Origin of the sequence: Sphingobacterium sp. UBA7249 (genome assembly GCF_002472835.1) — a bacterium.
Classification (GTDB): domain Bacteria; phylum Bacteroidota; class Bacteroidia; order Sphingobacteriales; family Sphingobacteriaceae; genus Sphingobacterium; species Sphingobacterium prati.
This window is the reverse complement of the sequence record NZ_DKST01000030.1, coordinates 230,686-456,490: the sequence shown is the minus strand read 5'-3', so window position 1 is coordinate 456,490 and position 225,805 is coordinate 230,686. Positions and strand designations below refer to the sequence as shown.

The window sequence follows — 225,805 nt, the reverse complement described above, 5'->3', positions numbered from 1 at the left end:
TTTCTCAGTAAAAATAAAAGCCACATCTCTCGACATGGCCTTAATAAACATATGATTCACTAGTGATCTGACGTTATACTGATCTTGGCAGATCACTAGTTATTAAATACTACTTATACGAATTGATTGATTTGGATACTTTCCAGTCATTTCCCACACGTTCCAAGGTAACCAGATCAGTCTTGGTGAAGTTTTCAAATTTCAACGTCACTTTAGCGACCATATAGTCTGCCGATTCTTCGATGATATCTGTGTTTACTGTACAGTTCAGCTTTTCTCCTTTTTGCTTTTTCAGAGATTTAACCACTTCGCTGCGGCTATTAGACTGTGCATTGGAAGCTTGGATCTTTTGGCTAAAATCTTCTGCGAACAACTGCTCAACCCCTGCTAATTCGCCCGCCGTTGTTACCGCAACATAGTGCTCTAAGGCGAAATCTGCTGTGGAAAGGTTAATGTTTGCTTTTGTTGCTTTTGCTCCAGGTCCTTCAGCTGCCATAGCAAAAGTGGATACTGCGATTAAGGCTGCTGCTGCGAATGTTTTTACTAGCGTTTTCATAATGTCTTTATTTTTATTGTGTTAGTTTTCTGTTCTTATTTGTTGACTCAAAACTACGACACAATACGCCCCTGACCTATGGGCTTTAGACCAACGGACAGGAAAACTCGGTGAATGGTGGGATTAAGAAGGTAATATATCTATAAATTTTCCAATTTCTAACAGATTAATTTTGAAATCAGCGTTAAAACTAATATATTAGTTATAAAACTAAAAAACTAGTTATGAAGATATTTTTTTCGCTATTCTTTGTTATAATCAGCGGCGTGGTCTCAGGGCAAATCACTATACATAAATTATTTGAGCTCAATGACCAACTTATTAAAAAGCATCCGGAAAACTACCAGATAGCCATTCAAGAATTCAACAAGCTAACAATGAATAGCATGGATGCTAGAACGAAATCCCTTTTTTATCAACTCCAATCTACTTATCATTCTTTTATTGGCAACTATGATAGCTCAAGGTTTTATTGGGATCAGCAATATGTTCACGCGCTTAAAAACGATGAAATAAAATATGACAGTACATTTTATAAACAGCATAACTTTGTCGATGCCAAAAAATTCATCCTGAAAAGAGCCAAAAATGAAAAAGTAGTAATGATCAATGAAGCGCATAACTTTCCCTATCACCGCGCATTTGTATCCCAATTATTAAATGGTTTTCGTAAATTAGGTTTTAAATATTTAGCTATTGAAGACCTTGCTGATCAAAACATTAACACAAACCGAATCGTCACGGATACAACAGGCTATTATAGCCACGAACCCCTTTTCGCAGAAATGATCAGGGAAGCATTGCGACAGAATTTTGTATTGATAAAATATGACGCCAACAATACAAATAATAATCGCATGCGCGACTCATTACAAGCAGCCAACCTAGCTAAATTGCTCGAAACTGACCCTCATGCGAAACTACTTGTCTATGCGGGATATGACCATGTCTATGAAAATACACGAACTAGCTGGAAAAAAATGGCTCAATTCTTTAAAGAAATGACCAATATTGACCCCTTAACAATATCACAAACTCGACATATTGAACGATATTATACCGAATTTGAAACGGACGAATTCCTGACGGTAAACAAGTTTGTTTCGTTTAGCACACCTGTCGTCGCTTTAAAAGGCCATACAGCCTGGCATGATGACTTTGTGGATATTTCACTTTTTTATCCCCGTTACCTAATTCCCAACAGTCGCCCTGAGTACTTATTAAATAATAACCTTACAAAGGCTGTGCAGCTAAATACGCACGGGCAAAAAGGGCTTTTTGTTCAAGCTTATTATGCAGACGAAAAACAAGGACATCGAATTCCAGCAGACCAGCTTTTCATCAAAACCGCAAAGGAATTTCTATATTTAAGGCCGGGCAACTATATTCTTGAATTTAAAAATACAAATGATCAGATTGTAAATACAAAAAGAGTAAGTGTTCGTAAATAACAATCAAAAAGCCAGATCTCACGACCTGGCCTTAAATAAACATATGATTCACTAGTGGTCTGCCTCCGAATACTATGGCAGACCACTGGCTGTTGGTATTTATTTATACGAATTGATCGATTTAGACACTTTCCAATCATTACCCACACGCTCCAAGGTAACGAGATCAGTCTTCGTGAAGTTTTCAAATTTCAAAGTCACTTTAGCTACCATATAGTCAGCTGATTCTTCTATAATATCTGTGCTTACTGTACAGTTCAGCTTTTCGCCTTTTTGTTTTTTCAAAGATTTAACTACTTGGCTACGGCTGTGATTTTGTACATTGGATGATTGGATCTTTTGGCTGAAATCTTCAGCGAATAATTGCTCTACGCCTGCCGACTCTCCTTCAGTAGTGACTGCAACGTAGTGCTCAAGGGCAAAGTCTGCTGTGGAAAGGTTAACGTTTGCTTTTGCTGCTTTTGAACCTGGTCCTTCAGCGGCAATAGCGAAAGTAGATACTGCGATTAAGGCTGCTGCTGCGAATGTTTTTACTAATGTTTTCATAATGTCTTTATTTTATTGTGTTAGTTTTTTTGTTCTTATTTGTTGATTCAAAACTACAACACAATACGCCCCCAGCCTATGGGCTTTAGACCAATGATCAGGAAAACTCGGTGAATGGGGTGAATGGGGAGGTGAAAGAATGCAATTATATTTTAAGAAGCTTTGGGAAAAGTTTTCTCAATTTCAACTGGAAGTTTGGTTTATTTCTAATTATCATAATTTGTGTGCCAAGATTTATTTTGGCACTTCAAGCGAACCAAAATACAGATTATCAATTTATTGTAGCCATAATATTTTTGTCATTTATCATGCCCTTTATATTTCTAAGTTGGGCGGGATTGAAAACCATCAGTTTGTCAGGAAACCTCCAATCATTCCGTTCCTATCGTATGGAATTGATTTCATTTGCATGTTTACTTTTCACTAAGATCAGCCTGTTGTGTACATTATAAAAATAGTAGCCAATATTAAAAATGATACCACGACCGGGACTACTGTAGACCTGCTTCTATATTTAAGATCTTTCGGAAACATAAGCCCGCGAATAAGAGATAAGCCGACTACTCCAATACCTGAAAGAAACAGCCTGATATAAAAACTACTATCAGTGATGTCCATATAGTTTCCACCTATATAATCGATAATATAAATCTGTAACAGAGTGTAGCCTATTGCAAATAACAAAGAGACAACAGCCCCCTTGATATCTTTTATTCTTAGGAAATTTAAAGCTTGGAGCACAGCGCCGAAAATAACTCCAAAAAACAGGCAAAAAAATAATATCGCGCTATTTTTATATAGTTTGATAGCATCTTCATCAGTTGTAGCTCCCTCATCCCAAGAATTCTCCTCCGCAAACTCTGCTTCTCGCTTCTTATTAATCAGCGCTTCGATCTGCTCTGATTCAGCGGGAGCAAAATCTCGCCCCCTATCTTTAAGAATCTCATAAGCATATTGAACAGCATCCGCTACTGACCTACTATCTGGTTTTATATACTTTTCGAGTTCGTTGTCTGAAAGCTTTTTGATCACACTTCTATTTACCATAATTTTCCAGTACTTAAATTAGTTACCCTTGTTATAACGATATTTACAATGACTATTAATGATCGTCTCATTGCTCACCGGAAAATATGCAGATCGACGGCAAATTTACCTTCAAAGCAGGACATGCCGAAAGTAGTACCAAAAGTTTTTGATGATATAAGTCCTTGTCCATTTAATAAGCCAATTCAAGTTATCAAAAATAATTTACTCCAATAAAACTATTTCAAATTGACTATTGTTCTTACTATATAAAACGGCTATTAGTTACCTTTCTAGAGAAAGGATCAACATAAAAATTGGCGTAGTGCAGTGAAAATCCAATTGTCTTTAAAAACATTGGATGACGAAACAAAAAAGAGGAAACGATAAGAAACATAAAAATTACTGTACAGATAAACGCTAAGAGAAAGGGTCTGATGAGAATCAGGCCCTTTTGACGTAAAAAAGCCACATCTCTCGATGTGGCTTTACAACATTTATATATTTATTTGAGATGGCTCTTATTTATATGAGTTGATTGATTTAGACACTTTCCAGTCATTGCCCTCGCGCGCTAAGGTAACCACATCTGTCTTGGTGAAGTTCTCAAATTTTAGAGTCACCTTAGCTACCATGTAGTCTGCTGATTCTTCTATGATGTCTGTGCTTACTGTACAGTTCAACTTCTCACCTTTTTGTTTTTTCAAGGATTTGATGACTTCTTCACGGCTATGGTTTTGTGCATTGAAAGCTTGGATCTTTTGGTTGAAATCTTCGGCGAATAACTGCTCTACTCCCGCCGATTCGCCCTCAGTAGTGACCGCTACATAATGGTCCAGTGCGAAATCTGCTGTAGTAAGGTTTACGCTTGCTTTTGCTGCTTTTGATCCTGGTCCGTTAGCGGCCATAGTGAATGTTGATACTGCGATTAATGCTGCTGCTGCGAATGTTTTTACTAATGAGTTCATAATGTCTTTATTTTATTGTGTTAGTTCTGTTGTTCTTATTTGTTGACTCAAAACTACGACACAATAGATCCTTAGCCTACGAGCTTTAGATCAACGGACAGGAAAACTCGGTGAATGGGGTGAATGGGGAGGTGAATTTATAGCACGCATCTGACACAGGATGGCTGTTAAAGTTTACAGTATAGCTACATTCAAAAATAAATGACTAATTTTAATTGCCGGGAAAGACTTCCTATATGTAGGCAGTCGATTACCGCTCTTTAACTGTATTATACCTACAATTCTTTTATGGAAGATCTAACGGCAATTGATGCACCTCAATCACATCCAAGAAATGCTTTTAAAGCAGGTTTATTTTCTTTATTTTTTCCTGGCCTAGGGCAGGTCTATAATGGACAGATAAAGAAAGGTATTCTTTATTTCGCCCTAAGTTATATAATCCCTGTAATTTTTGCTCTCACCCGCTGGACAACCTCCTTTGCCGGAATGGGTATTTTTATGACAATCTGTATATCATTCCTCTTATTTACAGTAATGGATGCTATACTGAATGCAAAAAGACAAAAACTTTATATCCTCAAACCTTACAACAAATGGTATTATTATGCATTGATCGCCAGCCTCAGCTTTACAATGACATTTGTGTTTGACAAGAAAAAAATGATAGGTATACAATCTTATATTGCTCAAACCACAGCGAATAACCCAACGATTCTCGAAGGCGACTGGATTATAATAGATACAAAAGCCTACGAAAAAAACACACCTAAAATTGGAGATCTGGTTACCTTTACTAAGGATGATGGTCAACAATTTATGTATCGTATAGTTGGTCTCCCCAAAGACACAATCATGCTTAAAAACAATATTGTCTCGATAAATCACAAGTTAAGTAAATCCAAATTTATTGCGGACAGAAATTTAGAAGGTATAAACTTCGCTGAATTTGAAGAGACATTTCCAAATGGACACAGTCATCATATCTATAAAAGTAAGGAAGAGTTTGGCGATGGCATGATGAATATGAATGATTTCGTTGTTCCAGCAGACAGCATTTTTGTCTTAGGAGACAGCAGGGATAATGCACTTGACAGCAGATATATAGGTTGCATCGCTAAGAATCAAATTACTGGAAAAATTAAATATAGCTATTGGGGTAAGACTGGATTCAAAAGAATGAACATAAAATTCTGATTAGAAATAATGCTACAGATAAATGTTTAGAAAAGCCTCGATAAAACATGAGACCCTCTTGACGTAAAAAAGCCACATCTCACGACATGGCTTCTAAATTAAACATATGATTCACTAGTGGTTTGCCCCTTTTGGACTGCAAACCGCTAGTGATAGGGTGCTATTTATACGAATTGACTGAACTAGATACTTTCCAGCTATCCCCCTCACGTACCAAAGTCACCAGATCAGTCTTGGTAAAATCTTCAAATTTCAATGTCACCTTAGCAACCATATAGTCAGCTGACTCTTCGATAATGTCGGTAGTTACTGTACAGTTGAGCTTTTCGCCTTTTTGTTTTTTCAAAGATTTAACGACCGCGCTGCGATTATAAGATTGTGCATTTGTAGCTTGGATCTTTTGATTGAAATCGGTAGCAAATATCTGCTCTATCCCTGCTGACTCTCCTTCTGTGGTTACCGCAACATAATGGTCTAAAGCGAAATCTGCTGTAGAAAGGTTAACGTTTTCTTTTTCAGTTTTTGATACTGTTTTTTCAGCCGCCATAGCAAATGTTGATACTGCGATTAAGGCTGCTGCTGTGAATGTTTTTACTAGTGTTTTCATAATGTCTTTTTTTATAGTGTTAGTTATATTGTTCTTATTTGTTGATTCAAAACTACAACACAATACGCCCCTAGCCTATGGGCTTTAGACCAACGGAGAAGAAAACTCGGTGAATGGCGGGAATGGGGAGGTGAAAAGAGAAAGATTTTTTACTATCTTAAAGCAACCGATTAAAAAGACATCTTTTATGCAATCTTATTTAAGAAGCTCTTGGAAAAGTATTCTCAATTTCAACTGGAACACACATTGCTCACTTTGGATTAGTATACTGGCTCGACGGTTGGCATTTTCTTTTCATACCAACACTTATCTGGTGTTTGTCAATGTATTTTGCAAGCAGATTGTTTTACTTCTTCAAGGTGAAAACAGAGGCTATTTGGGGCGCTATAATTTGTCATGCAGCTTTTAATTTGAGTATGATTTATTGTATATTTTATCAGTTATAATATAAAAGCTACATCCCTCGAAACGGCTACGACACATGTATTTATTTGATAACGAATAAAATATGATGAACTAATTGATTTTGAGCTATCGGGGAATAATGGGATAATTTCTAGATCATTCAACAATTTAGAAAATTCATAAATTATGTAACTTTATAACTTAAATAACTATAAGAATGGAACTTAGGCATGAATTGGCAAGGAGGTTCAAAGAAGTGATCTTGAATGGAACTTTTATTGCAAACACCAATTATAGGGATCAACTGGAAGGACTTGACTGGAAAACGGCGACGAAACAGTTTGACAATCTAAATTCAATTGCCATTCTCGCCCAACACATTCATTACTACATAAAAGGAGTTAAAGATGCTTTTAGAGAGGGAACTCTGACTATAAGGGACAAATATAGCTTTGATTTTCCCGCTATAAATTCAAGTGATGAATGGGAAGTTTTTTTAACTAATTTTTGGAAAGATGCCATAGAATTTGCTCAGATGCTTGAACAAATGCCAGAAGAAAAACTACAAGAAATTTTTATAGATGAGAAATATGGTACTTATCTGCTAAATATAGAGTCGATGATTGAACACTGCTATTATCACCTAGGGCAGATAGTGCTCCTGAAAAAGTATTTTGTTGTAAATGCCTAATTGAGGACATTACTTATCACATTTATGCAATTACAAAACCATTATCTTCCTTTAATATGGCTCTTAAAAGCGCCTATCAAAACCTTCAGTACTTAGCTTTATTTCTACCTTGACCTGTTCACAACAACCGTTTTTATTTTCTTTACATCGCCATCAATTGCTCAAGAAAACTCGTTAGTACATGGTGTATATATCGGTGCATAACGGGCCAGGATAGGAATATAAAAATTATTGTACAAACAAAGAATCAGGCCCTTTTTGACGTAAAAAGCCACGTCTCTCGACGTGACTCTATAAATAGATGATGTACTAGTAGCTTGTCTTTTACCTGTCTGAAAGACCACTTTTGTTAAATACTATTTATATATGGTAATACAAATTAGAAAAGTTATTAATACCAACCTTCGCTACAACACTCATATACAGTATATTAAAAAAAATAAAACTATTTTACGTACAAAAATTTGCATGAAATTTGAATTTTATTTCATACATTTGAATCATGTATAAGCTGGATAATTTAAGGAAATCAATACGAAAAGGGCTGGTATATCGTAGAGAGGATTTAGCAAAATCGTCAAAATCGATAGATCGTGATTTAGCGAACTTAGTACGAGAAGGTAGTCTTAAAAAATTAGCTCAAGGCTTATACTATGCACCTAAAAAAACAGCTTTCGGAGATTCTGCACCTGAGGAGAAAGATGTAATAAAAAAATATTTAAAAGGTGATGATTTTTTGATAACATCACCCAATTATTACAATTCATTGGGATTGGGAACAACGCAGCTGTATAATAGCAAAAAGGTGTACAATCATAAAAAACATGAAGATGTCAAACTTGGCAATAAGGTTTATCAATTTAGGCGTAAGTCTAAATTTCCGAAGCAACTGTCATCCGAATACTTAGTTATCGATTTATTAAATAATATAAAAAGCCTGGAAGAAGATGAGCAAACTTTAGTAGATAATCTAAAGTCAAAGGTACCGCACTTTAACAAAGAGCTTCTTAAAAAAAATGCTGATAAATATGGTTCTATAAAAGCTAAAAAAATAATAAATAAATTAGAATAGAACAATGTATCTACATCAGCACAAGAGCTTCAAAGACTTACTCCTTGCGGAATCTGAAGAACGGGCGATTGATCCCATATTGATCGAAAAAGATTATTGGATTATGCATTGCCTTTACGGACTTCAAAAATTAGGCTTTCGGTTTGAGTTAAAAGGTGGCACGTCCCTATCAAAAGCATATAAAATAATTGATAGATTTTCAGAGGATATTGACATCCACATCCACCCCGGCGCAACATTGGGGATAAATGAAAATCCTAAAAATACCAATGCAAACAATGTTGCCAAAAGACTAGCTTTCTATGACATGCTAGCAGATGAAATCAAAATAGAGCGGATTGAAGTAGTTGAAAGAGATACTTTCTTTGACGATACCGATTATTATCGGAGTGGAGGAATAAGATTAATTTACAATTCTTTTTTTAACGCATTGCCAGGATTAAAAGAAGGAATTTTATTAGAAGTAGGATTCGATAACGTAACTCCAAACAATCCTATGGATATTTCGTCATGGGCGTTTGACAAAGCGTTACAAGCATCAACTAGTTTAACAGATAACAGAGCGCTGCAAATTCCATGTTATGATATGCGCTATACCTTTGTAGAAAAATTGCAAACGATAGCAACCAAATTTAGAAATATGCAAAGTTCGGGAAATAGTCAAGCCAACTTTATGCGTCAATATTATGACATATACCAACTCCTCAATCAACAAGAAGTAAAGGAATTCATTGGAACTCCTGAGTATTTAAACCATAAAGAGCGTAGATTCCCTAACGCAGACTTCGAAATCCCTATTTCACAAAATCAAGCTTTTTTACTAGAAGACGACAAGTTAAAACAACAACTTAATCAATCGTATATTAAAAGCAAAGCACTATACTATAATGGGCAGATTGATCTACAATCCATACTTGATCTATTGAAAATACACCTTAAAAATTTATAATATTTCAAATCAACCAGTGATATCCGCTTAATCCACAAATTCAATCCTTGTCTTTTTTAGAAAGGAATTCTGAACCAGTCTGATCGTATCAAAAACCGCCCAACCTGACTTCTTAAAATTAAAAAAAAACACATCTTCCGACATGGATTCTAAATTAACATATGATTCACTAGTTGCCAGCTTTTGGTATGACCGAACTGACCACTAGTTATTGGATACTATTATACAAATTGATTGATGTGGGCACTTTCCATTCATTACGTACATGCAACAAAGTCACCAGATTAGTCTTGGTAATTTTTCAAATTTCAACGTTATTAAAACAGGGCGAGAAAGCATCTTATTCCATGCGGGTTATTTAGATCTAATAAGCGTTATATCATCTATATGACAATAAGCATTCGCCTTCCCATTTGCAATGAAACCTATTTCAATGTGCCCATCTTTTATGAATATATTATCTAGGGTAATATTACTCCAATTCCGATCCGCTTTGCTCAGTTTTTGTTTATACGTTTTACCATTACTTAAGGCATACATATAGATATCCTCAAATCCGCTGCTGCGTTTAAATTTTGCAGATAAAGTATATTTCCCATCCGCTAGTTCCACATGCTGGCTAGAATGAATAATCTGTGAAACCTTACGTTTAAAATCTATTTTATCATTAATCTGCAAACTCTTTTCTCCAATTACCTGCTTTCTATCCTCGACAGTATTGAAATAATTAAGCACAGGAGATAAAGAATCACTGACAGAGAGTATATTTCCCTTAATGATAGTGGTTTGCCATCCTAATAACTGTTCCTGAACGGGCTTTACTGGACTTGGTATATGTCTTCTATCGGCCTCGAAACTCCCGTTTTTAACATAATTATTGTCACTGTTCACCAGCCATTCTCCTGTTGTTGGATGAAGACTCCATGAACTTAAGGAATTAAAAATAGGCTTTGGGCCATCAAAGGAAAGGGGACACCACTGGTTATATCCTAGACCATTGCCCGCAAAATTAGCCCATCGGTCTCCACAATAGATAACTGTCTGCTTTTTAGTTCCTTTTAGCGTTACAAAAAATCCTGTTTGCGTGACATGGGCATAATCTGCCTCTGAGCCTTCCATGATCAGCATTTCATTGGTTGGCGTATATGGGCCGTAAATATGATCTGAAACTAAGTAATAAGCAAAAGAGGAGTCCCAGCCATATAAGTTGGAGGCAAATAAATAGTATTTTCCATTATGTTTGAACATACAGTTACCCTCTCGTCCCTCACCTTTAAATACCATATTACAATCCAATAGTCCTACCTTACCGTCCTTTACACCAATTTGTGAAATGTAAATCTTGTTTCGTCCTCTTCCATAGGAATACACCAGGTAAGACTTTCCGGTATCCTCGTCGGTGAAAACCGTTTGATCTCCGGTGTTGCTTGTGCCTATCATACCAGTCATATTGATGCGCTGGTGCCATTTAAATGGTCCATTGGGACGCTCTGATAAGGTAACTAATAATTGATCATTATGTTGGATGAGTAGCGCATACTTGTCTATTTCCTTGATATATGCGACACCTAAACGTCCTGCCCAGCGCGTCTGGATAGAATTTTTATTGAGTTCATCAAGAGTCAGTACATCTCCATGAGAGGTCCAGTTTACGAGATCCCTAGACACATAACAAGTGACAGAAACAAAATTGTCACGTTCAGGAGTAACGCTAGGATCATTTCGGTATTTTTCAGATTCTTGATATTTTGCTCCATACCAAAAATATTTAGTCTGCCCATCTTCAGGGTCTTTGAAAGAAAAAATACCTCCTCCCTGGCTATATAAAGGACCTCCGTCTTGGGTGTCCCAAAAAATATCATTTTTAATCTTCAAAAACCCATTTGCAGGAACTGACTGACCTTGCAACTGCAAAAATAAAAGGCAAAGGATAAAAGAAAATAATATGTGTTTAAATAAGGTGATCATAGTTTTGGTCCATTGGAAAGATCCAAGATAAAGCAATAATTCCTAAAAGCCATCATGCCCCGACCTGTACTTCCCTAAAGGCATATTTTTTTTGCATTTAAAACTTGGAGTAAGTAAAAATGTTATTATTAAAAATTTAAAAAATCACTTCAATAAAACTATTTTAAATCGACAGCTGTTCTTACTATACAAAACGGCTACAAGCTGCCTTTCAAAGGAAAGGTTTAACATAAAAATTGGCGTCGTACAGTGAAAATCCAATTGTCTTTAAAAACATTGGATGACGAAACAAAAAAGAGGAAACGATAAGAAACATAAAAATTACTGTACAATAAAACGCTAAGAGAAAGGGTCTGATTAACATCAGGCCCTTTTGACGTAAAAACAGCCACCAAATAACTACTGGCAGCTGTTTTTGATTGCCATTTGGTACTTTTTTATTGTACTTGTACTTTCAATAATTTTAGCCATCCGCCGCTGGTAATATCACCATTTACGGCAAGCCGTATTCCCGGCTGATTTTCATTTGTCGTATCTACAATGGCGACGGCCCAGGTGTAATTGCCGGCAGGTGCATCCACATTCACCTTTAACTCATACGATGTTGAAGAACTCTTTATCCAGGTTGAAGGTTCCCCTTTATCATCAATAAAAACTTTTTTTACATTATTTTCTTCATCCAGAAGTGCAAAAGCTACTTTATACTTATAGTTCCATTGAGGAATATTATTCGGAAAATAACCCCACCCCATATTCCGCCAACGATGGTTAATTGTTGTTTCAGTACCAGCGTTCACTTTCTCCGGTAAATAAACCCGATCCGGATATAAACGATAACCACCTTCAGAAATAAAACGCTGACATAGTGTAAAGGACTTGGTAAACCAGCTTTCAATTTCTCCAATCCGGAAATCCATCATGTTTACGCCTGCTTCCAAGGAGCTGTCAAACTCACCCTGCCGAACGTCCTCGGGATGGTCTTGTCGGTATTTACCACTTGGATCTGTCCAGTAACGATGTGTGCCCGTAGTAATCCAGCCGCCTTCCATAATAATCGGACGTTTAAAATTCCAGGCCTTCGCAAAATTCTTCTCCCAACTTTGATAATAATCGGTCATCCCAAAAGCATCCTGACGCAGGCTGTATCCTTTATTAATCATCTTATTCAACAACTTTTCAGAATTAGGATTGGGAGCTCCATTGCCAGCAGGATCCCCAACTACGCGATGATAATTGATCAACAATGGCACTTTAGTGAAATTTTTCGCATAAACATCCGAAATCCAATCAACGACTTCTTCTTTGATGACCTCAATATTTTGACCGGAGGGATTATTCGGATCTTCATAAATGACACTGTGTCCCTCACCCCACAACCCGAGCCCGTAGGCATCTACAAAGGAGCTTTTGTTTAAATCGTTAAAATCTTTTGCGAGTTCTTCGATCAGCTTGCTATAATATTTTCGAAAAATAGGGTCCTGTAGCACCGGTGTTTTTCTGTCCGGAAAAGATGCATTGGCGACATAATACTTGGCTCCTGCATCGAACACAAATTGCGGCGTATTCGCCCCCTGGTCTCGACCGTCGACGACGATACGAAAGGCGATTGGCAGTCCTTTATCTTGTGCCCCTTTGATCATTTTATAGATTGCTGTGCTGGGATCTCTCCAGGCATACACGCCATCGGCAGGATTAAAGGTTCGCCAGCTGGTACGGATATAACAGGCTGATGCATAGTCAATCGCTTTGACGGTTTTACCTAAGTCAGGTACATAGAATTGGGTATCCCAATAAGAGGGATTGCCCGAAGCTGAAGCGTACATGACCCAGCCGTTTAAAGGGTTACGAAACATGGAACTCCGGTTGTAACTGGGTTTTACCAAGGTACCTGACATAGCACTTTCACTATCAGCGCCATCTTTCTTACATGAAACTGCTAGAAAGCAAAGCATAACAGCAAATGCTCTGAGGCAGGCTTTTTTATAATTTATATTTTTCACTTTCAAAAATGTTAACGTTAATTTATGCGTTTATATACGATTGCTTACCGTTTTAACGCCAGAATTGTCATGTTTCTTAGATCAAAAATCAGCACATTGGTGGTGGCCGGAACGGTGAAATAAGAATTGCGATTTGCACTCGTGGTACCGCCCCCCAATTCAGTGGCCTTTCCCAAGGTGAGTGTCAGGGTCTGGGCCACACCGCTAGATGTGAGCGGAGCACTAAATGCGTAAGCCAGATTTTTGTTATTACTGTTATCCCCAGTCACGATAAACTTTGTTGTTCCCACTTTACCGCCAGTGTAGACCAAAACTTGTGGATCTGCTAAACTCACCGTACAGTCCATTTTAACCGGAGTTCCCCAGCCATTAATGCTTCCGTGCATCCATAAATCCGTCACAGTGGTCGTATAAGGTTGGTCCCCTGTCCAGGTCACGGTCTTTGCTGCTAGCGCTTTAGCCGGTGAATAGATTGTTGCTGTGGCTTTCTGCATGTTGACCACGACGCGGTATTCTCCAGCAGTTTCTATTTTCCAGGAGAACGCACGTTCTCTCATCTTAATACCGACAGCATTACCGTCGTTTAATGCTGTGCTTCCATCGGCAGTAACCACATAATTGGTCTCACCGTTGAATTCGACCGGAATTTCGAGTTCGCCTGGCTGTAAATTCAATACATAGGCATATTGATCCAGATTTTCCAATGTTTTTGGCAGCTCCACCTTGCTCGCTCCCACCGCACTTCCGCTCAAAAACACTTTATCGGCATCAAAAACAACTGTCTTAATTGGGTTTACTGTAATTCTTACGGTCCGTACTTCGGGTGCCTCAAAAGTAGCGCCACCCTCCCATTGGGCAACCACCCTAAACTCCAGCGTGAAGCTCTTATTTGCCGGTATCCCCCATTTTTCGTTTGCCCAATTTTGCAATTGTTCGGAAGTAAAGCTTCTGCCAAATACATTATCATCTTCATAATTGAATATGGCTGTACCGGTGCCAAAATTGTTCCCAACCACATCTAACATGGTACTGTAGCTCACCAAATGATCATCTGACTGTGCCCTGGCAGGCTTCCAGTTAAATGTGACAATATCTTTTGTCATATTGACCTCGTCCAGCGTAATGTTTTCGGATGAAGGCTGAAGTTCCAACGTCTCATTGACTTTGGGTATATCCTGTATTTCCTGTTTGCACGATAACTGGCACTGTACCATGCATAAGAAAAATAAAGCTTTGTATAAATAATTGATTATTTTCATTGGTTTATATTTTTACTAACATTTGGATAGTATCACGCGCTTGACTGGCGCAGCTGCTGTTTTGTCATCAGATGGGGAAGCTACCGAAATTCGAACGCTATTCGTACAGCTTCCCGTTACCATTAATTATAACCTGGATTCTGAGGGAATGGAGCCCCTGTATTTGCATCCCTGATCACCTGTGGAATAGGCCACAAGATGTTATTATCTGTGATCTTATCCTTAATGGCGTTATTGTACTTTTTAACACGCTCCACCAATTTGTTGGTACGTACCAAAGTAAACCTTCTGCTTTCTTCCCCGACTAATTCGCGGATACGCTCATCGAGCAGAAAATCCATATTCATCTGTGCGCCCGTAACTTCGGATGCTCCGGCTCTTTTCCGCACCTCATTTATGGCTTGCGCGGCTTTATCAGGCATATTTTGCCCCAAATAGGCTTCGGCTAACAACAGATAGGTCTCGGCCAGACGGAATTTCATGCGGTCTTTATAACTGCCGGTGAGGCTTAAATTTTCAGTACGTCCGTAAAAGAATTTTGTAATCGCCGGAAATAAACTTTTTGTTGTAAACCAGGTCTGTTCGGTGATATTGGCTTTTTTCCCATACAGCGAGCTCTCATTGGCATTGTTGTAATACCAGTTGCGTTTGATATTGTAGCCTGAATTACGCATATCATTCGCTTCAAAAACACCGGCGACATTGCCTGTAGCATTAGTCCCTGTAGTGCCTACCCACCATTTCATAGGCACTAATTGTGCGATACCGCGACCACCCAGGGTGTCAGCCAAAACAAATCCCGTAATCGTGGAGTAATTGGGTATCCAAGCCCTACGGGTCCAGTCATCCGAATTGGTACCACCACCGATCGTGTTAAACTGGAATTGCAATACCCAGATACTTTCTTTATTGCCACTTTTTCTGTTTTGATTATTTTCCAGAAACAAATCGCTGAATACATCGCCTGGCTTGTTGCCGTTGGCTCCGTATCTGGTCTTCATCAGGTTGTAATAACCACTATTGATAACAGCCAGTGCTGCCTTTTCTGCTTCAGCAGGATTGCCCTGTAGCAAATAAATTTCGCTCAACAAATGGCTTGCGGCCCATTTGGTCAGCTTCCCTTCTTTCACCGCATCCGGATTTGTTGGCAGATTATCAACAGCGAACTTTAGATCCTCTACCATATGTCCGATGACTTCGGCTTTTGGGGTGCGCGTAAAATTAAGCTGAAAGTCATACAGAATGGTTTCGACATAAGGTACGTCTCCATAGAGATAAACCAAGGTACGGTAGGCATAAGCCCTAAAAAAACGGGCCTCCGCCTGAAAACGTGCTTTATCCGTCGGTGTATCCCAGTTGGTGTTTTTTTCGGAATAAACTAACATGAGGTTTGCCGATGAAATTAAATTATAAGCCCAATTCCAGTAAGTACCCACAAATCTTTCGGATGAGGTAAGTGTAAGGTTAGCAAAAGCCATCAAAGAACCATCACTATTAATGGCATCGGCGATATCTGTAGCCACCTGTAAGGCTTCGTATGGACAGGCACCATTGTGGATAAAGGCGCCACCCTCGCCATAAGTATTATATTCGGAACGGGTGAGTGTATATAAACCCGCGCTGCCCACCTCGAAACCATAGGTGCTGGTATAGGTATTGGACGGTGCCAGTTCAGTTTTCAGCTCTTCCTCCAGAAACTTCTTACAGCCACCCAGGGAGAACAATACGATAAGTGCCAAATTTGATGTGATAATATTTTTTATTTTCATGTCCTAGTCGATTAGAAATTTACATTTAAGCCAAACATATAAGAACGTGCGGTCGGATAAGAGGCCATCCAAGTGTTATCATAATTTAATACCTCTCTTATATTAGAAATTGTATTCAGATTGTTCACGCTGACATTCAAGTCAATACCGCTTACGCCTACTTTCTTAGCAATGTTTTGCGGTAATTTATAACCGAAGGTTATGTTTTTTACCTGCGCGTAACTCACTTTTTTATAATAGCCATGTCCCAATGGATTGAGATAGCCGGGGGAAACAATCGTGGCATCGGGATTTTCGGGGGTCCAATAATTGGCACCATGTACATAATTTGTAATACCGAACGTCCAAGCTCCCAGATTAGCCATGTGATCATCACGCCATACGCCAAAAACACCTGTAACCAAGGCCGATGCATAGAAGTTTTTGTACGAAAATCTGTTGGCCAACGAAGCGGTATAACGTGGGTTCTTAGACCCTATAACCATTCGATCGCTGGTCTCTATCTTGCCGTTACCATCGCGATCGTATAGTTTGGCTGCTCCAGGCGCTGCCCCATCAACCGTAATGGTTTCACCATTCTGCCATACACCGATCATTTTATAATCGTAGAATACTCTCAATGGCTGACCAATAAACCAGTTATTGGCAATATCATCAATACCATCCCCTCTTAACTCAACAATTTTGTCTCTGTTCAAGGAAAACACAGCCGTCGTATTCCACTGGAAATTTTCCCCTTTAACATTCGCTGAGTTTAAAGTGACCTCAATACCTTTATTTTGGGTCGCACCAATATTGTCCCAAATTCGGTTATACCCGTTCATGATTGGTACGGTACGGGTCATGAGCAAATCTCTTGTTTTGGAAAGATAGGCATCGACGGTACCGCTCAACCTGTTTTTAAACAATTGAAAATCTAGACCAAGGTTGGTTGAATAGGTCGTTTCCCATTTCAAATTAGGGTTACCCACGCCATCTCCGGCCAAATAGGCTGTCGTAACGGCTGTTCCATCGTCTCCCCAAATGTATTTTACATTTGAATAAAGCCGATCTAATGTGCGGTATGGTGTAATCGCCTGGTTACCGTTGGCCCCATAAGAAAGACGTATTTTCAACATGTCTAACCATTCCACCTTACCTTTTAGGAAGTTTTCCTCACCGATCTGCCATGCCGCCGCAGCAACAGGAAAGAATGCGTATTTATTGTTGATCCCAAATACCGAAGCTCCATCCGTACGCCCGGTTAAGGTCAATAGATACTTGCCTTTATAAGCATAATTTATCCTGCCCATATAGGACAGCATGGCGGATTCCGATAAGGAAGCGCTGTTGGAAACAAGACGGCTGGCCGAACCGATCATAAAGTATTCGGTATCATCGGTGACAAAACCGGCTCCGCTCTGGGCTGTTGACCAACTTTTCGTTTTTTGCATACTGAACAAACCGGTCACGTCCAAACGGTGATCGCCTATCTGGCGTTCGTATTTGAGCAAATTCTCCCAGGTATAATCATTATAATTAGAGTTGTTGATGGATGCACTACCGCCGGCCTGCGTACCTTGGTCCCTGCCCTCAAAGGTGTTGCGCCCGTAATAGGTACCTGTAAACCCATTCCGATAATTATAACCAAAATTTGACCGTAAGGAGAGACCTTCTACGGGCAACAAAATATTGGCATATCCCGAAAGGAAGAAGTTGTTGTTATACCGATCTTGTATCGCATTGACGTTGCGCATGGGGTTTACAATCAACGAGTATTCCATGGGTTCGGGCACATAATTACCAGACTCGTCTTGATAGCTACCATAGGGACTTTGCTTAATGGCATGTTCCAAATTGGGCGTAATGCCGCCGTCGCTTTTCCGGGTATATTGCAGGCCTACACCGGTTGTAAGCCATTTATTAAAAGTCTGATCGACATTTGTGGTTATATTTAAACGTGACAACTTGGAATTGTACACGACACCTTCCTGATCTAAGGCTGCAAGGGCCGCCATGTACTTCGTATTTTCGGTACCTCCGGAAATGCTCAGCTGATGATCCATGGTCAAGGCTTTTCTGAAAACGTAATCCTGCCAGTTGTTGGTAGTGCCTTTCGCATAATTGCCGCGCTCCGTTACACTAATAATATCGCCTGCAATAGGATCCAACAAAGCGCCGGTGTATCCTTGCTTAATGCGTGCAATATCTTGTTGAAAGCGGATGTATTCATTTGGCCCCATGACATTGATGCGTTGCATAGGCTCGGCCATACCGATCACCCCTTTGTAGTTTACCTGAGCTCGGCCTAGGGCGCCTCTTTTGGTTTGTATCAGAATGACACCATTAGCTGCTCGTGAACCGTAAATAGCGGCCGCGGAAGCATCTTTTAAGATAGAAAGGTTCTCCACGTTGTTGGGATCTATATCAGCCAACGAACCGCTATACGGAATGCCATCCAAGATAATCAGTGGACTATTATTTGCCGAGATAGAATTTTCACCGCGTATCAGCAAAGTTTGCGATGCTCCCGGTGCAGCCTCTCCAGTAGTAATGGAGAAACCGGCCACTTGCCCCACCAAACGATCCATCAGGTTGGAGGTAGATACCATGCTTAGCTGCTCTTTTCCCACTACAGCCAAACCACCTGTTAAATCCTTTTTCTTGGCGGTACCGTAACCTACGACCACAACCTGATCCAGGACATTATTTCCGGACATCTTCACATTGATGACTCCAGATGGATTGACCTTTATTTCTTGGCTATTGAAACCGGTATAGGTAAATAGTAGCGTAGCGGTGGATGCCGCCCGGATGGTATAATGACCATTTGCATCTGTTTGTACGCCGTTTTTCGCACCTTTAATCATGACGGAAACACCCTTAAGTCCTTCTCCTGCATCATTGGTTACCAGACCTTTGACTTGCATTTGATCTGTTGCTTGCGAATAAGCGTAATTGGACGCCACCGACAATAGGGTGGCACTCATTACCCAGCTCCTGAGCCAGATATGTATCTTTTGTATCATTGATTTATATTGGTTAGTTTAAAATTTATTTGCGTTCTTTACGCTCCCTTTCTCGTAAAGAATATGAGTTTGAAATAGGTCTGCTTCAATAGGCTTGGATTTTTAATTTAACTTCTTGTGATAAATAACATCTCATTACTGCAAATGCATGGGCAATACTGATCGCAAAACTTCGTTTTCGGACTTATTGACGAAGCATAAAATTCTGTTGCGCCTTGCTCATGTTTTTTGTAAAGTTGGGGTTACCCTTCGTGAGCTTAATCACGTGGTCAGGAGGAATTTTCATACACATATTTTGCTTTTTTAAAATTGGTTAAGACAAAACTATCATCATAACCAATTCATAGGGTTCGTTTTTGTACGAAAATGGTTTGATTTTGTACAAAAGGCAAAAACAGGTGTTTTTCGCGCTATAATAGGGATATAGAGCGATTTATAATTAATTCTTTATACGCATTACATGATCAAGGACAACTGTTTCACTTTGTTGTACATCGATCGCTTCATCCTTGCCTTGGTAAATAATATCCCTGAAGCTAGCTTGCGGGATACCTTTGGCTTTTATGGGCTGATGGCTGACTAGATTTCGTACGAATAGGCCTTTCACGCGTTCGGCATACTCGACAACCAAACCTTGTTTCGCTAAAGGACTGATGACCATATTCTCAATAAAAACATTGCTTATCCGAAGGTTACCCACTGGCATGATCCGTATGGATCGGTGTGAGATGGAATAGAAGTCCTGCCAGTTCTGGAGATAAATAGTTGAAATATTGTCTATCTCGCCCCTATAGATCGAACCACTGACCACATTTACATTTTCTTCTCCTGCTCCGACTCCCGTATCTGTCAACCCTATATTAATAAAGTCGTCGCCACTTTTACCTTTGCAATTTGCAATAAGAATATTTTTACAGCCAAAACGTACGCCCATGCCGTCCTGGTTTAAGATCTGTTTGTCCACTCCATCAACAGTGACGGCCTGCCTCACGTTAAAGGTCATATCACTCACCTTACCATTTGTACAGCGTTCCAGTACCAAACCATGACCATGATAATCTTTTAGCGTAATACCGCTAACTTCAAATACATCAGTGTAAGCCAATATAATGGCATGATTTCGCCATCCGCCTTTTTGGTTCACTCCCGGTTTGCCGGCATCGGTACCGTAGGATTGTCCAAATCCGTTAGGGTTTAGGGACAAAGTTTTATTGTGGTCACCTGTAGCCCTGGGGTGATCAGCTCCCTCTAAAAGGACATTGCCTTTGCCAATAATCCGGATATTCTTTAAGGGTACGATGTCTTTGATGGTCAATCCGGAATTTGCCGAACGGATAAAATTATCCCGGCATTTATCCGATAGCTTAATGGTACAGTTGTTCAATTCGAGTTCAAAATCACTGGGAAGCAAAATGGCCTCATCAATGAGCCAGACACTTTTTTTCGCTACCGCATCATATTTAGGGATCACTACTTTTCCAGTCGTATTTTTTGCTTCCTTTATGGCTTTTTGTATCCGCTCTGATTGGGAACCAGTTTTGTATTTATTGGGGCTGATAAAAGTCTCTTCTACCTTTTGGCTGACGGCCGCTGCTAGATAAAATACATTACACAAGCAAATAAAATAGGTGAGCAGAAGCTTTTTTTTAAAAATTGTCATTTTCATTATCATTAGGATTTCAAAAATATAGAATTGCCTTTCTCCCAGCTGAAAGGGTTATCGGTCAAAATTGGCTGTTCTTTTTATTTCTTTCCACTGGAAACCTTTTTCTTAAACTCGGAAGGGCTCAGTTCAAATTGCTTTTTGAAACAGACGCTAAAGTATTTGGCATTGTTAAACCCGGTCTGGTAAGCAACCTCTGCTACGGTCAAATCCGATTTCTCCAACAGGTAAGCACTTCTTTTCAGGCGCATGTTCAAAATAAATTCTTTGATCGACATCCCAACAATATCATGTATTTTTTGATAGAGAATGGTTCTGCCCACGTTCATATCAGCCACAAAATCCTCTACAGAATAACTGGCATTGTCAATGTTTTCTTCAATGACCTGAATGGCCTTAATCAGTAGTTCCTCGTCCATGGAGGTGACGGTAACATTGGAGGGATCCACCTGAATATGTTTGCTGTATTTTTCTTTTAGTTCCTGCTGATTTCTTAAAATGGTTTCAATTTGTTGCAACAGATAGTCGACATGAAAGGGTTTATCAATAAACACATTGGCCCCATATTCCAATGCTTTTATCTTATTCTGATTGTCATCTCCGGTACCCGAAATCATGATAATAGGAATATGGCTCGTCTTAAAATTTTGTCTAAGGCTACGGCAGACTTCCAAACCACTGCGATTGGGCATGATCAAATCGGTAATAATGAGTTGCGGATAAATTTTTTCGGCTTTAGTTAAGCCTTCTTCTCCGTCACTTGCCGTATATACATTATATTTTTCGGCCAGGCGCTGCTCCAGATAGACCCGAAGCTGTTGATCATCTTCAATGAGCAGGATATTATCTGTTTTTTTGATAGGGATAGATCCGCTTTCAGGCATTACTGTATCCTGCGTGATAATCTCGTCGATTTCAGAAACAGTATAATCATACACGTTAGACTGCATATCGCCTGAACCGGCCTGTTTTCTTAAAGGTAAGGAAATGGTAAATGAAATTTTATCGGTCTTATTGACCATCCATATTTTGCCCTCAAGCACATCTACCAGTTCTTTTACAATGGCAAGCCCTAGTCCTGAACTTTCTTCAAAAGTTGGCCTATGCGACGACAGCCGGTTGAAAGAGGTATACAACGTTGCAATCTGTTCTTCGGAAAAACAATCGCCGGTATTTAAAACTTCGATGGAGATATATTCTGTCCCCTCTGGGTTTAGCACCGAAAACCGTTCTTTTTCTTCTGCTGTAGCAGGATAGATACGTACGCCCACATACCCATTGTCAGGTGTATACTTTAGAGCATTGGAGAAAAGATTAGTCAATATTTTCTCGATAATATCATAATCAAAGGCAACATATAAACTGTCCTTATGCGCCGAAATATTGGTTTCAACGCCTTTTTTGTTGGCATAGAGTTCAAATAGGCCAAATATATCCTTTACAAAGTTGATAAAATCGCCATTTTGCGGATTGAGTGTAATTTTTTGGCTTTCGATTTCGCGAAAACGTAGTAATTGGCTGATCATACGCTGTATTCTGGAGACATTCCGCTCTATTAAATCCATGTAAACCAAAGCAGTATCATTGGCCACAATCGTTTCCTTGAGTTGTTTAAGTGGTTGTAAAACCAGCGTTAGCGGTGTTTTTAAGTCATGCGAGATATTGGTAAAAAAGTCTGTACGCGCCTGACTAAGCTCTTGCATATTCTGTTCTTTTAAACGCTCAAGTGCCAAACGCTCCTTAAACACTCTTTTATTGCTGTAATACCGCATAATAAAAAAGAGCAGGGCAAAAACAAGTGCCGCATAGAAACAATAGGCCCACCAGGACAAGAAAAATGGCGGATCAATGTGGATGTACAATCGCGATATTTGATCGCCCCACTGCCCATCATTGTTGGAAGCCTTGATTTCGAAGGTATAATCTCCGCCCGGGAGATTGAGAAACTGTACAGATTTCTGACCTGCATGACTAATTTGCCATTCTTCGCCTAGTCCCAACATCCGGTACGCAAACTGATTCTTATCCGCTGAAAGATAGCTATTTGCCGAAAACTTGATTTCGACATTAGACTGGTTACTGGAGAGCCTTATCTGATCTTCTTTTTGATTGGAAAGGCTACTGATATCTTTGGCTAAAATTGACGAGCCTTCATTTGGTTTCACTAATTTGTTGTTGACCAAAAATCCTGTAAAAAACACTTTTGGCTTTTGCATATTTTTATTGAGGTATGCGGGGTCGAACAGCAAAAATCCATTGGTGCCACCAAACAGCATTTCACCCCTGGATGTCTTGTAAGCGGCATGAATGTAAAACGAACCAATCTTATTTTCCTGGTAGAACCTGGCTTTCTCAAATTTTTTGGATTTCCGATCGAAACAATAAAGACCATCACTGGTACTTAACCAGACATTTTTCGTGGCGTTATCTTCTAATAGGCCAAATACCATTTTCGCCGGAAATCCGCTACTTGCACTATAATTGATGTATGTTCCATCTTTTTTGAGCACATTTACACCTTTGCCCAATGTTCCCAACCAGACTTCGCCATTCGAGGTGAGTGTATAACTGCACAGGTAATTTGCAAAATAGGAGGCATCTTTGACCAAGTAATGCTTCAACACCTTTAAGGTATGGGCATCTACAACAAAAAAACCTTGATGGCTAATTAAACAGAGCTGATTTTGGTTATTCACATATAATGCTTCGACTTCCAGATTCAATTTTCCCCCAGTAGCGTCGATGACGCTCACCATTTCTACCGGCCCCAGTGGCTTCTTGCGATATAAAAATGATTTATCGGGATCTGTCATCCACCAGGTACCTTCCTTGTCGTTTACAAAATCATAAACCGTGAGCGGCTGCCTGCTTTCCGGAGAGCGAAAATTGAAACTGTTGAAATGGTGATTGACCACATCATAACGGCCAATACCACCATTGTAGGCCGAAATCAATAGGCTTTTGCTCATGCCATCAAACTTCAGGCGTTTAATCATATTAGGGCTTGAAGAACTGCCCTGCGATTGCTCAGGGCGACTAAACTGATCTTTTTCTCTATTCCAATAATTGAGACTCCCCCCCTCGGTGCCGATCCATATATTTCCCAGATGGTCCTCCTGAAAACTGCTGACGATAGGATGGTTTAGACCTCCGGGACTGGGTTTAAAGTAGCGTACCCTGGAGTCGTAAAGCGAACAATAGGCGATTTTACCACCGTAGGTACCTATCCAGGCCCCCTGGTCCGGATCCGCATAGATTGTCCATATCGAGTTATTAGGCAATGAATAAGCATCGTTGAGATTCATCTGCAAGGCGCTGCTGCTCCCATTGGCGGGATCATAAAGAAATAATCCGGCTTGCGTAGCCACCCAGATCACCCCAGTGTGGTCCACATACAATTTTTTGGTTAAAACAGATGGGTTCCCTCCCATGCTTACGGGAATTTTCTGTTTTAAGGTGCCTGTCAAATCTGTTACATGGATCCCGTCCCGCTGTGTCAAAAAGTAATAGGAGCCACGATATGCAACCGCGTCATTCACCTGATTGGTTGTACTGCCAAAATCCGCAAACCGGACCAGGCTTTTTTTAGTCATTTCTACTTTGTACATGAGCGCGCCTTGCGTTAAAAACACATGGTCGCTGGTACTCAATATATTTTGGAAAGACTTGTCTTTGGGCAATAAAAAGCTTTCGGTTTTTTCATCTTGTGGATGATAACGAAGTACACTATTGTCTGAAAGCATGTAAAGCTGGCCATCACTATGTACACATAATGATCGGATTTTTCCCGGAACGACGACTATGAAAGAAAATCGCTCGTAATCAAATTTTAATAAGCCGTGGCCCGAAGCTAAAAATAGATTTCCTTTTTTATCCCGGATTAACGAACCGTATCCCCATTTCTGTTTCGGTTTGATCGCAGAAACGATATCGTTTAACTGATAAAAGCTATTGCCATCGTACATGAATAGCGCATCGGGACCGGTGTACCAGATACGCCCTAAGCTGTCTTTTGCGATGCTTTGTATACCGCCGTAATACGAAGTTTCGGGCATCAGGTGAAATCTGTACCTCGAGAGATCAATACCGAGAACAGATTGTCCAAAAAAAACAATGAAACATATGACCAGACTGTATTTATTCATTTACCAATCCTACTAAAGCTGTTTAAGTTCAATCAAAAATTTTTACACTTACTAGGTTACTGTCAAAATGCCGAGCTGTATTTTATTAAGACAAGCATTTCTTTAAGCTACGATTCTCTTTTAATTATCCAAAGGGCTGTGTCAAAATTTCGACATACGTTCCTTTTTACTCTTTTTCAGATACATCCTAAAACCGTAACTCCTATTTACTTAAAAATAGGAGTTGGAGACAAACTTATTTTCTTTTGTTTATTGTTTTTGAGTTCAAAGATCACAAGTTCATTTTTGCCGGTCACTAGATTTTCAGATGGGATTAATATTGATTGTTGCTTCTCTTCTTCCCAGTAAGACCCCAAATACCGTTGATTTAACCATACCTCTCCCATTCCCCATCCGGTCATATTAAGATACATATTTTGAGGATGATTGAAATCGAATTGACCTTGATAGAAACCGGGTGTATCAGTGCCTGGGTTTTGTTCAAACACCAAATCCTTTATTGGGTAATTGCGTACATTTAGGGGAACCATTTTCCAGTTTTGGATGTTGTTTCCATCTAAGGTAACGTTGCCAAACAGCCCTTTTGAATTATCCGTAATTTCTGGTCCATAGGTGATCCGGCCGATGTTCTCTACATAAAATTGGAGTGTGTGATTGCCCGGATCTACTTGGATGATCAACGTTTTATCCTGATCTGTCAGGGTACCCTGTAACTTGCCGTCCACATAGACCACGGCATAATCCCGTACGTTTTCCAATTCCAGCTCTTTACTTTCGGTATCTATATTTATCTCGGTCTGATAAAGCACATAGCCAAATTCGATGTTCAAATCGTTCATGGGCAATGCATCTTCGGCTTCCACCGCCTCGTTATAAACTTGGGATACAGGAGCTTTTCGCTCAAATATAATTTCCTGTGCCATTAGGGTCTGGCCTAAAAGAAACGTCATCATCGGAAATACAACTGTTCTTAACATCGTTTAAACCTTCCTTATTTCGTTAAAAATGATTGAATAAAAGTTTCGTCCAAGGGTACCTGCGGCGAAAATTTATCGCTATTCACATATTTATCAATACTGTACAACAACTGCTGGGTGGCCGGACGCTTATCCATATCTGTTTTTGTATCCAATGCCAGCAACAGCAGTTTCCCGCCATTCACCTTTGCTTCGAAACCAATACCTAATTTTTGGTTGTTATCGTAGCTGTCGATGACCTGTATAAAGGGACGCAGTTTTTGTGGTGCATGTTGCATTTCGATTACTTTTGCATTGTTCAGGATATCCCACCATTGCCAATCGGTATGGGACGAAGTAAGGAAATCCTTAAACATGGCCTGTTCATGATGAACCAGGTTACCGATCGTCATCGGTGCCCAAGCAAACATAATGGGGTTCCAGAAATGATTATGAAACATTGATTTTCGACCTTTTACGCTGGCTGGCGATGGATAAAAAACAACTGTTTTGCCTTGAGCCAACTGTTTTTTTGCCGCATCATCGTAAATATCGGTGTATAATACTTTATCTGTAGACTGCATCAGATTTTGATGTTTTGGATATACCCAAATGTCCCAGCTGTTTTTAATCTTATCATTAACTGCAAGATGAACCGTAACCTTCTGGCTGCTGATGTTTTTTAGGGGAATCTCAAATTCACCCACTGGCGATACATGTTCGTTGGCAATGGTTTGCTTTTTCAGCGATCCTTTTTGCAATACTCTGCCCGCTGTATCGGTCAACCACCATTTAATTTTGGCATTTTCAAGGGCTGAATTGCTAAAGTTATAGACCTCGGCTTTTCCCTTAAATGTTTCGGTATTGAAATAACTACTTTTATCGTATCGCAATAGAGCGACTGTCGGCGCACAAAACTCCCTGAATTTTTCGGCGGTAACCAGCCCTTTAGAGTCCCAGAATGGGTCGAAGATTCCTACGGGAGCATACCCTTGTCCAGGAAAATCGTTCATTGACAAGAGCTGGAAGCCTGCCGATTTACCGGAGCGCAACAAGCCTTCGATCACGGCCTTGTACTCCAGTACGGTCAGTGCACCAGATGCCCGAAAGAAATCGTTCGCTTGATCCAGCATGCCATTTTTTTGCAGCAGATCTTTAAATACTTCAAAATTGCGCGCTTCAACGGGGCTGTTGGCATACTTCTTTATCTCATCAAAATTCGGATAGATACATCGTTGTCCCGATTCGTGCGAAATCACAGGAACATCTACATCAGATTCCATATTCTTATCCCAGTCGGTACCGGGTAGACCTTCGTAAACCTTTACAGGCCCCTTGTTGGTCTGCTGGGATACGTAATATTGATCCGATTTGACCCGTGTTCTAGCCGTAGAACCGCTATATAAATGTCGTGGATCAGCTTTTCTGCCTTCGGCGGTCAGTTCTTCGATAAAATCGAAGTTGCCGGTAATTTCATTGCCGTTACAGTACAAAATAAACGAAGGATGGTTGCCGTACTCTTTCAAAATAGCCTTAATTTCCCTACGGAAGAAGTTATATCTGGCTTCGTCAGGTTCCGCATCTTTGCCCCACATGGGCATCTCCACCTCAAAGTAAATTCCATGTTTATCTGCCATGCGAAAGGCCGCCGCAGGGGGACACCAGGAATGGAAACGTAAATGGTTCATTCCGTATTCCTTCATCAGCACCATAATCCGTTCCCAAGAGGCATCATCGAGCGGAGCATGTCCTGTTTTTGGAAACACTGCATTTTCTACGTTGCCTCGTAAATGAATAGGGCGATTATTGAGCAACACATGGTTTTTCCCTTGTTTCACTTCACGCATACCAAAGGTCGTCGATTTTTCATTTCGGTAGCTATTTTTGCCGTCGGAGGTATTCAACTGACAGCTGATCCGATAGAGATTGGGGTTAAACTCATCCCACAGTTTAATCTGTTTACCCAAGGGAATATTCGTCTCCACATACGTGATCGAATCGGTACTTACTAATGCGATTTCATTTTTAAGGCTGTAGTTTGTGCCAGCGATAGCAAAGGAAACCTTGCCCTTTACCTGTTTTTTAGTCACATTATTTACCCGTAATTTTACCTTTATGGAATGATCAGTTATGTTGGGATAAACTTGAAGGTCTTCCACATAAACCGGATCGATGGCCATTAATTTCATCTCTCCTAAGATACCGTTCCAATTAATTTGGGTAAATTCGGTATGTGCATGGTTCCACTTATGGGTATTATACTGAAACCTATTATCGATACAGACTGTAATTCGATGCGTTTTTCCGGCCTTTACAAATGCTGTAAGATCGTGGTTGTGGGGTACACTTACATAATCGATGCTGCTAACTTCTTTGGTATCCACATAAATTGAACTTAACCAGTGGGTGCGTTCAAAATATAGGAATATTTTTTTACCTTTCCAGTCGGCAGGGATTTCGATATCCCGTTGGTACCATGCCGGCCCCATGTATTCGTATTTTCGGGTCAGACGGTCAATGTATTTATACGGATTTTTATATCCTATCTGATAATCATCGGTAATGCCAGGAAGTTTGATCGTTTCTTGTAAAACGTGATTATAGCGCGGCGACAACGAGCCTCTACGGAAATCCATGACATCGGTCTGGAAACCCCAAGTACCCGATAAATCGATGACACCTTGCGCTTTTAACAGGGTTGCCTGCACGAAGAGCCCCAGTAAGCATAACATCTTAGCGTATTTGTATATACTTACCTTGTATTCGTCCATTTTGTGTTTCGCTTTTTTTTGTGCTTTCATTCTTTTAGTAAATATTTTTGTGCGCAACGATGAAAAAACTAGTGTTATTGTGATAATCTTCTTTAGGCCCTCTTTTGGAAGGGCAAGGATTGAGGTCTTATTTATTATCATAATATTCCTTCATTAAAAACCAAGCTTTTTTTCGGTAGCCTTGATCTGATACTAATCCTTTGCGGTTCCAGCCATCTTGGTTGATCGGATGAAAACGGAATGGCGAACGGAAATCAAAAAGTACCCAGGGCGAAGTTCCGCGCAGGTTTGGAATATGCTTAAACATTTCGAGGTTATTTTTATACAAGGTTGCTTGGTAATCTTCGCTCCATGAACTGACAACATCTGCATCGCCGGTCTTGCCGTACAACGCCTCTGCCCCAAATTCAGAAATAATTAACGGTTTTCCTCTTGCCACTTCCCATCTGGCTTTATCAGGGGTGATTGGCCAGGGATGGTACCAGCCCATATATTTGTTAACGGCTACTACATCCAATTCGTTAACAAAAGGATCGTCCATGACAAATACCTGTTTCTCTTTTTGAAAACGGACCAAATCAAAAGCGGCGGTAATCAGTCTGGTGGTATCGATACTTTTGCAGGTTGTTATCAAATGCCTGATAAAATTATTTCTAGGTTCGGACGGCTGGGTTTCGTTAGCTACCCCCCAAAAAGCGAGGGCACAGCGATTTTTGTCTCGAGAGATCATTTCGCGCATCATTTTGCCCGCTTTTTCTTTGGTCAATTCATTTTCAAAGTCGATCCCCTGCCATATGGGAATTTCTTCCCACAACAAAAAGCCCATTTTTTCGGCCGTCCGCACGATATATTCATTTTGCGGATAATGTGCCAATCGAATCATATTGCAACCTAAAGCTTTAGCTTCTGAAAGCAGCATTACTGCATCTGCCTGCGAAAAAGCACGGCCTTTGCGTTGCGGTATTTCCTCATGAAACGAAATGGACTTTAGAAAAATAGGCTGGCCGTTCAGAAATATATCTTCCCCCTTAACCCCAATATTGCGAAAGCCTATCTCCTCCTCGATCTGATCCTCTTGGCTTAAAATCTTTACCTTATACAGTTTTGGTGCAGCTGGCGACCAACGTATAATTTTCCTTGCTATAAATGATGTCTTTATTTCTCCCTGAGCATCTGTCCTGAGCGTTTGAGTAAGTTGCAATTCTGGTATTTCGATGGTGATGGAAGAATTGGCCAGCTTATCCGAAAGCTTTACATGAGCATTGATTTTATCGGCTTCGGTTTTGTCTAATTGAATAAAATAATCGTCAATAAAAACTTTTGGCGTGCTTACTAAAAAAACATCACGGGTAATGCCGCCATAGTTCCACCAGTCAAAGGCCATTGCCGGAATGGCATCTACCTGCCGGGTATTATTGACTTCGATTGCCAAAAAATTATCCTTTTCTTTAACCGCATCGGTTATTTCCACCTGAAAGGGCGTAAAACCGCCCTCATGCTGTGCTATTTCTTCTCCGTTGAGGTAAATACGGCAACGATAGCTTACAGCACCGAAATATAAGAACAATCTCCCATTGCTTTCTTTCACTGTGTCAAACTTTCGACCATACCAGATGGTACCTTCGTAGTATTTAAGTTCAGGCAGCTGACTGTTCCAATCCGAAGGCACATTCAGACGTAGACCGTTATCAAAGGAATATTCATAAAAATCGGTCTTGCTTTCCGGTTTTTTATTCAGGTAGATTTTATTTTTTCTGCCCTGGTCGTATAGGTCTACAATGGCGTCCCATTTTCCGTTTAATGATTGTACACGCCTGCCATACACATTAGTCATATTTTGCTGCGCGACAACCTTAACGGTGATCAGACTAAAAAACAGGGACAATATCAAATATAGATTGCTCAGCTTTATCATAATAGGTTTACTTCTTAATAAAATTGTAAATGCAAGTCGCACATTCACTAAATTTCCTCGTTTTCAAAATGGCACATAGACCGAATAGATTCATAGCGATTATTATTGCTGATGAGAAAGGGAAGCACAACAATTTGGTTTTTAAGTTAGCGCACTTGCAACGTTACCAGCTTTGTCCAACCATGAACCTGTGGAGCTTCATCAAGGGCTAGCTGAATTGCTGGTTTATTTTTCATTGCGGTATCAACAATAGCGACTGCCCAGCTGTAATTTCCAGCAGGTAAATCTATTTTTGCGTTAAATTGGTAATTTACGGCAGTACCTTTCAACCATGTAGACGGTTCGCTTTGCTGATCTACAAAAATCTTTTTCGCATTCCCTTTGGAATCCAACAGCGCAAAAGCTACCTTATACTTGTAGTTCCACTGTGGAATATTGTTAGGAAAATAGCCCCAGCCCCTATTTTGCCAATGATGGGAAATGAGCGCTACCGCACCGGATTTAATACGTTTAGGCAGCTTGATCTTTTGGGGATATAGCCGATATCCCCCTTCCGTATTAAACCGTTGAACGAGATCAAAGGACTTGAACCAGGATTCGGTTTCTCCTCCCGCCCTAAAATCCATCATGTTGACATGAGCTTCGGCCGAAGCGTCAAATTCTCCTTTTCGCACGTCCTCATCGTGCCCTTCTCTATATTTTCCACTTGGATCTTTCCAGTAACGATGCTTACCCGGAGCAATAATCCAACCGCCCTCCATAATGATAGGACGCTTGAAATTCCATTTCTTGGCAAAATCTTTTTCCCAATCCTGATAGTAGCCTGTCATACCAAAAGCATCCTGGCGTAGGCTATAACCTTTCTCAATCGCTTTGTCCAATAAACGATCACTATTTGGATTAACGGCTCCCCAACTTTCCGGATGACCGACCAAACGATGATAGTTGATAACCAAAGGCACCTTGGTAAAGGCTTGAGCATATAAATTGGTTACCCAATCCAACGTTTCTTCCTTTATTTTTTCGGTACTTTCGGGCGTTGCTATTGTTGGATCTTCATAAACTACAAAATGTGCTTCGCCCCATTTCCCCAAACCATAGGCATCAATAAAAGAAGTTTTATCAGGATCATTAAATTCTTGTGCTAGAGCTGTGATAAATTTGCTGTAATATTTTCTAAATACCGCATCCTGCGGATAGGGGGTCTGTCTATCAGGATACTTTTTATTTTCCAGATAATACTTGGCGCCAGCTTCAAACACAAATTTGGGTGTATTTTGACCTTGGTCACGACCGTCTACCACAATACGCAGCGCAATGGGCAACCCTCTTTTTTGCGCTCCTTTAATGAGGTTTCCTATTTTGGAGTTTGGGTCATCCCAGGCATAAATACCGTCGCTTGGGTTTAGCGAAGACCAGCTCGTACGCACATAACATGCCGAAGCATAATCGATGACCTTCACTTTTTTCCCCAATGCCGGCACAAAATATTCGATATCCCAATATGTATCGTCGGCATTACGGGGGGCATACATTACCCAGCCATTTAAAGGGTTGCGTAGGAACGAATGGTCGTCGTACTTGGGTTTTAAAATAATATAATCGCCATTGCTCAGGTCATTCTGACCGCTATCTTTTTGACTAAAGCCAAGCAACACAGAAGCGCATAATATGGCTAATAAAATAATTTTAGGTATTCTTTTCAATATCATCTGTCTATTTGTTATTCCATCTCTGAGAAGGTCGTTATCTCTACCGCTCTCTATTTATCGTATTTTAGAAATCCAATCACGAAGCTACCTCGCTCGTATATAGTATACGTTTAAGCCCGCTATTTTCTCATACATTAGCTGGTTATTTAGTGCCCGTATTATCAGCTTTCTTCTTCATGTTAATACGTTAACACTTTGTTTCAATCACTGTTAATTTATCTGGGCGGTAAACAAAAGTAGCTATCCTCCATTAGGCTAATGGTATTGATTTGTTCAGAAATGGTTCATTTTTGTACAAACAGGGGATTTTTGTGTGTTAAAAAGTCCAGACTAACTAAACTTTGGTTTCCCACAATCGGAATGGATCAACCAACAGCAGATTAATTACATCATCCAACATATTTCCACTTCTATTATATGAATGTGATGTCTCAAAGATTCTATTCGCTCATCTGTAACCAGGGCTCAATTCATTGGCTTAGCTTTTAAGAAATCTTCTTCTCTCCTAACAGTCATTTTTAGGTCAGAAGGCCGATGTTTGCCTATATATCGAAGGTCGGGACTAAATATAAAAAGCCACATCTTACGACGTGGCCTTAAAACATATGATTCATTAGTGGTTTGTCTTTTCATGACTGGCAAACCACCAGTGATAAGATACTATTTATACGAATTGATCGATGAACCCGGTCCTTCTGCTGCCTAGTGAAGGTTAATGCATTTTCTGGTAAACTGATAGGTATCGTCATAATCTAAATAAACAAACTGCAACATGCTGGCCTGATATAATGAATCTACTGTTTTGGGATCAGCTAAAGATTGCAACATAAAAGCAATTTCTTCATGTTTCATATGCCAGGGTAGGCTAATAATTCAAAAAGTTTTTCAGTGATTAATACATAGACTAACCATTAAGCTATGTGATACTTTTATAGAATTTGGTATCTTCAAAAAAATATAGACCAATAATATATTTTAGTTCTATGAGCGAAAATGCACTTACTGTTTGACAAGTACCTTAAAATCAATCCCTCCCGACAATGGAACGTATTCTATTAACATCAAGTTTTCCGCCATTTTTATAGTAAACGATCTTTCCATTTCGGTCTACCAACAGCACAGTTGGCACACTACTGATTCCCAGTGAGCTGCTCAATACCGCTCCCCTATCCAAACTATGTACCCAATCCATTTTATGCTGTTTTATACTATTGATATAACTTGCTGAATCACGATCTATAGAAATGCTAACTATTTTCAGTTTATCTGTTGAAAATTGATCTCTTAATGCTTTGATATCGGGAATTTGTTGGACACAAGGACCACACCAACTGGCCCAAAAATCAAGTAAGACAAAGCTTTCTTTTTGATTCTTATATAAGATGCTGTCCCTATGACTATCTTTAAAATAGACATTTGGCATGGTCATATTTTCTTTTAAAAGCACAGGAGATAAACGCTGCTTTAAATCTGACACGATCTGTTTCCCTTCGCCGCTCTGCCTAAATTTGTCAGGAAATGTACGCCCGTAATACGCTAATAGATGCGTATAATATTCAGGATCACGTTCTATAAAACTTGCAAGCCCAAGCACCTGATCTTTAAAATAATAAAAAGAGAAAAAGTCATCTGTGTTGCCGGATAGAAAATCCATTGATTTCGCATTTATAGCCTTTATCAGACTTGTGAGTTCGTATTTAACGGAGTCGTTTGTGCGTATTTCGTGGCCGTGCTTTTTAAAAAGGGTGTTCAGGTTGGATAGTTCTACCTCTTGATCCTTTCTCAGAGCCGCGTAAAATTTATTGGAAAAGGTATCAATCACAGTAACATTTACATTTTTATCTGAATAGACTGGCGCATTTGTTTTGTTAGCATCATAGAAAAGATTCAGAACGGCTACATTGCCTTCTATAAAATAATTTTCAAAATATTGGCGGTTATAAATGGTACGTACTCTAGGATAGGGTGTATTAATAGATCTATCAATAAGCAAGATAGAATCTCCCTGACCTGGTTTGAGTTCCTCCATTACAATACCATCATCAAATTGTACAATGAGCTTTTCATTATCAATTCCATGAAGATGGATTTTGATTTTGACCCGATTATGTCCTTGTGCAAAGCAGCAAAGGGTTGTTAGTATAGCCAAAATCATCAAGCATAAGCATTTATTGGTTAACATATAAAAATTGTTAAAAGTCAATATACATCTTTTAGCACCTCTGTCTTATAATAAAATTTTCAACTCATATAAGGCCATCTCCAATTTGCGGAACAGTGTTATCCAAGAAAAGAGCTCTCAACTGGGATTAATCAAGGCACTATTCGATCTGGATTGAATTAGTTTACAATTACAAACAATGCTAGTAAAAAAAGGCCGTAGTAGTAAAAAAATAACCATATTTAACAATTTGGCAATGGAATACATCCGAGATATATTATTTATAGGCACTGACGATCAGCAGTTGTGTATACTCCTAACTTATTAACCTACCCTCCAGAGATATTGGAATGATTAACACAAAGAGGCACTATGCTCCGATTTTTATCCAAAACACAAAGCCACATCTCACGAAGTGGCCTTAAATAAACATATGATTCATTAAAGGGTAGGTGAATTTATTGAGAAGAGACCGAAAGATCAAACAATAAAAAATAAAGATTGACGACTAATTATTGAAAGTATTCGATAACATGATAACTGCCATCTTGATATTTATCGAGTAATTCTTTTAAATAATATTTGTGTTGTACTCCGGTCAAGACTACTATTTTTTTTCCACTATATTTATTAGCGTGTTTGATGATATTAATAGCCATAGTATTATTTCTCAGGTCCCAAAAATTACACCAAAGCTGATAACCGTCTCGATAGGAAATTTTTTGACTATTGGGTTTCGTTATATATTTCTCCGCAAAAATCACTTCGGAATTAGCTATTTTTGGTATCTCATGATGCTGAAGAGTTTGTCTATATCTGTTCAAGGCTTCAAAAGCGATGGAATTCAATGTCTTTATATCTGTTTTTGAAAAGTCTAGTAATGCTTTGTTCGCTTCCTTATATTTCTCATAAATGGCTTTATTGGCAGCGCTTAACTTACCGACCTGATACAAGCTGTCGATAAGTTGTATTGTAAGGTGATCGGCCGGCACCATACCCCGATCTTTTCTATACTGATTTCTACCCTCAAATTCAAATGGTAAATTACGTGTTTTAGGATATTTTTCAAGATATCTTAATGTGGCAGTTTGCTCGTTGGAGGTTGGACGGATTTCCTTAGCGTAATCTTTAATCTGTTCGCTATCATTTTCTTGTAATAGTATGTCTGGCCTGATCTTATCTAGGATTTCAAACAGCATATCTGGATTCAATATGGCGGACGACTCGTGCACGGTGCCAATGATATAGAGTTGTGTCTTCGTCGAGGTTTGAGCTTTTGCCAGGTTTAACAATAAAACCGCCAAACTCGCAAAAAAGTATTTCATTATAAAATTGATATTTAGGTATTGTTAAAAGCGATACTACCAAATATAAGAAAATCAGTGTTTATGAGAAACTTTTTCTTCCTTTCAACTGATTGGGACTGATGCATTAAAAAGCATTTTCATAAAACTATTTCAGACTTGCCATTAAGAGAAAGGGTCTGATTAATATCAGTCCCTTTTGACGTAAAGAATACCCTTCTTCGATCTCGTTGTGCAAACTGATGTACTGCTGAAATTTCGACAAAATGTACTATTGTATAGCTGTTAAAATTTATCTAATTTTAATAGGACTATTTGATATTGACCTTAAATTATTCAATTCAAATTTTTAGCCGTAAAAAGGACTGAGCCAATAAATTGTTTAATCTTCGTTTACCGAAGCCATATTATTATCTATCAATCGAATGTATAAATCTGTTGGAACTACAAAATCGGGACAACTGCTGTTATCACTGTTTATTTTTTCCTGCTGCGCATTGTTGCTACACAGGGCCCAAGCCCAGGAAATAAAATACCCTAGTTTTCTATGGGAAATCAGCGGAAAGGGCTTGACCAAACCTTCTTATTTGCTCGGTTCAGTACACTTAAAGGACAGGCGTCTGATCAATAGCAATGATTCGATATTTATTGCTATAGCCAATACCGATGCCCTTGCATTGGAAATACACCCCGACACTCTTTATAAAGAGATATGGGAAATCCGATTTAACAAACAGCCCTCTTCCAAAAAGATAGCACTTACTGATGCACAAAAAAAGGAGTTTGAACATCGCTACAAAAAGGCGTATGGCGTAGTTCCCGATTCGCAGCAAATGAACTCGCCACATATTGTGAAATATTTCATGAATCCTAACCACGATAAACCGGACGATATTGCCGCTTTATTGGATGCTTATCTCTATGGTCTGGCCAAATCCCAAAGAAAGCATATTATTGGTCTGGAGCCAATGGAACATCAGCTGGAGACAACTGCGAATGAATTAGTCCAACTCAGGAGCAAAAAGGATAGCACCAATTACTATAAACATTTTGAGCAGCTGATGCAGCTCTACAGCGCAGGGAATCTAGATGGGGTATGGAAAATAATTTCACCCTATATTGATCGTGAGGAAATGCAAAGCAGGAATAACACGATGCTAAAAAACATCATTGCACAGTTTGATAAAGGTACTGTCTGTGCTGTTGTAGGAGCCTCACATCTGCCGGGTGATCTAGGGCTGATCCACCTGCTAATGAATAAAGGTTATAGACTCCGTCCCGTCAAAACAAAAAAAACAAACCTGGCCGCTAAATATAAAATCGATTACGGGACGATGGAATGGGGGCTCCACAAGGATTCAATCTATGGATATGCCGTGTCTCTGCCTAAAGGCTATGTACATAAGACAAGTACTATAGGCGGAACAAGCATGATGTACGGTGATCTGAGTACAGAAACAGAACTGGTAATATCTGCTACATTTATAGGTGAGCTTCATGGACTGACAACGAAAGATTTTTTTACCAAGGAATACGAAAGAAGATCCGCAAAAAGCAAACATCCTATTGTATCCCAACAATTCCTTGAAAAGGACGGTGCAAAGGGTATGCAAGTTGTTACTTCGCATAACAATATGCTGACTAAATGGGAATTCTGGTTAAAAAACAATACGCTGTATAGCTTATTAGCTTTTACCAGCAGTGGGCAGTTGGATGCATATCTATCAGACCACTTTTTCAATGGATTCGAAATTTCCAGTCTAAAAGAATCCGCCGGCCTGGCAGAATCTATTTATGACATCGGTGCTTTTGCGATCAAAATACCGCCTCCGGCTCAATATATCTACCAGACCCGCACAGAGCCGATCGGAGATAAAAAAGTCCAATATAGCATGTACAATTATTTTTCTATGGATAGAATTCGAAAGATAAATTATATGGTCGAGTACCACGACTATCCGATAGGCTATACCACGACAGACAGGGCCTTGGCGCTAAAAGCAATAAGTGGGATTCTCGCAAAAAATCCGGCACTCACCATCACATCTGTCGAACCCCGTGAAAAGGACAATGCGATCGGTACTGCAATAACGGCCCAGTTGGACAAATCTAACCTATTTGCAGAAATGTGGATCCGTGGAAACCGAATTTATCAGGTCATGCAGGAAAATTTTGATAAGAACAATAAGGAAATAGATAAAGCTTTTTTCAGTTCCTTCCGGATGATTCCTTTTAAAAATACAGATTGGAAAGATTTTACATTGAACAATATACAACTGAAACTCCCAGCATCTTCGCTGATAAAGATAAAAGATGTGAATACAACTGAGCAATTGGATAGCGAAGTTCATATCTACGCGGCAACGGATAGCAATTCGAGCACGGCTTTTCTTGTGGAAATAGCCAAATTGCCAAAATATTATCGGCTGCAAAAAAGCGACAGCCTATATTCAGAAATACAGATCAGCGCAAAAAAACAATCTGAAGAGTTGCTGCGTTATGACACGCTGTCATCCGACAATATAACTGCCGCCATCTATACAAGTAAGGATTCGTTAACGGCTAACTATCACAAAAACATTATCTGGATGAGAGGCAATATGTCCTATGGAATTGATGTGGTCGGTACGCAGGAAGCCGTTGAACAAATGAATATTGATAAGATCATAAAATCTGTCCGCTATATGGACAGCCAAGCAAATTTTGATGTATACGGTTCAAAAGCAGCAATGCTTTTTACAGATATTTATAGCCCAGATACCCTTGTCGCCCAGCAGGCAAGAAATATATTGGATGTCAATTACAGATTTGGCAAAGACGATCTGCCACTGATTTATAAAACATTGGTCAAAAAACAGCGCGATGACGATCAGAGCAACGGACTGCGGAGAAGCCTGATCTATAGTTTGGTAAAAAATCACGATGAACGCACTATACCTATTCTAAAAAATATACTCAAGGATCCTACAACAACAGACCTGCTCAAAATAGCAATCTTGCCGACGGTCTGGGAAATAGATTCGACGCAGCTCGACTGGTATCTCCAGACATTAAACCAGCATAGGCCCGACACTGATTACCAAACCTGGCGATTGCTGCAGCCCCTGAGGGAATCCCAAAACTATGCTGCCCTCAATTTAGAGAAAATCGTTCCGCTTTTTTCTGTCGCTAATTACCGGCCTACCTTATTAAATATCTGCTTGAAAATTGTCAAGGACAGCACGATGCAACATGCGAGAAAGGCGATTATGGCTTACCTGCCGGATATTATGCAATATTTAGCGTCTGATTTATCCCAGCTGGATTCGGAGCAAGAAACGGTAGGCAGCTTCAATGCTTATTCCATAGCCGATTATGTCAGATTACTCGCGTTATTTGAGCAAAAAGATCTACTTAGAAAATTTCAGAAACAGTTGCTCGTTGATAGGCCTACCGGATATCTTCGCGCGATAACAGTAGCTGACTTTTTAATGCTGGGCCTTCCGCTGGGTCAGGACTTAATCGACAGCACCTATGCCGATATTTCGCAACGGGCGGTATTAATGAACGCGCTGAAAGAGACAAATAGGGAAGGTCTGATACCTGCAAAATATAAGGAACAGACCGAAATCGGAAAAATCGTCGTAAGCGGGTATCTGGAATCCGAATGGGATATCTCGCCTCCACAAGTTGATTATCTGGGCCAGATGACAGAAAAAAACAAAGTATATTTGGTATATGCTTATAAAACCGAAGGCGATGAGCAGACTTATCTTTCAATTTTTGTACCCGATTCGAAAAATAGCGAATGGGCTTATAATTTTGAAAATTGCTATTCAAACCTAGAGCCTAGGACAGGTGACTGGAAAGAACAGGCGCTCAAACTAATCCGGGAAATGGATAATGGAGAATAAACCAATAACTGGCAAAAAATGAATAAAGCTGAAAATACAATTAGGCTATATAGCAACAAAAAGAAAACAGCATTACTTTTACTTGGATCACTATTGTTTGTTGGAGGCGGCATTTTCTTTGTGATGTATCCAGAAAGCTTTGGCAGAGCGCCTATAATGACGAGGCTGCTTGGCATAATATGTATATTTTTTTTTGGTCTGGCGGCAACCGTGTGCGTCCGGTATCTGCTTACAAATCGACTCCTGCTTGAAATTACAGATCTGGGCTTAAATATCGGCGATAAATACAAAACATTTATCGAATGGCAAGACATCACTGGATTTAAAGAAATTTTGATCTACTCAAATCCGATCATCGTTATATTAATAAAAAATAGTGATGCAGCAATAGGACGGGAATCCAATATGATTAAAAAGAAAATGATGCAGTTTAATATGAACTATGGCTCACCCTACAGCCTAAGCAACGGCAATATGGATATAAGCCATAGAGCCTTACTTAATCTTTTGAATGAAAATCTGATAAAATATACGAACAACAACACGGTCTCCTGATAATAATATTTAGTATCGATTTTAGGTTATCGTATTTTTTATAATACCGTTGATATTTGTTTGTTGGCTCAAAATTACAATACTATCAGCCCCTAACCTACGGACTTTACACTAACGGATTCGAAAACTCAGTGAGTGGTGGAATGGGAAAGTGGTAAATTGACTTAAATACCTTCCAGTTGCCATAGCGCATGAGCATATGGTGATTAAAGCTACTGCCGCGACTATTTTTACAGGTGTTTTCATAATGTCTTTATTTTATTGTATTAATAGTTTTTATTTTATCTGCTGTATGCCAAAGACTATACCGGTCGCCCCAATGAACTTATGCCTCCTAGACTCTATAATGAGCTTTTCTAAAATGGAAATGTGTGCATACGAACAGTTTTTAAACATACTGTTCGGATATGTACAATGCTTTAAGGATCTAACAAAAACTAAAAATCGAATAAGTCAGGGCGAATAATAGTTCAACCTTTGCGAATACCAAACGGCCAAAATCAATTCGTTTCCTTGTCCTACTTTTATTACCAGATAATTAAAACATGTCCCAAAAAGGCATGTATGGTTAAACAAAAAAATATAAAAAAATGAAAAAATTAGTAATGAGTCTGGTCGCAGTAGCTGCGTTATCAACTGCGGCATTTGCCGGAACAGGTGCAAAAGTTTCTAAAGAAAATGCAAATGTAAAAACAACCAATTACAAGCTAGCTAAAAACAACGCTAAGGTTAAAGTTACCGAAGCGTCAAAGGAAAGCAAAAGCATGTTGACAAAATGTGTTTATACCCTAAATGTTTACAATAGCAGCGGCCAAGTGATTGACACCTTCACTTCGCAAACTTACGTAGAAAATTCCTGTTCAGGATTCTTCGCCAACTGCAGAACGATTTATAGACATATGCTTGCAAGTGGCGAACTAGGGATATAGTCTGAGAACTATATTTCAATTGAATTACAAATGTAAAAATTTAAGCGGGGCTAAGGCCTCGCTTTCTCCAATCCAACGACCATGTACAAATATTCTTTATTCTTTGTATTCTTATTGGCCACAGCAGTTTCTTATGGCCAAAAACTAAAGGCAGTGTACGAATACCTGCCATCGCCCATGGCAACTTTTCGGGAAGAGGTTTATTTTCAGGACGGGGCAAAAACGTCCGTTCGCGATTCGCTACCACAGCCCAAGTCCAAGGCTACTAGCAATGGTGATGATGAGGAACTAAGCGGCAGTATGTCGGTCACCCTAGATATGGGCAAAATCTACCGAAACATTGTCATCCAAAAAAACAATGCGACGCAACTGCTCGAAACCCGCTCGCTAAAAGGGAGCAACTACCTCGTTAACGACGAGCTTCCGCCCTTAGCGTGGAACACCAACTTCACTGACGTAGATACCCTAGGCAAACATATATGCCACAAGGCCACCGCCACCTACCGTGGTACCACCTTAGTCGCCTACTATACGAACGATATTCCGGTACCTGCCGGGCCTTACAAATTTGGTGGCTTGCCCGGTCTTATCGTCATGCTATATAATGAAGGCGCCAACCCGCACTATTGGTTGCTTAAAGAAATTGACTACCCCTACACAGGCGATGTGCCCGTTAACGAAAAATACATAAATACCTTGCCCAAACTCAGCTTAGAGAGCTACATAAAAAAAGAAGATTTAGAAACCGAGGAGCGGATGCGCATGATGATGAGCAAAATGCCCTTGATGGAAGGCGTAACCGTAGAGCGCAAAAAAGTTCGTGGCAGTGTAGAACAAGTATATGAGTGGGAAAAAAATTAAGCATAGAATAGGATGGCTTGTTCTATGTCTATTGCCTATATTTGGGCAGGCACAGGTAGCTATACATGGTAAGGTCAGCGCCGAAGGTGAGCCTTTAGGCGGTGTACGTATTGATTTGCGCTTTGCCGCCGATTCCCGAATGCTGACCTACACCTTTAGTGATGGCCAGGGAAATTACCGTTTGCAAACCACACAAAGCGGAAAATTCATTTTGCAGTTTAAATCACTTGGCGCTGAACCGCTTAGCCTGACTATTGCTCCAGCACAAGCTGACACTCTTATTGACGTGCAAATGCGCCCCGGCGGTGTACAGCGCTTACAAGAAGTGATTGTACATGCCAAGCAACCCTACCGAAATGGCCGAGATACCATCGAACTGGCGGTGAACTCTTTTTTACAAGGCGATGAGCGCAATGTAGAAGACCTGCTACGCAAAATCCCCGGGATTAACGTAGGTACAGATGGCAGCATCAAGATTGGCAACAAAGAGGTGGAAAAGGTCATGGTCGAAGGTGACGACTTCTTTGAAAAGGGCTACCGCCTGCTCACACAAAATATGAGCGTGCAACCGCTGGAAAAAATTCAGGTACTGCAGCGCTATTCCAACAACAAACAATTAAAAGGCATCGAAAACTCGGACAAAGTAGCCCTTAACCTGCAACTGAAAGCCGATAGCAAAAATCAATGGCTCGGCTCGGTAGGGGTACAAGGCTCACCAATAGGCCCAAAATATTACCAGGCTAGCGCCAACCTCATGAATTTTGGCAAGCGCAACAAATATTACCTGCTGGCGAGCGCCAACAACAATGGTTACGACGCCGTAAGCAGCATCAACTACCTTATTCAATCCGGTTCGGCTAACGAACCCGGGCAGATTGGCATGGATATAAGCACGCCAACCTTGATCGATAATACACCCAATCTACCCAATTTCGATTATCGGCGCACGAATTTCAACAACGATAAGCTTATTTCATTAAATACGATTTTAAATCCTACATCTGCATTCAAAATCAAATGGATAGGCTTTGCCAACCCAACCAAAAAGTCTTTTTACCGCAATACGGTGCAGGAGTACAACCTGGAAGACATTCAGTTTACCATCACTGAAGACTATGCTTTTGCCCGCAAAATCGACAATTATTTCACCAAACTGGAACTGCAATACGAACCCAGCCCTCATACGACACTTAACTATACTGGCACACTGGGCTCTCTGAACAGCAATGAGCTGGGGACCCTGCTTTTTAATAACATCACCAGCTTAGAAACCACCAAAAACAAAGGCTATCTGACTAACCACAACCTAACGTACAGCTACAAGCTGTCGGAGCGGAAGGCACTGGTCAGCTCCATCCGCTTTATCAACCAGCAGTCGCCGGTTGATTATAGCATCAATCAATATTATTACCAAGACCTTTTCGGTCCCGACTCGGTAAGCGGAGTACAACAGCATATAGACAACAATCTGCGCTATCTGGGAGCTACCACGCATTATATAAGCCGGCAGCAAAACGGCAATTTTTTCGAGCTGGGATTGAGCTCAACCTATCAACAGCAAAAGCTCAACACGCAGTTGCGGCTACTCCCCGGCCCCGAAACGGAGCATAAAACAGTGGCGTACCCACCAGAATATGCAAATGAAATGACCCTCCGCTTGTTTCAGACTAATCTTATTTCTAAATACACGGTAAAACAACGCAACTGGGAAGTGACTCCTCGCCTGCAATTAAGTATGGTATATAGCAGGCTGATTAATTTTGAGGAACAAAAACGCAAAAACAATCTCCAACTCTCGCCCGGCCTATCAGCAAAATGGGCCATACACTACAAAGGACGGCTGGAAACTGATTTGTTTTTTCAACAACAGAATACTAAACTTACCGACCTAATACCCAACTATTACACCACCGGTGTACGCAATTTTATCAAAGGAATGGATAACATAGCTACTTTGAGCAGTTCGGGCGGAACACTTCTATACACCTACGGTAATATGAGCGACCGCTTTTTTGCCAACATACAAATCGGGCATCAGATCCTGTTTGATTATATTGGAACGGAAAACGACCTCCACCCCAATTTTAACCTCATGCAACAGCGCTTGCTCCAAGACAAAACCTTGTCCTATGCTAAGGCCGAGCTCAACTATTTTGTGAAATCCCTAAACGGAAATTTACGATTGGATGTGGGCTTCAACACGGTTGATTATGAAAACATGGTCGTCGGCTTGGGCCGCAGGCAAATCCGCACAAACAGATATGACTATGGGCTTTCGTTCAGAAGTTCGTGGAAATCCTACTTCAATATGTATACGGGGTATAGTCTACAGACCAACAGCTACCGCATGGAAGGTGAGACAAATACCTTGACAAATGGCCAAGCTTTTTTAAATCTCTTCTTGCGCTTTGGCGACAATCTGCAATTCAGCCTCAAGAACGAATCTTATCGCTTTGGAGCCATGCCTCAACAAAAAGCCCAAACGTATTATTTTTCGGATTTTTCAGTATTTTACGATCTCAAGAAATACAAAACACGGTTTGACATTACAGCCAAAAACATCTTCAACACCCGGTCTTTCAGAAATGCGCTGCTCACAGACATCTCGCGCTCTACCACCGAATACCGGCTACTGCCTCGGTACATAAGCGTTGGAATAGACTATAATTTTTAACTTTGAAAGGCAAACTTATAAAAAACCTAGGAAGTAACGATTTAGATAAAACAGGAAAACTTTGGGTAGTCACAAGAGAAGATAACGAATTAACAAATGAAACAATATTAATTTAAATAAAAACTTATGTATATTTGAGAAGAAATAGACATAAATTAACCATATGAAACTCGATTTGTTTAATCCATATAAATGCTTCATCTATCTCATCTTCATCTGCTTCGCGACTTCATTAAAAGCACAAGAAACCATTGTCACTTATATTAAAAAAAATGGGGGGTATACAGCACGCAAAGACTCGGCCGCTTACACCAGTATCATCCGATTGAAACCCAACGAAATGGGACTCTACGAACTAAACGATTATTATCTTAATGGCAACTTAAAACGTCATGGGTGGACTAAAATAGCTGATCCCCGAAAATTACACCTAGAGGGTATAGTGGAAACCTATTATGAAAATGGAAACCTCGCAACTTCGGCCGGATATAACGATAATAAATTGAGTGATACTCTCAAAAGATACCATAAAAATGGTCATTTAAAAGAAACCCGACTTTTCTTTAGATCTGAGAGAAGTCCGAACGAATTTCTTTTCGTGGACCGTAATAGCCGTCTAATCTATTATGCGGATTCTACAGGACGTATACAGATAAGTGACGGGAATGGCACATTTGAATTCAAAGATAAAGAGGGCAGCGAAAAGGGCCAATACATGAATGGAGTCCGTGAAGGACGTTGGGAAGGTACATTTCGTAGTAGCAAAAACAGGTTTGAGGAATGGTATGAAAATGGTGTCCTAAGTAAAGGAATTACCACAGACAGTGCAGGGAACTTACATCCCTATACACAACGCGAAGTCCAGCCGGAATATCCTGGCGGCATACAAAAACTGATGATGTTTGTAGCGCAGAATTATAAATATCCGAAGGAGGCTTTACAGGCGAGGGTATCGGGGCAGCTACTCATTGATTTTGTCATTGAAAAAACAGGGATACCAAATGAATTTGAGGTAATCAATGACCTAGGCTATGGTACAGCAGCTAATGGTATTGAAGTGCTTCAAAAAGCAAAAAAATGGACTCCGGGGTATCAGTTTGGCCTACCTGTACGTGTCAAGTATTCTCTTCCGATTCGATTACATACAACGCCCGCGCCAAAGGGCGCCAAATCACAATAGTCTAGACCGGATCTGCTTCAATACCGCCTGCATTTCTTTGTGACGCCCTTTATTGAGCTTGGATAAGGAAATCGCCTTCTCCTGCTCTGCTTCTGCCTGCGCGTAAAAACTCACCCGATACAACAGTAAAGCCAATGTATGATGGTATTGGGGAATATCGGGTTTCAGATCAATTGCTTTCGTTTGCCAACGGATAGCGTCAAATAAAGCATCAGGACTATTCCATGCGAAAGCCAAAATCTGTTGGGCTCCATAGTTCAGGTTACGGGCTTGGTCGCCCTGATAATATTGACGTCCTTTACCAATCCACTGTTTAAAGGCCGCATTTTGCGCACTGTCCAATAGTGGACCTTTTCGTGATAACTTTATTTGATGGTCTTGTACGAAGTCTATACGAGCTATGGAGTCAGGATCAATACGATAGAAACGATCATTATAAAAGCGGCGTGCCATCTGAATATAGGCGACTGTATCTTTCATAAGCCGTTTGTACTCCAAGGGATAGTAATCTTGTGAAGCGGCGCCACGTAAATAATTCGATGTCCAGGTCTGATAAGTAAAATAACCTATATGCTGGGCTAAAGAAAAATCTTTCTTATCGAGGGCTTCCCGAAATGTCCGCTGTATGATTCTATTGTTTATTTTTTTGCGTACGGGCAAAGGCAAACTGGAATACAAACTATCGACCATTTTACCATTGGTACGTGCCAAGAGATAGGTCTTACTGTTATATACTGGCCCGCAGCTTAACAGAAATGTAACAGTCTCAAAATTATTCAACTGTTCTATAGTCAACTGTGATAAGTAATCGTTCAATACCTGTTGATCTGTATATTGATCAAATGCCTGATACCGTTGAAGCATCTTTGTCAATATAGACTGTTGGCGCATCCCCTTGCGATATTGCGCGGTAAGCTTACCCAGTGTTTCACCCTTCGCAAGCGTAGCGACCGAATCAATGAGACGTTCCAACTCAATTGTGCCATCAACTGCTTTATCGTGGCGCAATAAAGGTATCCCATCTTTATCGGTAAAAAGATAAAATGGATCATTCATCTGAAATGTTTGAGCCAGTGGATGATTAAAATCATCACGATCGACTTGCACGATTCCCGAAACAAACTGCGTACTGAGGATGTCTTTTGCTTTCTTGGAAACAGTTCCTTTAAAAGGTACAAACTGTTCATCCCTTTGATGGACCACCAAGAACATCGGCTTCCTTTCTTGTACTGCACGCTCTAGCAAATGCAAATAATCATTTTTTTGCGGAAATGTAGCTTGCTGTGCTACAACAGGATAAATAAAAAAATATAAAAAGGCTAATACAGCAGATTTTAAATAGCACCGACTCATCATTCAAATAAAATTGATTATCAATAAGTATAATATAATAATAAAACGCTTTAATTTATGACTTTCTTGTTCACAGATGAACCCGAATAAAAATATAGTTTAAATGGGCAAAGAACAAATTGATATTTTCACCTATAAAACTAATAAATATGAATACATTTTTCAAAAAAAAATTAATTTCATTTACAATAAATTAATATTCATAATAAACCAATCATTCGGCAGCTGGTCATTGCATAAATGGATTAAAACATTTTAACATTGTTGATTATTGCTCACAAAATCTATAGGTCTTATGATCAGAAAGTCTTTTTAGATATAATCTCCTTTCGCCATAATAAGTATCAATCCTATCAATTACTGCAATGGGCGTGTCGATACTTAGCCTATTATACACCGTGTCATTTCGCACGAAATTGTAGGTACCGTTGAAAACAAGAATATCCTGTAAACCAACATGATCACCACAATTTTTCCAAATAGAATTTGTTAAACTCTTATTCTTGCAAGAACAAAAGAAGAAGCTTACGCTCAAAAAGAATAGAAGAAATTTTAGTTCCATCGGAAAATCACTTTCGGTAATATGCACTACAGCAATAACACACAATGTAAAATACATAATTTTTCTAAAACTATTTCAGATCGGTTATTGTTCTTATGATACAAAACGGGCAACAAGTTCCTTTCTAAAGAAAGAACCAACATAAAAATTGGCGTCGTACAGTGAAAATCCAATAGTATTCAAAACACATTGGATGACGAAACAAAAAAGAGGCCTTTCCAACAGTTTAGTAAAATGAGCCCAGGATAAATTCTGTTTACATAAAATTTAGCAAAGGATGCCTATTTAAGGGATTTCACATAGAATGGTATCTCAACATCTTCCTTCACCACTCTGCTTTCATTGAGAATATCCATAATGATCAGGCCTTGGTAATACGGTTCTACCGATCGTTCACCAAATGTTCTGTGTATACCAGTAATTTTTCCTCGGGTTTGAAAGCGTTTCCAGTTGTGATCAATATATCCATAGGATTCTGCTAGCATAAATGGTCCTTGATATTCCCAGTATTTTACACCGAGCTTTTCATTACTATCGTCAAATACCATTTCTTTATTTACGAGCTCTGAGATATCACTGTCAAGTCTCAAACTCATATACTGCCCAGCGTTGGAGTGAACATTGTATGCATACTGAATATACTGATTCGCCGTACCAAGGCCGCTAGTTGTCGTACCGGCAGAGGAATACATGGAGAAAAAGTTGAAAGAAGGGTTTTCGGTCATCACATCAAGGATCAATCCTTTACATGGGACATATTCAATGGCAGTTAGATCCACATTACCTGTCAATATTCGTTCGTCATCTTGTCCACTTCCTTTATAAACTTTGCCTTTAAAGGAAAATGATAAATGTCCGCCAGATTTGTCGTATTTAAAATCGGAGATTTGAAAAGATTTTTCAGCTTGAAGATGTGGCGCAAAATAGTGACCGTTATTCGAAGAATTCTGCTTAAAATACTGTGCCTTCGCCAATGCACCATTATGAAGCAAAGTGAGCTTTAGTTCGGAGTAATTTCCGTCAGATTCTTTAACACCTGTAATAAGATTGATATTACCACAATTGTCCATCGTATAATCATAACTCACCTTTCCCCTTACCGCATGGTTATTGTCCGAAAACAAAATGCTCATGCCAGAAACGGTGTCGTCTTCTTCTGATTTTTTGCAACCAACAACTGAAAGAAGGAAAAAAGATAGTAAAAAAAGTAACGGTCTATACATCATATAAGCTTAAATTTCATGAAAACAATCAAATATTTACAAAAACTATATTCGACATATAAAACTAATCAAATATTAACATAATTTCAAATAAACTTATTTTCACACATAATAAATTAACAAAATAAGTTTCGCCAGGAAAACCTATAAGGAATAAATCCCCATCATAGGGTCTCTTAACGATGAGATACGGTCAACGTCTTATCGGCCAATATGGCGACATTATTTCATAGGCATTATTATCCAAGACAAAAAAAGCGTAATATTAATATTTCAAAACAGATAAGTATGTAGAGAGCATCCTTCCTGGCTAACCAATCAAATTAATGAGTGGTCTGCCTGATTTATTCAACAACAAAAATTTCTTATAATAAAGTAGAGGATTCCGTCTTTAAGATATATGGAAGACTTACGAAATAATTGAATAATGAGTAAGCCATGTTCTAGAGGGGAAACAATGCTATTATTTTTTCATGCGCAAAAATTGGCCCTTTGTATCAAAATAGAGTTTATTGTCATTCGTTAACTCCAATTTATAGCCGCTATCGGACTTATCTACGCTCTCAACACCTATACCATTATATTTTTCTCTCAAATAAGATTGAATGGATAACGGAAAAAAACTGCTAGGTAGCGCAATACCATCTGGCGCCTGAACTTCAATCCAGTTACCTAACTTACCAAAATCGATCTCTGTATAATCAGCTAATATTACTTCGTGAAATGTCCCTATAACAGTGGGTGATTTCTTGGCCTTTACTTCAAGTATCTGTACATTCGGAAAATATTTCTTGATAAATACCAATGCACTGTCGGGTAAAGGAGCATTCTCAAAAATTTCAGATTTAACCTGGCTGTCTTTACCTGCACTATAATTTCTATCATTCTGAGCAGCATTGGAACATGAACAGAAAATTAAACAAGTCGGTAATACCAAAAGTAGTTTCCACATTCTAGTTTTTCGTTTATATAGTAACTTAAAAAAAGCTAAAAATGTTTTAAGCATCTTATCCTTTTTTAATATCATCTATCTGTTCATTCAATTATATTTGAGAATGTCTTTAGGTCTATTGAACACCACACAAAAATAGCCATAGAGGCTTTCGTTTATGGTATTGATTCGTTCAGAAATGGTTAGTTTTTGTATTGAATAAGAAATAAGACCATATAATTAATTCGTTTACAGATTGAAAGATGCGACTTTATTTATACAAAATAAACATCACATCTTTTGATCTGCTCGACAAATTTGTGTATGTGTTTGAAATGGCTATTATTAATAAGAATGGACTGATTCGGATACTTTCCAACTACCAGCCTCATAGGCTAAAGTAACAAGGTCTGTCATGCTGAAATGCTGAAATTTAAGTATAATTTTTGCGATCATATAATCTGTCGACTTTTCCACTATCTTCATAATCACCTTGCAGTTCAGAATTTCTCCCTTTTGTTTTTTCAAGGATTTAATCAGAGCCTTACGCTCATAAGTCTGTACATTGGAAGATTGGATCTTTTGAATGAAATTCTCCGCAAATAATTGTTCCACACTTGCTGATTCCCCCTTGGTAGTGACTGCAACATAATAATCGAGCGCAAGGTCCGCTGTAGATAGGTTTACCATTACGCTTTCCGATTTTGTCACTGGTCCCTCAGCTGCTATAGCGAAAGTCGATACTGCGGTTAAAGCTGCGAATGTGAATATTTTCATCAAAGTTTTCATAATCTTTTTACGTTATCTGTATTAGTTTTTGCTCCTTTTCCAATTGTCGCAAGGAAATTGAAATGTTGCATCATTTCCCTATAGATTCTGACTCAAAACTACAACACAATACGCCGCTGATCTACGGGCTTTAGACCAACGCAAAAGAAAATTCGGTGAATGAACGAAATGGAGAGGTGAAAACTCTGCGGCAGCGTAGATTTCTAATAGCCCTTTTTTAAGGAAACTTCATTGAGCAAAGGTTGCCCAGCAGCCATTCTTCTATAATTATCCACCACTTGCAAGACCGAAGAGCCAATGTTTGTCCTACTCGCAACATGAGGTGTTATAAAAATAGAGCTGCAATTCCAGAATAGATGCTCTGGGGGTAATGGTTCTTGATGAAACACATCGAGGTAAGCGTCGGTAATCTGTCCTTTGTCGATAGCTTCTATTAAATCGTCATCCACAAGATGGTCTCCCCTACCAACGTTAAGTAAAACCGTTCCCTTCGGACACAAAGAGAAAAACTCATGATTTAAAATTCCGCTGGTGGCATCAGTCAATGGCAAAACATTCACAACAAAATCCGTCTGCTCAACTGCTAAGCTAAGGCCCTCAATACCTGTAAAAGAAATGACTCCCTGTATATTTTTTGGTGAATTGGACCAACCATTAACCTGGAAGCCTAGCTCAACCAATCTTTCGGCGACATACCCTCCTATTTCACCTAGTCCTAAAACCGTTATACACGTTTGACCAATGGATTTATATACTAGGGGATGCCAATGTTTTTTTCTCTGTTCTCTAACATAAGCCGAAAAATTCTTCATCGAATGCATCACACAGGTCAAAACATGTTCAAACATATCGCTTTTTAGCATTGGATCTACAATCCTACAGGTATGAATATGTGATGGTATAGATTTCGGGAATAAATGATCTATTCCGGCTCCCCCAGATTGGATAACTTTTAAATTGGGAAAATGAGTATAATAACCCGCCTCAGGCTTCCAACAAAGAGCAAATTCGACCTCATCATAGTTTTGGATGTCCGGATAAATCTCAACCTTTGTTTCGGGTAAATGCTTATTGATTTCGAGCTTCCATTCATTGGCCCGACCGCTATTCAGTATCAATGCTATACTCATGTTTCTTTTGTTTATACGAAAATAACATTTATCTTAAACACAGCAATATGTTGTAGTAAACCACCTCGTAAAAATTACACGATGAAGGCTAATGAAATAAGTATCAACTTGGCTCAGGTCTTTTAAATCGTCCAAATGAATCGACCAGTTTTTATTAATCTGAATAGCCTTTCCAAAACCTATCTGCGCAAATACTCTCGCATATGAGGCATGGAGTAAAATAAAGAAATTACTCTATGGGTTTTATCACAAAAGAAAAGGAATAATCCTGATAGGGCAATGTATATTCAAAAAGTGGCCACGCTCCCCAGCTATTTATTCCGCCAACGCTCATTTGTCTGAGGTCTATGTTGAGCTGTGTTTGCTTCCTTTTGACCAGATCGGCCGCATGACGCTGTTGTCTTTTTGGGCCATCATCCAAATCGCTGTCAAAATAATGCAAAGCGCTAATACTAAAAGTCGAGTCTGCAGTAACAAGCAATCCACGACCTCGCTTATTCTTTATTTCCGCCCATCTGACATCGGTCTTGTTACCCGTCTCCTGTGGCATGACATATGGAAAATACTGTTGCTCTATTGTTTGATTATATACTCCTACATGTGACGAAAAATTTCTTCCAATTCAATCGCATCGGTAACCTGTTTCCAGGATTTTAGCTTTTCAGGTGTATTCGCACCAAAATCATTGTCATTCGGAGCCCGCCAAAAATTAGCCTTAAAAAAAGCCTGTTCATCGTTAAAATCCTGTCCCTTATAGTTATAATATGACAGCCATCTTGATTTAAGATCAAACTTGATCAGCAGCTGCTTTGCCTCAACAACAAGATTTCCATCTCTTCGCTCTGCTTTGATATTCCCTCCCGCTAAAATGGCCGTATTCGGTTTGAAAACTCCCCCTAAAGACAACTGCTCAGTCGCGACAATATGTCCTTTGGGAAGCAATGGTTCTGCTTCTTTCAATCGATACGTCAAATTTAGAAATTTCTCACCTTGAGCAGCTGTCTGATAAGGAATAGCTAACGAGGTGAACTGCTACGGAGAAAAGCTTCAGACTTCGATTTTTGATAAACGCGTACGTAATCTATTTCGTACTTTGCCGGAAGTAATTTGGTATCGATCGTGCCGCCGTTAATGCCACCCAGCGCCAAATTCAACAGCAGGTAATGTGGCTGTGTAAATGGATTGAAACCTGTACCATCACGATTGATCAATTGGTCCATTGTAACGCGTATCATCTCGATATCATCGACGTAAAGAGCAATTGCCTTTTCATCCCAGGCCATCCGCCAGATGTGGAATTGATCTGCCCAAGCTTTTCCGCCGAGGTCCTCGATGGCTCTTGTCTTGCTAAACCAATGGGCGTTCCAACGCTGGCCAGTTCCTACTGCGATATTGGCCAATATATTGCCGCGGTAATATTCCATAATATCTATTTCACCATTGGAAGGCCATTCTTTGCCGGTACCTAAAGTCCAGAAAGCAGGCCAAAGTCCTTCACCTACAGGGATACGTGCCCGAATCTCAAAAATACCATATTGCCACTTCTGTTTGCCTAAGGTATTTATCGACGCTGAAGTATACTTTATCTTTTTACGGGAACTAATCCAATCACTACTTGCCGGTTGAAAGCCAGGATGATCGCGTTCTTCTCTCTTTGCTTCAATAATTAATAGACCATTTCGACAAAATGCATTATCTTTTTGGTACCATTGTTCTTCACGGTTACGTTTGAAGCCTTCCTCATAGCTCCATTTATTTGTATCGAGAGAACCTTCATCATTGAATTCGTCGGACCAGACCAAACTATATTCAGATGGTATGGGTTGTTGACTATGGGCAACGAAATGATTTGTAAGCAAACTAAGGCAGACAAATAAAAGTTTTTTCATTATTAATTTAAGTTTCTTTAAGACTATAGCTCTTGATTATCGTAAACAAAAATATCCCCTTTTCGGTAATAATAGAGGGGGATATTGGGTCAAAAACGGGGATATATTCGTAATTATGTAATAATGAGATTACATAATTACGATTTCAGGTCAAATAACCAGTGACGCCACTTCCACTGACAAGTGACCATCCTCGATCTTGATAAATGACAAAATTTTCTGCAATATCGTTTTCCGAAGCCAATAGAAAATGTTCAGTTGATCATAAAATTTCACAACCATCAAAAGAGATGGGTGCGCATGCTTTTCCTGTGTTAGCTGAGATTTTAAAGTTACCTGCATCGTTGGTCTTACGTAACTCGACCAGCTTTTAACATTTGTCAATCGGCTACATGCAAGTAATAATCACAATCTATCGATTAATCTTCTTTTTTATAGATAAAACATCCTGCCTCAGAAGGATGGTCAAGAACCAGGCTTCGCATATCTTCCCGCCATATCAGCTGAACAATCATAAAATCACCAGCAGCAGAAACGGTAAAAAAAATGGCAAACAGGAGTATATGAATATTTCCACTGTACCATGCATACATAATAGGTATAATCCCTAGTATAATCGATGGCATCAATGCGCCTATGATATACTGTCGGACGCGAAGTGGCTCCTTGCAATGGCAATAAGGTGTCAACATTTTCATTAAAACACCGAATTTGATCGATCTGAACCCATTTTTGGTATAACATGACCAAGTTATACCATGAATTAATTCGTGCACCGCGACCCCAATAGCTATTACGAGCACACCTAACAAGGCAGAAGATAACGATGTTATTTCTAACATATTTTTAATAAAAACAAACGGTTCATCGGGTCCCCAAATTAGATAAAATGGGAAGGTATACAACAGTATAATTGGAACAAATAAGAGAAGGGCAAAGATATTTGCCTTATACAGATCTATAAACCGTTCTTCTTTAACATATCCGGAAGGTGATTCCATTTCCATCGGGTTCTTTGTTAGGATTTATAAATGATACTCCTTAAAAATAATATAATTATTAGTTCCTTACAAGGAACACGGAAAAGTGTGACGAACGTCGGACTTTTTGGACTATGAGAAGCCAATCTTATGATGTGGCCATCTCACTCTTGGGCTTGTAATATATTCAAAGAAAGAAATGAAAGGATCGTAAAAAGTATTTCATAAAAAACGGGTTGTCCAAAAAAAGATTGGGCAACCCGATATATTATTTTATATTCCAATATTATTTACGCTGACAATCGGCTGACCATGCCTTACCATCTTTGGTATAACCAATCGTTAATTTACCAGCATCAATTCGGATAAGTCCTGTCCCCGCCGAACCGATATTGATCAAGACATTATCTTTTTTCTCGAAATCAACTCCGTTAAGATTAGGGATACCATTTCCAAATGCGAAATTATAGGAGTTACCTACTTTGGTCACCGTAACTGTTCCCTCTGCAGCAGATACATCGTTATCATTGTCATTTAGATCATCAAAAGAGATAGTACCTTCGTATTTACCAATAAAAAGATCATTGTCCGAAGGATCGTCATCTTTACTACATGAAGTAAAGCCAATGAAAACTGTTAAGATAAGGAAACCTAGTCCTAATGTTTGAATTAATTTTTTCATACGTTGATGTGTTAATGTGTATATTCATTTTTTATAAACAATGAGTAAATTTCAAACATTATGCCATCAGACTGCAAGGATATCAACATAGGTATCAATAATCGGAGAAGAGGTATAAATACCCCACACGCGTATAAATACAGTTTACTTTTCACTAAGCAAGACTGTATTTAGCAATATTAGACTGATCACAAGGTTCAGGTCAACACCCCCAACATCGGCTTTGTTCTAATTCAATATCCACATTTGATTTAATAAAATGCGCTTTCCTAAAAAATCAATGGCAATGGTAATGAAATTGGCAATGAAATATGATGTCGTCGGAGTCAGATCAAAAAAACGCTGAACGCCAGCAGTTGGATGACGAAATGCTAACATTACAGGCTCACTCCCAACGTAAAGGCTACCCCTTTTGACTCCAGGTCTACATTACCATAACCAATCCCTGTCAATGGTAATTTAACAAAAGGTTTCACACCGACGTTGATTTTGTCATTGATTTTCTTTTCAATAGATATCGAAAAATCTGCAACGCCAAAAATATGCTGATTCTCACCATTGACTTCATAGACGGCACTTTTCTTATCTCCACCATAACTCCCTCCCCCTTCGTAATCAAACGTGTATTTTTCCTTCAGCATAAAATAACTCGAAAGTCCGGCACTGACATTAAATTTCACTTTTTTACTTTTCAGTACGGTATAACTTGCTGTTAGCGGCACATCAATAACGTCACAAACGGCACTTACACTGCTTGGTAATTGGGTCAGCTCTGGCGGGTTTGATGGCGTATAGAATTTATATGCGGACTTATAATTCTTCTTCGCATAGGTTGCTCCTACAGAAACACTCAGCCCTTTGGTCAAGGGGTAAGAATAGGCTAAACCGATATTTTCACTAAGGGAAGATTTACCTGCCCCCCTGACACTCGTTAAATCCGGACCTGCTAAAAAATTTATAGCCGAACGTTCTTTTTGCAATGGGGCTATTATTTCATCACCTTTTGATTGATAAATGGAGGCCAAACGATTAGCCGTCGCTTCGACGGGGTCGGCTTTAAAGCTGAAACTTGGCAATGTTTTTACATTATATTGCATTTTTGGAATTGAGAAAGCCGTATTCAAACTGGTTACTTGCCCCGGCGTATATTTCGCATCGCCAATATCTACGATTCGTATACTTTGCAATAACGCTGCTTCAATTGCAGTTTGTAACTTCAGCACTTTCTCTTGTTTCGGGTCATACAAAATCCGTGTTCCCTCCTGTTTTGGATCAACAATAGGATAGTCCAAAGGATCAGCAATTTCGTTTTCCGGAATTGCTTCTTTATGTGCTGAAACGGGCTCAGTTGTTCTTTCTGATGATTCGTTTATCAAGCGTAAATCACCATTCCAGGAGAAAAACACCGCGAAGACGGCCGCTATAGCAGCAGCTAATGCTGCTAATACGACAATCTTTTTCTTTTTCGACTGTCTCTCTTTATCTAGCCGGAATTCAATATCATGCCAATGTGATTCATCAAAGTCAAATTTCGCATCACTGAGACCGTCCCTAAAAATCTCATCAATCTTATTCTTATCCTTTTCCATCATGTTTTCTCCTCAGTTTTACCACATGCTGCACGTTGATTTTTCACCATTTCAGCCAATCGGCCGCGAGCCTTATGTAGATTGGATTTTGATGTCCCAATAGCAATACCCAACATGTCACTGATCTCCTCATGTCCATAACCATCTATGGCATAGAGGTTGAAAACCGTCCTATATGCTGGTGGAAGCTGATGCACCATTGCCAATAGATCTTCATAGTTTAATTTTTGGCTGATCGTATCATCATAAACGATTGTTTGCTCATACATCGCTACATCCACAAGTATGCCCTGTCTTATCTTTGCCCGATAAAAATCAATTGCTGTATTTGTCATGATCTTTTTGATCCACACAGAAAAAGGTTTTTGATAATCGTATTTACTTATATTTTTAAATACTTTAAAAAAACCTTCATTTAATATACCTATGGCGTCCTCCCTATTATTCGAATAACGTAGACATATCCCCAAGGCCATCGCATAATACAGGGTATAAAGATCTTTTTGGGCCCTACGGTCACCATCGATACATCCTTTAATAATATGGATAGATTTTTCGTCAACTTCAGGTATCGCCACTCGATATTGCTTCTTTCTTTTGATAAATATAGTATTAAGTCTAATACGAACGGATAATTCAAAAGGTTGCCTGCAAAAAATATTTTTTTTTCGCCTCATCTCAAGGCAACTTTTTACGCGCAGTGCTCGTAGTAACAAGACAACATTTTAAAACACACAATGATGAAATCAAACAAAAAACAGGTGGCAGCAGCCTTTATAGCCATGATCAGCTTATTTTCGGCATGCTCAAAAAACGATAGTGATGGCCCAGATGTTGAAAACAAAAACAAAGGCGTACAGATAACCGCTAACAGCCAATTCGGCAGTATCCTAACGGATGAAAACGGAAAAACACTTTATTTCTTTTCCAATGACACAAAAGGAAGTTCGACATGTAGCGGCAACTGTTTGGCAACTTGGCCCGTTTACTATAGCAGTGAAGCAAGTACGGACGTCAAAATCGATAAAAGCCTACTTGGTGAAATCATCCGTGAAGACGGTTCCAAACAGAGTACCTTCAAAGGCTGGCCCTTATATTACTATGCTGGCGACAGCCAATCTGGTCAGGCAAAAGGTGATGCCGTAAATAAAATCTGGTATGTCGCAAAACCCGATTATTTACTTATGGTTGCCAATGCGCAGCTCATCGGCCATGACGGTAAAAATTATTTAGGTGATTACACCGAAGGAACGGGAAAAACAATCTATCTGACTGACGACAAAGGAAGAACACTGTATGCTTTTAAACCGGACAAGTTCAATAAAAACAATTATACGGAGCCAGATTTCAGCAATGACGCCATCTGGCCAATCTATCAAAAAGAAACCGGTTCATTACCTTCTCTTGTGGGCTCTGCGGATATCGCTGTAATCTCCGTTTTTGGAAAGAAACAATTGACATACAAGGGCTGGCCGATATACTATTTCGGACAGGATCAGCAACGGGGAGATAATAAGGGAATCAGTTTTCCTCGTGTTGGTGTATGGCCTATCTTGAACGATAATACTGCAATCGCTCCAACAAATTAATCCAATCCTAATCAAATTAAACCTATGTTAAAAAAACAAGAAACAGCAAATACTGGTCGAGCGAGTCGTCCTTTCTTAGTGTTGTCAATGACGATAGCTGCCATTGTATTGACAGCCTGCACCAAAAAACAGGCCCAAGAACTCGGTCCTGATCCCGATGGTGGAGATGAGCCCGTAACGGTAACGAACGTCTCCTACAACAATTTTGCTAAAGCACTTTTGGAAGCTAAATGCAGTTCCTGTCATGCCCCGGGGCGCGGTGCCAGTGCAAAGTGGACATTTAGCGGATATTCATCTGTAAAAGACAATAGCGCAAAAATCAACAATGCAGTATTGGTTACCAAATCCATGCCGATAGGCGGCTCGCTGACAGCAAAAGAGATTGAATTGCTGGACGCTTGGATTAAACGAAATACACCTGAAAATTAATATTCTGAATATGAATAAGATCAGCATTTATAGCATACTCTTCCTTATGGTATTTGGGGGGATTGCGGCATTCGCACAAGAAACATCGTCCTTGGTTTCAAAAGAAACAAGTATCACTTTCTTTAGCAGTGCTCCTTTGGAAGACATCGAAGCAAAGAGCGCGCTAGCGGCATCTGCCATGAACATCAAAACCGGAGATATTATCTTTCGGGTAAAAAACACCTCGTTTCAATTCGATAAAAAACTTATGCAGGAGCATTTCAACGAAAATTACATGGAAAGTGATAAATATCCCTTGTCAGAATTTAAAGGAAAGATCGAAGGTGCCGAAAAATTAATCAAAGATGGCAATTATACCTTAAACGTGAAAGGAACATTACAAATTCATGGGGTGACTAAACCCTACACGGCTGCAGCGATATTCAATGTGAGGGCTGGGGTAATAAAAGCCACGGCAAGTTTTCCGGTCAGGCTCGCGGACCACAAAATCACCATCCCATCTATCGTTGGAAAAAAAATTGCTGAAGTAGTGAAAATCAAAGTTGAGGCGCTATACAAACAATAATAATACGAATTTGTTGCAAATGAGAAATATACTATTTATAATCCTGTGTTTTGCTTCGGCAACAACATTCGCCCAGGAAGACCTTGATAAATTAATACATATCGAGGATCCAAAAAACGAAAAAGTTACAGCAACCTTTAAATCGGGCAACCTAATCAATCTAAAAACAACCGAAACTATTCATCGCAATGAAATGGACTTTAGGGTAGACCACCGTTTTGGCGATATCGCTGGCAGTGCTGGTGGTGCCAAGAATTTCTTTGGGCTCGATAATTCGACTGACATTAGAATCGGTTTTGACTATGGCCTGCTCGATAATCTGAATATAGGGATCGCTCGGGCAAAAGGAGCAACGGAGGTCAGGCAGCTCTATGAAGGAAACCTGAAATACCGATTTCTCGAACAAACAGTTGACAACGGTGTACCTGTGTCCGTCGCATTTTTTGGAAGTACAACCGTTTCTGGAATGGAGGCTGCTGAGGATAAGCAGTCGGCGGCTAGCTTCACCCGTTTCAGTGACCGCCTCAGCTATGTAACACAGCTGATCATCGCACGAAAATTCAGTTCCAATTTGTCGCTAACAGTAGTTCCTTCTTATCTCCATCGGAATTATACTGCCTACAATGACCAAAATGATCTCTTTGCACTTGGGCTTGGTGGTCGGGCCAAAGTCAGTAATCGGATAGCAGTTGTCGCCGACTATATATTTCCTTTCCGGAAGTCATCAAATAAAAAATATCGCGAGGAAGTGACTGGTCAGCGCTATTATAATGCATTGGGTGTCGGTCTAGAAATGGACACCGGAGGACATATATTCCATCTCAATTTTACAAATGCTACTGCGATTCAAGAATCGCAATTTATCAGCGAAACAAATAGCGCTTGGGGTAAAGGCCAGTTTCGCTGGGGATTTAGCATTGCACGGCGTTTTAACTTTAACAAAAAATAAAACTCAAACAGAGCCCTTACAGTCGAAAGGCTCTGTTTGAATTTGACCTATTCAATGAGTATAACAGTGTTTTACCAATTTGTAAAGACACATGGTTCTATACCGACCATTACGCTTCCATACTGCCAAAAACTACTCTTTGTATAGCATTATTACTTTGCAGGCATTGCATAAAATACGTAATGCGTTTACCCTTATTTATTTGATCTACAAACTCACTATTTTCGTAATTTGCGTCTTATTTTTCGCTAGACTTTTGCTTGTAGCTTACCATATATTCTTTCGGTGTACAACCAATGATATGTTTAAAAATACGGTTGAAATTTGTAATGCTGTTAAACCCGCAATTGTACGCTATAAAGGATACGCTATCCAAATGATCCTTGTGCAGGCGACTACAAACCTCACTGATCCTAAGCTGATTGAGATAACCAACAAGGGTCAATCCGGAATGTTTTTTGAAATACCGGCAAAATGCCTGTGGCGAAAGGTTGGCTCGTTTAGCAATACTTTCCAGTGTAAGTTCTTCTTTAAAATGGCTATCGATATAGCGGCAGATCGATAAAATTCGGCTTTTATGAAATGAATGGGCTCTAAACTTCCCGTCTGTATCCGAACAAAGCGGTTCAGCATCTTTTGAAATAGCTGAAAGCGTCCTCAATAAATAAAAAAAATGCATCATCTTGTCTATTTGATCTGAATTTTTCAATTGAACAATTCGATCTGAAACACTTTCATTTTCACTGTTTGGAACCTTAAATCCGCGTGTGTTGTGATTTAAAAATTCTTTTAAAGAATCAAATTCCCCCAACATACATAGTTGCCGCAGCTTACCTAACGGATCAAAAAATATCGAAATTGAACAGGCTTCATTCTTTGAAAAATCGGTTGCCAATGATTTAAAGACATGTGCCTGATTGGCTGCAATAAAAAAGATATCACCTTGTTGAAAGGGATGAACCTCCCCCTCCACAATAAGCACCCCATCTCCTTTTACCACCCACATCAACTGCGCTTCCTGATGACGATGGAGATAGGGATAAAAAGATTCTAAGATGTCCTCCTGAACCCTTATGGTCTGCCCTTGACCAAAAGGTACTTTAAAATCCAAAGTATTCATAATTGTAAGTATTAGGTTACTTAACGTACTAGATGCACCATAAATATAACGACTATAACCTTACCCTTCACCATTAAGATCCATACATAATACAAATTATCAAAATTTAGATAGCATTGGATAATTTATTGTTACTAACTATATTTCAAACCTTTACAGATACTACCCATAAAGTGGAAAGAAAGAATTCTCACTTTTCGGACAGCATCTTTCTCTTACTGCGTGACACGTGTTACTGCGGGAAGCTTTATTTCAACTTCATAGGTACCTTCCATCAAAATCTGAAAGCCAAATACTGGATTTACATTGTGTGCTGGTAAACCATCTACTTGTACATATTTCATTGGAATGCGATAATAAATAAGAAAGCCCCAATCTGTCCCTCCCTTATCAAGGTAATTTGTTAAAGGAAAGGGTGCCACCTCAAAGTCACATATTAATGAATTGTCAGTAAACTGAACCGGATTAAACTTTACATGTGTCTCGAACATCGGGCGATCTCCCCTTTTTACAATCTCTCCATTTTTAGGGTTAAATGCTTTTCCATTTTTGTCTACGATTTTGAGGATGACACGTGCACCATCGTTTGAAATTTTTCTACATTCGATCTTAGGAGCTGTAATTCCGGTAAAAACCTCACCTGCCGTGGAGCCTGTAGCAGCTTGATAGGTCACCTTAAACATATCGTCAATACTTGGCTCCACGACCTCGATAGTAGCAAGCTTGGGAAACAACTTTTCACCTCTAGGATTTGTCATTTTTACATCGAAATTATAACGGCCTAACGGTAAATTAGCCGAAGTCCGATTGAAAACCAGCTGACCGCTTACCGTGTTGAACTCCATGGGTGTTTTCTTGACCGTTTCCCTTTTTTTGTTTAACAGCTCAATAGTCGTATCGGTCTCTGCATTGAAGACCATACCTGGCTTAAACGTCAAAAGGTCAAATTGTTTAAAAAACACTTCCGGCGCAGGCTCACCCGAAGATTCGTTGCGCAGATTTAATAATTCAAATTGATAAGGTGGCGTCGAACCGTCCGTATTGATCCTGTCAGACATGATCAATGACATGCCGCGTTTACAATAAATTGTATCGTCCTTGTAGCGGATGCCGTCACTTAAAAAACCATTATCGATCTTCTTACATGAAACGCTCAATCCGACGACAAAAATAAGGGTATAAAAAAAATTTAAATTCGCTTTCATAACTGTGTTATTGAGCCATTTTTCCGGCGTTAAAAAATAAACGATGTGAATTGCTGAGCACATGCAAAATGCCTGTCGTGCTGATGATTCCTGAGGTCTGGCAGTCATACGATTTATCAATTTCTTCCTTCGGAATGGTATTGTAATCCGGTTCCTCAGCGTCCAGCGTGCCGATGACCTTAGTATAATTTAGGTAGTCCACGTAATCTAAATAGTTGTTATAATCGCGCGTCCTGCGCAATTTAATATTGAACCTTACGTTAGGTATCGCTCCAAACTTGCTTACAAAATATTTGTTGTCTGGGGTTAAATTATCTCGGTTTATTTTTCCATCGAATAAATAGATCATCATGGAATCCCGGAGCTCTTTTACTGGAATATTGTTGATCCCAAACTTAATATTTTCATCACCTTCTTCTGCAATTTTTTCTTGCTTTTTTGCTGCTACATACTCCCTGACACCATAATCACTTGTCGCAAAAAACGTAACATCTGAATTAACGATATCTTTAATACCGGCGCGATCTATAATTTTGACCAATGAATCAAAGCTGCCATGATCCTTTAAAAAATCATAGGTTGTCTTGTTGACGTGGGCTTCGCTCTTACCGCCGTCAACCTTATAGTTATCTTTCTCGCATGCGAAAAGAAAAAATAATAGCAATGCGAACAATCCTGTTATCTTTTTCATAATTCTTTTTTGGGGTTATACCTTTCCTCTCCAAAAGGAGGTTTGAATCAGTTTATTATTATTCTTAAACAGAGCCGGGTTGATCGGCCAATAAAATCCTTCTTGCCGGAAACGTGATTCTGAAAGCCAGGGGACAAAATTGCTGTATTGTCGCGTGCGCAACAGATCATAAAAAATCTGTCCCTCAAGGTAAAGTTCTTTTCCGCGCTCTACGATATACTCATACATAACTTCTTCTTTTGTCGAAGAATCGTTCACAAATGAGGATTCGTCAGCGCCGTTACGTTCTCTAAAGTCATTGATAATATTGATTGCCGTCGATACCTGATTTTTGTATAGCGCAATCTCCGCCTTCAGTAAACGCATATCCGACAGTCTATATACAATCAGGTTGTTACTGACATAAGGATCAAGTTTCTGTGTTGCGTTACGGTAAAATACTTTTTGATATTTTACACAGGTCGGTTTGTCGCTATCCAAGTCAGTAAAATTCCGTCGGCACCGAATATCACTATCGTCAAATGAGCGGGATGGCATCGATTTCCATTCCCATTGGTTTAAAGATGCATTCCAATACCAGTCCCAAATCTCTTCAATCTTATAAAAATGGTTTGACAAATAATCTTGTGGGACATAGCATCTAGAATTGGTGCCTACGGTAGAAAGCTGGGCAGTGCGCAAAAACAAGTTGGCAATATGATGATTGGTGCCTTCCCGATTATTCTCGCTCATGCTGATCTCAAAAATTCCTTCGGACGACAACCCTTCGAAAGTTTTATAGTAATTGGCCGTATCAGTAAGGGAGTACATGCCACTGCTTATAATTTCATCGATCGCCTTGTCGGCCTTTTCAACAGCATCGGCGTCTGGCTGGTTGGAATTGACATCGCTCATGGTGGCTTTCCATAGATAAAAATGAGCTAGCAATGCATTGACCGCCCCTTTATTGGCCGTTACTTTGGCATTTCCGAGTGCTGAATACTGCCACGGCAGGAGATCTCGCGCTGCAATAGCGTCTTTTTCAATCTGCACCATCACGTCTTTCTTGGAACTTCGGGCTAATTCTGGCGCAGATATCGGATCCTCATACTCTTCGGTCACCAATGGTATGTCTCCCCATACACGCAACATCATAAAGTATGTAAATGCCCGTAAAAAGTAAGCTTCACCCAATATTTCATTCTTAAATTTCGTCGGACTTGTCACATCAGTCAATAGTTCATCTGACACTTTGGGAACGCGATTGATTATAATATTGCTCATGGTAACCGCCTTAAAGAAATTCGTCCAGTCCGCAAAATATTGAAGGTTGTACTGGAAGGTAAAATCACCATCTTGTATCCCCTCAAGGCCATCCCCAGAATATTGTATCGTAAAGTAATTCTTGGCAATAGCATCACCATACATAAAATAACGTGGGCTTGGATTCCAATTCCCTGAATTCATGACATTTCGGACCAATGCATAGTTTCCGGCCAGTGCACTCCTCAGATCACCTGCACTTTTCCAATAGGCTTCTGAAAAAGTTGAATTGATAGGCTCCTCGACCAAAAACTTTTTGCAGGATCCGAGGGAAAAAACGACAATCAGTAGAATCGCCAGTTTATAATTTAAAATAATTCTTTTCATCGTCTTAAAAAGTTAGTTCAAACCCTAAAGTGTATTTTCTTGGGATAGGATATCCACCGCCATTATATTCTCCGTAAGGGTTTACAGCCTCCGCATCCGGCAGTTTCTTGGATTTTTGCCATCGGGCAACATTGTCAATCGTCCCAAACAACCTAACCCTCGAAATATTCCACCGCTTGGTTATCCGGTCAGGGAGACTATAGGATAATATGAGATTTTTAAATCGCACATATGATCCGTTTTCCAGAAAGAAGGTCTGAGCCGATGTATAATAATAGCGATAGGTACCAATATCATACTTTGCATACTCGGCCTGGTCGCCAGGATTACGCCAAATATTAAGTTTGTCCAAATCCCGTATCGAATAATAAACAAAATTTGAGACCGCATCCCCCGAAGTGGAATTACTGAATTGATCTGCTTCAAACAGATTGAGTACATCCCGTCCAAAACCATAGGTAAAAAATAGGGTAACTGAAAAGTCTTTGTAGGTAAAAACGTTATTCCAACCACCAGTCCATTTGAAATTCGGATCTCCCAATACTCTTTTATCTGGGTTAAGACCACTATTGAATACATCAACAAAGTAATCTCCATCCACATCTTCAAAGTGAAAGTCCCCTGGGTTAAACACTCCATTTGAATTACGGTAACGTTCCCCAGTATATGGATTGACCGGGATGTCATTTAGCGTAGAGAATACGCCTAGTGTCCGGTATAGATAAAATGAATTTATTGGACTTCCCACTGAAAGAATATGGGATTTATCAAACCTGTCGCCATCCATTACCAGATCACGGCCACCATTAGGAAGATTCATAATCCGATTCTTGACATAAGAAAGGTTTAAGTTGGCACGCCATTTTAAGGCAGATGACCTCGATAGCACATCTGCCGACAGCTGAATATCCACGCCGCTATTGCGGATGCCGACCGAATTTGTTTTGGCATAATCATAACCGGAAGTAACAGGGAGCATTACGTCAAAGAGACCATCGTAATTTTCTTTGTTAAATACATCAATGTTAGCAGTAAATCGCCCTTTATACATTTCCAGATCGACGCCAAGATTCCATTGCCGGTTCCGCTCCCAGCTTAGATTCTTTTGTGCTACACCATTCGTAAAATTTGGTGTGATTGCAACCTGACCGTTATACGAACTTGCCCCAGAATTGCCTTGATATCCACCGTTATTGACATTGTATAAGTTATATTGTAGATAATTGCTGGTCGGCAAAGCTCCGGTAAGACCATAACTACCTCTGATCTTTAATAAGGTAAGATGTGGATTATTTTTTAGAAAATTTTCTTCGGTCAAAATCCAGCCTACCGATGCCGAAGGAAAATATCCCCATTTGTTATTTTCTCCAAATCGCGAGGAACCATCGGCACGTATTGCTCCAGAAAATAGATATTTACTGTCAAAATCATATGAAAACCGGCCGAGATAAGAAAGCTGTGACCATTTTTGAAGATCGGAATAGGCCCCAATATTGTTTTGTAAAAATCCGGTAACGACCTGGATTTGGTCGGAAACACCTTGACCACCCCAAGCTGATACAGATTGTATTTTATTTTTTTCCGCTTCTTGACCCATCAATAGATTCAAGGAATGCTTGCCCAGCTGTTTGTTGTAGGTTAGAAAATTTGAAATCCTAACTTGATTGCTCTCATACGAAAATGCTGAGGAATAGTTCCCTTCCCCACTCATTAATGCGGATGGCCTATTATACTGCCTATTGGCCATATCTTTTATATAGGCTGATTGCGAAGTAAAGGTCAGTCCTGGCGCAATATTGAAGATCAAATTGAGGTTGGCGTTCAGATTAGAAGATTCATTGTTGTCGAGATTGTCATCATAGGTGCCTAACATAAAATCTCTTTTTGCCTGAGAAAGACTGATCAATGATGTGGGCATGCTTCCGGCACTCAAAGCGATCGGACTAACATCGCTCCCCGTCCCACGCGCCCGTTTATTGTAAGAATAGGCTACGATTGGATTGATTGTCAATCGCTCATTGATCGCTTTACTTGTCAGATTAAGCCTACCGGTATAACGCTTGAAACCTGTTGCTTTTATGATGCCCTGTTCGTCGTAATAATTCCCACTGAAGCGGTAGGAACTAATGGAAGAACCTCCACTGACGGAAAGATCTGCACTATTGATCTTTCCTTTCTGGTAAAACATATCCTGCCAATCGGTATTTCCGTTAAAGGCTGGATTAAGCGAGTCGGTTAACAGTATAGGCAGATACCTGTAATCATTGTCTGAGAGCTGATTTTTTAAAATATTAAGTTTTTGCTGCCGTTCGGTCCTTCCCAAAGTAACTTCGCGCAATTCTGGCCGCTGCGTGAGGCCTGAATAGCCTGAAATCATAAAACGCGGATCTCCATTGCGTCCTTTCTTTGTGGTAATCATCACAACACCATTAGCAGCTCTTGAACCGTAGATAGCCGCTGCAGAAGCGTCGCGAAGAACATCAACGGATTCGATATCATTGGGATTTAGGCCAGCGAGATAATTGGTACCAGTCCCGGTATTGGGCGATACAAATTGCTCGGTAGGTTGGGGTACGCCATCAATGACATAAAGTGGATTACTGACGACCTTATAATAATCATCGCTGGAATAATTTAGGTTGACAGCGGAAGTACCCCTGACGGACAATGTCGGAGATGCCCCCGGGGCACCGGAAAAATTCTGCACGTTGACACCCGCGAGACGTCCCTGTAAAAGTATATCGAAACTTGCCGCAGGAAGATTTTCCAAATCTTTTCCAGAAATACTCGAAATGGCGGCAGTGGCTTTTTTTCGGGAGGTTGTCTGATAGCCGATCACCACGGCCTCGTCCAAACTACTTAACGTCTCAGGCATGGTGAAGGTCACGTTTCCGCTGCTGGGAATAACTTGGCGCGTACGTTCATAACCCACAGAATTTGCTTCCAGAATATCACCTGTTTTACCTGAAATCTTAAAATTTCCCTGTTCATCGGTTTGCGTACTTTTTGATGTACTTGTGTTTCTAACGGTTATCCCCGCTAATTGCTTGCCATTTAGATCACGTACGGTTCCCGTAATTTGTTGGCCGAGTGCAACTAGCGAAGTCAGAAACACAGATAAAAATAATACTATCTTTTTCATTTGTGCTTGATTAGGTACTTTGTTAGGTTAGCCCAAATTTAAGCCTCAGGAAAAGGTAATATTTACCTTATTATACCTGTTTATAGCACTTTTTTAGCAAGATGTAAAAAGATAGTTCATTGTTTGTCCTATCCTTTATGTCCTCGTTCCCTCTATTCGCCCAAAAGCTATTGCTGGGATGGACATATTGCCTACCTGCGTACATGGGCAACACAAAAGGATCGATAAGCAAAGTATTGGGAGGTGTAAGAAGAAATAAAAAACAGGTTAAATGGAAAGAGCCCGGTGCAATACCGAGCTCTTCTACAAAAAACTTAATTTTAGAATTGTCCAACTTTTTGGGGTCACTTCACCTTTGGACAGCCCATACTATTAATATAACGAATTGAAAAGGCTAATATCCCAGTTTTGCCAATCGCCCATACATCTCTACATAGGCACATTGGTCTAAAAGCCATTTTGATTTATTAGCCTTCTGCAATGTCCAGTCAACATCAAAAAGCCCATCCTGATCCCGCATCTGATGCCATGCGAAATCAAGATTTTTGGCAAAGACAGCTACATATTTTCGATTTCCGTCTTGCTCAAATAGGCTAATAAAGCCCCGCATCATTACCGCATGGAACCATAGATTACTGTTTTTTAAGACTGGAAAATCTTTGCCGTCTCTTATTTCAAAAAAATAGCCTAGACAGGCTTCAGCAAGCTGCTGTGCATCGTCTAGGTATTTCTTTTCTTTAGTCAACCGGTAAAGCAATGCAGCAGCCTGCAGCATCTGACCCGAATTATAAGAATATTTCGCCTTGTTAACCTTACCGTCAAGATGCATATTATCCCAATATAGCTTGTCTTCCGGATCTTGAAGCCCCGCTTTTGTCCATTCATATAAACGTCGACCTTCAAGTAGATAATCCTTTTGTTTGGTCGCTTCAAATAATTTTAAGGCAAACACTGCTGCCGGTGCATTCGAACAGGTGTTTTTAGATTCCTTTTTCTGCTCACACCAATAAATACCCCCTCCAAGTTTATTATCTTCTCCGCTCTTAACAAAGGTCCAAATCTCTTTTGCATGTTTGAGATAATCAGCCTTTTTGGTCTGTATATAACTATCTGTAAAATCAATACCCAGCCAGATGTTATCGTCATAAAAACGATCTGATGCTGGTGCTGAATTGATATAGGACGCATACCCAGCAGGTGTACGCTGTTCGTCTCTATATTCACGTAGTCCTACAAGCACCTTGTGGTCCAATATTTTCTGATAGGTTGCTTTATCCTTTGACAGTTCCATCAACGCATTTACTGCTGAGAAACTACCAGAAAAAGGCCAGAGATAAGCGTATTTTTTTTGCTGTTCAGCCTGTATAGTATTATTCAAATAGTCCGCCTTAAAATTTTCGTCAAAGGGATATTTCTCGGCCAGTAATTTATTTTTAGCGTTTCCATATTTGTCATAGATCACATCCAAAGTCTTCTGGGCATAATCAAAAAATTGACCGTTTTTAACCTGCGCCTGAGCTGTTAGACAGCATAAACCTGTCATGAGTGCTATCGTCGCTATCCTATTTATTTGTTTCATCAGCATCTATTATTCTAATATAGCCATCAGGACCTGACTGGTAACCTAATGGCTAGTATATAATCTATTATTTTACCTTCGTCTGATAACGTGCCAGACTCTCAAACAGCATTGCAGCGCTGGCATAGGCTGTAATTTCACTATTTCCGACCGGCGGCTGAGACCAGGAAGAGCCAAAGAATAAGGTCGGCAGGCTGGTCCCCTTGGTCCAGGCAATTTTGCCATTATTGACCAAAAACTTTTCAAATTTAGCACGGTAGTCAGCGTTAATCCCTTCGAGGTTTAGATAATCAACAAAATACCGGATAAATATGCCTTTGAACAACGCTCCATCACCATTACCCTCGTCGCGAAGGATATTATTTCCACCATCAATGCATCGGGTAATTGTATAATAACTTATTTTTTGCGCATCGACCAAATAAATCTGATCTTTGGTAATCTTAAAAAGTTCAACGGCGGTACCCAGAAAAGTTCCTTGATTATAAGTCAGTGTTGTCTGATTGACAGCGTCAGTCTCACCGTTGATATTATCATATACAGCACCTGAAGAGGGATTGTAAAGTGTTGCCTTCTGCCATTCATAGATCTTTTTGGCCCAAGTCAGATAGTTCTCATCTTTTGTTAGATTGTAAAGCCTAGCTGCAAGAATACTAGCTGGTCCATTTGAACAGGCATTTTTGCTATATAGCATATCCTTGCGCCAAGCTAGTCCCCCACCGGCAAATTGTTCATTCCAGCCCTTGATGATATCTTTCCACAAAAGCAATACCGCATCGAGATATTGCTGTTCTTTTGTAGCCTCGTAGAGCCGCAGCATAGTGAGGGCATTCCATTCCATGTCATCGTAGAATACATTGTAATAGGTGTTGCCATTTTTCACTTTAACACCCTCAAACCACTTACTGAAATAGGTACTATACTTTGCATCCTTTGTTCGTAAGTAGGCATCAATAACCACGTCCATCGCGTGTGCGTTGGGCCAGTATTGAAATCCGAGATCCGATTGATTGATGGCATTATTAAAATACCCAGCTTCATTCCAAAAACCGGTGATCATTTTACCGGATACCTGATCAGCAATTTCCGTCCAAGATTCCTGAATCGCATCGTCGTAGCGGTAAGTATCCTCAACTTTTGTACATCCAAACAGTAAAAACAGCATGGATGAAATCAACATAATTTTTTTCATCATTTCTCCAACTTTAATTTGGAACAACCGCATGTGTATAATCTTTGTCTCCCTGTAAAATCATCGAGATTTTTGTTGGATGTCCATCCACGGCATCTACAAATTTCCATTTGTCATCCCATTGCGAAAGATTCGGCAGGATGCGGACAAAGAAGTATGCCGGATCAGTACCATTAGGTGGCACATCAGTACCTTTTTGGGTGCCTAGCTGCACGGTCTCCGCTTTCCCGGCCTTGATGGTTTCCATCTGGAACTTATAGCGTTGGTCGCGGCCCCAGCTTTCCTGTTTAAAGTTGATGACACCTGTCGCCGACCAGATCCCCTTCCCTTGGTAAGGCAGATCGAGTACTACTGCTCCCGAAGGGGAGAAATAGACGCCCATGCTTTTGATCGCGGTATAGGTGATTGTCGCAACATTGAAATCAATTCTAATACGGTATACGGCTGTTTTGGTCACGGTGTTGCTTCCTGTTTCACTTTCCTTTAATTTTGTTTGATCTTCGGAATAGAATATACGTCCGTCCGCTGATCTGCGGTCCGTAAATGTATATTTTTTGCCTGCCTCCAATTTAGTAAAAATCTCATACTCACCGTTGCCAACAAGCTTAAACGGCAATGCTTGCGCAATGTCTGTACTATTTTCAGTTCCTTCGCCCGTGATAAACAATTCATCTGGAATATCTGCAAACCCTTCCAAGGATTTGATAGTCAATACTTTTTTTACTTTACTCAGTACCCGCCTCATCCCTCTAATGGAATATACAGACCAACTGACATCACCACTTGTGCCAGGTTCGATCCCCGCTCGTGCAGCTACCTGATTCAATATTTTGTGGCTGATGTTTGCTCCGTTTGAATTTCCGTTATTATCCGATGTAACGCTATAAAGGGGCTTGCTAAAATCGCCATCCACCTTATCAAAAACAACCTCATATTGAGCTGCCCCCCCATCAGCAACCAACGCGGACTCCCATTCAAAATACAGAGCAGCAGAACTGGAGCTCAATAATTTGACAGCTTTCCCATCCGCAGGCGCATATAAATTCTCCACAGCGGATACGTCTGCATCCGAATATTTCATATCGTCTTTTTTGCAGGAAGCAATCCCTCCAATCAATACGATCAATGTTATAATTTTAACATACCATTTCATGTCTTTATCATTAATTTAGTGATTCAAAACGTACCTTTTTTGTAGCGTTTATAACTATTTGTTTCAATTAAATTTTTAATTTGAATAGCCTTGGTTATTGGGCAGTAGATTTTTATTCAGATCAATCTGAGTCCTTGGCACTGACCATAAGTAATCCCGGCTCTCGTCAAATCGTCGAATATCCAATTTGATATAACTGTTGTTGCTGCCATATTTAGCTCCAAATACCTGGCCATCTAGGTAGGTTTTACCGGCTTTCCAGCGCACAATATCATAGTAACGTAAGCCTTCTAACGCAAGTTCGCTCCGCCGTTCATTTCGAACAATTGTTTTCAGATCACCGGATGTCGGAAAATCCAGCGCTTTTGCGGCTTCAAAACCAGCCCGTTTACGGATAGGTTTGATGGTAATATCCCATACCGCAGCATCAAGCTGACCCAGTGCCTCTTTGGCTTCGGCATACATCAGTAAGATATCTGCATATCTGAGCATAATAATATTCAGTCCCGCATCGTATTTTACGGTGGCTGTTACATCATAATATTTCTTGACATAATACCCTGTTGCTGATGCATTGGCACTTGCTCCCTGGTATTCATCAAGGCGCTCTTTGTCTGTTCCACCCGAACCAGGTTTGATAAAAATCTTACGCACAGTCCCGTCAAAGTCAGTCCATTGACCACCATGGAAAACGATCGTAGCTGCCATGCGTGGATCCCGGTTAACATAAGGATCATCACTGTTGTAATTAGGATCTGTAGCGATCGTATTGCCATCTAGGGTGATATAATTATCAACGAGGCTCTGCAAGGGTGCATAACCATTTAGACGCGCTTGTGCTGAGATTGGTGCAGCATCATAGAGTTTACTCCAGGTTTTCAATTGTGGAACATACGCATAGTCCAAAATGACTTCCGAATTGTACTCTTTAGCTGCTGTAAACAATTCGGGATAACTTTCGAACAGTGCATATGTACCAAATTCCGCTTGCTTCTTGATCAGATTTTCACAGTACTCGATGACTTTGTTCCAATTGCTCTCATAGAGATAAGCTCGTGCCTGAAAAGCTGAAGCCGCGCCTTTTGTAATCCGGCCTCTATCGTCGGCGGTCAAAGCATCTTTGCTTGGTAGATCTGCCATACAGGCATCCAATTCCTCATGGATAAATGCGATAACAGTCGCTTTCGCTGTCCTCGGCACGGTTTTAGACTCTTCTAGGGATATATCTTTTGTAAAGAATGGGATATCACCGTAGAAATTGACCAGTCTGAAGTAGAGGGAAGCGCGTATAAACCGTACCTCGGCAATCCTACGTTTTTTTAGTGCAGCATCCATTCCGGGTACGCGGTCTATATTTTCCAGATACACATGACAGGTTTTGATCCCCCCATAGAGATCGGACCATTCGGAAGCAAAACGTCCTAAGGTAGGGTCGGCAGTCCCATTACGGATGGCACGTTGATCTGTATTAGACCGGCCCTCAAAAATATTATCACTGAGCGCTTCATCATTCCACAACCGATCTGCTGAAAATAGCTGATTATAGGCCATATTGACCATTTTTTCCGCATTTTCAGGATAATTCCAAAAATTTTCATCGGTAAATCTATCCGTTGGCAGCGTATCCAATTTATTGCAGGAAGTTAAATGGACAACAGCCATTAAACTCAAGCCTCCTATAAGTAGTTTATATCGTTTCATCACATCAAAAATTAGAATTGAATATTTAGTCCGCCACCATAATATTTCAATGTTGGATAATTACGGGCACTATTGGCAGACCCACCCATGTTAGCGTCAAATTCGGAGGACTCAGGGTCTATCCATGAGTTTTTGCTTAAAGTCAGCAAGTTTTGGGCATTGACAAAAAAACGAACCCGCTGTAGCCCCAATTTAGCAACAACACCTTTTGGAAGACTGTATCCAATCTGTAAATTTTTCAGACGTGCATACTTCCCGTTGAAAAGATAGAGATCAGAATCTTTACTAAAATTGTTGGTCGATGCTGTAGATCCATTTGCCGTAAGTCGCGGCCATTGCCCATCAATATTTGTAGGCGTCCAATAATCAAGTTGATGCTGATAAATAGCGTACGAATAATTCTGGTGGAAGGGCTCAATCAGTTCACCGCGGATCATCATGTCCCGTTTACCTACCCCCTGCCAAAACATACTAAAGTCAAAATCCTTATAGCTTAGATTATAAGTCAGTCCGAATGTAAATCGAGGGAAGCCATTGCCTAGGACAAACCGGTCCCGCGCATCGATGATTCCATCGTTATTCCGATCGACATACTTGACATCCCCAGGACGTAAATCTGCCGCCGTGATGCCGCTTGGTAAGGCTGATGTCTCTATATCGGTGATATTCTGGAAGAGTCCTGCCATCTTGTAACCATAATAGGAGTTGTACGGTAAACCAACGCGTGTCAATTTCGTAATATTATCTACTGTTGAAATCCGATCATCTCCTGGCATCGCAATGATCTTATTGTGGCTATCGCCCATATTGGCATTGATTTGATGCTGAAATTCGCCTGTTTTAGCTTGATAAGTCAGATTGATCTCCCAACCTTCGTTGTTCATTTCACCTAAATTCTGGTTTTTTAATGAAGTTCCGAATGCGGAAGGGATCTGTGGTGACATCAGGATATCTACTGTTCGCTTTTTAAAATAGTCAAAACTTGCAGTCAGCTTATCGTGGAAAAAGGTTGCATCCAAACCGATATTGAAGTTATAGGTTTTCTCCCAACGTAAATCCAAGCTGGCATAATTAAATCCCGCTGCGGCTACAGGATTATTGTTAAATCCATAGCTGTTTGGATAAGACTCATACGTAAAGTAATAGGAATAATCATCTACAGCCTGATTTCCCAATACGCCATAGGTTGATCGAATCTTGAGGCTACCAACATGTTCCTTATACCAATCCATAAAGAGTTCATCCGACGCCCGCCATCCAAGTGATCCCGAGGGAAAAAAGCCCCAGCGATTTGCTTTTGAGAACTTGGAGGAACCATCGTAACGAAAGCTGAATTCGGCGAAATATTTACTTTCAAAATCATATCCAGCACGACCGAAAATCGAATTAATACTGTTTTGTAAAGTCCCATTCGGTGTGACTCGGGCGCTGACGGGATCGATAATCGTTCCAGTAGTCGGTGTGCCCAATACGGGATCAGTAAATTTCATTTTAAGTTCATTCTGTCTACGTGTATAGGACTCGTTCGATGCCCCGATCAAGCCTGAAACGTGATGGCTACCAAATGTCTTATCATAATCCAGCAGCAACTGGAAATTCAACAACGAGGCTTTTTCATTAAAATCCTCCGTATTGCGATCTGAATTGACATATACCTGGGGTTGTAACGCATCCGGACTGGAATATAAGGGCACTTGGATCCGCCGGATAAAGCGGTGATCAGCATAGATATCTGCTCCAAAAATACCGCGTAGTTTTAAACCGTCGAACAGTTTTGCCTCAAGATTCAGGTTGATATTAAAATAATCATTGTCATTTTTGACATAACCACCTTCATTCAGTTCCGCCAATGGATTTTGATCTGTCAGGGCGTTATTGACCAGGTATTTTCCATTGTCGGCCCGCATCCGATAGTAATAATACGAAGGCAGACGGGAGGCATTAATAATGGCACTTCCCGCCGTATTGCTCATATTGTTGTTGCGTGTGTAAGCTAAAATCGAGGTCAGTTTAAAACGTCCGATCTCGGTACTGAGGTTTGTCCGCAAATTATACCGTTTTATCCCGAAATCCTGTCCCACAAAATTGCTGGGTTGATTATAAAAACCGCCTGAAAATAAATAGGAGCTTTTATCACCACCACCGCTGACGCTGACATTATATTTCTGCTGAAACGAATTTTTCATGATCTCCGGTAAGTTCCATTGTTCGATATCCTGATGTGCATACAGGTCGGCAATTGCCGCGGGTGAAAACTGTGGATCCATCCCAGAGTTGGTAAGTGCAAGATTGCGCAAAGTCGCATTTTCATAACCAGCAACAGGAGAAAACAAGATCTTTGGTTGTTGCACTCCCCATTGGGTTCCAATAGCAACTGTAGGTTTCTGATTTTGGCGTCCTTTTTTTGTCGTTACAAGGATGACACCATTGGCCGAACGCGAACCATAAATAGCTGTGGATCCGGCGTCTTTGAGTACTGATACCGTCTCGATATCGTCTGGATTGATCTTGTTCAGGGTCCCACCCTCGGTAATGATTCCATCAATCACCACAAGAGGTGCATTGCTATTTACAGTGGAAATCCCCCGAATGTTGATGTTCATCGAATTATCATTGGGATCCATACTTTTCTGCTGAATGGTCAAACTTGGTGAAGCACCTTGAAGGGCCTGTGTCACATTGCCGACCGGTCGATCCTGGAAGGTTTTCGCGCCGATCTGGTCGACAGCACCGACAAGGCGCTGCCGTGTCGTCGTACCATATCCGATTACAATGACCTCTTCTAACTGGCTATTGCTATTTTTCATTACTACATGTAACTGCGCCAACTCTTCGGTACGCATAGAAGCCAGTTCCACGCTCTGCTGATCATAGCCCACGGAAGAAAAAACAAGTGTCGATCCTGGAGAAAGGTTACGGATTGTAAAACTTCCATCCGTAGCAGTAGAGGTCCCAGCAGATTCATTCCCTTTGACACGCACGGAAACGTTTGCAAGGGCTTCGCCTCGTTCATTGGTGACCCGCCCTTTGATCGTTTCCTGATTTGGTCTCACTACGGATGCCGCTGTTGACAGGATCGTCGTTGCTTGGGGCCGGTCACGGATGACGACCGTCTTATTGTCCAGATGATACGACAGCGGCTGATCTTGAAAGATCTGCGCCAGCACATCAGACAACATCCGGTCCTTCACTTTTATATTCACGGATTTAGCCGTTGACATTTGCCTTTCTGTGTAAAGAAAATTGTACCCGGTCTGTGACTTTAGATCCTTGAATATTTTTTTAAGGCTCATATTGGTGTATTCCAATGTTACCTTTTGTGCGAAGGTTGAAGCGCTAACCTGCATTAAAGTAACCAAGATAATTATGGTCGTCAATCGCATAATAAGCCATAGTTTACGGAATAGCAGATAAGCTATTTCCTTGTTTCTGATATAATTTTGATACATTTGCAAGGTTTGATTCGCAGTATATTCGAGTCGTCCAAAACAGAAACATACTGCAGATTGGATAGTTAAAAATTAATTGTCCCAAACAGCAACCGAGTCCTCCGGGATCTTGGTTGCTTTCTTTTCCACTGCGATTGCTATTCGATTTGTTTATACTTTTTCATCATATTTTTTTTAGGGTATGAGTTATAATTGAATATTTAGCGAACAATTATGGAAGGACATACAGGGTTTTACCTTCAATTCGAAAATGGACCGCCCCCGTTTTTTCCAGTAGATTTAAGACTTGCTTGACATCGTCAAAACGGGAAATTCCGCCACCGAACTTCTCTGTCGTTTTTTTGCCTTGATAGATGACATCGACTTTATACCAACGTGCTATCTTACGCATAACACTTTCAATATCATCATCGTCAAACATAAATTCATGATTAGTCCAGGCGACGATGGGTGCAGTATCCACTTGTTGCAATTTTAGCATCCCATTGGCTGTGAGGCTGGACTGTTGTCCCGGAAGCAATCGTAGTTTTTGATTATTAGGGGAAGAGACTTGGACACGGCCTTCCAACAAAGTGGTTCGCAGCTCTGGCTCATCAGCATAGCTATTGACATTAAAGTGGGTACCCAACACTTCGATCTTTTGCCCAGCACTCTGTACCACAAAGGGATGTTGAGGATCCTTTGCGACTTCAAAATAGGCCTCCCCTGTCAATTCCACTTCTCTATTTCCCTGAAGGGCAAAACGCATTGGATATTTAAGGGCTGAAGCAGCGTTGAGCCACACGTGCGTACCATCGGGTAGCTTAATGCGATAAGTTTCGCCTTGTGTTGTTGATAATGTATGATGGCCTGTATCATTACCAATATTTTTCCCAACCTCGTAGATTAGCTGTCCGTCATTACTTTTAGATATTTTGATACCCATTTCATTCAAAATCTGTCCATCTACAGTTTCCTGCAGATGAATCTGTTTACCATTGGCTAGTGTTAAAGTTGCAGATTGCTTTCCGGGCGATATGGGCTCTGGTGTAACTTGCTGGGATACCGTATTGCCGGCGCCATAAAAAATCCACCAACCGGCAAATAATACCCCAATGACCATTGCCGCAGCTGCACTGATACGTTTCCAGGACCACAACGATCGCATTTTCGGTTTATTTATCTGAAGATGTAATTGCTCCCATGTGTTATCCAATACTGTTAATAATTCAGGATCCCGAAGCAAGTCCTGATCGATAGGATCATCTAAAACTTCTTGTATCAGTTCATGTAGCAATACCGGATCTTCACCAGATTTTATATAAGATAGAAAAGCACGAGAATTTTCTTCACTGAGCTCTCCCCGTATATACCGTCTTAAAGTATATTGAAGTAATTTCTTTTCCACAATTGGTTATCTTCTTTTTAGCTAATACACTTCAAAAGCAAGGATCATCTGCTCTGAGGGTAATTTTATTTTACTTTTTTTCAGCCTTAAGAAAATAATTGCGATTACTATTGTTGGAGAAGTATAAAGGAGACTATTAATAGCGTTGACTTATTCACAACACTGTGTCTTTCTTTGATATACTTTGTAGCTTTTACAATATGGTCATTGATGGTGGAAGTGGATATCCTTAACAAGCTACTCACTTCTGCGTAGCTTTTGCCTTCGATTTTACAAAGTCTATAGATCAGTCTTCGTTGAGGTGGAAGCTGTTCAATCGTTTGGTACAGCCATTGTTCGTCTTGTTTTTCGTCTAATTGTTCTTCTACATGGGTATAGAGCTGCGTATTGTGGCGGCTAAGGTAGGCTTGAATCTGTTTCTCTAGGTTATTTTTACGGATAAAATTATATACTGTGTATTTGGCAATCTGAAACAAATAAGACCTAAAGGATTGTTCGACATCGATCAGCTCCCGTTTATCCCATACTTTGATAAATACTTCTTGCAAAAGCTCTGCTGCATCCTGTTCGGATTTGACCATTTTACAAATATTGAGGTAAATACGACCACTGTACAAACTGTAAATTTGTCGAAAAGCAGATTGGCAGCCCGAACGCAGGGCCGACAGAATCTCCTTCTCTTCCATATGATCATATCCCGGTTTATACATTGCCACTCAAGTGAAATATAAAAATAGATTCCCAAAACTTGGTCTTTCCCCATATCCTAATGGCAAAAAGCAGAAACTATCCCTTTTGTTGAAAAGTAAAAATGCTATAGCTTTATCGTATTTGGTTACCCTCTCTCTTATGTCGTATACAATACATTCTTATTAAAAACCAGGAAAGATTCATACTGGCATTTCAACAAATTGAGGCCCTAGCTCAGCTCAACTTTATTTATTATTGATACATCCATAGGATTGAATAAAACAAATATAAAAAAACTAAAACGGTTTTGCTGATTTCAGAAAAAATTATGGAATATTAAACTCAATTATCTAATTTTACTTATAAGGGGAACAAACAATCAAATAAAAGAAATTTGGTTACGATCAATTAATTCTTACTTTTCCTAACCAACGTATAAAAATTGAGATCTCACATGGAAACTTTAATCGCAACAGATCAATTAATATTGAAGCCTGTCGAACTGGCAGACTTGCAAGATATGTATGTTCTCCGAACCGATCCGCAGGTCGCTCAATACATAGAAAGAGATATCACTAAAAGTCTTGACGACATAAGATTGTTTATTGAGATGGTCAGAAAAAATAAATTCTATTTTACGATTAAAACAATAAATGGAAATGACTTTGTGGGAGCTATAACCTTATGGAATATTGACTGGAGTAAAAAATATGCTGAATTAGGTTACGAATTACTTCCGCAATTCCAAGGTAAAGGACTCATGAGCGAGGCTGTAAAGGCCATGCTAGATTATGCCTTTACTGAAGCAGGATTTGAATATATCGAAGCGTATACACATCAAGAAAATATTCCTTCCAAAAAACTTCTGGAGCGCCTCGGCTTTAAATTGGTCGAAAATAAAATTGACAAGGATAATTTAGATGTTGTCATTTACGGAATAAATAAAACCTGTTGATCCAATCTTAAACGGGACAAAATATTTCGAGAACAGGTAAGCAAAACATCCTAAATGAATATTACAAACATCATTTGATCCTTGTATTTCTCACATACGAGGAACTCTTATTTGTTTTGAAAGCACGGTTCGGTGGTGATGCAACTATTTCATTCCATCATGAAATAACTATCGCGTTCCCTTTTCTACTATTCTGCTTCAGAATAATCAAATAGGGTATTAGAAAAAATAAATCAAATGAAATTTTGCGTGGGAAAATTGATTGATCAAAATAGATCAGGCCAAAGATCATAAAAATACAAATCAGGATACCGATCACCGCATCAATATGAGCCAAAGTCTTTGCCCACTCCATACCCTTATAAAATCCCCAGGCAACTAAAAATTTAAAGGCATAAACAATAATCGTTACAACGCCTGTTATTGTAAGTAGAGATTTGCTTTCAAGACCATAAATACTGATTGTCGCTTTCACTCCAAATAGTTGACTTATTGCAATTATTAGGACTACTACGCCCGAAAGCATAAAATAATAAGAAAAAGCCCGAATAAAAAAAGGTAAACTCATCCAACTATCTGCAGGTTGGCCAGCAATTGTATTGAAAAAATTCTTCATTATAATTAGTTTTTGTCCAAAATAACATGCGATAAATAAAAGACTTTCGCTGATATATGATATAAATTTAAGTATAATATTATAAAATCCGGTAAATTATATTCGAAACATAAAATCCACTTAACACTCTGCATCAACACCTTATACCTTTACAACGAATATTTCTTCCTTAATGGCGATTAGATGAATATCTTCAATCGCTGCAATTACCAATGATCTATCAAATGTAAAAAACGAAGCTATAGAAACCGTAGAAGACGGAAATCATATTTGATCATTATCCATATAATTTTAGTAATTTAATAGGTAAAAGACAGAGCGGATGACAAAACAACAGATGAAATTTAGCTTTTTAATTGTGACCTTGTTGATTTATAGCTTTGGCTATGCACAGAAATCCGAAATTAATGCTTCAAAAAAAGTCAGAATCAGCAGTATTATCTCATTATTTAAACAAAAGAATATAGATGATATTTCGACGATTGTAAACTATCCTTTGAAACGGGAAAACCCCATTCCGGATATTAAAAACCCAAAAGAATTCAAACAACGGTTTCGTGAAGTCTTTGACCAGACGCTGGTAGATCTGATCGCACATTCGAAACCTGAACAATGGACAGAAGTTGGCTGGCGAGGAATTATGCTCGATAATGGCATAGTATGGATAGATAGCGACAACGGAAAGATCACCGCGATAAACTATCAGAGCACTGTTGAAAAAAAATTAAGACAAGCACTTATTCACCAACAAAAAGAACATGTACATAGTTCCCTAAAGCCATTCAAAAATCCTGTATACAGGCTAAAAACAGAAACATATCTCATCAGAATAGATGAACTAACTAATGGAAACTATAGATATGCTTCCTGGAAAATTGGCAAAAAAGAAAATGCTCCACCTGATCTCATCTTAAACACCGGTAAAGTGGACTTTGAAGGAAGCGGAGGCAATCATGTCATTACCTTTAAGAATGGTATTTATACCTACAAGATATATCGAAATATTATTGGAGAGAAAAATGCGCCGGACATTACCCTTATTGTTGAAAAAAATAACCGGAGAATTTTACGTCAGGATGGAACACTAATAGCGGACTAAAACATTCGACTACCATTACGAATGCAGAAACTATGGCAAAAGCTGCTGCGAAGAGTGTTATTACTAGTGTTTTCAAAATGTTTGTATTATGTCGTAGTAGTTTATCTATTCTTATTTGTTGATTCAAAACTACAGTACAATACCACTCTTGCCTATTACCTTTAAACTAGCATACAGGAGAACGCTGTGAATGACAGGATTGGAAGGTGAAAAAATATGCGACAAGCTAAACTTTTTGAAGCAATATTTCAAAAGCCGGTAGCTCTTATCGATCACCACTCGGATTCTATCTAAAAAAACGGATTTATCCTGGCCTTCGACCGACGCCTTGAATTTCCTAATTTACCGGCCGTAAAAGTAACATGGACCGACAAAATATAAATAAAGATTGATTATAATAAATGAACATAACAATTTCAAATACACGCAACATCAAAATTGATGATATTTTAAAATTATACCGGGCTAACGGATGGAGCGCCGCGAACAAACCAAGTGAATTGTATCAAGCACTGATGAATTCGCATACATTGATCTCCGCATGGAGAGAAGAGACATTGGTGGGTCTGGGAAATGCAATTTCAGATGGCCATCTTGTCGTTTATTACCCGCACCTATTAGTCCATCCCGATTATCAGGGCAAAGGAATAGGTCAGCTTATTCTTCAAAAAATGCAAGACATCTATGGTCATTTTCATATGCAAATGCTTACAGCGGACGGGAAAGCTGTAGATTTCTATAAAAGGAATGGTTTTGAAAGAGCCGGAAAAACTGTACCCATGTGGATCTACAAAGGCGACGAGCATTAACCAATAGAGGGCTATCTGATTAAATCATTGATTTCACGCTGAATATTGAGGCGGGCCTGTTTTTCATATTTTTCATAGAAAAGGTCCGTTTTAAATATTTTTTCCATCGCTAGGAAACTCCGCAAAACTTGCGTCCTTCCCGCGTCAAAATAAATAGAGTCACCATATTCTTTACGGATTCCAGTAGCATACCTCGCATAGGAAGCATTGTCTGCACCAAGTATCGACATATCGGCATCAATAAAATAATTTATAGTGGTGTCCCTATTTTCCACATGTGCCTTTGTTGCCAGGATCATCTCCACACAGTTGCCGATCAGGTGCGGTGGATAATTCAATCTACCTAAATGATCTACTGCTACCAATGCACTTTTTGCTTCATTTGTACCATCCATCATAAAATATACAATATCATGATAGATCATGGCCAAATAAACTGTAGGATAATCTGATAAATTATGTTTGCAAAAATCCAACTGCTGACTAAAGTGCTGAAGGTGTGCCAAGGTATGATAGCCCCTTCGTTGATCCGAATACGATGTTAAAATCTCACCCCAACATGCCTCCAGCAGTTCAATATCATCGGTATATGGCGTCAAGCACGAAAGATATCTCGCTTTCATTTTTAAGTCATCAACTATCATAGCTAAAGCTAACTATTTTCATTTGTATATTCTTTTCAAAAATTTATGTGGTTAACTTTAAATAGGAATTTAATTAGAATGTAAGATGAAATCTATTAAAATAACGCATACATTAGTGCTATGCTTCATCATGGCAATGCCCTTTTTTAGCAGGGCTCAACAATTAACTCAAATCTCCAAAGGCTATTGGGTAGCTTGTGGAGATGACAAGGTACTTATTATTAACCCTACAATTGGATCAGATAGCTCAGCTATAATCTGGAAATGGCAATTCAAAGAAAGTGCAGATCAGATACCGAAGGAATATAGCAATTATTTTAAATCTATAGATGAGTGCAAGCCGGTTTTCGCCAACAAAAAGATCCTGATTACTTCATCGACAGGTGCAACCTGCTTATTGAATATCGCCGATAAAAAAATCGAGTTCTTTGCCAAAACACCGATGGCTCACTCCGCAGACTTACTATCCGAAAAGCTGGTAGCTGTGGCAAACTCGACCCACCCAATGGGTAACTCCTTAGAACTTTACCACTTGGATTGGATGGAGAAACCGATCTATAAAGACACACTTTATTCCGGACATGGTGTCGTCTGGAACAACGAACTACAACAGTTATTTGTGCTGGGTTATGATGACCTACGAACATACCAATTAACTGATGATAAAAATAGCTTAACACTTGTTAAAACGATAAAAATTCCAGGACAGGGTGGCCATGATCTTTCTTTGGTAGACAACAACCGTTTACTCGTTTCTTTTGCAGATAATGTCGCTGTCTTTTCTATAAAAGATCAAAAATTTACCCCGTTCGCTCCATTAATGGGTGTACATCATATAAAATCTGTAAACTGGAATGCAAAAACAAATCGTGTGATATATACAAAAGCCGAAGATAGCTGGTGGACATTTAATATATATGCGACCAACCCAAATCAGACGCTACATATACCAACGTTGAAACTTTATAAAGTCCGCGTTTGTAATTAAGATGATCGTATTAATTATTGATCAATCGGTTTGCATTTAGGGAGCTGTGTAAGTAGGTTGATTTATAGGTTGAACCAATTCACTCGTTTCGTAGACATAAAAAAGCCACATCTCACGACGTGGCTACTAAACTAAACTTATAAACTTATGATTCACTAATAGTCAGGCTACGAGCTAAATGACTCACCACTAACTGTTGTTCTGATTTGTTGATTCAAAACTACAACACAATGGTACCCCGGCCTATTGGCTTTAGGCTAACGGGTATAAAAACTCGGTAAACAAAGGAAATATGGAGGTCAAATTCACCAAATTGGTCTTTATAATTATGTATCAAAAGCATACAGGATAGTGCATGACGCCTATATCAAATTTAATACTTATAATAGTAAATCATTCCGGATCTCCGGCTAACCATCAATCCTCAAATATGGAACCAATTATAAAACACCTGTTTCGGAAAATTGTGACACTTGGCATCCTATGCACACTGGCTTTCAACACCTTTGCCCAAAAATTAAGTGTAATCGACCTTAAAGTAGAACACCTTAAAAACCCTCTGGCAATCGAAACCGAAAACCCACGGTTTAGTTGGAAAATAACCTCCCCGATAAGGAATACACAACAATCATCATATGAAATCAGAGTTGGCCGTCATCAAGCAACCATGGATGCAGGCAAAGACTTGGTGTGGAAAGCGACAGTAATGGGCGATCAGTCTGTATTAATTAAATATGAGGGTGCTGCACTACAATCAAGAAAGAGATATTTTTGGCAAGTTAGGGTAAAAGACAATCATGGCAATACTTCTGCATGGTCTGAACCTGCGTTCTTTCAAATGGGCATTAGCCCTATGGCATGGACTGCAACATGGATCAAAGTGGCCGGAAAAGACACGTCGGCAAGAAGTCCTCTTTTCAGAAAGGAATTTGCCATCAATAAAAAACTTAAATCAGCAATGGTCTATGTCACCGCAAAAGGATTGTACGAAGCCCATATCAATGGCCAACGCATCAGTGATACCTATTTTGCTCCAGGATGGACCAGTTATAAGGATCATTTACAATATCAAGTATATGATGTAACTACAATATTAAGGAATGGTGCTAATGTCTTTGGGCTCACTGTTGCAAACGGTTGGTATAAAGGGCGGATTGGATTTGGAAATCAACATAATTTTTATGGCGATACGCGTGGGTTGCTCTTGCAGCTTATGATTGAATACACAGATGGAACAACCGAAACGATACAAACCGATGAAAGCTGGAAATATGCTTATGGACCGATTATGGCATCGGATATTTATGATGGCGAAATCTATGATGCTCGGATGGAAATAGATGGTTGGAATAATATTGGCTTTCAATTGGATAACAAATGGAGTAGCGTGGGCACAATGGAGAAAGGCCCAGAAAACCTTGTCGCAATGAGTGGTCCGCCTATTAAGAAACACGAACAGTTCAAAGCGCTTAAAGTTTTTAAAACACCTTCAGGTGAGACTGTTGTGGATTTCGGACAAAATCTGGTGGGATGGGTCATGCTCAAAGCCAAAGGTGCCGCCGGAACCAAGATCACACTGAGCCACGCTGAAGTACTTACAAAAGAAGGCAATTTTTATACCACCAACCTAAGATCTGCTAAGGCACAGGATATTTATATTTTAAAGGAAAATACCGAACAGGTCTTTGAACCTCATTTTACGTTTCAAGGTTTCAGGTACGTGAAGGTCGAAGGCTATCCAGAGGAATTAACAGCCGACAACCTTACTGCTGTCGCGCTGTATTCCGCGATGGAGAGCACAGGAAAATTCGCTACTTCCAATAGCCTGCTGAACCAGCTACAACATAATATACAATGGGGACAAAAAGGGAATTTTTTGGATGTACCAACGGATTGTCCACAACGCGACGAGCGTCTAGGTTGGACGGGGGATGCACAAGCTTTCGCCAATACAGCTGCTTACAATATGGATGTTGCAGGATTTTTTACCAAATGGCTCAAGGATGTAAAAGCTGACCAACTACCTAACGGTTCAATCCCACATGTAATCCCCAATGTACTAGGAGCAAACGATGGGGCATCAGCAGGTTGGGCAGATGTTGCTACCATTATTCCATGGGATATGTATGTCGCCTATGGCGACCGGCAGTTGTTGGAAACACAGTTTGAAAGTATGCGGAAATGGGTAGATTATATATCTTCCGTAGCCAAAAATAACCTTTGGAACTCAGGTTTCCATTTTGGTGACTGGTTATTCTACCGCCCCAATGATGACAATGACGGAAGGGCCGCAGTTACAGACAAATACTTGATTGCCCAGACTTTTTATGCGCATTCTACCCAATTATTGATCAATGCAGCTAATGTATTGGGCAAACAGCAAGATGTCGCTAAATATAAAGCACTGTTAGCCAATATTAAATCCGCTTTCGTAAAGGAATACATGACACCCACGGGGCGATTGGTTTCTGGAACACAAACGGCTTACGTTTTGGCGCTACAATTTGATATGTTGCCCGAAGAGCTTCGAGCAGCATCGGCAAATCGTCTCGTAGCGAATATTCGTGATTATGGCAATCACCTCACAACAGGATTTTTGGGCACTCCCTATCTATGCCATGTATTGACCAGATTTGGTCATAATGATGTGGCTTACGATCTCTTGATGCAGGAAAGCTATCCTTCATGGCTCTATCCTGTTAAAATGGGCGCAACAACAATATGGGAACGATGGGACGGGATTAAGCCGGATGGTTCTTTTCAAACACCGGATATGAACTCCTACAACCACTATGCGTACGGAGCAATTGGAGATTGGATGTACAGAACGATTGCGGGCATCAATTCGGTCGCCGAGGAACCTGGTTATAAATCCATTGTTATCGCCCCTAAACCAGGTGGAAAAATAACAAGCGCCTCCGCAGAATTAGAAACCCCGTATGGTCCAGTAAGATCAGCTTGGGCACTAGAAAATGGATTATTGAAACTTGAGGTTACTATACCTGTGAACACCAAGGCAAAAGTGATACTACCCGAAATGACAAGAGAAATCGGTTCGGGCACCTATCATTTTGAAAGTAAACTTTAATTGCTTAGGGTCTTGCATATAATAATCTCCAAAAATAACATGTAAATAAAAATTGGAATGCATCTCCGAGCGGCGTAGTATCGCTATAGTCTAAATAAGAGATCATATTTGGTGTTGGTTGATGACCAATGCTTCTAATGCATGTTAGCGAATCTTTCGAGCGAAAAAAGCTTAAAAATGGCTTCATCGATATAAAATGGGTTTTCAAATCGCAGCTTGCGTTCGTATCTTATGCTACTTTATAGTGGCGTCAGGTTGCGCATGTTATGTTTCGAAAGGTTTCATTTTGAATTAATACCTTTTTTATATAAATTTAATATCAATTTTGTTTCTTTAGACCAACAAAAACCTATGTACTAATGAATTTGAAGGGATTTCCACTTGAATTAGAGGAATTTGAACGATTTAAGATGGCTGATGGGAGAGTTTTTCGAAAAATATTTGATTGCTATAGACCTGGCTTGCAGGAAAAAGTATGTCGTTTGACCTCCTCCCCGACAGAAGCTGAAGAAATTGTGCAGGAAGTTTTTGTTCAGCTATTCCTCAAACGGAATGAAATTCCATCTGCCGAAGCAATATTTCCTTTTCTCTATGTTGTCGCCAAAAGATTGGCTATATCTAATTTTCGAAAAGAGGTCATCCGGAAACAATACAGAATGGATAACGGAAACATCCAAATGGACACAACATCCTGTGCGCATATACAATTAGAGCAAAAGGAGTGTGAACAGCTGCTCAAAAAAATTATTGATACGCTTCCCGCCCAACAGAAACGGATCTACCAAATGAATAAGTTTGAAGATAAGAGCTATCAGGAAATTGCGGAACATATTGGTATCTCCCGAAATACAGTCAGGAACCATCTAACCGCCGCCTGCAGTTTTGTCAAATTAAGACTTCAAAAAATCTTATTCACGCTAACCATTCTGCTATTGGTATGCTAACATACTGCATTCGCAGCTTTCCCCTATTTGCTACCATCTATTTCTATTTTTAAAAATTTTATTTATTCGACTAGTACATTTCGATGGCTGATGCGAATAGATATTAAAGCATGTAGAAATCCATCGATGTCAAAAATAGAAGCTTACAAAAGATTAATCCGTCAGTATTACGAAGAGAAACTCCAAGGGGAATCATTAGAACAGTTTATAAAATATATGGACGATGATGATTTTTTGGATGCTTGGGAACAAATAAAGCTTGAAGAAAAAACAGTAAATAAGGCTCTAGCTGGGACGAGCAACCAAAATATGTTTGAAAAAATCACAAATGATGAGCGTGTCAAACATCAATTGCTACTGCTGGATCCAGCAGAAAAATCGGCTAAGTTTCCTTTGCGAAGTATAGCTGCGGCGGCTCTTTTGTTATTCGTGGGGACCGGTTCACTTATTTATTTTATGGGAAGATCGAATGGGGCAATGGTCAATGAACAGCAACGCATTGCCAAGGAAATCGAATCAGTCCTTCCAGGTAAAGATCGCGCCCAGATTATATTAGAAAATGGTCGTCGAATTGATTTAGAAAAAATCAAGGGAGACACGATTATTGACCATGGTGATTTTGAAATTATCAAAACCGCAGCCGGAGGGATCTCCTATCATTTAAAGAACGGCGTCGATCCCCATAAACTTGTCTACAATAGTATTGTAACTCCGAGAGGCGGTGAATATAATCTTACATTGCCCGATGGTACACGGGTATGGCTGAATGCATCTACTTCATTGAAATATCCTGTTGTCTTTGATAAATCAAAACGGGAAGTAATATTGTCTGGTGAGGCCTATTTTGATGTAGCAAAACGGATTGAACTGGGAAAACGAATTCCTTTTATTATTCATACAGGTTCACAATCCATAGAAGTATTGGGAACTTCTTTTAACGTACAGAACTATGGAAAGAAAATCATAACCACCCTGGTGGAGGGGAAAGTAAAGCTGAATTTTAAAAATACGACAATACCAGATCAATTCCTACGGCCTAATGAACAAGCGACATTTGAACACGGATCGAATCAGTTTTCCATTGATCCTATTGATCCATTCTATTCTATCGCGTGGAAGGATGGAAATTTTGCCTTTTACAAAACGCCTCTTGTTGAAGTTATGGACATTATCGGCCGCTGGTATGATGTTCAGGTCGAGTTCAAATCGCAATTTGAGGATTTCCAATTTTCAGGTACAATATCGAAATATAGTGATATCAAAAAATTATTAAAGACCATCGAACTTGTCGGTGGTGTTCACTTTGAATTAACGGGGAGGAAAATATATGTAAAAAACTAATCTTTTACAACCAAAGGCTTCAGGAGCGTTGCGACCGCCCCTGAAGCTGGTCTCATAGAGACAGTTGACACATCTTATCAAATATTAACTTAAAATATCAACCGAATGCAAAAATACAAAAAAAATCGGTCTGTCTTTCCTATGGATTTTAGGAAGGACATCATCCTCAAACCATTGGTTATGAAACTGTCTATTGCAGTGCCTCTACTCTTTGCAACTAGCTTCAGTGTATATGCTAGTTCTTTCGGACAAACAATCAATCTCAAAAAAAATAAAGCAAGCCTTGAAACCTTGCTAAGGGATATCCAGAAACAGAGCGGATACAATATCTTGTATAAAGAATCGCTCTTGCCCAAAAAACGGACAGCTGATGTAAAATTTATAAATGCCCCGCTGGAATCTGTGCTGAATGAATTACTGGGCAAGTATCAAATTGTCTATAAAATAGTCGACAAGAATATTATTCTGAGCAAAGATGCCCGTACAGAGCTGGAGCAGGGGGGTGTTGAAGATAAGGCTGCCGCAAACCAGCAAAAAATAATAAAAGGCAAGATCCTGGACGCAAAGGGCCAACCATTGCCTAATGCTACTGTAAATGAAGTAGGTGCCGTCAACAGGACTTCTACACTTGAAGACGGTTCTTTTACCTTACCTGTAGCCAGTAATAGTCCTACACTTCATGTCAGTATGGTAGGATATCAGGCTGTAAATTATAAAGTCACAACCAACGAAAGCGTCGAAATCACACTTCAACAAACGGTTACTTCCATGGAAGAAGTTGTTATCGTAGGATATGGTACTCAAAAAGCATCGACCGTCACAGGTTCCATTGTCGATGTCAAAGGGGATGTATTGGACAGGGCTCCGGTGATGAACGTAACAAATACGCTTGCGGGCCGCCTGCCAGGTTTGGTAGCAACTACAGCCTCGGGCGAACCAGGGAGTGACAATTCTACACTTCGAATCCGTGGAGCCAATACTTTGGGGGACAATTCACCATTAATTGTGGTCGATGGTATCGCCAACAGATCGATTGAAAGACTCAATCCTCAGGATATTGAAAGCGTGACGATATTAAAGGATGCATCGGCCGCTATTTATGGTTCTCAAGCAGCCAACGGGGTTATTCTGGTCACAACAAAAAAAGGAAAAAGTGGTAAACCACAAGTGAGTTTGACACATAACCAAGGCTGGTCACAGCCTACCGTCATTCCAAAAATGGCAGATGCCGCCGAATATGCGCAAATGCTCAATGAAATCGGTCTCTATGCTGGTCAAAAACCAAAATACAGCGAAGAAGAATTGGCCTTATTTCGTGCCGGCACGGATATCTGGAAATATCCCAATACAGATTGGTTTGAGGCAACATTTCGTACTGCAGCACCCCAACATAAAACAGCGCTAAATATTACTGGCGGTTCGGAATACCTCAATTATTATATCTCGGGTGGCTATGATAAACAGGATGCTATCTATAAAAATTCAGCAACCAAGTTTAATCAATACAATTTTAGAAGCAACCTGAATGGAAAATTCAATGATTATATTAAATACGGGGTTAACGCTGCATTGCGTGAATACAACCGAAACTATCCAACACGTTCCGCAGCGGATATCTTTGGAATGATCTTGCGGGGTAAACCCAACATGCACGCTTATTGGCCCACCGGGCAAAACGGTCCAGATATAGAATATGGAAATAACCCTGTCGTTATTACGACTAATCAGACCGGCTACGACCGAAATAAGACGATGATGCTCGAATCTAGGGCGAATCTGGAAATCGAGATTCCTGGCGTTAAAGGTTTATCTGTCAGTGGAAATGTCGCTTATGACAGAACCTTACAAAACGACAAGTTATGGCAGACACCTTGGACATTATACAATTGGGATGGCAAAACAGTGGATAATAATGGAACACCAATACTAGTTGCCGGACTAAAGGGATTCACATCACCGCAACTCCGACAAGATTTTGACACCAAAAACCTTTTGACTTTAAACGCGCTGGTCCGTTATGAACGAAATTTTGGTGAAAAGCACCATTTCAACGGCTTGTTAGGCATGGAAAAAATCAAAGGTGATAATATGGAATTTTACGCTTTCAGAAAATATTATGTATCTGCTGCCATCGAAGAACTTTTTGCTGGTGGTGACGCTGAAAAAGATAACTCCGGCCAATCCGCTATGCAGGCCAGACTCAATTATTTCGGCCGCCTAAATTATGACTTTGACAACAAATATTTATTGGAATTTTTATGGCGTTATGACGGTTCCTATAAGTTTCCAAGTAACAAACGCTTCGGTTTTTTTCCGGGAATATCGGGAGGATGGCGCTTATCCAATGAGGCATTCTGGCAACCGATCAAGTCTGTGGTTTCTGACCTCAAATTAAGGGCTTCTTGGGGTCAAACAGGTAACGACCGTATAGATGATTATCAATTTATGTCAAGTTATGGCTTCCTAACAGGGGCTTCCAATGTGTATGTTTTTAATGGCACACAAGAAAATAAAGTCTTGAATGAGCTTAGAATACCTAATCCAAATGTAACTTGGGAAGTCGCCAACCAATCCAATTTTGGTCTGGATGCTAAATTTTTAAACAATAAACTAACACTGACAGCCGAATATTTTTATAATGTCCGAACCAATATCCTATGGAACAGAAATGCCTCGGTTCCCTCTTCTTCGGGACTCACCTTACCCAAAGAAAATATTGGCGAGGTCACAAACAAAGGATTTGAGTTACAGCTGGGTTATGCTGATCAGGTCAATGGTTTTCACTACGCTGTCAATGGAAATATAGCGACCAATCATAACCGTATTCGTTTTTGGGATGAAACTCCGGGAATCCCTGATTATCAACAATCAACGGGTAGACCCATGAATGCCAAGCTCTATTACAATGCGATAGGTATATTTCGAGATCAGGCTGCTGTAGACGCATATCCGCACTGGGCTGGTGCCCGACCTGGAGATATCGTATTTGAAGATGTCAATGAAGATGGTAAAATAGACGGTTTGGATCGCGTGAGATCCGAAAAAACTGAACTTCCAACATTGACTGGTGGATTTAATATTGACTTATCTTATAAAGGATTTTATACAAGCTTATTCTTTCAGGGAGCAGCTGGGGCCATTCGTAACAATTACTATGAAATGCAAGGTGAGGCGGGCAACTATCTCAAACAAAATATCGAAGGACGATGGACAGCGGAAAACCCTGATGCGTCAAAACCGCGGACCTGGAATCGGTACAATGAATATTGGCGATCTAACGATAATACCTATTGGTTACAAAACTCCGATTATGTCAGGTTGAAAAATTTTGAATTCGGTTACAATTTCTCGGATGATATCTGTAAAAAACTCCGGTTGACTAGACTCCAGTTATATTTCAGTGGGCAGAACCTGCTAACCTGGACAAAAGTAAAAGATTTCGATCCTGAAACAACTGCGGCAACGGCATACCCCCTAAACAGAGTGTATAATTTGGGCCTTTCACTAACATTTTAATAGCCATGAAAAGACAATTCAATTTATTCATATTACTAGCGACTTTGACATTTGGGTCTTGTCAAAAGGACTTTTTAAATACAGACCCTTCAACGGAGTTTTCCGAAAACGCGGTTTGGACCGATCCTGCATTGGTAGAGACATTTATCAATCAATTATATTTCAGATTGGACGAACCATTAACGGATGGCCGATTCAAAGCCAATCTGGTCGACGAAGGACATTATCGTGGGAATGCGGCTTCTCTAAATTTTAACCGTAGCATACAATCTCCAGACGATCTCCTAGGTTGGGGGGTATCGCGCTATAGATCTTGGGCTGATCTTTATAAAAGCATTCGGTTTTGCAATCTCTTTTTTTCTAAAGTTGATCAAGTTCCATTTTCCGCTAATCTAACCGATGGAAAAATGCTGAAAGATCGAATGACAGGTGAAATGCATTTCATGCGGGCCTATTATTATCATTTATTGACAAGTACATACGGTGGCGTGCCCCTAATAATCGATCCTTATACACTGACTGATGAATTCCAAAAAGAACGGAGTTCGTACGCGGATTGCGTCAAATTTATGGCGGATGAACTCGACAAAGCTGCCACATTATTGCCACTTGATCATACTGGAGCAAATCTGGGTCGCGCAACTAAGGGCGCAGCACTCACACTAAAGGCTAGGATCCTACTCTACGCTGCGAGCGATCTTTATAATAAAGACATATTTCCGGGATTTGAAAAACCTGAATTGATACGTTATACTGATGGAAATCGCACAGCAAGATGGCAGGCAGCAAAAGAGGCAGCCAAAGCCGTCATTGATCTGAACAAATATAAGTTATATAAAGCGACACCTGCTGTAACGGATAACATCTCCCAAAACCTAACTGAAATCTTCCTTAGTAAAAACACCGAAGAGGATATTTTCATTAAGTATTTTACGGTTCCGATGGGACAACGTGTAGGGTTATACTCCTCACCCAATGGTTACCATGGCTGGGGTACAAATGCTCCGCTAGGTGACTTTGTTGATGATTTTGAAACACTAGAAGGTAAAAAATTTGACTGGTCTGACCCAGCTATGGCAGCAAATCCCTACAGCAATAGAGATCCTAGATTTACCGCTACGGTACTATATAACGGTGCATCCTGGCGGCAAAGACCAGATGACGCAAAAGGACTGGATCCGGAAAATAAAGTGCAGACAGGAAGGTGGGAACGTTGGAATGCTTCCACTGGTAAAGTAGACCTTGTCTACGGTGTTGATACGCGAAAAAGCACGATCGAAGATTGGAATGGTGCTTATACAGGTTATTATTTACGAAAATACATCGATCCAGCAGTCAATGCACAATATGATAAACAAGCAGTCACCTGGCGTTTTATGCGCTATGCGGAAGTCCTTTTGAATTATTCCGAAGCCTGTATTGAATTGGGACTGGAGGATGAAGCCCGAACCTACTTAAATATGATCCGTAAAAGAGCAGGAATGCCAGCCATTACCGACTCGGGCGCCGCACTAAAAGAAAGATATAGAAATGAAAGAAGAATAGAGCTGGCTTTTGAAGAACATCGATTCTATGATGTCCGTCGTTGGTTGCTAGGGCCTCAAATTTATAATAGAACAACGAAGGTGGCTGATATTGTTTACAAAATGAATCCTGACCACAGCACATCCAGCACGCCGAGCATTAAGCACATTGATTTTGAAAAATACAACTGGATGGATAAAGCCTATTTTTTACCTATTCTACGTGATGAATTAAAAAAGAACAATTTACTCATCCAAAACCCTGGTTACTAACATGAAACAATTGCATCTCATTCTCGTATTATTTCTATTCAATAGCGTCTTGGCTATTGGACAAGAGGACATCAAAATAACCCATCTCCCTTTTATCCAGGGATTGACCGAACATTCGGTATCCATTGTTTGGACAACAGATCAGCCTGCAACGGGATGGGTAGAATTGGCGCCGGATGATTCGAGCCACTTTTATTTTAAGGAAAGAACCAAATACTTTGCATCAGCATACGGTTTTAAGAAAGTCGGCACACTACATCAGGTGACATTGAACAACCTGAAACTAGGAACACGATACCGATACCGTGTATACAGTCAACAAGTATTGAAACATGAAGGTGTCAATGTGCAATATGGAAAAGTTGTGGCCAGCAATGTCTATCGGCAAGCACCACTGTCATTTCAAACGCTTGGCAATACAGCATCTACTCATTTTACCGTTGTCAACGATATTCATGAGCGTAATGAGGTTCTGGATAGACTACTGGATATAGGCGATTTAAAAACAAGCGATTTTGTCGTTTTCAATGGGGATATGGTAAATAATCTCTTGAGTGAGAAACAGCTATATGATGGGTTTATGGATACGGCGATTAAAAGGTTTGCGAGTGAAAAACCGATGTTCTATTCACGAGGAAATCACGAAACCCGTGGTCCGTTCGCGACTGAGTATCCAAAATATTTCCCTACACCGACAGGCAAACTTTATTATCAATTCCGGCATGGCAATACAGGTTTCATCGTACTCGACTGTGGCGAAGACAAACCCGATACGGATATCGAATACAGTGGTATTGTGGAAATGGACAAGTATAGAACAGAACAGGCCGCCTGGCTAGCCCAAGCGGTTGAAGATCCTTCATTCAAAGATGCCAAATACAAGATCATCATCTGTCATATGCCGCCTTTCGGAGGTTGGCATGGCGAACAGGAAATTCTCAAAAAATTTGTTCCCATCTTAAATAAGGCCGGCGCACAAATCATGTTATCTGGCCACCTACATAAACATATCATTCAGCATGCGACAAACAGCATCCATTTCCCCATTATTGTTAACTCAAACAACAATGTACTTCGGGTGGATCTAACCAATGAAAATGGAACATTTAAAATCTTGGATCAGCAAGGAAAAATCGTGGATCAGATTATGATCAAGCCGCTGAACTAATCTTATTAATTTTTTTGACAAAAGCGGAGTGCCCAACGTTTGGTAACTCCGCTTTTTCTTTGCTTGAGCCCCAATCTTCTACTGATATATTTCAGCTATTCCAATCCGAATCCCGCTATTTTACATTACAGACCTCTTCCTTCTTAGTCTTAAACACGAAATTAAGTTGACGGGTTGATAGAAAGCTGTGAATACATTTGATTTTTGTAACTTTAAAAATCATGAGTGAAACATTAGAAACCATACAAGATTACTATAAGCGATTGAGCCATCTACATTCGAGCGATGGTACGGCATTGGATGTAGAGCTCGGCAAATCACATTTCAATATTTCCCCGCGCAAATACTGTGATTTTAAGACGCCTTACAATAGACGTGATTTTTATAAAATCAGTCTAATCTTGGGTAAGGGTTGGTTCAAGTACGGCCAACACGAACTATATATCGATCGTCCTGCACTTTTTTTACCGGCATTGAATATACCCTATAGCTGGATCTGTGATACAAATGAGCAAGAAGGGTATTTTTGTTTATTCAATCAGGAGTTCTTTACTGGTAGTCAAACATTTGAACCTTTTAAAAAAACATCACTATTCAAGGAATGGAGTAAGCCTATTGTTTTTTTGGACGCGGAACAGTTAAGTCTACTTACAAGTTTTTTTGACAATATGTTTCGTCTGAATAACTCCGGTTATCCTTTACGCTGCAGTGCGATCAAGAGCAATTTGGCTGCCGTTCTTCACCTCGCGCTGGAATGGCGAGTAGAAGATGTCGCTCCCCAGGACCAATCCGGCAGCCTACGTATGTATCGTCTATTTGACGAACTGCTGCATAAGCAGTTTCCGCTGGACTCCCCGGGATATCCACTAGCACTACGTACAGCTGCTGATTTTGCCCAACGACTAAATGTACATGTCAACCATCTTAATGCTTCTGTCAAATCGGTCACCAACCTGACCACTACACAGATTATTAAAAGAAAAACTTTTGAAGAAGCAAAAAACCTTTTAATCTACACCGATTGGAATGTCGCTGAGATCGGTTATACGCTGGGGTTTGAAGAACCAACTCATTTCAACAATTTCTTTAAGAAAAATGCAGGAACATCCCCCCTTAAATTTCGACAGAAAAACAAATAATATTTGATTTTCGTAATTTTTACTTTGTCAGGTAGTACCAGAGGTATCAAAAAAGTCTCTAGTTTTGTTTAACAAAAAAGAACAGAATAATGTTGAGAGAAGCACCTGCGCAACGCATCAAGCTAGTCACGTTCATGGCGTTTATATCCATGCCCCTTTCCGGATTTGTAACGGATATCTATCTGCCTTCGTTTCCGGCAATGGCTAAAAGTTTACATGTTCACGAACGGGATGTTCAATTGACATTGACCAGCTACCTATTGAGTTATGGCATCTCCCAGTTATTTATAGGTAACATACTTGACAGTATCGGCCGGTATCGTCCCAAGCTTCTGGCCTTAACGCTGTTGATATTAAGTAATCTATTGATCGCACAGACAGACAATACTGTATTTATCTGCCTGTTAAGGGTTGTCCAAGGCATGGCCATATCTATTCTGGTGGTCGCCACACGTGCACTTTTCGTCGATTTGTATACCGGTGAGCGATTGAAGAATTACCTAAGTTATTTTACAATTGTTTGGTCCTGCGGCCCGATACTAGCCCCCTTTCTAGGAGGCTATCTGGAAAAAATATTTAATTGGCAAGCCAACTTCTATTTTCTTGCTTTTTACGCCTGTGGCTTATTGTTATTTGAAATCCTTTATAGTGGAGAAAGTATTGCCCAAAAGAAAAAGATCAACCTAAGAGACAACCTGAACCTTTATAAAATGATGTTGCAAAACAAACTCTTTATATTAGGGATTTTGATACTTGGATTTAGTTATTCCATGGTAATGCTGTTCAATATGGCAGGACCTTTTATTATCGAAAATACTTTTCATTTTTCATCCGTGACGATTGGTTATTGCACATTGCTACTTGGTTTTTCCTGGATGATCGGTGGGTTTATCACAAAAAAACGCATGAATCTTGGGTTTGTTCCCCGAGTGATCGTTCCTGCCCTATTGCAGGCATCCTTTATTATTGCTTTAATGGCTGTCGGTATGTTTCAACAGAATTTATATATCATGGTAGGTTTTGCATTTTTAATTCATACGATTTCAGGTGTTTTATTTACAAGCTTTTTTACCAATAGTATGTTGTTTTTCCCAAAACATGCCGGTACTGCTGGCGGTTTAATGGGTGGAATGGTATATATTGTAACATCGCTATCCAACTTTATTATTGCAATAATCGGGAAAGTAACAACGCAAAACGGGTTGGCGTGGCGGTACTTTATCTTTTCAATTTTACTGACCCTTATCATTCTATATATGTGGAAACTACAGAAAGTGAATACCGTACAAAACAGCTAATCGCCACAATTCAATCAATTTTGAGAAGAATTAAAATATTTTATTATTTTTAAACATATGGATACTAATTTCTATTGTAAAAAATCGAAATTCCTTTTACATTAAAAAAATGATATTAAGAAATTAAATAGCTAATTATTAACGCAATAAAGAGTATCAAATAGATGGACATATCGATATTTCTGAAACCCCTATCAATCCATTATGTTACGCCATTTTATAGGTGGCTAAACGATCCAGTGGCTATTAAATACTCGCTTTCTTTGTTTCAATCTTTAAATACAAAAGAGGCTATCGATAAATGGTTTACCTCAGTCGTCAACGATTCGAAAAATTATAATAGGGGTATTTATCTCGGTAATTCAAACACACTTATTGGCTATGCTGGAATCTGCAATATCTCGCTGTCAAACAAACTTGGTGAATATTTCATTTTTATAGGAGACCGTAATCAATGGGGGAAAGGTGCAGGCTCACAGGTAACGAAACTGATTGTTGACATTGGATTTAAAGAACTGAATCTCAACCGCATTATGCTTACTGTTTCTGAGCCCAATTATGCTGCAGTCAAAGCGTATACAAACACAGGTTTCAAATTGGAAGGAAAGATGCGCCAGGCATGCTATAGAGATAATAAATTCCATGATAAATTAATCATGTCAATATTAAGAGAAGAATGGAATAATTGACAGGGTACTTGTCAATACATTTCAAATAACAATAATCTATTAACTTAGTTAAATGCACAATAAAAATTGGCACCACACTTACCGATGTGGCGCCAAGATAAAAAACACATACTATTTCCGCGCTGTTGCCAGAAATTCTTCCGTTCTAGATGGGCTCAACAGCTCCCAGAGGGAAGCAACGGTCCAACCGGGAGCAAAAATATCATTGTAAAATCCTTTTCCATTTTTGCCATAATCCCAATTTGTATGCTGTACGACTTCGGGATAATAACCTATTTTAGCGATATTGAAAAGATGATCTTTAACTGGCATCAGCTGAAACATAGAGCTCTTAATCACACTTGAAAAAGCCGCGAGTCTTTGCTCCTTGGTTTCAGTGGCTAGCCAATCAAGAACAGTGGCGAATTCAAAGATGAAAACATCCACATGATTATTCTCTACGGAGACATTTCCCCAGCCTCGGGATTTAAAACCAACATCGCCCAGCATTTGTCCGGCGGCAAAAGGCACGTCCCAAGTATAGTACCAAGTGAGACAAAAGTAAGCTGCTTTCTTGCACTGCTCCAAATAATGTTGCCGCTCTTTTCCTTTACTTACCTGCGTCAAGTAATACATTGCTGTAGAAGCATATAAAGATGCTTCCTTATCTTCACAATTCGCATCCAAGGTGGACGAAAAGTAATCCGATTTAGAAATGATCTCCTGTTCTAAATATTTTGCGGATTTTTGTGCCAGTTGAAGGTATTCCCCCTGTTTAAAATAGACGGAAGCCATAACGAGTGGCACTGTCGCTGAAGGTGTACTACCGCCGCTGCCGTCCTTCACCAGAAGCTGATCATCAAATTTACGGGGAAAGCTCCCATCCGCCTGTTGGAGTTGAGAAAAGTTGCCAAGTAATTTTTTAATGCGCTGTTCCCATTCAGGGTGCTTTCTCCCCCTTTTCTTTTCGTAGCTGAGATAATTTAGCATCGCGAAGATCCCCTCGGACTGTCTCCGAATACTAAACTCTTTTGTTTCACTGTTGTGTGTAAAATCAACGAACTCTCTGAAAAATCCGTTATCGGTAAATCCATGCTGTAGGTAGCTGTCAAATATTGCCTTAGCATTACTGACCAATTGAGTCTGTCCATGAATTTCTCCAAATTCAAGCGCATTGTATGCATTGAGCAATACCCGTCCCACAAATCCCACTTCCGCCGATCCGGTATTGTTGCAGTCATCTGTCCGCATATGTACACCAGAATAGTATTTTAGTTCTTTGTCCCCTACATAACTGTTCTTAAAGAAGTTTGCCAAAATACCTTTGGCTTGTTCCGGAGTATAAGCTGTCGGAAGTGTCGATGGCTGCTGTCTGTCGTACGAGTAGTTCCACACTTTGGACACAAAATCACCATAATTATCGGCCTGACCTTCACTGATCTCCCAAGAAAGCTGTCTTGTTTCACCCTTTTCAAGTTTTTCAAAGGCAACGACCTCGGGAGCCAGTGTCAATTTTCGGAGATAAGTCTTGGGGGCTTCGTGATAAGGAAAGCCAAAGACCAGAGCGGAGGCACCATCCGCATTTTTAAATCCGGTAAATCCAAGATCAGTCTTGCCACTTAAAATGACCTCCCCACTTGAGTGTGTGGTCAAGGCATCTTGATTTATTTTATCTAATCTGATAACGGTATAATACGTATTGGAAGCCGCGTTGAAAACACCAGTCAAAGGTGTGCTAAGCCGATCTTCCCGCACCTGCCAGCTATCGCTGGTTTTAAATGAAGGCGCCTCCTGCGGTGAACGCATATTTTTATGATACCAAAAACCTGGCATCAGAAACTCGCTTTCGGCATGTGTATATTTTTTAATTTTAAATGTCTTTTCAAAATTAAAGTACACAGGTTCTTTGGCGGTCAAAACTATCTTAACAATAGTTTTCCCCTCATTTTTGACGACAGTCTGCGTCACATCCACAGGCAGGGTCGCCGTGGACTCCAATGTCTGCCCACCTTTGTCGAGTAGTTCAAAGCGCTGGGCCGGATTGCCGGGCGACTTTAACAGGATCGCTTGGCTCATCTCCTGCGCGCTCAAGGCAAACGAGTTTGCTGCAAGTAATAAGGAAATTAAAAAGTGTTTTTTCATTCGAATAATTGTTTTTGAGTACCCATTTCTGGCTATATATATTTTGCTGGTTTATTTTCTTTTTATTGTCGGTCGGATAATTTCGGCGGATATCTTCATGAGGGGAACCGCATCCGTTGTCCAGGTAACATCTGCAATATACATCGCCCGTGGATGAATACTATCTTTGCTATGATGCGCGTGGAAAACGATTTTGAGTTTCTTTTCCTTATCCAGAAAAAGTGCATTATGGCCCACACCGACCAAATCCGCAGGCAGCTGCAGAATTGGGTTGCCGGCATATTTTGTCCATGGCCCCGTGGGGGAACTTGCCGTCGCCAGACCAATACCGTAGCGCTGACTTTCATAACTATTCGCCGAATAGGTCATGTAATACAAGTTATTATGTTTAATGACAAATGGACCTTCATTAACCAGCCCCCACACTTTTTCCCACTCCTGTGATACCACAAGGTGCTGCTTCAGGCTGCTGCTGTTAATCGTTTTTAGGTCAGCATCGAGTTGCGCCGACCAAACTGCGGATCCATTGTTAAAACGGACAAAATAGAGATAGGCTGTACCATCATTGTCGATAAATAGACTATTGTCAATTGCCTTTTCACTTGCTAGCATTGGTGTTTTTGGCTCTTGAACAAATGGTCCCAAAGGTGAATCTGACGTCGCGACACAAATATGTTCATTGGCGCTGTAATACATATAGAACTTCTTTTTATCCTTGATATAGTAGATTTCGGGCGCCCAAAACCAACGTCCACCCCAAGAATCCTCACCTTTCAGTGCCAGCGCATTTGATTTACTCCAATAACGAAGATCATCCGAAGTATATACCTCGATACCGTTTTCGGCATTTGTACCGTAAGCGTAATAGGTACCTTCATATAAAAGAATAAATGGATCACCCAGTGGCACGGCTGGCTCGAATACAAAATCACTCTTTTCAGATTTTGAGCAGCTGAAGCTATAAAGTGAAAATAGCAACAGTAAACAGATATAAATTAGTTTTTTCATTTCCTATAAAGTTTATATGGCCAAGCCATTAATAATTTGGGTTTTGCTTTACATTTGGATTATTGTTAACCTCATCTGAGGGAATCGGTAGTGAACGATGTTTCCCTAAGATAAAATTATTAAAGTCGGCATCCCTTTGTTTCAATTCGGCAAGTCCTTCTTGTGAGTCTACCATCCCCCAACGTTTTAGATCTGCCCAGCGATGTCCTTCTGTAGCCAGTTCCAATACCCTTTCGATCTGCAATCTTTTCAGAAATGCGTTTTTATCGGTAGTTGCGCCAGGATAATTCAAGGCTAATTTTGGCATATTTACCCGTTCACGGACACGATCAACAAGCGCGACGGCCTCCGTCAGTGAACCATTTGAGGCCGCAATACATTCTGCATACATTAACAATACATCGGAAAAACGAATTATCCGCACATTTGTTGGGTTGTAATAGTCATCAAAATCACGGAAATAATCTGACCCATATTTTCTAAAAAAGACACGTCCAGGCCAATTGCTCCACTGGGCGGCATCACTTGTCAATCGATAGATTTTGTTATTATTTGGAAAATCGTTCTGCATACCATTATAAAATGCCGTATACCGCAAACGTATATCAAATTCATTGGCTATATTTTTCTCTTTCTTAAATGCATCAACTAACCAGGGACGAAGTTCTCCATCTGTCCACCCAATGCCGGGAGGGGCAAAAAATTGTCCACGGTTCAAGCCTAAATTGGGACCAACGTCTAAATCGCCATCGCCCGCAGGAGAGGGATTGGCGTCTGAATATTGGATCTCAAAAACAGATTCCTCATTATTCTCTTTCGCTTTATCGAAATTATCAAAATAATTGCCCGTCAAATTATAATAGCCCTTTCCAGCCCCTATTACCAGCCAGGCCAAATCTGCCTTTGCTTCATTCCATTGGTGCAGCTGCATATATGATTTTGCCCGAAAAGCAAGTGCCGCGCCCTTGGTTGCCCTTCCTTTTTCAGAACCGCCCCATGCTTCGGGCAGTAAGCTTTCGGCTTTACTAAAGTCGGCGATTGCCTGCGCATAAACTTCCGCTTCAGTATGTCCCTCCGGTTGAATTCCCGGAGTTGAAGGTTCCAATACAATTGGAAGACTGGGATTGGTACCACCCCATAATAGCGCAAGGTAGTAGTAATATAACCCCCGCAAGAAATACGCTTGCCCGAGGATCGGTCCCTGATCAGCTGGATTGGCAAATGTAATATCCGGGGTATAATGCAACACTTGATTTGCTCGGAAAATAGCCTCGTAGCAATCGCGATAGGTCCAGCCATTTCCTTCCCAGAAATTATAGTTATTGTACCGAAACTGTGTCCATTCTTTGAGTTCGGCCCAAGGACTTTGGCTAAATCCTTCATCTGAGGTTAGATCCAAACGAAACCACATCCAGCGGCTAAAGGTACCTGGTTTATAGAACATATTGTACACTGCGTTGACCCCACGTACCGCATCCTCTTCGGTTTTCCAATAGGTTTTTACAGTAATGGTATTGGGATTTTCCACATCCACTTTGCAGGCTTGCATCAGGCCCGCTGCCAATAAAATATATAGTAGCTTTTTCATTGCGTTCAACGATTAGGTTAAAAAGTAATTTGGGCGCCAAAAGTGAAACCTTTGGCATTGGGAAATGCGCCGCCATCATAGCTTCGATCCCAAATATTGCCATTCAAAAACTCGGGATCCAGTCCACGATAGGAGGTAAAGGTGATCAGGTTCTGTGCGTTGACATAAAACCGTACCTGATTCAAGGTTTTTCCTAGCAGCGTACGCGGCAGATTATACCCCAATGCGAGCTGTCTGATCTTAACATAATTTCCATTCTCTAACCAACGGTCCTGATCGCCGCGAACATTTCGGGAATCCGCATAAATGGGACGCGGGTCTTTGGCATTGGGATTTTCTGGAGTCCAAGGATCATAATCGGCGCGGTAGTTTGAATTGTCGTCAAAACGGTCATACGCACTTCGTGGCCCATTAAAGGATTTGAAGCCAAATGCACCTGTGAATTGCACCTGCAAATCGAAGCCTTTGTACTCTAGGCCTAGATTCATCCCCAGTTGATATAATGGTATACTCCGTCCCAGATACTGCCGATCGGCATCCGTGATCTGTCCATCATCGTTAAAGTCTATATATTTTACATCGCCCGGTTTGGCATTCGGCTGAATCAATTGCCCTTGGCTATTTTTATACGCCTGTACTTCTTCATCTGAACGGAAAAGACCATCCGTTTTGATCAGGTACCAATTACCAATGGAGCTACCAACTTTGGATTTTGTGTCCCATTGTGTAAACTCCTTTTTGTCATATCCTAATTTGAGAATCTTATTCTTGATATAGGATGCATTGACGCCGATCTGATAACCGAACTCACCAATATTATCACGCCATTGCGTTGCAAGTTCGACACCTGTATTGCGCAGTGAGGCAGCATTCACGTAAGGATTTCCGCCGTTGTTACCTGTTGCCATCAAGATCTGCATCGGTGTCAATACATCTTTGGTTTCTTTGATAAAATAATCCACGGATAGATTGAGCTTATGGGAGAATAACTGGGCATCAAATCCGGCATTCAACTGCGCGACCTTCTCCCATTTGAGATCGGCATTGGCCAGTTTGACCTGGGTCATCCCGTTTTGGACCGTCTGATCAATACCAAAAGCTGCCTGCGGAAAAACATTGATGAAAGAAACCCAGTCCCAAACGCCGATATTGGAAGTCCCCAAAACACCGTAGTTGGCGCGCAGCTTTAAATCATTGATCCAAGGCACTTGAAAGAAACCTTCCTTACTGATACGCCAGCCTCCAGAGACAGATGGAAAATAGCCCACTCGATAATCCGGATTAAACTTGGATGATTCGTCGCGGCGCATGGTAAAACTGAATAGATACTTATCATCATAAGTATAATTAACCCGGCCAAAGACGGAAAATAACTTTTCGAGATCTTGATAATTTCCAGTCTTGGGATTGTCCAGGGCAGCATCCAGGTTGGTAAAGTAATTCTTACCTGACATAAGGACATTATTTTTGGTTCCCCAAAGTTGTTCATAGTTGGACGTTTGGTAACTGATACCTGCAACGGCTGAAACGTCATGCTTATCAAACTTCTTCGCATATTCTAAGGTATTGTCATACACCAACCCCCGGTACTGTGCCTGGTTTTTATTTAAGGAGGATGGATCATAAGGCTGGTTGTAAGTCCAGAAACCTTCCTTTCGGAGATACATGTGGCGATCATTGCTCAGGTCAAAGCCAAAATTAAAACGGTATTTGAATGACTTGAACAGTTCCAATTCGGTAAATACATTTCCTCTGGTCCGCAGGTTACCATTTTCCGTTTGCTCAAAATCTTCTTTGGCGAAAGGATTGGTTCCAAAAGTAACATCCCGATTCCCATCGCCAATACCATATCCTCCTTTGGCGGTGTTATTCTCATCGTAGATTGGAATGGTTGGCAGCATACGATAAACATCGACAATGGGATTGGTATTGAGTTCATGCACATTAAAATTACTCAGCACAATATTTTCTCCGATACTTAATTTGACATGCTCTCCAAAGTTGCGTGAAGTAGACATATTGGAACGTAGCGTAAAACGTTTACTGGATGTTCCGATCGTGGTACCCGTATTGGACTGATAATTACCCGAAATATAATAACGGCTTTCTTTACTTCCACCTGAGAAAGCTATCTGTTGATCCTGCAGCCATCCTGTTTTGAATACCTCTTCCTGCCAATCGGTATTGCCCTCGAAATGGTTGGCCGATTGCCTATTGCCATTGCTAAATGCCAGATCATTCAAGCTCAGCCATAGATTTCGGTCGGCTAAGTTGTAACGTGGCAGCCATTGTGCAGTGGCCCGGGAGGAAAGTTCGATTTTCATCTGCCCCTCTTTCCCCTGTTTGGTTGTTATGATGATAACACCATTCCCAGCCCTGGAACCATATATCGCGGCTGCGGAGGCATCTTTCAGCACCTGGATACTCTCAATATCATTGAAATTAAAATCCCGGTTTGCTCCCGATACAACCCCGTCAACGACATATAAAGGAGTGCTTGACCCAAATGTCCCGGTACCACGGATCTCAACCTTACCTTCTGTCCCCGGATTGCCTGCCGTGCGCACACTGAGCCCGGGTAAAGTCGCCAAGGCATCCCCTACAGTCCCTGTTACCGTGGTATTTTTCATCTCCTTTGGATTAAAGACCGAAACAGCACCCGTCAGGTCAGATTTTTTGATCGTCTGATACCCAATCACAACGACTTCTTCCAGGTCTTTATTGTCTTCCTGAAGTGTGACATCTAAGGTCGCCGCACCGTTAAATAAAATTGTTTTGGAATGAAAACCGATCAAAGAGAAGATCAGCTCCTGCCCACTGCCGGCAGCAATTGTATACCGGCCATTTTCGTCCGTCGTCTTTGCCGTTCCTGATGCTTTTATGGTAACGGTTACACCCGGCAATGGCCGACCCGCTTCACTCGATACCCTCCCTTGAAGGCTACTCGTTTGTGACTTTACCGCAAAGGACAGCAGGCACAAGAAAAGAATGAAAAATTTTCCCTTCATAATTTGATTTATTAGCGTATAAAACTGGTTATTTATAATTGGGCAAAGACAAGAATCCATGGCCGGATTCTATCTTTAAACCTATTTCAAATGTAACAGGCGTTACAGAAAAAAAATAGCAGATATGACCCAAAAAATGGTAAAAATAAGTCATTCCTTCTTTTTGACCAATTTGTACATCTTTTAACCGACAATTACCATTTATCGCTTATCAGCCGTATCGACAGAATCATTTATTAGTTTTATTTTAGTTGATATGAAAGGGGCGCTCATTTTTGGCATTGTTTTTTTGTATCTGGCCTGCTCGGTCACGTGCCAGGCACAACGTTATTCAAATTTTCATTTTAGAAAGTTGCAAGTGGAAGACGGTCTTTCTGAAAATACGATCTATTGCATTGTCCAGGACCGGCAAGGATTTATGTGGTTCGGGACAAAAGATGGATTGAATCGATACGATGGAAATAGTTTCAAAAATTACCATTACCAACCAGAAAAAAAACAGTCACTGGGGAATAATTTTGTCCGAAGTATCGCTGAGAAATCGCCGAGTCACTTGTATATCGGAACCGATGACGGTTTGTATATTATGGACAAGATTACAGCATCCTTTCAAAAGATTGAGCTTAGCATAAGCGGCAAAGGAACGTTTAACTCAGCGATCAATGCCCTTCATGTCGACCGACAAGGAAGTCTTTGGATTGCAACAATGTCGCAAGGCATCTGGAAATATAATCCAAGTACAAATAAAGTTGCGCAGATACAACTGAATGGAGCCACATTGGGGCAAAATGCAGCCTGGGCCATTCTACAGGATCGTTCTGGCGTTATTTGGGCAGCCACACGTCTCGGACTCCTTCGTTTCAACAACCAACAGGCACATTTTGACATCGTCGCCCCGCTATTCAGCGAAGTTGGAGATTCTCAATTTGAAATTCTTTCGATGTGGGAAGACCCTAAAGGAGACCTATGGTTAGGTACCTGGTCACAAGGCTTGATTCGTTATAACAAACAGTCCAACGAATTCAGTCGCTTTCTTAACAATACCAGACATCCTTATGTCACGCATATCCGTGCCCTGCAAGAATTTCGCGAAAACCAGCTTCTCGTTGGTTCAGATGACGGGCTCTTCCTGTTTCACATCGAAACGGGGGCATCCGAAAGATTAGACGTACCCTATTACAAACATGGTCTAAGTGACCAGAATGTCTACTCCATTGCGAGGGATCGCGAAAATGCCATTTGGATCGGCACCTACTTTGGTGGAATTAATTATCTCAATACAGCATTACTTTCCGTAGAGACTTTTTTCCCGGATATTCTTCCCGGATTTCTGTCCGGAAAAGCTGTCAGTCAGTTTTGTGAAGATACCAAGGGCAACCTTTGGATCGCAACGGAAGATGGTGGCATCAACTACTATGACAAAAAAAAGAAACAAATTTCGCAACCGATAAAAGCTTCTTACCATAATACCCATGCCCTGCTTTTGGATGGCGATCATCTTTGGATCGGGACTTTTTCCCGTGGACTCGATCGTTACAATCTAGCAACTGGTCAACGTCAAAATTTCAGACATGATGCCAACAACCCGGAAACAATTAACGATGATTGTATCTTTTCGTTGTTTAAAACAAAAAACGGGGATCTTCTGATAGGAACTCCCGCCGGACTCAGTCGCTATGATCAGCAAAAAAAGAAATTTGTCCGTATCCCTGAAGTCACCCAGTTTATCTATGACATCAAAGAAGATGATGAAGGTAATATCTGGCTCGCCTCGTACCAATCAGGCCCCATAAAATTTGACCTACGCAAGCAGGCCTGGATTCATTATAGCTCGATCCGGCCAAATGATCCCATTTCGTCCAGCAAACTAACCAGTATTTATGTTGATAGCCAACATCGGTTATTATTTTCGAGTGAAGGAAAAGGAATATTTATTTATGATAAGGCGAAGGATCGCTTTCGAAATATCGGGCAAGCCCAAGGATTGCCCAACAATGTGATTTACGGCATACTCGATGACGCCTTGGGTAACCTTTGGCTCAGCAGCAACAAAGGCATTATCTGTTTTCACCCGGACAATCCCCAAAATTACAAACTCTATACAACAGAGAATGGATTCTCAACCAACCAGTTTAATTTCAAAGCATCTTTCAAAGCCAAAGATGGGCGGTTTTATTTTGGTGGGATCAACGGATTTACAAGTTTCTATCCCGATGAAATTAGCGCTGTTAAAAATCAAACTGTACCAAATGTTTTCATTACGCAGATACAATTACTGAACAAGCATAATCCTAACTTAGAAAAAGACATTCAGATTCAATTGAACAAGAATGAAAAGATCGTACTAACCCACCAATTTTCTTCATTCAATATCTCCTTTGTGAGCTTGAGTTTTGCGTCACCTTCCAAGAATCAATATGCCTATAAGCTGGAGGGGGCTGATGGAGAGTGGGCTTTAGCCGATAATACGAAAAGTGTGAGTTATGTTAACCTTTCGCCAGGAACGTATGTTTTTCACGTAAAAGCATCTAATAATGATGGTTTATGGAATGAAAAAGGCACAGTGGTACAAATTGAAATATTACCACCGTTGTGGCGCTCCATTCCTGCAAAAATAACCTATGCGATCCTATTCATTGCACTGTGCTATGTCTGTTTACGGTATTATATTATGGCGAACAAGCGTAAACAAGCTCGTCATTTAATGGCTTTCCAGTCTGAACAGGAACAAAAATCCTTCCGATCAAAAATTGATTTCTTCACAAATATCGCGCACGAGATTCGTACACCTTTGAGCTTAATTACGGCACCCCTGGAAGAAATACTCCTGTACGAAAATGCAGATAAAGAAACCATGCATAATCTCCGTATCATAGAGAAAAATTGTGAGCGTCTTACCGTACTGATCAATCAGCTACTTGACTTTCGCAAAATGGACAAAAACGGACAGCCGCTAAGTCTGGAGCCTGTCAATTTGCGAAATTTGGTAGAAGATCTTTACGATAGATTCAGAAAATCAATCCACCGCAACAAAGTTCGCTTTGATTTATCAATTCCTCAGGATCATGACCTGATTATCGAAACCGATTTGGATGCTGTCATGAAAATTGTAAGTAACCTACTTACCAATGCGACGAAATTCACTTATTCCTATATCTCGATCGGTCTGGAAAAAAACGCAGACAATTCTTTCACGATTACGGTCTCGGATGATGGTCCGGGAATACCGGATGACTTTAAAAAGCTTGTATTTGATCCCTTTTATCAGCTGAGCACAAATAAAGACCGCAGTGGAACTGGCATCGGGCTGTCCTTGGTCAAACATCTGACAAATCGGCTGGGCGCAGAGATAAAAATTGAAGATATGCATCCCCGAGGTACCCGATTTATCATTAAGATCAACAATGTTCAGCTAAGCCCGAAAGTTGCTAATTTAAACATGGAGGAACTGCCCATATCCCCTGTCAAGCAGGAATACAATCTCACTCAGATCCTGGTGGTCGACGATAATCCGGACATTACGGCTTTTATTAGCCATTCGTTAGCCGTATCGTATCATATTGATATTGCTGATAGTGCGTCAAAGGCCCTGACCATGTTAGACAATAAAGTTTATCATCTTGTGATCTCCGATATCATGATGCCAGAGATTGACGGAATTACATTTGTAAAGCGTTTAAAAAATGACATTAATTATTCGCATATTCCTGTTATTCTACTATCTGCCAAAATACAAAATGCAACAAAAGTTGAAGGCTTACTATCCGGGGCCGACGTATTTATAGAAAAGCCTTTTTCGATGACCTTTCTAAAAGCACAAATCAGCAGCTTACTACAAAACCGGAAATATCTATTGGAGAATTTCCATGCTTCACCATTATCATCTTATTCTTCTTTGGCCACAAATGCCCACGATGAGGTATTCTTAACACAGCTCAATGCTGAAATCGAAAAACATCTATCGGACGAACAGTTTAATGTAGAGTCGCTGGTGGATATCTTTAAGATCAGCCGTTCTAATTTTCAACGAAAATTAAAAGCGATCAGCGGGACCTCTCCTGGCGACTATGTAAGAAATTACAGACTAAAGCGCGCTTGTACATTACTGATTGAATCAGATTACCGCATCAATGAAGTGGCGTTCCTGGTTGGATTTAGTTCAGCATCCTATTTTACGAAAGCCTTTATAAAAGCGTTTAATTTAACACCAAAAGAGTTTATTCAACAATCGCGCTTATCAGCAAAATAAAGTATAAATCGTCCAAACAATTGCGCAGTCAATTAACGCGTGATATGCGTCACACAAAAGAGTTCAACGCAAATTGTACACGATTATTTCGAATAAGCTGTTTTGGAATATAATTGCCTAAATGCATTGTAAACTGCCTGATGAATAACGGTTGAATGCAATTCTTCGGCCATATAGTCAAAAATAATAGCCGTCTTTTTATGCTTGCGTAGGATATTATAAAATGCTTCGGCATCCTGATACATTTTAAGATCTTCTTCTTTGTTGGGAACCCCAAGATAAACCCGCACCTTTTTTCTCAGGTTAGCATCCAACAGCTTCTCGGAATTTTTCAACAATTCCTGTTGCCCCCACCATAAACTGGGACTAATGATAATGTAATTATCAAAAAGATCAGGTTGTTTGAGTAAGAGTTCTGCTGAGAAAAGTCCAGCCAAAGACTCCCCGATTACTGTTCTTTCCGCTTTTGTTTTATAGTGTTTACCGATATAAGGCAGCAATTCATCTTTAAGGAATGTGATATACTTTTGCGATCCACCGAATGCAGGAAAGCTGGCTTTTTGAAATCCTTCTTTCTCTAAAAAATCAATATTGGGAACTGCGAATGTAAAATCACGTCTTCGGGTATTGCCCTCAATACCTACCACAATACTGTTCGGAAAACGTGCTATCCAAGGTTGTGTATCAAAACGAACAATCCCGACGATATGAAAAAAGTCTTCATCCATACCACCGTCGAGGACATAGACGACCGGATAGGTCAATGTATCATTTTCGACATAATTATTCGGAAGATAAATATTGATTTTACGGTCTTCATTTAAAATATGAGAATGGAGGACAATTGATTTACCGATGGTCAAATCACGGCGTTCGGCCTGTCCAACAGCACCATAATGGCAAATGAGTATGGTTAAAAGAACAAAAATTATACGCTTCATATTCGAATGCTATATTAAAAACATACCTGATTTCACAAAGCAGATCCTGATTGAAAGGATATGCTGTAGCGATAACCCATAATAACCTCGAAAGTAAGTGTAAAAATCAATAAAAAAAACAATTTTTAGTATTTCCCACGGGTACTATGTGAGTCCTTTCAGCCATGTAAGCATTATGCTATCCGCTCACATTCGTATCCCCAGTCAAACATCAGTTTCATAATGTGATGGACATCAATATCCGAATAAGTAGACTCAATTCTTAAAATATTTTCTTCGTCATCAAGATCAAAGTTAATTTTATACGTGGCGAACAGCCCCAGAAACGTCGTAATGATTTGTTTTGCATCTTTGTATTTGCAGACATTTGTTTTAAATATTTCAACTCTTTTCATTGTATTATCTATCACTAAATTCATCATATTCTGATTAAAATTTGAGGTTCTTCCCCACTGTCTTTAGGCACGAGAATTATCGAAAGGTATCTCAGCGTGTTGTTATTTTATTGTTTATTGGCCGTAAAATCGCCCAAATACTTCAGATCAACTGTAGGTACCGAATCCGTGCGATAAATATTCGAAACAGCCGGAAAACCTTCGTTATTTTTCTTTTTCTCCAAATTTGAAAAAAGCGCTACAGTTGACAGGAATAACAAAATAATCAATGCATTAAAAAGATGTACCATACCAAATAGAGACTAGATTACTAGTGTCTAATTTCCAAAAACCGTGCATTTCTTTCCAGTTATTTTCGGTGAAAGGCAGGTATAGGTCGGTAAACGATCTCTTTTTCCCCTTTAACACCTAAAAGTCTTTTACTTAAAGCATTCTTTTACAACAAAATCCGATGGATATCTTATATTATACGCTCGGCTATGATACTTTCGGGAAGTGTCCTTCATAAAAGTTATCGGTGAGCTAATTCGTTTCTTGTTCGATGAATGATAAATTTTGCAGCAACAAAAAAGCCACATTAGACAAAATGTGGCTTAGTTAGTATATTGATTTAAATGGCTTATTATGAAAACTGTTCCGTTAGTATACGTGGAGTTTCGGCACTGATTGCCACCACGCAAAATTCCCCACCATTCTCTTCAATCTGTCGCTGTGCATTTTTTGGTAATGTGCCTAGGGCAAATTGGCGTCTCCAAACCTCGACACCATCCGTAAACGTTAGCGGCAGTTTCTTGGCGAATTCCCCGGGTTTTATAAAATCTTGTCGAAAGAAATCAAGAATCTCTTTTTCTATTTTATCATCGGTATTTGTTGGAATGGCAACAATTTTCTCTGTTATCGCGTCAATGAATGAACTTTCATGCCTTTTTTCACCAGTACTATAAATACAATAGTAAATATTTTGTACATCATTGCCATAAATCTTCTTTGCAATGCAGACAGGTGCCGTCTGTGTTTATTGAGCAAGCTTTTTATGCGCCGAACGATTAATGACCGCGACCAAAATAAAACAGACAATAACAATCGCAGATAATACAGTAATAACACCGATACCAATCGTTTCGATCAATCCTCCAAAAATTGCCAATGCCAGAAAACAGAACGAACCTATACCGATCACCAATGGTACATAAACGGTTTTATTCTTTCCAAATGCGGAACTTTTTACATACTTTTCGATAATTGTGCTGTCGTGCTCAAATTTGCTAAGTTGTGCTGCATCCATCCTATTTGTTTTTAGATTTTTTCAATGCTTATCTAATCGCAAATCAAATGTATCTAATACCTTAATTATAATCACTGCATATTTACAATTCGTCTAGATTGATTTAATATTCGTTTAAATAAAAAGAAAATGCGAACAGCTCTTCCAAAGAGTTTATGTTAGATCACGAACTAATTTTGGCTAAAAAATTAAACACAAATGGGTAATTTTTAAATCATTAAAAATATTCACACATTTTATAGGCATATTTGTTTATATAACCAACAAATTAAAAAATGCTTCTGAAAAATTGGACACTACTTTTATTCGCATTTGGACTGGGATTAATCTCAAGTTGCACAAAAGATCCTATTATTAAACCAGAAATAGAGCCGCCCACGACCATAGACACAACGAAGGTTATTGTTCCCACACCCAAGGACTCACTTTTTGAACGCAAATCAGTCAGTTTTGTGATCAAAGAACACTTTGTTGATGAAACAGTGGATCAGCAGCTCTTTTTAGGCAGCCTTTGGAGCCTTAAAGACACAACAAAGGGCTTACACATAGAAAACATCCAGTCTAAAGCAAAAAACTTTCCTATTTATATCATGGCGAATTCAGCCAAGGAGGAAATTGGCCATTTTTTACCGTCCTATATAAACATATTGAAATATGCCAATTTATTCAAAAACACAGATCTCCCAGGATCGATAGAAATGGATTCAAGAGATTTTTCCGATTATGCGGAGATACAATTATATATTCCATTAAATAAGGATATCGAAAAAGCGCTCAATTTTGTCAAACACGGTGATTCAACAACGATTCAAAAGCCTTATAGTACTTTCCGGCACACATTGGTGAGAAGATTAACATTAGATACTGACCAAGTTGATTACTTTTCAAATTACCAGGAATCTGACATGAATAATTTCAAGAAACTAGGCTATTCGCCTTATTTTATTCTATCTGTGAATTATGGTTATCAACTTGTCATTATGGCTGAAAGTGATTTTACCAGACCTGACATGAATAGGGCTATTGATAAATTGTTAGAAGGAAAATCATTGGATAATATTGATAAAAAAACACTCAATGCAACAAAACTACTCGTTTATTATAGAGATGGGAATAAGGACACCTTTATCCGTCATGCTGTCAATTTTCAAGAGATCGAAAGTACACTTTCAGCATTAAGTCGTCGAATGGAAAGCAATTTTGATAATTTTACTTACCCGCTTAGTTATCTCGCCATGCATATCGCTACGGGCGAAATTTTGGGATATACCAATACTTTTGATTTACAGGTTAAAAAAACGGAGAAATAGGACATGGCCAAAATATTTTCTCCCCATCAATGCCACTTGACACAGCCTGCTTTTGATTCATCACAAAGTGATTTGATAAAATTAGCGACAATATAAATACGTTCAATTTTGAGAGAATGTACTTTATCATACAAAGTACATTCTCTCTTCAGAATCAAGTCAGTCCTTCTTTAAAATACCCTTTTTAACTCCATCATCAATTAAACCTTCGGCATACTCCCATAACACATTGGACCCCGCTTTGATGACACTCTTTTTTGCATATACCTTATCATAGTTCACACCAGGTTCATTCCAGGTACCGCCATTGTTGGAGCTATTCTGTAACAGTGGTTCGAAGCGATCCATTGCCCTTGCAAACTTCGCATCTTGGGTTTCTCCGGCTTCAAACTCTTCCCATATTGCAATGAGTTCTTCTGCTTGAGATCCCGGTAAAAGGCCAAATATTCTATTGGCAGCCAAACGCTCCTCTTCCGTATTGCTATGCGCTTTTTGTGTGTCGTAGATAAAGGTGTCACCTGCGTCAATTTCGACAATATCATGGATCAGTACCATCTTAATAACTTTCAGTATATCCACGGATTCGTCAGCATGTTCAAATAAGATCATAGCCATTAAAGCTAAATGCCAACTATGTTCCGCATCATTCTCATACCGGTCACTATTGAAAAGCTTAGTCTTTCGTTGAATGTATTTCAGTTTATCAATTTCCTTGATAAAGTCAATCTGTCTTAATAATTTTTCTGGAGTCATAGCGATTCTATTTTCATGCATACGCTATACAAAATTAGGACATTTATAAGTTTCCTCAATTGCCAAATGGCAATTGAGGAATAATTATTCCGACAGCTAATTTTATTGACATCCTTAGGACAAATTTAGGTTCACAGATCAACGTAGTTTTATTAAATTTGATAAACATCAAATCCCATCCTGACGCATGAAGAAAATAGGATTTTTATCTTTTGGGCATTGGTCCAAACATCCGGCTTACAGCACGCAGACAGCAAGCGACACCTTACTTCAGTCTATCGATCTGGCCGTAGCAGCAGAAGAAATAGGTATAGACGGAGCTTACTTTAGGGTACATCATTTTGCCAACCAGCTGGCATCACCTTTTCCCTTACTTTCCGCTATTGGGGCAAAGACCAGTACAATTGAAATAGGTACCGGAGTGATTGATATGCGCTATGAAAATCCTCTATACATGGTGGAAGACGCCGGAGCAGCCGATTTAATTTCAGAAGGCCGATTACAATTGGGAATTAGTAGGGGTTCACCCGAGCAGGTGATAGACGGGTGGCGCTATTTTGGCTATGAACTTGCTGAAGGGGAAACCGATGCTGATATGGGGCGTAGGAAGGCGCTGGAATTTCTGGAAAAGCTTAAAGGTGTGGGTTTTGCCGAGCCCAACCCTTACCCGATGTTTCCGAACCCACCGGGCTTACTCAGGCTAGAGCCACATGCTGCCGGGCTACGTGACCGCATCTGGTGGGGAGCAGCGTCAAATGCAACAGCAGTATGGGCAGCTCAGAATAGAATGCACTTACAGAGTTCGACATTGAAGTACGATGAAAATGGAAAACCTTTTCATGTACAACAGGCTGAGCAGATACGCTTATATAAGGAAGCATGGAAAGAAGCCGGACATCCTGGGGAGCCGAGAGTTTCTGTGAGTCGCTCAATTTTTGCGTTGGTAGATGACTTAGATCGTTATTATTTTGGGCAGGAGTCGGATCGAGCTGATAAAATTGGGTTTATCGAAGCGGACAAACGTGCTATTTTTGGTCGCAGTTATGCCGCCGAGCCTGATCAACTTGTGAAAGAACTGGCTCAGGATGAGGCGATCCAAGAAGCAGACACCGTCCTCTTAACAATTCCAAATACCTTAGGTGTAGATTACAATGTCCATGTACTGTCCGCTATTTTGGAACATGTCGCACCTGAATTAGGCTGGCGTTAACGCTATTATATAAATGATAAACAACATTCGTTACAAAACCAAAATTGCAGTGATCGGTGCGGGCCAAGCCGGTCTTTCATCAGCTTATCATCTGAAAAAACTGGGGTTGGAAATTAATCGGGACTTCATTATTCTCGATGAAGCTCCTTCCCCCGGCGGAGCATGGCAATTTCGATGGCCTTCACTGACACTGAGTACCGTAAACAAAATCCATGACTTGCCGGGCATGTCGTTTGAAGAAACATTAAGAAATAATGAGACTGAAGTGCAGGCAAATATTGCTGTTCCACATTACTTCGATCTTTATGAAAAGAGATATGGCTTGGAGGTGTATCGTCCAATCAAAGTGGATCGGGTATCTTTATATGGACAACGTTTCCACATAGACACTGCTGAGACCTTATTTTCTACGGAAGGCATTATAAACGCAACAGGCACCTGGCAGAGCCCATATATTCCACATTATCCGGGAGCAGATTTATTTCACGGGCAACAACTGCATACGAAAGACTTCAAAACTGCGGACTATTTCAGAGGTAAGCATGTTATCATTGTCGGAGGTGGTATTTCGGCCATCCAGTTGCTGGATCAAATTTCAACAGTGACGACCACAACTTGGGTGACGCGACGACCACCTTTGTTTCGCGAAGGTCCGTTTGATGACATGGCTGGCCACAATGCTGTAGCAATGGTCGAAGAACGTGTCAGACAGGGCTTGCCGCCATTGTCGGTAGTATCAGTCACAGGACTACCCTATTCCACTGAAATTCAGGCGATGGAAAAACGAGGTGTGCTCAAAAGATTTCCGATGTTCAGCGAAATAACCGAGACTGGCGTAAAATGGGAAGATGGCAGAGAAGAAAAAGCTGATATTATCCTGTGGAATACGGGATTTAAAAGTTCATTGAAACATTTAGACCCAGTATTGCCTAAAGAAGAAAATGGGGGCATCTTAATGGATGGACGACTTGCTACGATGGTTGCTAAGGAACCTCGAATTCATCTGGTGGGTTATGGTCCCTCTGCCTCCACGATCGGAGCCAACCGCGCCGGAAGTGCGGCAGCGAGGGAACTTGTAAAAACATTGAATCTTTTGTAGTGTTATTTAAGTCTATTTAAAGTCTCATCCAAAACTAGTTATCACGATGGATATCCAAAACATTGTTCAAAGTCAATCTACTGCACTGTTTGTCAAAGATATCCTCGCATTCGAAAACAAGGACGATGTGGAAACAGTGCTACCGTTTTTTGCAGATGGGTACTCGGGACTTCTCTTCCATCAAACCGAAAATGGTTTGACCATACAGCCGCATGGCAAAAAAATGCCAACAATCTTCTTATATGGCCAAACGATCAAACCCATAGCTATAGAAGTGAATGGCCCCTTTCAAATTATTATTTTTCAGTTTTATCCATTTGTTTTACGCGCGTTCTGGGGGATCAATCCCGAAGATATAAATGACAGGTGCCATGATCTAACTAATGGGCACGAAAATGAGATCAATAAGATCATTTCTGAGATCCAATTGGTTCCAACTATACCGGAAAAGATCACGATTATCGAAAATTTACTGCTCGATTATTTTGAACAGAAAAGAAATAAGCTCGATTTTTTAATAAGAGAAGTAATCCAATATATTATCGACAGCAAGGGTACTATTCCCATCAAAGATATTGCTAAAAAAGAAAAATTGAACATCCGGACACTCGAACGAAGATTTCTCAAAGAAACAGGCATTTCTGCAAAGCAATTCGCGAAAATAGTCCAATTTCAGTCTTCACTCAACCAACTGGCGACAAAAGATTTTAGCAAAATAAATGATATCGTCTATGCGAACGGGTTCTCCGACCAATCACACTTTATCCGGGTATTCAAAGCCTTCACGGGAATGACTCCAAATACATATGGCAAAATGTAGATTTGTCGTTTTTATTCTATTTTGAAAGCTTATTGATGACGATTTTTACATAAAGAAAATTAAATATAATCGTTACTCTTTTAAATTCGACAGCAATGAAATTACATGAAATCACTATAGCAGCTGCAGCAATCCCTTCAGCATTACTATCAGGCCTATTTTTCGCATATACATTCTCGGTCAATTTAGGGCTTCATAAATTGGATGACAAGACTTATCTGATGGCGATGCAAAACATCAACAGAGAAATCTTAAATCCAGTATTTTACGGCTGTTTTCTGGGGGCTCCATTATTGTTAATTGCTTCGTCAGTCCTGTATTTTGACCTATCATCTCCGAAATTCTATTTAATCTTAACAGCATGCTTAAGTTATATTATCGGTGTATTTATGATTACTGGTACCAAAAATGTTCCGCTAAATAATCAACTGGATTCATTCGATCTTTCAAGAGCCTCATCGGAATCAATCCATCAGATGCGTCTCCTTATGGAGGAGCCCTGGGTATTCTGGAACAATATACGAACCGCATTCTCCTTGATAACTATAGTTTGCCTAATCATAAGCCTTGTTTTTTTTAGATCCAAAGATTAGCAAAAATACAGGACACTGCTCAAATCACTTTATATAATTTTGCAGTGTCCTTGGCAGGCAGCCCAGGGGAGCCGCTCTATTTTTAGACTTCCGTTGTTGCTAATCCACCAACTATTGTGCTTCGCCCCTACAATCAAAAAAATCAAGCGCCTTAGAAACCACAATATCACAGGCAACTGATCGTTCGAAAAGCGAAAAAAGCAAAAGAGCTTACGGATTTAAATTCGTTCACAACGGATTTAAATCCTGCTATAAAGGGCTACATATTCTATTGTACTTTTATAAAAAATAAGAACAAAAAACTCGAATGAAATGATCTTTATTATAAACTAACCAAAAACAATAAAACTATATTTCCATGAAAATACAAAGAATAATCGCCGCCACATTCGTTGCATCTGTAAGTTTAATATCCTTATCATCATGCAATGGTACATCAGTCGATACGATAAAAGCAATGGAATCAAGCTATGACAATCACAATAAGACCATTGAACTAATTGGTGAATTTGATGCTCCTTCCTTTACCTTTTCATCGGGTAAATCAAAGACAATGGCAATGAATTTTGTTGTGAAACCGCATGCGATCAGTTCCGAAAAATTCACAGCATTTAGCGTAATATTACCTGTTGGAACAGAAAACAACAATGTCCTATTTGAGCTTCCGGCAGACCAAAAGAACTATACGCTCAAAAATTTCAATGTCATTGATAAAAATGGTGAGAAAATCAATCTCGACACGCATACTACGTTTAAAATGAGTGGCACCGTACATTATAGTGAATTAGAAAAGCCTGAAGGTGAGCGTGACAAAACCAATTTCAACTACAAGATAACGGACGTAACATTTGAAAAAGAATAAAAACGATCTTAGTAAACCTGATCAAACACATTAATAAAAGCTAAAGAAATGATAAATATTGAGCTTGGAAACAGTTTCTCATTTGGATGGGTAATTATCGCAATTGCCCTGATTATGGCCCTGGGGATCTACATCGCTTACAGAAAACAACACATGATAAAAATAAAATACTTAATCGCTGTGATCATTATGTTGGTTGTGGGAATAAAATGGCTTTTTGAAAATTAAACATGCGTGAGTGACACTGGTTACTAACGGCGCAAGCTAATATCGAAGACACTTCAGATAAGTAAAGTAATTTTCATCGTTGAATAGATTATTTTTGTAAATTCAAAGTCGAAAGTGCGAGTCGATCATGATCAGCACCGAATGTCAAATATCAGCTTACAATGAAATTTATTTTCGCTTTTATTATTTTTTTCTTTTTCTCCTGTGTATTCGCTCAGGAACGCCCTCAATTTGTTCCTTTTAAATTCGAAGGTAAATTGGGCATATTGAACGTTTCGGGAACGGAACTAGTTTCTCCCGATACTTTTATAAACGGCCCCGGTAATTATGATGTGGTTGGTGATTTTCAAAGCTATATCGTGGCGAAAAATAAAGGAGAGGACGAGGTCATTGATGCCTATTCAGGGAAAGAACAGTTTTCGGGGTACTTGGATAGGGCCTGCGGCCGTTTGAGAATCAAGAACGACAGTTATTATCACTTTGAATTGAATGGAAACTCTGTTCTACTAAGACCAGGAAGTTCACCAATACGGCTTGCCACACACTATAAAAAAATTGAACCAAATCTTGACGCCTGGGATAATGAAAGTGTAAATGGCAAACAATATCTCTGGGCACTGAAAACAGATGAAACTTACGATGTTTTAGCTCCTGATAATCATTTTATTCCGGTAAATTCCTTACCCAGCTTTGACAGCTTTGATCTCATATATCGAATAAATGAAAATGCTCCCATGACGCAGATCGGGTTTGTACTAGGAAGCAAATCCGCAATCCAACGTACATTCGGTCAGAAATACGGTATCCCCGAATCGAACCATGCTGTTGATATTTATAACACTGATTTTAACAAGTTAGGCACCGTAGCTTATGAACGTGACGCAATCGCACAATTACTCAATCAAGAAATTGAACTGCGGGGAAGTATGATGCCACCACCGAGCATGTCAAACCAAATAATTACTCCTCAAAATAAAGCAATTGTATTGAATGATGAATTTAGCCTAATACCAACAAAAGATGATCAAACACAACTGGTGCTCGTCAATACACAACAAGGGAATGTTCCCGTCCTGGGAAATGATCACTTCGATTATAGGTATATCAGTACACCCAAAAGTTTAAAGGCTCTTTTGCAAATTAGACATGCTGAAACTGGGACTTTCTTTTATTTTGATTTTAACGGACTCTATTTTCCAAAAGGAATCCCTTTAATCCCTAAAAATTACAGAAAGTGGGAATGATGAATTCGTAAATGTCCCCGGCTAGTATGTGACCGGCACAAAACAAATCGAAATTTATCTAGTACGTTTTATTCTTTCAATTTGTCGGAATTGAAAGCAATGAACATGCAAGAATAATGAGCAACAAATATCCTTAATGTACGGTTATTCGTAATAGCGCATATAATATATACTGTTCGACGCTATAACACCATACATTAGACATGTTCACCGACCTTCAATCCACAGCCAAATATAGTAAATAAAACTAATNNATTAGTTTTATTTACTATATTATTTAGCTATTAAGATTAACAGACTGTAACTATGTATTTTAATTTTTCAAAATATAAAGCCGTTTATCATTTCCAGCCTGTTCAAGGAGGAGAAAGTGGTGGCCTAATGCAAGTCTTATAATGAGCGGCTGATATCAACAACATTAAAGATCTGATCTACATCATCCAAACTGACTTCAAAATCTGGATAGGTAGCTTTATCTAAATTGAGTGAACGTAGTGTAAGGATTCCATTGGTGACATCGTGGTAGGCAATTTCCTTAATAATTACTCCTTCATAGCGATGTACAATGACCCAATATCTATATTTATGGGTATGGAATTTTGATTGCCATAATTCACGCTTAATCAGACGTCCAGTGACAATATCTCCATCCAGGACACTAGCGTCAGTCCCATCGGTCATACTATCTCCACTGACTTCAAAAGAACGGTAAGCACCTTTGTGAAATTCATTTACCGTAATAAAATGTGCCGGTAAATCGTCCATGTATTCCGCATCTGAAAAACCCGAAAGATAACCAGCTTTTGCCTTCTCGGTAACAAGCTTGGTCTGCATCAGATAACGTCCCGGAGATACCTCAAAGAATATATTGTTTTTATTCTCATCAATAAACTTAACATCATTAGAAAAATATCCAATGGATTTACCGTTTCCTACATTGATCATGGAAATAGTATCAGAGTGAGAAGCTCCAAGCTCATTTCGTTCTCCTTTCCCATAGAGCAACCAATCGTATTGAACTTGAGGAAAAGCATTTTGAATCCTGGTTTTCATCGTAAGACCAATCGGATATTCACCTTTCTTGATACGGGAATATACCTGCTCGCGCACGCCCAATATGGCCGCAAACTCCCGGTTGGTAATCCCCATCTCCAAGCGCAAAACCTCAAAATTATTAGCTTGATAAGTTTCCATGTTTTTATAGGATATTTAACAAATGTTACACTAAATCATAACAATCTGACACTAAATTACACAACTTATTAAACCTAAACAAATAAATAAACAAAATAAATACATTAAACCTTGATTATCAATTAATTAAAACTAAACAAATAAGTTTAACACTTATTAGAAAACATAAATTTTTCAACAAAATAATCATAAAAACACTTGAATGATTAACAAATTTGTTTAACTTTGTTTAACAACATATATTTATAATGACAGATCGCTCAGTGGCACTATCACCAGCAGGAAAAAGGCCACTAGTGACATGGGTTGAAAGACGATAAGACAGAGAAAATAATATTCATTTAAAAACATCAAAAATGCAACGCTTCTTCACAACAAATTCACAGCTAGAAAGGTCCTTCGCATTGGACCAGGGCTATATTAGTACCCAGGATATCCATCCAAAACAAACACAGCAGGTAGAGTTTATTTCGGTTCTACTTCCACAACAAGAATTAACCACATCCACAATACAACAAAATGACAAGATCAATTCCCCACGTATGAACACATTATATTATTCTTTCATTTTGAGTTTCTTAAAAGAAAATCATCCTGAGATATTGAGATCAATAGATAAGATATATGAACCCGATCTTACCAAAATCAGTCAAGTTATCGACTGTTATTGTGAATTTATGGGTATATCCGCACAACAGATTATGGGCGAATACATTAATTACAAGGACATCCAACATCGTTACAAAGCAATCGCAGTCGTTTTACGGATTTTTCAGCCGGAAAAACTGGACAACCTAAAGACGAAAGTAAAAAGCACGATATACAAAGAACTCGGTCCATATCTAAAGATTAATAGCGATACCTTACAAAAATCTATTATTTGTGCTTGCAATCAATTTGACATGTATAACGATTTCAGGAAAGATATTAAACAGGCAGTAAATTACTATTTTATCAATAAACGTTTCAATGATAAGTAAGACAGTTTCTCTAAGAACGCTAGATTATTATACCGATCAAAGGACACAAGCGGAGGTTGCTTCCTTTGATCGGTATAGTAGACTTTAATCCTTCCCCCCTATCCTCCTTCGCATCCACCAAATCAGGACACCCGCCAAGACAAGTAGGCCGATAAAAAAATACAGCATGCTTGTTAGCACTGGCCTTGCGGTTCGTGTTGTCATTTTATCCTCCAACTGGAGTTTTTCCTCTTTGTGCAAGACACGCTGTTCTACCGCCTGTCGCTGTTCGGAAACAGATTGCTTAAATCTCTTACTGCTATCCACATTACGGGTTAGCTTCTTATGGATCTGTCCCTTAATTATATTTATCGTTCCATCCGGACTGATCTCCATTTTTTCACCCTCAATGTGCATCAGATCCACTGTATGTACCGAAAGACGGTTATGAGACTGTGCAACTTCCAAGCGTATCCTACCAGAGTCCACTTTTGACAGTAGGGTCATTTCTTCATTCGCCTTCAGGATTTGTGACGCCTTTGTCCTTATTGTTTTTTTAAATAGACCGCAGCTACTAACGAGCAGTAGCATTACGGTCAATAGAAATATATTTCTCATTTTTTACTTTTTTTAGTTCAATTTGCAATTCATTATAGAGTTTCATCAGATCATCATATTTAACCTGCAATTCCGCCAGCGTTTTCGAACAAGCCATACGGTCCTCATTGGCAAGTTTGAGGCCCTGATTAAGATCCTCAATAATAGCCCTTAAATGCTCTATATCCTTTTCAAGCCGGTTTGCATAGCTCTCCCACTTATCAATGACTTTTCCAGCATTATCCACATTTGTTGCTTCCACTTCTGCCTGCTGTTTCGGCCGACCAACAAGGTAACCTCCAATAGCTGTAGCAATAGGAATAATTAACTTTTCTAAAATTTCAAATAGTTCCATCGTGATTCTTTTTTAGCAGTGGCTTAAACTTCTTCCAGGGGAACTGCTTCCCCGGATCCTCCTTTCTCCCTGGAGCAATATCGCTATGTCCTAAAATCTCCTGAATCGGATAATGAGCAATAATTGCCTGACATACTTCAATCGCTGCATTAATTTGCTTTTCGGTATAAACTTCGGTTCCCTTATTTTGTAACTCGATTCCAATGCTATACCTGTTCAAATCGTTCAATCCTGCCCAAAAACTCAAACCCGCATGCCAGCATTTAACGTTAAATGGTGCCAACTGTGTCACTATCCCTTGCCTACTGATGTGCACATGGGCCGAAACTTTACTTTTGGGATCCGACATCCAATGAATGGCACTAGTCGCATTGGTGGCACCATCATAATGCATAATGATATAAATAGGGTTAATAATCCCGTTCTTATTCGGTGTATCGTGAAAGGAAACTCCTATCAATTGATGTTCTTTAATATCCATGTCTTCTTTAATTTTTTTAAAATTTCCTGATCGTGAGTAAGCGCTTATTTTTTATTAAAATCTAGATTTCTGTTTTATTCAATATATGCTGCGAATGACTACTCCCGCCACTATTTCAATACAAATTTAAACGAGAACCAAGCCTAAAAAATGAAATTCCGTATGTATATAAGCGGTATGAAACAGCTACCGAATATCAGTCAAGGACTGAGCAGTTTTATTGTTGGTTAATTCAAAAAAAACAAAAAGCCACATCGCTATGATGTGGCTTAAAAGATATGTTGACAGATTTACTTACTTATGGATAGCCATTATCGTCAAACATTAGCGATAAAAGGAGGTTTCCTTGCTATAGCATTCGTCATTAAACAACCAATGGGTAAATCCGTCAAATCGAAAGCCATAGAATCACCAAAGTAATCCGCTGGGCTTACCTCTACAGTCCCCACTTTATTTGTTAACTCAATCCTAGAAAACGAAACCAACATTCCGTCTACACTCGATAAATTCTGAGAAAAATCAAGACTATTTTATTTTAATGAACTTATTTTCCGATACTATTCTGACAATCTCCTACTTAATAGATACGCAAATGCACTAACGCCGGTTTTTAAACAGGTATCATCAATTTGAAAATGAGGGGTATGGTTCATAGCTACAATTCCTTTACTAAAATTAGATCCGCCAAGAAAGAAATAGACACCTGGAATTTTTTTCTGAAAATAAGCAAAGTCGTCGTTAAAATAGGGAATCTGACCTTGACTTAAGTAAATATCTGTTCCATTTTCCTGTCGAAGAATTTGATACGCTTCGCTAGTCAATCTAGCATCATTCATGACCGTAGGATTCTCTCGACTAAACGAAATGGATTGGACGTACCTGGATAATCCCATTTCCTCTAGCACTGTTCTTACTTTAGGAAGTATATTCGGAATTGCAGCGCTATCAGTCTCATACATTTCTAACGCCAAATTTTGTATTTCCCCATTTTTCGAAGCATGGAACTTACCATCGGCAAATGAATAATCAAGGAACATTGTATTGGGGCTGGCCACGCCAAGCGCTGGATCTGCTATTTTCTGTATATCCGCCGGGTTAGTTCCTTTAGGGATTCTGCTCAGTTTAGTTGCAACAACAGCAGAGAGTTTATTAAGTTGTTCCGGATTCAATGTTATCCCTTTCATTTGGACCTGGATCTCTCTTTGATGCGCAAACATTTCATGCGGCTTTACTAAGATTTGGCCAACAGGGAAAGCTGTTACGTGGAGCCCATAGATTTCTTCGATCCCTAAATCAGCCAAAAAATTAGTTTCCATCATCTTCTTTGCCCCATTAAAGGTCTCTTCCTCCGGTTGAAAAATAAAATAAACGTCCCCTTTCATCTGCTTCTTATTCTGAGCCATTACCTTGGCAATCCCCAATGCAATAGCCATATGTGCATCGTGGCCACAACCGTGGTGAACGCCCTTGGCATGAGATTTATATACCTCATCCAGATTACTATCCATCGCCAAGGCATCCATGTCCGATCGCCATGCAATTTTTCTACCTGCCTTTTTACCCTTCAAGATACCTATCACACTTTGACCATATAGATCTGATTTTACTTCTAAGCCCAATTTCACCAAATATTGCCGCACAAATTCCTTCGTCCCGATTTCCTTACCCGAAAGTTCGGGATACTGGTGCAGATGGTTTTTAATACCGACAAACTCCGCAAAATGCCGCTCGGCCTGCCCTGCTATTTGAGATCGGGAGATCGCCGTAGTCTTATTTAATCTACAGGCCTGAAGCATGCAACTTGCCAGCAATAGCAAACCGATTTTTACACTTACGTTAAATTGTTTCATCATTTGGGTCAATATGTAATTTATTAATGAAAGGTAGTGAATAAGAAGATCCCAAAAATAAATTTTAGGCCAACACCCCTAAAAAAACGGTAAATGTATGCTATTGACAGGTAAGTAATATTTAGGCATCCAGTCGGTACTTATCCCTATCACCAAAATCTATGATATCGATAGTTGAAAAACTCGATGCAATAAATTTGCAGATTCCATCCTAAGCTTTCCAATCGAAAATGCCTAATTACTTACCTTGAGCAAAAGATTTAGGTCTCAAACTAACTTTTTTGCTTTAACAATATAAAACATATTTGCTATTCCATTGTTATTTGATCGTTATAGCATAGGATGAGTTATATCGTTAAGGCTAGGAAATCGGTTCACCTAGCCTTTTTTGTCAGCAACAATAGAATGCTCATTCAAGCCACAATTTTCTTACCTGAATGATATCATCATGTTGCTAGTTTTATAAATGGATAATCAATTCCATTGCTTAGTGAAATGTGGCTTTAACTACAACGCCAATCTTTGGTACAACCAAAACTGATAAAACAACATCACTTTATTACACTTGACGCTATACCGCCTTGATATTTCAGAAATAAAAAATACCGTTTTGCGTTTCATGAACATTTCTTTAAGAGTAATAGCTATGCCTTAATTATTTATTTTGTACTTTAGGAGAATATATCGAAGGCGTTTATGGACAACAATCATTTTTCTAATTGCGACCAAGAAGCCATACATCTTTGTGGTCAAATACAGCATTTTGGTTGTCTCCTCCTTTTTGACGCCGCCCTTAATTGTATAGGCTGGAGCGAAAACTGGACAGACACAGGATTACCTAAACAAAGTGTATTTCTGGGGCAAACATTGACGAGTTTTATTGATTCTCTTGGTATCCACCATACAATTGATCTTAATGAAATCATACAGGATCATACTGATAGCTTCAGGCATCGCTATGTGGCTGATATTTCTCTAGCGCATACACCGCACTATCTAAGTATTTATCCTTTTGACAATAAGATATATGTTGAAATAGAGCAGCATCGTTCACAGTCTCATCGATTTAAAAATACATTCTTCTATGCCAAGCATATCAATGACAGTGATGATACCTGGAAAGCGCTGGCCGAGAATATTTTTACAGTGACAGGTTATGATCGTGTTATGATCTATAAATTCTCGGAAAATGGGGATGGTCAGGTTATTGCCGAACATGTCGTTGGCGGACTTGAACCATTGTTAGGTTATCATTATCCGGAATTTGACATTCCCAAACAGGCTCGTGAACTTTACACAAAAATATTTGCCAGGGTCACACCAGATATTGATGCGGCTCCCATACCGGTTTGGGGCGTTGAGCCCGAAAATTTAGATCTATCCATGACTGCGATCCGTGCAATGTCACCTATACACCTGCAATATCTGCGAAATGCACAGGTGAAAGCAAGTGGCAGTTTTTCCATTATCATTAATGGAAAATTGTGGGGACTCGTCGCGTGTCAAAATAGAGTCCCCAAATACATTGATTTAGCGCAACGACATCTTTCCGTTTTCATTGTGCAATATGCTGTAAATAGTTTTTTGGCCAAGAAGCAAATTGAGGATAATAATTTCAAACTTAAGACCAAGAGTGTCGCATTTGAGATCAGGCAAAACTTGTTTACAAAGAAAGATCTTGATAAGGTAATCAGCTCTCTGACATCGAGCCTAATGGACATCCTCCAAGCCGATGGAATAGCATTCAAATATCTTGACAGATGGCATATTGTCGGCATTACACCTCAAAAAGAAATGGTATTAAGCCTAGACAACCATTTCCGAAAGGCAGTTGCCGACCCGTTATTCTGGCAATCGGATTTCCAATGGCCACAAGATAAAGAAGACAAAATTTTTCCTTTTCCAGGAATTGCCTTAATTGATCTAGAAAACAAATTGGATTTCAAAATCTACTTCTTCCGAAAGGAAGTAAAAGTAGAGGAGACTTGGGCAGGAGCCCCAGAAAAACGGCTTATTTACGATCCGGCAAAGGAGATAAATTTCCCTTCTCCCCGTACCTCCTTTAATGCCTGGAAAAAAACAGTGGAAGGAACAGCCCCAAAATGGAAAAAGCGCGAAATCAACTTCCTAAAAAACTTGAGCATCACAATCCAGGAAGCCTGTCTAAAGAAGATCTTAGAAATTCAGTCGCTCAATGAAAAATTAATCGAAACGAACAATATCTTGGAGACATTCAGTTACACACTGAGCCACGATCTTAAAAATCCCTTGGCCGCCTTACAGATGACGGCACAGATGATTCGGGATAGGCCTGGTTTAAGTCAAGAATTCCTCGGGAAAGCAGGTAGAAACATGATGGAAGCAATCCAGTTGATGAATAACATGCTGGATAAAACGGTCCATTTCGCCCGTACCAAAAGTTATGAATTTGAATACGAAACTGTATATCCAGAAAGGTTTATTGAAAATATCATCGATGATTGCAGCGTAAGATTTAATGTTCATAATCTACAATTCGAAAAAGGAGAAATCCTTCCAATTGAGGGTGAAAAAACCTTAATTTATCAATTGTTCCTAAATCTTTTGGGCAATGCCATCAAGTACAGCAGCAATAAAACAACGCCACGCATCGGGATAGACAGTCGAATTGATGAAAATTATGTCTTGTATAAAATATGGGATAATGGAATCGGTATGTCAGCCGAGGAAACTGAACGGATTTTCGAAATATTTCATCGTTTACCTAATGCGCTACAATTTGATGGATCAGGGGTTGGATTATCCATTGTCAAGAGAATTGTCGATAGATTCGACGCAAAGATCACTGTAGATAGTAAGTTAAATCAGGGTACAACTTTCGAAATTAGATTTCCCATAAGAAACTGATTTTGCTCACCATAAATCCAAACAGATGATCGCCTATTAGGTTCTGAGCGAATGAAGATTTAATACGATCCAACGACCGGTTCATTCATTATTTTTTGTTAAATTAGAGACTAGTCGATCGATTCCTGTTCGACAATTGTCATCAAAGTGGGCATGAAACGGTTTGATTGGTTTGCCCCAAGAGGAAATCTTCAAAGGATTATTTACAAATGGATAAATTCAGCTTATTAGTTGGAAATGATATTAACAATATTTCTCCAGGAATTAGCTGGAGCGATTTGCTGACTAATATTAAAATAAAATATCATGTAACAGCATTGGAAAATGGTCAAAAGCCATTCCCAATGTTGTATGAAGAGATTTTTCTAAATGCAATTAAGATACAGCATCTTAATGAGAAAGAGCTTAAAACATATATTTCGGATAGCGTCTCACAAATAAAGCAAAATGAAATACACGAATTGATCCGGGCCCTTCCAACTAAAAACATCATTACGACAAATTATGAATTCAGCTTGGAAGGATCAATTCCAAAAAATAATACGAGCCTAGTGAGAGAAACCACATACAGTGTTTTCCGGCGACATGAGACCAATGATAAAACATATTGGCATATTCATGGTGATTGTGACAGTCCCAATTCGATCAATCTCGGATATGAGCATTATTGTGGACAGCTACAAAAAATGAGAGATTACGTGGTAAATGGCACTAACTACACGTCAGACACTGTTTTCAAGGCTGCTTTGATAAAAAGATTGAAGCAGAAAAAAAATTTGCAGCTGCAATCGTGGATAGACCTATTCTTTACCCAAGATATTCATATCCTCGGGCTCTCTTTGGATTTTGTGGAAATAGATCTTTGGTGGCTTTTGACTTATCGTGCCCGAAATAAGTTTTATAAAAAAAGTAACTTCATCCAAAATAAATTATTTTACTATACAACAAAAAAATGGCATCAAATAGCGGTGGATAAAATGCAACTGCTCAGAGCCAATGACGTGGAAATCATCGTTATCGATGAATCTGACAAAACAAAGTATTACAAAAAAATATTAAAAGAGATCTATAATCGTTATCAGCTTCCTCCACATAAGTAGCAATTAAGATCGCTTTGATGACAAGAAAAGAATTTCGTTCTTTTAACAAGTAATTTGTTTTTGCTGTTTATTAAGGCAGCTAATTGATAGTTGAACTTTTACGCTCCCCTATCAATTTCACCAAAAAAGTCGAGCATCTGCTGCAAAGCTGTTGCCGAATGCATGCGGTCGCTATTTTCCAATGTATCCCGTGTGGCTTCTGCTCCACGTTGGATCATCTGATTTTCAAAATAAGAAATCGCAATTTCTAAGCTTTCAAAATTGCCATTGGTCAGACATGCCGCAAGTTCAGATGCATCTTGCATAGCAACATTTGCGCCCTCTCCGGCAAAAGGTGGCATACGGTGGGCAGCATCGCCAATCATTGTGAGATTAGACTGTGTAGTCCAACATTGATCAAGAGGGAAATAGTATTGTGGCCGAGGTATAAAAGACACATTTTCGTTAGCAAAAAATTCGTTCCACGCAACGCTCCAGCCCGAAAAATTATCGTTTAACCATTTGGAAACTTGCTGTTTGATATTGACATCATTACCTCGTTCGGCAAATATATGTTCAGGCGCTTTTGTACTGGCAACAAACATGATGGATCCATCGCCTTTTGTGCCATACCCGATAAACTGCTCATCCCCAAAAGCCATTACTTTTCCTCCTTTTGTAAATTCAAATAGCTTTGGAGCGTTTTTATGCGCATCATATATATTTCCTTCTACCAACGTAATCCCTGAATAAATTGGATTGGGCGCATTGAGATAAGAACGTATTTTAGAATTTGCACCATCGGCAGCAACAACAAGATCGGCATAGGCTGTCTGTCCATTTTTAAATTGTAAAATCCAGCCTTCTCCATGTTTTTCCATCGAAACAAAATTGCGATCCCAGACTAGTGTATTTTTATTCAGCGAATTCAGCAAAATATCACGTAGCGGAGCCCGATCAATTTCCGGTCGGTTTTCAGCAACCGCAACGATATGATCATGATCGTCAAATTTAATATGAAGATTCTTATCCACGATAAGCAGCTTACTTGCTGTCGGGCGATGATATTTATAAAATTCATCGATAAGTCCCGCACGTTTTATCGCCTCAAGACCTGTCCCTTCATGAAGGTCCAATGTAGAGCCTTGTACGCGCACATCGCGGCTGAAATCGCGCTCATAAACTTGTACATCCGCCCCCTCCATCTGTAATAATCGAGCTAGGGTCAGGCCTGCCATTCCGCCGCCGACAACAGCAATTTTTTTATTTTCTATTAACATCATATTTGTTCTTAAAATGTTAAGACAAAATTATTTCGATGTCAGGGAAGATAATAGTATAAATCGGTCGTTTTTATTTTTTAGCAATTCCTTGGGAACTACTCCAGAGAACTTCTTAATTTCTTTGATAAAATGATTCTGGTCAAAAAAGTGTTCCTCAGGAAAAAGCTTGCCTTGGGCAATGTGATCTAAAGAAGCCCGAAAACGTAAAATGTTAGAATATACTTTTAGGGATAAGCCAAACCACTGATTAAAGTAGCGATTGATCTGCCTACTTGTCCAAAATACTTTTTCTGAAAGCTCAGAAACTGAAATAGTGCCTTTACTTTCGTATATAAGATCAAATAATTTCTGTTTACGTTCATCAATAGCTGTAGGTAAAATTGATAAAAGTACTTCGACAGACTTATCAATAAAATAGTCAAAATCATGTAAATCATGTTCGCTAAAACCCCAAAAATCATTTTCCAATATCTTCCCAGAATTTATAATATCAGCTATACTCTCGTTTAAAATATATTCTATTGCAAGCAATTTTAAGCTGATACAAAATATTACCCCATCGATTGGAATTGTAGCCTGTTCATGCGGTAGCGTACCCAGTCCGAGCAAAATGATCCGAAAACCTTCAGCTGGAGAACGAAAAAGAAATAAATCCACCCGCCCATCTGGCAAGCCTATTGTTTCTTTGACCTGCCCAGAATGATTGTACAGACACCAAAAACTATCTACGAAATCAGAAAGTGTGTGGTCAGGTTTAACAATTTTATAGTATAGCCCATCCCCAATCATAATATCTACTTATATATTTTGCCATGCCGTTTTTTGGATCTGTGCAACTGTTACTTTTATCCCTGCTAAATTTAAAAATTAAATCTTACAACATCCGAAAAAGAAAATAGAAACGAATTTACTCTTTCACTCTTAATATGAGCCATAATACTTACTTTTATAGTTTGACTTTAACGCTCTAAAAATGGCAATCAAAGATATTGAAATTGTAAAAACTGAAATCCTATCCAATAATTGGTATACCTTAAAAAAAGTCACCTATCAATATACAAAGCCAGACGGCACCGTGCAACAACAAAGCCGAGAAGCTTATGATCGTGGGAATGGCGCGGTGATATTACTTTATAATACAGCGTCCAAGACTGTTATATTAACCAGACAGTTTAGAATTCCGACCTATATCAACGGAAATGAATCTGGCATGTTAATAGAAGCCTGCGCAGGTTTGCTAGATCAAGATTCCCCACAAGATTGTATACGGCGGGAAACAGAAGAAGAAACTGGTTACCAGATCATGGAAGCAGAAAAGATATTTGAAGCCTATATGTCTCCCGGTTCGGTTACCGAAATTCTGCATTTCTTTATCGCCGAGTATACGAACAATATGAAAGTCAGTGATGGTGGAGGTTTGGAAGAAGAAGAGGAGAATATCGAAATCCTCGAAATTCATATTCAAGATGCATTACGCATGATCGAAAGCGGCGAAATAAAAGATGGCAAGACCATTATGCTCCTACAATATATTAAATTGAAAAATATTTTGTAGCCTATTCTTTTAGCTGAATATCTTAACGGGCCTCACTAAAAATAAATTTAGCCTGTTGAAAATTGATCGTTGACGGAATATAATGTGGAATACCCATATACACTTGCTCAGTACCGGATCCTAAAATATATTGAGACCCTTTCTTAAGTAAAACAAAGGGTCTCCTTTTCTTCAGCCCCCACCCAAATGGAAAATAATAATAATCCCCGGCTAGGGTATCATTTTTGATATTTCCCTGAACTTCTCCCGAATCAATTTCACCTCCCGGTCGGTAGAACCGTAATTTTCCATGAAAACGGCTTTCAAAGAGATTAAGCTCCAATTGAGCACTATCCCGATTGCTAAAAGCAACATATCTCAACAGCTCGGTATCTCGTCTCTTTTCTTCACAACTTGCAAACGAAAGAGCCAACAGAAGAAAATAAGCAGCAAAAGTAATTAAACGCATTCTTTTTTATAAAATTTCGATAGACCCTAATTCAGCGAAAAATAATTTTCCTATTTAAAAACGCTAAATTATAAGTCGTCAATCTAGTGTTAAGAGTTCAACTTTTACCTGTGTTCGTCACTATTTTATCTGCCAGCGTTTTTAGCTGTTGCATATCGGAATAATCCAACTTTAGGGCTTCAAAAATTTGCATAGGAATACAGTTTGCTTTTTCTTTCAATTGTACACCTTGATCCGTGAGACGAATTTTCACGACCCGCTCATCTGCCTTACTCCGGGTTCGGGTAAGCAGCGACTTCCCTTCCAATCGCTTCAGTAAAGGTGTTAGTGTGCCATTATCCAAAAACAACTTTTCTCCAAGCTGATTGACCGTTTGCTCACCATTTTCCCATAAAGCCATCATCGTAATATACTGTGGATACGTCAAATCTATTTCTTCTAAAATAGCACGATATTGCTGCATGATCTCACGGTGCAGGACATATACGGAAAAACAAAGCTGTTTGTCCAATTTCAATAAATCATCCATTTTGCAAAGATATTGTTTTCCTAAAGTTTAATGGATAGATGTTTCCTATTTATATTCAACGACAAATTCCTCTTTTGGTATTCTTACTTTTTTCATTGTAGAGATCCAGTCGCGAGAAGCATCGGCAACACCTACATACATTAGCGATACACTTTTCAACCCAAGTTTATCCAATTGCAATACTTCATCCACTACATTATTGTCGAATCCTTCCGCTGGAGTAGAATCTACCCGCAATTCTGCTGCTTGTGCCAAGGCCAATCCCAACGCAATATAGGTTTGTCGCGCAGTATGCGCAAAATTGCGCTCTGCTTCCTCATTTAGATATATAGATTTCAATTTATCAGTATACGATCCAAACCTACCGCGCGGTAAATCCCGTACATCAGTCGTAAAATCATAAACTTCATCAATACGCTCTTCTGTATATCTGTCCCAAGCAGCAAAAACCAATACATGAGAACATTCTCTCATACATTCAGGATTTAAGGCACCTTTTGCCAATTCCTCTTTCAAAGTTTGGTTTTCAACCACCAATATTTTAAATGGCTGTAGGCCCGAAGAAGTTGGTGCAAGGCGTGCTGCCTCCAATATTTTATCTATATTTTCCTGTGTAACCTTTTTTGTTGGATCATACGCTTTTACAGCGTGTCTCCATTGTAAATCTGTAATTAATGACATTTAGTTAATTATTTATTTTGAAAAAAGAACGAATAATATCGCCAATAAGGCCGGGATTCCCTGTACAAAGAATATTTTTTTACTTGCAGTGATGCCTCCGAATATACCCGCAACAAGAACACAGTTCAAAAAGAACAAGCGTACATTGTCGCTCCAAAGCGGTTCGTTGATAAAAAATGACCAGGCCAGACCAGCTACCAAAAAGCCATTATATAAGCCTTGGTTTGCAGCAAGCCCTTTGGTCGGTTTAAATAGCTCAGCAGGAAGTGATTTCCCGAAACTACGTTTACCAACAGTTTCCCATGCAAACATTTCCATCCACACAATGTAAATATGTTCTACCAGTACAAGTACGGTAAGCACAGTGGCGATATGATTCATATATTATTCGTTATTTGATACCGTTAATTTCACCTCGATATTACCTCTGGTCGCATTGGAATAGGGACATACCTGATGTGCTTTTTCAATCAGTTGATGCGCCATTTCAAGGCTAACTTCAGGAATATTGGCATGCAGTTCTGCCGCAAGACCAAAACCACCATTCTCCAATTGTCCGATACTTACCTGGGCAGTGACAGTTGTCTCACCTGTTTTTATCTTTTCTTGTCTAATGACCAAATTCAATGCACTGTCAAAGCAGGCAGCATAACCTGCCGCAAAAAGCATTTCTGGATTTGCATAATCATCATTTGCACCACCAAGACCTCTCGGCATGCGAACGGCCAAGTCCAATATACCATTTTCACTTTTTACCTGACCATTTCGTCCTCCTTTGGCTGTAGCACCGATTGTATATAACGTTTTCATATTTTATTTTGTTTTTGTTTTAACGATACAAATGTAAATCGAAAAATTATATTGCGCAAAATATAATTGGACAATTTACATTAAAATGAAACAGTTGCGATATTTGTCAAAGTTGAATAGAGCAGGTAAATCGTCAGTTAATGAATAAAAAACTAAATTTGATTCTTGCAAATGTAATTACGATGAAAACTACCTCACTTGAACAGTTCTACAAAGAGATCAACGCAGCTATACCCAAAGAAATAGCACGTGAGATCGGGCATTTTAACGTATTTAGCTATGCTGATCTTGCTAAGACATTGAAAGAGAAACCCGTCATGCCATATAACAAACGAACCTATTACAAAATCAGTTTAATCACGGGAAAGAATACAGCTGAATATGCCGATAAAGTGATCGAAATAGAGGAATCCGCATTAGTATTTGCAACGCCAAAAGTACCCTATCATTGGATACCAAAAGATGAGCATCAAGCTGGTTATTTTTGTGTTTTTACGGATGATTTCTTGGCGAGAAATAAAAGCGGAGTCATATTGGATGATCTACCTATCTTTCAACCGGGCGGACTTCCCGTTTTCCAGATCACAGCCGAACAGCGCCTTGAAATTGAGCATATTTTCGAAAAAATGAACAAGGAATTATCTTCAGATTATGTATTTAAATATGATCTTTTGCGGAATTATATTCTTGAAATTATCCACTATGGACAAAAATTACAGCCGAAAGCCATAAGCAACCCGAGACATAATGCCTCCCGCAGAATTACCTCTCTTTTTATCGAGTTATTGGAAAGACAGTTCCCAATCGAATCACCGATGCAACGGCTGCAGCTACGAACAGCTAATGATTTTGCCGAACGACTCGCAATCCATGTAAATCATCTGAATAAAATCCTCAAAGACAATACAGGCAAGACCACATCGCATTTAATTAGTGCTCGAATCACACAAGAAGCAAAAATTCTCCTCAAGCAAACGGACTGGAATGTCTCTGAGATCGCCTATTCACTTGGTTTTGAAGAAATAGCCCATTTTTCCAATTTCTTTAAGAAGCAGACCAACCTTTCACCAAATAATTTTCGCTCTCAACCGTTATAATTTGAATTTCGCAAATAATCGTTTGCTTTTCACAAACGCAGCAAATATTTTTCAAGCTAAATTTGTACTGTTAAATTTTAAAATAAAAATGGCTGAAAATAAAATCGCTTTAGTAACCGGCGGAAGCCGTGGTTTGGGAAGAAACATGGCAATTAGTCTTGCAAAAAAAGGAATTGATGTCATACTGACTTACAATAGCAATAAAGAAGAAGCAGATCACGTGGTCGCTACGATTCAAGCTTTGGGACAACATGCAGCGGCATTTCAACTCAATGCTGCTGATACAAAATCCTTTGATCATTTTATAACGCAAGTAAGCGAGCATCTAAAAAATAAAACAGGCCGATCGAATTTTGATTTTCTGATCAATAACGCTGGTACGGCCTTATACGCTCCTTTTATGGAAACCACGGAGGAACAATTTGATGCGGTATACAATATTCATTATAAAGGAGTCTTTTTCCTAACCCAAAAAGCGCTTCCCTTCATAAACGATGGCGGACGTATTATCAACATTTCGTCAGGCCTTGCCCGTTTCGCTTATCCCGGTTCTTCGGCCTATGGTTCGATGAAAGGGGCCATCGAAGTTTTGACGAGATATCTTGCCAAAGAACTAGGACCGCGTGGTATTGCAGCGAATGTCGTCGCCCCAGGAGCTATTGAAACAGATTTTGGTGGCGGACATGTGCGCGATAACAAGGAGACCAATGCACATATTGCCAGTGTAACAGCCTTAGGCCGTGCCGGTGTACCCGACGACATTGGTGGAGTTGTTGCCTTCTTGTGTACAGAGGAGGCCAGATGGGTCAATGGGCAACGCATTGAAGTATCCGGTGGTATGAACCTTTGATAGTGGGCTGCTCCTCAGCAAGCATATATCCAGTTAATAGACTTTACGGGACATATGCTTATTGTTAAGTTTGTAGAATAAATGAAGATACAGCTCGCAATAATAAGTGATATACATACCAATATATATTAGTTACGCTGACAGAGGAAGGAATAGATACGAGAATAATCAAGGTAGATTATCCGGTCGAGGAAGTCGCTGAGGCTATTTATCACAGCAATATTCCTGATTTCTATAAGGATTTTTTACGCGCCAAAGATGATTAGTTAGCAAAAAAACCTTCAAAATCGGGCTCTTTTCCGGTTAATGCAAACATGATCTTTTGGTAAAAATGACTTTGAGTAAAAGAACAAAAGTCTTATTAACAAGAGATTAATCCAAGATGAAGAATAAAGAAATTGTAAGTAATTTAGCTGGAAATAAACTGATCTATAAACTACATAATACATTATGAACAGAAATACCTTTGTAGCGAATCGGCTCAGAGAAGTTTTACTAAACGGTCATTGGATTGCAAATACCAACTATAGAGAACAACTCTCGGATATAAGTTGGCAACAGGCTATCCACCAGATCAACGAGTTAAATACAATTGCTGCGCTCACTTATCATATCAATTATTATTTAAGGGGATTGCTTGATGCATTCGACACGGGTACGCTAGAAATTAACGACAAATTCAGTTTTGACTTACCTGAAATAACTTGCAAGGATGATTGGGATAAACTCATACAAGATTTTGTAAAAAATGCAGCGTGCTTCATAGAGAAAATCGAGCAACTTGATGTCGAAGTTTTTGAACAACCTTTTTTTGATGAGAAGTATGGTTCCTATCTTAGGAATATCGAAGGAGTGATTGAGCATAGCTATTATCATCTTGGGCAAATCGTATTGATTAAAAAATTGATCGCACAACAAGCGCTTTATCAAGAGAAATTTAGCTAAGTTTGATGCCAATGATAGCAGCTTACTTTCAGTCTCTGGGTCTCTTCGATCAGGAAGAAATTAACCAGATCGTTCAGCTTTTTGAATATAAAAAACTTAACAAGAATGATTTTTTTGTTAAAGAAAATCAACCTTGTAACGAAGTAGCCTTCATTGCATCCGGAATCTTCCGATCGTATTATAACTCATCAAATGCTGAAGATGTCACCTATTGTTTCCGATTTCCCAATAGCTTAATCGCCGCCTATTCTTCTTTTATCACCGGTGGACCAAGTGTTGAGAGCATGCAGGCCATTTCTCCTGCAGAACTATGGGTTATCAAAAAAAGTGCTATTGACACACTTGCAGCCGAAAGCCTAGTCTGGACAAAATATCTGAAGCTAATTGCTGAACAACAATACCTGGAACTTGAAAAACGCATCTTCCAATTGCAGAAAGAAACAGCTTTGCAACGCTATATGAACTTACTTCGAGATCAGCCCGAATTTATCCAGCAAATACCACTACAGTATTTGGCTTCCTATCTGGGCATCACACAACGGCATTTAAGCCGAATTCGCAGTGAAATTACTTTTTAGACATTTGTCCTATAATTCTCAGATCAGTGCTTTTACTTTTGTGTTATCAGAAGAATAACATGAACAAAAAAATATTGGTTATCAACGGTCACCCCAACAGCGAATCCTTTAATTTTGGCCTTGCAGCAGTTTATAGAGAAGGCGCCGAAGAATCTGGAGCAGAAGTACGTTCGATTAACATTGTAGATTTGAATTTTAATCCCAATCTACAATTTGGCTACCAGAAGCGAACAGAGCTCGAACCAGATCTGCTCCGAGCTTGGGAAGATATCCACTGGGCGAATCATTTAGTCTGGGTACATCCGGTTTGGTGGGGTGGGCTCCCAGCTATTATGAAAGGATTTATCGACAGGCTCTTTCTACCTGGTTTCGCTTTCCGATACCGTGAGAACTCCCTCCTTTGGGACAAATTACTTAAGGGAAAATCAGCCCGGATTATCACAACCTTAGATCAGCCCGGTTGGTACTATTCCCTCGTCTACGGTAAACCGAGTATAAATCAGCTCAAAAGATCAACCCTGCTGTTTTGCGGCATTTCACCTGTAAAAGTTACATACCTTGGCATAATAAAGACTTCGGATATGACAAAACGAGATAAATGGCTGCATAAAATCAAACGGCTCGGACAGAAACAAGAATAATTTTTCAAGGAATAAACGCCATTCACTTACTTTTTGCCAAATGGCAATTGTACTCCTGCCACAATGGTCTAGCTTTGATCTGTAAATAATACAAAGCAATATGGATATTTTAATTGGACTCCAGTGGGGGGATGAAGGAAAAGGAAAAATCATTGATCTGATTAGTCGTGATTATGACATTATCGCACGGTTTAATGGTGGAGCAAACGCTGGACATAGTATTTACCATCAGGGTAAAAAGCATACCCTTAAGCTACTGCCTTCAGGAATCTTTTATCCCCATATCAAAAATATTATTGGTACCGGTGTAGTAATTGATCCTTTAGCGCTTAAAGCGGAGGTCGAGCAAGTCCAAACTGTTCTTTCTGATACCGATTTAATCCATCGGATTCTAATCTCAGCGAAGGCCCACCTTGTATTACCGACCTACAAGTACTGGGATATGTATTTCGAAGAATCGCCGCAATACCGTACCATTGGAACAACCAAAAATGGCATAGCACCTACCTATTCCAATAAAATACTTCGACAGAATGTACGCGTGGGCGATATATTCGCCAAAAATTTCGAAGCAGAGGTATTCCAGCTCCTACATAAACAACACCGTGAGCTGCAAGCTTTGGGACAGGATATGCCGGGAGTAAAGGACTTATTCAGTAATTTTCTGGAAGCATGTAATTTTTTAAGAAAGCTACAAATTACCGATACAGAAATTATCATTAACGAAGCACTCGGCAACAATAAAAAAGTATTGGCCGAAGGCGCCCAAGCCACTTTATTGGATATTGATCATGGCAGCTACCCCTATGTCACCTCCTCAAATACCATTGCATCCGCAGCATGTGTAAGTTTGGGTGTATCACCCAAGCTAGTTAATAAGATCTATGGTGTTACCAAAGCCTATTGTACACGTGTAGGAAATGGTCTATTTCCAACGGAGATAACGGGCCCTCTTGCCGGCGCACTACGTAAAAAAGGAAGTGAATTTGGATCCAATACCAAACGGCCGCGAAGAGTGGGCTGGCTGGACCTTCCCGCATTAAAATATGCTACCATGTTAAACGGGGTGACCGATCTTGTACTGACAAAGGCGGATATCCTAAACGGAATGTCACAAGTACCAATCTGTACCGCATACGAGATAAAGGGCGAAATAAGAGCCTTATCCGCTCCAACATTTGTAGATGATATCCCAAAGCCAATCTGGAAATTCCTAGAGGGATGGGATACCCCTTTTAGCAAAATCAACCACCAAGCGCAACTTCCCCAAGAGCTGAAACTATTTATCTCCTTTTTAGAAGAGGAATTAAAGGTCCCAGTAAAATACCTATCCACAGGGCCACAACGGGAAGAATTGGTTATCTTAGGTAATTAATAAAAGCAAAATGGAGCAACTTTTAGCATATATCCAAAAATTTGGACAGCTTGACAAGCGGGAGGAAAGTCTGATCCGACAGGCCTTTGAAAAGAAGAGCATTCCAAAAGCAAGCTATTTTGTCACCTGTGGAAGGGTTACCAATACGATAGCTTTTGTGGAAAGCGGTGTATTTCGTTCCCTTTATTACAATAAAAAAGGGGATGATTTCACACGCTACTTTATCTACGAAGGTCGATTTATCGGCGATTTTCAAAGTTTTTTGGATCGCACTCCATCCAACGACTATATCGAATCCGTAACAGATGCACAGCTTTGGAGCCTTGATATCCACAATTTTGAGTTGCTGGAAAAAGAAATAAAAATCTGGCCCCTCCTGATGGCTAAGCTTTATGGATTTGTTATTGAAAGCAAATTAAAAACCGCAAATACCATGATGAATCTCGATGCTAGAGAACGCTATCTGCTATTTCTAAAACTCTATCCCGGATTGGCCAATCGCGTTCCCTTAGCAATGCTGGCGTCTTATCTGGGGATTACGGCTTCTTCTTTAAGTCGCATTCGAAAAAATATCATATAGGATAATCCTGATATCCGTTCATATTTCCTCCGAAATTCAGGGAATTATCACGGGTTATACATCATTATTGTCTGACCGAATAACAAGTTATTTCATCCATATCCAAGATAAAGCTGCTGGCTTAACCGGTTTCAACTTCGCCCCCCTACCATCGATAGAGCAGTCGCGTCGTAAAAACATTATCCTTCAGATCATCAGAGAAATTCGGCAAACTAGTCGCCTCATTGGTAACATGTTCATTGTAGACTGTCAGTTTCAATCGATTGCTAATCTGATAAGCTACACCATAACCAAGTGTACTGAATTTTACATCGCCGTCGGCTGTAAAATTATCAGGCATCCCAATGGTCATTCCGCTAGCCTTTGCATTCGGATCATAAACATCATAGGCTAACAAAGCCGTGATACCCGTTTTAGCGATTTCTTGGGTAAACCAAAGGTAATAACCATTAAATTTACGCTGATACAAATCCGTAGCAGGTTGAGCGGTGAAACTTCTACTTGCATACGGTCCTTTGATATCTTCTCCACCAGCTACCCCGGGCTGGTCACCGGTTACATATTCTGTCTTGAAACTGGATTTTCCGAAACTGTTATCGAGTTCAATCTGCAAGTTCGCACCATAATAGTTCCGTCCAATTCCTTTACCCTCGTTCTCATCGCTGGTATGCGCAGTATAGCCAGCTCCATTAGAAGTATAGTAGGTCTTCGTATCGTTTCGGACTGAGCCTTTATAGAATGAACCACCGAAGCCAAGATGTAATCTTTTATCAGCAAGGCTGTCGAACTTAAAAGCTAAGTTACCGATCAGATCCTTTTTGGAATCATAGTCTTTGGCCGAGTGCCCACTTCCATTTACCAACGCTAAGTCTAAGTTTAAGAATTTCACTTTGCCCCCCGGGTGGTAGCTGACCATTCCACCAAGATCACGCTCCCGCGGCATTAAGGTTTGAAATACGCGCGCTCTTTCCGGAAAATCACGGTATCCAGAAGAATAGACAATAGAATAGCCAAATGGTCTGTTAAAGAGACCGGCGGTCAGGCTCAGACCTTTTTGGCTAGGATGCCGCAGTTGGATAAAAGCATCCATTAATTGTACACCATCCTGGGTCGCATCAAGCTGGAATACAATACTTGAGTAAGTATCCACGCGGTCAATCTTGAGGCGTCCACGTCGGATCATAAAACGGTTGTCGGAATTCTTGGAGAAATCACCACCGGAGAACGAAGTTATTCCTGGTGATTGAGCCTTTTGAAACTGTGTCTGAAGGTATCCAGTGATTTTGATATCATGTGGATCATAACTTGAAGGCGCATTGTTATTTTGCGCCATGGCTACTGCTGGACCAATCAGAGTTGCGAGTAAAAGTGCTTTTTTCATTGAATAACTTTTTTTGTAGCAATGGATATCATCAGAACTTATCCGTATAAACAGAGTTTACGTTCAGATGGTTCATTGGTATTATAATAATCTCTAATATAATGAATGAATCTTAAGAGGATTATAGGTTCTGATTAAATATTATAAGCCCTCTTATTTCAATGCCGTAAAAATAGATTCTCAATGTTAAGTTAGTATTAATAAATTGTTAGACTATTAATTTGTATACATAAAATTAATGATTTGGTAATAATATATAAAAAGTAAACGTCGGAAGATAATCTATGACGAGCTTGCACACCTTATTTATTGACTTAGATTTTTTCCTGCCTTATCCTAAAGTTGACAATAGGATTATTTCTTTTGTCTTGCGTTTGAGGATCTCAATAAAAAAGCTTGGTCGATTTATCGACCAAGCTCCCCTATAAGTATAAACGTAATTGTTTTAACGCTGATCTTCTGGCCATTGCGTACGACGATGACCTTTTACAATATAAATTTTTCCATTTACTGCAGTTTTGTATTTAACATAAATACTATCAGCTACTGTTTTACTCGGCTGAGCTGATGCGTTGAGCATTACCTTACCCTCGAGCAATGTGATGGCAGTACTATTTGCAGGTACAGCTAATGTATTTCTGTACTCACCGGCAACGAACGTTTTATTAGGAACATCAACCTTTACTTTCGCTAAAACACCAAATGGTTGTGCAGCAGTACTTAATTTAAACCAAGCAACGTCTGATAAATTATCCGATGTATTATAGGTACTTAATGCAAACAAACTTGCACTTGCGGAAGATCCATCTTCATTAAAAACGTGTGTATGCCATTCCCCCGATATCGGGAAAATAGGAGAATATTCAACTTCAGGGTGATCCTTTTCACAGGATACAAATCCTAATACTAGAAGTCCTAAAAAGTATTTAAATATATGTTTCATTTTTCTTTTTATTAAAATTATACTACTATTTATGCCACCACATCTTGGTACCAATAGGTACTGCTTTAGGCGTATTGGCATTATTATCCGAAGAATTTTTAGGATACGGTAGACGTCTAGGAAGAGTGTTGCCAGTTAAGACTGAAGTAATAGATCTCGTATATTGTCCAGGGATATAGGACGGATCTTCAGCATCTACAGCACTCATCATGGGGTATCCTGTTCTATTTTGATCATAAAAAGAATCCCAAGCTTGACAACGAGTAGCGGCAACCCATTTTTGAATAATAATTTGCTCAACCATTGACTCAACGGTACCTGATTTGAATTCATAAGCTCCACCTGCAGCTACAAACGAAGAACCGTCTTTACCCCAACGAGAGAATGCTAATTTGACAGCTTCATTATAGTGTGATCTTGCATTAGCGCTATTATTTAAACGTGCCCATGCTTCAGCTTGCAAAAACTCAGACTCAGCAGCAGATTGAAAATAAACAGGATCAGTTGCACCCAATTTCGCACGAGAAGTAGAGCCTATAGGATAATCTGTTGTTGCAGCATTATAATCCCCCTGTCTTAATGAAGCATAAACTTGAGGCTTATCTTGTTGTGTAGTCAATTCATAAAAATCTTCAATCCGTGGATCATTATACTTCTTAAGATATGACATTAGCGTCCTACTTGCTCGCAAGTTGGCAGCCGTATTTAATGCTCTTCTATCTGATTCATAAAGTGGATTAGATTTATTTACCGCATCAATAAAAGCGGTCATTTTCGCATCAGATTCTAACAGATCACCACTGTTTAACAATGTAGTAATCGCTGCAGCATTAGTTGCAAAATCACGCATTAAAACTTTCAATTTCAATGTCTTAGCAAATTTTTGCCACAAATCAAGATCGCCTTGAAAGACAAAATCTTGAGTCCCAATAGATGATATTTTCTTTGCATCTGCTACTTTACCAATTGCATCATCTAATTGCGTTACTATTAGTTGATTAACAGTTTTACCATCATCCCATTTCGGTGTATAGATACCTTTATCTCCTTGTAGGCCTTCTTTCACAGGAAGATCTCCATATAAATCAACCAATACATGATAATCAAATGCCAACATGATAGATGCGGTGACATAATAATCCCATTGTCCAGCGGAAGCGGCTTTCTCCTTTGTAATCATCAAATCTTTCATTCCCCCTCCCATTAAATTTGACCATATACCATTGTAAGAAGCAATAGTCAAATTATAAGAATCAATTGCTGTGTACTGATTCGAAGAATTATTCTGTGTATAGTGCTGGGACCAAAAAGCACCAATAAGTTGCAAATCTCCCCCAATCTTAGCAGCACTATAAGCAACTCCTGATGGAAATAACAATTCGGGCTTAGCATCATTTTCTGTAGGGTTATATGGACTTCTATTGATATCCAAATCCTTACTGCAGGAAGCAAAAGCTAAAGCACTTGCAACCAATATATAAGTTATTTTCTTTAAATTTTTCATGTCTAATTAATCGAATAAGTTTAGAATCGAACTCTTACACTACCACCATAGCTTTTAAAGGTGGGACCAGCCGCAAATTCACCAAAATTGGAGCTGATATCATTACCGTAATTAGTCGCTTCAGGATCGACAAAATTATTTGATTTTGGTGTCCATAAGAATAAGTTACGACCAACTAAACTGAAATCTATCCCTTTAATCTTAGATCCTAGAATACTTTTTGGTAAAGAATAAGTTAATACTAATTCACGTAGTTTAATAAAGTCGCGTTTCAATACAGCTCTGTCATACATTGAATTATTTGTATTTGAATACCAGTAGGCATATTGATTGTTCACCGAAATTTGAACATCATTCTCAACATAGTCACCATTAGCTAATTGTTTAACAGAATTTGGAACCAACCAAGGTTGTCTTTCGTTGAAAGTAGTTTCGGTTGCATTTCCAACAAAGTAATTTAACTGAGCGGTGTATGAGTAAAAGAATCCTCCTTTACGCCAATCGAGTACTCCACCCAAGCTCCAGTCTTTGTATCTAAATTTGGTTGTAAAGCCCATTTGAAAATCTGGTTCATATTTACCGATTGTCCTTTTTACATTTGGTTCTGTAATTGGAATACCGGCTGAATTCACAACAGTTTTACCAGCAAATTCACCATCTTTCAATACCATTACTTGGGGAACCTTATAAACCCCAAGAGGTTGCCCAATCTCCGCGACAAAATCAACTGAGTAAGCATTTTCAATCAATGTTTCTTTGGTGTCATCGTATAGTGCCATTACTTTACTTGTATTCTTAGTAAAGTTAATACCTAAATCCCATTGAAAATCATTAAATTTCAATGGAATCGTATTCAAACCAATTTCGAAACCTTTATTACGAATATCGCCCATATTTCGTGTACGTCGTGTATAACCAGTCTCTGGCGATAAGTTGATCGCAAAAATTTGATCTACGGTTTTTCTACTATAGTAAGATGCATCAAGACTAATCCTATTCTTCAAGAATCGCATTTCAGCACCAAACTCAAGCTCGGTTGTAATTTCAGGTTTCAAATCCTCATTTCCAAGTGTTTTAGCATGCTGCAATCCAGCAACTCCACCTAATGGTAGAATAGTATTTCCAAAGCCTAAACCAATTTGAGAAGATTGATAATAATTCTCAGTCAAATAGGCACCTGCGTCAGCTCCTGTTTTACCCCAAGCAGCTCTCAATTTCAAAAAATTAAAATTGTCTGATTTCAATTCCTCAAATGCATCAGTAACGATTAGGGAGGTATTGATACCACCATAAATATAGTTATTGTTCTTCACCGGCAATGTAGAAGACCAATCTGAACGGAATGAACCATTGACAAACCAATAATTTTTATATCCAAAAGTTGCATCTGCAAAAAGTCCCATCAAACGTTGTCTTACGAAAACGTTATTTACAATAGGTGCTTCACTTGTATTTTTGATACTATACCATCCTGGTATGTTCAATCCACTTACATAAGCATCTAAATAACTATAACCGCGTTGATTATAATTGTACCCTAAAGATCCCGATAAATTGATATCTTCCGTTACATTTTTATCAGCACGGAACATGAATGTCGCATCCAATTGATTTGTTTTACGATAATTCTCCCCATAACGTCCAGTCACTGGAGCTTTACCGTTTTCAGCCGAAGGAGAACCAGGTGTGTATGTAATTTTCTGAGCAAAATCAATAGTGCGAGTATTAGCAAAATCTCCGCCCAATTTACCAACAGCGGTCAACCAAGGTAAGATTTTATACGATAAATCGATATTTCCATAAAAACGATCATCTTGCAATCTAGAACCATTGTCTAACAAAGCTTTGTAAGGATTTGACGCATACGCGGTAAAATAGTTATCGTAATTATTATACTTGTTATTAAAATCCTTTAATGATGAAATATTGATATCGACAGGAATTTGAATTAGCTCTTGAAATGTCACATCTCCACCATCGCTTGTCCCTTGACCTTGATAAACAGCATTTAAATCACGTCTAACATAGTTAACACCATAGTTAAATGAGAATTTATCTAAATTCGTATTACCGCGGAATGAAAAATTGTTTCTCTTTAACTTATCTGGGTGACCTGGTAAAACGCCATGTTGGTAAAAATTACCGTAAGAGAACATATAAGAAGACTTCTCTCCTCCACCAGAAAGCGATAGTGCATTTGTAGCATCCAATCCTGTCTCATAGAAGTTTCTGATATTATCTTTTACATATGCATAAGGTTTTGTTTGCCTTAAGCCATCAACCTCTGAACCCCAAGGTCTTTCGATTCCATCTAATTTAGGCCCCCATGATCCATTTTCAAGATAATCAAAATTAGGCCATCCTTGTCCGAAAACATTTTGAGTTTGAGGCACTTTTAGAACCTTACTAGCATTAATTGCTCCCGTATAAGTAACTTCAAATTTTTGACCTAACTTACCTTTTTTCGTCGTAATCATTACAACACCATGTGCGGCACGAGAACCATACAGTGCTGTAGCGGAAGCTCCTTTTAGTACAGTCATTGATTCAATGTCATCTGGGTTAATATCATTTGCCTGATTACCTAAATCCACCGAACGAGAAAAATTAACGTCAGCTTGATATCCATTACTAATTGGGACACCATCTACAACATATAAAGGGTTGTTTGCTGTTAGAGAAGAGACACCACGGATGATTACCTTTGTAGATCCTCCTGTAGTTCCCGAATTAGAAATACTGACACCCGCCATTTTACCTTGGAGACCAGTCATGGCATTCATATTATTTGCTGCAGTGATATCCTCCGCTTTAATCGTTGATGCGGCATAACCAAGTGCTTTACTTTGCTTAGATACCCCCATCGCTGTTACAACAACTTCTTCTAATGCATTGTCAGAATTGTCTAATGTTACATTAAAAGCTGACTGCCCCTCTCTTACGATTAAGGTTTTGTCAGCAAATCCAACAGAACGAAAGACAATAACTTTTCCTGTTGGAACAGATAACGAGTAGTTACCATTCGCATCTGTTTGCGTGGCGACGTTAGATCCTTGTACAGCTATCGTCACACCTGCCAATGGTTTTCCATCAGCTCCGGTAACACGACCGCTTACCTTCTTTTCCTGCGCGAACGCAACAGAAGTCAGGATCATACTACCCACGAAAAAACTGAGTAATTTGTGTTTCATATGTTTACGTTTATTAAAAAATGTTTATTCTTGATAAAATACTATGGTTAGCAATATACTTTCCAAAAATTTATATATGTGTTATAGTTAGTAACATCTTTTTCCTCAGATTGTTTCCGCTTGTTAAAAAATGTTAAATACAAAATTATAACTTTTTTTAACTTTTACAATGCATGCATAACTTTGTGATAACAATTGATTTACAAATAATCATAAAACACTGAAAAATAGATTGTTATTTTTACAATAAATTCGTATTAAAGTAACATCGTTGATGGCTGAACTAAATTTCAAAACTAAACTGTAGATGATTTTGACGACCGATGCTTGGTGAATACCTAGTTTAATAGTCATTTCCACTTTCTTACTTTACTCTCCTGTCATTACCATCTAATGGCTTCATTGCAACTCTATCACGTTTATCCTCAAGACAGAAGCTTATCATCCCTTTCTCTTCATGCAGCAGCACACCTGCCTGACGGATAGCACTATACACTTCTTCCCTGCCACTCTGATAGCAGATCGACACCGAGATATGCTTAACATTGGGGTGGAGTCCCATCTTTTGATCGTAAATCCCTCCCAGCGGCTCATTTCATCAACAAAATCGCGCAGAGGCATGCCTTTATAGATACGGATTTTTCGAGTCCACATCTTGGCTTCTTTGAAATCCTGGTTTGCCACATAGCTTGTTGTATCACGGGGATGATGATTTTTACCTGCATATTTAGCTCCAACATACACAAAGTCCCCGGGCAGACTATGGACGAACTTTTTTCAGGTTGTGAGAATAAATCTCCATTGTTCCATCATTTAATATGGCTTTCATATTCCTGGTATCCGATCGAATTAGAAAGTCGACCCGATTGGCTGTGACCTTGTCTTTTTCAAATAACAATAATCAAAGGAGCACGGCTATTGGAATAACATAAGCCTCTCCTTTTTTGTACGCTACTGTGGAGTCCCGTTTTCGGAGCGGATAGCTTAATCGCGACTATGCATTCAAATGTATTTTCGTACCATCGTCCAGCTCAACCACACATTGCTGCCGTGGAGCAGTATAGATTTCCAAACTTTTTAGACCGGACGTAACACTGTTGTTCAGCTGTACTCTCTGGATGCGCAGTAGCCCCTCCTCTGTACGGATAACTGCCAACTCCCCCAGCTGTTCGACTGTACCAAAAGTATCCCACTCAACCCCTATCCATGTGGAGTCGGCAGCCAAAACACGCATGTCAAAAATAAGCGATAGGTGTTTTATAACAGCATAGAGAAATAAAGTATTTTAAAGCCTTCTGAGCACCTAACTTCTTTTCAACGACAAAACCCCAACATCACACCTACTAAATGCGCACACAACCTTAAAACTCTTAATTTCAAAGAGTATTCACTTGCTCCAATTATCAAATTGGTTTTCGCCCCTTTTACACATTTTTCTGATACATTACAGAGTTTACACCCCAGATCCGCCAGATAGCTACTGACAGCTCGTACCTGTTTGGTATATCTCCAGTAGCTCTTTAGTACATTCCCGGTACCTTTTTGGTACCCTTTCGGTACACTCCCGGTAGCTTAACGGTGAATTAACAGTACCTTTCGTACCGAGGAATAGACCATTTAAGTACCTACTAACTCCTGACCAACTTATGCCTTTCTCCCAGCGTTGCTCGGAATTTCTTTGGCTGGGCTTCGGGTAACCCTCGGGAAAAATCAAAGGAAAATTCGAGGGAGACTGATGGCCCACTGCATGAAAGGCAGAAGTTGGGGCGAAGTTGATTCGAAAATTGTCAGAAGAAGGTGGCCTTTCGGCTCCCTTTCGAGTGCTCTTCGGCAACGCTTCGGGATCTCTTCGGAGCTTGTTCGAGAGATGTTCGTCTACGCTTCGGCTCGGCTTCGAGTCCGCTTCGACAGCGCTTCGGGGAACGTCCCGAAGAACAGCCGAACAGCAGCCGAAGAAGGGCCGACGCAGGTACGGAGCAGACCCGAAGGCCAGTCGAAGAAAGCCCGAAGGCCTCTCGAAGAAATCTCCTGCTTAGTTATTTTTTGATCGCTGCTCTGCAAACGTTTTTGTAGCACTGGACAAGTACCTTTATAGTACATTTTTCCTTTATAAATTTGCTTACACAACAATTGCGTAAATAGTGCTATATCTGTGCTTAAGTAGTGCTTAACACGTACTAGAAATATGCGGGTAAAATATAATTGAAAATTGTCTGATAACTCAGATGATTGAATCCTGATTTTTTATTTAATTTGGCATAAGCAGGAGGAATCTTTTCCATTAGGCATTTCTCTCCCGCCCTTTTTAAAAGGTTTTTAGGAATTGTGACCTGCTGGATTAAAACTCCTTTGGATACATACAAACGCATCACTTTTGCTCCAAAGCCTAGCTTGAGTACAATATAATAGCTGAATCCAAGAGTGTGTCACCCGCATAAATAGACATACACTCTATTGCAATCATAACGTAACGATATGAGACAGGCTATAATTATAGCCGTATCGGAATAGTATAACTTACAGCAACAGGTTCCCCCTGCAGTCGCCCAGGCTTCCAGGATCCAATACGTTGAATGGCAGTTGTTATCCCGCTTCTAATTTTCATAGGAACATCCTTATCATATGTAAACTTACTTAGATGACCATCTTTGTTGACAACAAAATTTACAGAAGTAGCATCAGACTTCAATTGATTCACTAAATCATTGGGTATTTTTATATTTTTATAGATAGCCTTCATATACTGATCCATTTTAAGAGGGGGCATAGGTGCTAACTCCTTTGTATCAGCATCGTAAGAAATTACTTCACCAGTAGCACGAAATCTTTTACCACTTTGAAGGGTACCACCCAAATATAACTCTTCATACTTGCTGCCCATATTCCAGCCATTCCATTTTCCTTCCCTTTCATTATCTTTTAACTCACCTTCGATATAGGTACCATCGTCATAATCCAGTCGAAGGAATCCATTTCCTCTCTTTAAAAGATAATTCCCTATAGAATCCAAATATAACAGGTAATATGGCTTGGTCATTGGAATACCGACAAATGGACTTTGTCCTGATTCTACCTGTGTAACCAGCATCTTCAGTTTTCCTGTGGGATAATAATAATAAGATGAATCAATGGGTAAGGCGTGAATATCGAATGTCTCCAAGCTTTTTAACTGTCCATTAGGATAGTAGGTAGTGAAGTCTCCTATATATTTCCAGCCTATCCCCGACGCCATACTGTCACGGCTGTACCCAAAAGATTTCATGGAATCTGTATCCGCGTAATAACTGACGATATTAAATAGTTTTTCAGAGTCATTTCCCATCGAAACAATATACTGATAAGATTGAGATTCAGCTTTCGTAGAAACAGAATTCCCTAGGTTATCGAAATAGTTTATGATCGTATCAGTAACAGATTCTAGCCCCCTTTCCTCTCTAGAAGCAGCCCGTACATTCCATCCTGTCAAAATATACACAAGCAATAATAAAGTCGATCTTTTCATAAAATTTAGTAGCGTTAATGGACGCAAAAATACATTTTTTCAAACAAACGCATACAAAACAAGAGCGGCAATTTCGAAAGAAATTGCCGCTCTTAAAGTATATAACCTAATAATGGATTATTTCACATCCCACCATACTGGCGTATAGATTACAACATTACCAGGGTAATTTGTATTTGAAGTAGCCTCACTGTTTGCATAAGGCATCCGTAATGGCATTCTGCCTTCTCCTAAAGTAGAAGCGATAGAAGTTGTAAAGAAAGTTGGATAACCAGTTCTTCTCCACTCAGTCCATGATTCAAAACCTTGGAAACCACACATTGCATAATATTTTTGTGTGATAATCGCTTTTAATTTTGCTTCGGCATCACCTGTAAATTTCGCATCCGGAGCTTCTGCGATATATTTAGCAGCATCACTAGCGTTAGCTGTAGCTGTAAAGCTTGTTGTAATACCAGATTCAAATAGTGCTTTTGCATCACCTGTACCCCAACCTTTTACCACAGCTTCAGCTTGCAAGAATTTACTTTCAGCAGCCGAGAATAATTTTACTGGTGCTGTTGCTGATGTAGGATCCACTGCGCGGCCACCAACAAGAGGTGAAGGAGAAGAAACTAATTTTGCTGAATTTGCATTAAAATCACCTTGAAGAATAAATGCGATCGTATCCTGTCCGCTTAACTTATTATAAAAAGAGAATCTTCTCGGGTCATTGTTTTTCACAAATGCCTGAATCACCGTTCCACTTGCCACAACATTTTGAGTTTTACCCAATCCGACCATCTCGTTATAAAATGGATTTTCGTTACCACCAGTTGTTGTGTAAGTTATTGAAGCATCCTGATCTAAGAAGGCTGCATTTTTTGCATAAAGTGCCTTAATACCAGCTGCAGCTTTGCTCGCATCAACATTTGAAATACGTAAATATGCTCTCAACTTCAAGGTATTTGCAAAAGCTTTCCATTTATCCAAATCACCGTTGAAGATCATATCTTGACTTGAGACAGGTACCGCCTGTGGTGTTGCTAACAAAGCCAAACCTTTATCAATGTAGCTGAAAATAGAATCGTAAACAACTGCTTGAGCTTCGTATTTAGGATTAAGATTTCCATTTGCCTTCAATGCTTCTGACAATGGAATATCTCCAAAAGCATCTGTTGCTACTTGAAAGGTATAAGCCTTCAATAAGTAGGCAATACCTTTATAATTATCATTGGCAGCCTCATTTGAATTGATGATTAGTTCAGCATTATTCAATGCGCTACGATACAAAATCAACCATGATCTATCCATTGCTGTATTCAATACTTGATATCTGTCGATAGAACGGTATTGAGAGGAAGTAGGGTTTTGTGTCCAATATTGTCCCCAGATATTACCATATACCTGAAAACTGTTACCTACGACTTGACTGATAGCAGCTTCCACTGTCGGTAATAATAAACTAGGCGTAGCTGTTTCTGGATTGTTCGGATTTTCATTCACATCCAAAAATTTATTACAGCTAGTCAACCCTAGTGTGCCAACTAAAGCTAAAACTAAAAGCTTCTTAGCATTTTTTAAATTTATAGTTTTCATACTTTACTTGCTATTAAAATGAAACTTTAACATTGATACCATAATTACGTAATGAAGGCTGAGCAGTAAAGTCAAAACCTTGTGCATTACCAGCACCTGATGAATTCACTTCTGGATCTGCATATTTATTTTCGCTTGGTGTCCAAATAAATAGGTTATTTCCAAACACACCGATTGAAGCAGCTCCAAATGGTGTATTTTTCAACATATCTTTAGAGAATTTATAAGTAAATGTAAGATTACGCAATTTAACATAAGTCGCGTCTACAACATTAACCCCTGCTTCCATGTTTGGATAGTAATCGATTTTATCATATGTTGCAGTCGTGTTAACAACAGAATTTCCTGCCGCATCTAGATAAACTGAATTCGGGAAAATCTGGCCGATACGATCGCCTCCTGATTCAGCTGAGGTACCAACAAATCCCATAATATCCTTTGTTCTCGAATAGAACACACCACCTTGTTTGGTATCGAACAAGGCACTCATCGACCAGTTTTTATAACTCAGACTTGTACCCAAAGAAGCTTGGAAATCTGGATTATAGGTACCTAAATATTCTGGCTTAGAAGAAGCTATTGGCAATCCTGTTTTCTGATCCACAATCGTACGACCTTGTGCATCGGTAGCATTTGTAACTCCATAAAACTCACCGTATGGGCGACCTACAGCAGCAACGATACTCATCCCTGAGAAACCACCAACTGACACCTGTTGTACTCCGTCCATCAATTCAACAACTTTACTGTTGTTTTTTGTGAACGTTCCAAACAATTCCCATGTCAAGTTTTCTGTTTTCACAGGTGTTCCTCTCAAAGTCAATTCCACGCCACTATTTTGAACTTTACCCGCATTTACCAAACTAAGTCCGTAACCTGTTGAAAGTGGAATAGGAATACTCAAAATTTGATTTTTCGAATTGTTTTTGTAATAAGTAAAATCAGCAGATAAACGATTGTTAAAGAAGCCCAATTCTGTACCCACTTCGAACGAAGTCGTGATTTCAGGTTTCAAGTTTAAATTCCCAATGGTATTACCTGACATTAAAGCAGATACGTTACCGAAAGGAAAAGATGTTGAACCGAAACCGCCAGCAATTGCACTTCTAGAGAACGTTGAAATCAATTGATATGGATCTGTATCCGAACCTACTTGTGCCCAGTTAGCACGAATTTTTGCATAACTAAACTTACTCTTCAACTCAGGCGAGAACAATTCTGATGCAACAAATGACCCACTTACACTTGGATAAAAGAATGAATTATTTTTCTTAGGCAAAGTGGAAGACCAATCGTTACGTGCTGTAGCTTGTAAATAAGCTATGTTTTTATAAGAAACGTTCAAATCACCGTAAACCCCCACTAAACGACGGTTTGACCAAGTATCTTCGATTAGATCCAATGGGCCGTTGGAGTTCGCAAGGTTATACCATCCTGGAACAACAAGTCCACCGCTTGAATTTGTCGCAGTGCTATTTGAAGTTGTTTTACGCTGACGAATATTATTACCCAACATAAACGACGCTTCCCAATCTTCATTGAAAGTATGTTTGGCCGTCGCCATGAAATCATGAACAATCTCATTTACATTAAATTGGTCAATACGATATTGTCCTGGATCTGTTTGAATATTTCCTTCAGAATAATTACCTGAAGTGTTGTCTATTGGTAAGAAGCTATATTTAGGGGATTCCGAACGTCTACGATCACTGTAATTATCCAAACCAATACGCTCTTGAAAAGTCAACCATTCTGTCGGTTTATAATTCACATTGAAGTTCCCCATAATACGGTTCACATCATTGAAATTATTATAGTTTTCCAACACCCAGTATGGATTCATGGTATAAGCACCATAATACCCATAAACATCATTATGAGCGACACCATTTTCATCCGTATAACCATAACCGTTATAAGGATTAGATAAATCTTTCAAGCCAACAACATCGATATCTCTCGGTGTTTGCAATAAGTTATTGTAAACTGAGCCACCACCTTGTCCACCACCAACATTGTTACTATTGATTCGGCTATAATTTACAGCGATACCAGCGCTAAATTTATTGGAAAATTCTGTTGTTCCGTTAAATCTAACACCATATTTATTATAGTTATCTTTTTTACCTGGATATACGCCATTGGAATTCAAAGCGTTTAATCCTAAATAAAAAGTCGATTTATCCGAACCACCAGAAAAGCTTAAATTGTTGTCAGAAGCAATACCAAGATCAAAGAAATCGCGTACATTGTCCTTCACAGCAGAATACGCTTTTTTCTGACGAACACCGTTTACAGCTTGTCCCCATTCTTGAATTTCACCAGTAAATGGAGCACCCCATGACCAGTTTTCTTTTGGATCATTTGAGTAAATGAGATCCCCCGCTTTATTATAACCTGATGATCCTTGTCCATATTGATTTTGAAATTCAGGTAATTTCAAAATAGATGACAATGTATTGGTGGAACTAAAAGTAATTTCATTTTTAGATCCTTTCTTTCCACTTTTTGTTGTAATAATCAACGCTCCATTGGAAGCTCTTGAACCATACAATGCAGCAGCAGCAGGCCCCTTTAGAACAGTTACAGAAGCGATATCATCAGGATTGATATCATTACCACGGTTACCAAAATCAACACTCGCTAGATCACTAGCTCCACCCATTTTGCTTGTATTATCGATAGGTGTACCATCAACAACAATCAAAGCTTGGTTGTTACCTGAAATAGATGAACCTCCACGCAATACAACGCGAGAAGAGCTACCCGGTGAATTTGATGTGGATGTAATGTTCACCCCCGCAACTTTACCTGCTAACGAGTTAATTGCACTGGAATTGCGACCTTCAGTCAGTTCATCACTCTTGATTGTTGGCGCCGAATAGCCTAAAGAACGTTTTTCTCTTTTGATTGCATTTGCCGTCACCACGACCTCTTCCAACGCATTGTCCTGTCCTGACAAAGATACATTGAACACTGTGCTGTTGTTGTTAACAATGATGGTTTTATCGTCAAAACCAACTGAACGGAAGACAACAACTTTGCCTGCTGGTACATTCAAAGAATAATTACCATCAGCATCTGTCTGTGTCGCTTGATTAGTTCCTTGTACAACCACTGTCACCCCAGGTATTGCTTTACCATCAGCAGATGTAACACGACCACTAATCTTCTTTTCTTGTGCGAATGCAACCGAAGTCAAAATCATTCCGCCAACAAGAAAACTTAGTAATGTTTGTTTCATGTTTTAGTTAGTTAATTTTATTATTTTTCTAATCCTATATATTGATATAAACTATATCCGTTAACATAACTGTCTAAACAGACATTGTTTAGACAATAAACAGAAATATGCAAATAGCACATTGCCATTCATGGGATAACAGTTGAAAATATTTTTGGGAAAGCAAGCTCCAGGTAGATGTAGAGTCAGTCCTTAGATAAATATCCAGCTGTAAATTTGCTCTTTTCAGCATTTACAGTATATAATAGTTAGTGCGATTTTTATTAGCGGTTTCAAATATAGAAAGCCAAAGTTGCTTTTACAAGTTTTTTAACATTCGATCGCAAAAACAAAAAATAACGCAACAAAGGCAACGGTATCTTACAAATTCAAATACAAGATCTATTTTAGAATAAAAACTCTTTAAATAATTTTGAAACAGAATTTTATACGGAATCACCTATATTTAACAAAATATTAACAATGTTATAAGAAATCATTAACATAACTATTTTCTTATTTTTTGTAAGGAAAAAAAGAGTAATTTATAACGATTCTAAAGTTCTGTCAAGGCAAAAAAGCGAAAAAAAAAGAGACTTTACCTGCTCAGGTAGAGTCTCTTTCTAGTAGAAGTCCCGAAATAGGGACGCTATTTAATACATCGACTAATCAATGTACTCAAATTTGGTATAGGGCACCAACACTGCTGGAATCCGGATGCCTTTTTCCGTTTGATTATTCTCTAATATCGCAGCGACAATCCGTGGCAGCGCCAATGCTGAACCATTTAATGTATGGGCCAATTGCATTTTTCCATCTGAATTTTTAAAACGTACTTTCAATCGGTTGGCTTGATATGTTTCAAAATTAGAAACAGAAGATACTTCTAGCCAGCGTTTTTGCGCAGAACTATACACCTCCATATCATAAGTCAACGCGGAAGTGAAACTCATATCACCACCACAAAGACGCAATACACGATAAGGTAGTTCTAATTTTTGAAGCAAACCTTGTACATATAGACTCATTTCTTCCAAAACTTCATAAGATTTTTCTGGATGGACCAGCTGTACCGCCTCAACTTTATCAAACTGATGTAAACGGTTCAATCCACGCACATGGGCTCCATAGGAACCTGCTTCACGGCGGAAACATGGTGTATAGGCGCAATGCTTAATGGGGAACTGTGCTTCCTTAACAATGACATCTCTGTAAATATTGGTTACCGGCACCTCTGCCGTAGGGATTAAGTATAAGTTGTCATTATTGACATAATACATTTGTCCTTCCTTGTCCGGCAACTGCCCAGTAGCAAAAGCGGAGTCTTCGTTAACCAAAATGGGCACTTGCACCTCTTCATACCCCTGCTCTGCTGCCTGATCCAAAAAGAAATTGATCAATGCGCGCTGCAATTTTGCGCCTTTCCCTTTATAAATCGGAAATCCTGCTCCTGCGACTTTTACACCGAGCTCCAGATCCACAATATCATATTTGTTTAATAATTCCCAATGTGGCAATGCATCTTCTGATAAAGACGGAATTTCACCATTCGTTAAAACGACCTCATTATCATCGGCACTCACACCAACAGGAACAGATTGATGCGGTAAATTAGGCAATTGAACAATCTTATCATTCAGTTCGATTTCAATCGCTCCTAATTTATCCAATAGTTGCTTTACCTGATCTTTATATCCGGATGATTGGGATTTAACGGCTTCAGCTTCTTCTTTTTTTCCTTGGCGCATCAGATCTCCAATCTGCCTTGCTGCCGCATTAGCTTCGCCCGAAAGTGCGTCCGATTCCGCTTGGATCTTACGGCGGTCTTCATCTAAGCTGATGATTTCGTCGACCAATCCAATTTCCTTGAAATGCTTGACAGCCAATCTTTCGATAACCGTATCCCTGTTTTCACGGATATAATTTAATTGCAACATAATATAAATGTGTTATTTAAAAAATAGTGAACAAAGATAGTGAAAATTGCCGCTTTTTGGCAATAATTACAGTGATTATCCACTACACATCTTATACTATCGTAACTTCTTCACATAAATAGACATCCTGGATTGCATGTAGCAATTCAACCCCCTCGTTCATTGGCTTTTGGAAAGCTTTCCGACCAGATATCAGCCCTGTACCTCCAGCTCTTTTATTGATTACAGCGGTTTTTACAGCTTCTTGTATATCGTTCTGCCCCGAAGCTCCGCCGGAATTGATCAGCCCTGCCCTGCCGGCAAAGCAGTTGAGCACCTGATAGCGGCAAAGATCAATCGGATGGTCTGATGACAACTGCGAATACATGCGGTCATCTAATTTGCCATAACTACTTTTACCCATATTGAGGGCTTTAAAACCACCGTTCAGTTCGGGTAGCTTTTGTTTAATAATATCTGCTTTTATCGTCACCCCAAGATGGTTGGCCTGCCCGGTTAGATCTGCAGCTAAATGATAGTCCTTGCCTTCTGCCTTAAACGCCGGATTCCGCAAATAACACCACAATACCGTTGCCATCCCAAGTGAATGTGCTTCTTCAAATGCCTTTGCCACTTCGATGATCTGACGGTCGGACTCTTCCGAACCAAAATAAATAGTCGCTCCAACAGCTACGGCCCCCATATTCCAGGCTTCGCGTATCGTTCCATACAGGATTTGGTCGGCACGGTTGGGATAGGTCAACAATTCATTGTGATTGATCTTGACCAGAAAAGGGATCTTGTATGCATATTTCCGGGATACGGCCCCCAGTACGCCAAAAGTCGATGCGACAGCATTACAGTTCCCTTCAAGTGCCAATTTTACGATATTCTCCGGATCAAAATACTGCGGGTTGGGTGCAAAGGAAGCGCCGGCGCTATGTTCAATCCCCTGATCTACCGGCAATATGGACAGGTATCCTGTATTGCCCAGCCGGCCGGTTCCAAAAAGCTGGCCCAAACTGCGTAATACCTGTGGTGTACGGTCGCTAGCACCATATACCTGATCAATAAATGTCGCTTCAGGGAGATGAAGCACGTTTTTCGAAACCGCTGGTTTGTCAAAAGCCAATAGATAATCTGATTCCGCACCTAGATGTGCCTGTATTTTTTCAATGTATTGCATAATGTATTTCTTGCATTTATATAGAAAATAACTCCAAAATAGACAGAATGTTTTAGCACCCATTATATAGTAAAAAAAACTTAACTTTGGCCATGTTATATTTAGTTCCAACACCTATTGGCAATCTGGAAGACATGACCTTTCGTGCAGTCAATATTCTGAAAGAAGTAGACATTATCTTAGCTGAGGATACGAGGACAAGTGCTCCCCTTCTAAAGCATTTTGGTATCGAGAAAAAAGTATTTGCGCATCATCAGCATAATGAGCATAAAGCAGTTTCTGAAATCATTAAATTTCTGAAAGAAGGACAGAACATTGCTCTTATTTCAGATGCCGGAACACCAGCGATCTCCGATCCGGGTTTTTTATTGGTCAGAGCGGCTATCAAAGAGGGACTGGAAGTACAATGCCTACCCGGTGCCACCGCTTTTGTACCGGCACTGGTCAACTCGGGTCTGCCCAACGACCGTTTCTGCTTTGAAGGTTTTCTGCCTGTAAAAAAGGGACGCCAGACTCGTCTAAAGGCATTGGTGGAAGAAAAGAGAACCATGATTTTCTACGAATCACCGCACCGTATCCTCAAGACAATCGAAGAGTTTATTACGATTTTCGGTGCGGATAGGCAGGCTTCTATTTCCAGAGAATTAAGTAAATTGTATGAGGAGAATGTCCGCGGAACATTAACTGATTTAAAATTACACTTTGAAAACAATCCAATCAAAGGAGAATTTGTATTTTGTGTAGGTGGATTGGAATAAATTTTGACAATCTTTGATTAATAAAACGTATTTGACATGAACATGGAACTATTTGCACAGGATGGACAGGATATAAAAATCATTGAAAAATTGGTTACCAAAGTCCAGGATATGCTTACTCCGGGAGAAAAAATAGATTATATCGCCGTACAGAAAAAACCTGCGGTGACAATTTTACCAGATAGTATCACCATTAGCAATAAACGCATTTTTATGTGCGAATTTACCAAATTAGGTCTAGCAACCGATTTTGAGATCTTTGGCTGGCAGGATATTAAGGATATTGCCTTCAAAGAAGAGATCTTTGGATCAAAGGTTACTGTCATTCCATTTACCGGTGAGAATTTAAGTATTGATTACATCCCAAAAGTACAGGCAAGGAAACTCTACCAATATATTAAAGCTGCTCTTGAAAACTACAAAAAGGCAGAACTGGCCGCTGAAAAGGAAAAGATCGTAATCGCTCCTAGCAGCCCCCGGGAGGTAGTGGTTGAGAAAATTGAAAACAACCTGCCCGCTCCAGTAGCAGTGCCCGCACCGGTAATTACCCCGCCGGCCCCTGTAGTACAACCTGCGGCATCAGCACCGGTTGTACCACCGACGGCTCCTATCCCCACTCCTGTTGCGCCGATTGCTGAAGAGGAAGATGATGAAATTACCTTAAAGCTTAAAAAACTAAAGACACTCTTTGACAGACAACTGATCACACAGGAGGAGTACGAGCAAAAGAAAAAAGAAGTTTTATCCAGTTTATAACATAAGTGGATATCGTGAAGAACAACTATCTATTGGCACTTTTAAGTGCCTTTTTATTGTGGTTGGGATGGCCACCCATCCCCTATTCGAGCGTACTGCTTTTTATCGGATTCCTGCCCTTATTGATTGCGCTGGAAAACATCATACGCAGCGAAACCATCAAAAAGAAAGGTAAAAAAATATTTCTGACCGCAGGTCTGACGGCGGTAGTCTGGAACACTGCGTCCATTTACTGGGTATACAATTCGATCTCAGCAGTGATGCCGCCTTTTGCCGCAATTCTGATCAGTTTGATCCCCTTTTGTCTCGGAGCTGCATTAATGGCTATTGCGTTCACCTTGTATTATCAATTAAGGCGCAAAGCTTCGCTTTTGTTATCGCTTTTTGGATTAATGGGTTTCTGGATCAGTTATGAATTTCTGCATGCAACCTGGGACCTTGCCTTTCCTTGGATGACTTTGGGAAACGGATTTGCCAACTTTCATCAACTCATCCAGTGGTACGACATGACGGGCGTATATGGTGGATCAATATGGATCTGGCTGGTTAATATTTTGGTTTTCGTGCTCTACCTCAATCGAAAAGGTGTTTACGAACTCAGAAACAGAGCGATTCCTGTAGTTTGTTTAATGCTGGTCATACTCGTTCCAACGGTCTTTTCTTTGGTTCGCTACTTCAATTATGAGGAACACCAAAATCCCGCACAGGTTGTGGTTGTACAGCCAAATATCAATCCTTACATTAAATTTCAGCTTAGCCCAGAGGAACAATTAAACACCTTGTTTACCCTTTCAAGTTCAGTGGCCAAACCCAATACAGAGTTCTTTATCTGGCCCGAAACTGCTCTTTCACAAAACGGCGATTTTGATGAAGAAAACCTGCGTGACACTTATTCCTATCAACGGATTCTGCAATTTTTGGATCAGTATAAAAATGGTAATGTCTTATCCGGCATAGAAAGTTATCAATTGTATAATTACGCGAAGACAGCCACTGCCCGCGAAGTTTCCCCTAATATCTACAAGGACAACTTCAATGCAGCAACATTGATTGACTACTCATCCAAACTACAATTTTACCACAAATCCAAATTGGTACCCGGTGTCGAACAGATGCCCTTTGGAGCGGCAATGAATTTTTTAAAACCTTTGTTCAAGGCTTTCGGTGGAACAACGGGAGGCTACGGAAAACAGGCCGAGCCTTCAGTTTTCTATGCACAAAGTGGCATCGGTGCTGCCCCGGTTATCTGCTATGAATCCATCTGGGGTGATTATGTGGCTAAATATATTAAAAAAGGAGCTCAGTTTATCGCTATCATTACCAACGATGGCTGGTGGGGCAATACTTCGGGAAAAGATCAACATTTGCAATATGCAAAATTGAGGGCCATTGAAAATCGGCGCTGGGTTGCCCGCTCGGCGAATACCGGAGTATCTGGCTTCATTAATCAACGGGGTGATATTGTACAGCAGACTAAATGGTGGGTACCCGCAGCATTGAATCAGGAGATCAATTTAAATGAAGAGCTGACAACCTACACCAAAGTTGGGGACATCGCTGCCTACATTGGTTTAGCAATCGCTTTGGGTGGATTTTTTATATTGATAAAAAAAAGACCAAATTCTGATTAAAAATAAACCGTAATGCATTTGATTTACTTCCGAGATTTGTAATTTTGCAGCATGCAAGTATATTTTGACAATGCAGCGACTACAGCCTTAGATCCTGAAGTTATAAAAGTAATGGTAGATGTGATGGACAATAATTTTGGAAATCCATCTTCTATTCATAGTCATGGAAGACAAGTAAAAACAATAGTAGAAAAAGCACGAAAGACAATCGCCAACCTACTCCACGTATCTCCAGCAGAAATTTTCTTTACTTCGGGCGGAACCGAAGCCGATAATATGGCCATTGTACGTTCGATCACGGACTTTGGCATCACGCATGCGATTACCTCACCGATAGAACACCACGCTGTTTTACATACGTTGGAAGAACTTGAAAAGGCGGGAAAAGTCCATCTTGACCTACTCGATGTGGACGATAAGGGTAATTTAGACCTTAATCAACTCGAAGAGCTCCTGAGCCAAAATCCCCGCACTTTTGTTTCTATTATGCACGCCAATAACGAGATCGGAAATCTCAATGACATTCAACGTATCTCGGAATTATGCCGGCAATATAACGCGATCTTTCATTCGGATACTGTACAGACGATGGGGCATTATCCACATGATCTAGGTCATCTTAAAATTGATTTTATTACCGGTGCTGCCCATAAGTTTCACGGTCCAAAAGGTGTGGGATTCCTTTATATCAATGCAAATAATAAAATCAAACCTTTGATTTACGGCGGCGCGCAGGAACGGAATATGCGTGGTGGAACTGAGAATGTGTATGGTATAGCTGGCCTGGCTAAGGCTCTTGAACTTGCCTATGAACATATGGAAGAACATCATACTTATATCCAAGGGCTTAAATCATACATGATTGAAGAGCTGCAAAAAGCCATTCCAGCTATTGAATTCAATGGTGTCACCGACCCCGATAAATCATTATACACTGTACTTAATGTATCTTTTCCTTGCAGTGATCTAGCTGACATGCTATTATTCAACCTGGATATTGCGGGTATCTCCTGTTCTGGTGGAAGTGCCTGTAGCTCTGGAACAGATATCGGTTCACATGTGCTAGGTGCTATCAAAACAAATTCAGACCGCCCGTCGGTTAGATTCTCCTTTTGCAAAAACAACACAAAAGAGGAAGTGGATTTCGTTGTGTCGACGTTAAAAGAGCTTTGTTCAAAAAACAGCTAGAGACAAAAGATATAAAAACAAAAAATCCGAAGAGCATTCTCTTCGGATTTTTTATATAAATTTTATAACATTATTGGATTTCAGTTCTTCGTCAGCACATAGTATTTGGAAATATCGCCGGTAATATCATTGCCTGATAGATCCAACTGACTCAAAATATGATTTCCCAATTTGAATTTGTAATCAACTCCATCCAACGTAATAATATTTCCGTCCAATTTCCATTTCCCTTCACGCACGAAAACATCATCACTTTTGTTGAGGTATTTGGACGAATACTTATACGTATTGTCCCCATGTAAGGAAATAAGAGTTTCTATTCCATCGCAATCGGCACAGGGCATTATCCCTTTATACTCTCCAATCACAATTTCACCTTTGTCCCTTCCTTTTAATTCCTGCAAATTATCTTTATAAACCGCTACACTCTGTTTCGGATTATCACATCCCGCCAGCGCAATCATCACCAACAATCCCACCGTCCAAATAAACCTTTTCATCTCATTCCAAATTCAAAAAAATCAGCATCTAATAGTTACACCCATAAAATTCATAACAAATTAGATACCAAAAATTTAGAACGGATTAAAAATCATCATCATCATCGTCCACCAAAAAAGACAAAGCACCCTGTAACTCACCCAAGGCATGGAAATTACGACTTTTACGGGCAATGTCAATTCCACTTTTATATGTGATGATGGCAAGTTCCGGTTTGTCCAGTTTTTCATATAATTTACCCAAATGATAATACGTTCCTACGTAATCAGGATGTTTATCTATCAGCTGCTCAAATCTCGCCAAAGCTTCCTGCTCCTCATTTTGTTTCAGGTACTCCGCAGCTATGGCATATTTTAAAAAAGGATCTTCGGGGCTCTCCTTCAAAAATTCGTTGAGTTGATCCAATCGTGTCGACATATCTTTTTTATTTCAAACTTAACTAAAATTACGTTCATCTGTCAACCTGCAAATAATTATTTTTATTGAGTTACGATCCCGATAGCCAATCCACAGCCATAATAAGGTCATTCCTCTCGAATGATCATCTGCACTGCCAGCTGTTATTTGGGATCCTCCTGCTCGTCTGGATAAAGCTGCGATCAAACATAGCTGATTTAGACGCAGGAAGAAATTGCCAATATTACTATGCTAGCATATAAAATGACACTATACTGACGCAAAATTTTCATTAAAAAAAAGAACGCGAATCTTGCCGATATTTAATAAAAATATCAAATAGATACGATAAAATTACAAATACAATAAATTTTGATAAAAAAATTGAAATAAATTAAAAATAACACAACGCATTAGATTACTATTGAATCGAAATTTCACACACTCGTGGACTTTTTAATTGGCAGAAAATATGGTAAGTTTGGGTAAAACCAATCGTATATGAAAATATTAGTTTGTATAAGTAATGTCCCTGACACTACATCGAAGATCACTTTTACAAATGACAACACAGCTTTTAATACCGCTGGTGTGCAGTTTATTATAAACCCTTATGATGAGATTGCTCTTTCAAAGGCAGTTGAACTGGCTGAAGGTGGAAAAGGAACAGTGACTGTCATCAATGTTGGAGATGCATCCACCGATGCGACCATCCGCAAAGCATTGGCTATAGGCGCTGACAATGCAGTACGTGTTAATGCTGTTCCTAGAGATGCTTGGTTTGTGGCCAATCAAATCGCAAGTTATGCAAAAGATAATGCTTTTGATCTAATTTTAACCGGACGTGAGTCAATTGATTATAATGGTGCTCAGGTGGGCGCTATCATTGCAGAATTGCTAAATATACCATCGGTATCCATTGCTAAAAAAGTTGATGTCACTGCTGATGCAGTCAGCGTTGAACGCGAAATAGAAGGAGGCAAAGAAGTCGTGACAGCCAAACTTCCAATCGTTATTGGCACAGCCGAGGGTGTTGCGGAACCTAAAATACCTAATATGCGTGGTATTATGAGTGCACGTACCAAACCCCTGGATGTACTGGAACCGTCCACTGTTGATACACTTTCTCGCATTGTTGCCTACGAGACTCCAGCTCCGCGTGGTACTGTAAAACTGGTTGATCCAGCAGAGGTTGAGAAACTGGTTTCGCTCTTGCATGATGAAGCCAAAGTTATTTAATCATTAAACTCCGAAAAAATTATGTCAATACTCGTATATGTAGAAAATACTGATGGAAAATTCAAAAAGTCTGCTTTTGAAGTAGTTTCTTATGCGAAAGCCATCGCCGATAATACAAATAGTGACCTTGTCGCCATCTCTATTGGCAATGTTGCACAGGATGAACTTGCTACATTGGGCAACTATGGTGCATCGAAGGTACTAACGGTCAATACTGATCAACTTTCTTCCTTCGTCAATCAGGCTTATGCGAGCATTATCGCAGAAGCTGTCAAAAGCACAGGAGCGAATCTACTTGTACTTTCCAACTCATTTTCGGGCAAAGGGCTGGCACCCCGCATCGCGGCAAAACTTCATGCTGCACTCGCTGATGGGGCTTTGTCTTTACCGACTATCGAAGGTGAAAAGTTAACCGTCAAAAAGACCGCGTTTTCGAATAAAGCATTCGCTACGGTGGAATTGACCGCTACAATCAAGGTGATCGCACTAAGTCCCAACGCCTATGAAACCAAGGAAACTGGCGGTACTGCTGCGGTAGAGCCATTTACCGCAAATGTCGCTGCTACAGATTTCTCGACAATCGTGAAGGAGATCGTACGGGCGACAGATAAAGTTTCCCTACCCGAAGCAGAGATTGTTGTATCCGCAGGCCGAGGACTAAAAGGTCCGGAAAACTGGGGGATGATCGAAGAGCTGGCTGATGTCCTTGGTGCTGCTACCGCTTGTTCAAAACCGGTATCTGATGCAGGATGGCGCCCACACTCCGAACACGTTGGCCAAACGGGTATTGTTGTCAGCCCTAATCTTTATATCGCTATCGGTATCTCCGGTGCCATTCAACATTTGGCTGGAGTGAGTTCCTCAAAAACTATCGTTGTCATCAACAAGGATCCCGAAGCGCCATTTTTTAAGGTTGCAGATTATGGTATTGTTGGCGACGCTTTTGATATTGTCCCTAAATTGACACAAGCATTGAAAGCTTACAAAGGAAATTAAGCTTTTAATACCCTATATTCCTCCCCATTCATTTAAAGAAATGTATGGGGAATTTTTTGTTTGTCATTACGTATTCGCAATTTGGGCTATTAAAAAAGATTTTAATGATCTAGGAGAGATCGATAAATTTGTTCACAAGGAACGTAATTATAATTGCATATAAAAGCAAATTTATCTAAGTTTGTAGACCGCTTTGGAATTAAAATGAAGAAAATCAGATTAGATATCGTTGGTTTATCCTATAGTCAAACACAATCTGGGGCTTACGCCCTGGTATTGGGAGAAGTGGAGGGCAACAGAAGATTACCCATCATTATTGGCAGCCATGAAGCCCAAGCCATTGCTATTCGGATAGAAAAAATGATTCCAAGCCGTCCCCTTACGCACGACCTATTTCAATCCTTTGCTGAATCTTTTGGTATCCAACTTGTTGAGGTACTCATCTATAACCTGATTGAAGGTATTTTTTATGCGAAGATTATTTGCTCTGATGGCAATAAAATAGTCGAAATCGATGCACGCACTTCCGATGCCGTGGCCTTGGCGGTTCGATTTGAAGCTCCGATTTATGCCTATGAATTTATTATGTCTTCTGCAGGGATTATCATTGAGGGGCATGAATTCGCATTTTTGGAAAATCTGGACAAAGCCAACAAAATGCAAGATCCTAGCATGATTGAGGTCGAAGAAAAAACGCCATCCAAATCGCCTAACAACCCATTTTCTTCATTGACAGATGAACAATTGGAGCAGGCACTCAATCAAGCGCTGACGGAAGAGAATTACGAGCAAGCAGCATTGATTAGAGATGAAATTTCCAAAAGAAAATAGCTCCTTTCATTAAAGCGCAACAAAACTTTAAATAATATCGTTTTATGTCTATTAAATTAAGATTGACCATTATGAGCTTCTTTCAGTTTTTTGTCTGGGGAGCATGGTTGATTACAATAGCTAACTATTGGTTTGGCACAAAGCAATGGGATGGTACACAATTTGGCGCTATCTTCGCGACAATGGGGATAGCTTCGCTATTTATGCCAACATTAATGGGGATAATTGCTGATCGCTGGATAAATGCCGAAAGACTATATTTTGCTCTTCATTTGTGTTATGCCGGTGTTCTTTTTTATTTACCACAGGTAAATGATCCCAACACCTTTTTTTATGCAATGCTCGCCGCCATGTGTTTTTATATGCCCACATTAGCGTTATCCAACTCGATTGCTTATACCGCATTAAATGAAAACAATTATGATCTGGTCAAAGCATTCCCGCCTATCCGTGTCTTTGGAACCGTTGGATTTATTGTAGCCATGTGGATCACAAATCTAACAGGAAATAAAGCGACTGGTTACCAATTTTACATTGCTGGAACCGCAGCTTTAGCCTTAAGTCTCTATGCTTTTACTTTACCAAAATGCCCTCCTAAAAAATTACAGCAGGAAAATGCGTCTTGGACACAACTGTTGGGCCTGGAAGCGTTTAAATTATTTGGAAACTATAAAATGGCGCTGTTCTTTATATTTTCCATGTTTCTGGGGGCCGCACTGCAGTTGACCAATGCTTACGGAGATGTATTTCTGGATGAGTTTAAATTCTATCCGAAGTTTACGGAATCTTTCGTTGTGAAATACTCAACCATCATCATGTCAATTTCACAGATATCCGAAACACTTTTTATTCTGGCTATCCCATTTTTCCTGAAGAGATTCGGAATTAAAAAAGTGATGTTGATTTCAATGTTTGCTTGGGTCTTGCGTTTTGGGCTTTTCTCTTTTGGAGACCCGACAGGTGGGTTATGGATGATTGTACTTTCCTGTATCGTCTACGGAATGGCATTTGACTTTTTTAATATCTCAGGCTCCTTATTTGTGGAGACATCTACCACTTCGCGTATTCGTAGCTCCGCCCAAGGTCTATTTATGATGATGACGAATGGTTTTGGCGCAGTATTTGGCAGTTTTACTTCCGGTTGGATTATTGACCATTATTTCACTAAAAGCTTTCAGAGCGGGCAAGATCTTGCGCAATACCTGGACACCAATATCAACGACACGCATTTTCTGAATTTTCTGAAGGAAAAAAGTATCGCCTTATTGCCTGACGGCACCTTGAACAACACGATTATGCTCAAGGATTGGCACGATATCTGGCTTGCCTTTGCAATCTATACCCTGGTGATCGCGGTTCTTTTTGCACTATTTTTTAGACATAAACATGAGCCTGAATCGCTAAATTCGAAATAACAAAAAGCCGCAAATGCGGCTTTTTGTATATTTGCAGGATGCAAAATACATCAATGGAATTGTTAACGGATTCTCAATCCCAAATTTACAACTGGACGTTTCAATGGATTAACAAGCTAGGTCTGGATAACCAGACCAATCATTTTATCAATTCCATTGTTTTATTATTGCTGGTTGTCTTATTTCTGATCATTGTCGATTACTTCAGCAAAAAAACGCTTCTACTAATTACCATTAAAGCGATCCGGAAAAGCACGAACCGATTTGATGATTTATTAATTCGGAATAAAACTTTAAAACTGATTGCTCATTTTGTTCCCATATTGGTTGCGCAATATATCATCCCCATTATTTTTATGGGTTTTCCGAATTGGAAAGAAAACATAAACAAATTGCTGGCTATAGCAACCACCGTCGTCAGTTTATTGATCATCCATTCCTTATTAAAAAGTATCCGGGATATCCTGCGTACCAAAAAGTCCTTTGCCGATAAACCTTTGGAGAGCTACTTACAAGTCTGTCAGATTATCATGTACTTTATTGGCGGTACCATCTGTTTCTCAATCTTGACGGGAAGTTCTCCTTGGTCATTTTTATTGTCATTGGGAGCTGCCTCGGCAATCCTGATGCTTGTCTTCAAAGACACGATCCTGGGTTTTGTCGCGAGTATACAGGTATCGGCCAATGACTCGATCCGAGTGGGAGACTGGATTGAAATGCCCAAGTATGGCGCTGATGGGACTGTAAAGGAAATCAATCTCAACAATGTCAAAGTACAAAACTTTGATAAAACCATCACGACCATCCCGACGCATACACTATTGTCGGATTCTTTTAAAAATTATAGGGGCATGCAGCAATCTGGGGGAAGAAGGCTGAAAAGGGCGATTAATATTAAAATTTCCACAATTCGCTTTTTGGATAACAAAGAGATCGAAGGGCTAAAGCATATACAAATTCTCCGTCCTTATATCGAAGACCGTGCTAGGATAATCGATGAATTTAATCGTATTCATCAGATTGATCCTTCGAGTCCAATTAATGGCAGGAAAATGACCAACCTGGGCATGTTCAGAGCTTATGCACTGACGTACTTACGCCAGAATCCCAATATCCACAAGACCATGCCCCTGATGGTGCGTCAATTAGCATCAACAGAACATGGCGTTCCGATCGAACTTTATTTCTTTGTGAATGATATACGTTGGGAATATTATGAAGGTATTGTATCCGATGTTTTTGATCACCTCTTTGCCGCTACAAAATATTTTGACCTTGAAATCTTTGAAAATCCTGCTTCGGATGATTTCAGACAATTTGTAAAGACGTCAAAGATCAGCGTATTAAATTAGCACAGAGACCAACACCCTCAAAAACAGTGAAAGGTAACCCGGGGAGATTACCTTTTCACTTTAAAAACAAACTAAATTTTTAGACGTGTTTCACAACAGATCTACACATTAACCCTAACTCTTTATGAATCAAAAATTACTCTACACAAATATAGGACTGCAATGTTAAGTCCATCTTAAGGAAACTTTAAACTTCAAACAATTCTATAAATAGTTATTTAAATATTTATTGTACTGCATCTACAGTCAGATACGCACCTCAGCCTCCTCAGATGAAGAAGTCTGTTTTCTAGACCTGATCCTATCGGATTGGAAGATAAGACCGCGAAGTTTTGATCTCTTTCAGATAGACCTATAGCATTTCCACAACATAAAAGGCAATCGTGGGATTGCCTTTTATGTTGTAAAAAATGAATATTCAATTATTCTATCACAATACTTTTTGTTGCAAAATGTTCTCTATTGAACATATCAATTGCCCTGATTTCTAGCTGATATTTGCCCGCCTTAAGTTTGGGTAAATTTGTCATCCACAAATGACTTGATTTTTCTGGATTGGACGGGCGACGAGTAGTCATTAATTGCTCTGCCGTATCGTATTTCGCTAGGGATCTTAAGAAATTAGGATCGCTTTCATTGACATATTCCATCGCTTTCCAGTCACCTTGATTGATTCTGTAAGCTACATGATCTCCCTCCCTACCAATGAAGAAATTCGCGTAGACCGGATATCTTTTCGTATACTTTTCCGGTACTACCGAAGCTCCATACACGTCGATCTGATAACTTGTTGGTTTACCGACGACTTTATAATCAAAACTGTATTGATTACCCTCAATTTTCAGAATGGCATACCCCTTTGGTGTACCGTCACGCATCGTCGAGACAGGAATTCCCTTATCATTCAGTTCGCCAGAATACCAATCGCCTGATGTGGTTCCAACGTTATATTCGTGGTGCGGATTTTCCTGTTTCCAGCCGTCTTTCTGTCCATAAAAATATTGACGCTGGAAATGGGTGTGTGCTGAAAGCGAAAGTGTGTGCTTAAACGGCGCTAAAATATCAAAAAGACGCTGTCTGTCCTCATTACGGAACACATTGGAGTTTTCATGATATAAAGGTATATGGAACGAAAGAACAATTAATTTGTCTTTATCGACCTGTTTTAGGTCATTTTCAACAAAATCCAATTGATCTTTCCGAAAACCACCTAAATACCCCTTTCCAGTTCGTGGATTAGGATAGATGATGTTATCCAATACTATAAAATGGACCTTTCCATAATTAAAGGAGTAATTATTGGGACCAAAAGTGCGCTCAAAAGATTCATCAGAAAGACTGTCTGTCTTGGCATCATAATTCATGTCATGGTTTCCCATCACATTGTACCAAGGTAATCCCATCGTAGAAATGACTGACTTATATTTCGGCTGAAGGGAGAGATCGTCTCCGACCAAATCACCAAGACTGATCCCAAATTTGGCAACCGATTTGTCCGTAATCTCATTAATGATACCTTCCTTGAAAAATCTCAATTCTTCTTCAGTATAGGCCTGTGGATCACCGAAGATAAAAGCAGAAAAATTGGGTTGTTCGTCTTGTTGATACAAAGCAAAGTTCACTGCCGCTGGAATTGTTCCAGTAGCCACTACTCCTGGGTATTTTGACGCTGGGCTTCCATTTGTTTTATGGGTATAATAGAATTTTGGATGGTTATTTTCATCTACTGGCACGGCATATCCAGCAGGTTTAACAACAAAAATAATATTGTCACTTCCAACCGGCAATTGGTAGTTACCATCGTTATCCGTAGCCACAACTTCGCGACCGTTACTGACAGAAACAGATGCTATCCCTTTTTCGTTCTTATCCAATTTTCCGTTTTTGTTTACATCAAGATAAACTTTTCCCTTAGCAAATTTTTGTGCTTGTACTGACTGGGCTAACGCCAAAGAAATAGCTAGTGCCAAAAATGTTTTCATGTTGAATGTTGATTTTTACTGCTAAAGTACCCTATTCCCATTAAGGCAATATAAATTGAATATAAAGAATTTGTAAATATAGCTTCGCTTCAAATGCAATCAACATAACAAATAGCAGTTATTTAAATAGCATTTTATAGGTACTTAAATCAGACTTTATTTGTATTCATCCGAATGAGGTCTCTCTTAAGTCCGTATAAAATCCCTATCAGCTCCTTGTTATATACGAATTTATCTTCCGCTTAACCTAACACTGTTTCGTATCGTTTCCTCGAATTTCCTACTGTGGTATTTGTAATTTTATTTGATTTATTTCCACCGAACTCCCGTTATTATGCCTTTGAATTATTGGCTATATGTCTGAATTAATTGGTCAATTGGCGATATCAATAAAAAAAATTAGCCTTGAAATTAAAAAAAATAAGGAGAAACTAGTCCTTAGTTTCTCCTTATTTTTTAATAGATATAATTATGATTATCTTGCTTGTGCTGTCGCCAACATACGGTTTACTTCATCTATCATTGATTTGGCCGCATCGTGCATCCGTGGGTTACCTGCAAAATCTGCATCCAAGGTCACATGCTTAGATTTATCTTTGTAGTTATATTCTAAGTAGAAACGAGGTACCTTCGAATTTACAGAGTCTTTCTGCCATTCCGGACCAGTCATATCCGTATCTAAATTCCAAAAGCCTAACTCCATCGCTTTGCGGTGCAAATACAGGAGATCATCTTTCGTAAATTTTACAGTATCTGTAATTAAAGAATCTTTTTTGTCTAAATATTTATAGATACGCGTTTTTGAATTATATTCATTGACCATATGATTCGGCTCCCCGTATTTGAATTCTACCGATTCAAAATCTGCAAAGCGGAATGGTGCATTTTTAATCATATTGCTATAATAATAAACGCAATACATTAAAAATGGCACAATAATACAAAGGCCCAGAAAAATCTTTTTACTCTTTATTGTCATTTCTATAAAATTTTGACAAAAATAAGGATTTATATAGGGTATAAAAGTTTATATCAAGATATGACATAAAACCTACATGGATCTCTGCCACTAAATATTGGGGGAACCCGCGTCCACAAAGGTTTTGGCGTACCAGCTATCTGTTAGATCAGAAATAATAACGCCTTTGCGTGTCGAGACATGAACAAATTTGTTATTGTGCAAATACACGCCGACATGGTCTATTCCATTTCTACCGAAAGAGAAAAACACCAAGTCCCCTTCTTCCAATTTATCAGTCCTTTTTCGTTTTACCACACCTTCCATATCTCGCGATGTTCGTGGAAGATTACCCTTGTACACTTGGATATAAAGCAGGTTAACAAAACCCGAACAATCTACTCCGCTTTTGGTCTGCCCACCCATACGATGCGGTATTCCCATCCAGTCATCAATAAATGAATAGAGTTGAGGGTTTAACTTTTTTGCATTCACATTCAGTAGTGAGGCGTAATTATCGAGGCGTGATCCCGAAAAAATCTTTCCACGTGCCGAACTTGCATCTGTCAACACCGTACCATTGGAAGAGTGAGATCGGGAGGTCAATACTTTTTTCTTCGTTGAACAACTGCTCAAGAATACTAATATGCTTAAAAATACGATAAAATAAGATCTGGCAATCATTCTGTTCGATTTACTTTCCTGTAAAACAAACTTAAATAAACTACTCTTTATATACAATATGTTTATCTCTTTCCTAAAAAACATTTTATCCATTCCGTCTAGTTTATAAATTATTACCCACAACAGACTATTTTCATACCTTAATAAGCTTACTGACTACAATCAGCGTTACTGGTACTTCCATCAATGTCCTGAGCTTAATTATCCATGGACTCCTGTATCGATCCATTTTCTCAACAAGAACGTTGAATCGGAAAAAGAATTGTTCGGAAATCGTAACTTTGCACCTTAATTTGTTTGAGAATGGAAAAATTAAAAGGTGCATTAGCAGTCTTTTTAGGGGCGAGTAGTTTTGGAATACTATCAACATTTGTAAAAAAAGCATACGGCCAGGGACTTACTTTGGGTGAGGTAACAGGGATTCAGGTGTTATTCGGCATGCTTATACTTTGGCTTATCTTTATTGCGATCAAGCTATTTACGGTCACAACCTTCCAATCTTCAACAAAAAAATCTTCATGGATCAAAATCTTGATTAGCGGCACCTCCACAGGACTAGTAAGTATTTTATACTATAAGTGTGTACAGCTGGTACCGGCTTCACTCGCAATTGTACTGCTCATGCAGTATATCTGGATTGGCGTGGTCATTGAGTTTATCTTTTTTAAAGCTAAACCATCCAAGAATAACCTGATCGGTATTGGAATCGTGCTGATTGCGACATTATTGGCAACTGGACTTATCGAAAAAGGATTGAAGGATCTTAACTTAACTGGCGTCCTATTTGGTCTTCTGGCAGCCACAGCTTATTCGGTTTTTATGATCGTGAATGGCCGCGTGGGCAATGATTATCATCCAGTACAGAAAAGTGCGATCATGGTAACGGGTTCCTGTATATTAATTTTTACTTTATTTCCGCCGAACTATTTGTTCAATGGTCAATTTGATGCTAATTTTCTGCACTTTGGGTTGATCTTATCTTTATTTGGGACCGTCATTCCGCCCCTGTTATTTGCTTATGGCTTACCAAAGACAGGATTCTCTTTGGGTGGAATTTTAAGTTCAGCAGAATTGCCCGTCGCCACCTGTATGTCTTATTTCATCCTACATGAATCTGTTTCATTTATACAATGGATCGGTGTTCTTTTGATCTTAGGCACAGTGATCTGGTTGAATGCTGCAAAGCGTAGTACACATTAATCAAATGCATTCATTTTCATAATACGATGATACTATTCAATAAAGAATGATCAGCGATCGTGAGAACTGCACTCTTCCTCATCAAAAAAGGGCTATCTTNNAAGATAGCCCTTTTTTGATGAAGTATAATCTTAAAAAGCTAATGTGTCAATGTCTCAGGAACTTCCTCCACCTCTACTTCACAGTTATCTGTAACTTCCATAAATTTGACGGGTACAACTTCATTGACCAACAATGGATCATATAAAGTCCTCACTTTGACATAGTTTTTGGAGAACCCGTGCATATAACCGTCTTTTTCATCAGCCTCAAACAGGACGTCCCCTTGGGCTCCAAGCTGTGATTCATAAAAAGCTCGGCGTTTCTTTTCTGAAAGGATATGCAACATCTTGCTTCTATCGCTGCGTTGCGCTCCCGGTACTGCCCCCTCCATTTGTGCGGCAATTGTATTCTCGCGTTCTGAATAGGTAAAGACATGCAAATAGGAAATATCCATTTCGTTCAGAAAATTATAGGTATCTATAAAGTCTTCGCGCGTCTCTCCCGGAAATCCAACGATCACATCGACACCAATGCAACAGTTGGGCATTAAAGACTTGATGAATGATACACGCTCGGTATATAGCTCCCTTTTATATCTCCTGCGCATCAAACTCAGAATTTTATTACTTCCGGACTGTAGTGGCATGTGAAAATGTGGGACAAATCGTTTGGATTGCGCTACAAATTCAATAATATCATTGGACAACAGATTGGGTTCTATAGAAGATATACGTATACGATCAATACCTTCAACTTCATCCAGCGCTTTCACCAGATCCAGAAATCGGTCTTCACGCTTCCCTTCCCGAATACCAAAATCTCCGATATTAACCCCTGTCAATACGATTTCCTTGACACCCGAAGCGGCAATTTCTTCTGCTTGCTTGACAATCTCTTCGATCTTTCCTGAACGGCTTCCTCCACGTGCCAAAGGGATGGTACAGAAAGTGCAGGAATAATCACATCCATCCTGAACTTTTAAAAATGTACGCGTACGGTCGCCAATGGAATAAGCGGATACAAATCGGTTGGTCTCGTCAATAGGGCCATTATAAACTATTGTTTTTTCTTGCTTGGTCAAATCATTGATATGCTCAATGATGTTGAACTTCTCGGCAGCTCCCAACACCATGTCAACCCCCGGAATTTCCGCGATTTCTTTAGGTTTTAGCTGGGCATAACATCCTACAATGGTAATATAGGCATTCGGAGAATGCTTTAAAGCTTCCTTGACTACTTTTCTACACTTCTTGTCCGCATTGTCCGTTACAGAACATGTATTGATTACATAGACGTCCGCACGGCTATTGAACGCTGTAGTATCATAGCCTGCATCTTTAAATAAACGTCCAATGGATGATGTCTCCGAATAATTCAGTTTACATCCAAGTGTATAAAAAGCTACTTTTTTATTCTCCATAATATATTCTGCAAAATTACATTTTTTTTCAGTAACCCCTCTTATCATTTTAAGTTTTGACTTTCTCGTTATAAGGATTTTCCTTAGTTTTGACTATCTTGAAAACATCAATGCCACAAAGATTAAAATTTGAATACAAAAGACATGGTCAATACGAATCGGGCATGATTGAAATGTAATTTCGATATAGAAGGCATAAATTTTAGTACAAGCCTCCCATCGAATAGCGGAAATAGCAGCCATGCGTCATAAAGAATATACTACTGAAAGCAGGCACTAACATAGCATGGGATAGGGCATTCACAATTTTAAGATTATAAAAGCAATTAATAAAAAACTATTTACAGATGAAACAATATTTAGATTTACTCAAACATGTATATACGAATGGTGTTGTAAAGACAGACCGTACAGGCACAGGTACCAAAAGTGTGTTTGGGTATCAGATGCGTTTCAACCTGCAGGAAGGATTTCCACTGGTAACAACAAAGAAATTACATTTGAGGTCAATCATTCATGAGTTGATCTGGTTTTTGAAAGGTGAAACAAATATTCAGTATTTAAAAGAGAACGGTGTAAGTATTTGGGACGAATGGGCGGATGAACAAGGAAATCTGGGCCCTGTTTACGGGTCGCAATGGCGTTCTTGGCCTACACCTGATGGCCGCCATATTGATCAGATCACACAGGTCATTAACCAACTAAAAAATTCACCGGACTCTCGTCGCATCATCGTTTCGGCATGGAATGTTGCTGAAATTGAACATATGGCTCTTCCACCTTGCCATGCTTTCTTTCAATTTTACGTAGCACCGGCACAGCCAGAAAAGGGGATCTTAAAACCGCAACTGTCCTGTCAGCTTTATCAACGTAGCGCCGATATATTTTTAGGTGTGCCTTTTAATATTGCCTCTTATGCCTTACTGACTATGATGGTAGCACAAGTCTGTGATATGGAAGCAGCAGAATTTATCCATACATTGGGAGATGCACATATTTATAGCAATCACTTTGAACAAACGGAGTTACAATTGAGCCGCGATCCAAAGCCATTGCCACTAATGAAGATAAACCCTGATGTGAAAGATATTTTTGATTTCAAATTCGAAGATTTCGAATTGTTGAATTACGAGTCACATGCACATATAAAAGCACCTGTTGCAGTATAAAAGAGCTGTTACAAAGCTTTTCCAATACATAACATCATTAGATAATACAAAAATTTACACGACACCAAAATGAGTAACCCAACGGTCACATTAATCGTAGCTGCTTCTGAAAACAATGCGATTGGCATCAATAACCAGATGCCTTGGCATTTACCAAATGACTTTAAATATTTTAAAAGAAATACCATTGAGCATTCTGTCTTGATGGGCAGAAAAACTTTTGATGCAATCGGCAAAGCATTACCTGACCGCAGGAATATTGTCATCACACGCAATTCTGATTTCCAAGCAGAAGATATTGATGTTGCCAACAGTATCCAAGAAGCACTTCTATATTGCCGGGACGAACACGAGGTCTTTATCATCGGTGGAGCAAACATCTATCAACAAGCCTTACCTCTGGCCAACAAAATACTTCTGACCCGCGTACATACGACCATCCAGGGGGATGCCTTCTTTCCCGAGCTTAATTCGGAGGAATGGGAATTGATTTCTTCGGAGCCGCATCAGGCAGATGAAAAACATGCGTTCGATTATACTTTTGAGGTGTATAATCGCAAATAACCATTGGAATGTTTAAATATTTATCGCTCGTTTTTATTTTACTTATGTCCAAGACATATGCTCAGAAGATAGATACGGTATATCTCGAAAAATTGCTTCAGAGCCGTCCTGATTTATTTCAACAGCTATTAAATCATCCGACAAAACATGAGGTGCAGATCCTGTACACCCAGATTGACCGTGATAAATCCAACATCCCACATTTTAAGTCTTATAGTTATCGGCTTAATCCCCATTGGTATTTCTATCCGGCAAGTACGGTAAAACTTCCGACAGCGATTTTAGCACTCGAAAAAATTAATGACTTACAAATTGAGGGGTTAACGAAAGACACTCCCTTACGCATTGATTCAGCTTTTGAAAAACAAACGAAAGTAACTGTAGACGAATCCGCAGCCAACGGTCTTCCTTCCATCGCCCAATATGTCAAAAAAATATTATTGACCAGCGACAATGACGCCCAAAATAGATTGTTCGAATTCATTGGTCGTGCTGAATTAAATGCAAAACTCGAAAAATATGGGAGCAAGTATAGCCGCATTGTCAACCGTCTTGCTATAGGCGACAAAGGTATTTGGGCCAAACATACCAATCCTTTCACCTTCTATAATGGTGACAACATTATTTATCGGCAAAATGCGCAATTCGATCCCAAAGATTATGATATCAAGTTAGCTAATACACTTCAGGGGAAAGGCTATATGAATGAAAAGGATGAACTCATCCATGAACCCTGGAGCTTTGAAGGACTAAACGTGTATGCATTGGAGGATCAACAACTGATATTAAAGAAATTGTTATTCCCCGAAGCATTCAAAAGCAGAGAAAGATTTAATCTGCAAAAAGAGGATTATAACCTGCTATACGATTATATGTCACGTTACCCCTTTGAATCGGACTTTCCTAAATATAACGCTACAGAATTCTGGCCTACCTATAGCAAATTGCTTTTCTATGGACGCGAAAAAGATGCAAAGTTGAATCCTAATATCCGCATATTCAACAAATACGGTGATTCTTACGGGTATAATATTGATAATGCTTATATCGTTGATTTTGAGCATGGCGTAGAATTTCTTCTTGCTGTAGTAGTGCAGTCGAACGAAAACGGCATCTACAACGATGGCATTTACGAGTATGAGACGGTCACTTATCCATTTTTGAAAAACATTGGGCAGCTTATCTATCAGGAGGAATTAAAAAGAATAAAAAAAATCAAACCCGATTTATCCAAGTTTGATTTCCGAAGATAATACAAAAACGGCATTCAAAATTTGAATGCCATTTTTGTATTATATGCCTTCTTTCCTTGATCAATCCAGATGCGCTCATTTTTACACAAGATTGCGATTTCTTACCCACACCAAATCAGGCAAGCTCCCACTACTTTGAAAAGCAGAGTATAACGACTGGACCTTTCCCCCTCATAGCATTATTGTCTTTGCAAAGCGCTTTCGATCAATTCACCATAAAAGTCCCCCTCTTTCATACCAAAGGCACGTACCTGTTGTGGGATAAAACTCTGCGCTGTCTGTCCCGGGATTGTATTGATCTCAATAAAATAAAAATTATCTGTGCCATTTTCCAGGAAGAAGTCCACCCGCACCATACCTTTACAATTCAATCTGACATAAATTTCCTTCAAAATGCGCGCCGCACGCTCTTGCTGTTCCACACTCAGGTCAGCAGGCGTAATTTCCTCTGTCAAGCCGGGGATATATTTTGCTTCAAAATCAAAAAATTCACGGGTCGTACGAACCTCCGTAGCGGGTAACACAACCAATTCACCCTTCGCATTGCGGAAAATTCCTTCCGAGAATTCACGTCCCGTCACAAATTCTTCAACAATCACTTGTCTTCCCGTATTTTCAGCATCGAACGCTTTATCAATAGCTTCCTGTAACTGAGCAGGCTCTTTTACTTTGGTCATACCAATACTACTTCCTCCAGCATTAGGTTTCACAAAATATGGAAGGGCAAGCGTATTTTCAACAGTTTTAACGGCTTCTGCCCTTTGAGTTTCGAATAATAAGACCGATTTGGCCAGGTATATTTCCGGAATATCACTTAAAATCGCCTTTGTATAACCTTTATTCATTGTCAAAGCAGACGTCAACGCATCACATGAAGTATAAGGAATATCGAGCAAATCAAAGTAGCTCTGCAACCTTCCATCTTCCCCAGGTACGCCATGCACCATGATAAAAGCGAGGTCAAAATTTATCGTTTCACCATTTAATGGTAATGTAAAACTCTCGCGCAGAACAGGGTATCGCTTACCGTCCTTAGCTGTATAAAACCACGCTTCTTTTGATATGGTAATCAGGTAGACATCGTATTTGTCATGATCGAGTTGGGAATAGACAAAGGCAGAACTTTTAAAAGAAACTTCGGCCTCACCTGTATAACCTCCAGTTATTAATGCTATTTTTGCTTTCATAAATTTTAGCGATTCGAATAGCAAATATAATTTGCTATACACGGAAAAACGAATAATTTTGTGAGGAATAATTTTATTTAATCATTCTGCAAAATTGGCTTCAATATTGCGGTTCTATGCAGAATTAATTTTTATCAAACACAGTAATGTCCAAAGTCATCCAATATCTTCAGACAGCCACGTTCAGAAAAAATCTCATTGCCGCTTTCGTTGCGATAATCTGCTTATTTCTTGCGGTATATGTTGGACTGAAAATATATACTAAACATAATGAATCCATTGCAGTTCCGAAAATAAAGGGACTCCATATCAATGCAGCCATCCAAGCATTGGAAAATGCTGGGTTAGAATACCAAATTGACTCCGTTTATCAGATGGATGCAAAACCTGGCTTGGTCATCGAGCAGGATCCTGAGCAAGGATTTCACGTGAAATCCGGTCGGACAATTTATCTGACGATTATTACTCAAGTTGCGCCAGAGGTGGCTTTTCCGAATATTAAAGATAAGACTTTAATAGAAGCTACAGCTATCCTGAAAAATCATAACCTTAAAATAGGCGATACTTCTTATGTTGCCGATATCGCGAGAGATATTGTTTTAGATGCCCAATTTGCAGGCCAATCCATTCGAAATGGCCGCATGATTCCCAAAGGATCGCGGATAGATCTTGTATTGGGAAATGGCCTAGGAGCAAATGAAGTTGAAATTCCGAACCTGATCGGGCTCCCGCTGAACGAAGCTAAATTTGCGCTTACTGGTGCAGGACTTGGCCTGGGCACAGTCACATACGATCCAAATGTAACAGATACGGCTACTGCTGTGATCAGTGTACAGTCTCCAGGCATAGAAAAGGGATTAACAAGCTTAGGTGCCAAAATAGATGTGACCCTTTCACTGACCGCCCCCTCAGCAACAACAGGTACGTCGGGTTCTTCAACAACACCTAAACCGCAGGTCAATCCAACACAGGTAAATCCACCTGCGACGAAACCCACGGTTCCGGCAAAAACAAATAATCCTCCTGCCAAAGCGACAAATACAACAGCTCCAGCAGGACAAAAAAAGGAAAATAAAAGTAGTAGTCTAGGCTTCTAAAGCTATTATGAAACCTTCATAAACATAGATCGCTTGCTTAAAATGAATCGTATGTCCGTGAAGGTTTCATCATTGATATAAAAAATCATTCTGATGGAAAATAAAAAAGGAATACCAAGCTGGTTAAAAATTATTGCACTAATCGTCATCCTTGTCGGAGGTTATTTTGCCTGGACATTTTATAAGGCTTTTTTTGCTTCAAACGTTTCTGGAGAGAAAAAATACCTTTACATTCATGAGGGAGCTAAGTATGAAGATGTCCTCAAATCAATTCAAGATTCCAGTCTTTTGGATGATATTGCATCATTCGAACGTGCTGCCCAATATAAAAAATACGAAAAAAGTGTAAAACCCGGTCGTTATCTGTTAACTCCAGGAATGAACAATAGACGTTTGATCGGTAATTTAATTGGCGGTTATCAAGAACCTGTAAAATTTAGGTTTGCCAATGTGCGGCTAAAAGAAAATATGGCCGCCTTATTAGGCAAAAGTTTTGAGGCAGATTCTGCACAATTTATTGCGGTACTAAATGATGAAACAACCGCTCAAAAATTTGGCTTTACCAAAGAGAATTTAATTTCAATTTTCATCCCCAATACATACGAAATCTACTGGAATACGAGCCCAGAGAAGGTTATTGCCCGTTTCGATGATGAATGGAAAAAATTCTGGAATACAGACCGTATTGCCAAGGCAAAGGCTCTTAACTTAACACAACAACAGGTGAGCACACTAGCTTCGATCGTCAAAGGGGAAGCCTTACATCAAGATGAAATGCCCATGATTGCCGGTCTCTATTTGAATCGCCTAAAAAAAGGCATGCTGTTACAGGCCGATCCAACCGTGATCTTTGCAAATAATGACTTTTCGATCAGAAGAGTATTAAATAAGCATTTAAGAACAGATAATCCTTATAATACTTATATATATAGAGGTCTGCCCCCAGGTCCTATTTCTATCCCAAGTATTGCTGCAATTGATGCCGTATTAAATTTTAAACAACATGATTATATTTATATGTGTGCAAAAGATGATTTCTCAGGATACCATAATTTTGCAAAAACAGAAGTAGAACATCTGATCAATGCGCGCAAATTCCAACAAGCCTTAGACGCACGAAATATCAAGAAATAATGTTTGTATTTGACCATCAGCTTCGTGTCCGTTATGCTGAAACAGACCAAATGGGTTATGTTTATTATGGCAATTATGCTGCCTTCTATGAGATCGCACGGACTGAAATGCTGAGAAGTACAGGAATATCCTATAAGGAACTGGAAGAAATGGGCGTTATGCTTCCGGTCACTGAGATGAAAACAAGATATCTCAAACCGGGCAAGTATGATGACCTGATAACGATCCGAGTAACAATTCGTAAGAAACCGGCGGTCCGTATTATTTTTGAATATGAACTTTTTAACCAAAGTGGAGAGTTGCTCAATCAAGGAGAGACGACACTGGTATTTGTCAATATGGAAAAAAACAAACCTTGTATGCCTCCACAGATATTTCTGGATAAGATGAGTAAATACTTTAACTGATATGGGGAAACTCCACCAATGGCTATTAAACGTTGAACCTTATTTTAGATTAATCGAATGGAGCAAAAGGGTGGTTTTACCCGGATTCGGTTCGCTACCCCTTTATACTGTAGCGGTGTTTTTTTTTCAGGAGCTCTCCCGAGATTCCATCGTCAGTAAAGCTTCGTCATTATCGTATAGTTTCCTATTGGCTATATTTCCCGGGATCATCTTTCTGTTTACGTTGATTCCGTATATCCCGATTAACAATTTTCAGGAACAATTATTGGATTTCCTGGCAGTTGTTATCCCCAAAAATGCTTTCCTTGTAGTCGAAACCACCTTAGAGGATATCATTAAAAACCAAAATGGCGGACTGCTTTCCTTCGGTTTTCTGTTTGCTGCCTATTTTGCAACAAATGGTATGGCTTCATTAATGAATGCCTTCAACAAAGCTTCCCTAATGACTGAGAAAAGACCTTGGGTGCGAAAAAGGCTCATCGCACTGACCTTGGCGTTTTTTATTATCTTCGCCTTAACTGTAGGTATGACCATATTCACTATTGCGGGAGTGACAATCGACTATATTAAAGAAACTACAGGCATTAAATCCAGTATGTGGGCTACCCTATTAAAACTCGCCCGATGGATTATTATTTTCGCTATTTATTTTTTCACAGTTAGCTGTATCTATAAGTTTGGCCCTTCAACCTCAAATAAATGGAAGTTGTTTAGCCCTGGAGCATCCATGGCTACTATATTAGCAATTTTGACCTTCTCCATCTTCACATTTTATATTAATCATTTTGGTGCCTATAATAAATTGTATGGTTCTATAGGGACATTGATTGTGATTATGTTATGGATCTACCTCAATACACTAATCTTATTGTTAGGCTACGAACTTAATGCTGCTATTGCTTTGTCCAAGCAAACAATTGTGATTGCCAAACCCCGAATTTTCAATTCATTCAAAAAAAATAACGATTAATAGTCAAGGATTCCATGAGTTAAAGAACTTTGTTCAAAGTCATTACTTGCCAAAAAACTGTACATGCAGACTAAAACAGGTCAATTGGGAACGACAAAAATAATCATGTTCCGAGGCCCTCTAACCAAATTATTCCGTATGCTCGATCACGTTGGGTATAACTGAAAGTCTGTCAATAAAATAAGAAAAATAAAATTTTGCATTAAAAGTTTTTTTGTACCTTTGCATCTCCTACAACGTAGGAAAAAGGAGAAAATTAATTAATGGCAAAAAAACAAGAAGCAGAAAAAGAATTAGCAGCGAAAAACGCAGAGCTACAAGGTGCTGACACTAAAGTAGTGAAAGACACTGAAAAAATTGAATCAGAAGCTGATTCAAACTTAATCGACGAAATCAAATCAAACACTTGGATCACACCAGAAGGTGAATTTGACTGGGATGCAAATGACAAAGGTTTCGGAAATTATAGCGAAGCTGAACGCGCTAAACTTGAAGCACAATACGCAGATACTTTTAACCAAGTTAACCAAGGTGAAATTATCGAAGGTACTGTAGTTTCTATCAACAACAAAGACGTTGTCTTAAATGTTGGTTTCAAATCTGACGGTTTAGTTTCTTTATCCGAATTCCGTGACTTACCAGAATTAAAAATTGGTGACAAAGTTGACGTATTCGTAGAATCTCAAGAAGATGCTAACGGTCAATTAGTACTTTCTCGTAAACGTGCTAAAACTCAAAAATCTTGGGAAGCTATCAATGAGGCATTGGAAAATGATGCAATCATTACTGGTTTCGTTAAGAGCCGTACTAAAGGTGGTCTTATCGTTGACATCAAAGGTGTTGAAGCATTCTTACCTGGATCTCAAATCGATATCAAGCCTATCCGTGACTACGATATATATGTAGGTAAAACTATGGAATTCAAAGTTGTTAAAATCAACCACGAATTCAAAAACGTTGTCGTATCGCACAAAGTATTAATTGAAAACGACTTAGAAAACCAAAAATCTGAGATCGTTGCTAAATTAGAAAAAGGTCAAGTATTAGAAGGAACTGTTAAAAATATCACTGACTTCGGTGTATTCATCGACTTAGGTGGTGTTGATGGTTTGTTGCATATTACAGACATCTCTTGGGGTCGTATCGAACATCCAAAAGAAGTTTTATCTTTAGATCAAACAATCAACGTTGTTGTATTGGATTTTGATGATGAGAAAAAACGTATCGCTTTAGGCTTGAAACAATTATCTGAGCATCCTTGGGAATCTTTAGATACAGCATTAGAAGTTGGTTCTAAAGTGAAAGGTAAAATCGTAACAGTTGCTGATTACGGTGCTTTCTTAGAAATCATCCCAGGTGTTGAAGGTTTAATCCACGTTTCTGAAATGTCTTGGTCTCAAAACTTACGTTCTCCACAAGAGTTCTTGAAAGTTGGAGATGAGATCGAAGCTCAAATCTTAACTTTAGATCGTGATGAGCGTAAAATGAGTTTAGGTATCAAACAATTGACTCCAGATCCTTGGAAAAACATCACTGATCGTTATCCAGTAGGTTCTAAACAAACAGCTGTTGTTAAAAACATGACTAACTTCGGTGTGTTTGTTGAGTTAGAAGAAGGTATCGATGGTTTGATCCACATCTCAGATTTGTCTTGGTCTAAAAAAATCAACCACCCTAACGAATTCACTAAAGTAGGTGAAACTTTAGATGTTGTTGTTCTAGAATTAGACGAAGAAAACCGTAAGTTATCTTTAGGTCACAAACAATTGGAAGAAAATCCTTGGGATACTTTCGAGACAATCTTCACTGAAGGTTCTATCCACGAAGGTACTGTGATCAAAGTTGGTGACAAAGGTGATATCGTAGCTTTACAATATGGTGTTGAAGGTTTCTGTCCTTCTAAACACTCTGTTAAAGAAGACGGTTCTTCATTGAAAGTTGATGAAGTAACTTCATTCAAAATCATCGAGTTCAACAAAGAGAACAAACGTTTGGTAATTTCTCACTCTCGTATCTGGGAAGAAGAGAAAGAAGAAGCTCGCAAAGAAGAGTCTAACAACCGTAAAAAAGACGCTAAAGCTGAATCTTCAGCTGTTAAAAAAGTAAAAGATTCTGTTGAAAAATCTACTTTAGGCGACTTAGACGTATTAGCTCAATTGAAAGAGCAAATGGAAAATGACAAAAACGCTAAGTAATTAGCGTTTTAAATCCATAAAAAGAGGCTGTTCCAAAAGAACAGCCTCTTTGTTTTTATAGGTTTGCTTTGTAATTTTGTATACATAAGAATAATTGTTATGTCATTCAAATCAGCCTTAATAAGCCCATCCGAACTTCAGGACACATTGACAAGAGATGAAAATGTGATCCTACTAGACTGTACCATCGATAAGGTCGGTCAATCCCTAAAAGATGCAAAATTAGCATTACTTCCAAACTCATTGTTTTTTGATATCGAAGGAAAATTTTCCGACCACTCATCTAAATTGCCGCACACACTGGTAACTGAGCAGGTCTTTGAAAAAGAAGTTCAAGCATTGGGTATTAATCAAAACAGTACAGTGGTTTTATATGATAGATGGGGTGTTTATTCCAGTCCACGTGCCTGGTGGATGTTTAAGGTCATGGGGTTTGATCAGGTCTATATTTTAAATGGCGGAGTTCCAGCTTGGAAAAAAAACAAGTATGAAATCTCAGAAAATTATAAAGAAAATCACCAGACTGGAAATTTTAAAGCTCGTTTTCAGGAAAACCTCTTTGCTGATAAGGAATATATTTTAGCACACTATAAATCGCCTGAGACAACTATTTTCGATGCCAGAAGCAAGGGAAGATTCATTGGATTAGTCGCAGAACCGCGAAAAGGTCTCAATGGCGGACATATCCCACACTCTAAAAACCTACCCTTCGAAGAATTGCTTTCGGACATTTACTATAAAGAAATTGACGAGCTCAAGCAGCACTTTGATCAGTCTAAAGCGACAGGAGATGAATATATATTCTCCTGTGGCTCGGGCGTAACGGCCTCCATACTTGCCTTCGCAGCTTATATTTCAGGGCACACAACTATCCGGGTTTACGATGGTTCATGGTCTGAATGGGGCAAAGAAGAACTCAATCTTCCGATCGAGAAATAATCAAAATAAGGTATTCCAGGAATAGAGATTGTCCTCCAGTCGAATTACTTCTGCATCTAACAGGTCACGGATGATCTCTATTCTTTTTTTTTCGCTACCGAGGGTTAAACTTCCAACCAGATCATGCAACCCCTTTGGTGCAGCCAATAAGCTGGTTTTTATCTCCGCTTTGATTTGGTTTCGTTGTCCTTCTTTGTGTATACGTATTAAACATAAATCACATACCTGGCAGAAGCCCGCATTCTTTTCTCCAAAATAAAGCAACAACGACTGGCTGCGGCAGTGCGCTTTCTCTATATAATTGATCATCCCATTAACCTGCTCCTCCTTTACCTGATGACGATCCCGAATAAAGATATGGTCAATATGCAGATGTTTATAATCAACACGATTTTGTAAAAACGTTAGCTGCGGTGCATCCGTAGAAGGGAGGTAACTTGCAATTTCCAATGCTTCGAGTGATTTTAAAAGTTCCACCACACGGCCATAAGGGACCCCAAGCTTATTCGCAAATTCATATTCATTAATCAGGATATAATTTTCAAAAACGCCACCATACACACGTAAAATCGCTTTAATCAATTTATCATATTTTACATATTGCACCTGAACTTTATACAATTCGGTGCTATCAATTTCAAATTTGAAACGTGAGGGTATTGTTACAGCTTCAGACAAGGTTAACCATCCGTCGCGCTCTAAAAATTTCAGTGCATTCATCACAGGGATCAATGGCAATTGATATTTCTTGGCAAATGTAACCACATCAAAATCCAGCGTAAGGCCCTCACCCGCTCCATAAGGCACTTGAAAATGATTACATAAATAGTGATAAGTCTGCTGAATGAAGGGAACATCGGGAAAACTAGCACTCAAGGTATCAAGGAGCTTTTTTTCATCATTCTTTTGGTAAAGAATAACTGGGTATGCTTTTTTACCGTCCCGCCCCGCCCTACCGGCTTCCTGGTAGTAAGCTTCCAGCGAATCGGGCAGATCTAGATGGATGACAAAACGAACATCGGGCTTGTCGATCCCCATTCCAAATGCATTTGTAGCGACGATAACACGAACAGCATTCGTCATCCATGCATCCTGCTTTTGATCACGCTCCTGCCCTGAAAGTCCAGCGTGATAATAGTCTGACGCTATTCCATTGTTGATTAAAATACGGGCTATTTCCTGCGTCTCTCTTCGATTTCGAACATATACGATACCTGACCCACCTAATTTATGAATAATACGCACCATCCGCCCCATTTTATCCTCTTCCTCGATAGCCATATAAGCTAAATTGTCCCGAAGGAAACTTTTGACAAATATATTTTGTTCCGGAAAATTTAGCTTCTTCTGTATATCGGTTATAACGCGTTCCGTAGCAGTTGCTGTCAATGCTAAAAATGGAATTTTGGGATGGAGCTCTTTCAGTTTTGCCAACTCCAGGTATGGCGGTCTAAAATCATAACCCCATTGAGAAATACAATGTGCCTCATCTATCGCGAATAAATTGACATTCATAAATCGGATCCGCTCCCGGACAAGGTCACTATACAACCGCTCGGGGGATAGATAAAGGAATTTTATTTTTCCATAGACACAATTGTCCAAGGTAATATCCACCTCCCTTTTTTTCATTCCCGAGTAAATGGCAACTGCTTGGATACCATTTTTTTTCAAGTGCTCTACCTGATCTTTCATAAGGGCAATCAACGGGGTCACCACGATACAGATTCCCTCCATCATCAATGCCGGCACCTGAAAACATATGGATTTCCCGCCCCCTGTTGGTAGTAAAGCGAGTGTGTCTTTACCAGAAATAACCGACTGAATAATTTCTTCCTGCAAGGGCCGAAACGATTCAAAACCCCAATATTGTCTTAAGATTGATAGGCTATCTAAAGTCATAAGCTCTCCTTATCCCAAACATACGCAAAATTATCTTTTATGATATAACTCTTTATCTTCAAACTATCCAATATGGCCTGCGCCTGCAATGACTTCCTCAAGGAATTGGAACCATCAAGGATAACCTCTCTGGGCGAAATCCCATTCAACGTAACGGATAGTTTTTGAATAGCATTCTTTCTAATTACCAGCAGATCTGCGGCTGGCAATGCATCCTTGAAATGCTCCATAACAATTATCTTTCCAATCGGCAACGCTATTAAATAATTATTCCTTCTACTTTTACCCTTTAATGGAATAAATTGTACATTGTCTTCGGAAGCCAATACTTGAATCTCCCGGCCGCAAGCATATTGCAGAGCTTTATGATTTAAAGAGTCAAACGTGCTATAGATAACCGCTTTCTTATTTTTAAAATAAGCAATTGTTAATTCGTTTTTGGTGTTATATATTCGAAATCGCTCGGTATTTTTATCTATATACTGCTGATTTATCGCTATGATCATGATCCCTAGCGTACAGAGTAGACCAAGATAGTTATACTTTTTATCCTTCCATTGATAGCCATATAAAAAACAAAAAATGGCAGCATAAGAGAGAAAGAGAAGTATATTGTCAATGATATTGATTTTAATTGTTGAAAATGCCAAACGGTCGATGGATTTCAGGCAATAGAGTATACATCCGATTAAATTCTCCAATAGGTATCCCAAGAGCTCATTTAACCAATCGATCGGGTTGATCGTCATTAAAAAACCTAAATACATCGTTATGGTCGAAGGGAGATCAACAAGTAGATTAGCCAATAAAAAATAGGTCGGAAACTGCCCAAAATAATAGAGTGTAAGCGGTGTCGTTAAAACCTGTGCCGCTATGGAAATACCAACGGTATCCCTCACAAACCGAAGCAGAGGATTTTTCACAACAATATTTTTTTCAAAGACTGGTAAAAATAATACCATGCCCAAAACCGCCAAAAAAGAGAGCTGGAATCCCACATCGGCTATAGCTTTGGGAGAAAAGAGCAGAATAACGGTTGCGGCAGCAACTAGCGCATTTAAGGTTGAGCTATTTCGCTTAAAGTGTTGTGCACATAAAACAAAACTAATCATAATAGCAGCACGGGCAATGGGAGGATCCAGACCAGCAATAAAAGCGTATATCCAAATAATGGAAAATGTGAGAACAAAAGGCAGCCAGCTCAACATCGGACGCCAGGGGAAAAATCTAAAAACTAGCGATAAAAAACCAAACAGTACGGCAACATGCATCCCCGAAACACTCAGCACATGAATTGTCCCAGTATTTGTAAATGCTTTTATGTTCTCATCATCAATGTCACTCCGAAAACCATATAACAAAGCAGCCGCAATCGAAAAGTATTCCTCTTCCTTAAAATAACGGCGTAGCTTTTTTAGAAAATATTGCCTTGTCCGCAACGCAATACCTGTAAGATTTGCAGGTCCCGGACTTCCTTTTGCAATTATTTTATAATCATCTCTGTTCAGGAAAATCTGATGATGAATATCAGATTTTCTCAAATATTCGCGATAATCAAATTCGAGGGGATTAAACGGAGGGGGAACTGTCACAATATTACTTTTTAGCCAGATCTGGTCAGCATATTGTAGTTGATTTTCCCCCGCGGATTTCATTGAAACCATCACCTTACCGGTTGTTACAACAAAACTGTCCTGAATATAACCGCCTATCACCTCAGCTGAGAATCGCGTAGTACCGGATTTACCTTTAGGCTCCTCAATAATATCCACAACATAACTATCTAACTGAAAATGCGAAAAATGATTTTGCACATAAAGTGGTTCATTACGCCAAAATTGCCAGACGGCAAATAACAAGATAAGTATATAATATCCGATAAGATAGCCATACTTAAATAATGTCCCTTTAAACAGATAGCAACCAAGTGTTATACCCAGTACGATAAACAAACCATTTTGCAGGTATTGAAACAAGACAAACGAAACCTTCAACATCGGCGCGATAAAGAGTCCAATAACATAAATAGCAGCAATCTTAAGAAGTGGAATCCGTTCTAGTTTTTGATAAAAGCCCAATTCCATCATAATTGCCATCTTAATTGTATCTTAATTTCGGACTTTCGGTTGCCCTTGATCTCATCCAGGCCCGTCCCAATTGTCTCTTTACCGGGATAATAATAAATTCCATATTTTGTCCATATATCGAGATTATGGTTTATTCTATATCTCAAATTCAAATACGTACGCCAACCGCTAGAGGCGTACATACCAAATCCCGACGCATATAGTACATCATTCTCGTAGGCATAGATCCGATTATCGTAAGTATCCGTCTGAAAATAAGCAATTCGCGAATTCAGTTGTATTTTTCCAACTTCAGGTTTCCAGAAAATGTCCTGATAGAACATATATCCTTTATTGTCATTTTCATATTCTTTCTGCAATAAATTAGCTTCCGCCCGATACCGAATTGTCCAGATTCTATTCAGTTTATATTGAAATTCTATCCGTAGCTGTTGTTTTGCGCTGTTCACCAAGCCTGATTCGGTCTGTCCTTCACCAACATAATTCACCTGTTTTAACCGATTTCGGTACCTTAATGTAAGTTGTCCCTTTTTGTACCATATATAACTGAGCTGACTAAAAAAGTCTGCTCCTACTGAACCAGTATCTGCCTGATATTTTGCCTCTGGGAACCGGAAAACATCGACATAATTGGACCAAACTAATTTTCTTGCCAGCTGGTACGTAAGTCCGGCGTAAACACCCTCTTCATTAGATGTGCTGCTCGATTCACCAAAACCCTGTCCATAAAAAGTGTGGTAGTTTTTCTTGTAATCCCGAACGAGGACTACGGTGGATAAACGTGGATGTAAACTCACGATTGCACCCACTAACAGCGCCGTACCACCATCTAAACTACTGGCATATTCTCCAAATAAATGAATATTTCGAATGGTATAATTCGTATACAGACTGATATTTCTCAGTACATCACCTTCGAAATCATACTGCTGTCTATTAGCTGTCCCCCTGAGCTTAATGACATCCAATTGGGATTGATTGAAATTAATCCCTGCTTTGAAACGATTATACCTCCATAAAACATTCAGTCCATAAGTCATTTGATGAGCAGCATTTCGATAATGCTGTTCGGTCGGTGTTCGGTGTAGTCCTGTTTTCGCAATCGTCTTAATTACCCGTGGTTCGATGTTATCATCGACATTAGCATCGATGGCACGATATGAAAAATAAGGCGTAACCTCAAACCGCCTCAACCGCAATGTTCCAGTTATTCCACGCATAAAGTCCACCTCATTTAATGAACTGTATTGTTTTATTCCTACCCCATGCCGGGCGGTATTCTGTACCAGTCCGCCCTTTCCAAAGCTCAAGCCATTCCACATGCTGAGGCCCTGACCAAACTGCAACGCATAATCTCCAACAACAAGATTCCGGACCGGACCAATCGCTTTAACGGATAGACTTATTCCATAAAAATCAAATCCCAACTTTTGCTTATCTTTAAAAAATGGCTCACCCGCGTCTTTCTCCATATTAATTGCCAAGCGAATCTTATCTTTTAGATTTGCCCGATATCGTATAGCATATCTGTTGGGATCCCCTAGATACCGAGACCTTGTGGTATCTAAAATTTGGTAGCCTTTTGTTTTCTCCAATGTCCGCCCGTAACGCAACATAAATTCATGTGAGAAATCTTTGAATTTACTCCCCGTAAATGGACTGTTTTCTCCAACTTTAACGAAAGGCACCAATAAGTTTACGATCCTCGGATCAAAGCCATCAATAGACTGGATCTCTAACACGTTAATAAAGTCGCCGGAAACTTGACGATGTTCAATCAGACGTTGTAATAACAAGGGGTCTACAAACTGTAATTCGGCTAATTCTGTTCCATCGGTCTTATTCAGATCAATTGGATGTTTTAGATAATAGGCCCACTTTTCGCTTAATTCACTTAAATCAGTATCTTCAGGTAGTTCTTCTGATAAGCTTTCGAATAGTTCTTCGAGATTGATTTTTTCATTTGTCTGCGCCATACAAGTTATTCCAATAAAATAACCTATAAAGAGCAAAATTTTGCTGCAATATTTCATAATAGGTTTTATTTAATATTGGCTAGATGTTGGCTGATGAATCATTTATCCCGGCAGATAAATGATTCATCAATATGAAGTTATAAAATATAATTGAAATAAAAAAAGGTCTGATGAANNTTCATCAGACCTTTTTTTATTCGTTGTAAAACTGTTATTAGATATCAATTTTTGCGTAACGTGCGTTCTTCTCAATAAACTCACGGCGTGGAGCCACTTCATCGCCCATTAACATCGAGAAAATACGGTCACATTCTGCTGCATTTTCAATCGTTACCTGACGTAAAGTACGGGTTTCAGGATTCATTGTTGTATCCCAGAGTTGCTCCGCATTCATCTCACCAAGACCTTTATAACGCTGTACATGTACACTATCTTCTTTACCTGTTCCTTTCAAGCGTTGTATCGCGTTGATACGTTGATCTTCATTCCACGCATATTCGTGTTCTTTACCTTTTTTCACGAGGTATAAAGGTGGAGTAGCGATATACACATAACCTCTTTCTATCAATTCTTTCATGTATCTGAAATAGAACGTCAGGATCAATGTTGTAATGTGTGAACCATCCACATCGGCATCGGTCATGATGATGATACGGTGGTAACGCAATTTCTCTATATTGAGCGCTTTAGCATCCTCAGGTGTACCAACGCTTACTCCTAAAGCTGTGAACATATTTTTGATCTCCTCATTTTCATAGATCTTATGTTCCATGGCCTTTTCAACATTCAGGATCTTACCTCTTAGTGGCATAATAGCCTGATGTTTCCGGTCACGGCCAGACTTCGCTGTACCACCCGCAGAATCCCCCTCAACAAAATAAATTTCACATTTTGTTGGATCGTTATCCTGACAATCGGCTAATTTTCCTGGAAGACCAGAACCACCCATTACCGTTTTACGTTGTACCAGATCCCGTGCTTTACGCGCTGCTGCCCGCGCTTGAGCAGCAATGACGACCTTTTGCACAATTGCCTTCGCTTCGCGTGGGTTTTCTTCGAGGTAAACACCTAAAATCTCACCAACAGCGACATCCACAGCTCCCATAACCTCGGAATTACCTAACTTGGTTTTTGTCTGTCCTTCAAATTGAGGTTCAGCAACCTTCACCGAAATGACAGCAGTCAATCCTTCACGGAAGTCATCACCTGTAATCTCGACTTTCAAATTTTTAAGTAAACCTGATTTATCCGCGTAAGCTTTCAAGGTACGTGTCAAACCTCTGCGGAAACCTGCCACATGTGCACCGCCTTCTATTGTGTTGATATTATTCACATAAGAATGAACGTTCTCAGAATAAGTATCGTTATATTGCAAGGCCAACTCCACAGGAATACCTTGTTTAATTCCTTCAACATAGATCGGTTCAGGAATTAATGCCTGACGTGTACCATCTAAAAATTTGACAAATTCCCTTAAACCACCTTCAGAATGAAAAGTCTCTCTCTTTTCCGAACCGTCTTCATTGGTTTCACGTTCATCATTCAATGTCAAACTCACCCCTTTATTTAAAAAGGCAAGTTCACGAAGCCGATTCGCCAAAGTATCATAATTATATACCGTAGTCTGCGTAAATATCGTCGCATCGGGATGGAATGTTACAATTGTACCGGTCTTATCCGAGACCCCAACTTCTTTTACATCATATAAAGGTTTACCAATTTGATACTCCTGTTGGTATATCTTTCCATCACGGTGTACTTCAGCTTTCAAAAGTGTAGACAAAGCATTCACACAAGATACACCCACACCATGTAGACCACCAGACACCTTGTAGGTATCTTTATCAAACTTACCACCAGCATGTAATACCGTCATCACGAGTTCCAACGCTGATTTATTCTCTTTTTTATTGATTCCGGTAGGGATACCACGACCATTATCTCGAACAGAAATTGAATTGTCTTTATGGATAGTAACAAAGATATCTGTACAGTACCCTGCTACAGCTTCGTCGATTGAATTGTCTACAACCTCGTATACCAAATGGTGTAATCCTTTTACACCGGTATCACCAATATACATGGATGGACGCTTACGAACCGCCTCTAAACCCTCTAATACCTGAATATTATCGGCCGAGTAGGTGGATGCATTTTTCTTTTCTTCGCTCATTGAAAAACTGTTAAATGTAATATTCAAAAATACGAAATTTTGCCCGATTTATCAAGTCTGTATCGAAGTATTACACCGATAATCTGAAACAATCAAATGCTCAATAATTTTACTTTTTTAGGATTAAAAATTAGATTTTCGATTTTTTTATGTTAGGTTTGTTTTAGTATTAATTTGCAAATAATAAAAAAATGAACACTATATTTTCAATTGTATCGAAAGTTTCCTTGGGCCTTTTATTGACTGGGACGATCGTCTCATGTAACCAAGGAGCTAAAACACAAAATGAGCCGTCGAAAAATGATTCAAACGCTGTAAGCAAAGAGAGTCAAGGAAGTAGTAAGGATAAAATCGTCTATTTGAATTCAGATTCTCTTTCTGAAAAATATCAATACTTTAAAGACATTAAGTCAAAACTTGAAAATAAGGTAAAAAAGGCACAGGCTGATCTTCAAGCAAAAAGCGCTGCATTTCAACGTGAGGTTGCCGAATATCAAAAAAATGCTGCTACAATGTCTGCGGCAGACAGACAAGCTACCGAACAAAAATTGGCTCGCAAACAAGATGAACTAGCCCGATTAGACCAAACGGCCTCTTCATCCCTAGCCAAAGATGAATCAGAAGAATTCAACAACGTGTACAATAAAATCACTGAGTTTTTGAAAAAACATGCTTCAGATAACGGTTATAAACTTGTACTGACTTATTCTAAATCCAATCCTACGGTATTGTATGCTGATCCTTCACTGGAAATCACCAACGAAGTTATCAAACAGTTAAATGAAGAATACAAATCTTCGAGCAAGTAAGAAATCTAAAAAATTTAAGGAAGCCATCATTGTAATTTGATGGCTTTTTTATTTTTAGGTCTCCAGATCTCAGTTAAGCAATGTAATATCGGCCAATACCTGTCCGCAGCTATTGGCAGCTAACAAAATTGTTTAGTATCTTGTATTGTAAAATTAGATTTATGATCAAAACGATTGTTGAAAAGGAAATCGCAAACTACGAATGGATTGATATCTTTGAACCTACCTCGGAGGACTTCACATTCATCAAGGAAAGATACAATCTAAATGAAGCCTCCATTAAAGATTCCAAAGAACCGGAACACCTTCCTAAAATAGAGGAATTTGAAAATTATACCTTTATTATTCTCCGGGTCATGTCCGACAATTTTAAAGAGAATTCGGATAGTATAGGAGAAGTAACGGATCGTCTAACCATCTTTTATGGCAGTGATTTTGTCATTACCGTCCATAAGCGCCGTATCGAATTTCTGGAGAAACTCAAAAATATTGAATTTACGAGCGTAAAGACAAAAAATAGCCGAAAACTATCTGTATTTATTACAACAGCTGCGGTTTTCACTTTTAGCAAGACTTTGGAACAATTATCCACACGCATCGATTTCTATGAAGAACTGATCTTTCTGAAACGCATGAAACAACAGCCTGTCCTGAAAAACCTATATTTTATCAAACGACAGATAGATGTCGCCAGAAAGGTTATTTTTCTATATAAAGAGGTTATCGAGCATTTTCATTCCTCTTCGAAGAAAGATGTTTACACCCGGGATTTAAAAGACCTTCAAATACGTACATCCACGCTATATGAAAACTTATCTGAAAACGTAGCACAATTACTAAACGTATTCTTTAACATATCCTCGAACCACACCAATGAAATCATGCGTATTTTGACGATATTCTCTGTTTTTTTCATGCCAATTACATTTGTAGCTGGAGTATATGGGATGAATTTTAAAAATATGCCAGAGCTGGAGTGGTATTATGGCTACCCCATAGCGATTGCGATCATGATTGCAATTTCACTAGCGATTTATCTTTGGTTCAAAAGAAAAGGTTGGTTATGAGCCAACCTTTTTCTTTGTCATGACCACAAAGTCTTTCAGATAGAAAGGCTCAAAGTAGGCAATATCTTCGAACGCTTTATTTTGAAATTTTTTAAATGCCAATTTAGATAAAAATGCCGCTGAAGCCCTAAATCTAAGCTGTACATTCACACGATCGTTACCTGCAAACAATGCCTCAAATTTATCAGCCCCTGATCCAAAGAGATGAACGCGGCTGTAAACGGCCAACAGTTCATCGTAATAATTGGCGGCTATAATTTCTGCTGCTGTAGATTTTACAAGTTCACTATGATGGTTGTAAACCGCAGAATAAACTTCCATACGACGTGCATCCAACATAGGAATAAAGGCTTCGTGCTCCTGTAACCCAAACTGTCCCTTGTACCCAAAAAATAAAGCTTCCAGTGTATTTATTGCAATCAGAGGTACATCTAAGCCATAACAAAGACCTTTTGCGGTAGACACGCCAATACGCAGTCCAGTATAAGAACCGGGGCCCATGCTCACTGCTATAGCAGCCAGCTGTTTTACCGAACGATCTGCCTGACGCAAAATCTGTTCTATTAAAACGGTCAGTTTGGCAGCATGTGCATTAGGTTCGTCCAGATCAATCACAGCTAAGGTCTCTCCATCTTCACTTAACGCAACCGAACATACGGTAGTTGAGGTATCAATTTGTAAAATTAAGTTATTCATCGTTTTATTGAAATCAAGGTACAGGATCGTGGCCATGGCCACCCCATGGATTACAACGGGCTATTCGCTTCAAAGCCATCCAGCCACCCTTAAAAGGTCCATATTTTAAGATAGCTTCCTTGCCATATTGCGAACAAGTCGGTGTATATCTACAATTAGCACCGAGGGAGGGTGAAATAAATAGTTGATAGAAACGAATAATAGCTAAGAAAATAAAACTAAAGAAAGGTTTAATTCCTTTTTTCCAAATAAGTACCAGCACATTCATCCTGTAATTTTTTCAGCATTTTATTCATCGCGGCATGAAACACATCATATGTTAAGATCTGCTTTCCCACGTATTGAATAGCTAAATACAAAGTTACATTATGTTTCAACAAAAAAGGAATCAAATCATTCGATTTTTGAAGACGATAGCTTTCACGCATCATACGTTTAATTGTATTGCGATCTACTGCTTTTTTGAACCGACGTTTGGAAACTGATATAATAGACTGACAGGGGGGAAGAATTTCAGTCTCACTGTTTTTCTCAAGAACAAAAACAATTCTAAAAGGGTACAAAACAAAAGAAGAACCGCTTTTAAAAAGCGTATCAATACGCTTCCTCGCACATAACCGTTCTTCTTTTGTAAATGTATTTCTCATACGATGACTTGATCTTATTAGAAAAAGCTCTTATAAGCGGCCACCGATCTTTGTCAAAGATTAACCTTTGTGACGGTATTCGTCAGACACTGTAAGACGTTTTCTACCTTTAGCTCTACGTGAAGCTAATACTCTTCTACCGTTTGCAGAGCTCATGCGCTCTCTAAAACCGTGTTTGTTTCTTCTTTTTCTTTGCGATGGCTGAAATGTTCTTTTCATGACGCTATTATGCTAATTTGTTCTTACTTCAATTAATACAAAACTCCCCAAGAGGAATGCAAAAGTAAAGTTTATTTTAGACAAAAACAAACAATATTAAGAACATTTAGACATTAAGTAAAAAGCCTACGCTAATTTATTCATTGCCAGTCTAAAAAACAGATCTATTAAATCTTAAAAATAAATTACAGAGCAGTAAGCCTGCTCTGTAATGCGCTCATATCAAATAAAAATTGAACTTATTTAGTTTTCAAAATATCTCTGATCTCAGTCAACAATGCTTCTTCTTTAGTTGGGGCAGCGGGGGCAGCTGGAGCAGCTTCTTCTTTACGTTTTAAAGAGTTTAGCGCTTTAATAACACAGAAAATACAAAATGCAACAATCAAAAACTGAATCACCACATTGATAAAATTCCCGTAGTTAAGGGAAACTTCAGCCTGTTTGGTGGCCTCATCAGCAGCCTTGAGTATAATCTTCTTCGATGAAAAGTCCACTCCACCAGTTAAATACCCTATGGGAGGCATGATAATATCGTCGACTAACGACGTTACGATTTTACCAAATGCCCCACCGATGACAACACCGACAGCCAAATCAACAACGCTACCGCGCATTGCGAACTCTTTAAACTCTTTTAAAAATCCCATATTTAAATCATTTAATTTTTAATTTCACCAAATCTAGTAATTGTCATATAAATCTAATTAAAATATACCAATTTTTTATAACAGGTCATTTATTCATCCAAATTTTCTCACTTAAATCCTATTTTTAAAATTAGCCCTAAAACAATAAGCTCAAGTTTTTATTAAACTTAATTTGCTATATTTGCTCGTTAACTAGGGCTAAATATCAAGATATATTGTATATTGATAGTACGTTAAATTTCATATGATAATTTAAAACCCGGAATAAGATAATGTATCTATGAAGAAGATTCTTATTGCAGACGACCACGGCATTGTACGACTGGGAGCTTCCGTTATTATTAAGGAAACTCTTAAGAAAGCAGAAATATTTCAAGCCGAAAATTTCGATGAGGTACTGGAAAAGATAAAACTTGAAGAATTTGATTTATTATTACTGGACATCAATATGCCTGGAGGAAATAATATTCGTGTTGTTGAAGAAATCTTACAAATTCAGCCTGCCATTAAAATTTTAATTTTTTCATCTTATGATGAATCGTTATATGCGTTACGTTATATAGAAGCAGGAGCAGTTGGTTATCTTAATAAAAATACCGCTATGGCCGAATTGAGCCACGCTATATTAGCTATCCAAGAAAGAGGCAAATATATGTCGAGCAATGTGCAAGACCTCTATGTTCAAAAACTGACGCAGAGTAAATCGGAACTAACCAAGTTAAATCCCTTGGCTCGGCTTTCAAATAGGGAGGTAGATGTAGCAAAACAGCTTATTAAAGGACTGGGAATCATCGAGGTGTCCGGTCTACTGGAGCTAAGCCCATCAACGGTAAGCACCTATAAAAGTAGGATATTCGAGAAATTAAATGTTTCCAATATTCCGGAACTAATTGAACTTTTCAGAATACACTCCAGCAATTAAAATATTGCTGGAGCGTATTTTTCTAGATCAGATCATCCATTGTAATAACTGGAACATCTTTTATATTAAGGTCTTTTAAGGGTTCTGATTTTTTAAAAGCATAACCTACTTCAGCTTCCAGATCCCATAACATAGGAGCCAAAAAGTTAAGACAGGTAGTAAATCCTTGTACAGTTGCGGAGAAATCACCTGTATCTTTCGAATTTTTAGCCTCATTTTCAATTTCAAAAGGCCCTTTGAAACCGCGTTCCTGTAACAGGTCCACAAAGCCTCGCCAGTCCATACTATCAGATCCACCGAATCCAGGCAACATGGCTTCATAATGATGTCTATCCCAATCATGATCGGGAATGCTTACATTGGCCTTTTTTGCTAGTTCAGCACCTACATGTTGCATCGGGTACATCCCACCCCAATCTACGCGAGCCGTCGTCTGTAGATTGCGCGTGGTCTTCACATGTATACGCTGTAATCGACTCATATCGGTATTGCGAATAACATCAATTGGGTTTGTGTTTTGCCAAACATCATGTGAAGGATCGTAAATTTCGCCGTGCGCCTTACTAGGCACCAGGGCATACATCAATTTTCGTGCAGCCAAAACAGCAGGTAAGTTATTATAGGTAGAGCTATAACGTGAAGAACGCCAGCCTTCCATCGGGCAATTTTCATATAAAATTGTTACCCCAAGGCTTTCAGCATAATTAACAATCGGTTCAAATACACGTTTATATTCTTCTAGATTTTTTTGAAATCCATCTAGCTGATTCCCCAGGTCGTGATTATAACCGACAAAAGTACCGACTTTAACATTATTTTCATCACCTCCCAACAAGTGGGCTATCCGAATCAGTTTCAATAAATGGTTCTGATTTTTGACACGTTGCTCTGGATCCCCCCCGATCATATTTTCAAAGGCACCGAGCGAAAGCTTTAGATCGGCCTGATTAAATAATTCAAGCGTTTCTTTAGCTTTTTCAGGTGTAAATCCCTCATAATCCAAATGTGTAGCCGTGTGATCTTCACGTGTGCCATCTTTTCTAAAAACACAAAGGTCAATTCCACCGGCGCCAATTTTTTTTGTTGTCTGAATCAATTCTGGTAATGACAATTTATCAAAGGCAGAACTCATCACCCATACAGGGTTATTTAATTTTGTAGTCATAGCTTATATAATTGTATTCTATCGGTATTTAAAGATACTAAAAAAGCCATCGATCGGATGGCTTTTTTAGTATTTTGTATCAATTCAATTAATCGACATTGTCATGTAAAAATGAGTTATTGGGGCGAATCTCCGTATTTCCATCTTCAAAAGACAAGGTAAAGCGAGACACCTGTGATTGCGAAGAGTGTGGTGTATCCTCCAAGGACATTTGCTTTCTTTTATAAGCAGGTTCATTCTCCAGCTCATGGAGGCCGTTTGAAGATTTCAATTTCATGCTTAATTCTTTCAATCGCAAGATACGTTCTTTCGTACGCACCAATTGATCTTCAAATGACACCTGCTCTTCCTCTACCTGAGGTACTTCAACCTGCTCATTCGTTGTGCTCGAGGAGAACGTTGGTTTGTCATCATAGTCTGACGCAGATGGGGCTGAATATGAATCAAATACCGTCGGCATTTGAAACTGAAAAACAGAAGGGGAAGTTTTCAATTGAAAATCACTTTCAGCAAATGAAGTTTCCTCTTCATAAGCGCCATCAAAACCCAAATCATGACGTATTACTTGTGGTTCTTCTATTGCAACCTGTTGCTGTACGGCATTTTTTGGTGAAGTAAACAGGTCAGACTGCAAATTATTTGGTGTCGATGTATTTGTTGAAGGAGCCTGTGTATCCACACGTTGAACCGGAGTGACAAAACTATTGGCAACTGCTGCTTCTTTTGGCGCAACCTGAGAAACAGGTTTAACAAAAGAATTTACCGGTTCAGGTGTCAAGGGCATGGACACTTTCGTATTTTCACGCTCTTTATCACGTTCCTCTGAAGTTTGAAAACCAGTCGCAATAATTGTCACTGACAACTCATCTTCAAAGTTTTCATCGATACAGTTACCCCAGATCAAATCAGCTGATAAACCAGCTTTTTCCTGAATGTAATCCGTAATGATCGCTACTTCATCCATGGTGACTTCTTTCGTTCCAGAAGTAATATTCAACAAAATATAGCGAGCACCTTCGATCTCATTGTCTTTCAATAATGGTGAAGCTAAAGCGCCTTCTACTGCACGTAATGCACGATCTTCACCTTCCGCAATCGCATTCCCCATAATAGCAACACCACTATCGTTCATCACTGTGCGAACATCTTTAAAATCGACGTTTACATAACCAGGGATCGTAATAATTTCAGCAATACCTTTTGCTGCAGTTGTTAATATATCGTCTGCTTTTGCGAAAGCTGCCGTCATCGTTAAATTTCCAAAAATTTCGCGCAAACGGTCATTAGAAATAACAAGATAAGAATCTACATATTTGCGCAATTCTGAAAGACCTTCCTCCGCCTGTGAGCGACGGCGTTTACCCTCAAATGTAAATGGTGTAGTAATGATCGCAACAGTAAGAATACCCAATTCCTTAGCGGCCTTGGCCAAAACAGGGCTTGCTCCGGTACCTGTACCACCGCCCATACCAGCAGTAATAAACAACATCTTAGTATTGGTACCCAACATACGTTTGATATCTTCAATACTTTCGATGGCGGAATTTTCACCTACATCAGGATCTGCTCCAGCACCCATACCTTCGGTCAGACTTATACCCAATTGAACTTTATTTGGGATCGGGCTTAACTCTAATGCTTGCGCATCAGTATTACACACGATAAAATCTACACCACTAATTCCTTGTTTATACATGTGGTTTACGGCATTGCCGCCACCACCACCAACCCCAATAACCTTAATTATTGAAGATTGTTCTTTTAACATTTCAAACTGTATTGACATAACTTATCCCTATTTAACTTATAATGAACACGATATCAAATTGAACCAAACCCACTATATGTAATGTAATAATAATATAATTTCAACAAAAGTTTTCCACATTTGTGAAATTGTGGAAAACTTCAACCATTGTGGAAAACTTACTTTTTATCTAAAAAACTTGCGTCATCAATCTCATTCCCATCCTTAATAAATCGTTTGAACCAAGATAGTAGTCCCTGTTCCTTTTGCTGTTGCTCCGAAACCTCTTTTGTCGTCGTGGTCGCCTGCACTTTTTTCGCTGGAGCATGTGCTTCTCTACGACTATCTTCCTCTTCTTCATGGGATTGAATACCCTTGATTAATAAGCCGATACTTGTCGCGTACAATGGGCTTTTCAATTCTTCAAATAGTGGCTTCGGTAAAACTTCATTCTTGGAAAGATACTCGTTAGGAAAACCGACACGACAATCAATTCCAGTTATATATTCAACGAGTTGTACCAAATGTTTCAATTGAGCCCCACCCCCAGTGATAACGATACCACCGATAAGTTTATTTTCATAACCGGAAGACTTAATCTCGTAATATACATGTTCAATAATCTCTTCCATCCGAGCTTGAATGATATAAGCCAAATTTTTCACCGAGATTTCTTTTGGCTCCCGACCTTTCAGGCCAGGTACACAGATTACTTCATTTTCTTTATTTTCATCAGCCAAAGCAGATCCAAATCGTGTCTTCAATAATTCTGCCTGCGAACGCAATACAGAACAACCTTGACGAATATCTTCGGTCACAATATTACCGCCTAATGGGATTACAGCAGTATGGCGAATAATTCCTTCATGAAAGATTGCGACGTCTGTCGTTCCACCACCAATATCAACTAATACAACACCAGCATTTTTTTCATCTTCATCCAATACAGCTTCTGAAGATGCCAAAGGCTCAAGAATCAGTTCAGCAACTTCCAAATTGGAATTATCAATACATTTTTTGATATTCTTGATATCGGTAACTCTTCCCGAAATAATATGGAAATTTGCTTCTATACGACGTCCAGCCATGCCGATAGGTTCGCGGATACCCGGTTCATTATCTACCGTAAATTCCTGAGGTAAAACATGTATAATTTCTTCTCCTGGAGGCAGTACCAGTTTATACATATCCGAAATCAATCGTTCGATATCTCTTCGAATGATCTCATCATCACCATCTGTTTTGGTAAATATTCCACGGTGTTGGATGCTCTTAATGTGTTGACCGGCGATCCCCACATTGACAACCTTAATATCGACATTAGACTGTGCTTCGGCAATTTCCACCGCCTCCAAAATACTTCCCACAGTCTTTTGGATATTGGCTACAACCCCTCTGCTCACTCCTGCAGAATCGGCTTTGCCCACACCTAATAATTCGATTTTGTTCCCTGAGCTACGTCTCCCAACCGTAACACAAATTTTGGTAGTACCAATATCGAGTCCCACGATAATTGGATTCTCTCTTTCAATTTCTGCTGCCTTTGAGTTCATAATTTCCTGTATTGTTGCTGTATTACTATAATGTATTATTTGCTATTTTTTTTGTTTGATCATCGGCAAAACTCCAATTTCCGCGCTTCTCACAAATGATCTGTCCTCCATATTTTACATTCACCACACCATAAGCGTTAATTCCAACTTTTGGCATAATCTGCGTATAAAATGTTTTTAATAATTCAAATTTTTGTTCCAGCGAATCTGCTGATCCAACAATTAATTGCTGCGTTCCTACGCGGGGAACCAGCTCTATATCATGATCCGCATTCACGTAAATCTGCACAACCTGGTTACTCCATAGCTCATCTTTTCCTATAAATTCTACCACCTTCACCAAATCTTTCACCAATGTGGTTGACACCGTATCCAAAGCCTCATTATATCCTTCGGAAATGTTGCCGGTAGCCACCATGATATGCGGAATGTATTTTAAGGTCGTTGGTATCTTTAAGCCTTTGGGATCAACATAAAACTCTCGTCCATTTTTGTTGATAACCCGCATGACCGCCTCGCGCTGGTCTATGTTAACCTTAATGGTGCCATCCATATCAGCATGGATGCTTGCATCCGATACGTAAGGTAATTTTTTCAACATCTTTTCCACACGCTGAAAAGGAATGCCATTGATTTTCTTCCCCACAAAACTCCCATAGTTTTGCGCTATCAGTTTTGATATATCTGATTGATCTATAAAAGCTTCCGTACCCTCTATGACAATCTTTACTTCCTTACAAAGCTGCTGTTCATCACGTTTGCCCACAATGGTCATAATCACAACAACTACAATGACCCCAATAAAAAATAGGGTAAAATAAAGTACACGATTCCATTGTATGTCACGTAATTTTCTAAGCATGCTCAAAAATCGTTTTTAACGGTTTTACCAACTTATCTATATCTCCAGCGCCTACAGTTACGATCAAGTCCGGCATTTCATTCCGGGCAAAATCCAGTACTTCTTCGCCCGTCACGATCTGTTTATGCTGTGCTGTAATTTTATCCAATAACCAGCTTGAACTCACCCCTTCAATCGGAAGTTCACGCGCGGGATATATCTCCATCAAGAGTAGATTATCTGCCATGGATAATACTTCAGCGAATCCATCCACAAAATCTCTGGTCCTCGTAAACAAATGTGGTTGAAATACGACGTTCAACTTCTTTGTTGGATATAATTTGCGCATTGAGGTCAAAAAAGCGCGTAATTCTTCAGGATGATGTGCATAATCGTCGATATACACCACTTCCGGTGTACGAACAATGTATTCAAATCGTCTTTTTACTCCCTTAAATGTGGTCAATGCTTTTTTAATTGCCTCCGCTGAAATACCTAGTAAACGAGCCACGGTAATAGCAGCTACGGCATTTTCAACATTGTGAATTCCCGGAATACCCAAATGAATATCCTCAATTTTTCCATGGACATCTTGATAATCAAAGTAAAATTCACCTTCCCTGACATGGACATTGGATGCATAAGCGTCGGCCACTTCGTGACCAGAATAGCTGATCTGTCCTTTAAATTCCAATCCTTTTTTTATAATACGCGTACCGTCTTCAACAACCTTATCCAAAAACAGCTGGAACGATTCGATTAAATGGCTCCTATCCCCATAAATATCCAAATGATCCGCATCCGAAGAAGTCACGATCGCGATATTCGGATGGAGCGTCAAAAATGAACGATCGAATTCGTCTGCTTCAACCACCACCGTATTATTGTTTCCGTAAAGCACATTGGTATCGTAATTCGAACTGATACCACCTAAAAAAGCGGAACAATCATATCCAGAATCTTTCAATAGGTGCGCGACCATCGTAGACGTAGTTGTTTTACCATGTGTCCCTGCTACCGCAATTGTAAATCGGCTTTCACTGATGATACCCAGTACTTGTGATCTTTTATATAACACGTGCCCCTGAGATTCAAAAAAAGCTTTAATCTTGGAATCTTTAGGAATTGCAGGTGTAAATATGACTAATGTAGCAGCCGCTGGCTGATGGAAAATAGGATCAATAGAACCCACCTCATCCTGATATGTGATCGAAATACCTTCTTTGGCCAAAGTTTTGGTCAATTCAGTCTCGGTACGGTCATATCCATTCACCTCACAGCCCAAATGCTTAAAATAGCGTGCAAGGCCACTCATTCCGATTCCGCCTATTCCGATCAAGTAAACTTGTTTTATTGCATCTAGATTCATACTCATCATCTATTTCGTATTTGCCAATTTATATACTTGTTCTGCAATCTGAACGTCCGCGTCCAGCTTAGCAAGTTTTTTTATGTTTTCACTCAACTGCGCTACTTGATCCAAATTCTTGAATAAATCCAAGGCCGTTGGAATTAATTGCTGCGTAGCTTCCATATCTTTCACCAACAGTGCTGCTTTCTTGTTAACCAAAGCCATAGCATTTTTTGTCTGGTGGTCTTCGGCAACATTAGGTGAAGGAACCAGAACAACTGGTTTCCCAACAACACAGAGTTCCGAAATGGTACCTGCTCCTGCCCGACTAATAATTACGTCAGCAGCAGCATAGGCATAATCCATTTTTTGAAGAAATGCCATCATCTTCACATTTGCAGGAAGTTTTTTTTCGAGTTCTAGTCGAAGTTTGTCGATATAAAAGCTCCCGCATTGCCAAATCACCTGTACATCCTCTTTGGACAGCAAATCCAAAAAGGCAACCACACTTTCATTCAATGTTCTGGCGCCTAAACTCCCGCCCAACACTAAGATTGTTTTTTTGCGTTGATCCAATCCAAAGAATTCCAATGCCGCAGCTCTTTTTCCTTCAATAGCAACAGATTCTCTTCGGATGGGATTTCCTGTCAACAATACTTTATCAGCTGGGAAAAACTGTTCCATACCCTCGTAGGCTACACAGATTTTTGCCGCTTTAGCACCGACTTTCTTATTTGTGACACCAGCATAAGAGTTCTGCTCTTGTACCACTGTCGGGATCCCCAATTTATTTGCCATCATCAATAATGGTCCCGAAGCAAAACCGCCAACACCTACTGCAACATCCGGTTTGAAATCCCGGATTACCTTTTTTGCCTTATTGAGGCTTTTCATTAATTTAAATGGCAATAGAATATTTTTCCAAAGCTGCTTTCTGTTGATTCCTTGAATATCAAGTCCAACAATAGCATAACCCGCAGCAGGCACCTTATCCATTTCCATCCGACCATTGGCGCCCACAAATAAAATTTCATTTGCAGGATCCATCGTCTTCAATGCATTTGCAATTGAAATCGCCGGAAAAATATGTCCTCCGGTACCACCCCCACTTATAATTACACGAATTGCCATGCTCAATATATTTTTTAAGCTGGAATCGAACCGATCACCACTTTTTTAGGTTTCGGCTTTTCGTCCAGCTGCTCTTTTCCTTTTAATTCTTCAATATTCCTGCTCACACTTAGGATAATTCCCAAGGCAACACTTGTAAACAAAATGGATGTCCCACCCATACTTACCAATGGTAACGGCACCCCAGTTACAGGTCCTAATCCTACTGCTACCGCCATATTTGCCAGCGCCTGTATAGTCAAACTAAAACCTAAGCCTGCGGCCAAGAATGTCCCAAAAGCTTTGGGACTCATCGTGACGATTCGGATACATCGATACATAAAAGCCAAGTACAGAAATAGCAGGATTACGCCACCGACTGTCCCATATTCCTCAATAATAATTGCATAGATAAAATCGGAATACGGATGTGGCAATACGTTGCGCTGAACACTATTCCCCGGACCTTTACCAAAGAGTCCTCCCGTCGCTATTGCAATCTTCGCGTTATTGGCCTGATAGTTTTTATCATCCTGAAATGAGACCGGACTAGCTGATTCTTCCTTCTTTTCTACACCCAAAAATGTTTTTACCCGACTATAGTAAGTTGCTCGTCTCGGTCCGATGGAGACAACAATAATTCCCAACAAAACCACACCTGCAGAAACAATTGCAATCTGTTTAAAGGATATTCGGCCAATCAACAACAACAGTACGCTAACACCAAATAGCATAATCGCAGTCGACATGTTGGCCCATGCTATCAGTACGAAAACACCACATACTGATCCCATAATAGGAAGAAAGGCTTTCTTCACATCTTTGATTTCCTCTTGTTTGCGAGACAGCATCCGTGCAAGAAAAACAATCAATGACAACTTGGCCAAATCGGATGTCTGGAAAGTCATCCCAATACCCGGAATCGTCAACCAACGACTCGCCTGATTTACACTACTTCCAAATAATAAAGTAAAAAGTAATAAAGGTATTGTGATCCCCATTAAGATTTTAGAAATACCCGCATAATAACGATAATCCAGCTTATGCGAGAGATACATCAAAACAAATCCAATGACGATGATCGAAAAATGTTTCAACAGATACATTTCTGTCCCCTTACCTTCTTTATAGGCTAGGGTTCCGACCGAACTGTATACAGCCAAAAGTGACCATCCCGACAAGATAATCACAATGATCCATATCCATCGATCACCTTTTAATTTAGACATTATGTTCTGTAACATATCCTTCTTCCTTTGGTTATACCGTTTATTATAATTCCATTACAGCTGCTTTAAATTTATCGCCACGGTCTTCATAGTTTTTAAACCAGTCAAAGCTTGCACAAGCCGGAGACAATAATACGGTATCTCCCTTTTTGGCTAAATGTGAAGACAAGATAACAGCATCGTGCATGGAAGTACTGTTGACAATAATTTCAACATCCTGTTCAAAAGCCTTATGAATTGCTGCGGTATCTTTGCCCAAACAAACAATAGCGTGTACTTTGTCTTTCACTAAATCAGCCAGCATACTATAATCATTTCCTTTATCTACTCCCCCTAATAATAATACGATTGGTGTTGAAAAGCTCTCCAAAGCGTACCACACTGAATTGACATTAGTCGCTTTAGAGTCATTGATATAATTGACTCCCCCGATACAAGCAACATGTTCGAGACGATGTGGGATATTCACATACGATCCCATGCTTTCCTTCATGGATTGATTTCTCAACTCCTGCACTTTTGCAATCAATCCAGAAGCCATACTATTATAAATATTATGCTTCCCCTGCAATGACAATTCCTCAGCTCTCATAGTGAATGTATCGTTATTTGGTGTGTTAATAATCATTGTTTTATTGGCGGTTAAATAAGCCCCCAATTCAACAAGCTGTTCTTGTGTAAAAGGTAAATAGGTCCCTTTACTGTGATGTCTCTCCAATCCTTTTATTGTTTCGGGATCGTCTAAACAGTATATAAAATAATCTTTTTCAGTCTGATTTTGAATCATTCTGAATTTAGAATCTACATAGTTTTCCATTTTATGGTCATAACGATCCAAATGATCTGGCGTGATATTAAGTATTACTGCAATATCTGCTCTAAAATGGTACATATCGTCCAACATGAAGCTGGATATTTCCAACACGTAGCAGTCAAAATTTTCCCGTGCCACTTGAAGGGCGAAACTTTTTCCAATATTGCCTGCCAAACCAACATTAAGGCCACCATGCTTCAGCATTTCGTAGGTCAACATAGTTGTTGTTGACTTTCCATTAGACCCTGTAATGCAGATCAACTTGGCCGTTGTATATTGGGCCGCAAACTCTATTTCGGCTATTACAGGAACCCCTTTTTCTTTTAAGGCAACTACCAATGGCACTGTTTCTGGAATTCCAGGACTCTTAACAACAAGTACTGCATTCAATATCCGGTCTTCGTCATGGTTACTCTCCTCGAAAGCAATCCCTTCAGCTTTTAATTGCTCTTTATAGTGATCCGCTATCAGTCCTTTATCGGATACAAATACATCATATCCCTTTTCCTTTCCAAGGATTGCCGTCCCTACACCGCTCTCGCCTGCACCTAAAATGACCAGGCTTCCTGATTGAGGATAATATGTTGTTGAGATATTTGACATCGTTATCTAATTTTTAATGTTACTATTGTCAGAATGGCCAAAATTATTCCCACAATGACAAAACGAGTGACAATTTTCGCTTCATGGTAACCCTTCTTTTGGAAGTGATGATGCAAAGGCGACATTAAAAAAATCCTTCTTCCTTCACCATATTTCCTTTTGGTGTATTTGAAATAAGAAACCTGTAAGATGACCGAAAGATTTTCCAACAAAAACACACCACACAAGATTGGAATTAATAATTCTTTACGAATCAAAATAGCAAACGCCGCAATAATACCACCGATTGCCAGACTACCTGTATCTCCCATAAAAACTTGCGCAGGATAAGTATTATACCATAGAAAACCTACACAAGCTCCAACGAAGGCTCCAGCAAAAATTACAAGTTCACCAGAGTTGGGGATATACATAATATTGAGGTAGTCAGAGAAAATCACGTTGCCGGACACATAAGCTAAAATTGCCAATGTAATCCCAATTATCGCAGAAGTACTCGTTGCCAAACCATCTATTCCATCGGTAATATTAGCGCCATTGGATACTGCGGTAACGATAAAAATAACGACAACTAAAAAGACGATAAAAGTCAGGTAGTCGCTTTGCAAGCCAAACATCTTGAATACCTTGGCATAGTCAAATTCATTATTTTTATAAAACGGGATATTTGTTTTAGAAGATTTTACATTTTCAGCGTACGTTTTTTCTCCTGTCCCCTCATTGATAACCACTTCCACCGGCTTAGTAGAAGTCGGTTTATCTACTCCTTTTCGAACAACAATATCCGGATGGAAATACATCGTACAGGCAATAATTGCCCCTAGACCAACTTGGCCGACAACCTTAAATTTCCCCGCTAAGCCCTCTTTATTATGCTTAAAGACTTTAATATAATCATCCAAAAAACCTATCGCACCCATCCACAATGTCGTTACGATCATGATAATCACATAGATATTCGTCAGCTTGGCAAATAACAAGGTAGGAATTAAAATCCCAGCAATGATTATAATACCTCCCATTGTAGGCGTACCAGCTTTCTTTTTTTCACCTTCAAGCCCTAAATCACGAATTGTCTCCCCAACTTGCTTATTATGCAAGAACTGGATCAATTTCCCCCCAAAAACCGTGGTAATAATCAATGAAGCAATTACAGCCATTGAGGTCCGAAAGGAGATGTATTGAAACAACCCGCCTCCAGGTATATGGATATATTCGCTAAGCCACGTAAATAGATGGTACAACATATTTCTATTTCTCGTTAAATGTATTCTCTAAAATTTCTTTATCATCAAAATGGTGTTTTACACCATTCACATCTTGATATTTTTCATGTCCTTTTCCAGCAACTAAAATAATATCACCTGGATTTGCCAATTGATAGGCTGTACGTATCGCTTCTTTACGGTCAGCAATTGAGAGTGTTTTTGCCTTTTGATCAGCTCCGACACCAGCCTCAATATCTTTGATAATCTGATAAGGGTCTTCCGTGCGTGGGTTGTCCGACGTAATCACAAAACGGTCGCTATAACGTAAAGCTGCTTCCGCCATTTCTGGTCTCTTCGTTTTGTCACGATCACCACCACAACCCAAAACCGTAATAATTTTTTGTTCCGGACGTCGCAAAGAACTTATTGTTTTTAACACGTTTTCTACGGCATCTGGTGTATGCGCATAGTCTACGATCCCAAAAACACCCGAAGCAGATTTCATCGTTTCAAAACGGCCTTCTGCCCCCTTCAACGTACTTAATGCGGTCAGTACTTTCACTGTTTCTTGCTCTAATAAGATTGCTGCAGCATACACTGCCAACAGATTATATGCATTAAAGTCGCCAATTAATTTTACCCATACCTCTTTTCCGTCGATGCTCATCAACATCCCATCAAAATGGCTTTCGATAACTTTTGCTTTAAAATCAGCGCCAGTACGCAAGCCGTAACTCTTTCTATGCGCAACGGTATTCTGTAGCATGACCTGTCCATTCCGATCATCTGCATTTGTTATCGCAAATGCATGTGCATCCAAGTCATCAAAGAACTTTTTCTTCGCTTTGATATAATTATCAAAAGTTTTATGAAAATCTAAGTGGTCATGTGTAATATTCGTAAATATCGCGCCGGCAAACACCAATCCCGCAATACGCTCTTGCACCACAGCATGTGAACTGACTTCCATAAAAGCATAATCACAACCGTCATCTACCATATCCCGTAACAACTTGTTCAGCTGGATAGGATCCGGGGTCGTGTGTGTTGCGGGAATTATGCGCGCAGCAATTTGATTCTGTACGGTTGACAACAAGCCCACATGATATCCCAAGTCAGAAAACAACTGGAACAACAGTGTTGCCACCGTTGTTTTTCCGTTTGTTCCAGTCACACCAACCAGCTTAAGTTGCTCCGATGGATTGCCATAGAAATTGGCAGAAGCAACCCCCAAAGCATAAGCGGAATCCGCAACCAGGATATAGGCTACCGAGTCCAATGTCTCTGCCGGAAGCTCCTCGACGATAATTGCTCTAGCACCGGAAGTGATCGCTTTATCGACAAACAAATGTCCATCTGTCTGCACACCTCTTACAGCGATAAATAAACTTCCCAGCTCCACTCTTCTGGAATCAAAGCACAAAGAGTGCACTTCGACCTCTTCGAGGTTTCCCACCACCTGCTGAACAGGGATAGCATGCAATACTTTTTTTAAATCCATCATTACTTAAGTTCTAAATTTATCGCCGTTCCAAATGGAAGCTTTTGACCCGCGGCCAAAGATTGCGCTCCCACTCTTCCCTTTCCAAATACATGTGTTTTAAATCCTGCATTTTCCATCACATATAATGCATCCATCAAGCCCATGCCTACTACATTTGGAACAATTCCTTCTTTATATTTCAAATCCACAAAGGGTATACCTCTATTCGATGTATCCACTTCACCTCTCGCCACAATACCCCAATTCACGGCATTAATACCCAATTTTTCGTATACTTTTTTACTAGCTTCTCTTGACCCTTGCAAAGTCAAGGGCATTCTTCCACCTACATTCACGGCTTTGAATGATTTTTTCCCTTGCATCTCCATGTCATTGGCATAAACCATATCTGCTAGTTCTTTAAAAACAGGCCCTGCCACCGATCCACCATAATAACCATTTCTCGGATTCCGAATCACAACGATAATGGAATACTTAGGATCTTCAGCCGGAAAATATCCCGCAAATGAAGATTGATATCGTCTAGCTCCGTAACCTCTCGCCCCATCTGCCATCTGAGCGGTTCCTGTTTTACCGCCCGAGGTATATAATGGACTGGCAACACTCCGTCCTGTCCCTTCGGTCATCACACCTTCCATCATTCCTCTTACCTCGGCCAACGCATGATCCGATGCTATTTTCTCGTTGATAACTTTCGCCTCGAAACGCTGAATTGTATTTCCTAAATGCCTAATTTCTTTGACAAATAACGGAGCGATCAATTTCCCGTTGTTTGCAACAGCATTATAAAATGTCAAAGTCTGTAACGGAGTTATCTTCATCTCATAACCATAAGCCATCTGCACCAGAGACAATCCACTCCAGGATTTACTTTTTGAAGTCTTTACCAAGGGAATGCCTTCTCCCGGAATCTGCAAATCCAATGTCTTTCCAAATCCGAAGGAATGTAATTTCGACGTAAACTGATCCGGATTGTCTTTATACGCTTGGTAAACAAATTTGGTAACCCCAACATTCGAAGACTCTTCAAAGGCTCTTTTAGCAGAGACTATGGATTTTTTAGGAGCATGCGAATCGCGTATTGTATGCTTGTAGATTGGCCAGTTACCATTTCCTATATTTATCGTCGTACTTGAATCGATTTTTTTGTCATCGATCAATGCTAAATAAGAGGCAAGTTTAAAAGTTGATCCTGGGTCAGCACTTTGCGCAATCGCAAGATTGAACTTTTCACGATAAACACCGTCCTTATCCCGCATAAAATTTGCCACTGCACGAACCTCACCAGTTTTCACTTCCATCATCACGACACAACCCTCATCAGCGTTACTTACAATCATCTGTTTTTCTAATGCGCGCTGGGCCATATCTTGCATATTCACGTCAATCGTTGAAATAATATCAGAACCATCGACCGGAGCAACTTCAATATCTCTGTTCACTGGAATCCAAACTCCGCCCGCGATCCGCTGCATCAGTCTTTTACCGCTTTTACCATCAATGTACTCTCCATAAGCTCCTTCCAATCCAACATGGATATTTTCTTTTACATTTTTGTAGCCGATGGTTCGGGCAGCGAGATTCACAAAAGGCAAAATCCGCTTATTTTGTCTATCTGTAATCAGACTGCTCGGATAACGATCTTTGCCTACACGAGCAGCTTTAAACAGCGGGAATTGCTTAATCTTCTTTAAATCTTGATGCGACACATTACGCTTGATCAATACATAGCGTTGTTTTTTATTTCGTGCCTGTTTTAATAATGTCAAATATTGCCGGGATGATTTATCCTTAAAAAAACCAGCCAATCTAATCGCTAACGAATCAACTTTAAGGTTGAAATATTCATTTTCTTCCTCAGGAATAGCCATGGCATCAAAACGAAGTTCATACTCAGGAACAGAAGTTGCCAATAAGCTTCCATCGTTGGAATAAATATTCCCCCGGGCAGCTTCAACTTCGCGTTCTTGAATAGAAAGACTATCCGCTAAAGCTTTCCAATGTTGCCCATCCACATATTGCAACTTCAGCATTTTCCCAAATACCATAAATGCAAGTAGCACAATAAGTCCAAAGGCAAAATAGACGCGAACAAGGATCGTGTTTCTGATACTCATAACTCTCTCTATTTATCTTCTTTTTTCTCTACAACCTCAATCTTGATCGGCGGCTCCACCCGTTCTTTCAAACCCAGGGAATCTACACGCTTAGCAATTTCTGTCTGTGTGGACATTTTCATGAGCTCAGCCGACAGCGACTTATGGTCCCATCCCAATTCTTTGACTTCCTTGCTTACTTTATCGATACTCCGAATCGTTCGCTCAGCGAAGTGACGATTAGAGATATACAACAACATCAAAAAGGCGATAAAAGCTCCAAAAGGCAAATACTCCAAAATTTTGTTTAAAGAAAGGTCTCCAACGGTAAAAAGCGTTTTAATAAACGCTTCTGTTTCTTCCGCCTTTTCTTCGACAGTTTCTTGTAGTTCTTCCTGAACTTCTTCACTCAATTCTTTCTGTCTTATTGTATTCCTGCTCATCTTTTCGCTCCATTCTTTTAAGACAAATCCAACCTTTCAGCAATACGCAGTTTCGCACTGCGCGATCTATTATTTAAAGCCAGCTCCTGCGATGAAGCCGTAATTGCTTTTCGACTTAACACATGAAATGGCTTGATTTCATTTCCAAAAAAATCTTTCTCAACATCTCCTTTAAACTTCCCTTTGGCCATAAAATTTTTCACCAAACGATCCTCTAAGGAATGATAAGACATCACTACTAATCTCCCTTCAACTTTCAACACATCAACAGTTTGTAACAGAAATTCCTGCAAAGCCTCGAGCTCACGATTAACTTCTATACGCAGGGCTTGAAAAACCTGAGCATGATATTTATGCTCCTTTCCTTTTGGAACCATGCGCTGAATAACTTCTTTCAACTCAGCAACTGTATGTATGGGCTGTACTAAACGAGCCGTCACAATTGTTTTCGCTAAAGACTTTGCATTCATGATTTCACCATACATTCCAAAAATCCGATGAAGATCCTCCTCTGCATAAGTGGCCAATACAGCCTTTGCATCCAAATCCCCCACCTGATCCATACGCATATCCAAATCAGCATCAAAGCGAATTGAGAAACCGCGATCCGCAGCATCAAATTGATGCGAGGAAACACCTAAGTCTGCCAAAATCCCGTCCACAGAACGCACAGCATGCAAACGAAGACTATTTTTTAAAAACCTGAAATTCTGATGAATCAACGTAAAACGAGGATCATCAATCACATTCCCTAAGGCATCAGGATCCTGATCGAAAGCAAATAGCTTTCCTTCCGGCCCCAATCTTTTCAATATTTCACGAGAGTGACCACCACCGCCAAATGTTACGTCCACATAAACACCATTCGGCTTGATCGCCAAAGCATCCATGCATTCTTGCAACATCACCGGAACATGATACACATTCTCCATATTATTATATTCCAAAATTAATATCCCCCATTACCTCTGCCGCTAAAGATGAAATATCTTCCACACCGCCATCACCTATCAAATCATCATACCCCTCTTTAGACCAAACTTCTATCTTATTGAATTGGCAAGCCAAGACCAATTCCGTTGTTATACCTGCAAATTCCAACAAACTTTTTGGCAACAACACACGTCCCGCTGCATCCAATGTCAACTCTGTCGCTCCGCGAGTAAACGCGCGCACAAAAGCCCGAACCTTCGGATCAAATTGATTTAACTTGGCCAACTTAGCTGTCATCAAATCCCACTCTTCACGCGGATAAAAAACTAAATGTTTCTCAAAGCCGCGATTCACAACAAGCCCATCACGCTCAACATGAGGCATCTGCCTCTTGAGCGCAGCTGGCAACACCATTCTTCCCTTGGCGTCAAGCTTGCATTCGAATTCTCCGATCAACTGAGTCATATCGTCAATTATCCTATTCTAATTTAAATGTAAAAGTATACACTTTCTCCCACTTTCCCCCACTTTACAACATAAAAAAGTTTTCCACATCGAAAAATCGCTACAAGAAAAAATACCACTAGTCGCCACTCCGCCGTATAAAACCTTATTTACAAGCAGTTAAACAGACATTTTAAACACATAGCATATTGAAATATCGGGTTATATTTTTCTGCATATTTTTAAAAAAACTGGGAACGAATTGTAAAAATTTCCTCTTTAGAAATATAATTTTGCTCCTTATTTTTAGAAAAATGGGAGAAAGTGGAGCTCTGTAAAATGAAAAATTGACCGTGTGGCTGAAAGTGGGAGAACAGACCTCAAATAAGAGCAGTAGAATTCGTTATTGTCGAGTAAAACCAATAATTTTGCATAAATTTTATTTATTAAGATATGCACAGAACACACACTTGTGGAGAATTAACATTGGCTGACTTAGGGAAAACGGTTACCCTAAGTGGATGGGTTCAAAAATCCCGAGATTTAGGCGGTATGACTTTCATCGATGTTAGAGACCGATATGGTATCACACAATTAACGTTCAATGCAGATGATGATGCGACTTTACGCGCTAGTGCCCGTGAATTGGGAAGAGAATATGTCATAAAAGTAACCGGGGAGGTTATTGAGCGTTCCAATAAGAATTCTAAAATCCCGACTGGAGATATTGAAATCAAGGTTTCAAACCTTGAGATATTAAATGCAGCAAAGTTGCCGCCCTTTACGATAGAAGATGAAACGGATGGTGGTGATGATATTCGTATGAAATTCAGATACCTGGATTTACGTCGTAATCCAGTACGCGAAAATCTTATTTTGAGACACAGAACTTCACAGGAAGTACGCCGTTATCTTGACTCTCAGCATTTTTTAGAAGTTGAAACACCATATTTGATTAAATCGACTCCTGAAGGTGCTAGAGATTTTGTAGTCCCTTCCCGCATGAATTCTGGTGAATTTTATGCATTACCTCAATCGCCACAAACATTCAAACAGTTATTGATGGTATCAGGTTTTGATCGCTATTTTCAAATTGTCAAATGTTTTCGCGATGAGGACCTCCGTGCTGACCGTCAACCCGAGTTTACCCAAATCGACTGCGAAATGTCATTTGTAGAACAGGAAGACGTGCTAAATATTTTCGAAGGACTTGCCAAACATATCTTTAAAACCATCAAGGGCATAGACCTTGGATCTGTACCCCGTATGACTTATGCAGATGCGATGCGTCTCTATGGATCAGACAAACCTGATATCCGATTCGGAATGCAGTTTATTGAATTAAATGACGTCACAAAAGAAAAGGGCTTCCCTGTATTTGATGCGGCAGAGTTAGTTGTTGGTATCAATGCAGAAAATTGTGCACACTATACCAGAAAACAACTTGATGCCTTAACAGACTTCATTAAACGCCCCCAAATTGGCGCTACGGGATTAGTGTACGCACGTGTAAATGAGGATGGATCTGTCAAATCTTCTGTTGATAAATTTTTCTCTCCGGAGCAATTGACGACCATTGCCGATAAGTTCCACGCGAAACCTGGAGACTTATTATTGATTATGGCCGGTAACAAGGATAAAGTTCGTAAACAATTGAACGAATTACGCCTAGAAGTCGCGTCGCAGCTCGGCCTCCGTAACAAAGATACCTTTGCTCCACTATGGGTCATCGATTTCCCACTCTTGGAATGGGATGAGGACAATGCACGATACCATGCTATGCACCATCCTTTCACCTCTCCGAAACCAGAGGATATTCCATTATTGGATACAAATCCCGGGGAAGTAAGGGCAAATGCATATGACTTTGTTTTAAATGGGGTCGAAGTTGGTGGTGGGTCTATCCGTATCCATGACAAAGAACTGCAGTCTCTTATGTTCAAACACCTTGGATTTAGTCCAGAAGAAGCCCAGAAACAATTTGGATTCTTAATGGAAGCATTCACTTATGGAGCTCCTCCACACGGAGGCTTAGCCTTTGGTTTCGATAGACTTGTTTCCTTACTGGCGGGTTTAGATAGCATCCGTGATGTAATCGCCTTTCCGAAAAATAACTCTGGAAGAGATATTATGATTGATGCTCCATCAACTATTCATCAGGAACAATTGGATGAATTAAGCTTAAAAATTGATATAAAAGAATAAATTTCAGGATCGATTTTCGAGAAACAATTTATTAACACTATATTTAAAAGTTGGTAGGAAACGACCAACTTTTTTTGTGAAAAATCAGCAGATTAGATGTCAGAGAGTACGGCAAATACGTTTTTAAAGGAAAGTGCACAGAAAGCATTTGACACCAAACATCGCGATATTATCAATTACAATATCGACAAATACAGTATTGCTTTTGAAAAAGGGAAAAGCAAATTTGCGGACCTTGAGAATTCCAAAATAAAAGCAAATTTGATCAAATGGAAAGTAATGGAAAATCTCGATCGATATCTATTACAATTTGAAGCAAATTTTACTGCACGTGGCGGGAAAATAATTTGGGCCAACGATGCTGATGAGGCGCGAGAGGAGATTTACAAAATTATAGCACTCAAAAAAACAAAATCTGTTGTAAAATCGAAATCCATGGCTACAGAAGAGATTGAACTCAATCATTTCTTGGAGTCCAAAAATATCGAAGCAATTGAGACGGATCTCGGAGAATATATTATTCAGCTGTTAGACCAAAAACCTTACCATTTCGTTACGCCAGCGATGCATTTAAGTCTGGAAGAAATCGCCAAACTTTTTCACGAAAAATTTGATACACCTTTGGATGCTTCGGCAGAACAACTCACATTAAAAGCCCGTGAATTACTGAGGGACAAATATTTGGCTGCAGAGGTAGGTATTACGGGAGCTAATTTTTTAATCGCCGAAACAGGCAGTATAGCAATTACAGAAAACGAAGGAAATGCACGTCTGACGTCTACGTTCCCAAAAACACATATCGCTGTTGTAGGTATTGAAAAGATTATTCCAACGGTACAAGATCTAGAAATATTTTGGCCACTTTTATCCACGCACGGTACCGGTCAAAACTTAACGGTTTATAATACGTTACTTACAGGACCAAAACAGCCTTATGAGTCCGATGGACCTGAAGAAATGTATGTTATCCTGCTCGACAACGGACGGAGTAATCTCTTAGCGCAGAAAGAACAACGCCAAGGCCTATATTGCATCCGCTGCGGTGCCTGTTTAAATGTATGCCCCATTTATCAAAATATCGGCGGCCATACTTACGAAACAACCTATCAAGGGCCCATTGGTTCCTTAATTTCTCCGCATTTAAATGGGATGAAGGAGTTTAAACATTTAAGTTATGCATCTACCCTCTGTGGCAAATGTACAGAAGTATGTCCTGTAGGTATAGATATTCAACGTATGCTCCTTATTAACCGAAAGGATTCGGTGGAACAGGGCTTATCTACTAAAACAGAGCAAAAAATCTGGAACTGGTTTACATATGGTATCCAACGCCGAAAATTAATTGATTTTTTTGGCGGAAAATTCAAGAATTTCCTCCTTAAAAAGTTTTTCAAAAAATCATGGGGCGATCAACGTGAGCTGCCGAAGTTAGCAGAAAAATCCTTTTCCAAACAATGGAAGGAACAGCAAAAAAATAAGGAATAGCTTATTCCAAAGCCAATGCAAACTTGTATTGCTTGTCATTCGAATAAATTCTTTTCCGATGGTCGCAGACCAAAAAAACAAATCTTCACAAAGCTAGGTAATTTATTCAATTGATTGATATCAACATAGAAAAAGGGGATCATGGATCCCCTTTTCAACTAACACTCACCAATTATTAATATGAAAACTATTCCTTTTATTAACCTTATGTTGTTTTCGCATCAGCATCACCAGCTTGCTCATTCACACCTTTCTGAAAATCCCCTTTCCGCATTTGTCGATCTTTTCTCCAATGCTCTTTGCGCATTTTATGATTTTCAGCGTAAGAATCCTTCAATGTTTTTTGTTGCTCTGGTGTCAATAAAGCCATCATTTTTTTATGATCAGCAGTACGTTGTTTTCTCATTTTTTCGCGATACAATTTGCGCTCAGCAGCTATTTTTTTATGATCCTGTGCTTGCTTCAAATGAAATGCATATACCTCTTTGCGTTGTTGATCTGTGAACTTCAACTTTTGGTCCATACGATCTGTTTTGATTTTAGCCCATTCTTCAGGATTTTTATTTTTTAAACCCCTGTGCTCCCTATCTTTCGAATGCTTGTGCATTGGAGCATTCATTTCTTTTGTGTCTGATTTAAGCTCCTTTTTCTCTTGTGCGAAACCTGTCAACATTAATCCGGATAACACAAAACTTAACATCAATTTTTTCATCTCTTTACTTTTATAAATCAACAATCTTTCAACTTGAATAGGCTATCTTTTCAACCTATTTATTTATAAGAGTGTTGTTGACCACAGAAAGTTTAAAACGTCATCTGTTAAATAAAGTTAAGAAAGATGTTATTGAGAGATTGCGCTCAAACGGATAGGTAAAGTATAAGCCACCCGCACAGCACGTCCATTCTGAACTCCAGGTTTCCATTTTTTTGCCTTCTTCAGCAAACTAATTGCCGCCTCTCCTGTTCCGAACTTCATATCCCGTTTTACAGCGATATCAGTCAAGGACCCATCCCGCTCCACAACAAAAGAGACTTCGATTACGCCCGATACTCCTTGATCTAAAGCCGACTGCGGAAAACTATAGTTTTCTGAAACCCACTTCATAAAAGCTGGGAGCCCACCTACCGGAGTAGGCATGATTTCCACCGTAATAAAAGGTTGGTCAGCGTTTCCATCTGTCCCCCCTCCTGACTCGGGACCCACTTTATGCCCGGTAATTCCGCCATCCTTTTTAGACGGACCAAATTCACCTCGTGCAATATGTGTCCCGGCAGCATTCGCCTTTAATGTAATACGAGCGGTCATTGTATTGGGTTTATTCAGCTCATCCTGTGTAGCAACATCCGATGTCACTTTACTTGCTTGTGTAATCTTCGGTTCAGGCATACGCACCAAATCGAACTTCGAAAGATCCTGTGCGATCTGTTGTGGTGCTTTCTCCTCCATTAAAACAGGTTCTTCTTTCACCTCTTCTTTTTTGTCGGCCTCTTTCTGAATTTCATTGAGATCATCAGGAGTTAAAACCTCAATTGTAGTAATTGTTACAGGTATAGTTTTCTTAAAATATCTGTTATACCCATAAGACCCTACAATCAAAAGGAAGGCGAAAGAAACAACGACGACCAGCCCCACATTGGTTGCTCTATTCGACAAATTCCGCAATTCATAAGCGCCATACATCTTGTTGCGGCCTGCAAAGATTACATCCAGCCATTCTTTGCGATAGATATTCAATTTTGAGTTCATCATAACATTAAAGCTTAAATCTTTTCATTATGATGCACGAAACCCTTATATTTCATAAAAATTTCGCACACACTTATGAAATCACTTTTTTTAGCTATTCTTCTACTAACATTATATGGCTGTGACAACAG

The 225,805-nt window shown here is 39.5% G+C and carries 182 protein-coding genes (1 of these 182 cut by a window edge); 73 read left to right on the top strand and 109 right to left on the bottom strand.

The features are described from left to right. Positions 1-109: 109 nt before the first annotated feature. Complete coding sequence (locus B4A24_RS23365; protein ID WP_293947335.1) at positions 110-556, bottom strand: nuclear transport factor 2 family protein; 447 nt, start codon at positions 554-556, stop codon at positions 110-112. A gap of 224 nt (positions 557-780) precedes the next feature. Between B4A24_RS23365 and B4A24_RS23360 the strand changes: the two genes are divergently transcribed. Continuing rightward, positions 781-2,007, top strand: a complete 1,227-nt coding sequence (locus B4A24_RS23360; RefSeq protein WP_288812140.1) for a hypothetical protein — start codon at positions 781-783, stop codon at positions 2,005-2,007. A 99-nt stretch (positions 2,008-2,106) separates the two neighbouring features. Here B4A24_RS23360 and B4A24_RS23355 read toward each other — a convergent pair whose 3' ends face one another. From B4A24_RS23355 to B4A24_RS23345, 3 genes are all read right to left on the bottom strand, one after another. Then, entirely contained in the window at positions 2,107-2,553 is a 447-nt protein-coding gene (locus B4A24_RS23355; RefSeq protein ID WP_288812138.1) for a nuclear transport factor 2 family protein, read from the bottom strand. 429 nt (positions 2,554-2,982) lie between these two features. Continuing rightward, positions 2,983-3,600, bottom strand: a complete 618-nt coding sequence (locus B4A24_RS23350; RefSeq protein ID WP_288812137.1) for a hypothetical protein — start codon at positions 3,598-3,600, stop codon at positions 2,983-2,985. Between the two features lie 500 nt (positions 3,601-4,100). Next, on the bottom strand, positions 4,101-4,547 hold the full coding sequence (locus B4A24_RS23345) for a nuclear transport factor 2 family protein (RefSeq protein ID WP_288812136.1): 447 nt from the start codon (positions 4,545-4,547) through the stop codon (positions 4,101-4,103). 288 nt (positions 4,548-4,835) lie between these two features. Here B4A24_RS23345 and lepB point away from each other — a divergent pair, with 288 nt between their 5' ends. Continuing rightward, positions 4,836-5,741 (top strand): signal peptidase I, encoded by a 906-nt coding sequence (gene lepB, locus B4A24_RS23340; protein ID WP_288812135.1) that lies wholly within the window; start codon positions 4,836-4,838, stop codon positions 5,739-5,741. A 160-nt stretch (positions 5,742-5,901) separates the two neighbouring features. Here lepB and B4A24_RS23335 read toward each other — a convergent pair whose 3' ends face one another. Further along, the gene (locus B4A24_RS23335; protein ID WP_288812134.1) at positions 5,902-6,348 is read right to left on the bottom strand and encodes a nuclear transport factor 2 family protein; all 447 of its coding nucleotides are present in this window, start codon (positions 6,346-6,348) and stop codon (positions 5,902-5,904) included. 622 nt (positions 6,349-6,970) lie between these two features. On the opposite strand from B4A24_RS23335, the gene B4A24_RS23330 reads away from it, so the two are divergent. The 3 genes from B4A24_RS23330 to B4A24_RS23320 all read left to right on the top strand — a co-directional run bounded on the left by B4A24_RS23330 (position 6,971) and on the right by B4A24_RS23320 (position 9,465). Further along, complete coding sequence (locus tag B4A24_RS23330) at positions 6,971-7,444, top strand: DUF1572 family protein (protein WP_288812133.1); 474 nt, start codon at positions 6,971-6,973, stop codon at positions 7,442-7,444. A 502-nt stretch (positions 7,445-7,946) separates the two neighbouring features. Next, positions 7,947-8,516 carry a type IV toxin-antitoxin system AbiEi family antitoxin domain-containing protein gene (locus tag B4A24_RS23325; RefSeq protein WP_288812132.1) on the top strand — a complete coding sequence of 190 codons (570 nt, stop codon included), beginning with the start codon at positions 7,947-7,949 and terminating at the stop codon, positions 8,514-8,516. Positions 8,517-8,520: 4 nt separating this feature from the next. Next, positions 8,521-9,465: a nucleotidyl transferase AbiEii/AbiGii toxin family protein gene (locus tag B4A24_RS23320; protein ID WP_288812131.1), complete on the top strand. Its 945-nt coding sequence runs from the start codon at positions 8,521-8,523 to the stop codon at positions 9,463-9,465. 354 nt (positions 9,466-9,819) lie between these two features. Here the strand turns inward: B4A24_RS23320 and B4A24_RS23315 are convergent, their stop codons facing one another. The 14 genes from B4A24_RS23315 to B4A24_RS23250 form a co-directional block, all read right to left on the bottom strand. After that, complete coding sequence (locus B4A24_RS23315; RefSeq protein WP_288812130.1) at positions 9,820-11,433, bottom strand: family 43 glycosylhydrolase; 1,614 nt, start codon at positions 11,431-11,433, stop codon at positions 9,820-9,822. A gap of 437 nt (positions 11,434-11,870) precedes the next feature. Next, positions 11,871-13,433 (bottom strand): DUF4832 domain-containing protein, encoded by a 1,563-nt coding sequence (locus B4A24_RS23310; protein ID WP_288812129.1) that lies wholly within the window; start codon positions 13,431-13,433, stop codon positions 11,871-11,873. A 44-nt stretch (positions 13,434-13,477) separates the two neighbouring features. Then, entirely contained in the window at positions 13,478-14,692 is a 1,215-nt protein-coding gene (locus B4A24_RS23305; RefSeq protein ID WP_288812128.1) for a SusE domain-containing protein, read from the bottom strand. Positions 14,693-14,814: 122 nt separating this feature from the next. Next, positions 14,815-16,461: a RagB/SusD family nutrient uptake outer membrane protein gene (locus B4A24_RS23300; RefSeq protein WP_288812127.1), complete on the bottom strand. Its 1,647-nt coding sequence runs from the start codon at positions 16,459-16,461 to the stop codon at positions 14,815-14,817. An 11-nt stretch (positions 16,462-16,472) separates the two neighbouring features. Further along, positions 16,473-19,469, bottom strand: a complete 2,997-nt coding sequence (locus tag B4A24_RS23295) for a SusC/RagA family TonB-linked outer membrane protein (RefSeq protein ID WP_293947334.1) — start codon at positions 19,467-19,469, stop codon at positions 16,473-16,475. A 439-nt stretch (positions 19,470-19,908) separates the two neighbouring features. Further along, the gene (locus B4A24_RS23290) at positions 19,909-21,135 is read right to left on the bottom strand and encodes a glycosyl hydrolase family 28 protein (protein ID WP_293947333.1); all 1,227 of its coding nucleotides are present in this window, start codon (positions 21,133-21,135) and stop codon (positions 19,909-19,911) included. 77 nt (positions 21,136-21,212) lie between these two features. Then, complete coding sequence (locus B4A24_RS23285; RefSeq protein WP_293947332.1) at positions 21,213-25,277, bottom strand: hybrid sensor histidine kinase/response regulator transcription factor; 4,065 nt, start codon at positions 25,275-25,277, stop codon at positions 21,213-21,215. Positions 25,278-25,483: 206 nt separating this feature from the next. Beyond that, a complete protein-coding gene (locus tag B4A24_RS23280) occupies positions 25,484-26,254 on the bottom strand; it encodes a hypothetical protein (protein ID WP_288812122.1) in 771 nt (256 codons plus the stop codon). Positions 26,255-26,268: 14 nt separating this feature from the next. Further along, positions 26,269-29,034 carry a sugar-binding domain-containing protein gene (locus B4A24_RS23275; RefSeq protein ID WP_288812121.1) on the bottom strand — a complete coding sequence of 922 codons (2,766 nt, stop codon included), beginning with the start codon at positions 29,032-29,034 and terminating at the stop codon, positions 26,269-26,271. A 97-nt stretch (positions 29,035-29,131) separates the two neighbouring features. Next, a complete protein-coding gene (locus tag B4A24_RS23270; protein WP_288812120.1) occupies positions 29,132-30,919 on the bottom strand; it encodes a glycoside hydrolase family 2 protein in 1,788 nt (595 codons plus the stop codon). A 146-nt stretch (positions 30,920-31,065) separates the two neighbouring features. Next, positions 31,066-32,631, bottom strand: coding sequence for a DUF4832 domain-containing protein (locus B4A24_RS23265; protein WP_293947331.1), 1,566 nt, complete (start codon positions 32,629-32,631; stop codon positions 31,066-31,068). 702 nt (positions 32,632-33,333) lie between these two features. Further along, positions 33,334-33,483 carry a hypothetical protein gene (locus B4A24_RS23260; RefSeq protein ID WP_288812118.1) on the bottom strand — a complete coding sequence of 50 codons (150 nt, stop codon included), beginning with the start codon at positions 33,481-33,483 and terminating at the stop codon, positions 33,334-33,336. Positions 33,484-33,655: 172 nt separating this feature from the next. Next, on the bottom strand, positions 33,656-34,813 hold the full coding sequence (locus tag B4A24_RS23255; protein ID WP_293947330.1) for a TlpA family protein disulfide reductase: 1,158 nt from the start codon (positions 34,811-34,813) through the stop codon (positions 33,656-33,658). Between the two features lie 491 nt (positions 34,814-35,304). Continuing rightward, positions 35,305-36,117 carry a hypothetical protein gene (locus B4A24_RS23250; protein ID WP_293947329.1) on the bottom strand — a complete coding sequence of 271 codons (813 nt, stop codon included), beginning with the start codon at positions 36,115-36,117 and terminating at the stop codon, positions 35,305-35,307. A gap of 404 nt (positions 36,118-36,521) precedes the next feature. Between B4A24_RS23250 and B4A24_RS23245 the strand changes: the two genes are divergently transcribed. The 6 genes from B4A24_RS23245 (at position 36,522) to B4A24_RS23220 (ending at position 46,188) form a co-directional block, all read left to right on the top strand. Continuing rightward, the gene (locus B4A24_RS23245; RefSeq protein WP_293947328.1) at positions 36,522-39,989 is read left to right on the top strand and encodes a TraB/GumN family protein; all 3,468 of its coding nucleotides are present in this window, start codon (positions 36,522-36,524) and stop codon (positions 39,987-39,989) included. 18 nt (positions 39,990-40,007) lie between these two features. After that, positions 40,008-40,544: an STM3941 family protein gene (locus tag B4A24_RS23240; RefSeq protein ID WP_288813361.1), complete on the top strand. Its 537-nt coding sequence runs from the start codon at positions 40,008-40,010 to the stop codon at positions 40,542-40,544. Positions 40,545-41,134: 590 nt separating this feature from the next. Further along, positions 41,135-41,473, top strand: a complete 339-nt coding sequence (locus B4A24_RS23235; RefSeq protein WP_288813359.1) for a hypothetical protein — start codon at positions 41,135-41,137, stop codon at positions 41,471-41,473. An 81-nt stretch (positions 41,474-41,554) separates the two neighbouring features. Next, entirely contained in the window at positions 41,555-42,334 is a 780-nt protein-coding gene (locus B4A24_RS23230) for a GLPGLI family protein (RefSeq protein WP_288813357.1), read from the top strand. Next, a complete protein-coding gene (locus tag B4A24_RS23225; RefSeq protein ID WP_293947327.1) occupies positions 42,315-45,008 on the top strand; it encodes a hypothetical protein in 2,694 nt (897 codons plus the stop codon). The genes B4A24_RS23230 and B4A24_RS23225 overlap by 20 nt, the downstream gene beginning before the upstream one ends. Before the next feature lie 163 nt (positions 45,009-45,171). Then, on the top strand, positions 45,172-46,188 hold the full coding sequence (locus B4A24_RS23220) for an energy transducer TonB (protein WP_293947326.1): 1,017 nt from the start codon (positions 45,172-45,174) through the stop codon (positions 46,186-46,188). Here the strand turns inward: B4A24_RS23220 and B4A24_RS23215 are convergent. The 12 genes from B4A24_RS23215 to B4A24_RS23160 all read right to left on the bottom strand — a co-directional run bounded on the left by B4A24_RS23215 (position 46,180) and on the right by B4A24_RS23160 (position 57,993). After that, complete coding sequence (locus tag B4A24_RS23215) at positions 46,180-47,439, bottom strand: hypothetical protein (protein ID WP_288811062.1); 1,260 nt, start codon at positions 47,437-47,439, stop codon at positions 46,180-46,182. The genes B4A24_RS23220 and B4A24_RS23215 overlap by 9 nt on opposite strands. 945 nt (positions 47,440-48,384) lie before the next feature. Beyond that, the gene (locus B4A24_RS23210) at positions 48,385-49,329 is read right to left on the bottom strand and encodes a hypothetical protein (RefSeq protein WP_172392054.1); all 945 of its coding nucleotides are present in this window, start codon (positions 49,327-49,329) and stop codon (positions 48,385-48,387) included. A gap of 460 nt (positions 49,330-49,789) precedes the next feature. Next, entirely contained in the window at positions 49,790-50,278 is a 489-nt protein-coding gene (locus B4A24_RS23205; protein WP_293947325.1) for a PepSY-like domain-containing protein, read from the bottom strand. Between the two features lie 324 nt (positions 50,279-50,602). Beyond that, a complete protein-coding gene (locus B4A24_RS23200; RefSeq protein ID WP_288811058.1) occupies positions 50,603-51,034 on the bottom strand; it encodes a hypothetical protein in 432 nt (143 codons plus the stop codon). 215 nt (positions 51,035-51,249) lie between these two features. Further along, positions 51,250-52,176 carry a 2-hydroxyacid dehydrogenase gene (locus tag B4A24_RS23195; RefSeq protein ID WP_172392051.1) on the bottom strand — a complete coding sequence of 309 codons (927 nt, stop codon included), beginning with the start codon at positions 52,174-52,176 and terminating at the stop codon, positions 51,250-51,252. Between the two features lie 229 nt (positions 52,177-52,405). Next, on the bottom strand, positions 52,406-52,753 hold the full coding sequence (locus B4A24_RS23190; protein ID WP_293947338.1) for a hypothetical protein: 348 nt from the start codon (positions 52,751-52,753) through the stop codon (positions 52,406-52,408). A 17-nt stretch (positions 52,754-52,770) separates the two neighbouring features. Next, positions 52,771-53,148 (bottom strand): hypothetical protein, encoded by a 378-nt coding sequence (locus tag B4A24_RS23185; RefSeq protein WP_293947324.1) that lies wholly within the window; start codon positions 53,146-53,148, stop codon positions 52,771-52,773. A gap of 44 nt (positions 53,149-53,192) precedes the next feature. After that, positions 53,193-54,065, bottom strand: a complete 873-nt coding sequence (locus B4A24_RS23180) for a glycoside hydrolase family 16 protein (RefSeq protein WP_293947323.1) — start codon at positions 54,063-54,065, stop codon at positions 53,193-53,195. A gap of 419 nt (positions 54,066-54,484) precedes the next feature. Next, entirely contained in the window at positions 54,485-54,907 is a 423-nt protein-coding gene (locus B4A24_RS23175; RefSeq protein WP_172392048.1) for a DUF3267 domain-containing protein, read from the bottom strand. 424 nt (positions 54,908-55,331) lie between these two features. After that, positions 55,332-55,727 carry a hypothetical protein gene (locus B4A24_RS23170; RefSeq protein WP_288811051.1) on the bottom strand — a complete coding sequence of 132 codons (396 nt, stop codon included), beginning with the start codon at positions 55,725-55,727 and terminating at the stop codon, positions 55,332-55,334. Between the two features lie 377 nt (positions 55,728-56,104). Further along, on the bottom strand, positions 56,105-57,319 hold the full coding sequence (locus B4A24_RS23165; protein WP_293947322.1) for an outer membrane beta-barrel protein: 1,215 nt from the start codon (positions 57,317-57,319) through the stop codon (positions 56,105-56,107). Beyond that, positions 57,316-57,993, bottom strand: coding sequence for an RNA polymerase sigma factor (locus tag B4A24_RS23160; protein WP_172392045.1), 678 nt, complete (start codon positions 57,991-57,993; stop codon positions 57,316-57,318). The genes B4A24_RS23165 and B4A24_RS23160 overlap by 4 nt, the downstream gene beginning before the upstream one ends. Before the next feature lie 63 nt (positions 57,994-58,056). On the opposite strand from B4A24_RS23160, the gene B4A24_RS23155 reads away from it, so the two are divergent. The 4 genes from B4A24_RS23155 to B4A24_RS23140 are packed head-to-tail and all read left to right on the top strand — an operon-like array spanning position 58,057 to position 60,848. Continuing rightward, the gene (locus B4A24_RS23155; protein WP_293947321.1) at positions 58,057-58,905 is read left to right on the top strand and encodes a hypothetical protein; all 849 of its coding nucleotides are present in this window, start codon (positions 58,057-58,059) and stop codon (positions 58,903-58,905) included. Positions 58,906-58,929: 24 nt separating this feature from the next. Continuing rightward, positions 58,930-59,334, top strand: coding sequence for a hypothetical protein (locus B4A24_RS23150; RefSeq protein ID WP_288811046.1), 405 nt, complete (start codon positions 58,930-58,932; stop codon positions 59,332-59,334). Positions 59,335-59,344: 10 nt separating this feature from the next. Beyond that, positions 59,345-59,899, top strand: coding sequence for a YceI family protein (locus B4A24_RS23145; protein ID WP_288811044.1), 555 nt, complete (start codon positions 59,345-59,347; stop codon positions 59,897-59,899). A 19-nt stretch (positions 59,900-59,918) separates the two neighbouring features. Beyond that, positions 59,919-60,848 (top strand): DUF5777 family beta-barrel protein, encoded by a 930-nt coding sequence (locus B4A24_RS23140; protein WP_288811042.1) that lies wholly within the window; start codon positions 59,919-59,921, stop codon positions 60,846-60,848. Positions 60,849-61,086: 238 nt separating this feature from the next. Here the strand turns inward: B4A24_RS23140 and B4A24_RS23135 are convergent, their stop codons facing one another. The 12 genes from B4A24_RS23135 to B4A24_RS23080 form a co-directional block, all read right to left on the bottom strand. Further along, positions 61,087-61,968, bottom strand: a complete 882-nt coding sequence (locus tag B4A24_RS23135; RefSeq protein WP_172392042.1) for an AraC family transcriptional regulator — start codon at positions 61,966-61,968, stop codon at positions 61,087-61,089. Between the two features lie 215 nt (positions 61,969-62,183). Beyond that, entirely contained in the window at positions 62,184-63,173 is a 990-nt protein-coding gene (locus tag B4A24_RS23130; RefSeq protein ID WP_293947320.1) for a DUF5007 domain-containing protein, read from the bottom strand. Between the two features lie 7 nt (positions 63,174-63,180). After that, positions 63,181-63,864 carry a hypothetical protein gene (locus tag B4A24_RS23125; protein ID WP_172392040.1) on the bottom strand — a complete coding sequence of 228 codons (684 nt, stop codon included), beginning with the start codon at positions 63,862-63,864 and terminating at the stop codon, positions 63,181-63,183. 15 nt (positions 63,865-63,879) lie between these two features. Beyond that, positions 63,880-65,493, bottom strand: coding sequence for a RagB/SusD family nutrient uptake outer membrane protein (locus B4A24_RS23120; protein ID WP_293947319.1), 1,614 nt, complete (start codon positions 65,491-65,493; stop codon positions 63,880-63,882). 4 nt (positions 65,494-65,497) lie between these two features. Beyond that, positions 65,498-68,635: a SusC/RagA family TonB-linked outer membrane protein gene (locus B4A24_RS23115; protein ID WP_293947318.1), complete on the bottom strand. Its 3,138-nt coding sequence runs from the start codon at positions 68,633-68,635 to the stop codon at positions 65,498-65,500. A gap of 394 nt (positions 68,636-69,029) precedes the next feature. Next, positions 69,030-70,214, bottom strand: coding sequence for a glycoside hydrolase family 76 protein (locus B4A24_RS23110; RefSeq protein WP_293947316.1), 1,185 nt, complete (start codon positions 70,212-70,214; stop codon positions 69,030-69,032). 67 nt (positions 70,215-70,281) lie between these two features. Continuing rightward, entirely contained in the window at positions 70,282-71,409 is a 1,128-nt protein-coding gene (locus B4A24_RS23105; RefSeq protein WP_293947315.1) for a glycoside hydrolase family 76 protein, read from the bottom strand. A gap of 10 nt (positions 71,410-71,419) precedes the next feature. Next, on the bottom strand, positions 71,420-72,559 hold the full coding sequence (locus B4A24_RS23100; RefSeq protein ID WP_293947314.1) for a SusE domain-containing protein: 1,140 nt from the start codon (positions 72,557-72,559) through the stop codon (positions 71,420-71,422). Between the two features lie 75 nt (positions 72,560-72,634). Continuing rightward, complete coding sequence (locus tag B4A24_RS23095; protein WP_293947313.1) at positions 72,635-74,260, bottom strand: RagB/SusD family nutrient uptake outer membrane protein; 1,626 nt, start codon at positions 74,258-74,260, stop codon at positions 72,635-72,637. A gap of 11 nt (positions 74,261-74,271) precedes the next feature. After that, entirely contained in the window at positions 74,272-77,709 is a 3,438-nt protein-coding gene (locus B4A24_RS23090; protein WP_293947312.1) for a TonB-dependent receptor, read from the bottom strand. 211 nt (positions 77,710-77,920) lie between these two features. After that, on the bottom strand, positions 77,921-79,096 hold the full coding sequence (locus tag B4A24_RS23085; protein ID WP_293947311.1) for a FecR family protein: 1,176 nt from the start codon (positions 79,094-79,096) through the stop codon (positions 77,921-77,923). A 107-nt stretch (positions 79,097-79,203) separates the two neighbouring features. After that, positions 79,204-79,782 carry an RNA polymerase sigma factor gene (locus B4A24_RS23080; protein WP_293947310.1) on the bottom strand — a complete coding sequence of 193 codons (579 nt, stop codon included), beginning with the start codon at positions 79,780-79,782 and terminating at the stop codon, positions 79,204-79,206. A gap of 458 nt (positions 79,783-80,240) precedes the next feature. Between B4A24_RS23080 and B4A24_RS23075 the strand changes: the two genes are divergently transcribed. Then, positions 80,241-80,741 carry a GNAT family N-acetyltransferase gene (locus B4A24_RS23075; protein WP_293947309.1) on the top strand — a complete coding sequence of 167 codons (501 nt, stop codon included), beginning with the start codon at positions 80,241-80,243 and terminating at the stop codon, positions 80,739-80,741. 157 nt (positions 80,742-80,898) lie between these two features. Here the strand turns inward: B4A24_RS23075 and B4A24_RS23070 are convergent, their stop codons facing one another. Continuing rightward, a complete protein-coding gene (locus B4A24_RS23070; protein WP_293947308.1) occupies positions 80,899-81,357 on the bottom strand; it encodes a hypothetical protein in 459 nt (152 codons plus the stop codon). Positions 81,358-81,679: 322 nt separating this feature from the next. Here B4A24_RS23070 and B4A24_RS23065 point away from each other — a divergent pair, with 322 nt between their 5' ends. Together B4A24_RS23065 and B4A24_RS23060 are read left to right on the top strand one after the other, a co-directional pair. Then, positions 81,680-82,456, top strand: a complete 777-nt coding sequence (locus tag B4A24_RS23065; RefSeq protein ID WP_293947307.1) for a hypothetical protein — start codon at positions 81,680-81,682, stop codon at positions 82,454-82,456. A gap of 401 nt (positions 82,457-82,857) precedes the next feature. Beyond that, positions 82,858-83,265, top strand: coding sequence for a GNAT family N-acetyltransferase (locus B4A24_RS23060; protein WP_293947306.1), 408 nt, complete (start codon positions 82,858-82,860; stop codon positions 83,263-83,265). Positions 83,266-83,276: 11 nt separating this feature from the next. On the opposite strand, the gene B4A24_RS23055 is transcribed toward B4A24_RS23060, so the two are convergent. Then, complete coding sequence (locus B4A24_RS23055; protein WP_293947304.1) at positions 83,277-83,888, bottom strand: hypothetical protein; 612 nt, start codon at positions 83,886-83,888, stop codon at positions 83,277-83,279. A 106-nt stretch (positions 83,889-83,994) separates the two neighbouring features. Between B4A24_RS23055 and B4A24_RS23050 the strand changes: the two genes are divergently transcribed. The 10 genes from B4A24_RS23050 to B4A24_RS23005 all read left to right on the top strand — a co-directional run bounded on the left by B4A24_RS23050 (position 83,995) and on the right by B4A24_RS23005 (position 99,876). Beyond that, a complete protein-coding gene (locus B4A24_RS23050; protein ID WP_293947303.1) occupies positions 83,995-84,897 on the top strand; it encodes a DUF6528 family protein in 903 nt (300 codons plus the stop codon). A gap of 430 nt (positions 84,898-85,327) precedes the next feature. Further along, positions 85,328-87,985 carry a glycoside hydrolase family 78 protein gene (locus tag B4A24_RS23045; RefSeq protein ID WP_293947302.1) on the top strand — a complete coding sequence of 886 codons (2,658 nt, stop codon included), beginning with the start codon at positions 85,328-85,330 and terminating at the stop codon, positions 87,983-87,985. 359 nt (positions 87,986-88,344) lie between these two features. After that, entirely contained in the window at positions 88,345-88,929 is a 585-nt protein-coding gene (locus B4A24_RS23040; protein ID WP_293947301.1) for an RNA polymerase sigma factor, read from the top strand. A 126-nt stretch (positions 88,930-89,055) separates the two neighbouring features. Then, positions 89,056-90,270 carry a FecR family protein gene (locus tag B4A24_RS23035; protein WP_293947300.1) on the top strand — a complete coding sequence of 405 codons (1,215 nt, stop codon included), beginning with the start codon at positions 89,056-89,058 and terminating at the stop codon, positions 90,268-90,270. A gap of 105 nt (positions 90,271-90,375) precedes the next feature. Next, positions 90,376-93,786, top strand: coding sequence for a TonB-dependent receptor (locus tag B4A24_RS23030; protein ID WP_293947299.1), 3,411 nt, complete (start codon positions 90,376-90,378; stop codon positions 93,784-93,786). Between the two features lie 5 nt (positions 93,787-93,791). Further along, entirely contained in the window at positions 93,792-95,582 is a 1,791-nt protein-coding gene (locus B4A24_RS23025) for a RagB/SusD family nutrient uptake outer membrane protein (RefSeq protein ID WP_293947298.1), read from the top strand. Position 95,583: 1 nt separating this feature from the next. Next, positions 95,584-96,750, top strand: coding sequence for an FN3 domain-containing metallophosphoesterase family protein (locus B4A24_RS23020; RefSeq protein WP_293947297.1), 1,167 nt, complete (start codon positions 95,584-95,586; stop codon positions 96,748-96,750). Positions 96,751-96,971: 221 nt separating this feature from the next. Continuing rightward, positions 96,972-97,889, top strand: coding sequence for a helix-turn-helix domain-containing protein (locus tag B4A24_RS23015; protein WP_293947296.1), 918 nt, complete (start codon positions 96,972-96,974; stop codon positions 97,887-97,889). An 89-nt stretch (positions 97,890-97,978) separates the two neighbouring features. Further along, positions 97,979-99,187 carry an MFS transporter gene (locus B4A24_RS23010; RefSeq protein WP_293947295.1) on the top strand — a complete coding sequence of 403 codons (1,209 nt, stop codon included), beginning with the start codon at positions 97,979-97,981 and terminating at the stop codon, positions 99,185-99,187. A gap of 164 nt (positions 99,188-99,351) precedes the next feature. After that, entirely contained in the window at positions 99,352-99,876 is a 525-nt protein-coding gene (locus tag B4A24_RS23005) for a GNAT family N-acetyltransferase (RefSeq protein ID WP_293947294.1), read from the top strand. A 111-nt stretch (positions 99,877-99,987) separates the two neighbouring features. Here the strand turns inward: B4A24_RS23005 and B4A24_RS23000 are convergent, their stop codons facing one another. From B4A24_RS23000 to B4A24_RS22985, 4 genes are read right to left on the bottom strand one after another with little or no spacing between them, the layout of a single operon-like run. Continuing rightward, entirely contained in the window at positions 99,988-101,997 is a 2,010-nt protein-coding gene (locus tag B4A24_RS23000) for a hypothetical protein (RefSeq protein WP_293947293.1), read from the bottom strand. 51 nt (positions 101,998-102,048) lie between these two features. Further along, entirely contained in the window at positions 102,049-103,005 is a 957-nt protein-coding gene (locus B4A24_RS22995) for a glycoside hydrolase family 43 protein (protein ID WP_293947291.1), read from the bottom strand. 28 nt (positions 103,006-103,033) lie between these two features. Continuing rightward, positions 103,034-104,593: a RagB/SusD family nutrient uptake outer membrane protein gene (locus B4A24_RS22990; RefSeq protein WP_293947290.1), complete on the bottom strand. Its 1,560-nt coding sequence runs from the start codon at positions 104,591-104,593 to the stop codon at positions 103,034-103,036. 17 nt (positions 104,594-104,610) lie between these two features. Then, positions 104,611-107,601: a SusC/RagA family TonB-linked outer membrane protein gene (locus B4A24_RS22985; RefSeq protein ID WP_293947289.1), complete on the bottom strand. Its 2,991-nt coding sequence runs from the start codon at positions 107,599-107,601 to the stop codon at positions 104,611-104,613. A gap of 256 nt (positions 107,602-107,857) precedes the next feature. On the opposite strand from B4A24_RS22985, the gene B4A24_RS22980 reads away from it, so the two are divergent. Further along, entirely contained in the window at positions 107,858-111,850 is a 3,993-nt protein-coding gene (locus B4A24_RS22980; RefSeq protein WP_293947288.1) for a hybrid sensor histidine kinase/response regulator transcription factor, read from the top strand. Positions 111,851-111,933: 83 nt separating this feature from the next. On the opposite strand, the gene B4A24_RS22975 is transcribed toward B4A24_RS22980, so the two are convergent. From B4A24_RS22975 to B4A24_RS22960, 4 genes are all read right to left on the bottom strand, one after another. Continuing rightward, positions 111,934-112,791, bottom strand: a complete 858-nt coding sequence (locus B4A24_RS22975) for an alpha/beta hydrolase (RefSeq protein ID WP_293947286.1) — start codon at positions 112,789-112,791, stop codon at positions 111,934-111,936. A 173-nt stretch (positions 112,792-112,964) separates the two neighbouring features. Beyond that, the gene (locus tag B4A24_RS22970; protein WP_293947285.1) at positions 112,965-113,186 is read right to left on the bottom strand and encodes a methyltransferase type 11; all 222 of its coding nucleotides are present in this window, start codon (positions 113,184-113,186) and stop codon (positions 112,965-112,967) included. Positions 113,187-113,293: 107 nt separating this feature from the next. Beyond that, positions 113,294-113,476, bottom strand: coding sequence for a hypothetical protein (locus B4A24_RS22965; RefSeq protein WP_293947284.1), 183 nt, complete (start codon positions 113,474-113,476; stop codon positions 113,294-113,296). A gap of 725 nt (positions 113,477-114,201) precedes the next feature. Next, positions 114,202-114,471: a hypothetical protein gene (locus B4A24_RS22960; RefSeq protein ID WP_293947283.1), complete on the bottom strand. Its 270-nt coding sequence runs from the start codon at positions 114,469-114,471 to the stop codon at positions 114,202-114,204. A gap of 275 nt (positions 114,472-114,746) precedes the next feature. On the opposite strand from B4A24_RS22960, the gene B4A24_RS22955 reads away from it, so the two are divergent. Further along, positions 114,747-115,781, top strand: coding sequence for a hypothetical protein (locus B4A24_RS22955; protein ID WP_293947282.1), 1,035 nt, complete (start codon positions 114,747-114,749; stop codon positions 115,779-115,781). A gap of 26 nt (positions 115,782-115,807) precedes the next feature. On the opposite strand, the gene B4A24_RS23955 is transcribed toward B4A24_RS22955, so the two are convergent. Further along, entirely contained in the window at positions 115,808-115,915 is a 108-nt protein-coding gene (locus B4A24_RS23955; RefSeq protein ID WP_409456464.1) for a hypothetical protein, read from the bottom strand. A gap of 25 nt (positions 115,916-115,940) precedes the next feature. Next, entirely contained in the window at positions 115,941-116,534 is a 594-nt protein-coding gene (locus B4A24_RS22950) for an HD domain-containing protein (protein WP_293947281.1), read from the bottom strand. Between the two features lie 187 nt (positions 116,535-116,721). Here B4A24_RS22950 and B4A24_RS22945 point away from each other — a divergent pair, with 187 nt between their 5' ends. The 7 genes from B4A24_RS22945 (at position 116,722) to B4A24_RS22915 (ending at position 122,590) form a co-directional block, all read left to right on the top strand. Further along, entirely contained in the window at positions 116,722-117,744 is a 1,023-nt protein-coding gene (locus B4A24_RS22945) for an LLM class flavin-dependent oxidoreductase (RefSeq protein WP_293947280.1), read from the top strand. Between the two features lie 13 nt (positions 117,745-117,757). Further along, positions 117,758-118,843, top strand: a complete 1,086-nt coding sequence (locus tag B4A24_RS22940; protein WP_293947279.1) for an NAD(P)-binding domain-containing protein — start codon at positions 117,758-117,760, stop codon at positions 118,841-118,843. A gap of 46 nt (positions 118,844-118,889) precedes the next feature. Next, complete coding sequence (locus B4A24_RS22935) at positions 118,890-119,663, top strand: helix-turn-helix domain-containing protein (RefSeq protein WP_293947278.1); 774 nt, start codon at positions 118,890-118,892, stop codon at positions 119,661-119,663. Between the two features lie 95 nt (positions 119,664-119,758). After that, positions 119,759-120,256 carry a DUF1772 domain-containing protein gene (locus tag B4A24_RS22930; protein WP_293947277.1) on the top strand — a complete coding sequence of 166 codons (498 nt, stop codon included), beginning with the start codon at positions 119,759-119,761 and terminating at the stop codon, positions 120,254-120,256. A 358-nt stretch (positions 120,257-120,614) separates the two neighbouring features. After that, on the top strand, positions 120,615-121,118 hold the full coding sequence (locus B4A24_RS22925) for a hypothetical protein (protein ID WP_293947276.1): 504 nt from the start codon (positions 120,615-120,617) through the stop codon (positions 121,116-121,118). Positions 121,119-121,166: 48 nt separating this feature from the next. After that, the gene (locus tag B4A24_RS22920; protein ID WP_293947275.1) at positions 121,167-121,346 is read left to right on the top strand and encodes a hypothetical protein; all 180 of its coding nucleotides are present in this window, start codon (positions 121,167-121,169) and stop codon (positions 121,344-121,346) included. 161 nt (positions 121,347-121,507) lie between these two features. Beyond that, entirely contained in the window at positions 121,508-122,590 is a 1,083-nt protein-coding gene (locus tag B4A24_RS22915) for a hypothetical protein (RefSeq protein ID WP_293947274.1), read from the top strand. Positions 122,591-122,980: 390 nt separating this feature from the next. On the opposite strand, the gene B4A24_RS22910 is transcribed toward B4A24_RS22915, so the two are convergent. After that, positions 122,981-123,784 (bottom strand): helix-turn-helix domain-containing protein, encoded by an 804-nt coding sequence (locus B4A24_RS22910; RefSeq protein ID WP_293947273.1) that lies wholly within the window; start codon positions 123,782-123,784, stop codon positions 122,981-122,983. Positions 123,785-124,140: 356 nt separating this feature from the next. Between B4A24_RS22910 and B4A24_RS22905 the strand changes: the two genes are divergently transcribed. Continuing rightward, positions 124,141-124,764, top strand: a complete 624-nt coding sequence (locus B4A24_RS22905; protein ID WP_293947272.1) for a hypothetical protein — start codon at positions 124,141-124,143, stop codon at positions 124,762-124,764. An 84-nt stretch (positions 124,765-124,848) separates the two neighbouring features. On the opposite strand, the gene B4A24_RS22900 is transcribed toward B4A24_RS22905, so the two are convergent. The 4 genes from B4A24_RS22900 to B4A24_RS22885 all read right to left on the bottom strand — a co-directional run bounded on the left by B4A24_RS22900 (position 124,849) and on the right by B4A24_RS22885 (position 128,029). After that, positions 124,849-125,361, bottom strand: coding sequence for a hypothetical protein (locus tag B4A24_RS22900; RefSeq protein ID WP_293947271.1), 513 nt, complete (start codon positions 125,359-125,361; stop codon positions 124,849-124,851). Beyond that, positions 125,318-125,695 carry a hypothetical protein gene (locus B4A24_RS22895; RefSeq protein ID WP_293947269.1) on the bottom strand — a complete coding sequence of 126 codons (378 nt, stop codon included), beginning with the start codon at positions 125,693-125,695 and terminating at the stop codon, positions 125,318-125,320. The genes B4A24_RS22900 and B4A24_RS22895 overlap by 44 nt, the downstream gene beginning before the upstream one ends. After that, the gene (locus tag B4A24_RS22890; RefSeq protein WP_293947268.1) at positions 125,682-126,176 is read right to left on the bottom strand and encodes an N-acetylmuramoyl-L-alanine amidase; all 495 of its coding nucleotides are present in this window, start codon (positions 126,174-126,176) and stop codon (positions 125,682-125,684) included. The genes B4A24_RS22895 and B4A24_RS22890 overlap by 14 nt, the downstream gene beginning before the upstream one ends. A 557-nt stretch (positions 126,177-126,733) precedes the next feature. Then, the gene (locus B4A24_RS22885; RefSeq protein ID WP_293947267.1) at positions 126,734-128,029 is read right to left on the bottom strand and encodes a M20 metallopeptidase family protein; all 1,296 of its coding nucleotides are present in this window, start codon (positions 128,027-128,029) and stop codon (positions 126,734-126,736) included. Positions 128,030-128,722: 693 nt separating this feature from the next. Here B4A24_RS22885 and B4A24_RS22880 point away from each other — a divergent pair. Together B4A24_RS22880 and B4A24_RS22875 are read left to right on the top strand one after the other, a co-directional pair. Beyond that, a complete protein-coding gene (locus tag B4A24_RS22880; protein ID WP_293947266.1) occupies positions 128,723-130,912 on the top strand; it encodes an ATP-binding protein in 2,190 nt (729 codons plus the stop codon). A 209-nt stretch (positions 130,913-131,121) separates the two neighbouring features. Further along, positions 131,122-132,012, top strand: coding sequence for an SIR2 family protein (locus tag B4A24_RS22875; RefSeq protein ID WP_293947265.1), 891 nt, complete (start codon positions 131,122-131,124; stop codon positions 132,010-132,012). 98 nt (positions 132,013-132,110) lie between these two features. Here the strand turns inward: B4A24_RS22875 and B4A24_RS22870 are convergent, their stop codons facing one another. Further along, on the bottom strand, positions 132,111-133,274 hold the full coding sequence (locus tag B4A24_RS22870; protein WP_293947264.1) for an FAD-dependent oxidoreductase: 1,164 nt from the start codon (positions 133,272-133,274) through the stop codon (positions 132,111-132,113). Positions 133,275-133,301: 27 nt separating this feature from the next. Beyond that, positions 133,302-133,931, bottom strand: coding sequence for a helix-turn-helix domain-containing protein (locus B4A24_RS22865; protein ID WP_293947263.1), 630 nt, complete (start codon positions 133,929-133,931; stop codon positions 133,302-133,304). A gap of 316 nt (positions 133,932-134,247) precedes the next feature. Here B4A24_RS22865 and nudK point away from each other — a divergent pair, with 316 nt between their 5' ends. Continuing rightward, the gene (gene nudK / locus B4A24_RS22860; protein WP_293947262.1) at positions 134,248-134,829 is read left to right on the top strand and encodes a GDP-mannose pyrophosphatase NudK; all 582 of its coding nucleotides are present in this window, start codon (positions 134,248-134,250) and stop codon (positions 134,827-134,829) included. A gap of 22 nt (positions 134,830-134,851) precedes the next feature. Here the strand turns inward: nudK and B4A24_RS22855 are convergent, their stop codons facing one another. The 5 genes from B4A24_RS22855 to B4A24_RS22835 form a co-directional block, all read right to left on the bottom strand. After that, the gene (locus tag B4A24_RS22855; RefSeq protein ID WP_293947261.1) at positions 134,852-135,277 is read right to left on the bottom strand and encodes a hypothetical protein; all 426 of its coding nucleotides are present in this window, start codon (positions 135,275-135,277) and stop codon (positions 134,852-134,854) included. Between the two features lie 97 nt (positions 135,278-135,374). Then, positions 135,375-135,806 (bottom strand): MarR family winged helix-turn-helix transcriptional regulator, encoded by a 432-nt coding sequence (locus B4A24_RS22850; RefSeq protein WP_293947259.1) that lies wholly within the window; start codon positions 135,804-135,806, stop codon positions 135,375-135,377. Positions 135,807-135,851: 45 nt separating this feature from the next. Continuing rightward, complete coding sequence (locus B4A24_RS22845) at positions 135,852-136,487, bottom strand: nitroreductase family protein (RefSeq protein WP_172391997.1); 636 nt, start codon at positions 136,485-136,487, stop codon at positions 135,852-135,854. A 12-nt stretch (positions 136,488-136,499) separates the two neighbouring features. Continuing rightward, positions 136,500-136,868 (bottom strand): DUF1304 domain-containing protein, encoded by a 369-nt coding sequence (locus B4A24_RS22840; RefSeq protein WP_293947258.1) that lies wholly within the window; start codon positions 136,866-136,868, stop codon positions 136,500-136,502. Between the two features lie 3 nt (positions 136,869-136,871). Then, positions 136,872-137,297 carry an organic hydroperoxide resistance protein gene (locus B4A24_RS22835; protein WP_293947257.1) on the bottom strand — a complete coding sequence of 142 codons (426 nt, stop codon included), beginning with the start codon at positions 137,295-137,297 and terminating at the stop codon, positions 136,872-136,874. Positions 137,298-137,437: 140 nt separating this feature from the next. Here B4A24_RS22835 and B4A24_RS22830 point away from each other — a divergent pair, with 140 nt between their 5' ends. The 7 genes from B4A24_RS22830 (at position 137,438) to B4A24_RS22800 (ending at position 143,363) form a co-directional block, all read left to right on the top strand. Beyond that, positions 137,438-138,394, top strand: coding sequence for a helix-turn-helix domain-containing protein (locus B4A24_RS22830; protein ID WP_293947256.1), 957 nt, complete (start codon positions 137,438-137,440; stop codon positions 138,392-138,394). A gap of 88 nt (positions 138,395-138,482) precedes the next feature. Beyond that, positions 138,483-139,244, top strand: a complete 762-nt coding sequence (locus tag B4A24_RS22825) for an SDR family NAD(P)-dependent oxidoreductase (RefSeq protein ID WP_293947255.1) — start codon at positions 138,483-138,485, stop codon at positions 139,242-139,244. Between the two features lie 450 nt (positions 139,245-139,694). Further along, the gene (locus tag B4A24_RS22820; RefSeq protein ID WP_293947254.1) at positions 139,695-140,189 is read left to right on the top strand and encodes a DUF1572 family protein; all 495 of its coding nucleotides are present in this window, start codon (positions 139,695-139,697) and stop codon (positions 140,187-140,189) included. A gap of 11 nt (positions 140,190-140,200) precedes the next feature. Beyond that, positions 140,201-140,767, top strand: coding sequence for a Crp/Fnr family transcriptional regulator (locus B4A24_RS22815; RefSeq protein WP_293947253.1), 567 nt, complete (start codon positions 140,201-140,203; stop codon positions 140,765-140,767). A gap of 59 nt (positions 140,768-140,826) precedes the next feature. Further along, positions 140,827-141,408 (top strand): NAD(P)H-dependent oxidoreductase, encoded by a 582-nt coding sequence (locus B4A24_RS22810; protein WP_293947252.1) that lies wholly within the window; start codon positions 140,827-140,829, stop codon positions 141,406-141,408. 100 nt (positions 141,409-141,508) lie between these two features. After that, positions 141,509-142,783, top strand: coding sequence for an adenylosuccinate synthase (locus B4A24_RS22805; protein WP_293947251.1), 1,275 nt, complete (start codon positions 141,509-141,511; stop codon positions 142,781-142,783). A 10-nt stretch (positions 142,784-142,793) separates the two neighbouring features. Further along, positions 142,794-143,363, top strand: a complete 570-nt coding sequence (locus B4A24_RS22800) for a Crp/Fnr family transcriptional regulator (protein ID WP_293947250.1) — start codon at positions 142,794-142,796, stop codon at positions 143,361-143,363. Between the two features lie 145 nt (positions 143,364-143,508). Here the strand turns inward: B4A24_RS22800 and B4A24_RS22795 are convergent, their stop codons facing one another. The 10 genes from B4A24_RS22795 to B4A24_RS22750 form a co-directional block, all read right to left on the bottom strand. Continuing rightward, positions 143,509-144,744, bottom strand: coding sequence for a porin (locus B4A24_RS22795; RefSeq protein WP_293947249.1), 1,236 nt, complete (start codon positions 144,742-144,744; stop codon positions 143,509-143,511). A gap of 445 nt (positions 144,745-145,189) precedes the next feature. Continuing rightward, positions 145,190-145,687 (bottom strand): lipid-binding protein, encoded by a 498-nt coding sequence (locus tag B4A24_RS22790; RefSeq protein ID WP_293947248.1) that lies wholly within the window; start codon positions 145,685-145,687, stop codon positions 145,190-145,192. Positions 145,688-145,712: 25 nt separating this feature from the next. After that, positions 145,713-147,191 carry a SusD/RagB family nutrient-binding outer membrane lipoprotein gene (locus tag B4A24_RS22785; protein WP_293947247.1) on the bottom strand — a complete coding sequence of 493 codons (1,479 nt, stop codon included), beginning with the start codon at positions 147,189-147,191 and terminating at the stop codon, positions 145,713-145,715. Positions 147,192-147,211: 20 nt separating this feature from the next. Further along, positions 147,212-150,382 carry a SusC/RagA family TonB-linked outer membrane protein gene (locus tag B4A24_RS22780; RefSeq protein ID WP_293947246.1) on the bottom strand — a complete coding sequence of 1,057 codons (3,171 nt, stop codon included), beginning with the start codon at positions 150,380-150,382 and terminating at the stop codon, positions 147,212-147,214. 994 nt (positions 150,383-151,376) lie between these two features. Beyond that, positions 151,377-151,616 (bottom strand): hypothetical protein, encoded by a 240-nt coding sequence (locus B4A24_RS22775; RefSeq protein WP_293947245.1) that lies wholly within the window; start codon positions 151,614-151,616, stop codon positions 151,377-151,379. A gap of 1,257 nt (positions 151,617-152,873) precedes the next feature. After that, the gene (locus tag B4A24_RS22770) at positions 152,874-153,884 is read right to left on the bottom strand and encodes a hypothetical protein (protein WP_293947244.1); all 1,011 of its coding nucleotides are present in this window, start codon (positions 153,882-153,884) and stop codon (positions 152,874-152,876) included. Positions 153,885-154,001: 117 nt separating this feature from the next. Continuing rightward, entirely contained in the window at positions 154,002-155,462 is a 1,461-nt protein-coding gene (locus tag B4A24_RS22765) for a SusD/RagB family nutrient-binding outer membrane lipoprotein (protein WP_293947243.1), read from the bottom strand. A gap of 13 nt (positions 155,463-155,475) precedes the next feature. Continuing rightward, a complete protein-coding gene (locus B4A24_RS22760) occupies positions 155,476-158,706 on the bottom strand; it encodes a SusC/RagA family TonB-linked outer membrane protein (RefSeq protein WP_293947242.1) in 3,231 nt (1,076 codons plus the stop codon). Positions 158,707-159,350: 644 nt separating this feature from the next. After that, positions 159,351-160,622 carry a serine--tRNA ligase gene (gene serS, locus B4A24_RS22755; RefSeq protein WP_293947241.1) on the bottom strand — a complete coding sequence of 424 codons (1,272 nt, stop codon included), beginning with the start codon at positions 160,620-160,622 and terminating at the stop codon, positions 159,351-159,353. 91 nt (positions 160,623-160,713) lie between these two features. Next, positions 160,714-161,787, bottom strand: coding sequence for a class I fructose-bisphosphate aldolase (locus tag B4A24_RS22750; protein ID WP_293947240.1), 1,074 nt, complete (start codon positions 161,785-161,787; stop codon positions 160,714-160,716). Positions 161,788-161,879: 92 nt separating this feature from the next. Here B4A24_RS22750 and rsmI point away from each other — a divergent pair, with 92 nt between their 5' ends. Genes rsmI through B4A24_RS22730 form a run of 4 tightly spaced genes read left to right on the top strand, consistent with a single transcriptional unit; the run spans position 161,880 to position 166,120 of the window. Continuing rightward, a complete protein-coding gene (rsmI, locus tag B4A24_RS22745; RefSeq protein ID WP_293947239.1) occupies positions 161,880-162,545 on the top strand; it encodes a 16S rRNA (cytidine(1402)-2'-O)-methyltransferase in 666 nt (221 codons plus the stop codon). 36 nt (positions 162,546-162,581) lie between these two features. Next, the gene (locus tag B4A24_RS22740) at positions 162,582-163,301 is read left to right on the top strand and encodes a PH domain-containing protein (protein ID WP_293947238.1); all 720 of its coding nucleotides are present in this window, start codon (positions 162,582-162,584) and stop codon (positions 163,299-163,301) included. A gap of 14 nt (positions 163,302-163,315) precedes the next feature. After that, the gene (gene lnt, locus B4A24_RS22735; RefSeq protein ID WP_293947237.1) at positions 163,316-164,932 is read left to right on the top strand and encodes an apolipoprotein N-acyltransferase; all 1,617 of its coding nucleotides are present in this window, start codon (positions 163,316-163,318) and stop codon (positions 164,930-164,932) included. Positions 164,933-164,983: 51 nt separating this feature from the next. Next, positions 164,984-166,120, top strand: coding sequence for a cysteine desulfurase family protein (locus B4A24_RS22730; RefSeq protein WP_293947236.1), 1,137 nt, complete (start codon positions 164,984-164,986; stop codon positions 166,118-166,120). Between the two features lie 80 nt (positions 166,121-166,200). Here the strand turns inward: B4A24_RS22730 and B4A24_RS22725 are convergent, their stop codons facing one another. Together B4A24_RS22725 and B4A24_RS22720 are read right to left on the bottom strand one after the other, a co-directional pair. Further along, on the bottom strand, positions 166,201-166,620 hold the full coding sequence (locus tag B4A24_RS22725) for a copper resistance protein NlpE (RefSeq protein WP_293947235.1): 420 nt from the start codon (positions 166,618-166,620) through the stop codon (positions 166,201-166,203). Between the two features lie 85 nt (positions 166,621-166,705). Beyond that, a complete protein-coding gene (locus B4A24_RS22720) occupies positions 166,706-167,038 on the bottom strand; it encodes a tetratricopeptide repeat protein (protein ID WP_293947234.1) in 333 nt (110 codons plus the stop codon). 480 nt (positions 167,039-167,518) lie between these two features. Here B4A24_RS22720 and B4A24_RS22715 point away from each other — a divergent pair, with 480 nt between their 5' ends. The 5 genes from B4A24_RS22715 (at position 167,519) to B4A24_RS22695 (ending at position 172,850) form a co-directional block, all read left to right on the top strand. Continuing rightward, a complete protein-coding gene (locus B4A24_RS22715; protein ID WP_293947233.1) occupies positions 167,519-168,256 on the top strand; it encodes an electron transfer flavoprotein subunit beta/FixA family protein in 738 nt (245 codons plus the stop codon). Between the two features lie 21 nt (positions 168,257-168,277). After that, positions 168,278-169,252 carry an electron transfer flavoprotein subunit alpha/FixB family protein gene (locus B4A24_RS22710; protein WP_293947232.1) on the top strand — a complete coding sequence of 325 codons (975 nt, stop codon included), beginning with the start codon at positions 168,278-168,280 and terminating at the stop codon, positions 169,250-169,252. Positions 169,253-169,456: 204 nt separating this feature from the next. After that, positions 169,457-170,083: a bifunctional nuclease family protein gene (locus tag B4A24_RS22705; protein ID WP_172396787.1), complete on the top strand. Its 627-nt coding sequence runs from the start codon at positions 169,457-169,459 to the stop codon at positions 170,081-170,083. A 44-nt stretch (positions 170,084-170,127) separates the two neighbouring features. After that, positions 170,128-171,498: a nucleoside permease gene (locus B4A24_RS22700; protein WP_293947231.1), complete on the top strand. Its 1,371-nt coding sequence runs from the start codon at positions 170,128-170,130 to the stop codon at positions 171,496-171,498. Positions 171,499-171,551: 53 nt separating this feature from the next. After that, a complete protein-coding gene (locus tag B4A24_RS22695) occupies positions 171,552-172,850 on the top strand; it encodes a mechanosensitive ion channel family protein (RefSeq protein WP_293947230.1) in 1,299 nt (432 codons plus the stop codon). 422 nt (positions 172,851-173,272) lie between these two features. Here the strand turns inward: B4A24_RS22695 and B4A24_RS22690 are convergent, their stop codons facing one another. The 3 genes from B4A24_RS22690 to B4A24_RS22680 all read right to left on the bottom strand — a co-directional run bounded on the left by B4A24_RS22690 (position 173,273) and on the right by B4A24_RS22680 (position 176,474). Continuing rightward, the gene (locus tag B4A24_RS22690; protein WP_293947229.1) at positions 173,273-174,832 is read right to left on the bottom strand and encodes a calcineurin-like phosphoesterase C-terminal domain-containing protein; all 1,560 of its coding nucleotides are present in this window, start codon (positions 174,830-174,832) and stop codon (positions 173,273-173,275) included. Positions 174,833-175,307: 475 nt separating this feature from the next. After that, complete coding sequence (locus tag B4A24_RS22685; RefSeq protein WP_293947228.1) at positions 175,308-175,727, bottom strand: hypothetical protein; 420 nt, start codon at positions 175,725-175,727, stop codon at positions 175,308-175,310. Between the two features lie 174 nt (positions 175,728-175,901). Further along, on the bottom strand, positions 175,902-176,474 hold the full coding sequence (locus B4A24_RS22680; RefSeq protein WP_293947227.1) for a C40 family peptidase: 573 nt from the start codon (positions 176,472-176,474) through the stop codon (positions 175,902-175,904). A 303-nt stretch (positions 176,475-176,777) separates the two neighbouring features. Here B4A24_RS22680 and B4A24_RS22675 point away from each other — a divergent pair, with 303 nt between their 5' ends. Next, on the top strand, positions 176,778-177,674 hold the full coding sequence (locus B4A24_RS22675; RefSeq protein ID WP_293947225.1) for an EamA family transporter: 897 nt from the start codon (positions 176,778-176,780) through the stop codon (positions 177,672-177,674). A 139-nt stretch (positions 177,675-177,813) separates the two neighbouring features. Here B4A24_RS22675 and mtaB read toward each other — a convergent pair whose 3' ends face one another. Further along, positions 177,814-179,136 (bottom strand): tRNA (N(6)-L-threonylcarbamoyladenosine(37)-C(2))-methylthiotransferase MtaB, encoded by a 1,323-nt coding sequence (gene mtaB / locus B4A24_RS22670; RefSeq protein ID WP_293947224.1) that lies wholly within the window; start codon positions 179,134-179,136, stop codon positions 177,814-177,816. A 347-nt stretch (positions 179,137-179,483) separates the two neighbouring features. Between mtaB and B4A24_RS22665 the strand changes: the two genes are divergently transcribed. The 3 genes from B4A24_RS22665 to B4A24_RS22655 all read left to right on the top strand — a co-directional run bounded on the left by B4A24_RS22665 (position 179,484) and on the right by B4A24_RS22655 (position 182,122). Next, positions 179,484-180,305: a thymidylate synthase gene (locus B4A24_RS22665; protein WP_172396780.1), complete on the top strand. Its 822-nt coding sequence runs from the start codon at positions 179,484-179,486 to the stop codon at positions 180,303-180,305. Between the two features lie 69 nt (positions 180,306-180,374). Then, positions 180,375-180,869 (top strand): dihydrofolate reductase, encoded by a 495-nt coding sequence (locus B4A24_RS22660; RefSeq protein ID WP_293947223.1) that lies wholly within the window; start codon positions 180,375-180,377, stop codon positions 180,867-180,869. Between the two features lie 44 nt (positions 180,870-180,913). Then, positions 180,914-182,122, top strand: a complete 1,209-nt coding sequence (locus tag B4A24_RS22655; protein ID WP_293947221.1) for a serine hydrolase — start codon at positions 180,914-180,916, stop codon at positions 182,120-182,122. A 179-nt stretch (positions 182,123-182,301) separates the two neighbouring features. On the opposite strand, the gene B4A24_RS22650 is transcribed toward B4A24_RS22655, so the two are convergent. Then, positions 182,302-183,309 carry a D-alanine--D-alanine ligase gene (locus B4A24_RS22650; protein WP_293947220.1) on the bottom strand — a complete coding sequence of 336 codons (1,008 nt, stop codon included), beginning with the start codon at positions 183,307-183,309 and terminating at the stop codon, positions 182,302-182,304. A 146-nt stretch (positions 183,310-183,455) separates the two neighbouring features. Here B4A24_RS22650 and B4A24_RS22645 point away from each other — a divergent pair, with 146 nt between their 5' ends. From B4A24_RS22645 to B4A24_RS22620, 6 genes are all read left to right on the top strand, one after another. Beyond that, the gene (locus B4A24_RS22645) at positions 183,456-184,406 is read left to right on the top strand and encodes a PASTA domain-containing protein (protein WP_293947219.1); all 951 of its coding nucleotides are present in this window, start codon (positions 183,456-183,458) and stop codon (positions 184,404-184,406) included. A gap of 93 nt (positions 184,407-184,499) precedes the next feature. Then, positions 184,500-185,540 carry an endolytic transglycosylase MltG gene (gene mltG, locus B4A24_RS22640; RefSeq protein ID WP_293947218.1) on the top strand — a complete coding sequence of 347 codons (1,041 nt, stop codon included), beginning with the start codon at positions 184,500-184,502 and terminating at the stop codon, positions 185,538-185,540. Then, complete coding sequence (locus tag B4A24_RS22635; RefSeq protein ID WP_172396774.1) at positions 185,540-185,947, top strand: acyl-CoA thioesterase; 408 nt, start codon at positions 185,540-185,542, stop codon at positions 185,945-185,947. Before mltG ends, B4A24_RS22635 begins: the two co-directional genes overlap by 1 nt. Position 185,948: 1 nt before the next feature. Next, positions 185,949-186,917, top strand: a complete 969-nt coding sequence (locus B4A24_RS22630) for a YihY/virulence factor BrkB family protein (protein WP_293947217.1) — start codon at positions 185,949-185,951, stop codon at positions 186,915-186,917. A gap of 263 nt (positions 186,918-187,180) precedes the next feature. Continuing rightward, positions 187,181-189,112, top strand: coding sequence for a 30S ribosomal protein S1 (rpsA, locus tag B4A24_RS22625; RefSeq protein WP_172396772.1), 1,932 nt, complete (start codon positions 187,181-187,183; stop codon positions 189,110-189,112). Between the two features lie 99 nt (positions 189,113-189,211). Next, positions 189,212-190,051, top strand: a complete 840-nt coding sequence (locus B4A24_RS22620; RefSeq protein WP_293947216.1) for a sulfurtransferase — start codon at positions 189,212-189,214, stop codon at positions 190,049-190,051. On the opposite strand, the gene B4A24_RS22615 is transcribed toward B4A24_RS22620, so the two are convergent. The 4 genes from B4A24_RS22615 to gyrB form a co-directional block, all read right to left on the bottom strand. Further along, on the bottom strand, positions 190,052-191,953 hold the full coding sequence (locus B4A24_RS22615) for a RecQ family ATP-dependent DNA helicase (RefSeq protein ID WP_293947215.1): 1,902 nt from the start codon (positions 191,951-191,953) through the stop codon (positions 190,052-190,054). Then, positions 191,950-194,049: a ComEC/Rec2 family competence protein gene (locus tag B4A24_RS22610; protein WP_293947214.1), complete on the bottom strand. Its 2,100-nt coding sequence runs from the start codon at positions 194,047-194,049 to the stop codon at positions 191,950-191,952. Before B4A24_RS22610 ends, B4A24_RS22615 begins: the two co-directional genes overlap by 4 nt. Then, positions 194,037-196,073, bottom strand: a complete 2,037-nt coding sequence (locus B4A24_RS22605) for a ComEA family DNA-binding protein (RefSeq protein WP_293947213.1) — start codon at positions 196,071-196,073, stop codon at positions 194,037-194,039. Before B4A24_RS22605 ends, B4A24_RS22610 begins: the two co-directional genes overlap by 13 nt. 157 nt (positions 196,074-196,230) lie before the next feature. Next, positions 196,231-198,189, bottom strand: a complete 1,959-nt coding sequence (gene gyrB, locus B4A24_RS22600) for a DNA topoisomerase (ATP-hydrolyzing) subunit B (RefSeq protein ID WP_293947212.1) — start codon at positions 198,187-198,189, stop codon at positions 196,231-196,233. A 191-nt stretch (positions 198,190-198,380) separates the two neighbouring features. Between gyrB and B4A24_RS22595 the strand changes: the two genes are divergently transcribed. Then, the gene (locus tag B4A24_RS22595; RefSeq protein ID WP_172396766.1) at positions 198,381-198,998 is read left to right on the top strand and encodes an OmpH family outer membrane protein; all 618 of its coding nucleotides are present in this window, start codon (positions 198,381-198,383) and stop codon (positions 198,996-198,998) included. Positions 198,999-199,159: 161 nt separating this feature from the next. Next, positions 199,160-200,065 (top strand): CorA family divalent cation transporter, encoded by a 906-nt coding sequence (locus B4A24_RS22590; RefSeq protein ID WP_293947210.1) that lies wholly within the window; start codon positions 199,160-199,162, stop codon positions 200,063-200,065. Here B4A24_RS22590 and tsaB read toward each other — a convergent pair. The 5 genes from tsaB to mscL all read right to left on the bottom strand — a co-directional run bounded on the left by tsaB (position 200,060) and on the right by mscL (position 202,274). Continuing rightward, complete coding sequence (gene tsaB, locus B4A24_RS22585; RefSeq protein WP_293947209.1) at positions 200,060-200,761, bottom strand: tRNA (adenosine(37)-N6)-threonylcarbamoyltransferase complex dimerization subunit type 1 TsaB; 702 nt, start codon at positions 200,759-200,761, stop codon at positions 200,060-200,062. The two genes, B4A24_RS22590 and tsaB, sit on opposite strands and share 6 nt — an antisense overlap. Before the next feature lie 13 nt (positions 200,762-200,774). Then, the gene (gene yidD / locus B4A24_RS22580; protein ID WP_293947208.1) at positions 200,775-201,029 is read right to left on the bottom strand and encodes a membrane protein insertion efficiency factor YidD; all 255 of its coding nucleotides are present in this window, start codon (positions 201,027-201,029) and stop codon (positions 200,775-200,777) included. Then, complete coding sequence (locus tag B4A24_RS22575; RefSeq protein WP_293947207.1) at positions 200,992-201,408, bottom strand: ribonuclease P protein component; 417 nt, start codon at positions 201,406-201,408, stop codon at positions 200,992-200,994. Before B4A24_RS22575 ends, yidD begins: the two co-directional genes overlap by 38 nt. Before the next feature lie 60 nt (positions 201,409-201,468). Next, a complete protein-coding gene (gene rpmH, locus B4A24_RS22570; RefSeq protein ID WP_075991291.1) occupies positions 201,469-201,627 on the bottom strand; it encodes a 50S ribosomal protein L34 in 159 nt (52 codons plus the stop codon). A gap of 239 nt (positions 201,628-201,866) precedes the next feature. Continuing rightward, positions 201,867-202,274, bottom strand: a complete 408-nt coding sequence (mscL, locus tag B4A24_RS22565) for a large-conductance mechanosensitive channel protein MscL (protein WP_293947206.1) — start codon at positions 202,272-202,274, stop codon at positions 201,867-201,869. A gap of 280 nt (positions 202,275-202,554) precedes the next feature. On the opposite strand from mscL, the gene B4A24_RS22560 reads away from it, so the two are divergent. Further along, entirely contained in the window at positions 202,555-203,196 is a 642-nt protein-coding gene (locus B4A24_RS22560) for a response regulator (RefSeq protein WP_293947205.1), read from the top strand. A 22-nt stretch (positions 203,197-203,218) separates the two neighbouring features. Here B4A24_RS22560 and B4A24_RS22555 read toward each other — a convergent pair whose 3' ends face one another. The 14 genes from B4A24_RS22555 to mraZ form a co-directional block, all read right to left on the bottom strand. Further along, positions 203,219-204,361, bottom strand: coding sequence for a sugar phosphate isomerase/epimerase family protein (locus B4A24_RS22555; RefSeq protein ID WP_293947204.1), 1,143 nt, complete (start codon positions 204,359-204,361; stop codon positions 203,219-203,221). An 88-nt stretch (positions 204,362-204,449) separates the two neighbouring features. Beyond that, complete coding sequence (gene ftsZ, locus B4A24_RS22550) at positions 204,450-206,147, bottom strand: cell division protein FtsZ (RefSeq protein WP_293947203.1); 1,698 nt, start codon at positions 206,145-206,147, stop codon at positions 204,450-204,452. 140 nt (positions 206,148-206,287) lie between these two features. Continuing rightward, positions 206,288-207,661, bottom strand: a complete 1,374-nt coding sequence (ftsA, locus tag B4A24_RS22545; protein WP_104384261.1) for a cell division protein FtsA — start codon at positions 207,659-207,661, stop codon at positions 206,288-206,290. 25 nt (positions 207,662-207,686) lie between these two features. Then, entirely contained in the window at positions 207,687-208,523 is an 837-nt protein-coding gene (locus B4A24_RS22540) for a cell division protein FtsQ/DivIB (protein ID WP_293947202.1), read from the bottom strand. Beyond that, entirely contained in the window at positions 208,516-209,871 is a 1,356-nt protein-coding gene (gene murC, locus B4A24_RS22535) for a UDP-N-acetylmuramate--L-alanine ligase (protein WP_293947337.1), read from the bottom strand. The genes B4A24_RS22540 and murC overlap by 8 nt, the downstream gene beginning before the upstream one ends. Positions 209,872-209,880: 9 nt before the next feature. Further along, positions 209,881-210,984, bottom strand: coding sequence for an undecaprenyldiphospho-muramoylpentapeptide beta-N-acetylglucosaminyltransferase (murG, locus tag B4A24_RS22530; RefSeq protein WP_293947201.1), 1,104 nt, complete (start codon positions 210,982-210,984; stop codon positions 209,881-209,883). Between the two features lie 14 nt (positions 210,985-210,998). Next, the gene (locus B4A24_RS22525) at positions 210,999-212,207 is read right to left on the bottom strand and encodes an FtsW/RodA/SpoVE family cell cycle protein (protein WP_293947200.1); all 1,209 of its coding nucleotides are present in this window, start codon (positions 212,205-212,207) and stop codon (positions 210,999-211,001) included. 28 nt (positions 212,208-212,235) lie between these two features. Further along, positions 212,236-213,609: a UDP-N-acetylmuramoyl-L-alanine--D-glutamate ligase gene (murD, locus tag B4A24_RS22520; protein WP_293947199.1), complete on the bottom strand. Its 1,374-nt coding sequence runs from the start codon at positions 213,607-213,609 to the stop codon at positions 212,236-212,238. A gap of 2 nt (positions 213,610-213,611) precedes the next feature. After that, entirely contained in the window at positions 213,612-214,856 is a 1,245-nt protein-coding gene (gene mraY, locus B4A24_RS22515; RefSeq protein ID WP_293947198.1) for a phospho-N-acetylmuramoyl-pentapeptide-transferase, read from the bottom strand. 4 nt (positions 214,857-214,860) lie between these two features. Continuing rightward, positions 214,861-216,321 (bottom strand): UDP-N-acetylmuramoyl-L-alanyl-D-glutamate--2,6-diaminopimelate ligase, encoded by a 1,461-nt coding sequence (locus B4A24_RS22510; protein ID WP_293947197.1) that lies wholly within the window; start codon positions 216,319-216,321, stop codon positions 214,861-214,863. Then, positions 216,321-218,438, bottom strand: coding sequence for a penicillin-binding protein (locus B4A24_RS22505; RefSeq protein WP_293947196.1), 2,118 nt, complete (start codon positions 218,436-218,438; stop codon positions 216,321-216,323). Before B4A24_RS22505 ends, B4A24_RS22510 begins: the two co-directional genes overlap by 1 nt. Before the next feature lie 8 nt (positions 218,439-218,446). Beyond that, on the bottom strand, positions 218,447-218,860 hold the full coding sequence (locus B4A24_RS22500; protein ID WP_172396749.1) for an FtsL-like putative cell division protein: 414 nt from the start codon (positions 218,858-218,860) through the stop codon (positions 218,447-218,449). 17 nt (positions 218,861-218,877) lie between these two features. Then, entirely contained in the window at positions 218,878-219,792 is a 915-nt protein-coding gene (rsmH, locus tag B4A24_RS22495; RefSeq protein ID WP_293947195.1) for a 16S rRNA (cytosine(1402)-N(4))-methyltransferase RsmH, read from the bottom strand. A gap of 4 nt (positions 219,793-219,796) precedes the next feature. After that, entirely contained in the window at positions 219,797-220,258 is a 462-nt protein-coding gene (mraZ, locus tag B4A24_RS22490; protein WP_293947194.1) for a division/cell wall cluster transcriptional repressor MraZ, read from the bottom strand. Between the two features lie 432 nt (positions 220,259-220,690). Here mraZ and aspS point away from each other — a divergent pair, with 432 nt between their 5' ends. Continuing rightward, on the top strand, positions 220,691-222,442 hold the full coding sequence (gene aspS, locus B4A24_RS22485; protein ID WP_293947193.1) for an aspartate--tRNA ligase: 1,752 nt from the start codon (positions 220,691-220,693) through the stop codon (positions 222,440-222,442). 96 nt (positions 222,443-222,538) lie between these two features. Further along, the gene (locus B4A24_RS22480) at positions 222,539-223,927 is read left to right on the top strand and encodes a LutB/LldF family L-lactate oxidation iron-sulfur protein (protein WP_293947192.1); all 1,389 of its coding nucleotides are present in this window, start codon (positions 222,539-222,541) and stop codon (positions 223,925-223,927) included. 205 nt (positions 223,928-224,132) lie between these two features. Here the strand turns inward: B4A24_RS22480 and B4A24_RS22475 are convergent, their stop codons facing one another. Both B4A24_RS22475 and B4A24_RS22470 read right to left on the bottom strand, forming a co-directional pair. Further along, positions 224,133-224,639 carry a hypothetical protein gene (locus B4A24_RS22475; RefSeq protein WP_293947191.1) on the bottom strand — a complete coding sequence of 169 codons (507 nt, stop codon included), beginning with the start codon at positions 224,637-224,639 and terminating at the stop codon, positions 224,133-224,135. A gap of 129 nt (positions 224,640-224,768) precedes the next feature. Continuing rightward, positions 224,769-225,677 (bottom strand): energy transducer TonB, encoded by a 909-nt coding sequence (locus B4A24_RS22470; protein WP_293947190.1) that lies wholly within the window; start codon positions 225,675-225,677, stop codon positions 224,769-224,771. Between the two features lie 72 nt (positions 225,678-225,749). Here B4A24_RS22470 and B4A24_RS22465 point away from each other — a divergent pair, with 72 nt between their 5' ends. Beyond that, on the top strand, positions 225,750-225,805 hold the beginning of the coding sequence (locus tag B4A24_RS22465; RefSeq protein ID WP_293947189.1) for a hypothetical protein. Its footprint extends 766 nt past the window's final position; the window shows 56 of its 822 coding nt (coding positions 1-56); its start codon is at positions 225,750-225,752; its stop codon lies beyond the right edge, outside the window.

Excerpts from the sequence above, each read along its gene's own strand:
- B4A24_RS23365 (WP_293947335.1), bottom strand. The coding sequence starts at position 556 with ATGAAAACGCTAGTAAAAACATTCGCAGCAGCAGCCTTAATCGCAGTA.
- B4A24_RS23360 (WP_288812140.1), top strand. The coding sequence starts at position 781 with ATGAAGATATTTTTTTCGCTATTCTTTGTTATAATCAGCGGCGTGGTC.
- B4A24_RS23355 (WP_288812138.1), bottom strand. The coding sequence starts at position 2,553 with ATGAAAACATTAGTAAAAACATTCGCAGCAGCAGCCTTAATCGCAGTA.
- B4A24_RS23350 (WP_288812137.1), bottom strand. The coding sequence starts at position 3,600 with ATGGTAAATAGAAGTGTGATCAAAAAGCTTTCAGACAACGAACTCGAA.
- B4A24_RS23345 (WP_288812136.1), bottom strand. The coding sequence starts at position 4,547 with ATGAACTCATTAGTAAAAACATTCGCAGCAGCAGCATTAATCGCAGTA.
- lepB (WP_288812135.1), top strand. The coding sequence starts at position 4,836 with ATGGAAGATCTAACGGCAATTGATGCACCTCAATCACATCCAAGAAAT.
- B4A24_RS23335 (WP_288812134.1), bottom strand. The coding sequence starts at position 6,348 with ATGAAAACACTAGTAAAAACATTCACAGCAGCAGCCTTAATCGCAGTA.
- B4A24_RS23330 (WP_288812133.1), top strand. The coding sequence starts at position 6,971 with ATGGAACTTAGGCATGAATTGGCAAGGAGGTTCAAAGAAGTGATCTTG.
- B4A24_RS23325 (WP_288812132.1), top strand. The coding sequence starts at position 7,947 with ATGTATAAGCTGGATAATTTAAGGAAATCAATACGAAAAGGGCTGGTA.
- B4A24_RS23320 (WP_288812131.1), top strand. The coding sequence starts at position 8,521 with ATGTATCTACATCAGCACAAGAGCTTCAAAGACTTACTCCTTGCGGAA.
- B4A24_RS23315 (WP_288812130.1), bottom strand. The coding sequence starts at position 11,433 with ATGATCACCTTATTTAAACACATATTATTTTCTTTTATCCTTTGCCTT.
- B4A24_RS23305 (WP_288812128.1), bottom strand. The coding sequence starts at position 14,692 with ATGAAAATAATCAATTATTTATACAAAGCTTTATTTTTCTTATGCATG.
- B4A24_RS23300 (WP_288812127.1), bottom strand. The coding sequence starts at position 16,461 with ATGAAAATAAAAAATATTATCACATCAAATTTGGCACTTATCGTATTG.
- B4A24_RS23295 (WP_293947334.1), bottom strand. The coding sequence starts at position 19,469 with ATGATACAAAAGATACATATCTGGCTCAGGAGCTGGGTAATGAGTGCC.
- B4A24_RS23290 (WP_293947333.1), bottom strand. The coding sequence starts at position 21,135 with ATGAAAATGACAATTTTTAAAAAAAAGCTTCTGCTCACCTATTTTATT.
- B4A24_RS23285 (WP_293947332.1), bottom strand. The coding sequence starts at position 25,277 with ATGAATAAATACAGTCTGGTCATATGTTTCATTGTTTTTTTTGGACAA.
- B4A24_RS23280 (WP_288812122.1), bottom strand. The coding sequence starts at position 26,254 with ATGTTAAGAACAGTTGTATTTCCGATGATGACGTTTCTTTTAGGCCAG.
- B4A24_RS23275 (WP_288812121.1), bottom strand. The coding sequence starts at position 29,034 with ATGAAAGCACAAAAAAAAGCGAAACACAAAATGGACGAATACAAGGTA.
- B4A24_RS23270 (WP_288812120.1), bottom strand. The coding sequence starts at position 30,919 with ATGATAAAGCTGAGCAATCTATATTTGATATTGTCCCTGTTTTTTAGT.
- B4A24_RS23265 (WP_293947331.1), bottom strand. The coding sequence starts at position 32,631 with ATGATATTGAAAAGAATACCTAAAATTATTTTATTAGCCATATTATGC.
- B4A24_RS23260 (WP_288812118.1), bottom strand. The coding sequence starts at position 33,483 with ATGAAACATGAAGAAATTGCTTTTATGTTGCAATCTTTAGCTGATCCC.
- B4A24_RS23255 (WP_293947330.1), bottom strand. The coding sequence starts at position 34,813 with ATGTTAACCAATAAATGCTTATGCTTGATGATTTTGGCTATACTAACA.
- B4A24_RS23250 (WP_293947329.1), bottom strand. The coding sequence starts at position 36,117 with ATGAAATACTTTTTTGCGAGTTTGGCGGTTTTATTGTTAAACCTGGCA.
- B4A24_RS23245 (WP_293947328.1), top strand. The coding sequence starts at position 36,522 with ATGTATAAATCTGTTGGAACTACAAAATCGGGACAACTGCTGTTATCA.
- B4A24_RS23240 (WP_288813361.1), top strand. The coding sequence starts at position 40,008 with ATGAATAAAGCTGAAAATACAATTAGGCTATATAGCAACAAAAAGAAA.
- B4A24_RS23235 (WP_288813359.1), top strand. The coding sequence starts at position 41,135 with ATGAAAAAATTAGTAATGAGTCTGGTCGCAGTAGCTGCGTTATCAACT.
- B4A24_RS23230 (WP_288813357.1), top strand. The coding sequence starts at position 41,555 with ATGTACAAATATTCTTTATTCTTTGTATTCTTATTGGCCACAGCAGTT.
- B4A24_RS23225 (WP_293947327.1), top strand. The coding sequence starts at position 42,315 with ATGAGTGGGAAAAAAATTAAGCATAGAATAGGATGGCTTGTTCTATGT.
- B4A24_RS23220 (WP_293947326.1), top strand. The coding sequence starts at position 45,172 with ATGAAACTCGATTTGTTTAATCCATATAAATGCTTCATCTATCTCATC.
- B4A24_RS23210 (WP_172392054.1), bottom strand. The coding sequence starts at position 49,329 with ATGATGTATAGACCGTTACTTTTTTTACTATCTTTTTTCCTTCTTTCA.
- B4A24_RS23205 (WP_293947325.1), bottom strand. The coding sequence starts at position 50,278 with ATGTGGAAACTACTTTTGGTATTACCGACTTGTTTAATTTTCTGTTCA.
- B4A24_RS23200 (WP_288811058.1), bottom strand. The coding sequence starts at position 51,034 with ATGAAAATATTCACATTCGCAGCTTTAACCGCAGTATCGACTTTCGCT.
- B4A24_RS23195 (WP_172392051.1), bottom strand. The coding sequence starts at position 52,176 with ATGAGTATAGCATTGATACTGAATAGCGGTCGGGCCAATGAATGGAAG.
- B4A24_RS23180 (WP_293947323.1), bottom strand. The coding sequence starts at position 54,065 with ATGAAAAAACTTTTATTTGTCTGCCTTAGTTTGCTTACAAATCATTTC.
- B4A24_RS23175 (WP_172392048.1), bottom strand. The coding sequence starts at position 54,907 with ATGTTAGAAATAACATCGTTATCTTCTGCCTTGTTAGGTGTGCTCGTA.
- B4A24_RS23170 (WP_288811051.1), bottom strand. The coding sequence starts at position 55,727 with ATGAAAAAATTAATTCAAACATTAGGACTAGGTTTCCTTATCTTAACA.
- B4A24_RS23165 (WP_293947322.1), bottom strand. The coding sequence starts at position 57,319 with ATGATGGAAAAGGATAAGAATAAGATTGATGAGATTTTTAGGGACGGT.
- B4A24_RS23160 (WP_172392045.1), bottom strand. The coding sequence starts at position 57,993 with ATGAGGCGAAAAAAAAATATTTTTTGCAGGCAACCTTTTGAATTATCC.
- B4A24_RS23155 (WP_293947321.1), top strand. The coding sequence starts at position 58,057 with ATGAAATCAAACAAAAAACAGGTGGCAGCAGCCTTTATAGCCATGATC.
- B4A24_RS23150 (WP_288811046.1), top strand. The coding sequence starts at position 58,930 with ATGTTAAAAAAACAAGAAACAGCAAATACTGGTCGAGCGAGTCGTCCT.
- B4A24_RS23145 (WP_288811044.1), top strand. The coding sequence starts at position 59,345 with ATGAATAAGATCAGCATTTATAGCATACTCTTCCTTATGGTATTTGGG.
- B4A24_RS23140 (WP_288811042.1), top strand. The coding sequence starts at position 59,919 with ATGAGAAATATACTATTTATAATCCTGTGTTTTGCTTCGGCAACAACA.
- B4A24_RS23135 (WP_172392042.1), bottom strand. The coding sequence starts at position 61,968 with ATGAATACTTTGGATTTTAAAGTACCTTTTGGTCAAGGGCAGACCATA.
- B4A24_RS23130 (WP_293947320.1), bottom strand. The coding sequence starts at position 63,173 with ATGAAAGCGAATTTAAATTTTTTTTATACCCTTATTTTTGTCGTCGGA.
- B4A24_RS23125 (WP_172392040.1), bottom strand. The coding sequence starts at position 63,864 with ATGAAAAAGATAACAGGATTGTTCGCATTGCTATTATTTTTTCTTTTC.
- B4A24_RS23120 (WP_293947319.1), bottom strand. The coding sequence starts at position 65,493 with ATGAAAAGAATTATTTTAAATTATAAACTGGCGATTCTACTGATTGTC.
- B4A24_RS23115 (WP_293947318.1), bottom strand. The coding sequence starts at position 68,635 with ATGAAAAAGATAGTATTATTTTTATCTGTGTTTCTGACTTCGCTAGTT.
- B4A24_RS23110 (WP_293947316.1), bottom strand. The coding sequence starts at position 70,214 with ATGAAACAAATAAATAGGATAGCGACGATAGCACTCATGACAGGTTTA.
- B4A24_RS23105 (WP_293947315.1), bottom strand. The coding sequence starts at position 71,409 with ATGATGAAAAAAATTATGTTGATTTCATCCATGCTGTTTTTACTGTTT.
- B4A24_RS23100 (WP_293947314.1), bottom strand. The coding sequence starts at position 72,559 with ATGAAATGGTATGTTAAAATTATAACATTGATCGTATTGATTGGAGGG.
- B4A24_RS23095 (WP_293947313.1), bottom strand. The coding sequence starts at position 74,260 with ATGAAACGATATAAACTACTTATAGGAGGCTTGAGTTTAATGGCTGTT.
- B4A24_RS23090 (WP_293947312.1), bottom strand. The coding sequence starts at position 77,709 with ATGTATCAAAATTATATCAGAAACAAGGAAATAGCTTATCTGCTATTC.
- B4A24_RS23080 (WP_293947310.1), bottom strand. The coding sequence starts at position 79,782 with ATGGAAGAGAAGGAGATTCTGTCGGCCCTGCGTTCGGGCTGCCAATCT.
- B4A24_RS23075 (WP_293947309.1), top strand. The coding sequence starts at position 80,241 with ATGGAAACTTTAATCGCAACAGATCAATTAATATTGAAGCCTGTCGAA.
- B4A24_RS23070 (WP_293947308.1), bottom strand. The coding sequence starts at position 81,357 with ATGAAGAATTTTTTCAATACAATTGCTGGCCAACCTGCAGATAGTTGG.
- B4A24_RS23065 (WP_293947307.1), top strand. The coding sequence starts at position 81,680 with ATGACAAAACAACAGATGAAATTTAGCTTTTTAATTGTGACCTTGTTG.
- B4A24_RS23060 (WP_293947306.1), top strand. The coding sequence starts at position 82,858 with ATGAACATAACAATTTCAAATACACGCAACATCAAAATTGATGATATT.
- B4A24_RS23055 (WP_293947304.1), bottom strand. The coding sequence starts at position 83,888 with ATGAAAGCGAGATATCTTTCGTGCTTGACGCCATATACCGATGATATT.
- B4A24_RS23050 (WP_293947303.1), top strand. The coding sequence starts at position 83,995 with ATGAAATCTATTAAAATAACGCATACATTAGTGCTATGCTTCATCATG.
- B4A24_RS23045 (WP_293947302.1), top strand. The coding sequence starts at position 85,328 with ATGGAACCAATTATAAAACACCTGTTTCGGAAAATTGTGACACTTGGC.
- B4A24_RS23040 (WP_293947301.1), top strand. The coding sequence starts at position 88,345 with ATGAATTTGAAGGGATTTCCACTTGAATTAGAGGAATTTGAACGATTT.
- B4A24_RS23035 (WP_293947300.1), top strand. The coding sequence starts at position 89,056 with ATGTCAAAAATAGAAGCTTACAAAAGATTAATCCGTCAGTATTACGAA.
- B4A24_RS23030 (WP_293947299.1), top strand. The coding sequence starts at position 90,376 with ATGCAAAAATACAAAAAAAATCGGTCTGTCTTTCCTATGGATTTTAGG.
- B4A24_RS23025 (WP_293947298.1), top strand. The coding sequence starts at position 93,792 with ATGAAAAGACAATTCAATTTATTCATATTACTAGCGACTTTGACATTT.
- B4A24_RS23020 (WP_293947297.1), top strand. The coding sequence starts at position 95,584 with ATGAAACAATTGCATCTCATTCTCGTATTATTTCTATTCAATAGCGTC.
- B4A24_RS23015 (WP_293947296.1), top strand. The coding sequence starts at position 96,972 with ATGAGTGAAACATTAGAAACCATACAAGATTACTATAAGCGATTGAGC.
- B4A24_RS23010 (WP_293947295.1), top strand. The coding sequence starts at position 97,979 with ATGTTGAGAGAAGCACCTGCGCAACGCATCAAGCTAGTCACGTTCATG.
- B4A24_RS23005 (WP_293947294.1), top strand. The coding sequence starts at position 99,352 with ATGGACATATCGATATTTCTGAAACCCCTATCAATCCATTATGTTACG.
- B4A24_RS23000 (WP_293947293.1), bottom strand. The coding sequence starts at position 101,997 with ATGAAAAAACACTTTTTAATTTCCTTATTACTTGCAGCAAACTCGTTT.
- B4A24_RS22995 (WP_293947291.1), bottom strand. The coding sequence starts at position 103,005 with ATGAAAAAACTAATTTATATCTGTTTACTGTTGCTATTTTCACTTTAT.
- B4A24_RS22990 (WP_293947290.1), bottom strand. The coding sequence starts at position 104,593 with ATGAAAAAGCTACTATATATTTTATTGGCAGCGGGCCTGATGCAAGCC.
- B4A24_RS22985 (WP_293947289.1), bottom strand. The coding sequence starts at position 107,601 with ATGAAGGGAAAATTTTTCATTCTTTTCTTGTGCCTGCTGTCCTTTGCG.
- B4A24_RS22980 (WP_293947288.1), top strand. The coding sequence starts at position 107,858 with ATGAAAGGGGCGCTCATTTTTGGCATTGTTTTTTTGTATCTGGCCTGC.
- B4A24_RS22975 (WP_293947286.1), bottom strand. The coding sequence starts at position 112,791 with ATGAAGCGTATAATTTTTGTTCTTTTAACCATACTCATTTGCCATTAT.
- B4A24_RS22970 (WP_293947285.1), bottom strand. The coding sequence starts at position 113,186 with ATGAAAAGAGTTGAAATATTTAAAACAAATGTCTGCAAATACAAAGAT.
- B4A24_RS22965 (WP_293947284.1), bottom strand. The coding sequence starts at position 113,476 with ATGGTACATCTTTTTAATGCATTGATTATTTTGTTATTCCTGTCAACT.
- B4A24_RS22960 (WP_293947283.1), bottom strand. The coding sequence starts at position 114,471 with ATGGATGCAGCACAACTTAGCAAATTTGAGCACGACAGCACAATTATC.
- B4A24_RS22955 (WP_293947282.1), top strand. The coding sequence starts at position 114,747 with ATGCTTCTGAAAAATTGGACACTACTTTTATTCGCATTTGGACTGGGA.
- B4A24_RS22950 (WP_293947281.1), bottom strand. The coding sequence starts at position 116,534 with ATGACTCCAGAAAAATTATTAAGACAGATTGACTTTATCAAGGAAATT.
- B4A24_RS22945 (WP_293947280.1), top strand. The coding sequence starts at position 116,722 with ATGAAGAAAATAGGATTTTTATCTTTTGGGCATTGGTCCAAACATCCG.
- B4A24_RS22940 (WP_293947279.1), top strand. The coding sequence starts at position 117,758 with ATGATAAACAACATTCGTTACAAAACCAAAATTGCAGTGATCGGTGCG.
- B4A24_RS22935 (WP_293947278.1), top strand. The coding sequence starts at position 118,890 with ATGGATATCCAAAACATTGTTCAAAGTCAATCTACTGCACTGTTTGTC.
- B4A24_RS22930 (WP_293947277.1), top strand. The coding sequence starts at position 119,759 with ATGAAATTACATGAAATCACTATAGCAGCTGCAGCAATCCCTTCAGCA.
- B4A24_RS22925 (WP_293947276.1), top strand. The coding sequence starts at position 120,615 with ATGAAAATACAAAGAATAATCGCCGCCACATTCGTTGCATCTGTAAGT.
- B4A24_RS22920 (WP_293947275.1), top strand. The coding sequence starts at position 121,167 with ATGATAAATATTGAGCTTGGAAACAGTTTCTCATTTGGATGGGTAATT.
- B4A24_RS22915 (WP_293947274.1), top strand. The coding sequence starts at position 121,508 with ATGAAATTTATTTTCGCTTTTATTATTTTTTTCTTTTTCTCCTGTGTA.
- B4A24_RS22910 (WP_293947273.1), bottom strand. The coding sequence starts at position 123,784 with ATGGAAACTTATCAAGCTAATAATTTTGAGGTTTTGCGCTTGGAGATG.
- B4A24_RS22905 (WP_293947272.1), top strand. The coding sequence starts at position 124,141 with ATGCAACGCTTCTTCACAACAAATTCACAGCTAGAAAGGTCCTTCGCA.
- B4A24_RS22900 (WP_293947271.1), bottom strand. The coding sequence starts at position 125,361 with ATGAGAAATATATTTCTATTGACCGTAATGCTACTGCTCGTTAGTAGC.
- B4A24_RS22895 (WP_293947269.1), bottom strand. The coding sequence starts at position 125,695 with ATGGAACTATTTGAAATTTTAGAAAAGTTAATTATTCCTATTGCTACA.
- B4A24_RS22890 (WP_293947268.1), bottom strand. The coding sequence starts at position 126,176 with ATGGATATTAAAGAACATCAATTGATAGGAGTTTCCTTTCACGATACA.
- B4A24_RS22885 (WP_293947267.1), bottom strand. The coding sequence starts at position 128,029 with ATGATGAAACAATTTAACGTAAGTGTAAAAATCGGTTTGCTATTGCTG.
- B4A24_RS22880 (WP_293947266.1), top strand. The coding sequence starts at position 128,723 with ATGGACAACAATCATTTTTCTAATTGCGACCAAGAAGCCATACATCTT.
- B4A24_RS22875 (WP_293947265.1), top strand. The coding sequence starts at position 131,122 with ATGGATAAATTCAGCTTATTAGTTGGAAATGATATTAACAATATTTCT.
- B4A24_RS22870 (WP_293947264.1), bottom strand. The coding sequence starts at position 133,274 with ATGATGTTAATAGAAAATAAAAAAATTGCTGTTGTCGGCGGCGGAATG.
- nudK (WP_293947262.1), top strand. The coding sequence starts at position 134,248 with ATGGCAATCAAAGATATTGAAATTGTAAAAACTGAAATCCTATCCAAT.
- B4A24_RS22855 (WP_293947261.1), bottom strand. The coding sequence starts at position 135,277 with ATGCGTTTAATTACTTTTGCTGCTTATTTTCTTCTGTTGGCTCTTTCG.
- B4A24_RS22850 (WP_293947259.1), bottom strand. The coding sequence starts at position 135,806 with ATGGATGATTTATTGAAATTGGACAAACAGCTTTGTTTTTCCGTATAT.
- B4A24_RS22845 (WP_172391997.1), bottom strand. The coding sequence starts at position 136,487 with ATGTCATTAATTACAGATTTACAATGGAGACACGCTGTAAAAGCGTAT.
- B4A24_RS22840 (WP_293947258.1), bottom strand. The coding sequence starts at position 136,868 with ATGAATCATATCGCCACTGTGCTTACCGTACTTGTACTGGTAGAACAT.
- B4A24_RS22835 (WP_293947257.1), bottom strand. The coding sequence starts at position 137,297 with ATGAAAACGTTATATACAATCGGTGCTACAGCCAAAGGAGGACGAAAT.
- B4A24_RS22830 (WP_293947256.1), top strand. The coding sequence starts at position 137,438 with ATGAATAAAAAACTAAATTTGATTCTTGCAAATGTAATTACGATGAAA.
- B4A24_RS22825 (WP_293947255.1), top strand. The coding sequence starts at position 138,483 with ATGGCTGAAAATAAAATCGCTTTAGTAACCGGCGGAAGCCGTGGTTTG.
- B4A24_RS22820 (WP_293947254.1), top strand. The coding sequence starts at position 139,695 with ATGAACAGAAATACCTTTGTAGCGAATCGGCTCAGAGAAGTTTTACTA.
- B4A24_RS22815 (WP_293947253.1), top strand. The coding sequence starts at position 140,201 with ATGATAGCAGCTTACTTTCAGTCTCTGGGTCTCTTCGATCAGGAAGAA.
- B4A24_RS22810 (WP_293947252.1), top strand. The coding sequence starts at position 140,827 with ATGAACAAAAAAATATTGGTTATCAACGGTCACCCCAACAGCGAATCC.
- B4A24_RS22805 (WP_293947251.1), top strand. The coding sequence starts at position 141,509 with ATGGATATTTTAATTGGACTCCAGTGGGGGGATGAAGGAAAAGGAAAA.
- B4A24_RS22800 (WP_293947250.1), top strand. The coding sequence starts at position 142,794 with ATGGAGCAACTTTTAGCATATATCCAAAAATTTGGACAGCTTGACAAG.
- B4A24_RS22795 (WP_293947249.1), bottom strand. The coding sequence starts at position 144,744 with ATGAAAAAAGCACTTTTACTCGCAACTCTGATTGGTCCAGCAGTAGCC.
- B4A24_RS22790 (WP_293947248.1), bottom strand. The coding sequence starts at position 145,687 with ATGAAACATATATTTAAATACTTTTTAGGACTTCTAGTATTAGGATTT.
- B4A24_RS22785 (WP_293947247.1), bottom strand. The coding sequence starts at position 147,191 with ATGAAAAATTTAAAGAAAATAACTTATATATTGGTTGCAAGTGCTTTA.
- B4A24_RS22780 (WP_293947246.1), bottom strand. The coding sequence starts at position 150,382 with ATGAAACACAAATTACTCAGTTTTTTCGTGGGTAGTATGATCCTGACT.
- B4A24_RS22775 (WP_293947245.1), bottom strand. The coding sequence starts at position 151,616 with ATGCGTGTTTTGGCTGCCGACTCCACATGGATAGGGGTTGAGTGGGAT.
- B4A24_RS22770 (WP_293947244.1), bottom strand. The coding sequence starts at position 153,884 with ATGAAAAGATCGACTTTATTATTGCTTGTGTATATTTTGACAGGATGG.
- B4A24_RS22765 (WP_293947243.1), bottom strand. The coding sequence starts at position 155,462 with ATGAAAACTATAAATTTAAAAAATGCTAAGAAGCTTTTAGTTTTAGCT.
- B4A24_RS22760 (WP_293947242.1), bottom strand. The coding sequence starts at position 158,706 with ATGAAACAAACATTACTAAGTTTTCTTGTTGGCGGAATGATTTTGACT.
- serS (WP_293947241.1), bottom strand. The coding sequence starts at position 160,622 with ATGTTGCAATTAAATTATATCCGTGAAAACAGGGATACGGTTATCGAA.
- B4A24_RS22750 (WP_293947240.1), bottom strand. The coding sequence starts at position 161,787 with ATGCAATACATTGAAAAAATACAGGCACATCTAGGTGCGGAATCAGAT.
- rsmI (WP_293947239.1), top strand. The coding sequence starts at position 161,880 with ATGTTATATTTAGTTCCAACACCTATTGGCAATCTGGAAGACATGACC.
- B4A24_RS22740 (WP_293947238.1), top strand. The coding sequence starts at position 162,582 with ATGAACATGGAACTATTTGCACAGGATGGACAGGATATAAAAATCATT.
- B4A24_RS22730 (WP_293947236.1), top strand. The coding sequence starts at position 164,984 with ATGCAAGTATATTTTGACAATGCAGCGACTACAGCCTTAGATCCTGAA.
- B4A24_RS22725 (WP_293947235.1), bottom strand. The coding sequence starts at position 166,620 with ATGAAAAGGTTTATTTGGACGGTGGGATTGTTGGTGATGATTGCGCTG.
- B4A24_RS22720 (WP_293947234.1), bottom strand. The coding sequence starts at position 167,038 with ATGTCGACACGATTGGATCAACTCAACGAATTTTTGAAGGAGAGCCCC.
- B4A24_RS22715 (WP_293947233.1), top strand. The coding sequence starts at position 167,519 with ATGAAAATATTAGTTTGTATAAGTAATGTCCCTGACACTACATCGAAG.
- B4A24_RS22710 (WP_293947232.1), top strand. The coding sequence starts at position 168,278 with ATGTCAATACTCGTATATGTAGAAAATACTGATGGAAAATTCAAAAAG.
- B4A24_RS22705 (WP_172396787.1), top strand. The coding sequence starts at position 169,457 with ATGAAGAAAATCAGATTAGATATCGTTGGTTTATCCTATAGTCAAACA.
- B4A24_RS22700 (WP_293947231.1), top strand. The coding sequence starts at position 170,128 with ATGTCTATTAAATTAAGATTGACCATTATGAGCTTCTTTCAGTTTTTT.
- B4A24_RS22695 (WP_293947230.1), top strand. The coding sequence starts at position 171,552 with ATGGAATTGTTAACGGATTCTCAATCCCAAATTTACAACTGGACGTTT.
- B4A24_RS22690 (WP_293947229.1), bottom strand. The coding sequence starts at position 174,832 with ATGAAAACATTTTTGGCACTAGCTATTTCTTTGGCGTTAGCCCAGTCA.
- B4A24_RS22685 (WP_293947228.1), bottom strand. The coding sequence starts at position 175,727 with ATGATTAAAAATGCACCATTCCGCTTTGCAGATTTTGAATCGGTAGAA.
- B4A24_RS22680 (WP_293947227.1), bottom strand. The coding sequence starts at position 176,474 with ATGATTGCCAGATCTTATTTTATCGTATTTTTAAGCATATTAGTATTC.
- B4A24_RS22675 (WP_293947225.1), top strand. The coding sequence starts at position 176,778 with ATGGAAAAATTAAAAGGTGCATTAGCAGTCTTTTTAGGGGCGAGTAGT.
- mtaB (WP_293947224.1), bottom strand. The coding sequence starts at position 179,136 with ATGGAGAATAAAAAAGTAGCTTTTTATACACTTGGATGTAAACTGAAT.
- B4A24_RS22665 (WP_172396780.1), top strand. The coding sequence starts at position 179,484 with ATGAAACAATATTTAGATTTACTCAAACATGTATATACGAATGGTGTT.
- B4A24_RS22660 (WP_293947223.1), top strand. The coding sequence starts at position 180,375 with ATGAGTAACCCAACGGTCACATTAATCGTAGCTGCTTCTGAAAACAAT.
- B4A24_RS22655 (WP_293947221.1), top strand. The coding sequence starts at position 180,914 with ATGTCCAAGACATATGCTCAGAAGATAGATACGGTATATCTCGAAAAA.
- B4A24_RS22650 (WP_293947220.1), bottom strand. The coding sequence starts at position 183,309 with ATGAAAGCAAAAATAGCATTAATAACTGGAGGTTATACAGGTGAGGCC.
- B4A24_RS22645 (WP_293947219.1), top strand. The coding sequence starts at position 183,456 with ATGTCCAAAGTCATCCAATATCTTCAGACAGCCACGTTCAGAAAAAAT.
- mltG (WP_293947218.1), top strand. The coding sequence starts at position 184,500 with ATGGAAAATAAAAAAGGAATACCAAGCTGGTTAAAAATTATTGCACTA.
- B4A24_RS22635 (WP_172396774.1), top strand. The coding sequence starts at position 185,540 with ATGTTTGTATTTGACCATCAGCTTCGTGTCCGTTATGCTGAAACAGAC.
- B4A24_RS22630 (WP_293947217.1), top strand. The coding sequence starts at position 185,949 with ATGGGGAAACTCCACCAATGGCTATTAAACGTTGAACCTTATTTTAGA.
- rpsA (WP_172396772.1), top strand. The coding sequence starts at position 187,181 with ATGGCAAAAAAACAAGAAGCAGAAAAAGAATTAGCAGCGAAAAACGCA.
- B4A24_RS22620 (WP_293947216.1), top strand. The coding sequence starts at position 189,212 with ATGTCATTCAAATCAGCCTTAATAAGCCCATCCGAACTTCAGGACACA.
- B4A24_RS22615 (WP_293947215.1), bottom strand. The coding sequence starts at position 191,953 with ATGACTTTAGATAGCCTATCAATCTTAAGACAATATTGGGGTTTTGAA.
- B4A24_RS22610 (WP_293947214.1), bottom strand. The coding sequence starts at position 194,049 with ATGGCAATTATGATGGAATTGGGCTTTTATCAAAAACTAGAACGGATT.
- B4A24_RS22605 (WP_293947213.1), bottom strand. The coding sequence starts at position 196,073 with ATGAAATATTGCAGCAAAATTTTGCTCTTTATAGGTTATTTTATTGGA.
- gyrB (WP_293947212.1), bottom strand. The coding sequence starts at position 198,189 with ATGAGCGAAGAAAAGAAAAATGCATCCACCTACTCGGCCGATAATATT.
- B4A24_RS22595 (WP_172396766.1), top strand. The coding sequence starts at position 198,381 with ATGAACACTATATTTTCAATTGTATCGAAAGTTTCCTTGGGCCTTTTA.
- B4A24_RS22590 (WP_293947210.1), top strand. The coding sequence starts at position 199,160 with ATGATCAAAACGATTGTTGAAAAGGAAATCGCAAACTACGAATGGATT.
- tsaB (WP_293947209.1), bottom strand. The coding sequence starts at position 200,761 with ATGAATAACTTAATTTTACAAATTGATACCTCAACTACCGTATGTTCG.
- yidD (WP_293947208.1), bottom strand. The coding sequence starts at position 201,029 with ATGAATGTGCTGGTACTTATTTGGAAAAAAGGAATTAAACCTTTCTTT.
- B4A24_RS22575 (WP_293947207.1), bottom strand. The coding sequence starts at position 201,408 with ATGAGAAATACATTTACAAAAGAAGAACGGTTATGTGCGAGGAAGCGT.
- rpmH (WP_075991291.1), bottom strand. The coding sequence starts at position 201,627 with ATGAAAAGAACATTTCAGCCATCGCAAAGAAAAAGAAGAAACAAACAC.
- mscL (WP_293947206.1), bottom strand. The coding sequence starts at position 202,274 with ATGGGATTTTTAAAAGAGTTTAAAGAGTTCGCAATGCGCGGTAGCGTT.
- B4A24_RS22560 (WP_293947205.1), top strand. The coding sequence starts at position 202,555 with ATGAAGAAGATTCTTATTGCAGACGACCACGGCATTGTACGACTGGGA.
- B4A24_RS22555 (WP_293947204.1), bottom strand. The coding sequence starts at position 204,361 with ATGACTACAAAATTAAATAACCCTGTATGGGTGATGAGTTCTGCCTTT.
- ftsZ (WP_293947203.1), bottom strand. The coding sequence starts at position 206,147 with ATGTCAATACAGTTTGAAATGTTAAAAGAACAATCTTCAATAATTAAG.
- ftsA (WP_104384261.1), bottom strand. The coding sequence starts at position 207,661 with ATGAACTCAAAGGCAGCAGAAATTGAAAGAGAGAATCCAATTATCGTG.
- B4A24_RS22540 (WP_293947202.1), bottom strand. The coding sequence starts at position 208,523 with ATGCTTAGAAAATTACGTGACATACAATGGAATCGTGTACTTTATTTT.
- murC (WP_293947337.1), bottom strand. The coding sequence starts at position 209,871 with ATGAATCTAGATGCAATAAAACAAGTTTACTTGATCGGAATAGGCGGA.
- murG (WP_293947201.1), bottom strand. The coding sequence starts at position 210,984 with ATGGCAATTCGTGTAATTATAAGTGGGGGTGGTACCGGAGGACATATT.
- B4A24_RS22525 (WP_293947200.1), bottom strand. The coding sequence starts at position 212,207 with ATGTTACAGAACATAATGTCTAAATTAAAAGGTGATCGATGGATATGG.
- murD (WP_293947199.1), bottom strand. The coding sequence starts at position 213,609 with ATGTCAAATATCTCAACAACATATTATCCTCAATCAGGAAGCCTGGTC.
- mraY (WP_293947198.1), bottom strand. The coding sequence starts at position 214,856 with ATGTTGTACCATCTATTTACGTGGCTTAGCGAATATATCCATATACCT.
- B4A24_RS22510 (WP_293947197.1), bottom strand. The coding sequence starts at position 216,321 with ATGATGGATTTAAAAAAAGTATTGCATGCTATCCCTGTTCAGCAGGTG.
- B4A24_RS22505 (WP_293947196.1), bottom strand. The coding sequence starts at position 218,438 with ATGAGTATCAGAAACACGATCCTTGTTCGCGTCTATTTTGCCTTTGGA.
- B4A24_RS22500 (WP_172396749.1), bottom strand. The coding sequence starts at position 218,860 with ATGAGCAGGAATACAATAAGACAGAAAGAATTGAGTGAAGAAGTTCAG.
- rsmH (WP_293947195.1), bottom strand. The coding sequence starts at position 219,792 with ATGGAGAATGTGTATCATGTTCCGGTGATGTTGCAAGAATGCATGGAT.
- mraZ (WP_293947194.1), bottom strand. The coding sequence starts at position 220,258 with ATGACTCAGTTGATCGGAGAATTCGAATGCAAGCTTGACGCCAAGGGA.
- aspS (WP_293947193.1), top strand. The coding sequence starts at position 220,691 with ATGCACAGAACACACACTTGTGGAGAATTAACATTGGCTGACTTAGGG.
- B4A24_RS22480 (WP_293947192.1), top strand. The coding sequence starts at position 222,539 with ATGTCAGAGAGTACGGCAAATACGTTTTTAAAGGAAAGTGCACAGAAA.
- B4A24_RS22475 (WP_293947191.1), bottom strand. The coding sequence starts at position 224,639 with ATGAAAAAATTGATGTTAAGTTTTGTGTTATCCGGATTAATGTTGACA.
- B4A24_RS22470 (WP_293947190.1), bottom strand. The coding sequence starts at position 225,677 with ATGATGAACTCAAAATTGAATATCTATCGCAAAGAATGGCTGGATGTA.